Raw genomic sequence first — 228,535 nt, 5'->3', positions numbered from 1 at the left:
CGTCATCACGATCGAATCCTCCCTGGTCCGCAACCTTGTCGGGAAGAGCATGAAACGCAAATTCGAAGTCTCGGACAACAAACTGGTCCTGACGCCGGACAATCCGGCCGAAGGCTGGCGCGTGACCTACGAACGTTACTGATCGGAACAGCCCGGCTGTCAACGTGTTATCGGTGGCCACAATGGCGCGGACTTCTGACCGAAATGGCGCGATGGCGGAACTGGTGCCAATCATGGCGGCTGTCTTCGCCGGCTTCCTCCTGATCGGCTTGGCGCTACCCGTCCTGCCGCTGCATCTTCACCAGCAGCTCGGCTTCGGCCCCTTCGCAGTCGGGGTGGTGACGGGCAGCCAGTTCGTCGCCTCGATGCTGTCGCGCATTGGAGCCGGAAATTATGCCGATGGGCACGGCGGCAAGCGGGCCGTCGTCGTCGGCCTCATTGCCGCTGTCCTGGCGGGGTTCATTTACCTCGGCTCGCTGGCATTGCTCGACCGGCCGGTAGCGTCCGCATCGGCGCTCTTCGCCGGCCGGGCGGTACTGGGCGCGTCTGAGAGCTTCATCATCACAGGCGGCGTCGCCTGGGGCCTCTCCCTTGCGGGCGGACAGAACTCCGGAAAGGTCATAGCCTGGGTGGGCACGGCGATGTTCGCAGCACTCGCGCTAGGCGCGCCGATCGGATCTGCGCTTTACGGGACGAGCGGCTTCGCCGCGATCGCACTCGCGACGGTCGGCCTGCCGCTTGCGACGCTGCTTGCCATCCTGCCTATGCGTGGCACCAGCCTCGCCGCGAGCGCCGCACGACAGTCATGGACGAGCGTGGCGCAAGCGGTCTGGCTTCCCGGCGTCGGAGCTGCTTTCAGCAGCCTTGGCTACGGCGCGATCCTGTCCTTTGGCGCGCTGCTCTTTGCCGAACGCGGCTGGCAGCCGGTCTGGCTTCCCTTCACCACTTATGCCGCGTCGCTGATCGCGGCAAGGCTGTGCTTCGGCCACCTGCCTGACAGGTTAGGGGGCGCGCGCGTCGCCGTGATCTTCGTGGCGGTCGAGGCGGCAGGGCTGATGCTGATCTGGCTTGCGCCCGGGCCCGTTCTCGCCGCCATCGGAGCGGGCCTGACTGGTCTCGGCTACTCGCTGGTCTATCCCGGTTTCGGTGCCGAGGCCGTAAGCCATCTTCCACCACGCAGCCGCGGCCTGGCCATGGGATTCTACACCGTCTTCCTCGACGTGGCGCTCGGCTTCGGCAGTCCGGCGCTCGGCTTGGTCGCTGGGTCGGCCGGGCTGCAATTCGTCTTCTTCGCCGTCGCGACGGCGACGCTTCCGGCGTTGGGCATCGCTCTGCTGCTGGGTCGCCGTAACGCTCCACTATAGAGCCGGATAGTCTGGGCTCGAGATGTCGCGCAACTACGATCGCTCCCGCTTCGCGGGAAGCTGAGGCATCAGCCGAACCTGCTTTTGGTGGCGATTGAGGCCGATCAGGTCGTCGGATCGATCATGGTCGGGTATGACGGCCATCGAGGGTGGATATCGCGCATCGCTACCTTGCAGTCCCATCGCCAAAAAGGGATCGGCGAGGCCCTCATCCATGAGGCCGAAAGGCGGCTCGCCGGCCTTGGTTGCATAAAGATCAACCTCCAAATTGTCGCTTCCAATTCGACGGTTCTTGGGTTCTACCGAAAGTGCGGATACGAGGTCGAGGAGCGCATAAGCATGAGCAAACTGTTACCGAAAGTTTGAGGTGCTCCGCCGATTAACTCGTCGTCGCGGCTCGACGGCTCAGGTCCATTGGAATCTTGGTACCGGTCATTATTGTGGCAGCGAACCTCTCCGGGTGAATCGCGCTGCGGGATACGGCCGACGGCCGAAGCCGGGCGAAGTCCAGCCAGCCGGAGGGAGCCCTACATACGGTCGAATTACTGGAGCAGTGAGGACATGCATGCAGATCGCATCCAAGCCACGCGTCCGCCTGGCAAGCCGTCAGGAACTGGATGGAATTGGGTTGCTCGTCTCAGAGGCTTTCGCATCGTTACGGCCCGTTCTGGCACCGCACATCTTCGAGCCCTACGTCAAGGATGCGCGGGATGTCGCGGGGCGATGGGCGAAAGCCAGCGTCGCGGTGCTCGAAGCCGAGGGACGCCTCGTCGGGACGGTCACCTACTACGCCGATGCCGCCTTTGACGGCATGGGCTGGCCGCCCGGGCTGGCAGGCCTCAGGACTCTCGCGGTTGTTCCCTCGTCACAGGGCCGCGGATATGGCCGCGCGCTTTGCGAATGGTGCGTCATGCAAGCGCGTCTGCAGGGCTCAGGCGGCCTTGCGCTTCACACTGCCTCGTCCATGATGTCTGCATACAAGCTGTATGAAAGCCTTGGCTTCGAGAGACGCCCCGCCCACGACCTTTTCGCCTCCGACATTATTGGCTTTGATCCAGCACTCGGCGATCAGCAGATCATCGCCTACCTGCTGCCGCTCAAGCAGATCGAGAGCAGCCGCGATCGATAATGTTCGACCGCCGTTTGAACGGACGGAGGCATCATCTCGCTTCCGGATGCTGTCCGCAGCTTCCACCGTATGTCTCGATGCGAGCAGATCCTAGTCTTTCGTATAGTCAGGCCCAACACGAGTCGGCAGGTTGTCGGCGAGTTTCAACCAAGGGAGCTTCTCCTCAAAAGCGACATGCAGCGTAGGTGCAAATTTTTCTGGCTCCTCCATCGCTGCCGCAAAAAAATGCATGACATCAGACATGTTTTTTGAGCGGAAGGACAGCGGCGTACCACAGTGATCGCAAAATGTTCTTTCCACACCGGGAGAAGAGTTGAATACCTTCGGTAGCTTGCCCAGCCATCGCCATTGGCCGTTCAAGACGCCAATATAGGAGGTCATCGGCGCAGAACATTGCCGCCGACAACTTTCACAATGACAGACCACGCAGGCCTGTGCCGGGCCATCGACTTCAAAGGCAATAGCGCCACATAAGCAATGACCACGCATGCAAATTCTCCTTGAGCCAACAAGGACAGCTTCATGCCTGGGCGTGAGGGAGGCGCCATGAAATGCGTCGAGCTGGCGCCCAATTCCGACATTCGGCGCTGGCGATTGTCCTCGCGTGCGCGAGGCGTTGCCTCCAAGCTGCCTTCACTACCCCCTTTCGGCATATTGAAATGTTCGTAGAGTTTCTCCGCCGGGCCGCTGAATTCAGGGCCTGGCAGGTCTATCGCAACCCGAACACTACAGTGGAATTGCGGTCACTTCCTTGGCCGTTCGGATCACGAACATCGTGTGGTATCGCGCGACGTTGCTTCGGTCTCGGAACAGTCGCTCGCACAGCGCATCGAACTCTTCCATATCCGTCAGGCGGAGCATGAGGACGGCGTCGGTTTCGCCGCTCACACTGTAGGCCTGAGTGACGGCCGGTTCCTGAGCGGCCAACTCGAGAAAGTCCCTCATATACTGCTCGCCATGACGCTCCAGTTCGACGGCGACGATCGCCTTCAAGCCCCGGCCAGCCTTTGCCGGTGCGAGAAGCGCGACAACGCGGCTGATGACACCGCTCTTCTTCAGTCGTCGTATGCGGCGCAGGCAGCTCGAAGGGGAAAGCCCGACTAACCCCGCCAGTTTGGCGTTAGTTCGTGAGGCATCATCCTGGAGCAGGTTGAGAAGCCTTCTGTCGATCTTGTCCATGTCGGTCGCGCTCATCGTCGGTGCGTTGCAATTTTATTGCACGGAATCGCAAACTTTGACCACAAATGCGAAGCGTCTCACGCTACTCAGACGGCTCCAGGAATGATGGAGCAGCATGATGGCAATTTGCGCCGCCTTCTATCGCAAGACATTGGAGACGCTTGAAATCTATTGGGAACTGGTTCGCGTGATCGTTCCGGTTGCGATTGCCACGCGGCTGCTGCAGGACCTTGGCGTCATCCAGGCGATTTCTCCGTTCTTCTCCCCGCTCATGTTGCAGGTGGGGTTGCCACCTGAACTCGCCTTTGCCTGGCTGACGGGATTGCTGGTCGGGATCTGGGGCGCGCTTGTGATCGTATTCACCTTGGTTCCGGTTTCGGCGCTCAGCACTGCCGACATGACGGTTCTTTCGGCTCTCTTGCTGTTTGCACATGCCATTCCGATCGAGCAACGGATCATTCAGAGGGCCGGGCCGAGCTTCCTGGTCACCGCGGCGCTTCGTATTGGCGGGGGTTTGGTCTTTGCTGTCCTTCTGCATCAGATATTCACCGTGACCGGATGGCTGTCAGGACGGGTGAAGCCAGCGTGGATGCCGACGAATGAAAGCACCGACTGGGGCGGCTTTCTCCTGGGTACGCTCAAAACCCTGGGCATCATGCTCGTTGTTCTGCTTGCGCTGAGCTGGGTGATCGAGCTTCTCAAGATGTCGGGCATTTTGGAGTGGATGAACAGAGGGCTTGCACCGCTCTTTCGGCTCGCCGGCATCGAAAAGCAGACGGTACCTTTCGCCGCTGTTGGCCTGTTTCTCGGGATTTCCTATGGCGCAGGACTGCTGATCCGCGAGGCGCGCACGCCTAGCGCGGAGCCGCGTCAGATATTCCTCGCCTGCGTGTTCATGGGTTTTGCCCATAGCCTCATTGAGGATACGTTGGTCGTTGTCACACTTGGCGCTGATGTTACGAGCGTGCTTTTCGGTCGCCTAGCGTTTGCCGTGCTCGCGACCGCCGTGATCGCAAAAGTAATCAAGGCGGTTCCCGACGCTCTTTTCTTCAAGACATTTCCACAAGGAAGAAGGCAGTTCGCGCAATCGGATTTCGGAGCCGGCGATTAGCGGGCCGTTGACGTGAGCCCTCCTTACGCAGCAGCCGACATGTGTGTCGCATCGCTATCGCGACAGGACGCGGCTACCCCTCGCCCGACAGATCGCGCCGCGCCTTGTCGAGTTCCTCGGCATAGCGCCGCATCAGGTGGCCTTCGGTCAACAGCCCGACCACCTTGCGGTCGGTGAAATCCTCGACCACCGCCAATTCCTCGGCGCCGGCGCGCTGGAAGGTCTCGGCCGCCGATTGCACGTTCATGCTCGGCACCAGCACCGCATCCCTGAATTTGGCGAAGGACAGCACCGGCATCTCGTCATCCGACAAATGGCTGTGCAATTCGGCGACGATCAGCACGCCGACATAATGCAGGTCGGCGTCAACCGCGATGACGCGCTGCGAGGCACCGAGCGGCACCTGCTTGCGGAATTCCGCAAGCGTCGTCGAGGCGTCGATGGTGCGGACATCCTTTCGCATCATCGAGCCGACAGTCAGGCTGCGCATCCAGCCGACATCATGGGCGCTGCGGATCGTTTCGCCGCGCAGGTGAAAGCGCCATGTCGAGAAGGAATAGCCGAACGTTTCGCGCACCAGGATCGCCGCCATGAGCGAGGCGGCCAGCACCACGCCGGTCAGCGTCAGGTCGCGGGTCGATTCCAGCGCCAGGAAGGTCATCGTCAACGGGCCGCCGACGACGCCGACGGCGAGCGAGGTCATGCCGACGACGGCGGCGACGGCAGGGTCGATGCCGGTCGCCGGCGAGACGAATGCCATCGCGCCGGCAAACATCTTGCCGAGCAGCGCGCCGAGAAACAGCGAGGCAAAGAACAAGCCGCCGCGGAAGCCGGAGCCGAGCGAGATCGCCGAGGCCGCCAGCTTCAGCACGAAGACGCTGGCCACCACGGCCAGCCCGTAATTCATCGCGAATTCGCGGTGCAGCGCGCCATGGCCGCTGGACAGGACCTGCGGCGTGACCAGCCCCAGCAGCCCGACCATCACGCCGCCGATGGCGGGGCGCAGCGAGGCGTCGATCGACAGCCGGGCAAAGAGGCGCTCGATCAGGCTCACCAGATGCATGATGGCGATGGAAGCACCGCCGCCCAGAAGCCCGAGCAGCATGAACGGCAAATACTGGCTGACGGTGAGCTGCGGCAGACCGGCGAGCTCCAGCGGAAACGGCACGCCGCCGAACACCTCTGCGGTCAGCGAGGCCGAGATCGCGGCGGCCATCACCGGCGCAACATTGGCGACCGAGTAGATGCCGATGACTAGCTCGAAACCGTAGAAGGCGCCGGTCAGCGGCGCGTCGAAGGCGGCGGCGATCGCGCCGGCGGCACCGCAGCCGACGAGGATGCGGACATCGTTGCGGCGCAGCCTGAACAAGCGCGCCAGCCGCGACGCCAGGCCCGAACCCACCTGCGTATAGCCGGCCTCGAGCCCGACCGAAGCGCCGAAGCCGCTCGAGATCATCGTCTGCCCGGCGATTATGAAGGTGTCGGTCAGCGACATGCGGCCGCCGTAAAGCGCGTTGGCTTCGATCGGATCGACCGGCGTGCGGAACTTCCGCTTTCTCAGCCAGATCACCGTCAGCCCGAGCAGGATGCCGCCGATCGCCGGTATCAGCGCCTGCTCCGGCCTTTGCAGCGAAAACATCGCCGAAAGCCGACCGCCGGGCTGAACGCCGAACATAAGCCCATGCAGGACCTGCACCAGTCCGCTCATGCCGGTGACCAGCGCACCCGCCATCACCCCGACCAGGGCAGCCAGAATGACGACGGCAATACCGCGCGCCTCGAGCAGCGGGATCGATCTGATCAGCACCGCGCGCAACCGGCGGGCATAGACTTGCGGTTCGTTTCTGGGCGGTTCGTTTCTGGAAAGCACCGGGGCGGCTCGCCGATATTCGTGGGTGCCTGATACCCTCGGCAACATCGCATGGCAACATGCAGGCCGCCGAGGTGTCATGCCCGCGTGATGCTGCGGCGATAAAGCCCATCCTCAGCTCGGGGAACCGCGTTGACGTAAACGTCAACCCAAAGCTATATGCGCCAGCGACCGTGGCTGTAAAACCAGGCATGCGACTTCGGCCAGGTCGAAGCGCCGGCGCGCGACAAACGCAACGAGACGAGGAGAACCGCCATGAGCGTTCAGGAGATTGCCGACAAGATCAGGTCGCGCGTGGCGAGTGCCGGGTTCGATCGCTCCGTGAAATTCGACACCGGCAGCGACGGCGTCGTCGTCATCGACGGCGCCGATGTATCGACCACCGATGCGCCGGCCGATTGCACCATAAAGCTGTCGCTCGACGATTTGGACTCGCTGATATCAGGCGATCTCAACCCGACCATGGCCTTCATGTCCGGCAAGATAAAGGTCGAAGGCGACATGAGCGTCGCCATGGCGCTCAGCCAACTGATCGGCTGAGCACTTGAGGTGAAACAAGCCGCCGCGCGATGGGCGGGCGGCTTGCTTCGAACCATCAGGCAGCGAGCGGCAGCCCCTGCGCCTTCAGCTTGCGCCCTGCCGCCTTCAGCGTGCCTTGCGCGCCGTCGAGCGCGCCGACAACCAGTTCCCGCGCCAGCAGGCGGTGCCGCTCGTAAGGCCCCGGCATGGCCAGCGAGCCGGTCTTTGCGGCCGAAAACCCGAAGCGCTCGTAATAGGGCGCGTCGCCGACCAGCAGGATCGCCGCATGGCCAAGCCGCTCGGCCTCAGTGACCGCATGGCGCATCAGCGCCGAGCCGATGCCGGCATTTTTCAGCGCCGGGTCGACCGCAAGCGGGCCGAGCAGCAGAGCTGCCGTGCCGCCCTCGCCCAGCACCACGTCCCACAGCCGCACCGTGCCGGCAACAGTGCCCGACGCATCGCGCGCGACAAAGGCCAGGCCCTCCGAAGGCCGGCGGCCGCGCCGCAGCTTTTCCGACGACTTCTTCCGGCGCTTCGGCCCCATGGCGCGATCGAGCAAAGCCTCGCGAGCGCCAACGTCGGCGGCGGTTTCTGCAGTGATGACAAAGGCGCCAGCAATCTCCCCCCTCGAGGGGGAGACGGCCGCGAAGCGGCCAGAGGGGGTCGGTTCGGCTGCTGCGACCTCTCTTAGACCGTGGGAGGCCGGCGCTTCACGCGCGGCGACCCCCTCTGTCGCCTTTGGCGACATCTCCCCCTCGAGCGGGGAGATTCCTGCGGCGCCTTCAACAATGAAATCTACAATGTCCATGTCCGCAATCCCTGGCGAGCGGAGATCTGTTCCACAGGCGAACCGAAGCGGACGATCTGTCGCCCGCACCGGGTGATCTGAAAGCCGAAGCCCTCAGATCACGTAGGATCGGAGAGGCTCGAAGCCGTTGAAGGCGACCGAGGCGTAGGTCGTCGTGTAGGCGCCGGTGCCCTCGATCAGCACCTCGTCGCCGATGGTCAGCGATAAGGGCAGCGGGTACGGCGTCTTTTCGTACATCACGTCGGCCGAATCGCAGGTCGGGCCGGCGAGCACGCAAGGCGCGGTCTCGCTGCCGTCATGCGCGGTGACGATCGGATAGCGGATCGCCTCGTCCATGGTCTCGGCAAGACCGCCGAACTTGCCGATGTCGAGGAACACCCAGCGCACATTGTCGTTATCGGCCTTCTTCGAGATCAGCACGACCTCCGACTTGATCACCCCGGCATTGCCGACCATGCCGCGGCCCGGCTCGATGATCGTCTCGGGGATGGCGTTGCCGAAATGCTTCCTGAGCGCCGAGAAGATCGCCTGGCCATAGGCCTGCGCCACCGGCACATCCCTGAGATAGCGGGTCGGGAAGCCGCCGCCCATATTGACCATCTTCAGCACGATGCCTTCGTCGGCCAGCGTCGCGAACACCTTCTTGGCGTCGGCCAGCGCGCGATCCCAGGCGGTCAGGTCGGTCTGCTGCGAGCCGACATGGAATGATACGCCATGGGCGTCGAGGCCGAGCGCCCTGGCATGGCGCAGCACGTCGACCGCCATCGCCGGCACACAGCCGAACTTGCGCGACAGCGGCCATTCGGCACCCTCGCCGTCGGTCAGGACGCGGCAGAACACACGGGCGCCGGGAGCGACGCGGGCGATCTTCTCGACCTCCTCGACGCAGTCCACCGCAAACAGCCGGATGCCGAGCTGGTAGGCGCGCTGGATGTCGCGCTCCTTCTTGATGGTGTTGCCGAAGGAGATGCGGTCCGCCGGCGCACCGGCGTCCATCGCCATCTCGACTTCGGCAACGGAAGCGGTGTCGAAGGACGAGCCCATCGCAGCAAGCAGGCGCAGGATTTCCGGCGCCGGATTTGCTTTCACCGCATAGTAGATCTTGGAATCGGGAAGCGCCTTCTCGAAGGCGCGGAAATTGTCGCGCACGACATCGAGGTCGACGACGAGGCACGGGCCGTTCGGACGTCGGGTGGCGAGAAAGTCAAGGATGCGCTGGGTAGCCATCGGGGTCTCTCCATCAGCGCCTTTCGGCGCGCACAAAGGCTTGCGGACGCGGGCTCTCGGCCTCGCGAACACGCGGTGGACAAAGGCGGGACGGAAATCCATGGAACCAGCCGGTGGAGACCCCGGAACCATGAAGCGCCGTCTCGCGGCGGTGAACCTTGGCCTTGCCCGGCCTCGGTTCGCTTTGTCTGCCTTGGCTTGGATGGGAGACCCGTCCGCACTGCCGGCAATGAAGGTGTGCCTCTTCAGTAACCCCGGTCTTTGGACGACCGGCAGAACACCAGAAAGGCCCGCACCGTCGTTGCTTCAAGGTGTCCTCGGTTGGCGGTTGGCCGCTAAACCGACTGGAGGGGTTGGCTCCAGTTACCTTACCGATTGCCCTCACCATTCGAGGATCGGCGGACACCCACAGGCACGTGCGACTTTGGGCAAGCGCGATATAAGATCGAAAGATTTCACAATCAATAAAAATCGTATCGCAGGTTGTAAAATTTGTGGCATCGAACAATGCTGCGGGACCAGAAGAACAATGCTGCGGCAAGCACACCCGGATATCGAACGCATGACAGGCACTCGCGGCCCGCTGAACGCTTTTCTCGATCTTGATCAAGTCCCTGTTACCAATGCGCAATCCGGCCCGCTTGCCGGCTTGCGGTTGGCCGTCAAGGATATCTTCGACGTCGCCGGCTACCGCACCGGTTGCGGCAATCCGCAGAAATACCGCGAAGCCTCGCCGGCCACGGCCACCGCGCCGGCCGTCCAGACGCTGCTTGATTCGGGCGCCCGCTTCGTCGGCAAGACGCAGACCGACGAACTCGCCTTTTCCCTGCTGGGGCTGAACGCGCATTTCCCATCGCCGATCAATCCGGCGGCACCCGACCGCGTCACCGGCGGCTCGTCCTCGGGTTCTGCTTCTGCAGTCGCCGGCGGGCTGGCCGATATCGCCACCGGCTCCGACACCGGCGGCTCGATCCGTGCGCCGGCAAGCTTCTGCGGCCTGATCGGCCTCAGGACCACGCATGGCCGCATTTCGCTCGACGGCGCCATGCCGCTGGCGCCTTCGCTGGACACGTTCGGCTGGTTTGCCAGGGATATCGTCACCTACGAAAAGGTCGGCACGGTGCTGCTCGGCGACGATCCGCACCGCCACGAACTGGTACGCCCTCTTGCCCTCGACGCGCTGGACAGCCTCGTGCTCGGCCCGCTGGAGGCCGAGGAATATCGCGCCATGGTCCGCAGTGTCGCTTCGGTGCTGGGCGCGCCGCGCAGCGTTGGCCCGCTGTCGCATTCCACTGACGATCTTTATTGGTGCTTCCGCAAGCTGCAAGGCTATGAAGCCTGGCAAAGCCACGGCGCCTGGATCGCTGGCGGCGACCGCATGCTGGGACCCGGCGTCAAGGAGCGCTTCGAGCATGGCGCGACCGTCGGCCCGGCAACCGCGCAGCACGAAACGGAACGTCGCGGTTCGTTTCGCCTCGAACTGGCCGGCCTGCTTGGCGACGACGGCGTTCTTGTGCTTCCGACCGTTCCGGGTGCCGCGCCGCTCAAGGCCGCATCATTCGACGATTTGCAGACCTATCGCGAGCGCGCGCTGAGATTGCTGTGTCTTTCCGGCCTGTCCGGCTTTCCGCAAATCACGCTGCCGCTCGGCAAGGTCGACGGGGCGCCGTTCGGTCTTTCGCTGCTCGGCCCGAAGAACCGCGACCGGCAGCTGATTGCGCTGGCCGCCCGCATCCTTTCGGCCCACCAAGGAGGCGCATGACATGGATACGCTGACCCGCATGCGCGCCTTCATCGACGTGGTCGAGGCCGAAGGCTTTTCGGCGGCGGCGCGCAAGATCGGCCGCTCGAAGGCGCTATTGTCGAAATATGTGCGCGAGCTGGAGGACGAGCTCGGCGCGCTGCTGCTCAACCGCACCACCAGGCAGTTTTCCCTGACCGAGGCCGGCCACACCTATTACCGGCGCGCCTCGGAGATCGTGCGCGAGGTCGACAGCCTTGCCGATGCGGTGCGCGAATCCTCCGGCGACGTGCGCGGCAGGATCAAGCTGTCGGCGCCGCGCACGTTTGCCGACGCGCCGATCGGCCAGTCGCTGATCGATTTCGCCAAGCAGCATCCCGACATCGTGCTCGACATCCATCTCGACGACCGTTTCGTCGATCTGGTCGAGGAGGGCTTCGATCTGGCGGTGCGCATTTCGCGGCTGGAAAATTCCTCGCTGATCGCCAGGCGCCTGGCGCCATTTTCGGTACGGCTTTGCGCGTCTCCCGAACTGATCGCCAAGCACGGCATGCCGGTCAGGGCGCAAGACCTTGCCCGCGTGCCCTGCATCATCGACACCAATGGCCGCTGGCTCACCAACTGGCCGTTCAAGGGCGACGGTGCCGATACGGTGAGTGTTTCGGTCTCTGGCCCGATCGAGGTCAACAGCCCGATGGCGGCGAGGGCGGCCGCCGTCGCTGGATTGGGATTTTCCATCCTGCCGGATTTCATCGCCGCGCCCGACATCGAAAGCGGCAAGCTGGTGACTGCGCTGGATGACCGCATTCTGCCCGGCGGCGGCATTTTCGCCGTCTATCCGCACCGGCGCTATCTGCCTGCAAAAGTTCGTGTCTTTGTCGATTTCCTGGTGCAGTGGTTCAAGGCGCTGGACAACGCATGAGCTTTCAGCCGCCTTGCGGTCCCATTTTCGCCCCCTTTCTGGTAACTGTCGGCAATTCACCGAAGCCGATTGAATCGCGACCGAGAATGCACCTGAAACAGCAAGCCATCATGCTGGCCTCGGCCTTGACCGCGACGTTTGCCGCCGTCGGGCCGGCTGAGGTGCATCCCCACGTCTTCGCCGAAGCCCGCCTCGAAGTGGTCCTCGGCCCGGATCACCAAACCGTGAAGTCATTGCGTCATCTCTGGCGCTTCGACGATTTGTTTTCGAGCACGGTGATGATGGAGTTCGACAAGAATTCCGACCTGAAACTCGATGACAAGGAGTTGAAGGATGTTGCGGACACCGTCCATGCCTCGCTTGCCGAGTTCAACTATTTCCAGCTCGTCACTGTCGACGGCAAGGACGTGGCGATGAACCCACCGCCGCATTTGATGGCCAATTTCGACAATGACCAGCTCATCATCCTGTTCGAATCCGAACCGAAGGTGCCGATCAAGCTCAACGGCAAGATCGATATCGGCGTCTACGACCCGACCTTCTACACCGCGATCGACTTCACCGAGGATGCCAATCTGCAGGTCGATGGCTTGCCCTCGACCTGCACCAGCAAGGTCATCCGCCCAAACCCGGACGAGGCAATCGCCCAGAACCAGAAGACCCTGACCGACGCGTTCTTCAATGATCCGACGGGCACCGACATGAGCAAGATCTTCGCCACCAAGCTCGAACTTACCTGTCAGCCGGAAGGATAGATCCAGTGACGAAACCGTCCCTGCGTTTGGCCATCGGCCTTCTGGCCGCCACCCTGGTGATGACGCACTTCCTCGGCTCCGCCCACGCCCAGAGTTCGCTCGGCATCGGCACCAATGACGGGACGGCCCCAACCACCGGCCCGTTCGCCCACATCCTGATGTGGATCAATCTGCGCCAGCAGGAATTCTATCATGCGCTTGCCGGCGCGATGAAGGCGATGCGCCAGGACGGTAGCAAGTTGTGGCTGCTCATCGGCCTGTCCTTTGCCTATGGCATTTTCCACGCCGCCGGCCCCGGTCACGGCAAGGCGGTGATCTCTTCCTACATGGTGGCCAATGAAGTGGCGCTCCGGCGCGGCATCATGCTGTCCTTCGTCTCGGCCCTGCTGCAGGCGCTGACCGCGATCGTGGTGATGCTGGTCGCCTATTTCTTGCTGCGCGGCACTGCTGTCTCGATGACAGACGCCGCATGGTTCCTCGAAATCATGAGCTATGTCTTCGTCACTCTGTTCGGCGCCTGGCTGCTGTGGCGCAAGACCGGCCCGGCCATCCTTCGCCTGTTCGGCGCAAATCCGGGCTACAGCCTCTCGGCTGCCCATGCCGGCCATTCACATGCCGGCCATTCACATGCCCATGCGGCACATTCCCACGCGCTTGATGCGCATGACCACCACGATCATGCGCATGACCATCACGATCACGGCGCCCACGACCACCACCACGCCCATGCTGCACACGATCACCACAGCCATGCGGCGGGCGAGGTCTGCGACACCTGCGGACACTCGCATGCGCCCGACCCGGCGCTGCTTTCCGGTGATCGCTTCGATTGGCGCACGGCCTGGTCGGCGGTGGCTGCCGTCGGTATCCGCCCCTGTTCAGGCGCGCTGATCGTCCTGAGCTTCGCCTTGCTGAATGGGCTGTGGTTCGGCGGCATCCTTTCGGTGCTGGCCATGGCGCTCGGCACCGCAATCACCGTCTCGGCTCTGGCGACGCTTGCGGTGACCGCGAAGAACTGGGCGGTGTATTTCGCCGGCGATGGCCGCATGGGCAACCGCATCCATTCGATCGTCGAGATCGGCGGCGCCGCCTTCGTCTTCCTGTTCGGCCTGCTGCTGCTCTCGGCCAGCCTGACGACCGGCGGGTGACGTCCAGGCGCGACTCTCCCTTCTCCCCTTGTGGGAGAAGGTGTCGCCGAAGGCGACGGATGAGGGGTGTTCCAGCTTGGCGCCAACAGCGCTCCGTCCAGCACCCCTCAACCGTCTTGGCGCTGCGCGCCAATCCACCTTCTCCAAGGGGAGAAGGAAGACGGCGCCACGTTAAATCCTGCCGCCCAGCTCATCCTCAATATGGGCGCGGATGATCTCATCAAAACTCGTCTCGGCGGCAAAGCCAAGCTCCCTCGAGCGCCGCGCCTCGAAGCGCGTCGGCCAGCCCTTGACGATCGCCCAGATCGTCTCGTCGGGCTCCTCGCGGATCAGTTTCACCGCCTTGGCGCCGGCGACACGTTCCAGCGCTTCGATCTGCTCGCCGACGCTGACGGCGACGCCCGGCATCGTCAGGTTGCGGCGCGGCCCGACGGCGGCGCCGTCGATCTGAGCCGCATGGATCAAAAAATTCACCGCCGAACGCGGGCTGGCGTGTGTGTGGACGACCGAGCGCGGCACCGGCAGGATCGCTTCATGGCCGCTCAGCGGCTCGCGGATGATACCGGAGAAGAACCCTGAGGCCGCCTTGTTCGGCTTTCCCGGCCTGACGCAGATGGTCGGCAGCCTGATGCCGATGCCGTCGAAGAAACCGCGGCGCGTATAGTCGGCAAGCAGCGCCTCGCCGATCAGCTTCTGCGTGCCGTAGGAGGTCAGCGGCGTCGGGTGGAACTCGTCCGGAATGATGTCGGGAAACGGTGCGCCGAACACGGCGATCGACGAGGTGAACACGACGCGCGGCGCAAATGCGGCCAGCCGAACGGCATCGAACAGCGCCCTGGTGCCGTCGAGATTGACGCGGTAGCCGAGATCGAAATTGGCCTCCGCCTCGCCCGACACCACGCCGGCGAGATGAAAGATCACGTCGGGGCGCGGCGCGACCAGATTTGCGGTCGCTCCCGGTGCGGCAAGGTCGCCGGTGTGGAGGGTAATGCTGACACCTTCGAGCACCGGCGCCTGCGGCGGCACGATATCGTGAAGATCGAGCGCGGCGATCTTGCGGCCGCCGAGCGTCCCGTCCTTGGCCAGCCTGGCGATGAGTTTGCGGCCGACCATGCCTGCCGCGCCGGTAATCAGAATGCGCATGTCACTTTCCTTTTTTGCGCTGGCTGCGGCTACGCAGCCAGAACACGACGAAGATTGCCACCATAAAGATCGCCGCGACGACGCCGGCAAGAACCGTCGAGACCTTGCCGACCGCCAGCATCACCGTTGGAAGATAATAGGCTGCGATGCCGAACAGCAGCAAAATCCAGGCGGCGCCGATCGCCGCATTGCGGGTGTCGCGGTCCATCACGCGGCGCCAGGGTGGCGAGAGTTCATGTCGATCGTTGCCAATGCCAGGAACTCCCGAAGTCAGTGATAATGGCCGCGGTGCGGTGCCGCATCATGCGCGTGATCGTGCTCGCCATCATGCTCATGGCTGTCGGCACATCGGCCGAATTCCGGTTCGACGGTGGCATGGGCTATGCCGTGCTCCTGCGCAAGCCGCTTCTTGATCGCGCTTACCGCCATATGCGCGTCGACGCCGTCATTGAGGCAGGCATGCAACGTCACCATGTTGCTGGAGCCGTCGAGCGACCAGACATGCATGTGATGCACCTCGCGCACGCCTTTGATCGAGCCTTCGATGTCCCTCGCGATCAGGTCGCGGTCGAGGCTTGCCGGCACGCCCTCGAGCAGGACGTGAGCTGCCTCGCGCATCAGCGACCAGGCCGTGGACAGGATCAGCAGCGCGACAAGCACCGACAGGATCGGATCGATGGGCGTCCAGCCCGTCGCCAGGATCACCAGCGCCGCGACGATCGCCGCTGCCGAGCCGAGCAGGTCGCCGAGCACATGCAGGATGGCGCCGCGCATGTTCAGGCTGCCGCGGTCGCCGCCATGCAGCACGTAGAACGAGCCGAGATTGACCAGCAGGCCGGCGATCGCGACGACCAGCATCGGCCCGCCGAGCACCGGAGCCGGCGCTTGCAAGCGGCCCCAAGCCTCGTGGACGATCCACAGCGCGATGGCGAAGATGGCGATGCCGTTGGTGTAGGCGACCAGCGTCTTGACCCGGCCGAAGCCGTAGGTGAGGCGCACGGTCGCCGGCCGGCTCGCAAGGTGAAAGGCATACCAGGCAAGGCCGAGCGCGACGCAATCGGCAAGCATATGGCCGGCATCCGCCAGCAGCGCCAGTGAACCGGTGAAGATGGCGCCCAGCGTCTCCGCGACCATGAAGCCGGCGGTCAGGCAGGCAGCGATCAGCACGCGCTTCTTGTCGGTCGAGCCGTGCACATGACCTGCGCCATGGCTGTGGTCGTGGCCCTGCGAAGCGTGGTCGTGGGTATGCGCCATCTATAGCCCCTGCTAGAGCCTGATCCATCCCGGCAGATTCGGGATGGAGGCTTTGTCTTCTTGTTTGACCATGATCTTATCCGAAAACCGGATTCCACTTTTCGGGATCATGGTCAGGCACCGAACTCGGCGCGAAAATCCTCGAGCCGCCGCCTCTGCTGGCCCTCGCTGTCGAAATTGGCCGGATCGAGCCACGCCTCATAGGCTCTGCGCAGATCAGGCCATTCCCTGTCGATGATCGAATACCACGCGGTATCGCGGTTTTCGCCCTTGACCACAAGATGCTGACGGAAAATGCCTTCGAACTTGAAGCCGAAACGTTCCGCCGCGCGCTTCGACGGCTCGTTGCGGTTGTTGCATTTCCATTCGTAGCGGCGGTAGCCAAGCTCGTCGAAGACATACTTCATGAACAGGAACTGCGCTTCCGTCGCCGCCGGCTTACGCGAGATCAGCGGGCCCCAATAGATGTTGCCGATCTCAATGACGCCGTAGGCGGCGTCGATGCGCATCAGCGTCTGGCGCCCGGCGACCTTGCCGCTGGCCTTGTCGATGACCGTGAAGAACAGCGGGTCTTCGCTGGCTTCCGCCTTGTCCAGCCATGGCTGGAAGGCGGCGCGGCTCTCCGGCGGGTAGTCTGGCAGCCAGGCAAAGCGGCCGTCGACATCGGCCACCGACGAGGCCTCAAACAGGCCGTCGCCGTGCTTTTCGGCGTTGAGCGGCTCCAGCCTGACAGTTCGCCCCTCCAGCACCTTGCGTTCGGGCCGCGGGCGCGGTTGCCAATTCTTGAGATTTTCCGACACCGAAAACTCCAATCCGTTTGACTTTTGCGGGCGGACGCTCACAAAAACGCACGCTCGCTGAAAGAACCACACGGACAGGAAAAATGCTCCACACGATTTCGGCCTTCGACCGCCTCGGCGAGGAAAATGCGTTCGCAGTGCTGGCGCGTGCCACGGCACTTGCCCATCAGGGCCGCGACATTGTCAATCTCGGCATCGGCCAGCCCGACTTCAAGACGCCGCAGCACATCGTCGAGGCCGCGATCAAGGCGCTGCGCGACGGCCATCACGGCTATACGCCGGCCAACGGCCTGCTGGCGACGCGCGAAGCGGTGGTCCGCCGCACGCTGGCCACTACCGGCGTCGAAGTCTCGCCCGAAGCGGTGATGATCCTGCCCGGCGGCAAGCCGACCATGTTCGCGGCCATCCTGATGTTCGGCGAGCCGGGCGCCGAAATTCTCTATCCCGATCCCGGCTTTCCGATCTACCGCTCGATGATCGAGTTCACCGGTGCTGCCCCCATCCCGGTGCCGATGCGCGAGGAGAACGGCTTTGCCTTTTCGGCTGCGGAGACGCTGGCGCTGATCACGCCGAAGACTAGGCTGCTGATTCTCAACTCGCCGGCCAATCCGACCGGCGGCGTCACGCCGCGCGCCGAGATTGAAAAGCTGGTCAGGGGGCTGCAAGCGCACCCGGACGTCGCCATCCTCTCCGACGAGATCTACGACGTGATGACCTATGACGGCGAGACGCACTGCTCGCTGCTCGCCTTCCCCGAAATCCGCGACCGGCTGATCGTGCTCAACGGCTGGTCGAAGACCTGGGCGATGACCGGTTGGCGCATGGGCTGGTCGATCTGGCCGAATGGCGACAAGGGCGCGCATCTCTACGACAAGGTGCGCAAGCTGGCGGTCAATTGCTGGTCCTGCGTCAACGCACCGAGCCAGTATGCCGGCATAGCCGCCATCGACGGCCCGCAGGACGATGTCGACAAGATGATGCGCGCCTTCGACCGCCGCAGGAAAGTCGTGGTCGAAGGCTTGAATGCCTTGCCCGGCGTTTACTGCATTACGCCGAAAGGCGCCTTCTATGCCTTCCCCAATGTTTCCAAGACCGGCTGGAAGGCCAAGAAGCTCGCCTCGGCGCTGCTCGAGGATGCCGGCGTGGCGCTGATCGGCGGCCCCGATTTCGGCATTCTCGGCGAAGGCTATGTCAGGCTGTCCTACGCCAATTCCGAGGAGAACATCCTGCGCGCGCTGGAGCGGATCGAGGCGTTCCTGGCGAAGTGAGGACGACGAAAGGAGAAGCCAGATGTTCTATGCCATTCTTGCCTATCACGAGGAAGAAGCGATTACGGCACTGACGCCTGAGCAGGATGCGGCGCTGATGACCGATCTTCTCCAGATCAACGATCGGCTCTACCGGCAAGGCACCCTTGGGCCGGCGGCCCGGCTCGGCGCGACACAAGACGCCTGCACCTTGCGCGGGCCAGGCACCGGAATGGTTATCGACGGCCCCTTCGCCGAGACCAAGGAACAATTGCTGGGGCTCTATGTCGTCGACTGCGCCAGCCGTGACGCCGCCATCGACATTGCGCGCGACCTTCGCCACGTCAATCCGACCGCCGTCTACGAAATCCGCCCGATTTCGCTGTTCCTTCCCGGCGTGCCGCTCCCGGTCACGCGGCCCTAGCTAGCACTACTTTGGCAGATTTTTAGCTCCGGGAGCGTTTCGAGGATTCCCAAGAGCGGTTTTGCGTGATTCATGAGAGGTCGGCTGTTGGAGGGGCCGGCCATGAACAGGGATTGGCAACTCGATCTGGAGCGGTGGCTTGAGCCGTTCGTCTCGGCGTTGAGGCACAAGACGCGTGCGCGGATGTGTCCGGCCTATATTGCTGGGCTGATTGGCCTTGGGGATCGCAAGAGCGTCCAACCGATGGCGGCGCGCGACGCAGGCGTCAACTATGACCAGTTGCACCACTTCATCGCGAGCGGCGTGTGGGATGCTGCGCCGCTGGAGAAGGTGCTGCTCGCGGAGGCCGACCGACAAGTTGGCGGGAACGATGCGTGGCTGATCGTGGACGACACCGCGCTCCCCAAGAAGGGGCGCCACTCGGTCGGCGTCGCGCCGCAATATGCCTCGGCGCTTGGCAAGAACGCCAACTGCCAGACGCTGGTGTCGCTGACGCTGGCCTCTGGCGAAGTGCCGGTCATGGTGGGGCTGCGACTGTTTCTGCCCGAGAGCTGGACTTCCGATCCCGCCCGGCTCGACCGTGCCGGTGTGCCCGAGGGCCATCGTGCCTACAGGACCAAGCCCGAAATCGCGCTGGCCGAGATCGACCGGGCTCGCGCAGCCGGCTTACGCTTTGGCTGCGTGCTCGCCGATGCCGGATATGGCTTGAGCGCCCCCTTCCGGCAGGCGCTCACCGAGCGCGGCCTTACCTGGGCCGTCGGTATCCCGTTCAAGCAGAAGGTCTATGCCGCCGACGTAGCGATGATCTTCCCCGTTGCCGGACACGGCCGCCCGCGCCGCCGGCATATCCCCGATGTGAAGTCGATGACCGCGCAGGCGATGCTGGAAAAAGCCCAATGGCGGACGGTCAGTTGGCGGCGTGGCACCAAAGGCCGCCTCTCGGCCCGCTTCGCCGCTGTCCGTGTCCGGGTTGCAGATGGCCCACCCCAGCGCATCCGCGACATGGGCGCTCAGCATCTGCCTGGCGAGGAGGTCTGGGTGATCGGCGAGCACCGCTCGACCGGCGAGCGCAAATACTACCTCTCCAACTTGCCCGCCGACACCTCGCTCAAGCAGATCGCAGGCGCCATCAAGGCGCGCTGGGTCTGCGAACAGGCGCATCAGCAGCTCAAGGAGGAACTTGGCCTCGACCACTTCGAGGGGCGCTCATGGACGGGCCTGCACCGGCACGCGCTGATGACGATGATCGCCTACGCCTTCCTGCAATCTCGCCGCCTCAAACAAGCGGGAGGGGGAAAAAAGAATCCTCGGCCCGCCGCCCCAACCGAGCCTACCCGCCGTCAGGCAAGCCATCCTCACCGCGCTCGCGCAGCCGCCCCCAATCCGTTGTCCCCACTGCCGCGGAACCCTCTCCGCTAAAAATCTGCCAAAGTAGTGCTAGGACGTAGACTCATTNGCAGCCGCCCCCAATCCGTTGTCCCCACTGCCGCGGAACCCTCTCCGCTAAAAATCTGCCAAAGTAGTGCTAGTCTAGTGCATGTCGCCCAAAAGTGCGCAGCGGTTTGGGACAACGACATGTACCTGGACCGGTTGCCTACCCTCGCCCGACAAACGGCATCTTGGTTGCCATCACGGTCATGAACAGCACGTTGGCGTCGAGCGGCAGGCTGGCCATATGGAGGACGGCATCGGCGACGCGCTCGACATCCATCACCGCTTCGGCGGCAATGGTGCCGTTGGCTTGCGGCACGCCGACCGTCATCGCCTGCGCCATGTCGGTCAGCGCGTTGCCGATGTCGATCTGGCCGCAAGCAATGTCGAAGGGCCTGCCGTCCAGCGCCAGCGTCTTGGTCAGCCCGGTGATGGCGTGCTTGGTCGCCGTATAGGGCACCGAGCCCGGCCGCGGCGCATAGGCCGATACCGAGCCGTTGTTGATGATGCGGCCGCCCATCGGCTGCTGCCTGCGCATGGCGCCGAACGCGGCGCGAGCACACAGGAACGAGCCGGTGAGATTGACCCCGACGATGTCGTTCCACACGTCGACCGGGATGTCGTCGATCAACGTCGATTTGTAGCTCGTGCCGGCATTGTTGAAGAGCAGGTCGACGCGCCCGAAAGCCGCAGCCACCGTCTCGAACAGATCGTCGACCTGATCGGCCTTGCTGATGTCGCAGGCGAAGGCCAATGCCTTGGCCTGCGTCGGCCCGGCCGCGGCGATCGCATCCTCCAGCACCGGCTTGCGGCGACCGCAGAAGACCGTGTTCCAGCCGGCCTTGAGCAGCGCCGTGGCGACGCTTTTGCCGATGCCCGTGCCGGCGCCGGTTACGATGGCGGTTTTAGAGTCGGTCATGGCTGTACTCCCTGAAAGGGACGAGGCATCGCAAATGACGGGAACCATGGCAAGCCGGCGCAAAGGCTGTGCTCACAAAAAGGGCGGCCATTAGCGACCGCCCCTGATCCGAACCGGGCTTGGGAGGAGGAAAGCCGATCCGACTGCCTGAATCATGCGCCCACCGAATTAACGAGAAGCTAACGCCAGCGGCGCACCGGGTTTCCGCCGCCCTACTTTCAAGCTACCAGCGCGAACCGCTCACCGGCTTGGCCGTGCTGCCCGCTGCCGGCACCTTCGCCGCCGTCACCGTCGCCTCGACATGATCGACCAGCGCGTCCGGCAAGCCGAGACGGCCGGCAAGCAGGTCGAGATAGCCGCGTTCGGCCCGCGTGTCCGGATCGATGGCAAGACGCGAGGCGGTGTAGAGTTCCAGCTTTTGCGCATCGGTCTTGGCCCCTGCGATCAGCACATCCAGATCGAGCGGCGCCTCCAGTTCCGACATCAGGAATTTCTCCGCTTCGGCGCCGACGCCGGCGAGGCTGAGCTTGCCGGCGATCTTCTGCCGCTCTTCGTCATCGACGTGGCCGTCGGCCTTCGCCGCCGAGATCATCGCCCTGACCAGCGTCAGCGTGAATTCGTCTTCGCCCTGCGGCGCTTGCGACGGATGGAAGGCGGTATCGGCCGGCGGCGGCAGCAATTCCGGTTCGCCTGCAGCTTGCGTCTCGGCCGGCGCGTTGCCGTTCTTGTAGTTCTGGTAGGCCTTGTAGGCGAGGCCACCGATCGCAGCCAACCCACCAAGCTTCACCGCCGCGCCGGTGACCTGGCGGCCTGGGCCGGTTCCGAGCAGCACCGCGGCCAGCGCACCAGCGGCAAGCGGATTGTCCTTGGCCATCTGCACCGCCTTCCCGGCCTTGTCGCGGACGGTCGATCCGGTGCCGGGAATTTGCGAGCCGAGCAGATCGTCGAGGAGCTTCTTGGGATCGAACATCTATGCCTCCAGAATTGGCCCGGCCGAAGGTGCGCGGGCAGGTTTGCACGTCGAAGACCTAGGTCCCGCAGTTTGACATTACAATGACGCGGCGCATCCTTTTGCCCGCTGCCACGCATGACCTCGCACCGACATCTGCTGGGATTTCACGCGGAAATCACAGTGCTGCAGCCTCCTTCCGCGCCCAAAAAACACGCGACGCTCTGGACATTGGACGTGTCGAAACCGCCCCCGACTTCGACTAATGTCGCGGCATGTCGCTTGAGAGGAGCCTGGCATGACCGATGAGACAGACCGCCAGCCGGCACGCGATCCCCAGGAACTGGAGCGCCTGCTGATTTCACGGCAATGGGTCGGAGACATTGACGGCATGGCCGCGCTTTTCGAGCAGCATGCCGTCATCGACAGCGGTGGCGGACAGCTGACGTTCGGCCGCGAAGCCATCCGGGGGCTGTTCGCGGAGATCACCGCAACCGGCCGAAAATTTCAGTCCGGAGATCAGCGTCCGGCTGTCGTCAATGGCGACCTGGCGCTGACCTCGACCCGGCTTCCCGACGGCACCATCACCACCGAGGTCGCGCGCCGGCAGAGCGACGGGACATGGCTGTGGGTCATCGATCGCTTCGCTGTTGCTTGACGTAAAGTTGCTTAACGTGAAGCTAACTTCCGATGTGGCGGTCGCCGCGTGCTTGCGCCAGCTCGACCTGGTGCTGGCGCTCGGCGTAGCGGGCGCGATCTTCGTCCGAGCGGGCATCGAAGCAATGCGGGCATGAAACGCCGGTAGCATATCTCGGCGACAGCCGGTCTTCGGCGGCTAGCGGATGCCGACAGGCGCGGCAGAGTTCGGCCTCGCCTTCGACCAGCCCGTGCGATACCGAAACGCGCTCGTCGAAGACGAAGCATTCGCCTTGCCAGAGGCTCTGTTCGGCGGGCACGTCCTCGAGATATTTCAGAATGCCGCCCTTGAGGTGGAACACATCCTCCAAACCGAGCGACTTCACATAGGCCGTCGCCTTCTCGCAGCGTATGCCGCCGGTGCAGAACATGGCGACCTTGCGCCCGTCTAGCTCGTGCCGATGCTGCTCGACCCAGGCCGGGAATTCGCGGAAGCTGCTGGTGGCGGGATCGACAGCGCCCTTAAAGGTGCCGAGCGATACCTCGTAGGCGTTGCGCGTGTCGATGACGATGGTACCCGTATCCGAGATCAGTGCATTCCAGTCGGCCGGCGTGACATAGGTGCCTGCACCTGCCGCCGGATCGATATTGTCCACGCCCATGGTGACGATCTCGCGCTTCAACCGCACCTTCATGCGGTGGAACGGCATCGTTGCGGCGTTGCTGTATTTGATCTCGAGACCGGCGAGACCGTCGATGGATTCGAGATGATCGATGAGCGCCGCGATTGCCGTTTCACTGCCGGCGACCGTGCCGTTGATGCCCTCACGCGCCAACAGCAGCGTGCCTTTGATGCCGCGTACGCAGCAGAAGGCGGCAAGCGGCGCGCGCAGCGCCTCGAAGGTGTCGAGCCGAGCGAAGCGGTAAAGCGCGGCAACACGGAAGGCTTGGCTGGACAGTGTCATCTCCAAGCCACTAAACGCTCACGACAGCCGGATCAAGGCAGAGCCGAGAGCGGTCCACTCGCGACGGGTTTCGAACACCACGCGTGACATCGCGACACGCCGCGTTTCGTGGACAGAAAAACCGCCTTCTGCTAACCGGTCGACTTGATCAACAGAGGAGAGACGACGAATGCCCAGCACGACCGAAAAGCTCCTGTCGCTCCTCAACGGCCAGCCGGTCATACCGGTGCTGAAGATCGCCAATCCCGCCGACGCGGTGCCGCTGGCCCGGGCGCTGGCCCGCGGCGGCCTGNCCGCGGCGGCCTGCCGGCGATCGAGATCACGCTGCGCACCGCCGACGCGCTGGAGGCGATCCGCCGGGTGGCAGGCGAGGTCGAAGACGCCGTCGTCGGCGCCGGCACCATCCTGGACGCCCGCCAGTTCGGCGAGGCGGCGGCCGCCGGTTCGAAATTCATCGTCAGCCCCGGCATCACCCGCGAGCTTCTCGCGGCAGCCAAGGACAGCGACGTGCCGTTGCTGCCCGGCGCCATCACGCCTGGAGAGGTCATGGCCGCGCGCGAAGCCGGCCTGCGCTTTCTGAAATTCTTCCCGGCCGAACAATCGGGCGGCATTGCCTCGCTCAAGGCTTTCGCCTCGCCGCTTGCCGACGTGAAATTCTGCCCGACCGGCGGTATCACCGGCAAGAACGCCGCCGACTACCTCAGCCTGCCCAACGTCATCTGCGTCGGCGGTTCCTGGGTGGCGCCGGACGATCTGGTGAAGGCCGGCAAATGGGACGAGATCGAAGCCTTGGCGCGCGCGGCAAGCAAGCTCGGGCGCTAGACTAGCATCTTCTGCATCAAAAGCCGCCGCCGATCTGGTTCGCCGGCTGGTTCCCGCTCATGGGCTCGAACCACGATTCACGCCTTCAAAGGGCGCTGTCCTACCATTAGACGAAGCGGGAGAATGCCGACCAGTGGTTAGCATCCCTGGATGAAGGAAGCCAGTGCCGGCGGTGGAGGCAGTCACGCGAGGTGCCCAGCGCGGCCTACTCAGTCTTGAAGCGGGCAACCGACATGAACTTGACGGCTTTGCCGGTGAACCGGTTTGCGTCGGCCATCTCGTTGCCCGGTTGGAAGCCTATCGTATAGACCTCGCTCGGTGCCGTACGGACGAAGTCGTAGGCGTAGCGCGGCGCGGTTGTCGCATCTGAAACGGTTGCGACATACTCACCGCTGTGCAGCGCCCACCGGGCGGCCTGCGGCGCGGCGGCGACCACCACCGGCTTGGGGCCGGGCTTCAGGTCGCGGGCGGTGGCCCTGGGTTCCTTGCGTGTGGTCTTCACGCCTGCACCGATGACGGCGGCCGGATCGGAGCCGGCCGCGCGGGCAACGATGGCCTCGCGCGGCGATGCCCCGTCGCTCAATGCCCCGTCGTCGCTCGCCGGTTCCTCGAACACCGATGCTTGCTCGGAAAGCGACGCGACCTTGTATTCGTCGGTCGCGCTGACCCTTTCCAGAACGGCCTTGACCTCGTCGGGCTGGGAACTGTCGGGCCGCGCCGACGGCAATACCGAGAATGCGTCGGTGGCGGTGTTGCTCCGCTCGGCCGCACTTGCCAGCGCCAGCAACACTTGCTTGTCCTGCGGCGCAAGACCCGCCGGCGAAAGATCGGCCGGCAGCGAATGATCGGGCCGCCAGCTCGGCACGGGAATATTGTTTGCAACGACCTGCACCGGGCCGGCGGCAGCAGACGGGTCTGCTATGCCGAACGGAACATTTGCCGGTGCCACACTGGCCGGCGTCACGCTTGCCGGCGCTTGCGCGGTCGCCACCGCCTGTTCAGTCGATCCAGCCGCATCCGCCACGCCGAACGGAACGTTCTCAGGCGGCTGAGCGCCGACGTCGGTCTTCGGACGCGGAGCAAAATCCGGCAGCGGGATGCTGCGCGCCGGCAATGCCGCGATGATCGTCTCCGGCGTGTCGTTCTCCGGTTCTGGCGCAGGCCCTGGAGCATCGGCGACTTCCGGGATCTCGGCGCGCTTGGCATCCTGAGGCGCGACGATAGCAATACCAGGCAGGTTGCTGCTCTTGGCGGATGGCGCCGGCTTCACGTTACGGGGCTTTGGCGCTGGCTCGGCCATCGCCACGTCGGCGCTGTCGTCCGCCTCGTCGTCGCCACCGCCGAAGAGGGCTGCCAGGAAGCCACGGGATTTTTTGGCACCGCCGCTTGCGCTGGCGAGTTCAATGGCCGGCGCGCCGGCGCCCTTGCGGGCTTTGTAGGAGGCGAGCGCCTGTTGATAGCCAGGCAGCGGCTTGCCGTCGCTCGGCACATGCAACGTCTTGCCGTTGGGGAACACGCGCGCCAGTTCCTGGCGGCTGATGCCGGGCCAGTGGCGTACATTGCCGACATCCATATGCACGAAGGGCGAGCCGGAGCTGGGATAGTAGCCGACGCCGCCGCCCTGCATCCTGAGGCCGACGTCGCGCAGCTTCTTCAGCGGCACGCCGGGAATATAGAAATCCATCGCCCTGCCGAGCATGTGCTGGCTTTTTTCGGCGACGCCCCTGCTGCGGCTGCGCAGCATCGAATTCGTGGCCGGCGAACGATAGCCGCAGACGACCTGGATGTAGTCGGTCGCGCCGCTCTCCCGGTACGCTTCCCAGACAAGGTCCAGCAGCCGCGGATCCATCTTGGTCGGCTCGTTGCGACGCCAGTCGCGCAGGATGATGTTGATCTTTCGCAAGCCCGCCTGGTCGTAGCGGCCATTGCGCTTGTAGACGATCTCCGCCTTTTCATGCGTGTGGAGATGATAGAGCTTCAGCGAACGTGTCTCGGCGCTGGCGCCGGTTGCCGCCGCTGCAAGGAACCCGACGGCAACAATCACCGCTGCCAGCCATCTCGGCCAGACGCTCATGTGATAATGCCGCCCGTTTTTGTGTCGTTCGATTCTGTTCAAATCAAAAGGCCTTGCAGGCTGCCGTTTTGTCCCCGGATTTGACCAAACGGATGCGAGGTGTGTGCATCCGAATATCGATCCTAATGGTTAATCATCGCTTATTGAAGCCGAAATGCGGTAACACGGTGGCGATATCCCGCCAAAAATATTGCGCAGGATATCTTGGTAAACCGTTGGTTTAGATCATGTTTTGGCGCCAGCTCGAAACACGATCTGTTACCGTCCGCCTTAATACGTGAACACTGTGGCGAACACATCATTTCGAGGCGCAGTTGCGTGGAATGATGTCCGGATGAGAACCGGCCTGGCCCTATGACTCAGGAAGCGAGCCGTTCGACGCGGCCGGTTTCCGGGTCGATGCCGTATTCCTTGAGCTTGCGGTAGAGCGTCGACCGGCCGATGCCGAGGCGGCGGGCGACTTCGCTCATCTGGCCGTTATAGTGATCGATGGCGAGCTTGATCATTTCGAGTTCGACGTCGGCCAGCGCACGCACATTGCCGCGCTCGTCGAGCGCCCGCAGCGTGCCGAAACGAGACTTGGCTGGTGCATCGGCGTCGGCGGCTGCGATGCCGCCAGCGGCCGATATGTTGTCGCGCGGCTGGCTGCCCGAAGCCACTCCGGAAGCTGGCCACCCTGGAGTTGGCCCCCCTGGAGCTGGCAAGGCGATACCCGAATCGAGATTGACCGTGCCCTCGACTTGCGCCCGGATCTGCGGGAACTCTTCTTCGGTCAGCATGTCGCCGTCGGCAAGCACCGAAGCCCGGAAGACGGCATTTTCGAGCTGCCTTATATTGCCCGGCCAATCATAGGCCTGCAGCATGGCAAGCGCCGCAGCCGAGATGCCCCGCAGGCGGTGGCGCGGATCGGCGGGTGCCACCTTCTCCATGAAGTGCTCGACCAGATAGGGGATGTCGTCGCGACGGTCGCGCAATGGCGGCACGAAGATCGGATAGACGTTCAGCCGGTAGAACAGGTCCTCGCGGAACTTGCCGTCCTTGACCTGCTGCAGCAGGTTGCGATGGGTTGCCGAGATCAGCCTGATGTCGACCCTGACGGTCGAGCGCCCGCCAACCGGATCGACCTCGCCGTCCTGTACGGCGCGCAACAGCTTGACCTGCACGTCGAGCGGCAGGTCGCCGATTTCGTCAAGGAACAGCGTGCCGGTGTGCGCTTCGACGAACTTGCCGGTATGTTTTTCGGTGGCGCCGGTGAACGAGCCCTTCTCGTGCCCGAACAGGATCGATTCGACCAGATTGTCGGGGATGGCGCCGCAATTGACGGTGACGAAGGGTTTCGAGCGGCGGTCGCCGCTGCCCTGGATGGCGCGCGCCGCCAGTTCCTTGCCGACGCCGGATTCACCTTCGATCAGGATCGGAATGTTGGACGCCGCCGCCTTGCGGCCGAGCCGGATCACCCGATCCATCGCCGGACTGTGGGTGATCATGTCCTTGAACGTCAGATGGCCGCCGCGCTGCCGTGACGAGCGCTTCAGTTCGCCTTCGAGCGCTTCGACCTTGAGGGCGTTGCCGATCGACGCCTGCAGCCTGTCGGGAGAGGCCGGCTTGACGACGAAGTCGAAGGCGCCGTGACGCATTGCCGAAACGACGGTTTCGATGCCGCCCTGCGCGGTCTGCACGATGACGGGAATGTGGATGCCACGCTCGCGCATCGCCTTCAGCACGCCGATGCCGTCGAGGCCGGGCATCATAAGGTCGAGGATGACCACAGAGACGTCGCGCGCATTGGGCCCGTCGACGAGATCGAGACCGGCCTCGCCGCCATCGGCGACGATCGCGGTGTGGCCGAATTTCGTCACCGCCGCCTCGAGCAGCCTGCGCTGCACGGGATCGTCATCGACTATGAGTATGGAAGCTGCCATGACTGATCCGACCGTGCCCGCCCGAGAATGCGCCCTATGGATCATCTTGGCACAGGGTTCTAAATAAGCTTTCAAAAAACCCGGTGAATGAATTCCTTAGGATTTGACCGGCTTCTCGTTTCCTCGAATTTTTGTGTCTGGAAGGATCGGCAATGCGCATGGTTTTTGCTCGAAAGCTGGCGGCGGCGCCCGGTCAGGGCGTGGCGGAGCTTGGCGACCTGCCGGAATGGAATCTGGCCGATCTCTATTCGGGCATGGAAGCGCCCGAGTTGAAGCGCGACATCGCCAAGGCCGCCGCCGATGCCATCGCCTTCGAGAGCCGTTGGAAAGGCACGCTCGCCGCCGAGGCCGGGCGTGGCAGCGCCGGCAGGCTGGGCGAGGCGCTTCAGGCCTATGAAGCGCTGGAGGAGCTGATCGGCCGGATCGTCTCCTATGCCGGGCTTGTCTATGCCGGCAACACGTCGGATCCACAGCGCGCCAAGGTCTATGGCGACATCCAGGAAAAGATGACCGATGCCAGCGCGCACCTGCTGTTTTTCGCGCTCGAGCTGAACCTCATCGAGGATGGCGCGATCGAAAACGCACTCGCCGCCGATCTCGCCTTCGCCCACTACCGGCCCTGGGTGCTCGATCTGCGCAAGGACAAGCCCTATCAGCTCGAAGACCGTATCGAGCAACTCTTCCACGAAAAGTCGATCACCGGGCGCGGGGCCTGGAACCGCCTGTTCGACGAGACGATGACCGATTTGCGCTTCGACGTCGACGGCGAGGAGCTGACGCTGGAGCCGGCGCTCAATCGCCTGCAGGACGCAGACGGCGAGGTGCGCCGCCGGGCGTCCGAGGCGCTGGCCACGACATTCCGCAAGAATTTGCGCGTCTTTACGCTGGTCACCAACACGCTGGCCAAGGACAAGGAGATTTCTGACCGCTGGCGCGGCTTCGAGGACATTGCCGATTCCCGCCATCTCGCCAACCGCGTCGAACGCAGCGTAGTGGATGCACTCGCCGCCGCGGTTCGCGACGCCTATCCGCGCCTGTCGCATCGCTATTATGCGATGAAGGCGCGCTGGCTCGGCATGGAGGTGATGAACCACTGGGACCGCAATGCGCCCCTGCCGGAGACCCCGCAGGCGGTCATCGGCTGGGACGAGGCCAAGAACACCGTGCTTTCCGCCTACCAGCGCTTTTCGCCCGACATGGCGGAGATCGCCAGATCTTTCTTCGACCGCAACTGGATCGATGCACCGGTGAGACCCGGCAAGTCGCCTGGCGCCTTCGCGCATCCGACCGTGCCTTCGGCGCACCCCTATGTGCTGCTCAACTACATGGGCAAGCCGCGCGACGTGATGACGCTGGCGCACGAGCTCGGCCACGGCGTGCACCAGGTGCTGGCCGGCGGCCAGGGCGCCTTGATGGCGTCGACGCCGCTGACGCTGGCCGAAACCGCATCGGTGTTCGGCGAAATGCTGACCTTCCGCTCGCTGCTCGAGCAGACCACCGACAAGCGCGAACGCAAGGCCATGCTCGCCCAGAAGGTCGAGGACATGATCAACACGGTCGTGCGCCAGATCGCCTTCTACGAGTTCGAGCGCAAAGTGCATGCCGAGCGCAGGAGCGGCGAACTGACCTCCGACAAGCTCGGCCAGTTCTGGTTGGAAGTGCAGGCGGAAAGCCTCGGGCCGGCGATCAAGCTGCGCGAAGGGTACGAGATTTTCTGGACCTATATCCCGCACTTCATCCACTCGCCTTTCTACGTCTATGCCTATGCATTCGGCGATTGCCTGGTGAACTCGCTCTACGCGGTCTACCAGAACGCCGAGCGCGGCTTTCAGGAGAAATATTTTGCCATGCTGCGCGCCGGCGGCACCAAGCATCATTCCGAGCTTCTAGCGCCGTTCGGCCTCGACGCGGCCGACCCTGCCTTCTGGCAGATCGGGCTTGGCGTGATCAGCGGACTGATCGACGAGCTGGAAGCACTGGACAATTGATGCGCAACACTGGGTGATGCGCAACACCGGATGACCGGGTTTTCCAGAACAGTTTAGCTGCAATGCATATTGGCGATGGTTCTATTCTTGTCTTGGATATTTGTTCTTAAATAACTTTCCATGGAAGTTTTCCGTTAGATTCCCGTAAGCTGTATGATAGCGTCCGCCCTCAAGCTCAGCCGGGCACGAATGGATCCGGTCGGAAAATCCCGACCGGTCATGGCGTGTCGGCGGATGCGACAACGGTTGTTGGCCAGGGGCAAACCGGTCGCCGACAGCTCGATCGAAGCCGGCTGTTCTGCAAATTGCGGAACCACCATCGAATGGTCCTTCGCCGAGGTCATGGCTCCACAGGCCAGGGCGGACGGATCGGACTGGAGAGAGAAAGACAATGGGCACTTTTTTCTACATGCTCCTGGCGTTCCTGGTAGGTGTGTTGGTTGGCTGGTTCATTTGGGGACGCCTGCGTGGCGAACTCGACAGTTTGCGCGGCGATCTAGACCGCACGCGCAGCGAACGCGACAGATTGCGGGCCGATAGCGACCGTCTGACCGGTGAGTTGGATGCATGCGGCCGCGCCCGCGCCGATCTCGAACGCCGGCTGGGCGAGGCGAAAACCACCCAGGCGCCAACCGCGAAGGCGGCAACAGCCAAGGCGCCAGCCGCCAAGACCGGCGCGACCAAAGCCGCGATGCAGGCGCCGTCAACGCTGATGTCGACATCCGCACCGGCCAAACCGGCGCCGAAGAAATCTGCAACGGCGAAGGCCGCGACCGCGCCACGCGCAAGTGCCGCGAAAACGGCAACACCGAAACCGCCTGCATCGAAAGCGAGCGCCGCGCCGACGACCGCGCCAGCGGCAAGCAAGGCTGCGCCGGCGGCAAGCAAGGCCGCGCCATCTGCAAAGAAAGCCGCGACCGGCAAGGCAACAGCCACCGCGGCAGGCAAAGCCAACGATCTGCGTCGCCTGATCGGCATCGGCCCGACCAACGAGCGGCTGCTCAAAGGGCTTGGGGTCACGACCTATGCCCAGATCGCCGCCTGGACACCCGACGATGTCAAGCGGATCGAGGCGACGTTGAATTTCGACGGCCGTATCGAACGTGAACGCTGGATCGAGCAGGCGAAACTGCTTGCCGCCGGTGACGAGAAGGAATTTGCGCGCCGCTTCCCGACCGCGGGGGAAGCCAGCAACACCTGATCCATCGCAAGGTGGCATTTTGGAACAAGGCGGCGCCCACTGGCGCCGCATTTGTTTTTGCCGCCGCGCCTTTGCGTCTTGAGACGCCGCTCCCTCGATTGCACACGGTCGAGCCCCCATATAGATCGATCGCTGGTGACCGCAGCATTCGAGCCTTATGTCCCTGCCCCTGCCCTTTGCAATTTTCAGGAACGACGAGACCGCGCGGCAGCTCGTTTTCGACCGGCCGGCCGAGATAATCGCAGCGCATGGCGAGGCGGACTTTTTGCCTGCGCTGGAAGCCGCGCAGGTAGCACATGACGGCGGCAAATGGCTGGCCGGTTATTTCTCCTACGAGGCCGGTTACCTGCTCGAACCCAAGCTCGTTCCGCTGCTGCCGGCCGGCCGCCGCGCCCCGCTTTTCTGCCTCGGCGTGTTCGACGCGCCAGTCGAGGAGACGATCGCGCCAGGCGATCTGCCGGCTAGCAACGGCCCAATCTTCGACGCCAAGGCAGCCTGGTCTTCGGACGACTACGCCAAACGCTTTGCCAGGCTGCATGACCATATCCGCAAGGGCGACTGCTACCAGGGCAATCTGACCTTTCCGGTCCACGCACAATGGTCGGGCGATCCGCTGGTCGCCTTCGACGCGCTGACCGAACGCCAGCCGGTGAAGTATGGGGCGCTGGTCGCGCTCGGCGATCCGATCGTCTTGTCGCGTTCGCCCGAACTGTTCTTCGAGGTGGACGCGGAAGGCATGATCGAGACGCATCCGATGAAGGGCACCGCGCCGCGCGGCGCAACAAAAGCCGAGGACGATCGCCTGAAAGCGTTCTTGCGCAACGACGAGAAGAACCAGGCCGAGAACCGGATGATTGTCGATCTCCTGCGCAACGACATTTCACTGATCAGCGAGGTTGGCACGCTCGATGTGCCGGAGCTTTTCCGCATCGAGAGCTACCCGACCGTCCACCAGATGGTGAGCCGTGTGCGGGCGAAACTCTTGCCCGGCCTCGCCATCCGCCAGATTTTCGCCGCGCTGTTCCCCTGCGGCTCGATTACCGGCGCACCGAAGATCCGCGCCATGGAGATCCTGCGCGAGCTGGAAAGTGGCCCGCGCGATGTCTATTGCGGCGCCATAGGCTGGATCGCGCCCGGCGGCCGGATGCGCTTTTCGGTGGCGATCCGCACCATCTCGCTCTTTGCCAATGGCGAGGCGGTCTACAATGTCGGCGGTGGCGTCGTCTTCGATTCGACAGCCGAAGAGGAGTACCAGGAGTGTCTGCTGAAAGCCCGTTTCGCGACGGGAACACTGCCGATTTCGAACTGATCGAAACAATGCGCTGGGAACCCGGCTCTGGTTTCCTCCGTTTCGACCGCCATCTCGCGCGGCTTTACGGCTCGGCAAGCGAACTCGGTTTCGCCTGCGATCCGCAAAGGGTCGGCGAAGCGCTGATGAATGCGGTCGGCCACCAACAGATCGCGTTGCGCACACGCCTCGTCCTGTCGCGCAAGGGCGAAGTCGCGGTTTCGGCGCAGCCTTACGAGCCGCTCGCCGCAGACAAGGTCTGGACACTTCAACTGGCACGGGTGCGGCTTGATTCGAGCGACACGCTGCTGCGTCACAAGACCAGCCGCCGACAATCCTATACACGCGCCCGCGCCGAATATCTCGCCGGCCGCGCCGACGAGGTGCTGCTCGCCAATGAGCGCGGCGAAATCTGCGAGGGCACGATCACCAATGTCTTTGCCGATTTCGGTGACGGCGTGCTGGCCACGCCGCGGCTCGATTGCGGCCTGCTGCCTGGCGTCCTGCGCGGCGAACTGCTGGATCAAGGCCGCGCCGGTGAAGCGGTCTACACGTGGAACGAACTGCAATCGGCCAAGGCGCTGTTCGTCGGCAACTCGCTGCGCGGATTGATCCCGGCGCGGCTGGGCTGAAGCATCTGGAGACAACAATGTTCGTGGTTTCGCTGAACTACAAGGTGCCGCTGACCGAGATCGACCGGCTGCAGCAAGCGCATGTCGAATGGCTGAAGGCCTGCTATGCGCAAGGTATCTTTGTCGCCTCCGGGCCAAAGCGGCCAAGGACCGGCGGCATCATCATCGCGCGCGGTCCACGCGAGGAGCTCGATGCCAGACTGGCGGACGATCCCTTCGCCAAGGCAGGTGCCGCCGATTACGAAATCACCGAATTCACGGCGAGAATGGCCGCCGCCGCACTGGAAGCCTACAAAGAGGCATGAGCTTCCGCCCGCCGACCCACACACCCTATGACGGCTCGTCGAAACTGTTCACCATCGGGCTGAAGCCGCTCAATCTCGATAGCTGGATCGAGGTCGACGAATATCTGCTGCCCTATCTTGCCGAGAAACGCCGGCTTTATGCGGAAATTCCCGGCAAGGTTTTTGTCGAGGGGCAAACAACGCGCGACGCTCAGCGCGAAGTGCTCGATCTGCTCGGTGCGCATCTGGCGGCGAACTTTCCTGAGACCCACAGGCGTACCGACAATGCGATCGAGGTGATCGGCGGAATCGACAATCTCGAGGGCTCAGGCACCTCAGCTTCTTTCACCGATGCGCCGCTTGTCGCGGCCTCGTTGCTCGTCCAGGAGGATTTGATCCTGATGCGCCGCGACGACAGCGGCTGGCGTCTGGCGGCCGGCTCGCTCTGCTTCCCGTCGTCATGGTCGCTGACCGAAAAATTCGGCAAGCCGCTGCAGCAGATCCACGCGCCGGTACCGGGTTTCGGCCCGGGCACACGCCCGGCCGATCTCATCAACCGCATGTTCGACGGCCTCCAGGGCCAAGCCGTCGAGCGCTACAACTGGTCGATCCAGGCGGGCGACGCGCTCTACCATCCGCTCTCCAACCTCGAACGCATCGACCGCGCCAGCAGTCGCCCGTCGAGATTCCCGGATGGCGACATCGACGCCCATGCCTTTATCCGCGTCGAGCGGCAGACGCTGAGAAAGCTCCCCGTTTCGGGCGACGTACTCTTCACCATCCGCATCCATCTCGACCCGCTCGCCGTGCTGGAACGCCACCCCGACCGCGCGGCGCTCGCGGCGTCCTTGGCCGAACAACTTCTGGCGCTGGACGAGGCACAACTCGACTACAAGGGGATGACCGCCGACCGTGACCGGCTGGTCGCGTGGCTCAGGGCGCTAGTGCTGTCCTAAATAGCAGCCACGCCCAGCAGCAGGATCGCGGACATCGCGGTAAAGACGGTGACGTTGACATCCCACCGCCAGCCCGCCGGTCCAAACGGCGGCCGGAACGGCGGATAGCCGTTCTCGTCATACAGCACGCCACCGTAGATCGGCCGCGAGAGCATGGCCGCGAAGAATGCTCCATACATAGCCGCGGCCAATCCCCCGGCGAGATAGAGCCGCTCGGCTTCGAGTTGTCCCTTGATCCAGATAAGTCCGAGCGCAATCAGCGCCACACCGGTGTAGCTCAGCACCTGCCAGACGACATGAAACCGGGCGTGTGGGGTCCACAACGGATTGGTTGCATGTGTGGCGTTGAAGTCGGCTTTGATCGTCGCTACGCCGTAGCCCACGGTCGCGACGCTTAGCAGAATTCGGGCAAGCAGATGACTATCGTAAGCGAGCTCCATCGCATTTTCCTCCCTTATGCAGGAACGACTTGAATGGCACCCTGGGCACAGAAGAGCTGCCCATCGGCCAGCCGCGCATAAATTATGGACGATCCCCTTCTCGTGATCCTGCAACTGCACGATGAAGTTGCCGCTCTGCTCCGTCCAGCTCGCGAGCACGAGATTCGGGCGTACGCTGGTCAGGTCGACCTTGACCACCTCGTCGATTTCGGTGGTCCCGATCGACGCCTGGATATGCAATTCCTGCGGCGAGAAAAACGTCAGCCGTGGTACGAAGGAGCCGAAAACGCAGTCGAAAGTCTTGCCGACGAGCGAAGCTGGAAAAGCATCGGTTTCTGCCATCATCCTCTCCTTGGCATGGCCGCTGCGGCCACGCCATTTGACGATTCTCAATGTCTAGTCGCAACAATCCTCCGAATAATAGGCTCTTGGAGCGCTCCAAGGAATACGATCCGCCTATTTCGGTTTTGAGTCAATAAAATTCTTGGAGCGCTCCAAAAAATGGTCTACCTCAGGAAAAACGAGTGAATCGCCAATGCCAACCCTAGCCGATGTCGGCAAGGCTGCCGGAGTTTCCCGGGGGACTGTCTCCAACGTCTTCAACCGGCCGGAGCTGGTCAGGCCCGAATTGCGCGAGCGCGTCGAAGCGGCCGCGCGAGCGCTCGGGTTTGGCGGCCCCGATCCGAAAGGACGATTGCTGCGGCACGGCAAGTTCAATGCCATCGGGTTCATGCCGCCTGGCGCCTACGCCATCTCCGAAGTGATGAGAAGCCCCTATGGCCGCGAGTTGGTGCTCGGCGTTTCGCTCGCCTGCGACGAGGCTGGAACGACGCTCAGCCTTGTAAACGGCACCGATGACACGCGCTTCGCCAGCATCCGCGATGCGCTGGTTGACGGCTTTATCCTTGGTCACAGCGCCGATATCGGTCTCATAATTTCGGTCCAGAGACGGCGTCTGCCCTTCGTCATTCTCGAAAGCGACGCAGGTCCCGACATCAATTCGATAAAGATCGACGGCTGGAGCGGCGCGGTAGCTGCCGTCCGGCATTTGACCGGGCTGGGGCACCGGCATTTTGCCATCCTTTCGGTGCGACGGACTCCCGGCCCACCGATTGTCCACATGCCCGGACAGGCAACGCGCCCGCTTCTGGCCGGCTTCCCGCTCGACGATGAAAGGCTCGACGGTTTCAAACAGGGTTTGGCGGAGGCGAATTTGTCGATCGAGGATGTCCCGATCATCGAGACGATCCCAGGCGAGCCATCTGCCGGAGCAGTGGTGTTCGACAGGGCGCCTGAAGCAACCGCGATCCTGACCATGTCGGATTGGCAGGCGATCACAATACTGGACGAGGCGGTTCGCCGCGGCATCGACGTGCCGGGCCACGTATCGGTCGTTGGCTTCGATGGGACCGCTGAATCCGCACGCACCACGCCTCCGATGACCACTGTGGCGCAAGACGTGATCGGAAAAGGCAGGCTGGCCGCCCGAATGGTTCTTGACAATGAGGCCCCCCGCCAGGTCGTTCTGCCGGTAGAACTGGTGGTTCGAGCCTCCACAGCCGGGCCGAGGGCAAAAGTCCGCTGAAACGCGCGGATGCGCCATCCGCATCGGGGGCGGCGCTGGCAGCGTCTTTTCGCTGAGCAGCGTCTGACACTGAACGGGGCACAACTTGACTATAAGGGCCTGACAGCCGACCGTGACTGTCGGCGGAAGACAACTGTAACTTGTGGCTTGGGGGCACAATGATCCAGCATCTTGGCAGGCCGGTCACGTTCATGGCCGCGATCCTGGTACTGTCGACAGCAGCTGAGGCGGAGCCGGTGACTTATGCCGGCAAGCTTGGAAAAAGCGATATCGTCGTTGAATTCACCGGCGACCCCGCGACCGCCGACGGCCCGCTGGCCGGCCGCTACTTCTACCGCTCGAAGGGCGTCGATATCCCGCTGCAGGCCAGGTTGCAGAAGGGCAGCAAGTTCGAACTGGCCGAGGAGGAGGCATGCGGCGCCGACAATTGCGATGACGGAAAGGCCGCGCCGATCGCCGCTGTGTGGCGCCTGGCCTCATCCAGTAACGGCAAGATCCTTGAGGGCAGCTGGAACGGAAAGAAGGCGCTGCCGCTCAGATTGGAACGGGTCGCAAGTCGGCAAGTGACCGGGAACGAGCCCAGCACCCCGCTCGATCTCTACGATTTCAGCTTCATGAAGTTCTTCGGCAATGACACGCCGCTCACCATGGAAACGTCCCCTTATGACTATCTGCGGATGGACACTCAGCTCGATAACGGCAAGACGACTGGTTGGCCGGACGCAACCTACCGCTATGTCGTCGACCCCCGCACCAAATTCGCCACGCCGCGCATTGTCGAACTGTCCGGCGACGTTCCGATCGAGGCCGCGAATGCTCTGCTGCAAGAGAGGCACTGGCGCGCAAACATCGGCGCACTGGGCTGCGTGGCGGCGCAATATGCCGGTTTCAACGAAGGCGGGCCGATTGACGGTGTAAACGACGGCACCCTCGGAGGCTATGAGGACAGCACATTCGAAGTGACCTCGCTGACTCCGCGGCTGATGAGCTGGCGGGAGTCCGGCAGCATCTTCTGCGGCGGAGCGCATCCGACCAACTATTCGGACGCCTACATCATGGATGTACGGGGCGGCGTCCTGCTTGGCCTTCAGGACATTTTCTCGGATACGGTGGATGGCAAGCCCGGTCCTTCCCTCGTCTCCTTCGTCAAGCAGCGGCGCAAGAAACCGATCGATCAGACCGATATCGATCACGAAGCCGAATGCGGCATGGACGATCTCATCGGCGAATATCTAGCGGTCAGCCTCTGGCGTGAGGGCGACAAGCAGGTTCTGGTTTTCGGGCTCCAGACCCTGCCGCATGCCATCCAGGCCTGCGCCGACGATCTGCTGGACCTGGCGGTCTCCGAGGCACGTGACCTCTTCAAGCCTGAATTCGCAAGACTGGTCGAGCCGTAGCCGGGATGGCGCGGTGTAACGCCGGCCGTCCGCTTTTCGCTTTATTGTGACAATGATCTATGGTTTGTCGCGCCGCGGCCAAGCCGCTGTTCCGAAGCGTTTTTTGAGGGAGTAATCGATAAATGGCGAATGAAAACTGGCCCGTTTACGGTGAGATCACCGGCCCTGTAGTGATGATCGGCTTCGGCTCGATCGGACGGGGAACGCTGCCGCTGATCGAGCGCCATTTCAAATTCGACAAGTCGCGCATGACGGTCATCGACCCGCGCGACGCCGACCGCAAATTGCTCGACGAGCGCGGCATCACTTTCATGCAGGATGCAGTGACCAAAAAGAACTACAAGAAGCTGCTGACACCGCTTTTGACCAATGGCGGCGGCCAGGGCTTTTGCGTCAACCTGTCGGTCGACACTTCCTCGCTCGAGTTGATGAAGCTCTGCCGCAAGCTTGGCGTCCTCTATATCGACACGGTGGTCGAGCCCTGGCTCGGCTTTTATTTCGACGAAAAGGCCGACAACGCCTCACGCACCAACTATGCGCTGCGCGAGACCGTACGTACTGAAATCGCGAAGAACCCGGGCGGCACCACGGCGATCTCGTGCTGCGGCGCCAATCCGGGCATGGTCTCGTGGTTCGTCAAGCAGGCACTGGTCAATCTCGCCACAGATCTTGGCTTCGACTTCTCGGAACCCGCGCAGCACGATCGCGAAGGCTGGGCCAGGCTGATGAAGAAGGCCGGCGTCAAGGGCATCCATATCGCCGAGCGCGACACCCAGCGCACCAAGAAGCCCAAGCCGATGAACGTGTTCTGGAACACCTGGTCGGTCGAAGGCTTCATTTCGGAAGGGCTGCAGCCGGCCGAGCTCGGCTGGGGCACGCATGAGGCGTGGATGCCGAAGAACGCCAAAAGCCACAAGAACGGTTCGAAGGCCGCGATCTATCTGGAGCAGCCCGGCGCCAATACACGCGTGCGCACATGGTGTCCGACGCCCGGCCCGCAATACGGTTTCCTGGTGACACACAACGAAGCGATCTCGATCGCCGATTTTTTCACGCTGCGCGGCAAGAAGGGCAAGGTGCAATACCGGCCGACCTGCCATTACGCCTATCATCCCTGCAACGACGCCGTGCTGTCGCTGCACGAGATGTTCGGTGTCGCCGGCAAGGCTCAGCCCGTGCATCACGTGCTCGACGAAAATGAACTGGTCGATGGCGTCGACGAACTCGGCGTGCTGCTCTACGGCCACGCCAAGAACGCCTACTGGTACGGCTCGCAGCTGTCGCTGGCCGAGGCGCGCAAGCTGGCGCCCTATCAGAACGCCACCGGCATGCAGGTCACGTCGGCGGTGCTGGCCGGCATGGTCTGGGCGCTGGAAAATCCCGAGGCCGGCATCGTCGAAGCCGACGAGATGGATTACAAGCGCTGCCTCGACGTGCAGAACCCATATCTCGGGCCGGTCAGGAGCTATTATACCGACTGGACGCCGCTCGACAATCGGCCTGGTCTGTTTCCCGAGGATCTCGACACCAAAGACCCGTGGCAATTCCGCAACATCCTCGTTCGATAGCAGCGTTGCCTCGACACTCCGCCAGCTTGCAATCGCCCGGAAATCGGGCGATTGAAGAGGGGCGGCCTAGAGCGACGTGCGTCCATTTGGACGCACAAAGTACGCTCTAGCACTTTGAATGTGCGCATCGTGCTTTCCGAAAATCGGATCGATTTTGGGCCGATGCGAGAGGAGAGGATCTTGAAGATGACGATTGCGCAAAGACTGCTTTCGGCTGGCATTGCCGCGGCCGCTACGGTCGCGTTGGCGGCCTGCACGACAACCGGCTCAGGCGAGCCGCCGGTGATCACGGCCAAGGGGGTTGAAGGCTCCTGGATCGACGCGCAGGGCACGGGCTTGTCGACCTTCAAGGGCGGCAGCTTCGCGACCGTCGCCACCGATACCGGCCAGAAGCTTGCCGATGGCAGCTACACCATGACCGGCGGCACCTCGGTCGAGATCCATGGCACTTCGCTGATCCGCCAGACGCCAATCAGCTTCAACTGCTTGATGGTCTCCACCAGCCAGCTCAATTGCACCAGCGCGAGCGGACAGAATTTTGTGCTGACCAGGCGCACCTGAAATCCTTCCGAATTTACTTTGCACAAGGGCGGCGGCTTCAAGCCGTCGTCTTCTTGCGCCGGCAAAGCTGATGCCGATTTCAGCTTGCATCGACTGAAACGCGATGTGAACATGGCCTGAGAGGGCTGTTACATCCCAGTCAAACAAGAGCGTTAACGCCACTGGTCAAGTCACCCGGGAGACGAGAATGAAGAAGATTGCTGCCATCGCCGCGCTGTCGGCATCGGCGCTTGGCCTGTCGGCTGGGGTATCCTTTGCCGACTACACGCTCAACATCCTGCACATCAACGACTGGCACAGCCGCATCGAGAGCAACAACAAGTACGAATCGACCTGCTCGGCCGAGGAGGAGACCAAGGGCGAATGCGTCGGCGGTGCCGCCCGCCTGGTCACCGCGATTGCGCAGGAGCGCAAGAAGCTGGAGGGCCAGAACGTGCTGCTGCTCAGCGCCGGCGACAATTTCCAGGGCTCGCTCTTCTACACGACCTACAAGGGCAAGACCGAGGGCGAATTCCTCAACCAGATGAAATTCGACGCCGAGGCGCTTGGCAACCATGAGTTCGACGATGGCGAGTCGGCGCTGGCGCCGTTCCTCGACATGATCAAGTTTCCGGTGCTCGGCGCCAATGTGAAGGCCAATGCGCAATCCAAGCTCGGCGACCGCGTCAAGCCGTCGATCGTGGTCGAGGTCGGCGGCCAGAAGATCGGCATTGTCGGCGCGGTCACCAACGACACGCCGGAGCTTGCCTCGCCTGGCCCGAACATCGCCATTGAAGATGACGTCAAGTCGATCACCGCCGAGGTCGAGAAACTGAAGCGAGAGGGCGTCAACAAGATCATCGCGGTCACCCATATCGGCTACAAGCGCGAGCGCGACGTGATCGCCAATATCCCGGGCATCGACGTGGTGGTCGGCGGCCACAGCCATTCGCTGCTGTCCAACACCGACCCCAAGGCGGAAGGCCCATATCCGACGATGGTCGACAATCCGGACGGTTACAAAGTGCCGGTCGTGCAGGCGGCGTCCTATTCGAAATATCTCGGCGAGTTCAAGGTCGTGTTCGACGACAACGGCGTCGTCAAGGAGGCAAGCGGCGATCCCATCCATCTCGACAAATCGATCACGCCCGACCCCGCCGTGCTTGCCCGCATCAAGGAACTCGGCGCGCCGATCGAGGCCTTGAAGAACAAGGAAGTCGCCGAGACCACCAAGGCGATCGACGGCAGTCGCGAAAACTGCCGCGCCCGCGAATGCGAGATGGGCAATCTGGTCTCCGACGCCGTCCTCGACCGGGTCAAGGGCCAAGGTGTCGAGATCGTCATCTCGAATGGCGGCGGCTTGCGCGCCTCCATCGACCAGGGCACCGTCACCATGGGCGAGGTTCTCACCGTCCTGCCGTTTCAGAACACGCTGGCGACCTTCCAGATCTCCGGCAAGGATTTGGTTGCCGGCCTCGAAAGCGGCCTCAGCCAGGTCGAGGACGGCGCCGGGCGCTTCCCGCAGGTTGCCGGCCTGAAATATGCGTTCGACAAATCGGCGCCGCCTAACGGACGCGTCAAATCGGTCGAGGTCATGGAAGGCGGCGCCTGGACGCCGATTAAGCCGGACAAGGATTACCTGGTCGCCACCAACAACTATGTCCGCCAGGGCGGCGACGGCTACAAGGTGTTCGCCGAGAAGGCCAAGAACGCTTATGATTACGGCCCGGGGCTGGAACAGGTCGTCGCCGACTACCTAGGCGCGCACCGGCCCTATACGCCGAAGCTCGACGGCCGCATCACCGAGATCGCCGCGACCGTGGCCCCGGCCGCAGAACCTGCCAACCCTGCCGAACCGCCAAAACCTGCTGAGGCTGCGCCGGCAAAGCCTGCTGAGCCGGCAATGCCCGAAATGCCGGCCGGCTCTGGCGACATTTCCAAGACGCCGCCGGCCGTCCCGGCTGAAACAGCGCCGGCACCCGCACNCCCGCCGAGCCGGCCCAGCCGGCGGCACCTGCGGCTCCGGCCACACCGGCTCCGGCGACCCCTGCTCCGGCTGGGCCGGCACCGGCCGAAAGCAGCCATGTAATCGTCGCCGGCGATACCTATTGGGATCTCGCGGTGAAGGCTTATGGCGACGGCACCAAATGGAAAATAATCTCCGATGCCAACAAAGCCTACGAGCCACGCCGCCTTCCGGTCGGCGCAACCTTGACGATCCCGGCGGCCTCGAAGTAATCCGGCCGCAGGAACGCAATGCACCCCGCCCGGCAGACCGGGCGGGTGTTGCATTTCTGGGATAAGGTGCGGCCAGACGCAGCATTTGAAAACCGGCGCGGCATCGCTACTTTCGCCGCGGCATCGTTGGTTCGCGGTGTTGGAGAACCTCATGACGCTTGCCAACCCTGCTGAAATCAAAGCCGAGAAGACTGCCGCCTCGCCGTCGGCAGGGCGCCCTCTGGTCAGGACCGGCAAGGTCGGTGTCATGCTGATCAATCTCGGCACCCCGGACGGCACCGGCTTCAAGCCGATGTGGCGCTATCTCCGGGAGTTCCTGTCCGATCCGCGCGTCATCGAGCTCAACAAGGCGATCTGGTATCCGATCCTCTACGGCGTGGTCCTCACCACCCGGCCGAAGAAATCAGGGGCCAACTATGCCAGGATATGGAACCGGGAGCGCAACGAGTCGCCGCTGCGAACCTACACCCGCGCCCAGGCCGAGAAGCTCGGGCTCGCGCTCGGCGAGCTACCCAATGTCGTCGTCGACTGGGCGATGCGCTACGGCAACCCTTCGACCGAGAGCGTGGCCGAGAGACTGGTCGAGCAAGGCTGCGACCGCATCCTGTCTTTCCCGCTCTATCCGCAATATTCGGCGACGACGACTGCGACTGCCAACGACCAGCTGTTTCGCGCGCTGATGAAGATGCGCCGCGCCCCGGCCATTCGCAGCGTGCCACCCTATTACAACGAGCCGGCCTATATCGAGGCGCTCGCCCGTTCGATCGAAAAGCATCTGGCGAGCCTCGGATTCGAACCGGAAATTGTCATCGCTTCCTATCACGGCATTCCGAAACCCTATTCCGACAAGGGCGACCCCTACCAGGCCCATTGCCTCGAGACGACCCGACTGCTGCGCGAAAAGCTCGGCTGGGATGAAAACAAGCTGATTACCACCTTCCAGTCGCGCTTCGGCGCGCAGGAGTGGCTGCAGCCCTACACCGACAAGACGGTCGAAAGACTAGGGCGCGAAGGCGTGAAATCGGTCGCCATCGTCAATCCAGGATTTTCCGTCGACTGCATCGAGACGCTGGACGAGATCGGCAGGGAAGCGTCCGAGACCTTCCATCATGCCGGCGGCGAAAAGTTCGCACACATCCCTTGCCTCAACGACAGTGCCGAGGGCATGGCGGTGATCGAGGCGATGGTGCGGCGCGAGCTGTCCGGCTGGGCCTGAACAGATCACCCGTCTATGCACCCGCAATCCGTGATCACCTGATTGTAACATTGCTGAAACACACTTAAGTGTTTGATGGGAATCGGTCGCGTGGAATATCCAACATGGCCGGCCTTTGAGGGGAGAGCCAAATGGGTTTCAGTGGTTTTGATATCGCGCTTCTTGTTCTTGTCGCCCTTGTCGTGCTGGTGCTTATCAAGGGCATCCGAACAATTCCGCAAGGCTATAATTATACCGTCGAACGTTTTGGCCGTTACACCAAGACATTGAACCCAGGCCTCAACCTGATCGTGCCTTTCGTCGACCGTGTCGGCGCCAAGATGAACATGATGGAGCAGGTGCTCGACGTTCCGACGCAGGAGATCATCACCCGCGACAATGCCACCGTTGCCGTCGATGGCATCGCCTTCTATCAGGTGCTCAACGCGGCGCAGGCCGCCTACCAGGTCTCCGGCCTGCAGAATGCGATTCTCAATCTCACGATGACCAACATCCGCACCGTGATGGGCTCGATGGACCTCGACGAACTTTTGTCGAACCGCGACGCCATCAACGAGCGCCTGCTGCGCGTCGTTGACGAGGCGGCGCATCCCTGGGGCATCAAGATCACTCGTGTCGAGATCAAGGACATCAACCCGCCGGCCAATCTCGTCGAATCGATGGGCCGACAGATGATGGCCGAGCGCAATAAGCGCGCGCAGATCCTCGCCGCCGAAGGCCTCAAGCAATCGCAGATCCTGGAGGCCGAAGGCCGCAAGGAAGCCGCCTTCCGCGATGCCGAGGCGCGCGAGCGCTCGGCCGAGGCTGAAGCACGCGCCACGCAGGTGGTGTCGGAGGCGATTTCCAAAGGCGACGTGCAGGCGCTCAACTACTTCGTCGCGCTGAAATACACCGAAGCGCTGACCAAGATCGGCTCAGCGACAAATAGCAAGCTCGTGCTGATGCCGATGGAGGCCTCATCGCTGATCGGCACGCTCGGCGGTATTGGCGAAATCGCCAAGGAAGTTTTCCGAAGCGAAGGCACCGCCGGTGCCGCACGACGGGCCGCCCGCCCGCCGGTCGTTCGTCCGAGCGAAACCTGAGGCCACAGCCATGCTCGACCGCATTGTTTCCGAACTCGGCCCGTGGAGCTGGATGGTCCTCGGCTTCGTCCTGCTGGTAATGGAGGTCATCGCGCCGGGCATTTTCATGCTATGGATCGGCATTGCCGCGCTGTTGATCGGCGTCGTCTCACTGCTCATCTGGGATGCCGGTTTCTGGACCTGGCAAGTCCAGGTCCTCGCCTTCCTCGCGCTGTCGCTGGTCTCGGCCTATGTCGGCAAGCGGCTGGTGGGCGGGCGCCATGATGAAACCGACCAGCCCCTGCTCAACCGTCGCGGCGCACAGATGGTCGGCCGGACGGCGACCCTTGCCGAGCCGATCAAGGACGGGCGCGGCCGCGTAAAGCTGGGCGACACGTTGTGGCGCGTCTCCGGCCCTGACCTGCCGGCCGGCACGCAAGTGCGCGTGACGGGCGCCGCTGATACCGACCTGGAACTGACGGTCGAGGCGGTCTAGAAGCCCGCTAGGCAGCACCGATGCGCAGCAGGTCGTGCAGATGGACGAGCCCGATCGGCCGCCTGCCTTCGACCACCATCAGGCTGGTGATAGCCGAGTCGTTGATCGTCTGCAGCGCCGTCGCAACAAGCGTGTCGGGCGCGGCCATTTTCGGCTCTCTGGTCATCACCTGATCGACGCTCATTGCCAGGAGATCGCTGCCGATATGGCGCCTGATGTCGCCATCGGTGATGATGCCGATCAGCTTGCCGTCCGCGGCAGTCACGGCCACGCAGCCAAACCCCTTGCGCGACAATTCGAGGATTGCCTCGCGCATGCCGGTACCTGACGACACCAGCGGCAGCCTGTCGCCGACATGCATGATCTCGCGGATCTGCGTCAGGTTGGCTCCGAGCTGGCCGCCGGGATGGAACGTGCGGAAATGGTCCGGGGTGAAGCCGCGTGCCTCGAGGAGCGCGATGGCCAGCGCATCGCCCATCACCATTTGCAATAGTGTCGAGGTCGTCGGCGCAAGCCCGTGCGGGCAGGCTTCCGGTGCTCGCGGCAGCAGAAGCACAACGTCGGCCGCGCGCGCCAGAGCCGATTTTTCACCCGCGGTGACCGCGACCAGCGGGATCGAGAAGCGCCTCGAATAGGCGATGATGCCCTTGAGCTCAAGGCTTTCGCCCGACCACGAAAGCGCGATTATGGCGTCGTTTCTGGCGATCATGCCAAGGTCGCCGTGATTGGCTTCGGCAGGGTGGACGAAGAAGGCCGGCGTGCCGGTCGAGGCGAGCGTTGCGGCGATCTTCGAGCCGATATGGCCGCTTTTGCCGACCCCGGTGACGATGACGCGGCCATCGATCTGCGACACCATGCCGACGGCTCGTGCGAACGGCTCGGCCAGCCCGTTTTCGAGAGCGTCTGCCAGTGCCGCGACGCCGGCCTGCTCCGTCGCCACGGTTCTCAGCGCCGAGGCAATCGCGGCCTGCCCGTCATGCCGCTTCCTGTCTGGGGATTTCACGTCCATGGACGATGCGATTAGCGCTTCGGCGCGCGCCTGTCCAACGGAATTGCCGTCCCGAACCTCCTGACGGGCCATGCCTCAACGCTCCGTTAACCATCCCCATTTACGGTTTCGTAAGTATGGCGCCCGTGCGCCGCGCAAGCAGTGGTGCCGATGTCCGGGTTTCAGCCTCAAAACAAAATGGGACGAAAGGGCAAGGCGGTCTGCGCTTTGCTGCTGGCAACCAGTGTCTTTGCGTTGTCGCGGCCGGCACTGCTTTGCGCCCAGGAAACCGAGCTGCGCGGCGAGGTTTCGGAATCGACAATCCTGGACGACCAGCAGTACAAGATCAGGCAATCGAGCATAGCCGGAATCCAAGCCGCGCAGGCTGCTGCAACCGCCAACGACAATACGCCGCTGCCTACCTATCGCCCGGCCAGCCAAGGGGCGTTGCCTGACGACGGCACGGGCGAGGCGGCCACAACCGGCGGCACTTTCGATCAACCAGCGGCCAGCGGCGATCCATTTCCCGACAACCCTGCTCCGCCCCCCCGACGGCGGCCAAGCGCGACGCAACGCGCCGCCAATGCGGCCAACGCCGAAGACGAGACCGCTGACAGCCAGAAGCGCAAGAGAACCGCGACTGCAGCCGCGGCGGCGACCGACGACACCGATACCGCCGCCATAGACGAGCAGGATACGGTCAACCGCCGTGCCGTCACCATCGATTCCGCCGAGAGGCTCAAGCTCGACCCTGGCGCCGAGCGCACCGAAGCCATCGAAGGCCAGGACAACAAGAACGAGGACGACCCGTTCGCTGCCACCGGCATCAAGCTCGGCTCCTTCGTGATCCGGCCGACGCTCGAGCAAGGCCTGACGTCTTCGACAAACGCCGATTCGAGCAGCCTCGGCAAGCCGGCCTTGCTGTCGGAAACGACGCTGCGCTTCAACGCCGTCTCCGACTGGCGGGAGAATTCGGCGACGGTTGAGGGCTATGGCATCTTCCGCGAAACCTTGTCCGGCTATGACATTCACGAGGCGCAAGGCCGCGTCGACGGCACACTCAACATCGATCTCGACAATGATCTGCGCGCCATCGCCAAGCTGGGCTATGAGGCCTTGCCCGAATCGGCCTCGGCGCCGGACGCGGTCGTCGGCGCCGTTGGCCAGCCGGTGCGCCAGACCGTGAACGGCAGTCTCGCCGTCGAGAAGGATGCCGGCAAAATGCGCTTCGCGCTGACTGGCGCGGTCGAGCACGACATCTTTGGCGACGCCAAGCTTTCGTCGGGCGGATCGCTGTCGCAGAAGGGCCGCGACTCGACGCTCTACACGGCCATTTTGCGTACCGGTTACGAGATCTCGCCTGCCATCACCCCGTTCACCGAAATCGAGATCGGCCGGCGCGCTTATGATTTGCGCGTCGATCCAAACGGCTTCCAGCGCTCCTCGACCAGGCTTGGCGCACGGGCCGGCGTCGAGCTCGATCTCCGCGAGAAGCTTAGCGGCGAGTTCTCGGTCGGCTGGCTGCGCGAAGCTATCGACGACGATGCCCTGCCGGCTATTTCGGGCGCGACGGTCAATGCCGATCTCAAATGGTCGCCGGAACGCGGCACCACGATCGGGCTCACCGCGCAGACGACCGCCGAGAACACGACGAATGCGGGCGAAAGCGGCGACATGCTCTATTCCGGCAGCCTCACCGGCGAGCGGCAGATCCGCGCCAACCTGACCGGAAATGCCGCTCTCGGCCTTGAATGGCGCGACTATACCGGCTCCGACGATCATGATTTGACGCTGAGCGCCGAGGCTGGGCTGACGTGGTGGCTGAACCGCTACACCGGGCTCACCACCCGCGCCAGGACTGAAAAACTGACCAGCAACCTGGTTGGGCGCGACTACACGGCCAACAGTATCTTCGTCGGCTTGAAGTTGCAGCGCTAAATGCATGTCGCGCAAAAGTGTGCAGCGGTTTTGCGATAACGACTTGCGTAAAACAAGAACCTAAAGCGCGTCGCATGAGGCCGGTCGAACGCGGCGCGCTTTAGCCGATCAGCGCGGCAACCGGTGTTGAAACTACAAGGCTACGCCGCGGCGTTCTGACGGCGCGAGTTCGTCGAGAAGCGTGCGAATGACACCGGCCATGCTGGCATTCATGTCTCTGCGCCACAGTGCGAAGGCAACGTTGGCCTCGACGAAGCCTTCGGGCGAGCCGCAGTCGAACGTCCGCCCGCGGTAGTGGTAGCCGTAGAAGGACTGTTGCTTCTGCAGCTTCAGCATTGCATCGGTGAGCTGGATCTCGTTGCCGGCGCCTTTTTCCTGACCTTCGAGTATCTTGAATATCTCCGGCTGCAGGATATAGCGCCCGTTGATGTAGAGGTTCGACGGCGCCGTGCCGGTCTTCGGCTTTTCCACCATGCCGGTGATGCGGAAACCGTGATGCGCGTCCTCGCCGCGGCCGACAATGCCGTATTTGTGCGCCTCGGCCGGATCGCATTCCTGCACGGCGACGATGTTGTTGCCGGTCTCGGCGTAAAGCTCGACCATGTCCTTCATGCAGCTTTTTTCCGACTGCATGATCATGTCGGGCAACAGCAGCGCAAAGGGCTCGTCGCCGACGAGCTCGCGCGCGCACCAGACGGCGTGACCAAGGCCGAGCGGTACCTGCTGGCGGGTGAAGCTGGTCTGCCCCGGCGCCGGCTGCAGCCGCTGCAGGCGGGCGAGCTGGTCGTCCTTGCCGCGCTGCGCAAGCGTGTCGTAGAGCTCGAACTGGACATCGAAGTGATCCTCGATGACCGCCTTGTTGCGGCCGGTCACAAAGATGAAATGCTCGATCCCGGCTTCGCGCGCCTCATCGACCACATACTGGATGACCGGCCTGTCGACGACCGTCAGCATTTCCTTGGGAATGGCCTTGGTGGCGGGGAGAAAGCGCGTGCCGAGACCGGCAACCGGGAACACTGCCTTGCGAACTCTCTTCATGTGCCAATTATCCATTTGCATGACTGTTCGGCAATCCCGATTCGAGACATTTTCATGCCGAAATCGAGGATTACTGAACGGCGGGTCAGAAATCTCAGCTGGTAAAGCATTGACGCATCTTTTCACCCCGGACGACACCTATGGTAAACCAAATGCTAACCGGGTTCGGCGATGAATAGTCTTCCTGAGATGAAGAAGGAGGAAAAGATGTCCGTTCGCAACGCCGCAAGGCGCTTCACCAGCGTCCTGACGGCCGCCAGCCTCTCGCTTGCCTTGCTCATGCCCAGCGGGTCGGCTTTTGCCGATGCCGGCTTCCGCCAATGGGTCGCCAGCTTCCGTGCTACCGCCGTGGCGAGCGGCGTTTCCGGCTCCGTCTACGACCAGGCATTCAAGGGCATCAACGATGCTGACCCGGTGGTGCTGGAAAAGGCCCGTACTCAACCCGAATTCACCGCACCCGCTTGGGATTATTTCGACAACCGCGTCCATGACCAGTCGGTCGCCGTCGGCCAGCAGATGGCAAGGAAATGGAAGCCTTGGCTGGACAGGATCGAGGCAAGATACGGCGTCGACCGCTACATCCTGCTGGCCATCTGGTCTATGGAATCGAACTACGGCGAAACCCTCAAGCGCGATGATATCATGCGCAATGTGGTGCGCTCGCTGGCGACGCTTGGTTATGCCGACCCGAAGCGAGCGAAATTTGCCCGCACCCAGCTGATCGCGGCGCTGAAGATCCTGCAGACCGGCGACATCGACGAAAGCCATCTCAGCGGCTCATGGGCCGGCGCGATGGGCCATACCCAGTTCATCCCCACCAGCTACCAGTCCTATGCGGTCGATATGGACGGCAACGGCAAGCGCGACATCTGGAATTCGATTCCCGACGCACTGGCGACAGCCGCCAATTTGCTGAGGAAGAACGGCTGGCAAGCAGGCAAGACCTGGGGTTATGAGGTCAGCCTTCCGGACGGCAAGAAGCTGCCCGGAGGCTCGAAGTCGCTGTCGCAATGGCAGGCGCTGGGGGTCAGCCGTGCCAACGGCAAGCCGTTCAAGAACGGTGCGGACAAGGCGACGTTGAAGCTGCCCGGCGGCCGCGGCGGGCCGGCTTTCCTGATGATCAAGAATTTCTCGGTCATCAAGCGTTACAACAATGCCGACAAATATGCGCTCGCCGTGGGCCTTCTTGCCGACGAAATTGCCGGCTATGGCGGGCTTGTGCAGGACTGGAAGCGACCGTTTACCAAGCTCTCCTTCGAGGAAAGGCAGGAGCTTCAGAAGCGACTTTCCGAGCACGGCTATTACGACGGCAAGTTCGACGGCAAGATCGGTGACGGATCGAAAACCGCCATCATGGCCTTCCAGGCAAAGGCCGGCTTGACCCAGGACGGGTATCCGAGCAAGGAAGTGCTCAAATGGCTCAGGCAGAACTAGAGCCGGTTGCGGGATGGAGAGGGTGATTGGTTTCGGCTGCGCGCATCCGGTTAATCGTTCGTCGCGTGCCGATCCTGGTTCTGGCGATCGCCGTTCTGGCAGTCGGCGCCGCCAGTGCCTTTCATACCTCGGCCATGGCGCAGGAGCCGGAAAGTCGTGGCTGGTCGCTGCGCGACCTGTTGTTTCCGCGCAGAAGCGAGCGGTTTGAGCAGCCGCCGCCCGAATTCCAGAGAGAATTCCAGAGAACAAAGCCCAGGCCCAAGCTGAGAAAGCCCCGGTCAGTTCGCCGGCCGCCGCCGGCCGAGCCGACAACCCCGGTGGCCGAGAAGGCGCCGGATGCACGCGTCGTTCTGGTGGTCGGCGATTTCATGGCGTCTGGGCTGGCTGAGGGGCTCGACGCCGCCTTTGCCGAGAACACCGGCGTCAGGATCGTCGTCCGTGCCAACGGATCGTCCGGCTTCGTGCGTGACGATGTCTACAACTGGCCAGACCAGGTCAAGTCGCTGATCGCTGCCGAAAAACCGGCAGCCGTCGTCGTCATGCTCGGATCCAACGACCGGCAGCAGATGCGCGTCGGCGATGTGCGCGAGCAGCCGCGATCCGAAAACTGGACCAAGGAATACGAGCGCCGGACCGAAGCGTTCGGCAAGGCCATCGCAGCAACCAAGGTGCCGTATCTGTGGGTTGGCATGCCGGCCTTCCGGGTCTCGAAAATGACCTCCGACATGCTGGCCTTCAACGACATCTTCCGCTCGTCCGCCGAAAGCCACGGCGGCGAATTCGTCGACGTCTGGGACGGGTTCGTCGACGAGAACGGCGCCTTCATCACCAGCGGACCGGACATCAACGGCCAATCGGTGCGCCTGCGCTCCGACGACGGCATCAACATGTCGAAGGCCGGCAAGCGCAAGCTCGCCTTCTATACCGAAAAGCCGCTGATGAAGATCCTTGGGCTGGCCGCGCCGGGAAGCGTGGTCCCGGCTTCTGCCCCGGCCGGCGCTCCCGTCGAGGCGCCGTCACCTGCTGCCGCACCGATAGCTGTCGATCGCACCGTGCCGATGCTGCTCAGCGATCCGGCGCTGGACGGCGGCTCGGAACTTCTCGGCGCCGCCCCGCCGGCAAAAGCGGACAAGCATTTGCCGGGCGAAAGGCTTGTCATCGAGGGCAAGGCGCCCGACGCCTCACCGGGCCGTGCCGACGATTTCTCGTGGCCACCCAAGACACAGCCTGCGACGGCGGCCGCATCCGATACGACGACGGCGATCCGCCAGTAAACAGAACCTCTTCGGAACGGGCTCAGCGCGGCAGCACGCTCGATCCCATCAGCGCCTCGTCGATGGCGCGCGCCGCCTGGCGGCCCTCGCGGATCGCCCAGACGACCAGCGACTGGCCGCGCCGCACGTCGCCCGCCGTATAGAGCCTTTCGACGCTGGTCCTGTAGTCCCGGTCATTGGCCTCGACATTCTTCGAACGGCGGCTGTCGGTGACGATCTTCATCTGCCCGTCGAGTTCCGAGACCGGCCCGCGAGCGGCTGGCCCGGCAAAGCCGATGGCGATGAACGCGAGATCGGCGCGGATGACGAATTCGGTGCCGGCGATTGGCTTGCGCTTTTCGTCGACCTCGCAGCATTTGACCCCGGTCAGCTGGCCGTCCTCGCCGATGAATTCAAGCGTCGCCACCTGGAATTCGCGCTCGGCGCCTTCGGCCTGCGACGATGACGTGCGCATCTTGGTCGCCCAGTAGGGCCAGACCGACAGCTTGTCTTCCTTTTCCGGCGGCTGCGGCCGGATGTCGAGCTGGGTGACGCGCACCGCGCCCTGGCGGAAGGCGGTGCCGACGCAGTCTGAGGCAGTGTCGCCGCCGCCGACGACGACGACATGCTGGCCGCCGGCGACGATCGGGCGCGACGGCCATGCGACCGACTGGATCGGCTCGCCGCCGATACGCTTGTTCTGCTGCACCAGATAGGGCATGGCGTCGTGCACGCCGTCGAGATCGTCGCCCGGGATGTTGGCCGGGCGCGGCGTTTCGGAACCGCCGCAATAGAGCACGGCATCATATTCGGCGAGCAGTTCGGCGACCGGCTTGTCGACGCCGACATTGACGCCGCAATGGAAGCTGACACCTTCGCCCTGCATCTGCTCGATGCGCCGGTCGATATAATGCTTCTCGATCTTGAAATCGGGGATGCCGTAGCGCATCAGCCCGCCCGGCCGGCTCTCGCGCTCATAGACGTGAACGTCATGGCCTGCGCGGCCGAGTTGCTGGGCAGCCGCCATGCCTGCCGGCCCCGAGCCGATGATCGCGACGCGCTTGCCGGTCTTCCGTTCCGGCGGATAGGGCCGGATATGGCCGGTTTCATAGGCTTTGTCGGCAATCGCCTGCTCGATCGTCTTGATGGCGACCGGAATATCCTCGAGGTTCAGCGTGCAGGCTTCCTCGCAAGGTGCGGGGCAGATGCGGCCGGTAAATTCCGGAAAATTGTTGGTCGAATGCAGGTTGCGGATCGCGTTTTCCCAGTCGCCATTGTAGACGAGGTCGTTCCAGTCCGGGATCTGGTTGTGGATCGGGCAGCCGGTCGGTCCATGGCAATACGGAATGCCGCAATCCATGCACCGCGCGGCCTGTTTCTCGACCTCCTTGTCCGACATCGGCAGCGTGAACTCGCGGAAATGCCGGATGCGGTCGGAAGCCGGCTGGTACTTGTGCACCTGCCGGTCGATCTCGAGAAACCCTGTTACCTTGCCCATAGTCCAGTCCCTACTGTCCGGAAGGCACGCCTGGCGACGCACCCGTTAACCTCATAAGGCAGCTGTGGCAACCTTCAGTCCGAGGTCAGGATTGTTGATGAAGAGGGTTGCCGGGACGCACGGCCTCCCGGCAATTTCCAAATCTATTCCGCCGCCACGTTCATGCGCATCCGCTCCATCTCGATCAGCGCGCGGCGGTATTCGACCGGCATGATCTTCCGGAATTTCGGCCGGAAAGTCGCCCAGTCGTCGAGGATTTCGCGACCTCGTACCGAGCCGGTGTAGTGGACGTGGTTGGAGATCAGCTGGTAGAGCCGCTCCTCGTCATGGCTGGTCATATCGCCGGATACGTCGACACGGCCCTTATGGTCGAGATCGCCGCCATGGTGGAGCAGCTTTTCCATCAGGTCGTCCTCTTCCGGAACCGGCTCCAGCTCGACCATCGCCATGTTGCAGCGTTCGGCGAAATCACCCGCCTCGTCGAGCACATAGGCGACGCCCCCCGACATGCCGGCGGCGAAGTTGCGGCCGGTCTGGCCGATGACGACGACGATACCGCCGGTCATGTATTCGCAACCATGGTCGCCGACGCCTTCAACGACGGCGGCGACACCCGAATTGCGCACGGCAAAACGCTCGCCGGCAACGCCGCAGAAATAGGCCTCGCCCTCGGTTGCGCCGTAGAGCACGGTATTGCCGACAATAATGGACTCGGCAGCAACGATTTTCGTGTTCTCCGGCGGGCGGATGACAATGCGGCCACCCGACAGGCCCTTGCCGACATAGTCGTTGGCAGCGCCCACCAGTTCGAACGAGACACCGCGCGCCAGGAAGGCGCCAAAGGACTGGCCGGCCGTGCCGGTGAGCTTGACCGAGATCGTGTCCTCGCGCAGGCCCTTGTGCTTGAAGCGCTTTGCCACCTCGCCCGACAGCATGGCGCCGGTCGAACGGTCGACGTTGCGAATCGGCAGTTCGATACTGACCGGCTGCCTGGCTTCGAGCGCCGGCTTTGCGAGTTCGATCAGCTTGCGGTCGAGCACGTCGTCGATCGGATGCTTCTGCCGCTCGGTCCAGTGCACCGCCTCGTGCGGCGCATCGGGCTTGTAGAACATCTTGCTGAAGTCGAGCCCGCGTGCCTTCCAGTGCTGGATCAGCTCGCGCTTTTCCAGAAGGTCGGTGTCGCCGATGATCTGGTCGAGATGGGTGTAGCCCATCTCGGCAAGCAGCGCCCGCACCTCTTCCGCCACATAGAAGAAGAAGTTGATGACGTGCTCGGGCGTGCCCTTGAAGCGCTTGCGCAGCACCGGGTCCTGTGTCGCGACGCCGACGGGGCAGGTGTTGAGATGGCACTTGCGCATCATGATGCAGCCGGCCGCGATCAACGGCGCGGTCGAAAAGCCGAACTCGTCGGCGCCGAGCAGTGCGCCGATAATGACGTCACGCCCGGTGCGCAGGCCGCCATCGACCTGCAGCGCGACGCGCGACCTGAGGCCGTTGAGCACCAGCGTCTGGTGCGTCTCGGCAAGGCCCATCTCCCATGGGCTGCCGGCATGCTTGAGCGAGGTCAGCGGCGAGGCACCGGTGCCGCCGTCATAGCCTGATATGGTGATGTGGTCGGCACGCGCCTTGGCGACGCCGGCCGCAACCGTGCCGACGCCGACTTCCGAGACCAACTTGACCGATACGTCGGCCGCCGGATTGACGTTCTTCAGGTCGTAGATGAGCTGCGCCAGATCCTCGATCGAATAGATGTCATGATGCGGCGGCGGCGAGATCAGGCCGACGCCCGGCGTCGAATGCCTGACCTTGGCGATGGTCGCATCGACCTTGTGGCCCGGCAGCTGGCCGCCCTCGCCGGGCTTCGCCCCTTGCGCGACCTTGATCTGCATCATGTCGGAATTGACCAGATACTCCGCCGTGACGCCAAAGCGTCCCGAAGCGACCTGCTTGATTGCCGAGCGTTCGGGGTTCTTGCCGCCGCCCGGCAGTGGCAGATAGCGGTCGGCCTCTTCGCCGCCCTCGCCGGTGTTCGACTTGCCGCCGATGGCGTTCATGGCGCGCGCCAGTGTCGTGTGCGCTTCCCTGGAGATCGAGCCGAAGGACATCGCCCCGGTCGAGAAGCGCTTGACGATATCGGCCGCCGGCATCACCTCGTCGAGCTTGACCTTCTTACGCCCGGTCTCTTGCGCAAGCTTGATCTTGAACAGGCCGCGAATGGTCTGCGCCTGCGCCGTCTCGCTGTCGATTTGGGCGGAATAGTCCTTGAACGTCTCCCACGAGCCTTGGCGCACGGCGTGCTGCAAGGTCGCCACTGCGTCGGGCGACCAGATATGGGCCTCGCCGCGCATGCGGAACATGTATTCGCCGCCGACCTCGAGGCTGTTGCGCAGCACCGGGTCGTTGCCGAAGCCGTCGGTGTGGCGGCTGACCGTTTCGGCGGCGATCTCGTCCAGCCCGACGCCTTCGATCAGCGTCGCCGTGCCGGTGAAGTACTTCTGCACGAAGTCCGACTTGAGCCCGATGGCGTCGAATATCTGCGCGCCGCAATAGGACTGGTAAGTGGAGATGCCCATCTTGGACATCACCTTCAGGATGCCCTTGCCGATCGACTTGATGTAACGGGAGACGACTTCGTAGGCATCGACCTCCGCCGGCAATTCGCCACGCTTGTGCATGTCGAGCAGCGTGTCGAAAGCGAGATAGGGATTGATCGCCTCGGCGCCGTAGCCGGCGAGACAGCAGAAATGATGCACCTCGCGCGGCTCGCCGGATTCCACGACGAGCCCAACCGACGTGCGCAATCCCTTGCGGATCAAATGATGGTGCACGGCCGCAGTCGCCAGCAGTGCCGGAATGGCGATGCGGTCCGGGCCGAGCTGACGGTCCGACAGGATGATGATATTGTAGCCGCCGGCGACCGCCGCCTCGGCGCGCTCGCATAGCCGGTCGATGGCGCCCTGCATGCCGGCCGCGCCTTCATTCGAACCGTAAGTGATGTCGATCGTCTTGGTGTCGAAACGGTCTTCGGTGTGGCCGACGGAGCGCAGCTTCTCCAGATCGCCATTGGTCAGGATCGGTTGGCGCACTTCGAGCCGCTTGCGGCGCGAATTGCCGACAAGATCGAAGATGTTGGGCCGCGGCCCGATGAAGGACACCAGGCTCATCACCAGCTCCTCGCGGATCGGGTCGATCGGCGGATTGGTGACCTGTGCGAAATTCTGCTTGAAATAGGTGTAGAGCAGCTTTGATCTGTCCGACATTGCCGAAATCGGCGTGTCGGTACCCATCGAGCCGACCGCTTCCTGGCCGGTGGTCGCCATCGGCGACATCAACAGCTTGGTGTCCTCCTGGGTGTAGCCAAACGCCTGCTGGCGGTCGAGCAGTGAGACATCCCTGCGCAGGGCGCGCGGCTCGACCGGGTTCAGATCCTCGAGGATGAGCTGTGTGTTGGCGAGCCAGCTCTTGTAGGGGTGCCTGGTCGCGATCTCCGACTTGATCTCCTCGTCGGAAACGATGCGGCCCTTGTCCAGGTCGATCAGCAGCATGCGGCCGGGCTGCAGCCGCCACTTCTTGACGATCCTTTCCTCCGGCACCGGCAGCACGCCGGCTTCCGAGGCCATGATGACGCGGTCGTCGTCGGTGACGATGTAGCGTGCCGGCCGCAGCCCGTTGCGGTCGAGCGTGGCACCGATCTGGCGGCCGTCGGTGAAGGCAACCGCCGCCGGCCCGTCCCACGGCTCCATCAGGGCTGCGTGATACTCGTAGAAGGCCTTGCGGTCCTGACCCATCAGCTTGTTGCCGGCCCAGGCTTCCGGGATCAGCATCATCATGGCGTGGGCGAGCGAATAGCCGCCCTGCGTCAGGAATTCGAGCGCATTGTCGAAGCAGGCGGTGTCGGACTGCCCTTCATAGGAGATCGGCCACAGCTTCGAGATGTCGTTGCCGAACAGTTCGGAATCGACCGAGGCCTGCCGCGCCGCCATCCAGTTGACGTTGCCGCGCAGCGTATTGATCTCGCCATTGTGGGCGACCATGCGGTAGGGATGCGCCAGCTTCCACGACGGGAACGTGTTGGTCGAGAAGCGCTGGTGGACCAGGATCAGCGCCGTCTCGAAACGCGGGTCGGTGAGGTCCTTGTAGTAGGCGCCGACCTGATAGGCCAGGAACATGCCCTTGTAGACGATGGTCCGCGACGACATCGAGACGACATAGAAGCCGTTGTCGACGCCTTTGGTCTCCTCATGGATACGGCCGGAAATGACCTTGCGCAGGATGTAGAGCCGCCGCTCGTAATCGTCGTCGTTCTCGATCTCGGCGCCGCGGCCCAGGAATACCTGTCGGTGCACCGGCTCGGAAGCGGCGATGTCGGGCGCCTTGGACAGCGACGAATTATCGACCGGCACGTCGCGAAAGCCGAGCAGCGGCTGGCCCTCGAGTTGCGCCACCTCGGCGATGATGCCTTCGATATGCGCCTGCAGCTCCGGGTCGCGCGGCATGAACACATGGCCGACTGCATAGTGGCCGGGCTTCGGCAGTTCGACCCCTTGCTTGGCCATCTCCTCGCGGAAGAAGCGGTCCGGCAGCTGCACCAGCACGCCGGCGCCGTCGCCCATCAGCGGATCGGCGCCGACGGCGCCGCGATGCGTCAGGTTTTCGAGCACGGCAAGGCCGTCCTCGACGATCTGATGCGACTTGCCGCCCTTCATGTTGACGATGAAGCCGACGCCGCAGGCATCATGCTCGTTGCGCGGATCATAGAGGCCGTGCGCGGCATAGCCGGTGCTGGTTCGCCCAATATTGGTCAGGGACGGATTTTTGACGGCTGCCGCTTTCGTCTGCGCGGCGTTCGTCGCAGATGGCGTCATGTCCGTCATCGTCCTGTCCTCCGTTCCGCCCCCTTCGGGCGCTGGTTTCCGTCGGGAAGCGCGTGGCTCCCCTTCCAATCTTGCGGCACGTCTTGCGAAATTCTTGCCGACCGTGCGGCTTTCCGCATGGTTCGCATATGGTATTCGTACAGGCCGGAGCCAGGCTGTCTAGCTGTCGCTCGCGGCAATGCCGCAGAGGCGCAATCATATGCCAATGCGGCCAGTTTTGTGCGACAAAATAAGACAGCACTACTGTCCTAAATTTTTATGACAGAAATTTTGGATGCACACAAGACCGATTCACAAAATTCTTGAAGCTTTCGCGACAGAAAATTGCGCGGAACGCCGTGTCAGCGTAGCCTTCGGTCGCTGCATCTACGCTCATGCGTTTCGCTGGCTTTAGCGGATTTTCGGCATCTGCCACTTGCGGCCGGCATGCGAAAGCGGCCAAGCTCGCATCGATTTCCCCAGCATAGGCAGACGCATGATTTTCGCTTCCGACAATTGGGCAGGCGCCCATCCCCGTATCGCTGCCGGCCTGTCGGCCCATGCCGACGGCTTCTCCACCGCCTATGGCGACGGTGCCCTCGACAAGGCCGTTTACCAGCGCTTCAATGAAATCTTCGAATGCGAGGTCGCGGTGTTTTTCGTCGCCACCGGCACCGCTGCCAATTCGCTGTCGCTGACTACCTATAACAAGCCAGGCGGCATTTCCTTCTGCCATCGCGAATCGCACGTCATCGAGGACGAATGCGGTGCACCGGAATATTTCACCGGCGGTTCGCGGCTTTATACAGTCGAAGGCGCACTCGGCAGGATCGATGCCGGCAATCTGGAACGGGCGGTGGACCGTTTCGCACCCGAAAACGTCCATTCCGGGCGGCCGGTTGCCGTTTCGATCACCCAGTCGACCGAAGTCGGCACCGTCTACACGCTGAACGAAATCGCCAGGATTTCGGCGATCGCAAAGCAGCATGGACTGCCGCTGCACATGGATGGGGCCCGCTTTGCCAATGCGCTCGTCGCGCTGGAAACGACGCCGGCCGAAATGACCTGGAAGCATGGCGTTGACATCCTCTCCTTTGGCGGCACCAAGAATGGCTGTTGGTGCGCCGAGGCGATCGTGCTGTTCGACCTCGAGCGAGCCGAGGAATTGGCCTTTTTGCGCAAGCGCGCGGCCCAGCTGTTCTCGAAATCGCGCTTCATCGCCGCGCAATTCGATGCGTATTTCAGGGGTGGGCTATGGCTCGACACAGCACGGCACGCCAATGCGATGGCGGCACGGCTCGCCGCGGCGATAGAAGATTCCCCTTCGGCCCGGCTGGCCTGGCTGCCGCAGGCGAACGAGGTCTTCGCAGTCATGAAAAACGCCGAGGCCGAAAGAATGCAAGCGGCAGGGGCGGCCTTCCACGACTGGCACAGGCCGCTCGGCTACGACAGCTACATTGGCGAAGACGAAGCGCTCTATCGCTTTGTCACCAGCTTCGCGACCACGCCCGACGAGGTCGACCGTTTCGGCTACCTGCTCGCCGGATAGCAAGCCTTGCCCACCAGCAAAAAGAGCGGCGCATTGCTGCACCGCCCTTTCTTCCCGGGGAGTTGGCGTCCCGGAGTTTAGCTGCCTGGCTTAGGCGGCAGTCTTGGCCTCGATCTGCTTGGCCTTGGCCGGAGCCGAGGTGATCGCGATCTTGCGCGGCTTCAGCTCTTCGGGGATGTTGCGCTTGAGGTCGACGAAGAGCAGGCCGTTCTTCAGCGCGGCGCCGACAACCTCGACGTGATCGGCAAGCTGGAAGCGGCGCTCGAAGGCTCGGCTGGCGATACCGCGATAGAGCAGTTCGGAGCCTTCGCCATTGCCTTCCTCCTTGCGCTCACCCTTGACGGTCAGCACATTGCGGTGAGCTTCGATCGAAATCTCATCTTCCGAGAAGCCGGCCACAGCCATCGAGATGCGATAGGCATCCTCGCCCGTGCGCTCGATGTTGTAAGGCGGATACGTCTGGCCTTCCGGCTGCGCAAGCGAATCGAGCATGGTGAACAGCCGGTCAAAACCGACGGTCGAACGGTAGAGCGGGGAAAAATCAACGTGACGCATGGTGTGTTCTCCTGTTGAGCAACAAGGTTGCGTATGGCCGGTGCGAAACCCGTGACGGCGTTCCGGATGGGCCAGCGGCCCCGACATTGGCGACCGCATGACAAATTTGGGAAGCCGGCGACGGCATTTCAAGATTTTCCCGCGTCCGAACGGGACCGGTCCCGGCCCACGTCCCGATGCCGATGAACGGCAGATGAACCGTGGCTTCGGTGAGCGTTCAGCCAGGCGGCACTAAAACTGTTCTCGAGATCACGAACAGGTCGCCGGAAAAGGCGACACGACGAGGCCGAACCGGGTGTAACGTCCCTTCCTCCCGGGTCGACAGGGGCCGGAAGCACGCCCAAGGCTGCTTCCGGCCTCACTTGTTTGCTGCATGGGTCGACCTCCCCGGCGTGCCGAATTCCTTTGCTTTTGGCGCATGGGCGTTTATGCCTGACTTGCGCCCACGCCGGCACCGACGCCAACCAAACACCCTATGACCGATCTTTTCCACCAGCCCCCCCTGTTCCACGAAACTCCGGGCAATCCGCTGCCGGAAAACGCGGCCGGCGGCTTCTTCACCACGCGCGACGGCACGAAGATCCGCTATGGTCTGTTTGCCGCGGTTGCCCGCCCGATGAAGGGCACCGTCGTCGTCCTGACCGGCCGCAACGAATGCATCGAGAAGTATTTCGAGACCATTCGCAACCTTGCCGACCGGGGTTTTGGCGTGGCAACCCTCGACTGGCGCGGCCAGGGCGCTTCCGACCGGATGATCGGCGACCGACAGCGCGGCTACGTCCAGAGCTTCTTCGACTATACCGGCGATCTGGAGCAGTTCTTCGAAGAGATCGTGCTGCCCGATTGCCGAGGACCCTACTACATACTGGCCCATTCGGCCGGCGCGGTGATCGCGCTGCTCGCCGCGCCCTCGATGGCGAACCGCGTGCGCCGCATGGTGCTGATCGCACCATTCTTCACCGTGCCCGACCTGCCGGTTTCGATAAAAACCGTTCGCCGCACCTGTTCGCTGTTCTGCCTTCTCGGCCTTGGCCGGCTCTATGCCGCATGGGGTCCGCGACCGAAGGAATCAGTGCCCTTCGCCATGAACAAGCTGACCAGCGACCCGGCGCGCTATCGGCGCAACACGCTGATCTACGAAACCTATCCGCAGCTGGCGCTCGGCGGACCGACGATCCGCTGGCTGAAGGCGGCCACCGAGGCGTCCTTGATCGTCAGCGACCCCGATTTCATGGCCAAGATCCAGGTGCCCTTGCTGATGGTCGCCGCCGGCGCCGACCAGGTCGTCTCGACCAGGGCAGTCGAAGCCTATGCGAGACGTCTGCGCGTCGGCTCGCTGGTGATGATCGACGGCGCTCGCCATGAGATCCTCCAGGAAGCCGACCTCTATCGCGAGCAACTGCTTGCGGCATTCGATGCCTTCATCCCAGGAACCGGTGACGTCTGAGCCGCATACCTGTCCGGCTTCAGCTCACGCGGGCAAAATCCATGATCCAGTTGGTCTCCCATGTCTTGCCGCCGTCCGGCGAAAAAGCCTGCTCCCAGCGTGCCGACCTGTCCGTGATCCGCGACCACAGGAAGCGGACCTGGATCGGCTGGCCGTCGAATACGTCTTCGCACAGGAACGTGCCGACGCCCGCCACGAAAGTGCCGCGCGTCGGAACATCGATGGTCGACGGATTGCGGCCGTCGATCCACCAGATCGACCATTGCCTCGCCGCCGGGTAGAAGGTCCGCAAGGTGGCGGCGCGATAGGGCCCGCCGGGCAATTCAATCCAATTGTCGTCGATATTGCCGAGGCCGCCAAGGATCGGCCGCACGTCACACGTGCCGCCAAACACATCCCAGTTGCCGTCGCCCTGCAGCCGCTTCTGCAATCTTCGATGGCCGACGGTCCAGCGCCCGAAGAAGAAATCGAAATCGGCCCGCCCGTCCGCCGGAGCATCGGAATGGCTGGCTGCTGGCTGCGTCGGCATCTATGATCCTCCCGGCTGACAGCGTTCCATAGCGCATGCCAACTGACATCATCCTGTCAGGAGGTATGGCAACGATCTCGCCTGGGCAGTATGCCCAATCTCAGCCGCGCAGCGCCGCCATCGCCGCCGCGTGCAGTTCCGGTGTCGCCGCCGCCAAAATGTCGCCGCCCTTTTCCGCCGGTCCGCCTTCGAAGGTGGTGACAACGCCGCCTGCCTTCTCGATGATCGGGATCAGCGCGACGATGTCGTACGGTTTCAATCCGGGATCGGCAACGATATCGACGCTGCCCGCCGCCACCATGGCGAAGGCATAGCAGTCGGTGCCGTAACGGGCGAGCTGGACCTGTTGCTCGAACAGGTCGTAGCGCAGGCGCGCGTCTCCCTTGAACAGCGCCGGCGTGGTGGTGAACAGCGTCGCCTCGGCGAGATTCGTCGTCTTGCGCGTTGCGAGTTTTCGGGGGCCACCGGGACCTTCATAGTGCGAGCCGGAAGCATTGGCGTAGAACAACTCGCCGGTGAAGGGCTGCGACATCATGCCGGCGACGGCATCGCCGTCGACCGTCAGCCCGACCAGCGTTCCCCATACCGGCAGGCCGGAAATGAAGGCGCGCGTTCCATCGATCGGATCGATCACCCAGACATGCCGGCTGGAGATGTTTTCGCTGCCATGTTCCTCGCCGAGAATGCCGTGATCGGGGTATTGCGCTGATATCAGCGCCCGGATGGCGCGCTCGGCCTCGCGGTCGGCCTCGGTGACCGGGTCGAAGCTGCCGCGCTCCTTGTTGTTGACCGCGCCCTGGTTGCGGAAGCGCGGCAAGGTCTCGGCTGCGGCGGCACGCGCAATGCGCCGCATGAACTCGATGCTGATGTCCAACTGATTCTCCCGCTCCAGCATGTTTGGAGATACCCGTTTGCCTACGGATTTATGCCGAAACAAGGGCGTTCGGAGCCTTTCGCATGGTGCCAACTGTTGCTCGAATGCAACGCCGCCGTCATGGAAATGCAGTTTCCACTTCACAGTGAATTAAAAAAGCCGGAACGCGCCTTGACATTTGTGCAGCGCACAATACGTTTGTTCTCGGACAGGGGTTCCTGTCCATGCCCTCCTTGGGCGTTTCCTCCCTAGACTTCGACCGTGTCGTGCAAACGATGCGGTCTTTTTTTACGCTGCCGCATGAGCGGCGAGTACCGCGATTCCGCGGCTATTCGGCGGCCAGCGGCAGATCCATGAAATTGTGATCGGGCATCGCCATCAGTTCGGCCGAAAACCGCGCCAGATCGTCGGCCAGGGCGTCGAAACCAGCCGATCTCTGGAACGTCCGCTCATTCATGTAGAGCCCGCGATTGACCTCGATCTGCAGCGCATGCAGATGGCGCACGGGGCGGCCATAGTGCTCGGTAATGAAGCCTCCGGCATAAGGCTTGTTGTGGGCGACGCTGTAGCCCATGCCGGTGAGCAGGCCGATCGCCGTCTCGGTCAACGCCGCCGCGGCGGAAATGCCAAAGCGGTCGCCGACGATGAAGTCCGGCCGCAATCCGCTGTCGCCGACCCTTATGCTTGCCGGCATCGAGTGGCAGTCAATCAGCACGGCGTAGCCGAAGCGCGCATGGGTTCTGGTCAAAAGCCGTTTCAGCGTCTCGTGATAGGGCTTGTAGACCGCTTCGATGCGCGCCACGGCTTCCGCCAGCGGCAAGCGGCCGGAATAGATGTCGAGCCCCTCGCCGACCAGCTTGGGCACGGTGCCGAGCCCGCCGGCCACCCGCGCCGAGCGGATGTTGCAGAATGACGGCACCGGTTCGGCGAACATGCGCGGGTCGAGTTCCCACGGCTCCCGGTTGACGTCGAGATAGGCGCGCGGGAAGTTTGCCGCCAGCATCGGCGCCCCGAGCGCGACGGCGCCGCCGAACAATTCCTCGACATAGCAGTCCTCGGAGCGACGGATAGCGTTGCGGTCCAGCTTGGCCATCGCCATGAACCGCTCCGGATAGTAGCGGCCGCTATGCGGCGAGTTGAAGAGGAAGGGAACGCGCTGTTCGGCGCCCGATCGGATTTCGAAGGGAGGAACGACCGAAAAATCCTCGGCTGCCGTTTTCAATTTGAACGAACCCGGGAATACCAATGCATCATGATAGGAAAGTGCCACCTCGCCGCCCGCATGTCCAGCCGCCGAAGCGCCAGCCAAATCAGGATTGTGCGGCCAACGTTCACTTGATGTTTACCGTCACCTCCTCATATACAGCATGGTTAACGGGCTTGCCGCACGGCATTGTCGGTTGGGTGATTCGGACGGGACAAGATGGCACGCATTCTGCTGGCGGAAGACGATGACGACATGCGCCGGTTCCTCGTCAAGGCGCTGGAGCGCGCCGGCTATCAGGTCAGCGATTTCGACAATGGCGCCAGTGCCTATGAGCGGCTGCGCGAGGAACCTTTTTCGCTGCTGCTGACCGACATCGTCATGCCGGAGATGGATGGCATCGAGCTCGCCCGCCGCGCCACCGAGATCGATCCCGACCTCAAGGTGATGTTCATCACCGGCTTTGCCGCCGTCGCGCTGAACCCTGATTCCAAGGCGCCGAAAGACGCCAAGGTGCTATCGAAGCCGTTCCACCTGCGCGACCTCGTCAACGAAGTCGAAAAGATGCTGCAGGCCGCCTGACGCGTTTTTCTCGGGTCTTGACCGACCCGGCAAGCCAGCCATTCTTTCGCTTTTCCCGCTATTGACGTGCCGAACCAAAAATGGTGTATGCGCGGCTTCGGATGGGCGTGTAGCTCAGCGGGAGAGCACTGCATTGACATTGCAGGGGTCACAGGTTCAATCCCTGTCACGCCCACCATCCAGATAATCCCTCAATTGGCCGTCGGTATTTTTCGTCGACTGACGTTCCCGGCCTATACCGGCCTCAGGCCGCACCGAGGCGCAGATCGCCGGTCTCGACGTGCTCCAGAAACCAGGCATAGGTCTGTTCCAATCCGCTGCGCAGCGAGTAGCGCGGGCGCCAGCCGGTGGCGAACAGACGCGACACGTCCATCAGCTTGCGCGGCGTGCCGTCCGGCTTCGTCGCATCGAACGTTATCGCGGCATCGGCGCCAGCGACCGACACGATGGTGCGGGCAAGATCGGCAATGGTGATGTCTTCTCCCGAGCCGACATTGATGTGGCTGTCGCCCGAATAATTCTTCAGCAACCAGACCAGCGCGTCGGCGGCGTCGTCGACATGCAGGAATTCACGCATCGGCGTGCCTGATCCCCACACCTCCAGGCTCTTGCGGCCGGCGCGCCTGGCCTCGTGCGCCTTGCGCATCAGAGCGGGCACGACATGGCTGGAATTGAGGTCGAAATTGTCGCCCGGACCGTAGAGATTGGTCGGCATCGCCGAGATGTAGTCGACGCCGTACTGGCGCCGATAGGCCTGGCACAGTTTCAGCCCGGCGATCTTGGCGATCGCATACCATTCGTTGGTGGGCTCGAGCGGCCCGGTCAGCAAGGCGTCCTCGGAGATCGGCTGCGCCGCGAATTTGGGATAGATGCAGGATGAACCGAGAAACAGCAGCTTCTGCACCTCGTTGCGGAAGGCGCTGTCGATGACATTGTTTTGCATGACGAGATTGTCCTGCAGAAAATCGACCGGAAGCCTGTTGTTGGCCAGGATACCGCCGACCTTGGCCGCCGCCATCACCACTGCATCCGGCTTGCGGTCGGCCATCCAGCGCCGCACGCCGGCCTGGTCGAGAAGATCGAGCTCGGCGCGCGAGGCGGTCAGGACTTCGCAATCCTCGTCGGCCAATCTGCGCAGGATGGCCGAGCCGACCATGCCGCGATGTCCGGCCACGAAAACGCGCTTGCCCTGAAGGTCGAAGGTCATCAGCTTACCCCAATGCAGAACGGCAGCTATGCCAGTTGGCCGGCGGAGCGCCGGATCGGCTTCTCTGTTGCCGGACGCATACCGCATACAGATTTGCCCAGACAAGGCAAATCGCAAAGCCACCCGAAGCAACCTTTGGATCGACGCTGTAGCGCTCGCGATCAGACGCCCGCTACCGCGCAGAGGCTTGTCATTCTGGCAATGGCAAGCTCGGGGTCGGCCAGCAACCCTGCCTGGTCGGCAAGGCGAAAGACATCGGCATAGTGACGGATGCCGCGCGCCGATTGCATGCCGCCGATCATCGAAAAATGCTCCTGGTGGCCGTTCAGCCATGCCATGAAGACGATGCCGGCCTTGTAATATTCGGTCGGCACCTCGAAAATTTTGCGCGACAGCGGCACTGTCGGCGCCATCAGCGCGTCATAGCCGGCGCGGTCGCCGTCGGCCAGCCTTGCCAGCGCTGCATTGGCGACCGGCGCGATGGCATCGAAAATGCCGAGCAGCGCGTGCGAATGTCTGTCGCCGTCGCCGGCGATCAGCTCGGGGTAATTGAAATCGTCGCCGGTGAACATCAGCACGCCCTCAGGCAGCCGGTCCCTGAGCGCAATCTCCTTGCCGGCATCGAGCAGCGATATCTTTATGCCTTCGACCTTGCCGGCATGGCGTTCGATGATCGCGACCACCGTCTCCAGCGCAGTTTCGAAATCGCTGCTGCCCCAGTAGCCTTTCAGCGCCGGGTCGAACATGTCGCCCAGCCAGTGCAGGACGACCTTGCCGGAGGCCTGGGACAGGATGCGGTCGTAGACGCCGATATAGTCGTCGGGGCCTTTGGCGACCGCCGCCAGCGCCCGGCTGGCCATCATGATCGCCTTGCCGCCAAGCCCTTCGATGAAGCCGAGCTGTTCTTCATAGGCCGCGATGACATCGTCTAGCCTGCTGGCGCCCCCCGCCAGATGGTCGGTGCCGGCGCCCGACGCAAGATCGGCGCCTTCGACGCTGCGCGCCTCGGCGATCGAGCGGCGGATCAATTCCTTGGCATTCGCCCAGTCGAAACCCATGCCGCGCTGAGAGGTGTCCATCGCTTCGGCGACACGGAAGCCAAGCCGCCAGAGGTGATGGCGAAACGCCATCGTCTTGTCCCAGTCGACCGCGGGCCTCGACCACGGATCGGCCATGGCGAGGGGATCGGCAACGACATGGGCGGCGGCGTAGGCGATGCGCGAGAAGCGAGCGCCGGCCACAGGCTGCACCGGCTGGCCGACAAGCCGGTAGCGGACACGGCCGGCGCCTTCCCCGGGCAAGGTGATGTCCATGGCTCTCTCCCTTACCAACGCCTATTAAATGGAACGTTCCAACAAATCAAGATATTTTGCCCCCTGCCTCGTGCAGCGAAAATTGCTGCATCGCAGCAGCCGAAAGCCCTGCTTGCCGGAGAATTGCGCCGCCGAGCCGCATTTTTCCCGGCTTCGCAAAAACGCGATTGACTCAAATGCGCCGCAGGGATTAGATCGTTCCAATAAAATCGCACAAGAAACCACCGGGAGGACAGATCTGGATGGCCAGCCGGGCCAAGGCAACGATACTCGACATCGCCCGTGAGGCGGGCGTGTCCAAATCGACGGTATCGCTGGTGCTGCAAGGCAGCGGGCTGATCCGGCCCGAAACCGCGCTCAAGGTGCGCAAGGCGATCGAGGACGTCGGCTATGTCTACAACCGCGGCGCCGCCAATCTGCGCAAGGCCCATTCCAACGTCATCGGCATGGTCATCAACGATCTCACCAATCCGTTTTTCGCCGAGCTCGCGGTCGGCATGGAGCGCGTCTTCCAGTCGGCCGGCATCGTGCCTTTCATCGCCAATACGGCTGAAAACCCGGTGCGTCAGGAAGAGGTTCTGAAATCGTTGATGGAGCAGGGTGTCGCCGGGCTCGTCGTGTCGCCGGCGCGCGGCACCACGCCTGGCGCGTTCCGTCGCCTTGAGACCGCAGGCGTTCCGGTCGTCTTCGTCATGCGCCGGCTTCCCGAAAGCCGTATCCCGGTGATCACGCCCGACAATCATCGCGGCGCCTATCTCGCCACCGCCCATCTGATCGGCAAGGGCCATCGCCGGCTGGCCTTCTTCGGCGGCTCGTCCGACCTTGTCGTCTATCACGAGCGCCTGGGCGGCTTTCGCGCGGCCTGTGAAGCGCTCGGCATCGAACCGGCCGACAGGCTGGTCTTCGAGGGCGAAACCAGCCGCAAGGGCGGTATTGCCTGCCTGGAAACCGCACTTGCCATGGCCGCGCCGCCGACCGCGGCCCTTTGCTTCAACGATGCGGTCGCCTTCGGCGTCTTGCTGGCGCTGCGCAAGCGCGGCCTGGAACCCGGCGCGGACTTTGCCGTCGTCGGCTTCGACGATGTCGCCGAGGCCGAGCACTATATGCCGGCGCTGACCAGCGTCGCGGTGAACACCGCCGGCCTCGGCGAGCGCGCCGCCCATGTCGTGCTGAAGATGATCCAATCGCGCACCACGCGCGCCGAGGATCATATCGGCGCCGTCAACCTCGTGGTCAGGGAAAGCTGCGGCCCCGATCGCAAGGAGCATGGCTGTGCAGGAATGGGAGACGCGGCATGACCGTCAGTTGGGGGCTGATCGGCGCCAGCACGATCGCAAGACAGTTCATGATCGGCGCCATCCGCGCGCAGAAGGACGGCGAGATCGCCGCGGTGATGAGCTCCAGCCCGGAGCGCGCCGCCACTTACGCCAGTGAAAACCGCATTCCGGCGGCGATCTCGACGCTCGACGCCCTGCTCAAATCCGATATCGACGCCGTCTACATCTCGACCACTAACGAATTGCATCTCGAACAGGCACTCGCCGCCATCGAGGCGGGAAAGCATGTGCTGTGCGAAAAGCCGCTGGCGCTGACCAGCGCCGACGCGCGCAAGATGGTCGCGGCGGCCAGGGCCGCCGGCGTTGTGCTCGGCACCAATCACCATCTGCGCAATGCCGGCTCGCATCGGGCGATGCGCGAAGCGATCGCTGCCGGCCGCATCGGCAGGCCGATCGCCGCGCGCGTCTTCCACTCTGTCTATCTGCCGGAAAACCTGCAGGGCTGGCGCATCACCAGGCCGGACGCCGGCGGCGGCGTGGTGCTCGACATCACCGTCCACGATGCCGATACGCTGCGCTTCGTGCTCGGCGACGATCCGGTCGAGATCTCGGCATTCACGCAATCGGCCGGCATGGCCGCCGGCGGACTGGAAGACGGCGCCATGTGCCTCTGGCGCTTCGCATCGGGCGTCATCGCCCAATCGCATGAGGGCTTCACGACAAAATTCGCCGGCACCGGCTTCGAGGTGCATGGCAGCGAAGGCTCGCTGATCGCCAAAAATGTGATGACGCAGAAGCCGGTCGGCTCGGTCTTGCTTCGCACGGCACAGGGCGAGGAGGAATTGAGCTTCGACCGCGAAGACCTCTATGCCCGTTCGCTGCGCGAATTCCACGCAGCGATCCGTGGCGACGGCCAGCCGTCCGCCACCGGCGAGGACGGCGTCTGGTCGCTGACATCAGCCGAGGCGGCATTGCAATCGGCCAGGTCCGGAAACGCCGTTGCCATCGACCCGAAGCTCGGGAGCGCCGCGTGAGCAAGCTCGTTTCAGCGGCTGAAGCTGCCGGCCTGATCAGGGATGGCATGGTCGTTTCCGTGTCATCGTCGAGCGGCCTCGGCTGTCCGGATGCGGTGCTGGCCGCCGTCGGCGAGCGCTTCGACGCGGAAGGCCATCCCAGGGACATCACGACGCTGCATCCGATCGCCGCCGGTGACATGTACGGCATCAAGGGCATCGACCATCTAGCCAAGCCCGGCCTGTTGAAGCGCACTTTGTGCGGCTCCTATCCGTCCGGGCCGTCATCGTCGGAACCGCCGCAGATATGGAAGATGATCGGCGACAATTCGGTCGCCGCCTATAACGTGCCGTCCGGCATCCTGTTCGACATGCATCGCGAGGCCGCGGCCAAGCGCCCCGGCGTGCTGACCAAGGTCGGGCTCGATACCTTTGCCGACCCGCGCCATCAGGGTTGCGCCATGAATGCTGCCGCCAGCGAGCCGATCGTTTCGGTGCAGCAGTTCGACGGCGAGGAATGGCTCTATTTCCGCTCGATCGTACCGCAGGTCGCGATCATCCGCGCCACCACGGCGGACGAGCGCGGCAACCTTACCTATGAGCATGAGGGTGCCTATCTCGGCGGCCTCGAACAGGCGCTGGCCGCCCGCAACAATGGCGGCATCGTCATCGCGCAGGTCAAGCGCGTCGTCGAGAACGGCACGCTGAAGCCGCACGATGTGCGCGTGCCCGGCGTGCTGGTCGACCATATCGTGGTGGCGCCCGACCAGTTGCAGACGACGCTGACGCCTTACGATCCGGCCATCTCCGGCGAGATCTTCCGGCCGCTGTCGAGCTTTCGCAACGCCGAGATGAACGTCCAGAAGGTCATTGCGCGCCGCGTCGCCATGGAGCTTGCCGACGGCATGGCGGTCAATATCGGCTTTGGCATCTCGGCCAACGTGCCACGCATCCTGCTCGAGGAAGGCCAGCACGGCAAGGTCACCTGGGTCATCGAACAGGGCGCGGTCGGCGGCGTGCCGCTGCTCGATTTCAAGTTCGGCTGCTCGTCGAATGCCGACGCCTTCATGCCCTCGCCGCACCAGTTCATCTATTTCCAGGCCGGCGGCTTCGACGCCTCGCTGCTGTCCTTCCTGCAGATCGACCGCCACGGCTCTGTCAATGTCTCGAAGCTTTCGGCGCGGCCCCACGTCACCGCCGGCGCCGGCGGCTTCGTCGACATCACCGCGCGGGCGAAGAAGATCGTCTTTTCCGGTTTCTTCAACGCCGGCGCCAAGTTGTCGCTTGCCGGTGGCGGCATCCGCATCGACCAGGAGGGCAAGGTCAAGAAAGTCGTCGGCGAGGTCGAGCATATCTCCTTCTCGGGCAAGCGTGCCGTCGCGCAGGGACAAGACATCACTTATGTCACCGAGCGCTGCGTGATGAAGCTGACGCCGGCAGGGCTGATGGTGACGGAGCTGGCGCCGGGCATCGACCTTGAGCGCGATGTGCTGGCGCAGGCCGAGATCCCGCTCGCCGTCGCCAGCGACCTGAATATCACACCGGATGCGCTCTACCGGGACCGGCCGATCGGCCTGTCGCTCAATGACGACGCGTCGCTTGGAGGCGCACATGGCTGAGCGTCTGGTAACCTTTGAAACCGACGGCGCCATCGGCATTGTCACGCTGCGCCGGCCGGAGAAATTCAACGCGCTCGATATTCCGATGCTGCGGGCGCTCGAAGCGGCGCTCGACGAGGCCGAGACAGCAACCGGCGTCCGCGTCGTGCTGATCTGCGGCGAAGGCAAGGGCTTTTGCGCCGGCGGCGATGTCGAGGCTTGGGCGGAAATGAGCGCCGCCGATTTCCAGGTGCAATGGGTGCGCTACGGCCATCGCGTCTTCGACCGGCTGGCGCGGCTGCGGCAGCCGACGATCGCCGTGCTTGCCGGCCATGCGCTGGGCGGCGGGCTCGAACTGGCGGCCGCTTGCGACTTCCGCGTGGCGGAAACACAGGTGAAGCTGGGGTTCCCCGAAACCTCGATCGGCGTCGTTCCCGGCTGGTCCGGCACCCAGCGCGCCGTGCGCCGCTTCGGCGCGCAGGCAGTGCGGCGGATGGCGCTCGGCGGCGAGGTGTTTCTGGCTACCGAGGTTCTTGCTCTGGGGATTGTCGACCGGGTGGTCGAGACCGGCAAGGCGTTCGCCGAAGCCAAGGCCTGGGCCGGCAAGATCGCCGAGCGCGGCCCGCTCGCGACCGAAGCCGCCAAGCTGATGATTGCCATCGCCGAGGGCGAAGAGAGTGCTGCCGCGACCGAAGCGCTGGCCAGCGGCTTCATCGCGCTGACAAGCGATCTCAGAGCCGGCGTCGAGGCTTTCAAGGCCAAGCAGAAGCCGGCGTTCTCGAGATCTTAGGGACCTGGAAATCACATGAACGCACCCCTCAACATCGCCATGCCCGCCGAGGCAGCCGCAGCGCCGAAAAGCTACCGGCTGCTGATCGGCGGCAGGTTCGTCGACGCCCAGGACGGCCGCACACTGGAGCGTAGCAGCCCCGGCCACGGCTTCACCGTCTCGCGCTATGCACACGCCGGCGCGGCGGACGTAGAGGCTGCGGTTCAGGCCGCGCACAAGGCCTTCGAGACCGGCCCGTGGCCGCGCATGAAGGCCGCCGAACGCGCCACGATCTTGCTCAAGGCTGCTGACCTGATCGAGGCGCGGCTGGACGAGATTGCCCGGCTCGACGCGCTGGAATCCGGCAAGCCGATTGCGCAGGCGCGCGACGAGATCGGCGGCGCCGTCGACATCTGGCGCTATGCCGCGGCACTTGCGCGGACGCTTCACGGCGAAAGCTACGCCAATCTCGGCGATGCCATGCTCGGCGTCGTGTTGCGCGAACCAATCGGCGTCGTCTCCATCATCACGCCGTGGAATTTCCCGTTCCTTATCGTCAGCCAGAAACTACCCTTCGCGCTCGCCGCCGGCTGCACGGCGATGGTCAAGCCGAGCGAGATGACCTCGGCCTCGACCTTTGTGCTCGGCGAGATCCTGATGCAGGCCGGCTTGCCGGACGGCGTCGTCAACATCCTTGCCGGGTTGGGCGCCGATGTCGGCGCACCGATGGTCAGCCATCCGCTGGTCGAGATGGTGTCGTTCACCGGCTCCACCCGCGTCGGCAAGATGACCATGGCGTCTGCCGCCAACTCGCTGAAGAAAGTCGCGATGGAGCTCGGCGGCAAGAACGGCCAGATCGTCTTTTCCGATGCCGACCTCGAGGCCGCCGCCGACGCGGCGGTGTTCGGCGGCTTCTTCAATGCCGGCGAATGCTGCAATGCCGGCAGCCGGCTGATCGTCCATGAGGCGATCGCCGACGAGTTCCTCGGCGCCGTCAAAGCCCTCACCGCCAAGGTGGTTGTCGGCGACCCGCTCGACGACCGCACCAAGGTCGGCGCGATGATCTCCGCCGACCATATGGCCAAGGTCACCGGCTACGTGACGGCAGCGGAAAACGGCGGCGGCCGGATCTGTAGCGGCGGCAATCAGCTTGCTTCGAGCGCCGGCCAGTATCTTGATCCGACCATCGTTCGCGACGTCACCGAAGACATGGCCATTGCACGCGAGGAAGTGTTCGGTCCGGTGCTCTCGGTGCTGACTTTTGAATCGATTGAAAGGGCGTTGCACATCGCCAACAACACGCCCTATGGTCTATCGGCGGGCGTGTGGAGCGCCAGCATCGATACCTGCATGTCGGTGGCGCGGAATGTGCGTTCGGGAACCGTTTGGGTGAACACGTTCATGGAGGGTTACCCCGAACTGCCTTTCGGCGGCTACAAGCAGTCCGGTCTCGGACGCGAACTCGGCAAGCGCGCCGTCGAGGATTATACCGAGGAAAAGACAATCCAGTTTCATCGCGGCCAGCGCACCGGATGGTGGGTCGGCTGAGTTGGGAAGAACCCGGTGGGCATCCGCCGGTCGTGCAAGTTCAACAAGGGAGGAAGTACATGTTGCGCAAACTGCTTATCGGGACGGCTCTCGCATCGGGCGTTGCGTTCGCGGCCCATGCCGAGGACGTCAAGGAAGTCCAGATGCTGCATTGGTGGACGTCGGGCGGCGAAGCTGCCGCTCTGAACGTGCTCAAGCAGGATCTGGCCAAGGAAGGCTTTGCCTGGAAGGACGTGCCGGTGGCCGGCGGCGGCGGCGACGCCGCCATGACCGCGCTGAAGGCGATGGTGGCAGCGGGCAACTACCCGACCGCCTCGCAGATGCTTGGCTATACCGTGCTCGATTACGCCGCAGCCGGCGTTATGGGCGACCTGACCGAGACGGCGATAAAGGAAGGCTGGGACAAGTCCGTTCCCGCGGCCCTGCAGAAATTCTCCGTCTATGACGGCAAGTGGGTCGCGGCTCCGGTCAACGTCCACTCGGTCAACTGGCTATGGATCAACAAGGCGGTGATGGACAAGATCGGCGGCACCGAGCCCAAGACCTTCGACGACTTCATTGCGTTGCTGGACAAAGCCAAGGCGGCGGGCGTCATCCCGCTCGCGCTGGGCGGCCAGAACTGGCAGGAAGCGACAATGTTCGACTCAGTCGTGCTGTCGACCGGCGGGCCTGAGTTCTACAAGAAGGCCTTCAACGACCTCGACGAGGAGTCGCTGAAGTCCGACACGATGAAGAAGTCGTTCGACAATCTCGCCAAGCTCGTCACCTATGTCGACCCGAACTTCTCGGGCCGGGACTGGAACCTCGCCACCGCCATGGTCATCAAGGGCGATGCGCTGGTGCAGGTGATGGGTGACTGGGCCAAGGGCGAATTCAACGCCGCCAAGAAGGTCCCGGGCACCGACTTCCTGTGCTACCGCTTCCCGGGCACCGACGGCAGCGTCGTCTACAACTCCGACATGTTCGGCATGTTCAACGTTCCGGAGGACCGCAAGGCCGCCCAGATCGCCCTGGCCACCGCCACGCTGTCGAAGAGCTTCCAGTCGGCCTTCAACGTCGTCAAGGGCTCTGTTCCGGCCCGCACCGACGTGCCGGACACCGATTTCGACGCTTGCGGCAAGAAGGGCATGGCCGACCTGAAGGCCGCCAATGAAGGCGGCACGCTGTTCGGTTCGCTGGCGCAGGGCTATGGCGCGCCTCCCGCGGTTGCCAACGCCTACAAGGATGTCGTCTCGAAATTCGTGCACGGCCAGATCAAGACCTCGGACGAGGCCGTGACCCAACTGGTCAGCGCGATCGAAGACGCCAAGTAAGGCACCCGCCCATGTGAATGATCTCCCCGGCGCAAGCCGGGGAGATCCCCTGCGGCGAGGTTTTGCGGTTGCGCCGACCGGCACGCTTTCGTGCCGCAGAGCCCGAGACAGCAGAATTCCGGACCCGCCATACGGAATGGACAGATGAGCACAGTTGCTGAAACCAGTATCACGCTGACGCCGGAGCACGATGCCCGTCCGGGCGCCACGGTGCGCTCGCGCCTTCAGGACGCGCTGCCGAAGCTCGTGCTGGCGCCGAGCTTCGCCGCCACTATCGTCTTCGTCTACGGCTTCATCCTGTGGACGATCTATCTGTCCTTCACCAATTCCAAGACCTTTCCCTCCTATGCGATCACCGGGCCACGCGCCTATCAGCGGCTATGGCGCTGGACTTTCGAAAGCGATCCGCCGTCCTCCTGGTACACGTCGATCACCAATATGGGGATTTTCGGCTTCCTCTATATTTCCATCTGCCTGGCGCTCGGCCTGTTCCTGGCGATCCTGCTCGACCAGAAGATCCGCGGCGAAGGTGTGCTGCGGCCGATCTACCTCTACCCGATGGCACTGTCGTTCATCGTCACCGGCGTTGCCTGGAAATGGTTTCTGGACCCCGGCCTCGGCCTCGAGCAGACGCTGCACCAATGGGGCTGGACGAGCTTCCATTTCGACTGGATCAAGAACAAGGATTTCGTCATCTACACAGTGGTCATCGCCGGCGTCTGGCAGGCGTCGGGCTTCATCATGGCGATGTTCCTGGCCGGCCTGCGCGGCATCGACGGCGAGATCCTGAAGGCGGCGCAGATCGACGGCGCCACCACCTTCCAGCTCTACCGTCGCATCGTCATCCCGCTGCTGCGGCCGATCTTCCTGTCCGCCTTGATCGTCCTCGCGCATCTCGCCATCAAATCCTACGATCTGGTGGTCGCGCTGACCAGCGGCGGGCCGGGCGGTTCGGCCTGGCTGCCGTCCAACTTCATGTATGAGTACACCTTCAAGCGCAACGAGATGGCCGTCGGCTCGGCCAGCGCCGTGATCATGCTGATGACCATCACCGCGATCATCGTTCCCTATCTCTATTCCGAGCTTCGGGAGAAGCCGCGATGAGCGCCGTGGCCACTCCTGCTCGCCAGAGCACTGGCGGTATCAGCGCCAGGACGGTCAACCGTATTGTCATCTACGGGCTGCTGGCGCTGTTTGCGCTGTTCTACCTGATGCCGTTGTTCGTCATGCTGGTGACCTCGTTCAAGACCATGGACGAAATCCAGAACGGCAACATGCTGGCGCTGCCGCAGGAGCCGACCTTCGCACCTTGGATAAGGGCGTGGAGCGAGGTTTGCTCGGGTCTCACCTGCGTCGGCATGAAGGGTTATTTCTGGAACTCGATCAAGATGGTGGTTCCGGCCGTCATCATCTCGACCCTGCTCGGCGCGCTCAACGGCTATGTGCTGACGAAGTGGCGCTTTCGCGGGGCGACGCTGGTGTTCGGGCTGATGCTGTTTGCCTGCTTCATTCCGTTCCAGTCCGTCCTCTTGCCGATGGCAACGATCCTCGGCAGCCTCGGCCGGTTCGGCGTCAAGCTGCAGAACGCGACCGGCCTCACCTTCGGCTTCGGCAATCCGACCGTGAACCTGGTGTTCGTTCACGTCGTCTACGGCATCGGCTTCACCACCCTGTTCTTCCGCAATTATTACGAAGCGTTTCCGAACGAGCTGGTGAAGGCGGCGCAGATCGACGGCGCCAGCTTCTTCCAGATCTTCCGGCGCATCATGCTGCCCAACTCGCTGCCGATCATCGTGGTGACGGTGATCTACCAGTTCACCAACATCTGGAACGACTTCCTCTTCGCTTCCGCCTATGCCGGCTCAGGCGACGTGATGCCGATGACGGTGGCGCTGAACAATGTCGTCAACACCTCGACCGGCGTCGTCGAATACAACGTCAACATGGCGGCGGCGATGATCGCCGCGCTGCCGACGCTCCTCGTCTACGTGCTCGCCGGCCGCTATTTCGTGCGCGGCCTGATGGCCGGCGCCGTCAAAGGATAATCGCATGGCTTTTCTGGAAATTGACGGGCTGAAGAAGCGTTTCGGAGCGGTCGAGATCCTGAAAGGCATCGACCTCGACCTGGAAAAGGGCGGCTTCCTCGTGCTGGTCGGGCCTTCCGGTTGCGGCAAGTCCACGCTGCTCAACACTATTGCCGGCCTGGAAACCATCACCGAAGGGGAAATCCGCGTCGACGGACGCACGATCAACGATCTCCACCCTTCCAAGCGCGACATCGCCATGGTCTTCCAGAGCTACGCGCTCTATCCGAACATGACGGTTGCCGGCAATATCGCCTTCGGCATGGAGATGCGCGGCGTGCCGGCCGGCGAGCGCCAGAAGGCGATCGACAAGGTGGCGAAGGTCCTGCAGATCGGCCATTTGCTGAAGCGCAAGCCAAGCCAGCTCTCCGGCGGCCAGCGCCAGCGCGTCGCCATGGGCCGGGCGCTGGTGCGCGATCCAAAGCTGTTCCTGTTCGACGAGCCTTTGTCCAATCTCGATGCCAAGCTGCGTGTCGACATGCGCATCGAGATCAAGCGCCTGCACGCCACCACCGGCACCACCATCGTCTACGTCACCCACGACCAGATCGAGGCGATGACGCTGGCCACCAAGATCGCGGTGATGCGCGACGGCGAGGTGCAGCAGTTCGGCACGCCAGCCGAAATCTATAACAATCCGGTCAACCTGTTTGTTGCCGACTTCATGGGCTCGCCGGCGATGAACCTGATCCCGGCGACGATCGGCAGCAACGGCAGCGGCTTCTCCGTCGTCATGGAGCGCGAGGCGCGCCAGCCGATCTCGCTGCCGCTGGGCAATGCGCCGGCCGGCCTGTCGGCATTCCAGGGAAAACCGATCATCTTCGGCGTCCGCCCGGAAGCACTGACCGATCCCGAGGGTGCCGAACGCAACGCCTCGAACATCGCCCGCGCCGACTGTCACATCGAGGTCATCGAGCCGGCCGGCTCGGATACGTTCGCGGTCACCAATCTCGGCGGCAAGGCGGTGGTGGCGCGGCTGCGCGCCGATGCCAAAATCCAGCCCGGCACGGTCACGCCGCTCGCCTTCAACCTGACCAAGGCGGTGTTCTTCGATCCGGCGACCGAGAAACGCATCGTCTGACGGCCATGACAAATCCCGACATCGTCATCATCGGCTCCGGCATAGGCGGCGCCACGATCGCCTCCGGCCTTGCCGGCAGTGGCGCCTCGATCCTGATGCTGGAGCGCGGCGAACCACTGCCGGCAACGCCGCACACACGCGACACCCGAGCCATCTTCGTCGATGGTCATTATCGGCCGAAGGAGATGTGGCTTGAGGCCGGCGGAGCGCCGTTCAACCCGGGCAATTACTACTATGTCGGCGGCAATTCGAAATTCTACGGCGCGGTGCTGATCCGCTACCGCAGGGAAGACTTTTCGGAGATGGAGCATTATGGCGGCGTCTCGCCGGCCTGGCCGTTTTCCTACGAGGAATTCGAGCCCTGGTATTCAAGGGCCGAGCAGCTTTTCCGCGTGCGCGGTGCGCTGGGTGAAGACCCGACCGAGCCGTTCCACTCGATGCCCTACCCTTTCGGGCCGGTACCCGACGAGCCGCCGATCGCGCGCGCCCGCGCCGAGCTCAGGAGCCTCGGCCTGCACCCGGCATCGCTGCCGCTCGGCGTCGACATCGAAGCCTGGCTGAAAGACGGCAGCACGCCGTGGGACGCGTTTCCCAACACCGGGACCGGCAAGGTCGACGCCCAAACGGGACCGCTGGCCGCCGCCCTTGCCGACCAGAAGATCAAGCTCGAGACCGGCGCCCATGTCGAATATCTCGAGGCATCGCCGGATGCGAGGACGATCATCGCCGTCCATTATCGACAGAACGGTACGCTGAAGAAAGTCGCGCCGAAGCTGGTCATCCTATCGGCCGGCGCAGTCAATTCCGCCGCCATCCTGCTGCGCTCGCCCACCCCTCAGGGCAGAGGCGGTGGCAAAGGCCTGGCCAACCGCTCCGACCAGGTCGGCCGCAACTTCATGAATCACAATTCGAGCGCCATGCTGGCGATCGATCCACGCCGCCGGAACAAATCCGTCTACCAGAAGACGCTGATGCTGAACGATTATTATCTGTCCGACGGCAAGGGCGGCAAGCCGCTCGGCAATGTCCAGCTCCTCGGCAAGATCGACGGCAACATCCTCAAGGCCAATGTCAGGCGCGCGCCCAAATTCGCGCTCGATTTCATGGCCGGCCACGCCGTCGACTGGTATCTGATGTGCGAGGACCTGCCCGATCCCAAGAGCCGCATCATGGTCGACGGCAAGGACATCGTCATGCAGTGGCGGCGCTCCAACATGCAGTCGCTCGACGGACTGACCAAGGTGATGCGCGAGAATTTCCGCGCCTGCGGCTATCCGATCGTCCTGTCGCGGCCGTTTGACAAGCGCACGCCCTCCCACCAATGCGGCACGGTGAAGATGGGCAACGATCCGGCGACCTCGCCGCTCGACCCGTTCTGCCGCTCCTTCGACCACAGCAATTTGTTCGTCGTCGATGCCGGCTTCCTGCCGAATTCGGCCGCCGTCAATCCGGCGCTGTCGATCGCCGCACAGGCGCTGCGCGTCGCCGACCACATCCGCAAGACGGAGCTTGCAACATGAGCCGCCCGGCAGCGATCGTCACCGGCGGCGCGCGCGGGATCGGCCTTGCTTGCGCCGAGGCGCTGGCCGACGCAGGCTTCGACATCCTCCTCTCAGACCTTGCCGACGAAGCCGCCGACGGGCTCGCCGCCGACATCACCGGGCGCGGCGCGAAATTCGCCTATGCCAGCAGCGACATCGCCGACCTCGACGGCCACGCAGCGCTGATTGATGCCGCGACAAGCGCCTTCGGCCGCATCGACTGCCTGGTCAACAATGCCGGCATCGGCGCCGTCCTGCGCGGCGATCTGCTCGAGCTCAAGCCCGAAAATTTCGACCGGGTGCTCGGCATTAATCTGCGCGGCACCGTATTCCTCAGCCAGGCCGTCGCCAAAGCAATGCTCGGCCTGCCAAGCGATGGTGCGAGATCGATCATCACCATCACTTCGGTCAGCGCCGCCATGGCCTCGCCGGAACGGGCCGATTACTGCATTTCCAAGGCCGGGCTTTCGATGTGGGTGAAGAACCTGGCGCTGCGGCTTGCCACCGAAAACATCGCCGTGTTCGAGGTGCGCCCGGGCATCATCCGCACCGACATGACCGCGGGTGTCACCGCCAAATATGACGGATTGATCGACGGCGGGCTGGTGCCGGCAATGCGCTGGGGCGCAGCGGATGATGTCGGCGCCGCCGTGGCGGCGTTGGCCGGCGGCACGCTCGGCTTTTCGACCGGCTCGGTCATCAATGTCGACGGCGCGCTGTCGGTGCCGAGGCTATGAACAGGGTGACGCCATGACCGACTACATCATCGTCGGCGCCGGCCCGGCCGGCTGCGTACTCGCCAACCGGCTGAGCGAAGATCCGTCGCATCAGGTGCTGCTGCTCGAAGCCGGCGGCAAGGACTGGCATCCGCTGATCCACATGCCGGCCGGTTTCGCCAAGATGACCAAGGGCATCGCCGCCTGGGGCTGGTCGACGGTGCCGCAAAAGCACATGCAGGACCGTGTCTTCCGATACACGCAGGCCAAGGTGATCGGTGGCGGCTCTTCGATCAACGCCCAGATCTACNAGATCTACACGCGCGGCAACGCCCGCGACTACGACGCCTGGGAGAAGGAAGAAGGCCTTGCCGGCTGGGGCTATCGCGACGTGCTGCCCTATTTCAAGCGCGCGGAGAACAACCAGCGTTATGCCAACGATTTCCACGGCGACCAAGGCCCGCTCGGCGTGTCGAACCCGATCGCGCCGCTGCCGATCTGCGAGGCCTATTTCCGTGCCGGACAGGAGATGGGCATCCCCTTCAATCCCGACTTCAACGGAGTAACCCAGGAGGGCGTCGGTTACTATCAGCTGACGCAGAAGGACGCGAAGCGCTCCTCCGCCTCGGTCGCCTATCTCAGGCCGATCCGGGAGCGCAAGAATCTCACCATCAGGACCGGCGTTCTGGTGACACGCATCGTCGTCGACAAGGGCCGCGCCGTCGGCGTCGAGATCGTCGACAGGCTGGGCGGCCAGCCGGCGATCCTGCGCGCCGAACGCGAGGTGATCGTCTCGTCCGGCGCCATCGGCTCGCCGAAGCTTTTGCTGCAGTCGGGCATCGGCCCGGCCGACCATCTGAAGACGATCGGCGTGACACCGGTGCACGATTTGCCCGGCGTCGGCTCCAACCTGCAGGATCATCTCGACCTGTTCGTCATCGCCGAATGCACCGGCGACCACACTTACGACAACTACGCCAAGCTGCACTGGACGGCTTGGGCCGGCCTGCAGTATCTGCTCCTGAAGAAAGGCCCGGTAGCCTCCAGCCTGTTCGAGACCGGCGGCTTCTGGTACGCCGATCCGACCGCCGCCTCTCCCGACATCCAGCTGCATCTCGGCCTCGGCTCCGGCATCGAGGCCGGCGTCGAGAAGCTGAACAATCCGGGCGTGACATTGAACTCGGCCTTCCTGCGCCCGCGCTCGCGCGGCACCGTGCGGCTGAACAGTGCCGACCCGGCCGACCGCCCGCTGATTGATCCGAACTATTGGTCCGATCCCTATGACCGCGACATGTCGATCAAGGGGCTGAGGCTGGCGCGCGAGATCATGCGGCAGAAGGCGCTGCAGCCCTATGTACTGCGCGAGGTACTGCCGGGACCCGACCTGCAGAGCGGCGACGAGTTGTTCGACTACGCCTGCCGCAGTTCCAAGACCGACCACCACCCGGTCGGCACCTGCCGCATGGGCCACGATGCGATGAGCGTGGTGACGCCCGATCTCAAGCTGCGCGGTATCGAGGGCCTGCGCGTCTGCGACGCCTCGGTGATGCCGCGCATCCCCTCCTCCAACACCAATGCCCCGACGATCATGGTTGGCGAAAAAGGCGCCGATCTGATCCTTGGCCGCGAGCCGCTGCCGCCGGCGGTGTTTTCCACCAACCGAGCGGCATGAGGGACAAAGAATGATCAGGCACTGTGTCTTCGTCAGATTTCGCAACGATGTCGCCGACGCCGAGCGCGCGGCAATCCATGCCGATCTCGAAGCGTTGCGGGCGGTGATCGACGGCATGGGCAGGGTCGAATTCAGCGCCAATACCAGCCCGGAACCCTTCGCCCGCGGCTTCACGCACGGCTTCACCATCGACTTTCGCGACGCTGCGGCACGCGATGCCTATCTGGAGCATGAAGCGCACCAGCGAGCCGGCGCAAAACTGGTCGCGGCGCTCGAAGGCGGCACCGACGGGCTGATGGTGTTTGATCTGGAGATCGCGTGACTATCCCATTCTCAGCGCAACGACGCCGGCAACGATGCTAAGCACCGCGGCACCTCGCCATGCCGTCATCTTCTCGCCGAGCGCGAAGACCGAGATCATCATGGCGAACAGGATCGATGTTTCGCGCAGCGACGCCACCGAGGCGATCGGCGCCTTGGTCATCGCCCACATCACGATCCAGTAGGCGCCGCCGCTGAGCACGCCGGTATAGATTCCGGCCTTCCAGTCGCGCGCCAGCACCGGCAGCGCCTGTGGGCCGCGAAAGACGACGCATAGCACCAGCGCCCACAGCGCATCGCAGACGAACAGCCAGGCGGCATAACTCGACGCGGTGGCGGCCAGCCGCGCGCCGCTGCCGTCCGACAGCGTGTAGCTGGCGATGAAGATCGATGTGCCCAGTGCGAAGCCGACGGCGCGCAGGTTCAATTTCTCCAGATGCGCGCCGCCGCGAAACGACAGCACCAGCGTGCCCGCCGACAACAAGAGGATGCCGAGAATGGCGAGCGGCGCCGGCATCTCGGCAACCACCACAACGCCCCCCAAAGCGGCCAGCAATGGCGCGGTGCCGCGCGCCAGCGGATAGGTCTGGGCGAAATCGCCGGCCTTGTAGGCGCCGATCAGGAACGTCCTGTAGCCCATGTGGAAGACAACCGAGGCGAGGATGTATGGCCACACTTCCGGCTTCGGCACCTCGACGAAAGGCAACGTCACCAGCGCAGCGGCACCCATGCCGAGCGTCATCAGTGTGATCGACAGAAAACGGTCGAGATGGACCTTGACCAGCGCGTTCCAGATCGCATGCATGGAAGCGGCGGCGAGCACCGCGAAAAAGACAAACAGGCTCATCGGCGGTTCATCCGCCGCCCGTCCCGATGACGATCGGCGTCTCCAGGTCGATATCGACCCAGAGCGGAAAATGGTCGGAAGCGATTTGCCCGATATCGGCGCTGACCGAGCGCACGCGCCCGGCAAACATGCCGCCGACGAAGCAATGGTCGAGCCGGCGCTTTGCCAGCCTACCATCGATAGTCTTCACATGGGTGTGGAAATCCGCTGTTGCGACGGCGGCGGCATCGACAAAACCGTCGAGATAGGCGGCACCGCGATGATAGGGCGCGCTGCCGACAATGCGCCGGTACTCGGCGCTATCCGGCTCCATGTTGAAGTCGCCCAACCAGATCGCCGTTACGGGGTTTTCTGGCTCCTGTTCGCCATTGCTCCAGTTGCGCGCCGGCTCGTCGTCGGCGCCGCTCCATGGACCGCCCTCGGACGGCGCGCGGCGATGCTCGGCGAGCAAATAGTCGATCTGCTCCAGCCGCTCCTCGGCCGCGATATGCGCCAGATGCAACGACAGCACCCGCACCGGACCGGCAGGGGTGCGGATCATGCATTCGAGTGCGGCATTGCGGGTGTTGAGCGGCCGCAGCGTGCGCCTGAGCGGCAGCGTATGCAGCCGCGACCAGACGATCGGAAGCTTCGACAGAACCATGGTGCCGAATTGCCGCCGCCGGTTGACGATGCGGCCTCCACGCCGGTGGCTGGCATCCATGTCGAAGGCCGGCCCGTAGACCCAATGATAGTCGGGCAGCAATTGCAAAAGAAGTTCCGGCTGGTCGTCCTCGTTGCTGCGCAACCAGTGCCGTTCCACCTCCTGCAAGGCGACGATGTCGGCGCCGGCCACGACCTTGGCACAACGCGCCAGGTCGTAGCGGCCATCGCTGCCGAAGCCGTACTGGATGTTATAGCTGACCAGCTTCATTGCTTATCCGGCTCAGTTTCCTGCTGGCAGTAGCCGTTCGCTGACAGCCTTGCAATGTGCAGCCGGGCGGAGGGAGCTTGGGCCAGATGCTAAGTGGTCAGCGGCTGGAACCGACCGGGCGGGGATGCTGCCAGTTCCGACCAGTCGATTTCTTCCTCAAGGCGGTGGTAGGCTTCGTCGCCGATCGTCCCGTCGATGCGCAAACGCTCCAGCGCATCGCGCTGGCTCTTGATGGCGTAAAGACGCAATCTGTCATACTCGGTCGCCGCCTGGGCATCCTCCGGGTTTTCGGCGATGGCGCGCTGGGCGGCATATTGCTCTCGCACCGCCCCGGCCGCGCTCGATGTCTTGCCGCTGAGCACGTCCAGCGCCGCCTGCATGATGGCGACGCGCGCCTGCGCCACCTCCCGGTCGACCGTCCGGTCGAGGTCGAGATTGAGCAGAAGCAGCAACGGTTTCAGGCTGACGCCTTGCAGCACCAATGTGCCGAGCACGACCGTGAAAGCGGCGAGCACGATCGGATCACGGCCCGGAAAGTCGGCCGGCAAGGCGAAGGCTGCCGCAAGCGTCACCAGGCCACGCATGCCGCACCAGCCGATGAGCACGCCGCCGCGCAATGTCGGTGCGTCCTTCCGCCTGTCCTCGTCGCCCAGACGTGCCAGCGCTCTGAGGATCGCGCCGCAGCCCAGAACCCAGACGAGCCGCGATACGATGACGACGGCCAGCACAGCCAGGGCAAAGACGAACGCCTCGCTTTGTCCTTGCTCGGCAAGTCGGCCGACGATGGACCGCGCTTGCAGGCCCATCAGAACGAAGGCCAGCACGTTGAGCACGAACACCGCCGTCTCCCAGACCGAGTAGGAGCTGACACGATTCCTTGCCGGCATGCGGCGCGGCGATGTACGTGCGATCGTCATGGCATAGACGACGATCGTGATGATGGCGGAAAGCCCTATCCTGTCGGCCAGGATCCAGACGCCGAAGGTTGAGGCGAATTGCACCACGGTGCCGCTCGCCGGGTCGTCGATGCGGCCGAGTATGGCGAGAGACAACCGGCCGAGCACATAGCCTGCGGCAAGGCTGCCGACCGTCGACAGCAGGATCATTGGAACGGCACTGCTCAACAGGATGGAGCCGGCGGCTGCGGAAACCGACATCCTGTAGATCAACAGCGCCGTGGCGTCGTTGAGAAGGCTCTCGCCTTCCAGGATGGCGGTGATGCGGTGCGGCACCTTGAACTGTCCGAGCACGGCCGCCGCCGCCACCGCATCGGGCGGCGCTACGATCGCGCCGAGCGCTATGGCCGCGGCAATGGGCAGGCCTGCCATCGTCCAGCCGACCAGCGCGACCGTCACGGTGGTGAAGATGACGGCGCCAAGCGCCAGCAGGATGAGCGAAACCTTGTAGCGGTTGAGATCGCGCAGCGACGTGTCATAGGCCGCGTCGAGCAGAACCGGCGCGATGAACAGAGCGAGCGCCAGCTCCGGGTCGATCTCGATGGTCGGGGCAAACGGCAGGAAGGCGATGCCGGCGCCGGCCAGCGCCAGCAATGACGGATAGGGAATCTGCAGACGCCGCGACAGCGCGGTCAGGGCGACCGCGATGAGAAGCAGGACAAGGGTGAGTTCAAAAAGCGCCATGCCTTATCGTAGCGGTGAAGCCGGGCGATTGGCACTGCAAAAAACGGCCACGGCTTAGGCTGCTGGTGAATGGTGAATGGTGAATGGTGAATGGTGAATGGTGAATGGTTGCTTGCAGAGCAATTTCGGCGCGTAAAGCGCATTCTCACTATTCACTATTCACTATTCACCATTCACTCTTCTCCTAATGCAGCACCAGCATGTCGCCCGACGAGAACGAAATTTCGGCCTTTTCGCCGACGGCCGGCGGCGGCGTGGCCGGGCTGTTGAACGTGTCGAGCGAGACCGTGCTGCCACCGATGCCGACGCGCACCCGGATGACCGAGCCGAGGAAATGCACCTCGGCGATTTCGCCCGAAAGGCTGGAGTCGCGGCCGGGGTGACGCCCGAGCGAAATCGCTTCCGGACGCAGTGCCAACGACAGCGTGTCGCCGGATTTCGAGCCGTTGAGCTTGCCCTTGAGCGAGACCTCTTGCGAATTGACGCGAACCTTGCCCGAAGCCGCGTCGGTGACCGTGCCTTCGAGCACGTTCAGCGTGCCGACGAAATTGGCGACGAATTTGGTTGCCGGCCGGTTGTAGATCTCGAACGGCGTGCCGACTTGCTCGGCCTTGCCGCCATACATCACCGCGATACGGTCGGAAATCGACAGCGCCTCTTCCTGGTCGTGGGTGACGAAGATGGTGGTGATGCCGAGCTTCTTCTGGATCGAGCGGATTTCCTCGCGCAGCGACACGCGCACCTTGGCGTCGAGTGCCGACAGCGGCTCGTCGAGCAGCAGCAGTTTCGGCTTGGGCGCAATCGCCCGCGCCAGCGCGATGCGCTGCTGCTGACCGCCGGAGAGCTGATAGGGATAGCGGTCGCCCATCTGCGGCAGCTTGATGATGTCGAGCATCTCGGCAACGCGCCTGTCGGCATCGGCCTTCGGCATGCCGGCGACCTTCAGCCCGAAGCCGATATTCTGTGCCACGGTGAGGTTCGGAAACAGCGCATAGGCCTGGAACACCATGCCGACATTGCGCTGGTTGGGCTTCAGCCGGGTGATGTCCTTGCCGGCCACGACGATCTTGCCGGCGCTTGGCTCCTCGAAACCGGCGACCATGCGCAGCACCGTCGTCTTGCCGCAGCCCGACGGGCCGAGGAAGGAGACGAATTCGCCCGGCTCGACGTCGAGGTTGAAATCCTGCACCACGGTGATGGGGCCGAAGGATTTTCGCACATGCTGGATTGAGAGGAATGGCTCGGTCATGGCTTTTTCCTTCGGGTCAGTTCGGACGGTTCGCCGATCGCGGCGCGAAGCGCGACAAGATCTGGATCAGCGACATGCAGCCCCAGGTGATGGCGAAGGCGATGATGGCAAGCGCCGCCGGCTCGTAGGCGCGGTTGGCGCCGACGTTCTGCAGATAGGGTCCGAAAGCAGGCCGGTTGAGCAGGCTGGCCATGGTAAATTCACCGATGACGATGGCGAAGGTCAGGAAGGCGCCCGACAGCACCGCGATCAGCACGTTGGGCAGGATGACCCGAGTGATGATCGTGCCCCAGCCGGCGCCGAGGATCTGCGCCGCCTCAGTCAGTGTCCGCACGTCGATTGTGCGAAGCCCGGTGTCGACGGCGCGATACATATAGGGCAGCGCGAGTGTCGCATAACCGATGACCAGCAAGGCATTGGCTCCTGTCTCGCTGGCCAGGAACGGCAGCGGTGAGTTCGACCCGTACATTCTGATGTAGCCGAAGACGATAACGATGGCCGGGATGACCAGCGGCAACAGCGTGATGAACTCGACGACGGGCCTTAGCTGCGGCAGCCGCAGACGAATCCAGTACGCCGCCGGCACCACCACCAGCACGCCAAGGACGATAGTGAAGATGGCGGCGACCACCGAATAGATGAAGGTCGCCTGGAAGCGGGGATCGCCGAGCACGACCTGATAAGCATCGAAGGAATAGGCGCCGCGCCGCATGCGCATGGAGAATTCCACGGTCGCGATCAGCGGAATGAAGAAATAGGCCGCGCCCAGCGCGAAGACGATCCAGGCCCAGAATCTGCCGGACTTCATTTGAGCCACCTCTCAGAGCGCGTCCGGAACCAGATGTAGAAGACATTGGCCAGCCCAGTGATGACGATCATGCCGAAGGCGATGGCGTAGCCGAGATGGGCATTGTGCAGCACGTCACCGCGGATCTGCGCGTAGAGCAGGATAGGGACGATATTAAGCGAGGAGCCGGTCAGAGCGTAAGCGGTGGCGATGGCACCGAAGGCGTTGGCGAACAAGAGGATGACGGTGCCGAGGAAACTTGGCCAGATCACCGGAATGACGACCATGCGCCAGAACTGCGCCTGGGTCGCGCCAAGCGTTGCCGCCGCTTCGCCCCATTCCTTCTTCAGCCCATCGATCGCCGGCACGATGATCACCACCATCAGCGGGATCTGGAAATAGACATAGGTCAGCGTCAGGCCCCAGAACGACAGGATGTTGAAACCATGGGCATAAATGTTGAAGCCGACCAAGACGTTGAGCAGCACCGTGGCGAGCCCAAGCCGGCCGAGCGTCGCGAGAAAGGCGAAGGCCAGCGGCACGCCGGCAAAATTGGAGGCCACGCCGGAAAAGGTCAGTGTCGCCGAGCGTATCCACTCCGGCAGCCCGCCGCGCACGATGGCGATGGCAATGGCAAGCCCCGCGAAAGCACCGATCAGCGACGAGGCGAGGCTGACCTTGATTGAGATCCAGTAGGCGGCAACGATCGACGGCTGCGCCAAGGCCGCTATGTTTTCGAAAGTGAATTCGCCGGCATCGTTCCGGAATGCGCCCAGCATCAGATAGAGCGTGGGCAGGATCAGGAACATGATGGCGAAGATGAAGAAAGGCGCAACGCCAAGCCATTGCGTCGGCAGCCTCATGCTGCGGGCGTCGGCAGGAGGCGCGGTCTTCCCGGCAACAGCGTGATCGGACAACGAGATATCGGTCATGCGCCGGCTACCGTCCTGGAGGTATGCCGGGCGGCGATCTAAGCCGCCCGGCTGATCTCAAGTCTTACTTGACGTTGGCGCCGACGACGGCATCCCAGTTCTTGGTGATGGCTTCCTTGGCCTTGCCCTGCTCGTCGAGCGTCGGGAACACCGCGGCTGCATAGGACTCGGCCGGCGGCAGCTTGGCCATCACGTCAGCCGGGAGCTTGCCACTCTTGGCGAGGTCGTTGAAGCGGATCGGGTGACAATAGCCCTTCAGCCAGCCGATCTGGCCTTCGTCGGAATAGAGATATTCCAGCCATAGCTTGGCAGCATTCGGGTGCGGCGCGTAAGCACTAATCGCCTGAACATAGACGCCGGCGACGACACCGGTCTTCGGCACGACGACGTCGACCGGCGGATTGCCCTTCAGCGTATCACGGCCGGCAAGCGCGTTATAATCCCAGGTCACCAGGATTGGCGTCTGGCCTTGGGCAAGCGTCGCGGGCTTGCCGATGACCGGCACGAAATTGCCGGCGGCGTTGAGCTTCTTGAAGAAGTCGAGACCAGCCGTGCCGGCGGCTTCGCCGGCAGCCGCACCGCCGGAAAGGCCGGCGGCATAGACTGCCTGGATGGCCTGGTTCGAAGCACGCGGGTCACCGGCGAGCGCCACGGTATTGGCGAATTCCGGCTTCAGCAAGTCGGCCCAGTCGGCCGGCGCTTCCTTGACCAGGTCCTTGTTCACCAGAAACGAAAGCACGCCGTAATAGTCGCCGGTCCAAAAGCCTTCGGCATCCTTGGCGCTGTCCGGGATCGAGTCCCAGGTTGATACTTTATAAGCCTGGATCAGGCCATCCTTCTTTGCGGTCGGGCCGAAGCTCAGGCCGACGTCGATGACGTCGGGCGCTTGCGGGCCCTTGTTGTCCTTGTTGGCCTTGATCGCCTCGACCTCGTCGCCGGAGCCGGCATCGGGGTTGAGCTCGTTGATGGTGAGTTCCGGATATTTTGCCTTGAAGCCGTCGATGACCGCGCCGTAGCCGCACCAGTCATGCGGCAGCGCGATGACCGTGAGCTGGCCTTCAGCCTTGGCTGCGGCGACCAGTTCATCCATGGACTGGGCCGACGAGATGGCAGAGGTCGCCATCAGGGCGACGGCCGAAAGGGAAAGCAGTTTTCCCGTGAATTTGAACATGTGTTCTCTCCGTTGAACTGACGCCGTTGGACGCCTGCGATGCGGTATCGTTTTCGTGTGACAGCCAGATGAAAGCTTTGTGAAAGCGATGCCCCGCAGTACGAAAAAGTAAACTCTTTTTAACCGGCTGTAGCAATCGCTTCGCGATTCTTTTTCCGGCTAACTAGTTTCGATCTTGCCTTTCATCTTTCCCCCTTTCCTTTGCCTCTTTTCCCAAGTCGATTTCCGATGCGAAAATTTTCTCAGACGGTGCCGGCGATGGCGTTTTCGAGCAGCGTCAGCGCCGCCTTTTTGGTCAGCTTGACCGGGTTGCCGCCGGCGGTCGGATCGACCACCGCCATGTCGGCGATCAGGCCCTTGCGTTTCTTGTCCATGTCGAGCCCCTTGATCAGGCCGGGCAGCGCATGCGGCACCTTGAGCTCCTTGCGCAGCTTGATGATCGCCTTCGCAAAACCGTCGAAGCCGCCCTTGATGCCGCAATAGGCGGCGAGCCGGGCTATGCGCGGCTCGATCGCCTCTCGGTTGAAGGCCAGCACGTAGGGCATGAACACGGCGTTGGTCATGCCATGGTGGGTGTCGTAGAGCGCGCCGATCGGATGCGACAGCGAATGAATCGCTCCAAGCCCTTTCTGGAAGGCGGCCGCTCCCATGGCAGCGGCGCTCATCATGTTGGCGCGGGCGACCAGATCCTTGCCGTTGGCATAGGCTTTCGGCAGGTTTTCGAAGACCAGCCTTATGCCTTCCACGGCGATGCCGTCGGCCATCGGGTGATAGCCCGGCGCGCAATAGGCTTCGAGGCAATGGGCAAGCGCATCCATGCCGGTGCCGGCGGTGATGAAGCCCGGCATGCCGACCGACAGCTCCGGATCGGCAATGACGATCGCCGGCAAAAGCTTTGGATGGAAGATGACCTTCTTGGTATGGGTCGCTTCATTGGTGATGACGCCGGCGCGGCCGACTTCCGAGCCGGTGCCGGCCGTGGTCGGCACGGCGATGATCGGCGCGATCGCATCGGCATCGGCGCGCGTCCACCAGTCGCCGACATCCTCGAAATCCCAGACCGGCCGCGTCTGCCCGGCCTGGAAGGCGATCAGCTTGCCGAGGTCGAGCGCCGAGCCGCCGCCAAAGGCAATGACGCCGTCATGCTTGCCCTTCTTGAACACGGCAATGCCGGCGGTCAGGTTGGAATCCACCGGGTTCGGCTTGACCTCGGAAAATACGCCATACGGCACCTTGGCGTCGTCGAGGATCTTCAGCGTCGAGGCCACCACCGGCAGCCTGGCCAGTCCCGGATCGGTGACGAACAGCGGCCGCTTGATGCCGGTCGCCGCCAGCACCTCCGGCAGCTCCTTGATGCGTCCGGCGCCGAAGCGGACGGTCGTCGGGTAATTCCATTTGGAAACGAGTTTTGTCATTTCGACCTTCTTGACTGCTTTCGTGCTCTCGGATGTCGTCAATTCACAAAGGTATTGGCCACACGGTCTGACCGCATCATGTACGGAATCCAGATGGCTGCGGCCCAGACGGAACGGTAAATTCCGCGCATCGTTTCGCTGTCGAACGCATCAGCCAAGGTTGGAAAGCTCTCGCGAAAAACCAGATGCGCGGCCCATGGGTCGAGGATGGCATATACCGGCATCGCGACTGCCCAAATCATGTACCAGCCCGGGAATATCTCCCAGCGCTTGAACATGAAGAACAATAACAGGACCGGGGCTGTAAGGCTTAGAACGCCTGCTGTCACCAGTTCGGCAACGAGCAGCGCGCCTTGAGAAAAACTGAAGGCCTGCCAGTCGAAGCCGAGATAGTCGGTATTGTGCAGTTGTACCAACCCCAGTATCGGCGTGAGCATCAACCCGAGCATCGGCAGGACAAGCCATCCGCCGATACCCTCGGGACCCTCACCATCTGGCAGCACCGATTGTTGTGTATCCGCCATTACTCCCCCTCAACAGCGATCGCATGCCTGTCGATCGCCACCTTAGATCACCTCGCGCAGATGGTATGATTTCGGCCTGGTCAGATTGTCGTAGCCGATGGCCGACAGTGCCGCGCCCTTGCCGGTGTCCTTGACGCCGGTCCAGACCAGCGCCGGGTCGAGATAGTCGCAGCGGTTCATGAACACGGTGCCGGTCTCGACGCGGTCGCCGATCGCCGCCGCGTGGTCGGTGTCGCGCGTCCAGATAGAGGCCGTCAGCCCATAGGGGCTATCGTTCATCAGCGCGATCGCCTCCTCGTCGTTGCGCACCTTCATGATGCCGACGATCGGGCCAAAGCTTTCCTCGCGCATGACGCTCATCTGGTGGTCGACCTGGGTCAGCACTTCCGGCGCCAGATAGGGGGAACCTTGCCTGTCGTTGGCCACCTTCATATTGATGTGTGCCCTGGCGCCCTTGCGCAGCGCCTCGGCCTTCTGCTCGCGGATCAGGTCGGCGAAGCGCGCCTGCGCCATCGGCCCCATGGTGGTCGCCTGGTCGAGCGGATTGCCGACGACGTAGTTCCTGGTCTCGGCAATGAAGCCCTCGACGAATTCATCGTAGACCTTCTCGTGGACATAGACGCGCTCGATGCCGCAGCAGCACTGGCCGGAATTATAGAAGGCGCCGTCGACCAGATTGGCAACGGCATGGTCCATCTTTGCGTCCGGCAGCACATAGGCCGGATCCTTGCCGCCGAGTTCGAGGCCGAGCGTCATGAAGGTGCCCGCCGCCGCGTTCTCGATGGCGCGGCCGCCGGCGACCGAGCCGGTGAAGTTGACGTGGTCGATCTTGCCGGAGCCGAGCAGCCTTTCAGTCTGCGCGTGGTTCATGACGAGATTCTGGAACAGGCCCTTGGGCAGGCCGGCCTTATCAAACGCCTGCTGAAACCGCTCGCCGACCAACAATGTCTGTGCCGCATGCTTGAGGATGACGGCGCTGCCCGCCATCAGCGCCGGCACGATGGTGTTGACGGCGGTGAGATAGGGATAGTTCCACGGCGCGATCACCATGACCACGCCGAGTGGCACCTTCTTCACATAGCGGCGAAAGCCGTCCTTCGGATTGGAGGCCATGACCGGCTTCAGGGCCGCCTCGGCGATCTCGACCATGTAGCTGACGCGTTCCCTGACGCCGCCGAACTCGCCGCCATAGCGCACCGGCCTGCCCATCTGCCAGGCGATCTCCGGCACGATCTCGTCGGTCATGGCGACCAGCGCTTCCAGCATGGCAAGCATGTATTTGCCGCGCTCGACGACCGGCGTCTCAGCCCACTTCTCCTGCGCCGCCTTGGCACGTTCGACCGCGGCACCGATCGCCTGGTCCGTGGCAAGAGGCCGTTCGGCATAGATCGAACCGTCGACGGGGGATTTTATCTTGACCGTTTCGGTCATGCCTTGGGTCCTCGCATTCTACAATAATGTCGTTGGTTAGCACCGCCCCTCATCCGCCTGCCGGCACCTTCTCCCGTATACTGACGGGGAGAAGGGACAAGCTCAGCGCCGGGCCCCCATCTCCCCCGTTCTTCACGGGAGAGGCTGAGGGTGAGGAGCGGCGCCAACGTTGCCAGATTATTCAATACCGCTCGAACCCCCTGTGCAGTTCCCAGTCCGTAATCCGGCGGTCGTACTCGAACTGTTCCCAGTGTGCCGTGTGGACGTAATGTTCCAGCACATCGTCGCCGAGCGCCTGCCTCAGCATTTTCGATTCCGCCAGTGTCGCCGCGGCGTCGCGCAATGTCTTTGGAATTTCGGGCAGCTGCGAGGCCTGGTAGGCATCGCCGACGAAGGGCTTCTGCAGCTCAAGCTTTTCATCGATGCCGGCAAGCCCGGCCGCGATCAGCGCGGCGAAAGCCAGATAGGGGTTCAAATCGGCGCCGCCGATGCGGCATTCCATGCGGATGCCTTTGGTGCCCTCGCCGCAAAGACGGAAGCCGGCGGTGCGGTTGTCCTCGCTCCACATGATCTTGGTCGGCGCAAACGTGCCGGCCTGGAAGCGCTTGTAGGAATTGATGTAGGGCGCCAGGAACCAGGTGAATTCCTTGGCATATTTGAGCTGGCCGGCCGCCCATTGCTGGCCGAGTGTCGACAGCGTCCACTCGGCATTTTTGTCGTAGAACAACGGCGTCTTGCCGTCGGCGCTCCACAGCGAATTATGGATGTGGCTGGAATTGCCGGCGAGCCCGTAATTGTACTTGGCCATGAACGAGATCGCCTTGCCTTCGGACTCGGCGATTTCCTTGGCGCCGTTCTTCAGGATGACGTGGCGGTCGGCCATGTCGAGCGCCTCGGCGTAGCGGACATTGATCTCTTCCTGGCCTGGCCCCCACTCGCCCTTCGAATTCTCGATCGGGATGCCGGCCGCCTCCATCTCGTTGCGCAGCCGGCGCATGACGCCTTCTTCCTTGGTGGTGATGCCGATCTGGTAGTCGCCGATGTAGGGCGATGCCGTCTCGAGGCCCTGCCAGTGCTTCTTGCGGGCGGAATCGTAGGTTTCGCTGAACAGATAGAATTCGAGCTCGGAAGCGAAATAGCCGATATAGCCGCGATCCTGCAGCCGCTTGACCTGCTTCTTCAGCATGGCGCGCGGCGAATGCGCCAGGTCGTCATGGGTATGGTGGTCGAGCACGTCGCAGATCACCAGCGCCGTCTTCTCCAGCCACGGAACGAGCCGCAGCGTCGCAAGGTCCGGCTTCATGACGAAATCGCCATAACCCTTCGACCAGCTCGCCGCCTTGTAGCCGGGCACCGGTTCCATATCGATGTCTGCCGCCAAGAGATAGTTGCAGCCATGCGTCTCGTCATGCGCGGAATCGACGAAATAACGGGCCAGGAACCGCTTTCCCGCGAGCCGCCCCTGCATATCGACGATGCAGGCCAGCACCGTGTCGACCTCGCCGCTGGAGACCGCTTGCTTCAACTGATCGAACGAGAAATTTCCGGCCATTCCTTTGGCACTCCAGCGCTTGTCGTTTCGGGCTTGTCACTTTGAAAAGGAAACGAAAACCACGGCCGGCGCGAATGCCGGCCATGGTCATGAGAGGGGGTCAGGCGCCGGCTTCGCCTATGGCTAGCTCGGCTGCCTTGATCGCCGCCTGACGCTTTGCGATCTGGTCGCCGATGGGCGGACCCTGGAAGCGGCGGTTCTCGAAACCGAACCAAAGCACCGCGGTCAGCACAATGAAGCCCAAGGTGATATAGAGCACTTTGTCGTTCGGCGGCTGGATGGCGATGTAGAAGATGATCGCCATGCCGATGACCGACAGGATGCAAAACAGCTTGAACAGGCCGGCGCCGAGGTTCCATGGGCCGGGGTTCGGCCATTTTTCCGTTCCGAAAGCCATCATGCCGAGCACGATCGGAATGATGAAGGACAGAAACAGGAACACCAATGTCGAATTGACGACGATGGTATAGATGTTCGTGCCGCCGACCGAGATGAACTGGGCAAGAAAGACATAGATGACCTCGAGCACAGCAGCCGTCCAAATCGCATTGACCGGCGTGCGCCAGGTCGGGCTGACCTTGGCTAGCGAGGCCGAGCCGACCGGCATGCCGCCGTCACGCGAAAAGGCGAAAAGCATGCGCGAGGCAGAGGTGACCGTTGCCAGACCGCAGAGGAACTGCGCGATCAGAATGCCCAGATAGAGCAGTGTCTTCAGCCACGCCGGCAAGATTGCGTCCATCGTGGCGAAGAACACGCCCCAGCCCTGCTTGGCGCCGGCCGCCAGATCCGGAATCGCCAGTACGATCGCGCACAGCATCACCCAGCCGATCAGCGACGACCAGAGTACGGACGAAACGATTGCCCGCGGAACCGAGTGGGCCGCCCTCAACGTTTCTTCCGAAGTATGCGCCGACGCGTCATAGCCAGTGATGGTGTAAACCGGCAGCAGCAGGCAGAGCAGGAAGAGATACGTCATGGAATCGGACTGCGGGAAAACACCGCCCCCCGCATCGCCCGAATAGTTCGTGAACGTCCACAGCCGCGTGATGTCGATCGCTGGCGCAAACACCAGGCAAGCGACGATCAGCACGGCTGTCGTTGCCAGGATCAGGAAGCCGGAGGCGTCCGTCAGCATAGCCGTCAACCTGATGCCGAAATGATTGAGCAGCGCCTGCAACACCGTGATGAAGGCGACAAACCCGACGATCTCACCAGGCGTGCCGGTCATGCCGAAGGCTGCGCCGAAAGTGCCGACGAAAAAGAAAGCCGTGCCGATGTTGATCGCACCGAGCACGGTGATCAGGCCGAGCAGGTTGAGCCATGCGGTCAGCCAGCCAGTGAAACGGTTCCCCAGAATAGATGCCCAGTGATAGAGGCCGCCCGCGGTCGGAAATGCAGAGGCGATCTGGGCCATGGCGAGCGCGAAAAGTCCCGAAACCATGCAGCCGACGATCCAGCCGATACCAGCGCCCGCGCCACCAATGGACGATGTCGCTTGCGCGAAGGAATTGATGCCGCCTGAGAGAATGCAGATGATCGAGAACGAGATCGCGAAATTCGAGAAGCGGCTCATGCTTCGAGAAAGTTCCTGAGCATAGCCCATTCCATGGAGAACTTTCAGGTCCTCCTTCTTATCAACTTCACTGTAACCCGGTGCTACCATTTTGAAGTCCCCTTTTGGTTTCTTAGCTGGCCGATTGAACTGACTTTCCGACTGCGCTTGGTCTGGGGCCATTGGCCGCCTCGGGCTCCAGATTGAGAAAAATGCCGGTGAGCAGATCCGCCCATTTCCGCTGCCCGGCCGCGCCGGAGATCTCGTCGTTGCGGATTTCGATCATCGCGCAAGGCAGCCCGCGCGAGCGCGCATGGCGTTCCAGCGTGAAATAGACCCGGTCGGCCGGCGAATAGGGTTCGTTGACGCCGACGGTGACGCCGGCGAGCCGCTTCAGCGCCGCGATCAGCGGCGCCGCCAGCCGGCGGTCCTCGTCATGGATGATGCCGATGTGCCAGGGCCGGCTTTTGCCTTTGTAGAGCGGCGTGAAGGAATGGATCGAGACCAGCCTGGTCTCCCGCCCGGCCACCAGGCGCTCGTCTACGATCGTTGCGATCCGCTCGTGAAACGGTCGCCACGCCAGCGCGATGCGCGCCTCCCGCTGGTCGGCCGAAAGTCCCTGGTTGGCCGGGACCACGGTTTTTTCGCTGGCGCTGACCGTCACTATCAGGTCCGGCGCGTCGAGCGGGCGGTTGCAGTCGATGACGAGCCGCGAGATGCAGGTCTCGACCAGCGTCGCATCGAGCGCCTCGGCCATGCGGCGCGCCACCGGCAAGGCGCCGGGATCCCAGGCGATGTGGCGGGAAAGATCCTCGGCGGCAAGGCCGAGCGTTCCGAATTCCGGTGGCAGGAAATTTGAGGCGTGGTCGCAGGTCAGCACGAAGGGGCTCGATCCGCCGGGGTTCGTCACCCTTACGGTTTCAGGCGATGCAAGGCTGGCGGGCCGTGCTGTCTCCATTGTCTGCTGTCCCCGGGGAGCGCTGTATCGTATGTTACGTATTTTGCCTCATTGCGTCCCTGCGGATGATTTCATACAGTTTGGCCGGCTTTGTCAAACGCGATTTCGATAATGCGCTAACGGCACGGCCAGGGTGGGGAAAAACATGGTTTCCAGCATTGCCGAACTGATCTCCGACCGCATCGGCACCATGCCGGCAGGCGAGCGGCGCGCAGCGCAAGCGCTGATCGCCAGCTATCCGCTGATCGGGCTGAAGACGGTCGCCGAATTCTCGGCTACGGCCGGCGTATCATCGCCCACGATCCTGCGTTTCGTCGCCCGGCTCGGCTTCCAGAACTATCCGGAATTCCAGTCGACGCTGCAAGACGAGCTGGCGGCGCAATTGCAGTCGCCGGCCTCGCGCACGCTCAATCCGCCATCGCCGGGCAGCAGCGCCGTGTCGCCGATGCTGGAGGCGACCCTCGACAACATGCGCGAGACCTTCCGGCATCTCTCGGACAAACAGCTTGCCGACATCGTCGCCAAGCTTGCCGACCGGCGCGGCAAGACATTCCTGATCGGTGGCCGCTTCACCGACCCGCTGGCGCGCTACATGGCCGCCCACCTCGCCATCATCCAGCCCAACGTTTTTCACCTCGGCGGGCAGGAAAGCGTCTGGCGCGACCGACTGATCGACATGGGTAAGCGCGACGTGCTGGTGATCTTCGACATCAGGCGCTACCAGGACAGCCTGGTCCGCTTTGCCGAGACGGCCAACCAGCGTGGCGTGCAGATCGTGCTGTTTACCGACCAGTGGCTGTCGCCGATCGCCCGCTTCGCCCGCCACGTCATCGCCGGGCGCACCGCCGTGCCTTCGGCCTGGGACTCATCCGCCGCCCTTTTCGTCGTTGCCGAAGCGCTGATCGGCGCCGTCACAAGGCAGCTCGAGGCCGACGGCGCCAAACGCATCCGCGAGCTGGAAAGCCTGCGGTAGAGCCCCTCCGGAAAGGGACGCGTTTCGCTTCGGTCTAGTCCTCTAAAAAACTGATCATCTGCAGGATCAGGATCAGCAAAAAGACGCCAAAGACAGTCGCAAAAACCGCTGCCAGCAGGACGGTGCGTTGTTTCTTACCCATGGCTTTCCCCCCGAAAGCATAGTCCCCGTCCACGAATACGAATGTCAGTCCCGCCCCACTGCTCGGCCACCTCCCAACTCCTCAAGACCCGCCTGCGGCTGGGGCGGAGGAGTAACGACGACTGGTTCACGCGCGAAATGAACAGCTTACCAAGGTGCTCGCTAACGGGCACGGCCGCATCATTCATCCGACCCATGTCACGGCCGAATGACCACCTTGCATTTCGGGCTTAACCATTCAGCCGCTAAAGCGTGCCCCACCCCAGCTACTTTACCCATGGCAAGCATGATCGAAGTTCGGCTAGCCTTGTCGACGCGAAGCCGCTTCCTGAACCAAAGCGCGGTGAACTGCACGGAGGAATTCGATGAGCTATCTGGACGAGCTGTTCTCAGTCGCCGGCAAGACGGCGCTGGTCACCGGCGCCGCGACCGGCATCGGCCGCATGGCGGCGACCGCTCTGGTCATGGCCGGCGCCGCGGTGATGATCGCCTCGCGCAAGAGCGAGGATTGCGTCAGGGTAGCGGGCGAGTTGAACGGCCTTGGCGCATCCGGCCGGGCGGAAGGTTTTGCCGGCGACGTCTCCAGCGAGGCCGGCATTGCGGCGCTTGTGGCCGAGGTCAGGGCGCGGACCGAGCGGCTGCATATCCTGGTCAACAATGCCGGCATCTCCTGGGGCGCGCCGCTGGAAAGCTTTCCCTACCATGCCTGGGCCAAGGTGTTCGGCGTCAACGTCACCTCGGTCTTCCACCTGACGCGCGAATTGCTGCCTCTGCTCGAGGCCGCGGCCAGCGACGCCGACCCGGCCCGGGTGATCAACCTCGGATCGGTGATGGGCACGCAGCCTTTAGCCGAAGATGCCTACTCCTACTCGGCCTCGAAGGCCGCGGTTCACCACCTGACGCGCATCCTGGCAATCGAGTTCGCCGCCCGCCGCATCACCGTCAACGCCTTTGCGCCTGGCCCTTTCCAGAGCCGGATGACGGCCTTCGCCACCGGCACCGAGGACCAGGCAAGACATATCGGCAACCACGTTCCGATCGGCCGCATCGGCGCACCGGATGACATTGCCGGCGCAACGCTCTATTTGTGCAGCCGGGCCGGCAGCTATGTCACCGGCGCCATCCTGCCGATCGATGGCGGGCAGTCGGTGCAACACGGGCTGACATTGTTCAAGGAATGAGACGCACGCCATCCGGCGAGTGAAATGCCGGGGGTGAAGATGGAGGACATCAGCGTGGAACCGATCAGTCTCGATGTGCTTCTGGCCAACGTCGGCAAGGAAGTCGGTGTGTCGCCATGGCGGGTCGTCACCCAGCGCATGATCGACCAGTTCGCCGATGCCACCGACGACCATCAGTTCATCCATTGCGATCCGGAACGCGCCAGCCGCGAAACGCCGTTCGGCGGCACCATCGCGCATGGCTTCCTGTCGCTTTCGCTGTTGTCGGCGATGACCTTCGAAACCATGCCGCCGCTGGAAAACAGCAAGATGGGCGTCAATCACGGCTTCGATTCGCTGCGCTTCCTGGCGCCGGTGAAGACCGGCTCGCGCATCCGCACCCGTTTCGTGCTGGCCGACGTCAAGGTCAGGCCGTCGGGGTGGGTGCAGACGGCGCACGACGTGACGATCGAGATCGAGGGCTCGAAAAAACCGGCGCTGACCGCGCGCTGGCTGACGCTGACGCTGATCGAACGCCAGCCGGAAGCGGTCTGACTCTCGTCAGGCGGAGAAGCCCAAATCTATCTGTGCCAAATCTATTTAGCTTCGGCCGCGACGTACTTCATGTGACGGCTGACCTGCAGCGCAATGTAGACGACCAGTGAACAACCGATCGGGAACACGATCTCGTTGAGGCCGGTTGCGATCGCCTGTGGCATTGCGAGAGCAGCGTCATTTGCCGCGGCCGTCTCGATGGTCAGCACCGTGATGCCGCCGCCGAATACCGCGCCTATCGGGGCGCCTGCCAGCGCGAAATGGAGCGGACGCGGTTCTTCCTTCGATGCCAGCGACGCCAGTGCCCAGCCGAGCAGCCCGTATTCGATCGCCCGCAGCACACCGAGCGTCGTGAGCGACAGGATGGCCGGCTTTGCCGCCGCGTCCAGCGCGCTGACCATAACCTTTTGCGTCCCTTTGGCGATGCCCATCGCCAGTGGCTCCGAAATCGCACCGATCAGGCCACCGAGCGAGCCTCGCACCTTGGTGAGCGCCGTGCCGAGGCTGACGCCGGCGCAGACGAAGAACGACCAGGTCACCCCTTGCGCCAGTTCGATCAGAAACTGCGTCGTCGCGGGGTTGGCACCTGCCGCAAATCTGACGGTCAGAATGAGAGCTTCCATGGCGAAGCCGAGCGCGATCGCCAGCCATGCGACAGTCAAGCTTCTGCTTCGTGCCACCCTTGCCCGACGCCGTACAGCGTATATATGCTGCATCCAGCCATCAGTCATAAGGCAGTAGAAAGTTGCAGCTAAGCGTCCAGGAGCGCCGCGAAAAACAAAAGGCTGAACTGCGTTCCGAACTTGTCGACGCCGCGCACAAGCTTGTCCAGGAAGAAGGCTATGACGGCCTCACCATCCGCAAGCTCGCCAAGCGCGTTGGCTATGCGCCGATGTCGGTCTATTCCTATTTCGCCGACAAGCAGGACATCCTGTTCGCGCTGGCCGAGGATGCCTTCGAGACCTTGGCCAGGCGCATCGCAAATCATACGGCCGACGACCCGATCGAGGCGCTCAAGGCGGTGCTTGTCGAATACGCCGCCTTTGGACTGGAAAATCCCAACGAATACCGCACCGTCTTCATGACCGAAAAAGTCAGGCCGCCAGCCGGAAAGACCTTCGCCGAAATGGAGAGCGGCAACCCGGCGATGAAAGTGCTGATCGCGAGGGTCGAAGCCTGCGTTGCCGCCGGCAGGCTCAAAGGCGATCCACGCGCCATCGCCACCATGCTGTGGGCGGTCGGCCACGGCGCCATCTCGCTGCTGATCACCTTCCCGTTCTACCCGTTCGGCGACCAGACGACGTTCATCACACGGATCGGCGACATCATGCTCGAAGCCATCGCCGCGCATGAGATTGCGCCGCTCACGCCGCCGGTCAACTGCTGAAGAGCGGCGCTCCTCCCGATCTGCAGGATCTTCTCCGAACGATCCGCGCCCCGGCGCCGAGCGTTCTGCAATTCCTGCGCTCAATTTCTCCGTACATGTACGATTTTGCTTGAACTCCATAAGTCTTGGGCGTATCTGTACGCAATGCCGTACATGTACGAATCCAATAACTGGAAACCGGAGACCGACGATGAAGAAGGCAATCCTCGCGCTCGCCGCCCTGCTGGCGCTCTCTGGCGCCGCATTTGCCGGCAGCAATCAGTCAGGCAAGCAAGAAGCGGCCTGCATCGATACCAAGACCGGTGCGAAGCTTGATTGCGCGCCGACCGGATCGCTTGAAAAGGCCGATGCCGCGGCCCACAAGGCCGGCAGCAAGGGCCCGAGGCTCGGCATCGGCATCGACCCGTGGATCGTGCCAAGCAGCTTTTGAGCCGATCGGGCGACAATACGCGGTGAGGAAACGAAAGGGCGGCAGCAATTTCCGGCCGCCCATCGTGCCGGCCTCAGCCCTGCTTTTTGTCACCCCGCGCAGATCACTTCTTGCGCTTCTGTCCTACCACGCTTTTGGGCTTGCCGGGTCTTGCCGGTGCGCCGGGAATGGCCGTTCCGGTGATCGACACCGGATCGCTGGCCGGGAATGTATCCTCGAGGCCTTCCTCGAGTTCCTCTTCGATATCCGTCCCAGTGCGCTGCTCGTCTTCGAAAGAGCGCACGGCCGGCGTCTTGACCGGCGACTTCGGCGCGGAGTTCGGCGGCATTTGCATTCTCCCTCGGCTCGCTGTCGCAGAATGGTCGGACGCGGCGAACATGCCTATGCTGCCGCGTCGCGCGCTGCCTCCGACAGAAAAGTAAAGACATAATCGGAAAAGGAACGCCAGCATTCGACGCGGAACGCGTCGGCCGCCGTGCGCAACAGCACGATTTCGACCTTGCCGAGAATGGTACGCGACGCCGCCCCGACCGGAAAGGCGTCGAGCGACAGATCCTGCGGGCAGCCGGCATTGATCGTCGCCGCGGCAGCCGGACCGGTAACCGATATGGCGACGTTGCGGTGCGAGATGCCGACCGCCGAGTGCAGTACGGAAATGCTGGCGCAGTCGGCGAGCGGATCTTTTCCGCTCTCGTCGATGACCAGCCATTCGTCCGGCCCGAGCCACAAGGCCGTGCGTCCGGCCTTTGCCGCCGAGGTTTTCGGCCTTTGCGGCAGGACGACGCCGAGCGCTTTCGAAAGTGCCGCAATCGAGGCTTCCGGCGCGCGCAGCGATATGCGCTCGGCCGGCGGCAGCACGGCAAGTGTAACGCCGGCCGCGGAAAGCGACTGGCCGGCGAGAGCTGGACGGCGTTCGACTGAGGGTCCGGCGGCGTCGGTTTTCAAAGCGGCCTTAGCCATTGAGGCGCTCCCCCTTCTCGTCGAAGAACACCATGCCGGTGACCTCCACCTCGATCACCCCGTTCGGCATCGGCACATAGAGCGTCTCGCCCGTGCGATCGCGGCCGCCGGCGACCAGCCCCAGCGCGATCGAGCGGCCGCAATTTTGCGACCAATAGCTCGAGGTGACATGGCCAATCATCTTCATCGGGATTGCCTGCTTCGGGTCCGCGACGATCTGCGCGCCCTCCTCCAGCACCACCTTGGGATCCCTGGTCTTCAGGCCGACAAGCTGCTTGCGGCCCTTGGCGACCAGATCCGGCCGCGCCATGCCGCGAATGCCGACGAAGTCGGTCTTCTTCTTGCCAACGGCCCAGTCGAGCCCGGCGTCGTTCGGCGTCACCGTCCCGTCGGTATCCTGGCCGACGATGATGTAGCCCTTTTCGGCGCGCAGCACATGCATCGACTCGGTGCCGTAGGCACAGGCTCCGTGCTTCTGGCCCTCGGCCCATAGCGCTTCCCAGACCGCCTCGCCATAATCGGCCGGCACGTTGACCTCGAAGCCGCGCTCACCGCTGAACGACATGCGAAACAGCCTTGTCGGCACGCCGCAGATCCTGCCTTCGCGCACCGACATATGCGGCAGCGCCTCATCCGACATGTCGATGCCCTCGACCAGCGGCGCAATGATGTCGCGAGACTTCGGTCCCTGCACGGCAATCACCGCCCACTGCTCGGTGATCGAGGTCAGCCAGACGTTGAGATGCGGGAACTCGGTCTGGAGATAGTCTTCCATATGGTTCATGACGCGCGGCGCGCCGCCGGTCGTCGTCGTCACATGGAAACGGTCGGGTGCAAGCCTGCCGACGACACCGTCGTCATAGATGAAGCCGTCCTCGCGCAGCATGATGCCGTAACGGCAGCGGCCGGGCTCGAGCTTCTCCCATGGATTGGTGTAGAGCAGTTCCATGAATTTGGCCGCATCCGGCCCGACCACCTCGATCTTGCCCAGCGTCGAGGCGTCGAACAGGCCGGCCGTCTTGCGCACCGTCACGCATTCGCGGTCGACGGCCGCATGTATGTCCTCGCCCGGCTTCGGGAAATACCAGGCGCGCTTCCACTGGCCGACATCCTCGAATACAGCGCCCTGGCGCTCGGCCCAGGGATGGATCGCCGTCTTGCGGGTCGGGTCGAACAGGGGACCCCGCGCGTGGCCGACGATCGAGCCGAATGTCACCGGCGTATAGGGCGCGCGGAACGTCGTCAGCCCGACCTGCGGGATCGGCTTGCCCAACGTCTCGGCGGCAATCGCCAGGCCGTGCATGTTGGAGGTCTTGCCCTGGTCGGTCGCCATGCCATTGGTGGTGAAGCGCTTGACGTGCTCGATCGAGCGCATGCCCTCATGCACTGCCTGGCGGATGTCCTTGGCGGTGACGTCGTTCTGGAAGTCGACAAACGCCTTGACCGTCGTATCCGCTCCGGCACCGGGTGCTGCACCCAGCATGCCGCGCGACCAGCTCTCGCCGGCGTCGACCTTCGGCTTGGTGCCCTTGGCCGGCCTGCTGCCGGCGTCCTTGGCCGCCTTGGCGCCCGCTGCATAGGCCTCGTCGATCGTCGCCGACAGCCCGTCGGTACCGTTGCAGGCGCCGACCGAGACGCAGTCCTGCGCATAGATTCCGGGCACGAAGCGCTTGGTCTCGTCGTTGAAGGCGACCTTGCCGCGCGATTGCGAGAACAGATGCACCGATGGCGTCCAGCCGGCCGACATCAGAATTGCGTCGACCGGGATGGAGCGCTCGCCGCCGCCATTCTTCGGCTGCACGGTCATCGACGACACCCGCAATTTGCCGCCGGCGCGGATCACCGCGCGGCCGAAATTGACCTGGATGCCGAGCGCCCTCGCCTCGTCGATCGCCGGCCCGGTCGGGTTGTCGCGCAGGTCGACGATCGCCGCCACGTTGATGCCGGCCTTTTTCAGGTCGATCGCCGCCGCATAGGCGGAATCGTTCGCCGTATAGACGCCGATATTCCTGCCGACGGCGACGCCGTAATGGTTGAGATAGGTGCGCGCCGCCGACGCCAGCATGATGCCGGGGCGGTCGTTGTCGGCAAACACCATGTGGCGCTCGATGGCGCCGGTCGCCAGTACCACGCGTTTGGCGCGAACCTGCCACAGCCGCTCGCGCGGCAGGTCGCGGCCGGGGTTCTGCAGATGGTCGCTGACGCGCTCGACCAGCCCGACGAAATTCTGCGCGTAATAGCCGAAGGCCGTGGTACGCGGCAGCACGCGGACATTGTCCATCGCGCTCAACTTGGCAAGAGCCGATTGCGCCCAGGAAAAACCGTCCTGGCCTTCGATCTTCGCGCCGCTCTCGAAGCGCAGGCTGCCGCCGAATTCCGCCTGCTCGTCGGCAAGGATGACGCGCGCGCCGGTCTCGGCCGCGGCCAATGCCGCGGCGATGCCCGCGGCACCGCCGCCAAGCACCAGCACCTCGCAATGGGCGAAGCGCGCCGAATAGTGGTCGGGATCCGGCTGGTCAGGAGCGACGCCAAGACCGGCGGCGGCGCGGATCTTGGGTTCGTAGAGGTTTTTCCACGCAGCCTTCGGCCACATGAAGGTCTTGTAGTAGAAGCCGGCCGAAAGCATCGGCGAGGCAATACTGCTGACGGCACCGACGTCGAAAGCGAGCGACGGCCAGCGGTTCTGCGACTGTGCGGTCAATCCGTCATAGAGCTCCTGCACCGTGGCACGCACGTTCGGCGTCTTGCGTGCCGCGTCGCGCTTGATCTCGACCAGCGCGTTCGGCTCTTCGGCGCCGGCCGACAGAAAACCGCGCGGCCGGTGGTACTTGAACGAGCGGCCGACGAGATGGACGCCGTTTGCAAGCAGCGCCGAGGCCAACGTATCGCCCTCGATGCCGGTATAGGGGCGGCCGTCGAAGCTGAAGCCAGCTATCTTTGCCTGTTTGAGCCGCCCGGCGCCGGCAATGCGGAACGTGGCGCTCATTTGGCGGCTCCCGGCAGCTTTACGGGCTTCGGTTCGCCGGCCTTGTAGGTCATCAGGAACCTGTCGCTGACGGTGTCGCGCACGGCATTGAAGAACCGCGCGCAGCCATGCATGTGCCGCCAGCGCTCATAGATGATCCCCTTGGGATTGGAACGGATGAAAAAGAACTTTTCAAAATCGTCGTCGCTCTCGCTGGCGATGTTTGGGGAACGCGCGATATGCGCCTCGCCGGCGTTGCGGAATTCGAGCTCCGGACGCTCTTCCTCGCAATAGGGGCAGCGGATGAGAAGCATGGTTGGTCCTACAGTTCGCCGTGGCCGACGCGAGCGCCGGCAGGTTGGTCGCAAAGCCTCTGGCCCATCGTCACGAAGGGCGCGACCAGCCGGATGCGCTCCTCGATGCTGGCTACCGGGCGGAAAAGGTCGCGATACGCCATATTGCCGACCGAAAGCGTCATCGGTTCGGTCGTCACGATGACGTAGCGCCGCTCGAATTTTTCGCCTTCCTCGAGATCGGCTGGCCGGTTCTCCATAAAGGTGACCACTCTCTGACCGGCGCTCCAGGCGCAGGCGAGTACACCCTCGTCGACGGAAAACGGCCAATCCGCTTCATTGCCGGCGCGGCTGATGGGCTGCAGGCGCACCTCCTCTGGCGTGGGGATATGGAACAGGCCTTGCTCGCCGGCGAGCATCAGCGGCATGGCGACGGCCATCTCGGTCATCATCAATGCGCCACCGCCGCCGCCGCCGCCTCGTCGATGAGGCGGCCGGTGCGGAAGCGCTCGATGGTGAAGGGCGCGTTGATCGGGTGCGGATCGTCCTTGGCGATCGTATGGGCAAAGACATGGCCCGAACCCGGCGTCGCCTTGAAGCCGCCCGTACCCCAGCCGCAATTGACATAGAGGCCGGGCACCGGCGTCTTGGCCAGGATCGGCGAACGGTCGGGCGTCACGTCGACGATGCCGCCCCACGAGCGCAGCATCTTCATGCGCGTGAAGATCGGGAACATCTCGCAGATCGCGTCGAGCGTATGCTGCAATATGTGCAACCCGCCGGTCTGCGAATACGAGACATACTGGTCGGTGCCGGCGCCGATAACCAGCTCGCCCTTGTCGGACTGCGAGATATAGGCATGCACAGTGTTCGACATCACCACGCAAGGCACCACCGGCTTGACCGGCTCCGACACCAGCGCCTGCAGCGGATAGCTTTCCAGCGGCATGCGCACGCCAGCCATGTTCATGATCACCGATGAGTGCCCGGCGGCAACCACGCCGACCTTCCTGGCACCGATGAAGCCGCGCGTCGTCTCGACACCGGTGACCGCGCCGTTCGGCGCCCGTTTGACGCCGGTGACCTCGCAATTCTGGATGATGTGGACGCCGCGCGCCGAGGCGCCGCGCGCATAGCCCCAGGCGACGGCATCGTGCCGCGCCGTGCCGCCGCGGCGCTGCAGGGAGGCGCCCATCACCGGATAGCGCGCATTGCGCGAAATGTTGAGCGGCGGGCAGAATTCCTTGGCCTGCTCCGGCGTCAGCCATTCATTGTCGATGCCGTTCAGCCGGTTGGCATGGACGTGCCGCTTCAGGACCTGGATGTCATGGATGTTATGGGCCAGCATCATGACGCCGCGCGGCGAATACATGACGTTGTAGTTGAGCTCCTGGCTGAGCCCGTCCCACAGCTTCAGCGCATGGTCGTAGATGCCGGCGCTTTCGTCATAGAGATAATTGGAACGGATGATGGTGGTGTTGCGGCCGGTATTGCCGCCGCCCAGCCAGCCTTTTTCCAATACCGCGACGTTGGTGACGCCGTGCACGGTGGCGAGATAATAGGCGGTGGCCAGGCCGTGGCCACCGGCGCCGACGATGATGACGTCGTACTCCTTCTTCGGCTCCGGTGAGGACCATTGTTCCTCCCAGCCCTTGTGACCGCGCATGGCCTCGCGGGCGATGGCGAATACCGAGTATTTCTTCAACGTCGCAGGCCTCGCAAATGGCGGCCGGGCGGATCGGTCGACCCCGGCGCGCGAGCTGTATCACTAGCGAAACGGCGCTGCCAGCCTTGCACTGTTTGCGACGGCGCTTGCCGTTTTGCGCCGTGGTGAAAAAGCCGCATGCGGGCTGGTTGATGCAATTGCCATCCATCACTATCCGTCGCCTGGCGATCGGAGGATTATGGCGGTGGCTAACGTCTGGTGGAATCTGACATTGCGCTTCATGCTGGAATTCGCCGCTTTGCTCGGCCTCGGCATGGCGGGCTGGAGCCTCTCAGCGGGCATGTGGCGCTGGACCCTTGCCGCGGCATTGCCGTTCGTTGCCGCCGCGCTCTGGGGTACGTTCGCGGTGCCGAACGATCCGAGCCGCTCGGGGCGGGCGCCGGTTCCGGTGCCGGGCGGTTTGCGGCTGGTACTCGAGCTCGTCATCCTGTTCGGCGGCGCTGCGGGATTCCACCTGGCCGGTTACACGACAGCCGGCATTGCCGTCGCCCTGCTGATCGCCGTCAGCTACGCATTTTCGCTCGATCGGCTCGGCTGGCTGCTCAAGCAATAGTCGCCTTGCACCGTTTGCGACGGCGCTTGCCGTTTTGCGCCGTGCTTTCACTGATCGCTGTTCTGAGCTTCGCCTTTTGACGGGTCAGCCGGAGCACGCTTCAGGATGGACGGCCCGATTGCATAGATCGGCCGCAAATAACCCTCACGGCAATCGGCGGCGATTTTACGAATTTCCGCATCGTCTGACTGCTCCACCATGGCCACGAAGCGCTCGATGATCACCTGGCGCGGCCTGATAGCCACTGCCGCAGCAAAGCGCCTCAACACGGCATCCGGATGCGCGAGCAACCGTGGCAGGTCCTTGGTGCTCGGCATGTTATATTGACCATAAGCATTGACCAGTGTCTTGAAAGCCGAGTCCGGACGCAGGGTAGCGGCATTTTCCACCGCAAGCCTTAGCTGCCAGCGCTCCGCAAGGCAGATGAACTGGACGACCCCCCACCGCACACCGGCATGTTCGTCATCCAGCCGCAGCATGAGGCGACCGAGAACGGCTCCATCGGCCGGCGTCGTGCATCCCAGAAGCGCCTCGATCGCGTCGAACCGGATACCCGAAGATTCACTGTCGAGCAGATCGGCGATCTCCGCGACGACGCAATTCATCTTGTAACTCATTTTGGAATTGGCTTCGGCCACCAAGTACGCGGCGGCGGCCTGCGTATGAAGGTTGCCGGACGTCAGCAGCGGCCGGAGGTTTTCTAACGGAAAGCCTTTGCCAAATGCCGATTGAAGAGCGGACGTCAACTCGCTGTCGCCCTCGAAGCCGGGGGCCAACAACTTGCTCATTATGTCTTGGGGGGTCATTGGAATGGGTGGCGCGTCCACCCGCGAGTTTTGGATGACGATCCGTAGCCTGGTGGCAAGCGGACGTCAAGAAGGGCTGTCGAGGGCAGCGCAGGTATCGGGTGGCTCGCGCCGGCCCGATTTGCGACCAAGCATCCCGATTGCCGGCAAAATCCGGCGCGAAAGAAGGATGCAGAAAATGTTCGCACTTACCGACAAGGTCGCCATCATCACTGGCGCCAGTTCCGGCATCGGCCGCGCCACGGCCAAGCTCTTTGCCGAGCAAGGCGCCAGGCTCGTCGTCGCCGCCCGCCGCCAGGCGGAACTCGATACGCTGGTTGCCGAAATCGAAGACGCCGACGGCACGGCTATCGCTCTTGCCGGCGATGTCCGTGACGAAGCCTATGCGAAAGCCCTCGTCGACCTGGCGGTCGAGAAATTCGGCGGGCTCGACATCGCCTTCAACAATGCCGGCTCGGTCGGTAGGATGGGGCCGGTTTCTGAGCTGTCGCTGGAGGGCTGGCGCGAGACGCTCGATACCAATCTGACCAGCGCCTTTCTCGGCGCGAAATACCAGGTGCCGGCGATGGTCGAACGCGGCGGCGGGTCGTTGATCTTCACCTCCACCTTCGTCGGCTACACGGTCGGCATGCCCGGCATGACCAGCTATGCCGCGAGCAAGGCCGGACTGATCGGATTGACGCAGGTGCTGGCCGCCGAATTTGGCGCCAAGGGGATTCGAGTCAACGCGCTGCTGCCGGGCGGCACCGACACGCCTTCGGCGACATTCAAGACACCTGAATCGCGGGCCTTCGTCGAAAACCTGCATGCCTTGAAGCGCGTCGCCGAGCCAGAGGAGATCGCCCGCTCGGCGCTTTACCTGGCTTCCGATGCATCGAGCTTCACCACCGGCACGGCACTGTTCGCCGACGGCGGTGTCTCGATCACCCGGACGTGAAGCGTTTCGCGGTTGGCGTGGGCCCGCCAGCCGCAATGCCGGAAAAACCGGCCTTGCTTTTTCCGGCGATTTGACGATTCCGTCTTCGCCTCGAAGACGGATTGGAAACATGCTGCTGATCAGAACCTATATCGCCGCGAGCGCAATCGAAGGCGTCGGCGTGTTCGCCGCCGAGCCGATCCGGAAAGGGGCGCAGATCTGGCGGCTCGATCCGGACTTCGACCGGCTGATCCCGATGGAAAGATACGAGGCAGCGCCGCCGCACCTCAAGGAATTGCTCGACAGATATGCCTATCCCAGTCCGGACCGGCCGGGCTTCATGGTCTATGAGGTCGACAATGGCCGCTTCATGAACCACGCCGACAAGCCGAACACCGACTTTTCGCAATATGGCGGGGCCACCGCAACCCGCGATATCGCCGCCGGCGAGGAAATAACCTGCGACTACGGCGAGTTCTTCGAGGGTTTCGAGCAGCTCCACCTGGCCACGGCGTAGCGGCGCCTATCTGGCCCAAGGCGAATTTTGTTCTTGCTTTGTGCCGGCAGCTATGCTACTAATTTCGATATGGTGCACACCAAGGACCCGCCCCCTGAGGCGGGTTTTTCGTTTCGGGATCGGCACCGCCTCTCAATCGGCTGTGGACAGAGCCCCTTGATTCTGCTATCAGCCGCCCCAATTCGTGGTGTAACGCGCCGCGGAGGCTTGCGGCTATGGCCGCTTGCCTGTTGATTTCAAACCCGAAAGACAGGATTGCACGTGCAGGTACTCGTCCGCGACAACAATGTTGATCAGGCGCTTCGCGCGCTCAAGAAAAAGATGCAGCGCGAAGGCATCTTCCGCGAAATGAAGATGCGCGGACATTACGAGAAGCCCTCCGAGAAGCGCGCCCGTGAAAAGGCGGAAGCCGTGCGCCGCGCCCGCAAGCTGGCCCGCAAGCGCGCCCAGCGCGAAGGCCTGCTGCCGATGACGCCGCGTCCGGTCGCGGCCGGTGCTGCCGGTGCCGGTGCTCCGCGTCCGCCGCGGTTCTGACGTCAATTTTTCGTCCTTTTCCAAGGATATCCAAGGTGGCGCGATGCGGAATCGCCGCCACCTTTTTGTTGTGAGTTCGACCCGGTCCGAGAGGACCGGTTGGGAGAGATGCCGGTTCGGAGGGGGAACGGACCAGACGGCGCAGTAAGGACAGGGCAGACATGGACGCAATCACCGTAGAGCGCAGAACCGCGTGGCGCGGCCTCGCCCTGACGGCAGCCCTGCTTTCCGGGATGGCGCTTGCCAGCTGCCAGAGCGTTCCGACCGGCGAGTTCAACAACATCGACAAGGCGCAAGCCTCGAGCGAGAACATCTCCTCGCTGTCGGCGGTGATCCAGCGCAACCCCCAGGATCCGGAAGCCTACAATGTGCGCGGCTCGGCCTATGGCCGCGGCGGCCAGTACCAGGCGGCGCTGAAGGACTTCAACACCGCCATCCAGCTCAATCCGAATTTTTACCAGGCCTATTCGAACCGTGCGCTCATCCAGCGCTTCCTCGGCGATCAGGCGAGCGCGCTCGCCGACTACAATCGCTCGATCCACATCAATTCCAACTATGACGCCGCCTATATCGGCCGCGGCAATCTCTACCGCAGGGCGGGCCGGGTCCAGGAAGCCTTCAACGATTTCCAGAAAGCCATCCAGCTCGACACGACCGATGCGCGCGCCTATCACAATCGCGGCCTGATCTACCAGAGTCAGGGCCAGCACGCCTTTGCCATCGAGGATTTCTCGACCGCCATTTCGCTGGCGCCGGATGCCTCCGAGCCTTACAACGGGCGCGGCCTCTCCTACCTTGCCATGAACGACGAGGACAATGCCTTCGCCGACTTCAACATGGCCATCAAGCTCGACGGCAAGAACGCCGAGGCCTGGTCCAACCAGGCGCTGATCTACGAGCGGCGCGGCGACAAGGTCAGGGCCGCGAAATCCTACCGCGAGGCCGTGCACCTCAATCCGACGTACCAGCCGGCCAAGGACGGCCTGGCCCGCACCAGTGCCGGCTGAGCGGCCGGTTAATCAGGCCTCCGTTTCCGCACTCCGACAACCCTGCGTTTAGCTTCGCCTTGCTGGCGCCAAGTTTTCGGCGGAACGCTCGGCGTGCTCAGCCGTTTGTACAAGGCAATTGCGAAAGGACCCTGCCATGATCAAGAAACTCGCTTGTGCCGCTGCTCTCGCCACGACCGTCGTTGCCGCTCCCGCCAGCGCCAGCAAGCTCCAGCTCGGCGTGCTCGACTGCACCATCGACGGCGGCACGGCCTATCTCGTCACCTCCAACAAGGGTGTTTCCTGTGTCTTTCGTCCGCATCGTGGCGGCCCCTCCGAAGTCTATACCGGGGTGATTTCCAAGCTCGGCGTCGATGTCGGCCGGACGCATCAGGGCCAGCTGGTATGGGCGGTTCTGGCGGCGACCCGCAACCACGATGAAGGCGACCTTGCCGGCAGCTATTATGGCGTGAACGCCGAGGCCAGCGTGGTCACCGGTGGCGGCGCCAATCTCCTGGTCGGCGGCCTCGACAGCGCCTTTTCGCTGCAGCCGCTCAGTGTCCAGGCACAGACCGGCGTCAACCTGGCGGTCGCCGTCACTTCGCTGGACCTGATCCACTCGTTCAAATAACGGCCTCTGGCAAATACGGCCCGTGGCCTTTCATGCGCCGGGATAGGACGGTTCCGCGCCGCGTAGTCGCTGGCGCGTGGCAGCCTTTTGATTGGGCGCCTTGCGGCTTCGAAATTGACCGATGATCGCGCGGTGGCGCCAAACTCATTCTGCGCGCAGCGCTTCGATCGGCTGTAGGCTTGCGGCCTTGCGGGCGGGATAGTAGCCGAAAAAGACGCCTACAGCCGCGGCAAAGCCGATAGCCAGCAGGACGGCGCTGAGATCGATGATCACCGGCCATTGAGCGATAGAGCCAACGGCGATTGCAGCAACAATCCCAATACCAGCACCTAGAATACCCCCGAGCAGGGCAAGCGTTGCTGCCTCAACGAGAAACTGGGCAAGGATATCTCGCCGTCGCGCGCCCACCGCAAGCCGCAGTCCGATCTCGCGGACCCGCTCCGTCACCGTCGCCAGCATGATGTTCATGATGCCGATCCCGCCCACGACCAGCGAAATTGAGGCCACCGCCGAAAGCAGCAGCGACACCACGCGTGTGGTCGAACCTTCGGCATTCGCAGCTTCGGCGAGGTTGCTCACCATGAAGCTGTCTTCCTGACCTGTCCGCAACCGGTGACGCTGCCACAGGAGTTGGCGGATCGCTGCCATCGTGTCCTCGGCCGAGGTCCAATCGGCGAACTTGACGGTGATGTTGTGTACGAAGGTCGGATTGGCACGGCTCGTGCCAATGAACTGACGTCGCGCCGTCCTCAGCGGCACAAGTGCCACATCGTCCTGATCATCGCCCCACACGCTCTGGCCCTTCCGCTCCAGCAGTCCGATCACCGTGAACGGCACGTCGCGGATGCGGATCGGGGCGCCCAGCGGATCGGCTTTTCCGAACAACTTCTCCCGCATCGTCGTTCCGAGGAGCACCACGTTGGCGACGCGGTTGTTGTCCTCCGGGGTCATCTCCTGCCCGGCAATAACCCTCCACTCGCGCGCTGAGAAATATTCCGGCGTCACGCCGCGAAGCACGCCTTGCCAATTGGCGGAGCCGATCGTGAACTGCTCGCGGGCGTAGAGGAGTGGCGCCGCCACCACGACGCCGGGGATCTCCATTCCGATCGCCGCCGCGTCCTCTTCACTCAGCCGCGGCGCGCCACCGGCCCCAAGCCGCACGCTGCCCATCTTCGCACTGCCCGGACTGACGCTGATGAGGTTGGCGCCGAGGCTGCGGATCTGCGCGGTGATCCGTTCGCGCGCACCAACCCCGATCGCGATCATCACCACGACAGCGGCCACACCGATGATGATGCCCAACATGGTGAGCGCGCTGCGCATATGATGGGAGCGTAATGATCGCAGGGCGGTTCTTGTGCTACCGGACATTGTTGTACGCCAGCGATAGACGGCGAGTGTCATCCAAAGGTCGGACCTGCTGTATGACAGGGGTGTCTGACAGAACGCGGCCGTCTCGAAAGGCTACAATGCGATCCGTATGGGCAGCTATCTCAGCCTCATGGGTGACCAGCACAATGGTCAGGCCCTCTCCATTGAGTCGGCGGAAAATTGCCATGATCTCCAGCCCTGTCTGGCTGTCGAGCGCACCAGTGGGTTCATCGGCCAGTAAAAGTAAAGGCTCCGTCACCAGGGCGCGGGCAATGGCAACGCGCTGCTGTTGTCCGCCCGAGAGTTCGGCAGGAGTATGTCTGGCCCGATCGGCGAGCCCTACCTTGGCCAGCATCGCCAGCGCTGCGCGCCGCCGCTCACCAGCCCACATGCGGCGATAGACAAGCGGCAGTTCCACATTTTCTAGTGCGCTGGCCCGCGGCAGCAGATTGAACGACTGAAACACGAAACCGATGTTGCGATTGCGGATCGCAGCGAGCTCATCGTGATGGAGTCCACCGACGTCTACCCCGTTCAGCCGATAACGGCCTTCACTCGGACTGTCGAGGCAGCCCAGAATGTTCATGAAGGTAGACTTGCCCGATCCTGAAGATCCGATCACCGCGACGAATTCGCCTCGTTGAATCGTCATGCTCACCCCTTCGAGCGCCCACACCGGCTCTCCGCCAACACGGTAGCAATGGCGCAGCCGGTCGACGTCAATCAGAGCCATGAATACCTCACCACAACCGGAACTTGACCAGGACGGAAGACGCGTCATCGTCCCGACGCGGAGCAGTGGCAAGCCCCGTAATGACCTGCTGCCCCTCAGTCAGGTCGCCTGCCAGCACCTCTGTTGCACGACCGTCGGTGATTCCAAGCCGGAGCAAAACAAGCTTCGGCTCGCGGTCTGGCCCAAATACAAATACCTCGCCCGGGCTTCCCGCCTCTACGCCCGTTTTGGCAATGGCCGGCGCGGTCGATCGCGCCTCGTCCCCGGTATCGCTCGGCGGCCGAAAACGCAGGGCCGCATTGGGCACTTTCAAGACTCCCTGTCGCTTGGCCATTACCACGCTCAGATTGGCGGTCATGCCGGGCAACAGCAGCTCATCGGAATTTTGCGTACCGACCACCACTATGTATGTGACGACATTTTGAACGACCTGCGGTGCCTTGCGTATCTGTTTTACCGTGCCGGTGAAAATTCGGTCGGGATAGGCATCGGCGGTGAAAGTAACCGGCTGCCCAAGCGCAAAACGGCTAATGTCGGCTTCCACCACGGAAGCTTCCACCTGCATCTCAGTCAGGTCTTGAGCTATGGTGAACAGTATCGGGGTCTGCAGGCTAGCCGCCAGGGTCTGACCGCCACTGACGGCGCGATTGACCACTGTGCCGGTGACCGGCGCGCGTACATAGGTGCGGTCAAGATCAATTTGGGCCTGCTGAAGCACCGCTTCCTTCTGCTTCACCTGGGCAAGCGTGTTGGCGAGTTCCGCATCTGCCATGTTGAGTGTCGCCTTGGCGGCTCGAACGACTGCCGATTGCGACAGTTCCTCGGCCTGGGCGGCAGTCGCCTGCGCCTTGGCAGAATTGTGCGCGGTATTCTCCCGCTCCCATTCTCCCACCGCGATGATCTTCTGCTTAGCCAGGGAACGTTTGCGGTTCACTTCCTGCGCCGCACCATCGAGCGCGATTTCGGCGCGTGTAGTCTGTGCGGCTGCAGAATCATATCTGGCCTCGGCGGTCTCCATCTCTGCCCTGGCCCGCTCGATCTGCGCCCGATGTACCGAAACCTGCGTTTGCGCCATCTCCCGTTCGGCAAGGGCTTGCGCTACTCTCGCTTCGTAAATCTCCGGCTCAACCCGGGCTATCACCTGGCCTTTGGTGACCTTGGAGTTGAAGTCGACATAGAGTTCCTTCACCCGACCCGAGAGCTGAGAACCGACTTCCACCATAACTAGCGCGTTCAGCGTGCCAGCCGCCTGCACCGTTGTGACGATATCGCCGCGCTCCACGGCTTGCGTGCGATAGGCGGGGGTATCGGGCCGGATGGAGGACGGCTCGAGGAGAGCTGAGAGCTGATTGAAGGCCGACAAAACCTGGCCGGAAGTCGCCGATGGTGTCGGTCCCATGGAACTCCCGGGCGTTACCGCCGCGCCGAGGATTACCGTAACGAACAAAACGCTGCGCATCATGTTCTGACCACCTCTGAGCTGGAAGGGAAAGGTAATCCCTTCCAGCTCTTTAATCTGCACTTGGCAGTGCCGCAGAGGAATTCTACACACCTATAGAATAAACCCGTCAACAGCCAAATACATAGATGTTTATTCGAAAATTTCGGATATTACTACTTGCAGTGGCCGGGATTACCCTCGCAGGCCGTCTCGGTCTTGTTGCCAATGTTGCCTTGGCCTTCAGCCGTATCCTGCGTTGCCGTGCCGAACGCATTGCCATTCACATCCTTCGTGGTCTCATTGCACACGCAGTCCGGAACCGACCCCGTCTTTGTACAGGAGGCCACGCCAGCGGTGCCGCAGAAGTCCGTGCACTGCGTCGCCGACACGCCAGGACAGGCGTTCTGCGCTAGCGCTCCGCCTGTTCCGAGCAACAGTGTTCCACCCCAGAAGGCGACAACCGCGGCCACCTTTAAACCACTATGTCTGATAATCATGTTCTCCTCCGATTTTGCCAGAGCTAGAGTGTGCTGCGCAGGCCATCTCTGGCACTGGTCGGCAGCATGAGGGCGCAACAAAGCCCTCGATTCGGCTCGATCGATTATGCTGTGGGGGATGCGGAAGTTATGAGGCCGCCAGCAACGGCTTTAAGCCGCCGGGCCTCCCAAGACTCTTTCGGGTGACAAGACTCTTTCGGATGAAGGGCCCTCTGCGGCGCACAGAATCGCCGCAATACTTGGCCTGCGCAAATCGGCAGCGCCCATTGTCGTGCTCCAGTACGACTGTAAGCGGGAATATTTCTTCTTGCTAATATATTAACCATATTTGCGGAAGCTGGCAACCAGTATCTGGGATATACGTCGGTTGAGGTGCTGCTAAATCGATTGGTAGAACGGCGTGAACATCGCAATCGGCGTCAACCAGTATGAGTTGCGCCGCAGAGCGGGTTGATCGTGGAGCCGAGATGCACGATCACCCTGGCTTCCCGCCTACATCATCATCTCAGCACACCGGAAAAACCGCTTGAACTCAACTGCGGTTGAGGTTTTACAAGCCGCCCCCGAAGCGCCGCGTGCCCATTTGGAGACGAAGAGCGCTCCAATATTTTAGACCAGCGTCTAGGGAAGCTCGGGGGACTGGATGACCAAAACAAGCACAAACGGGGTCGATTGGCGCGCGCTGTGGGCGAGCGGCGATCTGGCGCGCTTCTGCTTCATCAGCCTCGGCATTCTGCTGCACGCCACCAACGAAACCATGGTAGCAACGGTCATGCCGGCCATGGTCGGCGAACTTGCCGGCGTGCAACTGGTCGGCTGGTCGCTGGCGATCTACGAGCTCGGCGCCATCGTTGCCGGTGCGGCCGCCGGACGGCTGGTGAGCTATGTCGCGCTGCGTACCAACATGATGGTCGCCGCAATGCTCTATGCCGCCGGCGCGCTGGTCTGCGCCACCGCGCCTTCGATGCCGCTGTTCCTCTGCGGCCGCCTGATCGAAGGGCTCGGTGGCGGCGCGCTGGTGTCGCTGGCCTTCGTCTCGGTCGAGCGGCTGTTTGCCCGCGCGATCTGGCCGCAGCTTTTCGGCGTCATGTCGGCGATCTGGGGTGTCGCCGCCTTCAGCGGGCCGGTGCTCGGCGCGGTCATGACCGAATTCTCGTCCTGGCGCTGGGCTTTCGGCGTCTTCACCCTGGGAGGCACGGCCATGGCGCTGGCAAGCTTCCTCGTGCTCGATACGCCTGAAGCAACGAGGCCGCAGGCGACGGGCGGCTCGGCGCCGCCCTTCCCCTTTGCGGCACTTGGCTGCCTCGCCGGCAGCGTCGTGCTGATTGCCACTGCCGGCGTCGACATCGCCCTGCTGCGCTCGTCGCTGCTGCTCACCCTCGGCCTGATCGGCCTGGCGCTGTTTATCTATATCGACGCACTGAAGCCGCGCTCGCGCCTGTTCCCGTCGCGGCTGTTCTCATGGCGCTCGCCGGTCGGCGCGGGCATGACCATGGTCGCTGCGTTTTCGGTGGCGACCTGCTCGTTCGCGGTCTACGGACCACTGCTTCTGACCAGCCTGCACGGCATTCCGATCCTGACCACCGGCTACATCATCGCCGCCGAATCGATCGCCTGGTCGATCCTGTCGATCCTCGTCGCCAATGCGCCACCGGAGCGCGAGCGGCTGATCATCGTCGGCGGGGCGCTGATGATCGCCACGGGCGTCGCCGGTTTCGCCTATACGGTGCCGGCCGGCTCGATCCCGCTGATCCTGTTTTGTGCTTTGTTGCAAGGCGGCGGCTTCGGCATAGCCTGGCCGTTCGTCACGCGTGTCATCGTGGCATCGGCCAAGGAAGGCGAGCAGACGATCGCCTCGGCCGCTGTGCCGACCATGCAGCGCATCGGTTATGCCGTGGGTGCGGCACTGACCGGCATCGTCGCCAACGCCAGCGGCTTTTCCGAAGGCCTGAACCGCGAGGCCGCGGCAAATGTCGCCGCCTGGCTGTTCCTGGCGTTTATCCCGCTCGGAATCCTGGGATGCCTTGCCGCCTTGCGGATTTCGGGGGCGAGCGCCGCGTAGCCGCTGCCAATCTCCCCCTCGTGGCCCCACGAGGGGGGGAATCGCTAGACCACGACCGTCTTCAGCCGCTCGGCGATCAGTGCCGCGAGCCGCGTCGCCACCTCGTCCTTGCTCATCTCCGGCCATTCCTCGACGCCGGCCTTCGAGACGATCCGCACCTTGTTGCGGTCGCCGCCCATCACGCCCGGGGAACCATCTTCATGGGAGACATCATTGGCAACGATAAGATCGGCACCCTTTTTTGCAAGCTTGGCCTCGGCATTCCTGACCAGGTCCTGCGTCTCCGCGGCGAAACCGACCACCAGCATCGGCCGCTTTTTGTGGTGCCCTACACCGGCAAGAATATCGGGATTTTCCACCATCTGCAGCGCGGGCGGCCCCTCGCCCGCCATCTTCTTGATCTTTTCCCCGGCCGAACTTTGAGTGCGCCAGTCGGCAACAGCCGCGACGAACACTGCCGCGTCGGCCGGCAGCAGCTGCTCGACGGCGTCCTTCATCTCGACGGCCGTTTCGACGTGCAGCGTGGCGATGCCGGCCGGATCGGCAATGCCGACCGGGCCGGAGACGAGACGCACGTCGGCGCCGAGCCTGGCCAGCGCCGCCGCGATGGCGTGGCCCTGCTTGCCCGACGACCGGTTGGCGATGTAGCGCACAGGGTCGATCGGTTCATGCGTCGGCCCGGAGGTGACAATGATCTTCCTGCCCGCCAGCGGCTTTGGCCGGCTGTCGAGCAGTGCCTCGATCGCGGCGACGATCTCCAGCGGCTCGGCCATGCGGCCCTCGCCCACCTCGTTGCTTTCGGCCATCTCGCCTTTCGCCGGGCCGACGAATGCGACGCCGTCCTTGCCCAGCATCGAGCGGTTGCGGCGGACCGCCGGATGCGCCCACATTTTCGGGTTCATCGCCGGCGCCATCAAAACTCGCTTGTCGGTGGCGATGAGCACGGTCGAGGCAAGGTCGTTGGCGTGGCCATTGGCGAGCTTTGCCATCAGGTCGGCGGTGGCCGGCGCCACGACCAAAAGGTCGGCCTCGCGCGACAGCCTGATATGGCCGATGTCGTGCTCGTCCTGCCGATCGAACAGTTCGGTGAAAACATGGTCGGCGGACAGCGCCCCGGCCGACAGCGTAGTGACGAACTCCTGCGCCGCCGCGGTCATCACCACCCGCACTGCCGCACCGCGCTCGCGCAGCCGGCGGATCAGGTCGAGCGCCTTGTAGGCGGCGATGCCGCCGCCGATGATCAGCAGGATGCGCTTGCCGGAGAGGATGCCTCGCACGCTGGAGACGGCAACCATCGGCGTTGCCGGACTTTGCGAACTCGTCAGTTCGCGCAGTGTTTTCTCGATCTGGTCGATGCGGCCGGCCGAACCGAACTGACCTTCGACCGCTGCGCGGATCATCACCCGCGCCTGGTCTTCCATCGACCGGCCATTCTCCGCCGCCAGTCGGCGCAGCAGCTCCTTGACCTCGTCATCAAGGTTGCGGATCGTGATGCTGGCCATCTGATTGCACTTTGCCCGAAATCGGTGAAAGCAATGATAGCAATGCAATCACCTTGCAACAAGCGCTAGAATATACGCCAGGCGATGTATACCAGGGTCAATGCGATCACCCACAGCGCCAGCCGGCCGGAGCGGGTGTAGCGCGCCTCGGCCTTGCCGATGGCGCGCGCAGTCCTTTCGTCGAAGCGCAGGCCGTTTTCGGCCATCAAGTCGATTTCGCGCGACAGCCGCTCGGTGCGGGCGGCGAGGTCCGGCGCCTGGCGGGCCAGCGCCAGCAGCGCACTGGCACCGTCGCGCGCATCGGCCAGCAGCGCGCGCGGGCCGAGATTGCGGGCAATCCAGCCGCTGACCACCGGCTCCGACGTCTTCCACATGTTGAAGGCCGGATCGAGCGTGCGGGCGACGCCCTCGACAACGACCATGGTCTTCTGCAGCAGCACCAGCTCGGATCGCGTCGCCATGTCGAACAGGTCGGTCACCTCGAACAGCAGCGTCAGCAGCTTGGCCATCGAGATGGTCTCGGCCGGCTGGCCGTGAATCGGTTCGCCGATCGCCCGGATCGCCTGGGCGAAGGCCGCGACATTGTGCTGGCGCGGCACGTAGCCGGCCTCGAAATGAACTTCGGCGACGCGCTGGTAATCGAGCGTGATGAAGCCGTAGAGGATTTCGGCGAGGAACCGGCGCTCCTTCCTGCCGAGCCGGCCGGCAATGCCGAGATCGACGGCGACGATGGTGCCGTCGGCTTCGATAAACAGGTTGCCCGGGTGCATGTCGGCGTGGAAGAAACCGTCACGCAGCGTATGGCGCAGAAACGACTGAACGAGGTTGGCGGCAATCGCCTTCAGGTCGTGGCCGGCGGCGGCTAGGCCGGCAATATCGTTCATCTTGATGCCGTCGACCCATTCCATGGTCAGCACGTCACGACCGGTGCGCTCCCAGTCGACCGACGGCACACGGAAGCCGGGATCGTCCTTGGTATTCTCGCCGAGCTCCGAAAAAGCCGCCGCCTCCAGCCTCAGGTCCATTTCGATTTTGGTCGTCTGGGCCAGTGTCTCGGTCACCTCGACCGGCCGCAGCCGGCGCGACGACGGGATGTATTTTTCCTGTAGCCGGGCGGCGAGGAAATAGCTTTCGAGATCGCGAAAGAAGCGGCGGCGCACGCCCGGCCGGATGACCTTCACCGCCACTCGCCTAACGACGCCGTCCTGCAGCGTTTCGGCGGTATGGACCTGGGCGATCGAGGCGGCGGCGACGGCCTCGCCAAAACTGACATAGAGCTCGTCGACCCTGCGTCCGAGCGAGGCCTCTATCGCGGCGACAGCCTCGGCCTTCGCAAACGTCTGCATCTTGTCCTGCAGCATGGCGAGATCAAGCGCGATATCGTTTCCGACGACATCCGGCCGTGTCGCCAGGAACTGGCCGAGCTTGACGTAGGACGGGCCGAGCCGCACGACCGCCTTGGCCAGCCTGTCGCCGCGCTCATAGGCAAGCGCGCGACGGCGGGTGAACAGCCGGGCCATGCGCCAGCCGAATTTCGGCAAGCCGAAGAGCTCGTCACCGGGCAAAGCCGCGATGACGCCCTCGCGCACAAGCACCCAGCCGGCCCGTACGAGCCTGAAACCAGCGCCGATGCTGCTCATGGCTGGCTTTGCCCCGCCGATTTCCTAGACCGGCGAAGAGCACATTGAGTACGAAAGATACGGGCCAGCCTCAAAGCTTCCAGCCCGAGTGGAGCGCGGCGATGCCGCCGGAGTAGTTGCGGAACGAGGCGCGGTCGAAGCCGGCGCGGGAAATCATCGCCGCGAAATTCTGCTGATTGGGAAACTTGCGGATCGATTCGACCAGATAGGAATAGGGCTCGTCATCGCCGGTCACCGCCTTGCCGATCCGCGGAATGGCGTTGAACGACCATGCTTCATAGACCTTGTCGAGCAGCGGCATCTCGACCTCGGAGAATTCAAGGCAGAGAAAGCGCCCGCCAGGCTTCAGCACGCGATAGGCTTCGGCAAGCGCCACATCGATGCGCGGCACGTTGCGGATGCCGAAAGCGATGGTGTAGGCGTCGAAAGTAGCGTCGGCAAAAGGCAGTTCCTCGGCATTGGCTTCGACGAAATCGGTATTTGCCGACAGGCCCTTTTTCTCGGCCCGGTCGCGGCCGACGGCGAGCATCGAGCCGTTGATATCGAGAACCGTTGCATGAGCGTGCCTGCCGCTCGCCTCGACGATGCGGAAGGCGACATCGCCGGTGCCGCCGGCAACGTCGAGAACGCTCCAGCCCGGCCGCTTCGGTGGATTGAGCCAGGCGACCATGGCGTCCTTCCACAACCGATGCAACCCGGCCGACATCAGGTCGTTCATCAGGTCGTAGCGGTTCGCCACCTTGTGGAAAACATCATTGACCAGGGACTGCTTGTCGCCTGGCCCTACCCGCCTGAAACCATAGGAGGTTTCCATGCCGCCCGCAGCCGTGGTTCTTTCAACCGACATCGTTTTGATCCGCCATAAAATCGGCGGGACCATAGCCGATCGATGGTGCGGGCGCTATTGTTTAAGGCGCGGTGTTCGGCCGCGCTTCGAAGCAGGTTCCGGAAAGTGTCACACGGTTTTCCGACAGGAACCTGCGTCATAAGAAAAAGCCTGACGGGATAATTGAATGCCTTTGAAAGCAGAACTGCACTGCCACATCGAAGGGGCAGCGGCGCCTGAACTCGTCCTCCGCCAGGCTGAGAAATACGGCAAGGATGCCTCGCCCTACATCCAGGACGGCTCCTTCGTCTGGCACGACTTCACCTCTTTCCTCGCCGCCTACGACTTCTCGTCGGACCTGTTCCGCACCGAAGAAGACTATGCGCGGCTGGCCGACCATTACCTGACCAGCCTCGCCCGCGACGGCGCCATCTATTCCGAGGTTTTCACCTCGCCCGACCATGCCAGCAAGGCCGGGCTGTCGCCGAAGGCCTATACCGACGCGCTCGGCGAAGGCATGGCCCGCGCCAAGGCGAAGACCGGCATCGAAGGCCGCATGATCGTCACCGGCGTGCGCAATTTCGGTGTCGAATCGATCGAGCGGGCGGCGCGTTTCGCCGCGCGCTGCGGGCATCCGCTGGTCACCGGTTTCGGCGTCGCCGGCGACGAGCGGATAGGCGACCTGGAAGATTATGTCAGGGCCTTCGAGATCGCCCGCGAGGCCGGCCTCGGCATCACCGTCCATGCCGGCGAATTGATGGGCTGGGAGAGCGTCGAGGCGGCACTCGACCACATCCGCCCGTCTCGCATCGGCCATGGCGTGCGCGCCATCGAGAACCCCGAGCTTGTGCAGCGCATCGCCGACGAAGGCGTCGTGCTCGAATGCTGCCCTGGCTCCAACATCGCCCTGAAAATCTTCGACAGCTTCGCTGACCATCCCTTTCCCGCCTTGAAGGCGGCGGGCTGCAAGGTGACGCTCAACTCCGATGACCCGCCCTATTTCTGGACCTCGCTGAAACGCGAATACGACATCGCTGCCGAGCATTTTGCGATGGACGACAAGGCGCTCACCGCCGTCACCAGGACGGCCATCGAGGCAGCCTTCGTCGACAGGAAGACCAGGGCGGCGCTGCTGGGCAGGCTCGGCGCCAAGGGCAGGTGAATGGTGAATGGTGAATGGTTCACCCGGCGCTTCGGTCCGTCAACCGCGAGTTATTCCGCGCAACCAAGGACTCGCAAACCAGTTCACTATTCACTATTCACCATTCACCATCCACTATTCACCTGCGCAGTTGGAGAACACCATGAAGGGCGTCACCGTCGTCGACCATCCGCTTGTCCAGCACAAGCTGACCATCATGCGCAAGAAGGAAACCTCGACGGCCGGCTTCCGGCGGCTGCTGCGCGAGATCTCGCTGCTGCTCGGCTACGAGGTCACCCGCAACCTGGAACTGACGACGACGACCATCGAGACGCCGATCGAAACGATGGAGGCGCCGACGCTGGAGGGCAAAAAACTGGTCTTCGCCTCGGTGCTGCGCGCCGGCAACGGCTTGCTCGAAGGCCTGCTCGATCTGGTGCCGGCGGCGCGTGTCGCCCATATCGGCCTCTATCGCGACCATGAGACGCTGGAAGCGGTCGAGTATTTCTTCAAGGCGCCGGGCGACCTCGCCGACCGGCTGGTAATCGTCGTCGATCCGATGCTGGCGACCGCCAATTCGGCGATCGCGGCGATCGATAAGCTGAAAGGCCGCGGTGCCACCAACATCCGCTTCCTCTGCCTGCTGGCGGCACCAGAGGGCCTTGAGCGGTTTACCCAGGCGCATCCCGATGTTCCGGTCTTCACCGCTTCCATCGACCGCCAGCTCAACGAAAAGGGCTACATCATGCCGGGTCTCGGCGATGCCGGCGACCGCATGTACGGCACCAAATAGATCCGTTTACCGATTGTTTACGCAAACGGCTGGTTTCCGCACTCGTTAAAGCGGCAATCACCATGTCGGACTAAGGATCGGCAACCACAAAGGCCGGTCCATGCTGCGCAAGCTCCTCATCCTTGGCGTGTTTGCCGGAACGTCGGCATCGCTGCCGATCGTGTATCAGTCCAATTCACAGGTAATCGAGCGGCTGTTGAAATCCGCCATCGGAGCCAGGCCGGCCGACACACAAACCGACCTGAATCTCGCCGCCGTCCCGGACAGGCCCACAGCGCCGCAGCCGCTCGGCCGCAAGGTCGTCGTCACCGCGGACTCGCGCGGGCATTTCATGTCGGTCTTCAGGTTGAACGGCCGCCAGATCGACGGCATGATCGATACCGGTGCCACGCTCGTCGCCATCAACACCTCGACTGCGCGCCGGATCGGCATCTCGCTCAATTCGACGGACTTCAGCCATCAGGTCAACACCGCCAATGGTGCGATCAAGGCCGCCGTGGTGACGATTGATCGCCTGCAGATCGGCAGGATCACCGTCGAGGGCGTCGAGGCCGTCGTGCTCGACGACAGGGCGCTGCACACCAACCTGATCGGCATGAGCTTTCTGCAGCGGCTCGAAAAATACCAGGTCGAAGACGGCAAGCTGCTGCTGGTTCAGTAGAACGTGATCCCGAACCGCAGGTCCGCGCCAGCGAAAAGTGGGGACCGGTTTTCGGACAAGATCGTGGTCCAAAGAAAGATAGAGCCCATCCGATACTATCGGAATGGCTCTACCCGCGCGGCAGGATCCGCCGGATGACGGTTTTCTCCGTGGCCGGTTTGGAAGTGCCGATGGTATAGGCCGAAAGCACGGCGGCCGCGGCCGCTTCGGCATCCCCGGTATTGCGGGCATGGATCAGCGCCAGTGCTTCGCCGGCCCGCACTTCAGCGCCGACCGGCAACAGCCTGGTGATGCCGACGGCGTGATCGATCCTGTCGTCGGGCCGCGTCCGCCCACCGCCAAGCCCGACCACGGCAAGCCCGATCTCGCGGGTCGCGATGCCGGTGACAAAGCCGTTCGCGCTCGCCTTGACCGCGAATTCCGTTGCCGCTTTCGGCAAATATTTTTCCGGATTGTCGACAAAGTCGACGGGTCCACCCAGTGCCGCCACCATGCGCGCGAAGATGGAAGCGGCGCGGCCGCCGGCCAGCGTTTCGGCGGCGCGGCGCAGGCCGTCCTGGTTGGACGACACCAGGCCTGCCGATTGCAGCATCTCGGCGGCCAGCGCCACCGTTACGTCCTCCAGCCGCCGGTCGCGAAAGCGGCCGGTGAGAAAATCGACGGCGTTGCGCACCTCGACCGCATTGCCGGCGGCGGACGCCAGCGGCTCGTTCATGCCGGTCACCAGCGCCGAGGCCTTAAGGCCGGCGCCATTGGCGACGTCGACCAGGCTGTTGGCCAGTGCGGTTGCGTCGCGCGATTTCTCCATGAAGGCGCCGTTGCCGACCTTGACATCGAGCACCAGCGAACCAAGGCCGGCCGCCAGCTTCTTCGACAGGATCGAGGCGGTGATCAGCGGCACCGATTCGACCGTTCCCGTCACATCGCGGATCGCGTAGAGCCTGGCGTCGGCGGGTGCCAGATCGGCGGTCTGGCCGATGATGGCGCAGCCGGTTTCGAGCACGGTCTTGCGGAAGCGTGCAACATCCGGCTGGCTGATATAGCCGGGGATGGCATCCATCTTGTCCAGCGTGCCGCCGGTATGGCCGAGACCCCTGCCGGAAATCATCGGCACATAGGCGCCGCAGGCAGCGACGATCGGCGCCAGCATCAAGGAGACATTGTCGCCGACGCCGCCCGTCGAATGCTTGTCTGTGACCGGGCCGGGCAGATCCGACCAGTCGAGCACATCGCCGGAATCGCGCATCGCCATAGTCAGCGCCACCGCCTCGTCGCGGCTCATGCCGTTGAAGAACACCGCCATGGCAAAGGCGCCGACCTGCGCGTCGGTGACTGCGCCGGCGGTCAGACCCTCGATGAAGAACGCTGTCTCCTCAGCCGAGAGCTTCTGGCCGTCGCGCTTGCGGCGGATGATTTCCTGGGGAAGCATCAGGCGTCGACCCTGTGCTCCGGAAGCCCGTCCTGAAAAACACGCTGCAGGATGGTCGCCAGCCGCGCGCCGCCGACCGGCGCCATGTCCTTGGTCTCCTGGTGCGACAACTCGGCTCCGGTCATGCCGGCGGCAAGGTTGGTCACGACCGAACAGGCGGCGACGCGCAGCCCGAGGAAGCGCGCGAGAATGACCTCCGGCACCGTCGACATGCCGACCGCGTTGGCGCCCATGACGCGCGCCATGCGGATCTCGGCGGGCGTCTCGAAGCATGGGCCGGAGAACCACATATAGACGCCCTTGTGCAGCGTGGTACCGGTGGCCTTCGCCGCCTGCTCGATGGCGGAGCNCGGAGCGGAGACCGGCGTCGTAGGCTTCGGTCAGGCCGACGAAACGGCGGTCGCTCGGTTCGCCGATCAGCGGGTTGGAGCCCGAGAAATTGATGTGATCGGTGATCAGCATCACCGAGCCCGGGCCCATCCCGGGATCGACCGAACCGGCGGCGTTGGTGAGGATCAGCCTGGAGATGCCAAGGCCGGCGAGCACCTCGAGTGCCGGCCGCATCGCCGCCGCGTTGCCGTGCTCGTAATAATGCGCCCGGCCGGACAGCATCAGCACCGGCGTGCCGGCAAAGAGCCCCGCCACCACCTCGCCGGCATGGCCGCTGACGCCGCTTCGGGGAAACCCCGGCAAGTCGGCGTAGGAGATGCGCACCGCATCCTCGACCTGGTCGACAAGCCCGCCAAGCCCTGACCCCAGCACCAAGGCGGTGGTCGGCGCCAGCCCGTCCAGCCTTTCGACGAGGTGATCGAGCGCTTCCTTCATTTCAGCACATCGCCTTCAAACCCGTATGGCAGCAACTCGCCCATGGTCACGGTCTCAACCACGCCGCTATCATCGCAGAGATAGAACTTCGTCTCCGGCCGGCAGAATTCCGCCAGCCGCTGCCGGCAGCCGCCGCAGGGCGAGCATTTTGCCACGCGTTCGGCGATCACGGCGATTTCCGTGATCTTGCCGCCGCCGCCCATGACGTAGTGGCCGAGCGCGGTGGTTTCGGCGCACCAGCCCTCCGGATAGGACGCGATCTCGACATTGGCGCCCGTAAAGACACGGCCGTCCTCGGTGCGCAACGCCGCGCCGACCGGAAATTTCGAATAGGGCGCATAGGCCTTGGCCATGGCGGCTTTCGCCGCTTCGAACAGATCATGAGCCATGATAGATCAGCGTTCCTTGACATAAGGCACGCCGCCGGCGCGCGGCGGGATTGCCTTGCCGATGAACCCGGCAAGCAGGATGACGGTCAGCACATAGGGCAGCGCCTGCATGAATTGCACCGGCACCTTGCCGATCAGCGGCAGCGGCGTGCCTTGCAGGCGGATCGACGCCGCGTCGAGGAAGCCGAACAGCAGGCAGGCGAACATGGCGTTGACCGGTTTCCATTTGGCGAAGATCAGCGCGGCCAGCGCGATATAGCCCTTGCCGGCGGTCATGTCCTTCACGAAGCCGCCATTCTGCACCATCGACAGATAGGCACCGGCAATGCCGGTGAGCACGCCGGTGCAGATCAGCGCCCGGTAGCGCAGCCAGGCGACCGATATGCCGGCGGTGTCGACCGCGGCCGGGTTCTCGCCGACGGCGCGCAGGCGCAAGCCGAAGCGGGTGCGAAACAGCACCCACCAGGTGAACGGCACGGCCAGGAAGGCGAGATAGACCAGCACGGAGTGGCCGGAGATGAGTTCCGAATAGATCGGCCCGAGGATCGGCACGCTCCTGAGCGCATCCGCGCCCGGCCAGGTGATTGCTTCGAACCGCTCGCCGGCGGCCAGCGCCGGCGTGCGCCCGCCTTGCTGGAACCAGGCCTGGCCGAGCATGATCGTCGATCCGGCGGCAATGAAATTGATCGCGACACCGGAAACGATCTGGTTGCCGCGATGGGTGATCGAGGCAAAGCCATGGATCAGCGCGAAGGCGACCGAGATCAGGATGGCCATGCCGAGGCCGATTAAGGCCGAGTGAAAGACCGAGGCGGCCGCGGCACCGGCGAAGGCGCCGGCAAGCATCTTGCCCTCGAGCCCGATGTCGAAGACGCCGGCCCGCTCCGAGTAGAGGCCGGCGAGACAGGCGAGCAGCAAGGGCACCGACAGGCGGATGGTCGAGTCCAGGACCTGTACGATGGCGTTGAAGAAATCCATCTCAGGCGCCCTTCCCCTTGACCGCTTCCATGCCGACCGATTTCGGGCTGAGTGAGGCGAACAACGCCTGGACGTAGGGCCGGAACATATGCTCGAGCGCGCCGGCGAACAGGATGACGAGGCCCTGGATGATAACGATCATGTCGCGGCTGATCGCCGGCATCTCGAAGGCGAGTTCGGCGCCGCCCTGGTAGAGCATGCCGAACAATATTGCCGCCATGACGATGCCGACCGGATGCAGGCGGCCCATCAGCGCCACCGCGATGCCGACGAAACCGGCGCCCGAAACGAATTCGAGTGCGACATTGTGCTGGTCGCCCATCGTCGGGTTGAGCGCCATCATGCCGGCTAGCGCGCCCGAGATCATCATCGCGATGATGATGATGCGGATCTCCGAAATGCCGGCATAGCGCGCCGCTTTCGGGCTGTGGCCATAGGTGCGCATCTCGTAGCCGAGCTTGGTGCGCCAGATCAGCACCCACACCAGGAAGGCCATGGCTAGCGCCAGCAGGGAACTGACGTTGAATGGCGCCGAACGGATTTTGGCGCCGAACAATTCGATGACCCAGTTGAGCTTCGGCAGTTGCGCGCCTTCGAGGAAGGTGCGCGTCTGCGGTGCCATCGAGGCGGGGGGCTTCAAGTACCCGACCAGCGCACGGACCATGACGCTGGCGGCGATGAAATTGAACATGATGGTGGTGATGACGATGTGCGAGCCGCGCTTGGCCTGCAGATAGGCCGGGATCAGCGCCCACAGCGCGCCCATCGCCGCGGCGGCGATAATGGCGATCGGGAAGGTCAGCCACCAAGGCAGCACGCTGTCGAAGGCCAGGCAAACAATGCCAATGCCGAGACCGGCGATATAGCCCTGGCCCTCGCCACCGATGTTGAACAGGCCGCAATGCGCCGCAACCGCCACCGAAAGCCCGCTGAAGATGAAGGTGGTGGCATAGAAAAGCGTGAACGCGATGCCTTGGCCGCGGCCGAAGGCACCCTCGACCAGGACGACGGCTGCACGCAGCGGGTTCTCGCCGACCAATATGACGACGAAGCCGGCGACGACGAATGCGACGAACAGATTGATCAGCGGGATCAGCACATAATCGGCCCAGGCCGGCAGCTTGGCGTAGGGAGTGCTCACTCGGCGGCCTCCCGGTGCTCGACGCCGGCCATCAGCAGGCCGAGCTCGCCCTCGGTCGCGTCGGGGCCGCGTTCGCCGACGATGCGGCCGGCAAACATCACCAGGATGCGGTCGGACAGCGAGCGGATCTCGTCGAGCTCGACCGAAACCACCAGCACCGCCTTGCCCTGGTCGCGCATGGCGATGAGGCGCTTGTGGATGAATTCGATGGCGCCGACATCGACGCCGCGCGTCGGCTGGCCGACGATCAACACGCCGGGATCTTGTTCCATTTCCCGCGCCAGCACGATCTTCTGCTGGTTGCCGCCGGAGAAATTGGCGGTCTTGAGGCGGCAGTCCGCCGGGCGGATGTCATATTTGACGATCTTGTCCCGGGCATCGTTACGGATGGCGTCGATGTCAAGGAACGGCCCCTTCAGATAGCGCTCGTCGTCCTGGTAGCCGAGGATCGAATTCTCGTTCTCCTCGAAGGCCAGCACCAGCCCGACATGATGGCGGTCCTCCGGCACATGGGCAAGGCCGCGCTCGCGCAGCTCGCCAGGGTCGGCGGCGCCGGTGAGGTCGATCGGCTTGCCGTCGAGCATGACCGAGCCCGAAACGGCATGCCTGATGCCGGAAATCGCCTCGAGCAATTCGGACTGCCCGTTGCCGGCGACGCCGGCAATGCCGACGATCTCGCCGGCATGGACGTCGAAGGAGACGTCATCGACCATGGTGACGCCGCGGGAATCCTTGACCGTCAGGTTCTTGACCGCGAGCTTGACGCCGCCGGCCTTCGCCTCGCCCTTCTCGACGCGCAGCAGCACGCGCCGGCCGACCATCAGCTCGGCCAGTTCCTCGACTGTGGTCTTCTTGGTCTCCCTGGTCGCCACCATCGTGCCCTGGCGCATCACCGAGACGGTGTCGGTGATCGCCATGATCTCGCGCAGCTTGTGGGTGATCAGCACGATCGTCTTGCCCTGCTCCTTCAGCTGCCTGAGGATGCGGAACAGATGGTCGGCCTCGGCCGGCGTCAGCACGCCCGTCGGCTCGTCGAGGATCAGGATCTCGGCGCCGCGATAGAGCGCCTTGAGGATTTCGACGCGTTGCTGCAGGCCGACCGGCAACTCCTCGATGATGGCGTCGGGATCGACTTCGAGCCCGTATTCGCGCTCGAGCCGCTCCAGCTCGGAACGCGCCTTGGCGATGCTCTTCTTCAGCAGCGCATCGCTTTCGGCGCCGAGAATGACGTTTTCCAGCACCGAGAAATTGTCGACCAGCATGAAATGCTGATGCACCATGCCGATGCCGAGCGCGATCGCATCGTTCGGCGTCTTGATCGATGCCGGCTGGCCGCCGACACGGATCTCGCCGGAATCGGCCTGGTAGAAACCATAGAGGATCGACATCAGCGTCGACTTGCCGGCGCCGTTTTCGCCGACGATGCCATGGATAGTGCCGCGCATAATCTCCAGATTGATGTCGCGGTTGGCGCGCACGGCGCCAAAGCTCTTGTCGATGCCGATCAGCTCGATTGCGGCTTGCGCCATGCAGCCTGTTCCCACTGTTATTTTTTTACCGCTTGGTCAAACGCCTAGCATGACGCCCAGTCTGTGCCAATTGGGTCCGTACCAATTGGCCGGAGCAGGGTTCACTCTCGACAAATCCCGCCATGCTTGTCAATTTCCAACGTGGCCGCAGCCTGCACAATCGCCTGATCGAGGATTTCAAATGACCATGCCCGAGGACCGGCTGACGACGCTGGAAATCCGCGCCGCCGAGCAGGAGAAGACCATCGAGGAACTGTCCGGCCAGATCGCCGAGCAGTGGAAGGTGATCGAGCGCATGCAGCGCAAGCTCGACGCGCTGGCCGAGCGCTTCCTGGCGCTGGAGGAACAGGCCGCGCCCGACGTGCCGGTGACCAAGCCGCCGCACTGGTGAGCGGGCCGACAAGACAAAACCGCCGGGCTTTCACCCGGCGGCTCGTCAGTTCAGCAGTGCCAGTCGATCAATAACGGCAATCGATCAATACGGGCAGGCATTGTCCGACATGTAGTCGTGCACCTTGATGGTGCCGGCTATGATGTCGGCCTTGGCTTTTTCGACCGCCGCCTTCATTGCATCGTCGACAAGCGCCTTGTTGTTGTCGTCCATGGCGTAGTCGACGCCGCCTTCCTTGAGGCCGAGATCGTTAACGCCGGCCGTGAACTTGCCGTCCTTGGCATCCATGAAGGTGTTGTAGACGGCAACGTCGACGCGCTTGACCATGGAGGTCAGCACCTTGCCGGGCTGCAGGCCGTTCTGGTTGGAATCGACGCCGATGCCGAGCTTGCCGGCGTCGGCCGCTGCCTGCAGCACGCCGACACCGGTGCCGCCTGCCGCCGCGTAGACCACGTCGGCGCCCTGGTCGATCTGCGTCTTGGCGATCTCGCCGCCCTTGGCCGGATCGTTCCAGGCTGCGGGCGTATCGCCGGTCATGTTCTGGATGACGTCGGTGGCGCCGGCCGCCTTGGCGCCGCCGACATAGCCGCAGCCAAACCTGCGGATCAGAGGAATGTCCATGCCGCCGACGAAGCCTACCTTCTTGGTCTTGGAAGCCATCGCCGCCATCACGCCGACGAGGTACGAGCCTTCCTGCTCCTTGTAGACCAGGGAGCGGACATTAGGCTTGTCGACGACCATGTCGATGATGGCGAATTTGGTGTCGGGGAACTCGGTGGCGATCTTGTCCAGCGCATCTGCCCAGGAGAAGCCCGCCATGACGATCGGGTTGCGGCCGTCCTCGGCGAAGCGGCGCAGCGCCTGCTCGCGCTGGGTGGCGTTGCTGACCTCGAATTCCACATAGGGGATGCCGGTCTCGGTCTTGAACTTTTCAGCGCCGTTGAACGACGCCTCGTTGAACGATTTGTCGAACTTGCCGCCGAGATCATAGAGGATCGCGGGTTGAATGTCCGCGGCGAAGGCCGGAAGAACCATTGCAGCTGCGGCCATAAGGCCGAGAACGATACGTTTCATGTGATCCACACCCCTGTCGGTTATTTGTCCATTATGCACCGCATGCCGGCCCGGTTCTCCGGCAGGCATACGGTGTCGGGCAGGAGTGTCTTCCTCCCGCTTCGGGTCAATCTGGCACGGCCCGAAACAAAATTCACGTGGAATTTTGACCCTTTGGAAAAGCATGGCGCCGCATCGCGGCGCCACAGCATATTCCTTGCGTCAGGGGCATAAAATCAGGCGGAGACGGCGGCCGGAATGGCGCAGGAGACGCCGGTTCCCTGCAGGCCGCAATAGCCGTAGGGGTTCTTCGCCAGATATTGCTGGTGGTCTTCCTCGGCGAAGTAGAATTCCGGCGCCGGCGCGATCTCCGTGGTGATCTTGCCGCGTCCGGCGCCGCGCAGCGAACCCTCGTAGGCGTCGCGCGAGGCGATCGCAGCCTGGTGTTGAGCGTCGTTGAACGTATAGATCGCCGAGCGGTAAGTGGTGCCGACATCATTGCCCTGGCGCATGCCTTGCGTCGGGTCGTGGCTTTCCCAGAACAGCTTCAAGAGCTCGGCATAAGACACGATCTTGGGGTCGTAGACGACGAGCACGACTTCGGCATGGCCGGTGAGCCCCGTGCAGGTTTCCTGATAGGTCGGGTTGGGCGTGACGCCGCCGGCATAGCCGGCCGCCGTGACCCAGACGCCCTCGACTTGCCAGAACAGGCGCTCGGCACCCCAGAAGCAGCCCAGTCCGAACATCGCCGTTTCCATCCCTTCGGGATAAGGACCCTTAAGCGGCCTGTTCGAGACAAAGTGCTTCGATGCGGTCGGGATCGGCCGGTCGCGGCCGGGCAACGCCTCGGAGGGTTTCGGCAGGTTGAGCTTCTTGTTCAGCATGTCGCTGAGAAACATGTGTGGGTTCCTTTTCTTCTTGGTTGAGCCTCCCCGGTACGGGAACACCGGGTCAGGCTGGAAATGTCAGGTTGCGGCGAACCGCCCGCTGGGGCGCTGCCGCCTGTAACCGATGGCATAAAGAATGAACGCCAGCACCGCGAACACGGCAAAGCCGGGCTGGCTGAGCACCCAGGCGATGGCACCGTCCCACAGCAGCGGGTTGATCTTATCGCGGACGAAGCTTTCGAAGGCGCTGCGCGTATCCGGCGAGACAGCGAGCCAGCTGGTGTTGAGCGGGGTCATCACCAGCGCCGAAGCCGCCACCGAGCGGGTCGCATCGAGCACGGCCATGATGACCGAAACCGAAAGCGCGACCATTGCAGCGAGACGAAAGACGAAGCGGAACATCCGGACCCTTCCTCCCCAGGAGTTTATCAGAATGTCGTGTCGGACTGTTAGATAGGATCTACCCGCTTATTGCACAATCGCGACACGTGAAGTTGAACCCGCGACCGCCGGTTCGCCGGAACCGGTGGCGCGCCGGACGGCAAGCACACCTCTGCCGATCGTTTCGATAGGCTCCCAACGGGTGCTCCGATAACATGGGCTGAGCATCCCTATCCGGCAAAGCGAATAGACTGCCGTTATGTCTTGGCATTCGGCACCGGATCGACTAGATGAGCCCCGCGCCTGTTGCTTTGACGGCTCAGGTGCGGGGAAAGGGTATCCGCTGGTTGACGGCGCCCACGGCCGGAATTCCGGCACCGGAATCCCAAAGGAGATGCATCTCCCCAACCCGCGCGGCGAAACCGGCCGCGTCGAAAATGCTAAAGAGACGGAGAGGTGGCCGAGTGGTTGAAGGCGCACGCCTGGAAAGTGTGTTTACGGGAAACCGTAACGCGGGTTCGAATCCCGCTCTCTCCGCCAGTTAAATCTCACCGGTTCGCCAGCCTAAAGGGACACTGGACGGCGACTGCCGCTGCGGTGCAGGTATCTTGGGGCAGGCAGAGGGGGCGCGAAGGCTACGGAGCGGCTTTCATCTTCGCCGCACCCTTACCTCAGATCAGCCTACAACCAATCGGCCCGCGCTTCACCAGAAGCGCGGGCTTGGTCGACGCGGCACCATCGCCGCCCCGTCTAGCGCGGGACCGCTTGTATTCCCGAGACCGAGCGCTCTGTTTCGGCGGAGAAAACCACGAAGGCAAAGATAAGCACGGCGACAGCGACGATCATTGAGCCGGTGGCGACGATCGGCTCGAGCGCCGGATTTCCCTGCAGCATCAGGTAAAGAGCCGGCAGCATCACGACCAGGCCGAGATTGTAGACGCCATAGTGGATCATCGCGCTCCTGCGGGCAGCCTTCGCCGGGTTCAGCGCATAATAGCCGCCGAATATTGCACTGGTGACCCACCCCAGCAGGTTGATGTGCGCGTGAGCCGGAAACGCGCCGTGATCGCCTGAAATTGCCATCTGCAGGCCAGCTGCAATTCCCAGAATAAGAAAGATGATGGCTGTCTTGAAAAAGAGTTCCGAAACCTTAGGCATGTCATTCTCCCAAACCCGTTTTGCCGCCGCATCATGCTGTGGTTCCGGCGATCTTGCCAAGGGACCGTCGGGCCTGCGGCACCATTTGTCGCCGGCCTGACAGCCCGTTGGCGGCCGGCCGCCGGGCCTGGCCGGTTGCGAGTCCAGCCAGCAAAAAATATGCACTCACGCTAATTTAATTGCAACATTACCGGGCAGGCTTCATGTCGTTCTCGCCAGGAAAGTGTCCTGCACGATGGTGGTACCATACGCGCCAAAGGTCTGCCCGTCAGTGTTGCAGCAAGGCCTCGCCGAACTTCTCCCACAGCTGTGCGCAATCTGTTGCTCTGAGGCTGGGGGTTCCGAGTGGGCCATATCTGATGACGGCGGCGTGAACATCATAGCCAACGATAGGTGCATTGGCGACAAAGTGGATAGCCTCGCCCAATCGGCGGGGGCCAATTGGCGCATCGGTTTTGTTGGTGATGTCGAAGACACCACGAATATCCGCTTCCTGATTCCTGGCTGCCAACGCAGCCGCCATTACCCTTTCTTGCATCATCGAAATCTCTCCTATCGGTCTAAGTCTAAGAACCGCGGCTTGTGCCGGTCCGGCAGCTGACAACCGGCAAATCGAAGTGCCTTTTGCAGCATCTCGATTGGCTCTTGCTGCGAGCCACTCCGCCCGCTCCCGCGGCAAGCCGATAAGGCAACTGCCAGCGAAATCCGCAGGCACGTCCACGGTCGCATCAAACACGGCCCACGTGCCAGTCGGCTCCTGAACGGGCAAAAACCTCATAACAGCGCCTGCTAATATACTATGCCGACTGTGAGGACGAGACTTTTTCCTGCATCAACTAAACGAATGAGAGCTGGTGTCGAAGTGCCGGGCGACGCTCGTCGAAAACAAATCGTCGGCGACATCGCCTGGATCGAAGGTGGGCCTGAGCAGCGATCCGGCCGCATTCGGGGCTCGCCGACAGGGACAAGCACAAGACGCAGCGCCGGCACGCCTCGTCAGATGTTACTTTCTGCCCTGCGGATAGATCGTCTCGCCGCGCTTCAGCATCTCCACGAACGCCGCGATCTTCTTCTTGCGTCCGGCTTCGGTTTTCATGTTGTGGATGCGGAAGGCGAGTGCGAAGCGGTTTTGCCCGCTGAGCTTTGCCAGCATCTCTTTCGCCCTGGGCTCGGCGTCTATTGCCGCCTGGAGGTCGTCGGGGATCTTCATCTCCTTGCCGCTCTTGTAGGCGCGCGCCCAGCGGCCGTCGGCCTTGGCCGCATCGACCTGCCTCAGCCCGTGCTCGGTCATCCGGCCCTCCTCGATCAGCCGGGCGACATTGTCGACATTGATCTGGCTCCAGGTGCTCTTCTTGCCGCGCGGGGTGTAGCGCTGCAGGTAGCTTTTGCCGTCCAAGGCCTTGCGCACCGCATCGATCCAGCCCCAGCACAACGCCACGTCGATGGCTTGCTTCGGAGTGATCGACGGCAGTCCCGAATCGAGCTTATGGATCTTGATCCAGACTTCGTCCTCGCTGTCGTGATGCTCGCCAAGCCAGGCATGGAAGCTTTCGGCATCCCTGAACTCGCGCACCTTGGCGGGGTCGACCTTGACGGGCGCCATCAGCCGGTCCGCCCGTGACGCAGGCGCGTAACGACGCCGAACCGGTTGCCGGCCGCGCGCGCGCTCATCTCAGCTCCGAGTCCGCAATCCGCAGGCCTGGTGATTCTCGCCGGCACGCATTCAGCCCGCACGATTGGGCGTGCCGAGGACATGGGATTTCGGCGGCAGCATGACGTCGTCGAATGTCTGCGTGAACATCGCCGCCGCAAAGAAAGCGACGGCGCGCAGGGTTTCGGTGCCGGTGTTGACGAGGTCGTGCCTGACCGGCGTCGGAAGTACCAGGACGCTGCCGGGCCCGACCGGGTGGGTGCTGCCGCCCTCGATGTGCAGCTCGCCGGTGCCGGCGATGATGTATTGCGTCTCTTCGGTGGCGTCGCTGTGCCAGCCGAGCCGCTTGCCGGGCTCGATCTCGTAGACAATGACCGAGGACTGGGTGGTGCCGTGCCCGCCGTAAACCGCGAAAGCGCCGGCCCATTTGACCGACGGATCGTCCTCTGCCCAAACCAGCGAACGTTCGAGCCTGTCGGATGCGACGACTGCTGTCATGGCTTCGTTCCTCTCAGCGAATTGCGAACACGAATCTAGATGATTTTTCTGGTCTGCGTCAGCAAAACTGGCTGCTGACCGTTCCCTCGCCCATAGCGCGTGACGATTTGTCGGGCCGCGATCCGACCTATTCTACTCTCGGGCCGGATCACTGAGCCGATTCCCCAATGCAACCAAGCCTTTACCTTTTAGCCAGTTTTAAGTTGCCCCTGCGTTGCGTTCGTGGTCCGGTACAACCAGGGCGCTCAATGCGGCATTCGGCAACGGTCGCCCCACCGACCGTCAAGGCAACACACCGTCGAGCCAACACAGGAGATAGCAATGGGCATTTTCGACAGTATCAAAGGTGCGATTTTCGGAAACGCGGTTGCGGCCGAAGCGCCGCCGGCGCAACCGTCTCCCGCGCCTGCTTCGAGCACGGCCACCCAGCCGACGGCGCCTACCCGATCCGCCCCGGCTGCAACCCCGGCTCCGGCCGCGCCGGCCGCGCCGTCCTCTGCCCCGGACATCGCTGCCATTCTCGACAAGGCGGTGGCCGCGAAGGGGCAGAAACTCAACTGGAAGAATTCGATCGTCGACCTGATGAAGGCTCTGAATATCGACAGCAGCCTCGGCGCCCGCAAGGAGCTTGCCCACGAGCTGAACTACACCGGCGATATGAACGACACTGTAACGATGAATCTGTGGCTGCACGACGCACTGATGAAAAAGCTGGCCGAGAATGGCGGCAAGCTTCCGAGCGACCTGGCCGCCTAGAGTCACAAGACAAGCAATTCCAGGAAAACGTGTGAACGGTTTTCCGTCCGGAATTGCGTCAAACAAAAAGACAGACCGGTTCGGCGTTTCCGTGAAACGACGAACCGTCCCGGTCCTGCCCGCACCGTGGTTCTTGCTGCGCTGGCTTCGGCCGCAACCGAGCAGACCACACTGCCAAGCATCAGACTGCCAGTAAATAAAATTGAGACCGATCCCGGCCGCCGGGATTGGGTCTATGGCGAAGTCGCATGGCACAAAAGCGCTGCCGCCTCGCGCCCGGATTGCCTCCCGCAAAACCGACGATTTCGGTCGCTGCCCACGCGCTGGTAGGACCACCATTTCGCTGGCGAAACGCGACGTTCGGCGTATCATTCTCCCGGGAGAGGGTTCATGGTGGGAGGAAGCCAATGAACGTGGTGCAGAGGGTGACCGTCGCCGACTTGACGGCCCAAGAGCTTGTTTCATCTGCGCTTTCACGGTTCGGTGCCGGCGACACCATATCGACGAGGGCGATGCTGGACATCGTTCGCAGGACGGCCCCGGCCTGCGGCAACAGTGACGACGATCTGGTCGAGCTTATCGTCATGACGGCCGTTGGTAGGACCATGGGCGTCGTGTTCGACCATCGCTCCCATTAGCAATCCGGAACGAATACCAGGCTGCGCCCAGGAGCAGTGGCGGGCGGTTGGCAGCGCCGCCAAAGAGGCCAGCCTGTTTGTGCGCGAAGGCCGGCCTGACGCCAAGCCCCTGCTTTGAGCAAACCGCCGCGCATGCCCGGTCATGCCCGAGGGCAGGCAACTGGGCGACACGCTCGAAGGAACTCGCTGAAATCTTGCCCGTTATGCTCTCGTCGAGATGAGGAGAGCTGCCATGGCCGACGACAAAACCAAGACCGACAGTCGCGACCGCTCACGAATGGCGGGCGGCGAAGACTACGAGGTACGTCACTTCGCCGAGGAAGCGGGCATCACCCCGGATCAGGCACGCACGCTGATCAAGCGCCACGGCACCGACCGCAAGGTGCTGAACGAAATCGCCGAAAGCATAAGAGCGTCGTAATGGCTGACAAGAAAACCGCAATGGCCGACCGCAAGACGCGCGATCCGGACGAAAAGGAGGCTCTGCGCCTGGCCGAAACCACCGACGTTTCGCCGAAGCAGGCGAAGGATCTGATGCGCAAGCACGGCAAGGACAGCCGAAGGTCGAGAAGGAAGCCAAGAACTTCAAGGCCGAGGGCTGAGCCGCCGAGCCGGTTGGACGCGCGGCACAGGGTTGTGGCCGCAATCCTGCAGCTTATCGGTTTTCTAACAAATTCGGCCTATCCCTTCCGCTATCGCGGCTCAGGGATGCCATATGCGCGGGATATCTGGTGAGGCGAGGCCGTCGATAGACGACATACGGCATGTGAGGCTGATGTTTTGCCTGCTGGCGGCGGTCGTGATGGCGGCGGCGCTCCTCGCCTTTGCCACCTCCCTCCTGCAGGATCCTGATAGCTGGTGGCACATCAAGGTCGGCATGGATATGCTGGCAAGCCGCACATTCCCCACCGTCGACATCTATTCCTATACTTTTGCCGGCCAGCCATGGATCGCCAAGGAATGGCTTAGCCAGGTTCTCCTTGCAATTGCCTTTGAAGCCGGCGGCTGGAACGGCGTGGTGCTGCTGGCGACTGCAATAATCGCGCTGACGGTCTTTTTGACGTCGTGGTATCTCAGCGCGTGGTTGAAGCCGACGCTGGCGATAGGACTGACGCTGGTTCTCGCGCTCTTGATCGGGCCAGTCTATGTCGCCCGGCCGCACATCTTTACCTTGCCCATCATCGTCGTCTGGACCGCCGGTCTTTTCCAGGCCGCACGCAACGAGAAAGCACCGCCCTTATGGCTGCTGGCGCTGCTTTGCCTGTGGGCCAATCTCCATGCCACCTTCACCTTCGGTTTCGTCATCGCCGCCTTCGCCGGCCTCGATCTCGTCACGCGCACACGCTTGTCGAACCCCTGGCTGCTGGCCAAGTGGATCGTTTTCGGGCTGCTTTGCCCGCTGGTCAGCCTGCTCAATCCCTATGGCGTCAAGGCCATACTCGCCACATTCACCGTGGCCTATGGCAATGAGGCGGTGCCTTACATTGCGGAATGGCAACCCTTCGACGCCTCGCGGCACACCCTCCAGGAGGTGGCCCTGCTGGTGGCGTTTTTCGGGCTGCTCGTGTCGAGATTGCGCATTGGCTGGGCCAAGGCGCTGTTCCTTGTCTTCACGTTGCACGTCTATCTCACCCACATACGGTTCATGTACCTGTTCTTTCTTCTCGTGCCGGTGGTCCTTGCCGTCGAGGTCGCGCAACAATATCCAGCGCTTTCAGCCGAGAAATGGGCGACGGAAAAGCGCGACGGACTTGAACAATTTTTCGCACGGCAATTTTCCAGGATTTGTGCTGGACTTGCCGTTTTGCTGGTTTTGGCGGCTGCCGCCTTCACGACCTATCCGGTCGCGCCGAGCCAGAAGACCTCGGCGAGGGACGCAATGGCCTTTGCCCAAACCCATAATCTGTCGGGCAATCTGCTGAACTCCTACGATTTCGGCGGCACGCTGATTTTCCACGGCGTCAAGACGTTTATCGACGGCCGGGCGGATCAGCTCTTCCTGAATGGCTTTACGGAAACGGATGAGCAGACGGGGCACAGCCGGGGCAAGCCGATCCTGAAAGCCCAACTCGACAAATATACGATAGGCTGGGCATTGTTGACCGCCGACGACAGCCGCATTCCGTTCTTCGACGAACTGGGCTGGAAGCGGGCCTATGCGGACGATTACGCGGTGATCTACACCCGCGCGGACTGAGCCCCGGCAGCTTCGCGCGCCGGTGCGCACCTCCCTCCTGAACCTGTGGCCAGCGCCGAGGCGGCGAAATCCTTATGGGATTTTGATTTCTTTGCTCCGCGTCCCGTCTCGAACCTTTATGGCACTTTGATCCATATTCACCGGAGCGGTGTATCCAGCCGCCGATATGATGCGGCGACGGTTTGGATAGTTTGTTAAAGTAAACAAACAAATACAACATAAGGAAAACGCGCGGTGGACATAGTTGTTGTCGCGATTGGAATCGCGTTCTTTGCTCTATGCTTCGGCTACATCAAAGCTTGCGACAAGCTGTAAGTTTAGGGGATCGTAACATGCTTTTCGACTATATCCTCGGCGGCGCCGTGACCTTGTTTCTTCTCGCCTACCTGACATACGCCCTCGTTCGCCCGGAACGCTTCTGATCTCCGCTGGCAAGGAGCCAACCCCATGACAATCAACGGATGGCTGCAGATCCTCGTCTATTGCGGGATCGTCGTTCTGCTGGCCAAGCCGCTCGGCGGCTACATGCATCGCGTTTTCAGCGGCGAGCGCACATTCCTGTCGTCAATTCTGGCCCCGCTCGAGCGCGGGCTCTACCGCATATCAGGGACCAGCGAGCGCGAGGAGCAGCACTGGACCTCCTATGCGGCGGCCCTGCTGTTCTTTAACCTGGCCGGCTTCCTGGTGCTCTATTCGCTGCTACGGCTGCAAGGCGGCCTGCCCTACAATCCGGCCGGCATGACCGCCGTCGAACCTGGGCTGGCCTTCAACACCGCCGCCAGCTTCATGACCAACACCAACTGGCAGAACTACGGCGGCGAAAGCACGATGTCCTATCTCGTGCAGATGGCCGGCTTGACCGTGCAGAATTTTCTGTCGGCGGCGACTGGCGTCGCCATTGCGGTCGCATTGATCCGCGGCTTTGCCAGGGCCTCAGGCAAATCGATCGGCAATTTCTGGGTCGATATGACCCGCGGCACGCTCTACCTGCTTTTGCCCTTTTGCATCGTGTTGACTCTGGTCTATGTCTATCTCGGCATGCCGCAGACGCTCGCTGCCTACGTCAACGCGACGACGCTCGAAGGCGCCCAACAGACTATCGCGGTCGGGCCGGTCGCTTCCCAGGTTGCCATCAAGATGCTCGGCACCAATGGCGGCGGTTTCTTCAACGCCAATGCAGCGCATCCCTTCGAAAATCCCGATGCAATCTCCAACCTGATCCAGATGGTGACGATCTTCGCCCTCGGCGCGGCGTTGACCAATGTCTTCGGCCGCATGGTAGGCAACCAGCGCCAGGGCTGGGCAATTCTGTCGGCTATGGGCGTGCTGTTCATCGCCGGCGTTGCCGTCTGCTACTGGGCGGAAGCCGCCGGCAATCCGCTCGTCCATGCGCTGGGCGTCGACGGCGGCAACATGGAGGGCAAGGAGAGCCGCTTCGGCATCGCCCTGTCGGCAATGTTTGCCGTCATCACCACGGCCGCATCCTGCGGCGCGGTCAACGCCATGCATGACAGCTTCACCGCACTCGGCGGCATGATCCCCATCATCAACATGCAGCTCGGCGAGGTCATTGTCGGCGGCGTCGGCGCCGGCTTCTACGGTATCCTGATGTTCATCGTCATTGCCGTTTTCGTCGCCGGGCTGATGGTCGGACGCACGCCCGAATATCTCGGCAAGAAGATCGAGGCCAAGGAGGTCAAGATGGCTATGCTGGCCGTGCTCTGCCTGCCGCTTGCAATGCTGATCTTCACCGCTATCGCGGTGGTGCTGCCGACCGGCGTTGCTTCCATCGCCAATGCCGGCCCGCACGGCTTCTCCGAGGTTCTCTATGCCTACACCTCGGCCGCGGCGAACAATGGCTCCGCCTTTGGCGGCCTCAGCGGCAACACGCCCTGGTACAACGTAACGCTCGGCATCGGCATGCTGATGGGCCGGTTCCTGGTCATTATTCCGGCGTTGGCGATTGCTGGCTCGCTGGTTGCGAAGAAGACCGTCCCTGCCTCCGCCGGCACCTTCCCGACCGACGGTCCGCTGTTCGTCGGGCTGCTGGCCGGTGTCATCCTGATCGTCGGCGGCCTGACCTTCTTCCCGGCCCTGGCGGTCGGACCGATCGTCGAGCACCTGGCGATGATTCACGGTCAGACATTCTGAAACGACGATGCCCTGGTTCGAGATCATACCTCGAAAGGTCCGGCATCGCCCCGAGCCGGAGGGGGAGAAAACGCCTCCTCCTTTCCCGACGCTGTCCACATTCCTCGCTATTGCGGCAGCCTTGATCATGATCTGGCTGCTGGCTTACGGGCCGCCGCACCTTCGTTCGGCACACGATCGACCGGTCAACAACATCGACACTGGAGCTACCAAATGAGCCCGTCGAAATCCGTGAGCATCATGGATACCCGCATTCTGTGGCCCGCTATCGGCGGTTCCTTCAGAAAACTGAACCCGCGCACCTTGATGCGAAACCCGGTAATGTTTGTCGTCGCCGTCGTCTCGGCGCTCACCACCGTGCTGTTCGTCAAGGATCTCGTTACCAGCGGCGGCGATCTTGGCTTCACGCTGCAGATCATCATCTGGCTGTGGTTCACCGTGCTCTTCGCCAATTTCGCCGAAGCGGTGGCCGAAGGCCGCGGCAAGGCGCAAGCTGACTCGCTGCGTCGGGCGCGAACCGAGACGCAGGCCAAGCTGTTGAACGGTGGCGACCGCAGCAAGTTCAAACTGGTGCCCGGCACCAGCCTGAAGGTCGGCGACATCGTGCTTGTCGAAGCCGGCGACATCATCCCCTCGGACGGCGAGGTGGTCGAAGGCGTGGCGTCGGTCAACGAGGCGGCCATCACCGGCGAATCCGCACCGGTCATCCGCGAATCCGGAGGCGATCGTTCGGCGGTGACCGGCGGCACGCAGGTCTTGTCCGACTGGATCCGCGTGCGCATCACCGCGGCTGCCGGTCATACGTTCCTCGACCGCATGATCTCGCTGGTCGAGGGCGCCGAGCGCCAGAAGACACCCAACGAGATCGCGCTCAACGTCCTGCTCGTCGGCATGACGCTGATCTTCGTGCTGGCGACGGCGACGATCCCGAGCTTCGCCTCGTATTCGGGCGGCTATATCTCGGTGACCGTGCTGGTCGCCCTGTTCGTTACCCTGATTCCGACCACAATTGGCGCCCTGCTGTCGGCTATCGGCATTGCCGGCATGGACCGCCTGGTGCGCTTCAACGTGCTCGCCATGTCGGGCCGCGCCGTCGAGGCGGCCGGCGATGTCGACACGCTGCTGCTCGACAAGACCGGAACCATCACGCTGGGCAACCGTCAGGCGACGGCATTTCGTCCGGTCAAGGGCGTCACCGAACAAGAACTGGCCGACGCGGCTCAGCTTGCCTCGCTTGCCGACGAAACGCCGGAAGGCCGCTCGATCGTCGTCCTGGCGAAGGAAAAATACGCCATCCGCGCCCGCGACATGGCAAGTCTGCATGCGACTTTCGTGCCCTTCACCGCGCAAACCCGCATGAGCGGTGTCGATCTGGAAGGCTCCTCGGTCCGCAAGGGCGCAGTCGATGCGGTACTTGCCCACGTCAACCTCTCGACCGTTGCCACAGGCAGTACGCGCCCCGGCAGCGACACCGTCCGCGACCTTCAGGCGATCGCCGACGAGATCGCCAAATCGGGTGGCACTCCACTCGCGGTAGAGCGCGACGGGCGCCTGCTCGGCGTCGTCCATCTGAAGGACATCGTCAAGGGCGGCATCGCAGAACGCTTTGCCGAATTGCGCCGCATAGGCATCCGCACGGTGATGATCACCGGCGATAATCCGATGACCGCGGCGGCGATCGCGGCGGAAGCCGGCGTCGACGACTTCCTTGCCCAGGCGACGCCCGAGGACAAGTTGAAGCTGATCCGCGACGAGCAGGCCAAAGGCAAACTGGTCGCGATGTGCGGCGATGGCACCAACGATGCGCCGGCCCTTGCGCAGGCCGATGTCGGCGTTGCCATGAACACCGGCACGGTCGCGGCGCGCGAGGCCGGCAACATGGTCGATCTCGACAGCGATCCGACCAAGCTGATCGAGATCGTCGAAATCGGCAAGGCGCTCCTGATGACGCGTGGCTCGCTGACCACCTTCTCCATCGCCAACGACGTGGCCAAGTATTTTGCCATCATCCCGGCAATATTCGCCGTCTTCTACATCGCCCCGGGCCAGACCGCCGGGCCGCTGCAAGCGCTCAATGTCATGCATCTGGCGACGCCGCAGAGCGCTATCCTCTCGGCCATCATCTTCAACGCGCTGATCATCATTGCGCTGATCCCGCTGTCGCTGAGGGGCGTCAAATACCGCGCGGTCGGCGCCGGTGCGCTGCTCAGCCGCAATCTCATTGTCTATGGCCTTGGCGGCGTCGTAGTGCCCTTCGTCGGCATCAAGATGATCGACATGGCCATCACCGCTCTCGGTCTCGCCTAAGGAACCACGTCGATGCTCAATCAAATCAGGCCCGCGATCGTCATGATCGTCTTCTTCACCATTCTGACGGGTTTGGTCTATCCGATCGGCATGACCGGCATTGCCCAGGCGCTGTTTTCGCGCCAGGCCAATGGCAGCCTGATCGAGAAGGACGGCAAGCTCGTCGGTTCCGAGCTGATCGGCCAGGCTTTCGAAAGCGACCGCTACTTCCATGGCCGCCCGTCGGCTGCCGGCGACGGCTACAATGCCGCCGCCTCGGGCGGCTCGAATCTCGGCCCGACCAACCCGAAGCTCATCGACAGGATCAAGAGCGACGCCGAAAAGCTGAGAGCCGAAAACCCGAGCCAGCCGGTACCGATGAATCTGGTCACCACGTCCGGCAGCGGCCTCGATCCGCATATCAGCCCCGATGCGGCCTATTTTCAGGTTGCCAGGGTGGCCAAGGCCAGGGGCGTCGATGAATCCAGGATCAAATCGCTTGTCGACAGCCATGTCGAAGATCGCGAATTGGGATTCATCGGCGAGGCGGTGGTCAATGTGCTGGCCCTCAACCTTGCGCTGGACGATGCGATGAAACAGTGAAGGACCGGCGCCGGGATCGACACCGAAGCCGGCGCCGTTCATGATTGACCCTTATGCCAGACGACAGCCGCACCGCCGAAACCAGGCCCTCTCCCGACGCGCTGCTTGAGCACGCCGAGCGGGAGGAGCGCGGTCGCCTGAGGATATTTCTCGGCGCCGCCCCCGGTGTCGGCAAGACCTACGAGATGCTGATGTCGGGCCGCGCCAGGCTGGCCGACGGGGTCGACGTGGTGATCGGCATCGTCGAGACGCACGGCCGCAAGGAAACCCAGACGCTGGTCGAAGGCTACGAGGTCATTCCTCGCCTTGAGATCGATTACAAGGGGCGGATCCTTGAGGAGATGAATCTCGACGCCATCCTCGCCCGGCACCCGGCCCTAGTTCTGGTCGACGAACTCGCCCACACCAACGTCGCCGGCAGCCGTCACCCCAAGCGCTATCTCGACGTCCAGGAAATCCTGACGCACGGCATCGATGTCTACACGACGCTGAATATCCAGCACGTCGAGAGCCTGAACGATGTCGTGGCGCAGATCACCCGCGTCAGGGTGCGGGAAACTGTCCCCGACTCCATAATCGACCAGGCCGACGACATCGAGATCATCGACCTCACCCCCGACGATCTGATCAAGCGGCTTGAGGAAGGCAAGGTCTACATCCCCAGCACAGCCCAGCGCGCCATCGAGAACTATTTCTCGCCGGGCAATCTGACGGCGCTCCGGGAATTGGCGCTCCGCCGCACTGCCCAGCGGGTCGACGAGCAGTTGCTGACCCACATGCAGGCCCACGCGATACCCGGGCCTTGGGCGGCGGGGGAAAGGGTTCTCGTCTGCGTCGATGCGCGTCCGGGCGGGGCGGCCCGTGTACGCTATGCGCGGAGGTTGGCCGACCGGCTCCGCGCCCCTTGGACGGCGCTTCATGTCGATACCCCTCATTCAGCGGCCATGCCCGAGGAGGACAAGGATCGGCTGGCGACGCAGCTGCGCCTTGCCGAGCAGCTCGGTGCCGAGGTGACGACCATTCCGGGTCAGAACGTCGCGCAAGACATCGTTCGGCATGCGACGGCGAACAACTTCACCCATATCGTGATCGGCAGGCCGACCCGATCGCGCTGGCGGGAATTGATCGAAGGCTCGCTCACTTACGATCTCATCCGCAATGCCGGCGACATCAGCGTCCATGTCATTTCGGGAAACGAACGCAACGCCGAGGCGACGTCGAGGACCGTCAAGGCGGCGGACGAGCAGTGGCAGTTCGAGATCTGGCCCTATCTCAGGGCCACGGCCTATGTTGTTGGCTCGCTCGCCTTCGCCGTTCTTCTCGACCAGTTTCTCGACGTCCGCAATCTGGCGATCATCTTTCTCATTGGGGTCCTGACGTCGGCGGTGACCGGCGGTCTCTGGCCGGCTTTGTATGCCTGCCTCATCAGCGCCATTGCCTTCAACTATTTCTTCCTGGAACCACGCTACACGCTGACGATCGAGGATCCGGAGAGCATCGTTGCGCTGGCTGTCTTCCTGGTTGTTGCGGTCATTGCCAGCAATCTAACAGCGCGCGTGCAGCGTCAGGCGGTCGCTGCGCGCTCGCGGGCACGCGCCACAGAAGATATTTATCTCTTCTCAAAGAAGCTCGCCGGCGCTGGGACGCTTGATGACGTTCTCTGGGCGACTGCCTTCCAGATCGCCTCGATGCTGAAGCTGCGCGTGGTGCTGCTTCTGCCGGAGAACGGCACAATTGCGGTCAAAGCCGGCTACCCACCCGACGACACGCTGGCCGAGGCCGACATCGCAGCAGCCCGCTGGGCCTGGGAGCATAACCGCGCCGCCGGGCGCGGCGCCGACACGCTGCCCGGAGCAAAGCGCCTCTATCTGCCCTTGCGGACCGGACGCACGGCGGTGGGCGTTGTCGGCCTCGACAACGACAAGCAAGGTCCGCTGCTGACACCCGAGCAGCAGCGTCTGCTCGATGCGCTCGCCGACCAGGCGGCGGTCGCCATCGAGCGCATCCAGCTCGTCGCCGATGTTGACCGGGCCAAGCTCGCGGCCGAGGCAGACCGTCTGCGCTCGGCCTTGCTCACCTCCATTTCCCACGATTTGAAGACGCCACTTGCCGCCATCATGGGCGCNGTCTGCGCTCGGCCTTGCTCACCTCCATTTCCCACGATTTGAAGACGCCACTTGCCGCCATCATGGGCGCGGCCGGAACACTCAGGGACTTCGAGGCCGCACTTCCCGAGCAGGACCGGACGGAACTGCTGTCGACCGTGCTCGATGAAGCGGAGAGGCTTAACCGCTTCATTGCCAATCTGCTCGATATGACCAAGATCGAATCCGGCACGATGGAGCCGAACTATGCGTTTCACTATCTCGGCGACATTGTCGGTTCAGCTCTGTATCGGGCCCGCAAAATCGTCGGCGAGCATAAGACCGAGATCGACATTCCATCGGATCTGCCGATGTTGCGGGTCGACCCCGTTCTGTTCGAACAGGTGCTGTTCAACCTCCTCGACAATGCTGCAAAATACGCGCCGCCAGGTTCGACGATCCGCCTGCAAGCCTGGGCCGACAACGGCTTCGTCATCCTGCAGATCATGGATGAGGGACCAGGCATTCCGCCAGCGGATCTAGAGCGCGTTTTCGACACTTTCTACCGTGTGCGCAAGGGTGACCAGGTGCGTGCCGGCACGGGGCTCGGCCTGTCGATTTGCCGCGGCTTCATCGAAGCGATGGGCGGGACGCTCTCGGCGGCAAACAGGTCCGACCGCTCGGGGGCGGTTTTCACCATCAGGATGCAACTGGTGCCGGCGGAACTGCCCAACCTCGGCGAACCCGATGCGGGCCATCAAAATATGGACGATCTGGCATGACGAGCCTGGACGTCAGGATATTGGTGGTCGACGATGAACCGCCGATCCGGAAACTGCTTCGCGTCGGGCTTGGCAGCCAAGGCTATGCGATCAGCGAGGCGCCGAACGCCAGGGCGGCGATTGAACTCATCGAGACGGAAAAGCCGGACCTTGTCCTGCTCGATCTCGGCCTCCCCGGCATGAGCGGCCATGATTTGCTGCGCAAATGGCGGGATGATGGCCTGGACATTCCCGTGGTTATTCTTTCCAGCCGCACTGATGAGGCCGGCATCGTGTCCGCCCTCGAACTCGGCGCCGACGACTATGTCACCAAGCCGTTCGGTATGAACGAGCTTGTCGCACGCATCCGCGTAGCGCTTCGCCACAAGTTTCAGCAGCAGGGTGAGAGACCGGTGTTCCAAACCGGCGACCTCTCCGTCGATCTGGTGAAGCGCGTCGTCAAGGTCGAGGACAAGGAGATAAAGCTCTCGCCGAAGGAATACGACATTCTTCGCACCTTGGTGCAGCACGCCGGCAAGGTTCTCACCCACCAGTTCCTGCTGAAGCAGGTCTGGGGCGATTCCACCGACGTTCAATATCTCAGAGTCTATGTCCGGCAACTCAGGCTAAAGATTGAGAAGACGCCCGACCAGCCCCGCTATATCACGACCGAGACCGGCGTCGGATACCGGCTGCGCGAAGTCGATTGACGCGAGGAGCATCCGAAGCCGAAATGCCTCTTCCAATCCGCTTCAAATCAGCGGCGGCCATGGTGTCGTCGGACAAAAGCCCTATATTAAGGAAAGATCGGTTTTGTGCGGGAATGAATGGATGTCACGGCTTCGTCTATTGACGTTTTTAGGGTCGGCAATGCTGACCGCGGCGATGCTGTCGGGCGTAAATCCTGCTGCATCGGCACAGGTCGTCAGTCCCGCCGACCGCAACGTGTTGATCCAGCAAGACCAGTTGCAGATGTTGGAGAACAGGCTGCGGCGGCAGCAATACCAGCAGCAGCAACAGCAGTACCGTGCCCAGGATCGCCAAATCCCAACACCGCAACGGCAGGAGGTGCCGCAGATGAGGCCAACTTGCCAGTTGCTGCCGTCGGGGAGCGGCTTTGTCAGCACCTGCCGCTGACGACCGGCCCTTTCCATTTATTTAGCCGACTTATATATTGTGGAAACCGCTCCGCTTGCGCCCCATTGAAAGCGGCCGACTTTGCAACGCTGCCCTTGCCGTTTGGGCACCGCCTCGACTGGATTATCGAATGGCAGCCAGCAAGAAGAAGGTCGTACGCAAGGCAAGGGAGGGCGACCGGATTCGCCAGGTCGCGGCGATTCCGTTTCGGCTGAACGAGCATGGCGAAGTCGAGGTGATGCTGGTCACATCGCGAACGACAAGGCGCTTTATTGTGCCGAAGGGCTGGCCGATGCAGGGCAAGAGCGGCCGCAAGGCGGCCACCATCGAAGCACAGGAAGAAGCCGGCGTTCTCGGCAAGACACTGAAACAGCCGGCCGGCACCTATTGCTACTGGAAGCGGCTGGCGAACCGCTTCGTCCGTGTCGACGTCGTCGTCTATTTGCTGGAGGTAACCGAGGAACTTGCCGACTGGCAGGAATCCAAGAGGCGTCAGCGTGCGTGGCTGGCACCAGCCGACGCGGCGTTGCTCATCGACGAGCCGGATCTTTCGACGCTGGTGAGGAACATCAGGATTGCCGAGCTGGAGCATAATCCCAAAAAGCAGGGTCCGGCGTTCGGAAAAGATCCCGCTCAATAGAAGATGGAGGCCTGCCCCGACTGTGTCGGGATGGAATTGGTTCCAGCGCCCGCCGCCGCCGTCTCTTGAACCGATGCCTCACTGACTGCCATCGTCTTCCTCGGGCAGAGGCCGCGCCGGCGTGCCGGTATAGGCCCACAGCCATTCGCGCGGCAGCGGCCCCTTGTTGCGGTCGCTTTCCTGCGACTGTTCCCACGCATGTGCGAGGATGCCGACCGAGCGCGACAGCACGAAAAGGCCGCGCGTCAGCGGCGGCGGAAAGCCGAGCTCGCCGTAGATGACGGCCGTGGCGCCGTCGATATTGAGCGGGATTTTTTTGCCCTTGCGCCGCGCCACCTCGGCCTCGATCGCCTCGGCGATATCGGCGAAGCGCCCGCTGACGATGCCGCGCGCGGTAAAGTCGCGGGTTAGCTCGATGAGGCGGGGCGCCCGCGGGTCGACCGGATGGAAACGATGGCCGAGCCCGGGCACATAACCGTTTTCCCCGGCAAGGAAACGATCGAGCCGCGCCGACACGGCGTCCGCAAGCGGCATGCCGGCGTCCAGTTCGGCAGCGATGTCTCCGTAGAAGGAAAGCGCCTGTTCGCCGGCGCCGCCATGCACATCGCCAAGCACGTTGACGGCTGATGCCATGGCGCTGTTGATGCCGACGCCGCAGGTGATCGCCATACGGGCGATGGCGATCGACGGCGCCTGCGGCCCATGGTCGACGGCAGCACCCAGCGCGATGCCAAGCAGCGCCGCCTGCTCCTCGCTTGGCGTTTCGCCGCGCAGCATGAGCCAGATCATTGCCGGAAAGCTGACGCGACCGATCAGATCCTGGATTTCATAGCCGCGCAGCCGGATGACGCCGGGGCGCATCTCGATGATGCCGGTCTGCCACCATTCCTCGCCGCGCGCGCGACCAGTCTTGTTTTGCGTTCCGCTCATGCCTTCGCTCTTTTCTTGGCGCGTGGCGGCAGGTCGGCAAAAACCTCGTCCATATGCTCGCCCAGCCCCGGCGGCGGCCTGCTCGGCAAAGGTGCCTTGCCATCGACCATGAAGCCGCCGCGCACCACGGTCAGCGGCTTGTCCATTCCGGACACAGCCTGGAAGCGCGCCGTCATGCCGCGCTCGATCACCTGTTGCTCCTGCAGAACCTGCGGGATCGTCAGCACCCGGCCGGCCGGCACGCCGGCGCGATTGAACCTCTCCTCCCAGGCGGCGGCCGAGCCGCTCGCCAGGGCGTCCTCGATCAACGCCTTCAATGCGATGCGGTTCTGCTTGCGCGTTTCGCGCTCGGCAAAGCGGACATCCGCCGCCAACTCCGGCCGGCCGATCAACCGGCACAGTGTGACGAACTGCTCTTGCTTGTTGGCGGCGATGTTGAGCAAGCCGTCGCCGGTGCGAAACGCGCCAGACGGTGCGGCCGTCATGTTTTCATTGCCCATCGGCTGCGGCTCGACGTCCGCCGTCAGATAGTTCGACACCGGCCAGCCGAGCGCAGAAAGCGTGCATTCGAGCATCGACACGTCCAGGAACGCGCCCTCGCCTGTCGTCTTCTGCTTGACCAATGCGGCGGTAATGGCGAACGCTCCGACCAGCCCGCCAAGCGTATCGGCAACCGGATAGCCGACACGCAGCGGCGCCGTTTCCGGTGTACCGGTGATGCTCATGATGCCGGAAAGACCCTGGATGATCTGGTCGTAGGCTGGATTGTCGCGCATCGGCCCGGTCTGGCCGAAGCCCGATATCGCACAATAGACAAGGCTTGGCCGGACCTCCTTCAGCCTGGCATGGCCAAGCCCCAGCCGGTCCATTACGCCGGGGCGGAAATTCTCGACCAGCGCGTCGGCCGAAGCGACCAGATCGAGGAAGCGTTCGCGGTCGGCCTCCTGCTTGAGATCGAGCGCCACCGAGCGTTTGCCGGCATTCTGCGCCAGGAACGAAGCGCCCATGCCCGCCCGGTTGAGCTCCGGCGAGGCGCCGAGCTGGCGCGCCAGATCACCGCCTTGCGGCGTCTCGACCTTGATGACGTCGGCCCCGAGCAACGCCAGCTGGTAGGCGCAATAGGGGCCGGCCAGCACATTGGTCAGGTCAAGGATGCGGATGCCGGAAAGCAGGTCTGTCATGACGTCACGAACAGCTCAGGCATCGCCCGGCACGTGCTCCGGTCCACGCATGCGTCTGTGCTCGATGTAGGCCCAGATATGCGGTCCAACCAGCCCGATGAAGGCCAGCGTCAGCAGCGTCAGCGACAGCGGATGCTTGTAGAACACCGTCCAATCGCCATTCGAGATGGTCATCGCGCGGCGGAACTGCGTTTCGGCAAGCGGCCCGAGAATCATGCCGATGATGACGGGCGCGGTCGGGAAATCGAAACGCCGCATCAGGAAACCGGCGGCACCGAGCAGATAGAGGATGACGAGGTCGATCGGCGATTGCGAGATGCCGTAGGTGCCGACCGTGGCGAACACCAGGATGCCGGCATAGAGCTGCGGCGCCGGGATCTTCAGCAATCGCACCCAGAGCCCGATCAGCGGCAGGTTGAGGACGACGAGGATGACATTGGCGATGAACAGGCTGGCGATCAGCCCCCACACCAGGTCGGCCTGCGTCGTCAGCAGCAGCGGCCCCGGATTGATGCCGTAGCTCTGGAACGCCGACAGCATGATCGCGGCCGTCGCCGAGGTCGGCAGGCCGAGCGTCAGCATCGGCACCAGCACGCCGGCCGCGGATGCATTGTTGGCCGCTTCCGGCCCGGCAACGCCCTCGATGGCGCCGACCGTGCCGAACTCCTCCTTGTGTCTGGAGAGTTTCTTCTCGATCGCATAGGAGAGGAAGGTCGGGATTTCGGCGCCGCCGGCCGGCATGGCGCCGATCGGGAAGCCGATCAGGGCGCCGCGCAGCCATGGCCTCCACGAGCGCGACCATTCGGCCGCGGTCATGTAGAGCGACCCTTTCAACGGCACGATGTCGTCCTTGCCGGCATAGCGGCGCGAGGCCATGTAAAGCGTCTCGCCAACGGCGAACAGGCCAACGGCGACGACGATGACGTCGACGCCGTCGAGCAATTCGCTCATGCCGAAGGTGAAGCGCGGCTGCCCCGTCTGCAGGTCGACGCCAATCATGCCGACGACGAAGCCGACGAACAGGCTGGTCAGGCCGCGCACCGACGACGAGCCGAGCACCGCCGAAACCGTGATGAAGGCCAGCACCATCAGCGAGAAATATTCGGCCGGGCCGAAGGCCAGCGCGAATTTGACGACGATCGGCGCCAGGAAGGCAACGCCGATCGTGCCCAGCGTGCCGGCGACGAAGGAGCCGATCGCCGAGGTCGCCAGGGCCGCACCGCCACGGCCGGAGCGGGCCATCCGGTTGCCTTCCAGCGCGGTGACGATGGTGGCGCTTTCGCCAGGCGTGTTGAGCAGGATCGATGTCGTCGAGCCGCCATACATGGCGCCGTAGTAGATGCCGGCAAACAGGATGAAGGATGCCTCCGGCGCCACCTGATAGGTGATCGGCAACAGCAGCGCGATGGTCAGTGCCGGCCCGAGGCCGGGCAGCACGCCGATCGCAGTCCCCAGCGTGGTGCCGACCAGGCACCATATGAGATTGATCGGCGAGAAGGCGACCGAAAATCCGTGCGCGAGATGGCCGAGCGTTTCCATGGCGTCAGCCCCTCAGCATGGCAACGACCGAATCGACGATCGCGTTCAGCTGGTTTTCGATGAAGCCGGCGCCGATATTGACGCCAAGCGCCCTGGCAAAGCCGAAATAGGCGGCCAGCGCCAGGATCAGCCCGAGCAGCACGTCACGCAGCGGACGCCGGCTGCCGAAACCATGGCAGATGAGAACGAACATGATGACAGATGCCGCGGTAAAGCCGAGCGGCTGGATCAGCACCAGGTTGGCGATCAGTCCGAGGGCGGCGATGCCCATCGCCTTCCAGTCGGTCGGCGTCTCCTTTTCGTCCTCCGGCTGCCAGCCGCCCCGCAAGGCGGCAATGATGAGCAGCAGCGACAGGATCACCATCCCGGTCATGGTGATGTAGGGAAAGACGGTCGGACCGACCTTGGAATAGAGCGGCGACACCGGGATTGCCAGCGTCTGCCAGGCAACCGCACCGGCACAGGCGAGGAGCCCGACGCCGATCAGCAGTTCGGGTACTGCAAGGCGCGGCGGCGCCGGCTGGTCGCTGGTGCTCATCATCGTCCTCCCAATGTCGGTCCCTTGGGGCCGGTTCTCCTTGGACCGGTCTCACTCGGCCGATCCCGGAGTAGTTTCACCTCCGGCGCCGCGTATGTCCATGCGGCTGGCGAAAGTCGGCAAGGGTTGGCGCAGGCTGCCGCCCCTTGCCGAGAGCATCACGCTAGGCCGAGGTCCTTGAGGATCGTCCCGATGCGGGCCGTGTCTTCTGCGACGAATTTCGCATAATCGTCACCGGTGAGCAGGATCTGCGTCCAGTTGCGGTTCTTGCATTCGGTGGCCCAGGCGTCGCTCTTGGCCATGGTCTCGATCAGCTTGATCATTGCTGCCTTGTCGGCGTCCGAGACGCCGGGCGGTGCGAAGACGCCGCGCCAGTTGAACAGCTCGACATCGATGCCGGCTTCCTTCATCGTCGGCGCATCGATTCCCTCCTGGCGTTTATCCGCGGAGATGGCCAGCAGCCGCAGCGCACCCGCCTTGACCTGTTCGGCGAACTCGCCATAGCCGGAGATGCCGGCCGCGACCTGGTTGCCGAGCAGCGCCGAGAGCGCCTCGCCGCCGCCGGCAAACGGCACATAGGAGAGATTGGTGGCCGGAACACCGACGGTCTTGGCGATGAGGCCGAACAAGATGTGGTCCGAGCCGCCAGCCGAACCGCCGGCGACCGGAACCTGCGTCGGGTCGGCTTTGAGGGCGGCAACAAAGTCGGCCGCAGTCTTGAATGGCGAGGCGGCCGGCACCACAAGCGCCTCGAACTCGCCGGTGAGGCGGGCGATTGGCGTGACCTCGGTAAGGTTGTTAGCCGCCTTGTTGGCGATGATCGCGCCGACCATGACCATGCCAGCCAACATCAGCGCATTGCCCTTGCCCTTCCACTGGTTGACGAATTGCGGCAGGCCGACAGTACCGCCGGCGCCGCCGACATTGGTGATCTGCGAGCCGGAGATCAGTTTTTCGCCGCGCAGCACCTGGTCCATGGCGCGCGCCGTCTGGTCCCAGCCGCCGCCCGGCGCCGCCGGCACGAAAATCTGCAGCTGCGGTGCGTCCTGCGCGAAGGCGGGGATAAAATGCGATGCCGCCAGTCCGGCAGCACCTGCTGCAGCGGTGCTCATCAAGAATCGGCGTCTGTTCAGCATGGGATTCCTCCAAATCGCGACACCTCCTCCGGTGCCTGCCAGAAACGTGGCCTGACTTCAGACCCGCTCGATAAAATTCATGCAGAGTTTGCGTCTTCCTGTCAAAGACAGAACACGCCGCATGCGGCACAATCGGCCTGTGCGATCTTCAGGCAGGCGAACTCGACGCCGGACGACGTGCAGAGGCCAGACAGCGTCCGTCAGGGCTGCCGCTCCAGCAGGATGGTCGGCTTGCCTTGGTAGACGGTTCGCAGCACTTCGCCATAACCGCATTTTGCCGCGACGTTCAGCGAGCCGGTGTTTTCCGGATCGATGATGCAGACGGTCTTCGCGGCTGCAAATGCCTCATCGCCCCAGGCAAGCACCCGTGCGACGACTTCGCTGGCCAACCCGTGGCCATGCGCGCCCGCAACCAGAGCCCAGCCGGTCTCCGGAATGCCCTCGATCGAGGGCGTCATGTCGCGTTTCAGATCGTGAAAGCCGGCCTCGCCGATGAAGCGGCCGGTGGCCTTTTCCTCGATCGCCCAGAAGCCGTAGCCCAGAAGCGACCACAGGCCGGCGTGGCGTAGGAAGCGCATCCAGCTTTCCTCCCGCGTGCGCGGCTTGCCGCCGATAAAGCGGGTGACGACGGGATCGGCCCACATCGCGACGTAGGCGTCGAAATCGTCAAGCCGGTGCGGCCGCAGGACCGTGCGCGAGGTCTCAATCACTGGGGCGACAATTGAATGCGGACTGGCCATGGTCATGTCTCGCTTGTGTTGCCGGTGCCTAATGCAGGTCTTCCAAAAGTGGGGACAGCGACACGCTCGAGACGGGAAATCCAAATCCGTTGCGAAAAACAAGAGCCAAGGCTGTGTAGATCATCTTCCAGGCTGATGTGAATCCTGCCAGGCGGTGTTAGTTTTTCTCCAGTACTGGTTCAGGCGCGTTGGGTTTCGGCGCTGCCGTCCGACAGAGGGGAACAGCATGGACACCACCGACCTTGTGCTTGCCATTTTCCATCATCTGCTGGTGTTTTCGCTGGCAGGCATCATCGGCGCCGAGTTCGTCCTGATCCGCAGCGACTTGTCCGCCGCGACGCTGAAGCGGCTTGTCGGCATCGATCGCCACTACGGCATCATCGCCATGCTGATCATCGTCGCCGGCATCGGCCGCGTCATCTATGGTCTCAAGGGCTGGGAATTCTACGTCTACAACTGGATGTTCTGGGCAAAGATGGCCGCTTTCGCAATTGTCGGCCTGTTGTCGATTATCCCGACCGTCCGATTCCTGTCCTGGAACAGGCAGGCGAGCGCCAGTCCCGGCTTCCAGGTGCCTGCGGCGGAGCTAGCGTCCGTTCGCACCTATGTCCGCACCGAGGCATCGATCTTCCTATTGATCCCGGTGTTCGCGGCGGCGATGGCGCGCGGCTATGGCTACTAGCATAGGTTGGAGGAAGGGCATCGCACGGCCCATCCTTCCCACTCATTTGCGCGGATAGACGTGCAGTTTGCCGTTTGAGCCCGATTGTCATTTGTCGGGTTGCGCTAGTTATTGCTCCATCTACAGTCGGTTTTAGAGGAATCCGCGCAGCGGTTGGCAATCATATCCTGGGAGGAAACACGATGCGAAAATTCATCGCCGCGCTGGCTGTCGCTGCGGCCGCCATGCTTTACCCACCGGCCGCTGGCGCGCAGACCTACCCCGAACGCACCATCACCATTGTCGTGCCGTTTTCGGCCGGCGGCCCTACTGACACCGTCACGCGTCTTGTCGCGGAAGCCATGTCGAAGGACCTCGGCCAGCAGGTCATCGTCGAGAATGTCGGCGGCGCCGGCGGCACACTGGGCGCCGGCCGCGTCGCAAATGCCGAGCCTGACGGCTACACGCTGCTCCTCCATCACATCGGCATGGCGACAAGTGCTACGCTCTACAGAAAGCTCGCCTACGACACGCTGAACGCATTCGAATATGTCGGCCTCGTCACCGAGGTGCCGATGACCATCGTCGGCCGCAAGGACCTCGAGCCGACCGATCTGAAGGGGCTGGTCGACTACGCCAAGGCCAACAAGGACAGCATCACCGTTGCCAATGCCGGGATCGGTGCCGCCTCGCATCTGTGCGGCATGCTGTTTATGAGCGCCATCGGCACGCCGCTGGTCACCGTACCCTACAAGGGCACCGGCCCGGCCATGACCGATCTTCTCGGCGGCCAGGTCGACATCATGTGCGACCAGACGACCAATACCACCAAGCAGATCCAGGGCGGCACGATCAAGGCTTATGCCGTAACCTCGCCGCAACGGCTAGACGTGCTGCCGGACGTGCCGACGACGATAGAGGCCGGTCTTCCCCAGGTGCAGGTCGGCATCTGGCACGGCATCTATGCACCCAAGGGCACGCCGGCCGAGATCACCGAACGCCTGTCGAAATCTCTGCAGGTGGCGCTGAAGGACCAGAACGTCGTCGCCCGATTTGCCGAACTCGGCACCAAGCCGTCGCCCGAGGCCGATGCCACGCGGGCCGCGCTCAAGGCCAAGCTGGAAAGTGAGATTGCGCGCTGGAAGCCGATCATCGAAGCGGCCGGCCAGTACGCCGACTAAAGGTTTTTAACGGGGCGCCGCCAGCGCCCCGTTTTTACACCGGCATCGGCACGCCCGTGAGGCGGGCCGGGAGGACGCCATGAAACCTTTCGCAATCGACAGAACCAACGGCATATGCGCCGCGCTGTTGATCTTTATTGGCGCCTTTTTCGCGCTGCAGTCGCTGGGCCTCGAAATCGGCACCGCCTTTCGCATGGGGCCGGGCTATTTCCCGCTGGTGCTGGCAATTGTGCTCATTCTGCTCGGCGCCGTCATCCTAGTCGAGGCAGTGCGCTTCGAGAGCGAGCCGATCGGTTACATTGCGTGGCGCGGCATGCTGTTCATCCTGCCTGCTCCGATCTTCTTCGGCCTGACGGTGCGCGGCCTCGGCTTCATCCCGTCGATCTTCCTGACGGCGCTGATCGCATCTTTCGGTAGCGGCCGTATGAAGCCGCTGACTGCACTCGTGCTGTCAGCCGGCCTGACGCTGTTCGCATTCGTCGTCTTCAGCTACGCACTCGGCCTGCCGTTTCGGCGTTTCGGCCCGTGGTTGCCAACGTCGTTGTGAGGAGATGAAATGGAACTCCTCAACAACCTCGCACTCGGCTTTTCGACAGCCACATCTTTGGCAAACCTCGGTTTCTGCCTGATCGGCGTCCTTCTCGGCACGCTGATTGGCGTCCTGCCCGGCATCGGTGCCACCGCAACCATCGCCATGCTGTTGCCGATCACCTTCCAGATCGGCGACCCGGTTTCCTCTCTCATCATGCTCGCCGGTATCTATTACGGCGCGCAGTATGGCGGCTCGACCACCGCCATTCTCATCAACATGCCCGGCGAATCCTCGTCGGCCGTCACCGCAATCGATGGCTATCAGATGGCCAGGAACGGCCGCGCCGGAGCAGCCCTGGCGACCGCGGCGATAGGCTCGTTCTTTGCCGGCACGGTGTCGACCTTCCTCGTCGCCATCTTCGCCCCACCGCTGACGGCGATAGCGCTGAGATTCGGCGCGCCCGAGTATTTTTCGCTGATGATCGTCGGCCTGGTCTCGTCCGTCGCGCTCGCCCACGGCTCGATCGTCAAGGCACTGGCCATGGTCGTGCTCGGCCTGCTGCTCGGCCTTGTCGGCACCGATATCTACACCGGCACACCCCGATTCACGCTCGGCATCCGCGAATATGCCGACGGGCTGAATTTCGTCGCAGTGGCGGTCGGCGTCTTCGGCGTCGCCGAGATACTGCGCAACCTCGAAAACGAGCATGAGCGTTCCGTGCTGATCCGAAAGATCTCCGGCCTTATGCCGACCCGCGAAGATTTTCGGCGCATGGCGGCTCCCATCGTGCGCGGGACAATCATCGGTTCGGCGCTCGGCATCCTGCCGGGAGGCGGCGCGATCCTTGCCGCCTTTGCCTCCTACACCGTCGAAAAACGTGTCTCGAAAAATCCCGGGGAATTCGGCAAGGGCGCCATCGAAGGCGTCGCCGGACCGGAATCGGCCAACAATGCCGGCGCCCAAACCTCCTTCATCCCGATGCTGACGCTCGGCATTCCGGCCAACCCGGTAATGGCGCTGATGATCGGCGCGATGATCATCCAGGGCATCGTGCCCGGCCCCAATGTCGCCATCGAACAGCCTGCACTGTTTTGGGGTATCATCACCTCGATGTGGATCGGCAATCTGATGCTGATCATCTTGAACCTGCCGCTGATCGGGCTTTGGGTGAAACTTCTTACCATCCCCTACTATGTGCTCTTCCCGATCATCATGGCGTTCTGCTCGATCGGCGTTTACAGCGTCAACACCAACGTCTACGACCTCTATGCCGTCGCCTTCTTCGGCTTGCTTGGCTACCTCCTGACCAAGCTGCGCTGCGAACCTGCGCCGCTGCTGCTCGGCTTCGTGCTCGGCCCGCTGCTCGAGGAAAACCTACGCCGCGCCATGATCCTCTCGCGCGGCGATCCGAGCACCTTTGTGACGCGGCCGATCAGCGCCAGCCTGCTCCTCATCGCGCTTGCCGTGCTCGTCATCGTGTTTCTCCCCGCGGTCAGGAAGAAGCGCGAGGAGGTGTTCGTCGAGGAGAGTTCCTGAATGTGGACGGCGCCACATACGAGGAACTTCAGAGTCACTTGCCGGGCACTGACTCAGTAGCCGCTTCTACTGGCCCGAGCGGCGCGATCTCGACCAGCGGTGCAGGCACGCTGGTCGTCTTTTCCTTGGCCTTGCAGATATCGGCGATGACGCAGGCCGGGCAATCCGGCTTGCGCGCCTTGCAGACATAGCGGCCGTGCAGGATCAGCCAATGATGCGCGTGCCGCATATATTCATCCGGAATGATCTTCAGGAAACCTTGCTCGACCTGTTCCGGCGTCTTGCCCGGCGCCAGGCCGAGCCTGTTACCGATGCGGAAGATGTGCGTGTCGACCGCCATCGTATGCTGGCCGAATGCCACGTTGAGCACGACGTTGGCGGTCTTGCGGCCGACACCCGGCAGCTCGACCAGTTGATCGCGATCCTCAGGCACCTCGCCGCCATGGTCGCGGATCAGCGCCTCCGACAGCGCGATGACGTTCTTGGCCTTGTTGCGCCATAGCCCGATGGTGCGGATATGGTCGCCGAGCTTGGCCTCGCCTAGCGCCAGCATCTTTTGCGGCGTGTCGGCGATTTTGAACAGCGCCCGCGTCGCCTTGTTGACGCCGGCGTCCGTCGCCTGAGCCGAAAGCACCACCGCCACCAACAGCGTGAAGGCGTTGATATGTTCGAGCTCGCCCCTCGGTTCCGGCCGCTGAACGGAAAAGCGCCGGAAAATCTCATGCACCTCGGCCGCGCTGTAAAGCGCCCGCGATCTCGCCGGCCGCGGACGCGGCTTGACGTTCGAGCCGTCGCGGCGGCCGGGCAACAGGTCTTTTTTTAGCGCAGAAGAGTTTTTGGGCTTGGGGCTTGTCATTGCCTTCCTATAATATTCCCCAATGAGCGACACAAACGCCTCATTTCAGGCCGACGAGCCATTTTTCCAGGCGCTGCTGACACCGCACCGGTCGCTGGGCAAGACCGGCTTTGCCATCCTGATGGGCGCCCTGCTGTTCGGCTGGCTGGTGACCGGAGCTTTTTTTCTGTCGCGCGGCGCCTGGCCGGTGTTCGGCTTCTTCGGCCTCGACGTGATCGCCGTCTACATCGCCTTCCGCGCCAATTATCGTGCCGCCCGGGCTCGCGAGGAGGTATCGGTGTCGCGCACCAGCCTCGACATCCGCAAGACTGCCCCGTCAGGCAAATCGGAAGCACACCGCTTCAATCCGTTCTGGGCGCGCTTTTCGATCGCCCGCCACGCCGAGATCGGCATCACCAGAATGGCGGTCGAGGCGCAAGGAAAAACCGTCTCGATCGGCGGCTTCCTCAACCCTGCCGACCGCGAAAGTTTTGCCACCGCATTTTCGCGCGCTCTGGCAGCCGCCAAGGCGCGCTGAGCCAGCGTTTCAGAACCGATAGCGCAACAGCCTGCCGATCTTGCGCAATGCTGGAATGTATTTCCAAAGGCGAACGAACAGTTTCGCGAACCAGCGCATGCGAGCGGCATGTTCCGGCTTATAGGCAGGGATGTCCTCGACGAACCGCAGCTTCGGAACGGCTCGCTCCAATTCATGCGGGTTCTCGATGCTCCAGTGGACCTCGGCGCCGGTGGCGCGGAAGGAGGAATTGAGGCGAATGATCTTCAGTCCCAGGCGACTATAGGCATCGAAAACCAGTTCGCCGCTCGAAAGATGTCCCACCAAACGAGAAAACAGTTGCTGCCCCTCCTCGGCACCCAGGTAGGGAGTCAGGCCTTCCGCCACGACTATGGCCGGGCGATCCCGAGGTACTTTGTTCAGCCATCCAGGTTCGGTGACCGACGAAGCGATCAGATGGTAGTGATCCCGCACTGGATAGAGCTTGCGCCTGAGATCGATGACTTCGGGATAGTCGACGTCGAACCAGTCCACGCCGGCTGGCGGGTCGATACGGAATATGCGCGTATCGAGCCCACACCCGAGATGCAGTACGATGGCGTCAGGATTTCGGGCGAGAAAGTCCTGAACGCAGACGTCCAGCGTCTTTGCCCTGATTGCTAGACCGACGCCGAGATTGTTGTCGACCTTGAGCCGTGAGAAATCATAGTCGATGTTGCGCACCGCCTCGTCGGCAAAGTAGTCCCTGAGCAGCGAATTGGGCAGCCGGCTCTCCAGCGCCTTGCCGTAAAGTGTTAAAAGCAAAGTCTCCTTTGCCCCGGTCAGGTTTACTTTTTCACCAGCCACGACCGTCCTCCCCATTCAAAGCCCAGCTCTATCTGGGTACATGCCGCGGGAAAGCAAGTTTCGGGTGGTGATCGGCGCCGCGAAGGACGATATTCGCACTCAAGGAGATACTGCCATGAACGCCCAAATGCCTCTCAAAACGACAGCAATCCTTCAGAAAGACATCACGCCTGAAGGTGGAGACTACGAAATCGTCCGTCGTGCCATCGAAAAGATCAGCCTCGACTATCGCGACCAGCCTTCGTTGGAAGTGCTGGCCGAGGAGGTCGGCGAGACACCGACCGGGCTGCAGAAGCTGTTCACCCGCTGGGCCGGCCTGTCGCCCAAGGCTTTTCTGCAGGCCGTCACCCTCGATCATGCGCGCAAGCTGCTCGATGCCGGCATGCCGCTGCTTGAAACCTCGTTCGAACTCGGCATGTCCGGCCCAGGCCGGCTGCACGATCTGTTCGTCACCCACGAAGCGATGTCGCCGGGCGATTACAAGACCCGCGGCGCAGGGCTCACCATCCGCTACGGCTATCATATCTCGCCTTTCGGCATCGCGCTGATCATGGTGACGGACCGCGGCCTTGCCGGCCTCGCCTTCAACGACCCCGGCGGCGAGCGTGCGGCCTTTGCCGACATGTCCAGCCGCTGGCCGAATGCGACCTATGTCGAGGACATGGCGGCGACGGCGCCCTATGCCGCGCGCATCTTCGATCCGTCGCTGTGGCGCGCCGACCAGCCGCTGCGCGTCGTCATGATCGGCACAGACTTCCAGGTCCGTGTCTGGGAGGCCTTGCTGCGTATTCCGATGGGCCAGGCCTGCACCTATTCCTCGATCGCCGCGCGCATCGGCGCACCGAGCGCCAGCCGGGCTGTCGGTGCCGCGGTCGGTGCCAATCCGATGTCCTTCGTCGTGCCGTGCCACCGGGCTCTCGGCAAGTCCGGCGCACTCACCGGCTACCATTGGGGCCTGACCCGAAAACGCGCCATCCTCGGCTGGGAGGCGGGACAGGTCTCTTGAATAGCCAACGAATGGAAACGACACGAGCGATGCAAGGACCGCTAGGGTGACAAGCAGCGATCTTACGGAGTAGCTTCCCGCGCAATTAGAGTGGTATGCGCTAGCGGGAGGCATTTCTTGATCGTCGTCATCGGCTCCATCAATCTCGATCTCATCGCAAGTGTCGACCGCTTGCCCGGTCCCGGCGAGACCGTGCGCGGCTCCGGTTTCGCTACTGCCCCCGGCGGCAAGGGCGCCAACCAGGCGCTGGCCGCCGCCCGCGCCGGCGCCAAGGTGCGCATGGTCGGCGCGGTCGGCAAGGACAGCTTCGCCAGCGACGCTCTGGCGCTGCTGCGCGACGGCAAGATCGACCTGTCCGGCGTCGGCGAGACCTTTGCCTCGACCGGTACCGCGTTGATCATGGTCGGCGCCGACGGCGAGAACGTGATCGCCGTTGTGCCGGGCGCCAATGATTCGGTCGTGCCGGGTGACCTTTCCAAGGCCTTCCTGAAAAACGGCGACGTCGTGCTGCTGCAACTGGAGATCCCGCTGCAGACCGTCGAGGCAGCACTCGACGCGGCAAGGACAGCCGGCGCGATCACAGTGCTCAACACCGCACCTTTCCATGGCGACGCGGCCGGCTTCCTCGGCAAGGCCGACTATCTCGTCGCCAACGAAACCGAGTTCGACCTCTATGGCGAGGCGCTGTCGTTGAATGGCCGCGACCGCCCGGCACGGATGCGCGACTATGCCGCGAGAACCGGCCGCACCATCGTCGTCACGCTTGGCTCGGACGGCGTTCTGGCGGCAACGCCGGACGATCTCCTGATGGTTCCGGCGCTGAAGATCAGTCCGCTCGATACGGTCGGCGCCGGCGACACGTTCTGCGGCTATTTTGCAGCCGGGCTGGCAGCCGGCCTGCCGCTCGACCAGGCGCTTGCCCGCGCTGCCGCAGCCGGTTCGCTGGCCTGCCTGAAGGCCGGTGCACAGCCGGCCATCCCGCTGGCCAGGGACGTCGATGCCGCCCTGCAGAAATCTGCAGGCTAAAGCGGGATGACAGCCATGCGCCCGACGACGAAGCACGCGGTGCCGCCCGCCGGCGACATCTGCCGCCTGTCTGCCGTGGAGCTTGCCGGGAAGATCAGGCGCCGGCAGCTTTCGGTGCGCGAAGTGGTCGCGGCATGCCTCGACAGGATCGAGGCGGTGAACCCGCTGGTCAACGCTATCGTTTCACTGCGTGAGCGTGCCGACATCCTGCGCGAGGCCGACAGCGCTGACGCTCATCTGGCGCGAGGAGGAGATACCGGATCGCTGTTCGGCCTGCCGATCGCGATCAAGGATCTTGCGCTGACAAAAGGCCTGAGAACCGCCTTCGGCTCGCCGATCTTCGCCGATTTTGTGCCTGAGGAAGACGACTTCTTCGTCGAGCGCGTCCGCAAGGCCGGCGCGATCATCATCGGCAAGACCAACGTTCCCGAATTCGGGCTCGGCTCCAACACCTACAACACCGTGTTCGGACAGACGCTCAACGCATTTGACCCGGCGCTGACCGCCGGCGGCTCGAGCGGCGGTGCGGCGGTCGCGCTGGCGCTCGACATGGTTCCCGTTGCCGATGGCAGCGATTTTGGCGGTTCCCTGCGCAATCCCGCTGCCTACAACAATGTCTATGGCTTCCGTCCATCGCAGGGATTGGTGCCGGCCGGCCCTGACCTTGATGTGTTTCTTGCGCAAATGGGCGTCGAAGGGCCGATGGGGCGTAACGTGCGTGACATGGCGTTGCTGCTCGACGTTCAGGCCGGCTATCATCCTCGCGCGCCGCTGTCGCATGATAAGCCAGGCTCGTTCCTCGAAGGGCTGGAAGCACCGGCGGCCGGCGGGCGCATCGCCTGGCTCGGCGATCTTAACGGCCATCTGCCGGTTGAAGCAGGCATTCTACAGCTTTGCGAGGCAGCACTCGGCCGGTTCGCGGATGTATCCTTCGAGGCCGAGCCGCTGATGCCGGAATTCGACTTCGAAGCGCTGTGGCAAGCCTTTGTAACGCTTCGCCAGGCGAGCAGCGGTTGTGCACTCAAGGCGCATTACGACGATCTCCTGAAACGAAGTCTGCTGAAGCCGGAGGCCGTTTGGGAGGTGGAACATGCACTGCGCCTCACCGCGCCGCAGATCCACGCCGCCACGGTGAGGCGCTCGTCCTGGCATCGAATGCTGCTGTCGCTCTTCGAGCGTTTCGACCTGATTGCGCTGCCAGCCGCACAGGTCTTTCCCTTCGATGTCGTCACCCACTGGCCAAGGGAAGTGGCCGGGCGTGCCATGGACAGCTATCACCGCTGGATGCAGGTCTCAGCGCTCGCCACGCTGGGCGGCTGCCCGGCGGTCAACCTACCGGCGGGCTTCGACGCCAGGGGCCGGCCAATGGGCATGCAATTGATCGGGCGGCCGCGCGGTGACCTCTCCGTGCTGAGGGCGGCTGCCGCCTATGAGGCAACGCTGCCATGGCAGGCCGGCGCCTGCTGAAATCAGCTCCGTATTGTCGGCGCCTCGCCGACTTGCACGCAACTCATCGCCATGCATTGATCGCGACAGCGCGCCGCACGAGCGGCATCTGTGGAGGGAAAAAATGTCGCTGGAACTCTACGCCACCTATGTCGTCGCCTGCATCGTCATCATCCTGGTGCCGGGGCCGACGGTGACGCTGATCATTGCCAACAGCATCCGCCACGGCTCGCGCGCCGGGCTCGCCAATGTCGCCGGCACCCAGGCCGGGCTGGCCATCATGATCGCCATTGTCGGCATCGGGCTGACCTCGCTGATCGCCGGCATGGGCCACTGGTTCGAATGGGTCCGGCTGATCGGCGCCGCTTACCTGATCTGGATGGGCGTGCAGATGTTCCGCTCGAAAGGCAAGCTTAACGCCGACGGATCGGCAAAAAAGCCGCGTGGCGGCTTCTTTTTGCAGGGGCTGCTGGTGGCGATCAGCAATCCAAAGACGCTGGTGTTCTTCGGCGCCTTCTTTCCCCAGTTCATCGCGCCTGAAGGCAATTACGCACTACAGATCGGCGTCATGGGTCTCACCGCGATGATCTTCGCCGCAGTCTCGGATTCGACCTACGCGCTGGCCGCCGGCCGCGCAGGGCGTCTGCTGTCGGCCGGCCGCGTCAAGCTCTTGTCGAGGATCAGCGGCAGCTTCCTGGTCGGCGGCGGCCTGTGGCTGGCGTTTTCCAAGGCGAAGTAACGGCCGCGAGCCCGGCGACGCCAACAGCAACATCCTGGAATAGGAAGGCCGATTGAAAGTCGGCCTTCAGGCCACCACATGGATCAACAGTTGGGGATTCATGTCTATGCCGTGGACTTACGCGGATTTGAAAAGGAACGCGTTTGGCGTGATCCTGTCCATCGCTTTGTTCGCGGCGATGGTTCCGTCGGCTCTGAACAAATGGGCGAATGACGCAAGTCCGATCCGGTCGGTCGACCCGGTCGATGCAACGATCAAAAGTGGACAGGGTAAAGGGCGCAATATCCAATATCTGCTGGTCCTTGAGAACGGTTCGACGGTCCTCGTTTACGACGACCTCCCGCATCTGATCGGCTCGCGCGTCGGCATCGAGCGCGTCACGCGCGACAATGGCTTCGTCTTTTACCGGTTTGCAAATTGAACGACGATCGATCGATAGGCTGTTTTCAAAGGTGAAGCGAGTGACATGGCTTTTTCGGGGAATCGCTCTTGAACAAAGCCCCTATGCTACTCAACTCTAAGGTATGGGGCCGACAAATATTTCTCTTAGAACCCGCATTCTTTTGCTTCGGGAAGAGTTTCGCGACAGAGTTGTTGGCATCACAATCTTGTGCGCGCTCGCTCTCGCGATCGCTGTGCCGATTGTAACTAGGCAGAACAGTCCGATCACTGGCACACAACTCGTAGGAGGCACCGTCGAAGATGTTGCGACGATGCCTCTAAATCCGAAAGGTTCCGTCGGACATGGACTTTATTATAGATATGAAGTCCGCCTCCATGACGGCAACGCTCGGATATTTGTCGATGGTGAGGTGGAAACACCCCACATGATCGGATCGGAAGTATCGATCGAAGAACAGCAACGCCAGGACGGTACCACCACCTACCGCCTGCTCAACTACTGAGCAGCCCTAAAGCCGCCCCAGCCTTTCCAGCAACAGCGCGAAAAACGCATCATGGTCGATGTCGCGCATCACCATGGCGTTCTTCGGCCGCTTGGTCACCCCCCACCAGTCGATCACCGTCATGCCCATGGTGAGCTCCGAGGCGGTTTCCACGCTGACATTGCAATTGCGACCCTTGAACAGCTTCGGCTTCAGCAGATACGCGATCACGCAAGGATCGTGCAGCGGGCCGCCGTCGGTACCGTATTTCTCCTCGTCGAAACGTTCGAAGAATTCCAGCATGTCCGCGGTGGCCGTGCCGACCCTGGTGCCGAGCTTGCGGAAGGCCCTCGTGCGCTTGGCGGTGGTCAGCGCCTTGTGGGTGACGTCCAGCGGCATCATCACGATCGGAATGCCGGATTTGAACACGACATCGGCGGCATGCGGATCGACATAGATGTTGAACTCGGCGGTCGGCGTGACGTTGCCGCCCTCGAAGAAGCCGCCGCCCATCAGCACGATTTCCTTGATGCGCGGCGCGATTTTCGGCTCGCGGATCAGCGCCAACGCAATGTTGGTGAGCGGCCCGAGCGCGCAAAGCGTGATCGTGCCGCTCTCCTCCCTCATCAGCGTCTCGACTATGAAATCGACCGCATACTCTTCCTGCAGTTTCATCTTTGGTTCGGGCAGTTGCGGCCCGTTGAGGCCGGTCTTGCCATGCACTTCCTCGGCGGTGACCAGTTCGCGCGCCAGCGGCCGGATGGCGCCTGCATAGACCTTGACGTCCGGCCGGCCGGCCAGCTCGCAGATCTTGCGGGCGTTTTTTTCGGTAAGTTTCAACGGCACGTTGCCGGCCACCGCGGTGATGCCGACGATCTCCAGCTCGGCGCTGCCGAGCGCCAGCAATATGGCGACGGCATCGTCCTGGCCGGGGTCAGTGTCGATGATGATCCTGCGGGATTGGGGCATTTCAATTCCTTGTTTTGGCAAGTCTTTTTGGGCGGGACGTGTGACGGCTTGAAGTCTGCCGGGCGGCGGACCATATCAAGACCATCGGGAAAAATGCCATCCGGGTTTTTCCACTTTATGTCGCTCTTGAGAGGACACTGTAACATGAGCCGAATGACGCCTTTTTCCAGCCCGCTTCTCCTCGGTTTCGATTCCATGGAAAAGACGCTGGAGCGCTTGGCAAAGTCCGGTGACAGCTATCCTCCCTACAACATCGAGCGCCTCAGCGGTGCCGACGGCAAAACCGAAAGGCTGCGTATCACGCTCGCCGTCGCCGGTTTCGCGGAAAGCGATCTCGATGTCACAACGGAGGAGAACCAGTTGGTCGTGCGCGGCCGTCAGAACGACGACACCGAGCGCGAATTTCTCCACCGCGGCATCGCCGCGCGCCAGTTCCAGCGCTGTTTCGTGCTGGCCGACGGCATGCGGGTGATTGCGGCGGAATTGAAGAACGGCCTTCTGTCGATCGATCTCGATCGGCCGGAATCCGAACGGCTGGTACGAAAAATAAACATATCGGTGAAAGACTGATTTTTGCCGATAGCTCTCATGCGGGATGGCCTTGAGCGGCGTCTCGCGGCAAGGAGGCTTGAAATGACCAGAACTAACGAGAATATCATCATGACCAGCGGCGAATTCGCCCATCTCGGCGAAGGTTCGGTCGCCTATCTCAGGAAAGTGTCGAGCGACGATCTGCGCGGCCGTTTCCCGGGCCTCGGCGAAATCGCGCCGGGTCTGGAACTGTGGGCCCTGTTTGCCGCTAATGGCCAGCCGATCCTGCTTTCGGACGCTCGCGACCGGGCACTGGCTGGCGCGCTGGAAAACGATCTGACCCCGGTCGCTATCCACTAACGTCGCTATCCACCAACATTGGCGCCATCAACTGACAAATATGGCGCAGCGATCTGGCTGGAAACGGACAGGGCCGCTCACGGCGGCCCTTCAAAGGATTTAATCAAAACCTCAAGCGGCGTGCGAGGCCTGCGTGTCCGACAGCAGCGCATGGATGGCCACGGCGTCGCGCGTGCCCCTGATCTTGGCAACCGTGTCGGCGTCGCGCAGCACCCGCGCGATGCGCGACAGCGCCTTGAGGTGGTCGGCGCCGGCACCTTCGGGAGCCAAAAGCAGAAACACCAGGTCGACCGGCTGATCATCGAGGGCCTCGAAGTCCACCGGTGTCTCCAGCCGGGCAAAAACGCCGGCGATCCGCTTCACCCCAGCCAGCTTGCCGTGCGGAATGGCGATGCCGTTGCCGACGCCGGTGGAGCCGAGCCGCTCGCGTTGCAGGATGGTGTCGAACACCTCTCGCTCCGGAATGCCGGAAATTGCCGCCGCCCTTTCGGACAGCAATTGCAGCAGCTGCTTTTTGGAGTTCGCCTTCAACGCCGGCATGATTGCCGGAACGCTGACGAGATCGCTCAGATCCATGCTTGAAATCCCTTGTTCGCCTGCCGTCGCCAGTCCCCACGCTCGCGTGCGGCTGGTCTTTACCCCTGCGCGACCTTGGCCGTGGACGGGTCGATCCAGCCGATATTCCCGTCCGGCCGGCGATAGACGATGTTGAGATGGTCATTTCCGGCATTGCGGAAGACCAGGACCGGGCTGTCCTTGGTGTCGAGTTCGATCACCGCTGACGCCACCGACATGGTCCGCAGCGTCATAGTCGATTCGGCGACGATGGCCGGCGCGAAATTCTCCGGTATGTCCTCCTCGTCGTCGGCAAGCGGCGCCATCACCGTATAGGCGACGTCGGTGAGCTCGCCGTTGCTATTGCCTGAATTGTGCGACTTCAGCCGGCGCTTGTAGCGCCTGAGGCGCGTTTCCAGACGGTCTGCCGCAGTATCGAAGGCAAGCGTTGGATCCTGGGCATCGCCGGTCGCCTGCAGCGAAGCACCGGAGTCCAGCCGGATCATGCAATCGGCCGTGTAGCGCGACCCCGATTTGACGACTACGATTTGCCCTGAAAAGCCCCGATCGAAATATTTCCCGATCACTTCCCCGACACGGTCGTTGATGCGCGTACGGAACGCATCGCCGATATCCATGTGTTTTCCCGATATGCGCAGTGTCATCTGAAAACTGACCTTCCTTGCTCAGGCTTCAAACTGTCCCGAGTTTATACTCGTGGTCCGCGCGCACAAGCTTTTGCGGCGTCACTTGCGCCGATTTTAGATCCGAACTTTCCGGTTGATCACAAGCCGCCTTCTTGGCCGTCCCGTGGCCTACGTCGTGACGGACCATCTCTCGTGCGGGCATCGGCGAACTCAAATCCACTCGCCAGCCCGTCTCATGCGGGCGGGCTTCTAGCCACTTCGTCGCCGCTTGTCAATGAAGGGCGAAAGCTGTGGAAATTCCGCCGGAGATCAACGGCCGGCGCTGGCCAAAGCGCGTTTTTCGCGCCGCCGCTGCACCGAAGAGGGTATGTTCATGCCTTCCCGGTATTTGGCCACCGTGCGCCTGGCGATGTCGACGCCGCTTTCCCGCAGCATGTCCACGATGGCATCGTCGGAAAGCACATCGATGGCTTTCTCCTCGTCGATCAGCTGCTTTATGCGGTCGCGCACCGCTTCCGACGAATGCGCATCGCCGCCACCTGACGAAGCGATCGAGGCGGTGAAGAAATAGCGCAGCTCGAACACACCGCGCGGCGTCAGCATGTATTTGTTTGCCGTGACCCGGCTGACCGTTGATTCGTGCATGCCGATGGCGTCCGCCACCGTGCGCAGGTTGAGCGGCTTCAGGTGCCGCACGCCGTGGACGAGAAAAGCGTCCTGCTGGCGCACGATCTCAGAGGCCACCTTGAGAATGGTCTTCGCCCGCTGGTCGAGGCTGCGCGTGAGCCAGTTGGCGTTCTGCAGGCATTCGGCAAGGAAATCCTTTTCCGCCTGGTTTTTCGCATGTGGCGTGACCTGGGCGAAATAGATGTGATCGACCAGCACGCGCGGCAGCGTCTCGGCATTGAGCTCGACCGTCCAGCTGCCGTCATTGGCTGCACGCACCTCGACGTCGGCCACGATCGCATCGCTGGCACCGCGCGAAAACGCCATTCCCGGCCGCGGGTCGAGCGCCCGGATCTCGGCCAGCATGTCGAGCAGATCCTCCTCGTCGACGCCGCAAATCCGCTTCAGCGTCTGGAAATCGCGCCGTGCCAGGAGTTCGAGATTGGCGATCAGCGCCTTCATCGCCGGATCGAGCCGGTCGCGCACGGCCAGCTGCAGCAACAGGCATTCGGCGAGGTCGCGGGCGAATATGCCGGCGGGCTCAAATGTCTGGCAGACCGCCAGGACCGTTGCCACCGCCGTGGCGTCCGTGCCGAGGCGGGCGGCGATCTCGGCCATGTCGGCACGCATGTAGCCGGCCTCGTCGAGGCCGTCGGCAAGCTCGCCGGCGATCAGGCGCGCCGCCGGATCGGCAAAGGCGAGCGCCACCTGCTCGCCGACATGGTCGCGCAGCGTGATGGCCGCCGCCGCCATATCCGCGACGTCGAAGCCGTCGGAGGAAGAGGTGGAACCGTTGCCGGACGCCGATTTCCATTGTGCCGTCAGGTCGGGCCCGAGCCGCTCGCTCGTACCAGGATCGTCAGGAAACAGGTTTTCCAGCGACGTATCGAGCTTTTCCGAGATCGCCTCGGCGCTCCACGCCGTTTCCGCCTCGAACCAGTCGCCGTCGGCAGCCGGTTCCGATGCGGCGTCGCCCTTCTGCGCCTGATCGCTGGCGGCGTCCTCCTGCGGTTCGGCGCGTTCCAACAGGGGATTGCGTTCGATCTCGTCGTCGATGAAGCGTTCCAGCTCGAGATGGGTGAACTGCAGCAGGCGGATCGACTGCATCAGCTGCGGCGTCATCACCAGCGACTGCGACTGTCGTAGCTGTAGTTTTGCCGCCAACGCCATGGTTCGGTTTCAAACGCTCCGTCTACGCACCCGCACTGCTGGAAGGAATTTTCCAGGCCAGCATAGAAACTGGCCCGGCTTTTGCTTGTCAAGGCGAGGAGCGGTAAAACTCGCCTGCCGGCGCGTTTTCAGGCAGAAAATTGAAGAAAAAGCTGCTGGACTACGCCGGAAATCCCGCTCGAGCCGGAATTTCGCACTTAGAGCGTAAATCCCTCGCCGAGATAAAGCCGCCGCACATCGGCATTTGCGACCACTTCGTCGGCTCGACCATGGGTCAGCACCTGGCCGGCATGGATGATGTAGGCGCGGTCGATCAGGCCAAGTGTCTCGCGGACATTGTGGTCGGTGATCAGAACGCCGATGCCACGTGCCGTCAAGTGGCGCACCAGCTGCTGGATGTCGGCGACGGCGATCGGATCGATGCCGGCGAAAGGTTCGTCGAGCAACATGTAGGCGGGGCGGGTTGCCAAGGCGCGGGCAATTTCGAGACGACGCCGCTCACCGCCGGAGAGCGACAGCGACGGAGCCTTGCGCAGATGGCTGATGTGGAATTCCTCGAGCAATTCGTCGAGCAGGCGCTCACGCTCCTTGCGGCTCTTTTCTACCACTTCGAGCACGGCCCGGATGTTTTGCTCGACATTCAGGCCGCGAAAAATCGAGGCTTCCTGCGGCAGATAGCCGATGCCGAGACGGGCGCGGCGATACATCGGCATCGACGTGACGTCGAAACCGTCGATTTCGATGGTGCCTTCGTCGACCGGAACCAGGCCGGTCACCATGTAGAAACAGGTCGTCTTGCCGGCGCCGTTGGGGCCGAGCAGCCCAACCGCCTCGCCGGCGCGCACGCCTAGCGTCACGCCGCTGACGACTTTGCGGCCCTTGTAGCTTTTGGTCAGCCCCTTGGCGATCAAGGTTCCCTTGAACTTTGCCGCTTCGACGGTGACCCTGGCCGGTGCCGCAAGTTGGCTGGCGGCGCGCCCTGGAAGACGCGCCAGCAGCGACGATATGCCGGTCATCAGGGTTTCGCTGCTCCAGACTTCGCCGGCGGCGTGATCGACATCATGACGCGGCCGCCGCAGGCGTCGACCTGGGCAAGGCCGCTCTTCATCTGCACAGTGAGCTTGCAGCCGACAAGCACGTTGTCGCCTTGCGAGAGCACGACCTTGCTGCCCGAAAGCACCAGCACTTCGGTCTTCATGTCGAAAGTGCCGCGGTCGCCGGTGGCAACCTGATTGTCCGATTTGATGTAGACCTTATCGTCGACCTCGAGATGGTCGATGTTGGCGGATCCGGTCATTGCCGCGGCACCCGCCGGCTGGGCGCTTTTGGCGGCGCCTGCATCCCTGACGTAATAGACCGTCATTTTGCCGGCCTTGAGCACAGTTGGACCCTGGACGACGTTGACGTTGCCGGTGAAGACGGCAACGCTTTCCGCTTGGCGCACCTCGAGCTTGTCGCTTTCGATCTGGATCGGCTTGTCGCCCGACAGCCTGAGGCCGGACATTTGGCTGGTGGCCTTGGACTGCGCCAGCGACGGCGCCGTCCCCAAGGTCAGCCCCAAGGTTAGCAACGCCGAAATCGCGGCGAGGCGCCGTGCCGAACTACTGAACCGCATTGGTCTCTCCGCTCTTTGCCTCTGCCGCCTTCAAACTGGCGGGATCGATGTCGACGCGCACCTTGTTCTCGAAAACCAGGACCTTGCCATTGTCCTGGACCGACATCGAATCCGCCCTGATCCGCGACCCGCCGCGGCTGACATCGACGGGCTCGCTTGTCTTCATAGTGCCTTCGCCCATGTCGAGATAGACTGATTTGAATTTTGCCACCACACCATCCGTGGTCGACACGGTCACATCGCTGGTCAGGCTGAGCGTGTTGCCGTCGCGATCATAGGTGCCGTGCGTGGCATCGATGGCGGCCGTGTTGTCGGCCGCAATCGGCAGCTTGGCCTTGATGCCTTCCAGATCGATGATGCCTTGTTTGCTGACATCCTGTATGGCGCGCAGGGCTGTCATCGAATAGGGCAGGTTCTGTTTGGTGAAGCCGTTGAGCTTGGGGTTGGCCATCACCAGCTTGCCATCGGCAAAGGCGCCGCCGTCGGCCTGCACCTCGATTGCAGCGGGAGCCATGAGATAGGAATAGACGGGAAACGCGACCGCAATCACGGCAGCGACCAGCGGCACGGCCAGTTTGAGGATACGGACCCGGCGCGAATGACGCTGCGCAACGTCAAATGCGTCGACCCGCGCCCGGCCTGCGGCCTTGGGAGCCAACTCCGTCTCGGTGTTGGTCGGTTCGATTGGTCCCGCTAACATGACTGCTTCTTCTAAACCCCTGCCCGCCAGGCCGCCCTATAGGTGGGGTGCCGGCGCCCTCAAGCAAGCACAAGCCGAGGAAAACCGCAAAAATGTGACAGCCGCCCCTGTACAATGAAAATGGCCCCAGCGCAGCCTGTACCTCATACCAGATATGGGCGCACAGTGTTAGAGCCTGTAGAACGTGACAGGTTGAGGCTTGCCGCGAATGCCTAAGACGGCCTTTGGCGCAAGGCCGTCAGGAAACGGTAGCCGGGCGCGAATGGTTGCTTTAAAAGCATCTGCTCCCACCGACTACGAGGCTGACCATGGCATTGAGAGCCGACGACCTGATCGACCGCCGCCGCTTGCGCCGCAAGCTGACATTCTGGCGTGTCGCGGCGATTATCGTCGCCGCAGCCGGGCTGATCGCCTTTTCGGCGTGGATCTATGGTGACGACTTCACCGGCGCGGCTGTCGACCACATCGCCAAGGTCAAGATCGAAGGTACCATCACCGAAGACGAAGAACTGATCAAGCGGCTGGAGGCAATCCGTCAGTCGCCGCGCGTCAAGGCTGTGATCCTGTCGATCGATTCACCCGGCGGCACCACCGTCGGTGGCGAATCGATCTATGAGGCAGTGCGCAAGCTCGCCGCCGACAAGCCGGTGGTGGCCGAGGTCGGCACGCTCGCGGCTTCGGCGGGCTATATGATCGCCACCGCGGCCGACCATATTGTCGCACGCAAATCCTCGATCGTCGGCTCGATCGGCGTGCTGATCCAGTACCCGGACGTCAGCGGCCTCATGGACAAGCTCGGCGTCAAGCTGGAGGAGGTGAAATCCTCGCCCTTGAAGGCCTCGCCTTCTCCCTTCAAGCCGACCAATGAGGATGAGCGCGCCATGGTCCGCAAGCTCATCCTCGACAGCTACGACTGGTTCGTCGGCATCGTCGCCGAGCGCCGCAACATGACCAAGCCGGAGGCGCTGGCGCTCGCAGACGGGTCGATCTTCACCGGCCGGCAGGCGGTCACCAACAGATTGATCGACGCGGTCGGCGGCGAGGCCGAAGCAATCGACTGGCTTGCAGGCAAGGGTGTCGATGCCAAGCTCAAGGTGGTGGAATGGAAGGACACGGAAAAACGTGGTGGTTTCCTGTTCTCCAAGGCGATGGCGCAGACCGTCGGTGCTGCGCTTGGCCTGCCCGGCCATGGCGGCGACGTCCTTCACGAAATTGGAGCGGACCGCTTGTTTCTTGACGGTCTCGTTTCCGTCTGGCACCCTTGAGGAACCGCTTGGGACGAGTGAAAAACCAAATAAAATCATTCTGATAATTTCGGCGGCACTGCTTTTACGGGGAGCCTTTTCATGATCAAATCCGAACTTGTGCAGATCATCGCCACGCGTAATCCGCATCTTTTCCTGCGCGACGTCGAAAACATTGTCAGCGCCATCTTCGATGAAATCACCGACGCGCTTGCCGAGGGCAACCGGGTCGAGTTGCGCGGCTTCGGCGCGTTTTCGGTGAAAAACCGCCCTGCCCGTACCGGCCGCAACCCGCGCACCGGCGAATCCGTAGAGGTCGAGGAGAAATGGGTACCGTTCTTCAAGACCGGCAAGGAATTGCGTGAAAGGCTGAACGGAGGCAAATAGGCGCGGCGCCCGCCACCGCTCCCGCCTTTTCTTCCGAACGGAAAAACATGTTCAATCGCTTTCTCCTCATCGTGGTTTTCGTGCCGCTGGCCGTCATCCTGATTGCGTTGGCCGTCGCCAACCGCGAACCGGTCGCCTTCACGCTCGATCCGTTCAACCCCGGCAATCCGGCGCTGACGCTGACCATGCCGCTCTTCATTTTCCTATTCCTGGCGCTGGCCATCGGCATGATCGTCGGCAGCCTGGCGACCTGGACCAAGCAGGGCCGCTACCGCAAGCTGGCGCGCCAGCGCGGCGCCGAGGCAGAGAACCTGCGCCAGGCGGTCAGCCGCGCGCCCACCGCGTCGCAGGGCCCAGCCTTGCCGAAGCCGACGAACTGAGCCGCGGCTCGGGCCTGAAGCACAACCGGCCTAGTTCTCCACGGAGCCTTTCATGCTGACCATTTCCGCCGCCGAGGTCGACCGCGCGCTGACCTTTTCCGGGCTGGTCGAGACGTTGCGCGCCGCTTTTCGCGATGGCGCCGTGCAGCCGGTCAGGCACCATCACACGGTCGAGCGGCCCGATGGCGCCGCCTCGACCCTGCTTTTGATGCCGGCGTGGACCGACTTCAACGCCACTGGCACCTCGGCCGATGGCCATATCGGCGTCAAGATCGTCACCGTGTCGCCCGACAACAATGCTGTCGGCAAGCCTGCGGTGATGGGTCTCTACCTGTTGCTCGACGGCGCCACCGGCGAGCCGCAGGCCTTGATCGACGGCCAGCGGCTGACGCAGTGGCGTACCGCCTGTGCCTCGGCGCTGGCCGCCTCCTATCTGGCCCGCAAGGACGCCTCGCGGCTGCTGGTGGTCGGTGCCGGTGCGCTGTCGCCATTCCTTGCAAAGGCGCATTCGGCGGTGCGTCCGATCAAGAACATCCGCATCTGGAACCGTACGCCGGCGAATGCCGAAAAGGTCGTGGCAAAATTGCGTGCCGAGGGTTTTGCGGCCGAAGCCGCAGGCGATCTCGACGCCGAACTCGGCCAGGCCGATATTGTGTCATCGGCGACCATCACCACCACGCCACTGATCAGGGGCGCCCTCTTGAAGCCCGGAACCCATGTCGATCTGGTCGGCGGCTTCACGCCGGCGATGCGCGAAAGCGACGACGACGCGATTGCACGCGCCCGCGTCTATGTCGATACCCGCGCCGGCGCCACCAAGGAAGCCGGTGACATCGTCCAGCCGCTGGCCTCCGGCGTGTTGAAGCCGGAAGCCATCGTCGCCGACCTTTATGAACTCACGCGCGGCCAGAAAAAAGGCCGGCAGAACGACGACGAGATCACGCTGTTCAAGTCGGTCGGCGCAGCCCTCGAGGACCTCGCCGCTGGCATTGCCGTGTATCGCGCAAGCGTAGGGCAGTAGGGCAGTAGGGCAGTAGGGCAGTAGGGCAGTAGGGCAGTAGGGCAGTAGGGCAGTAGGGCAGTAGGGCAGTAGGGCAGTAGGAAACTGTACTGATCGTGCGGCGCCGCGCCAGCTATATTTCCTGTCACATACTCCCCTACTGCCCTACTCCCTTTGCCAATAAACCCGCAGCCGGTGGCTGTCGGGATCAAGCGCGACGAAGGTGCGGCCGAAATCCATGTCGGTCGGCGTCTGCAGAATTTTCAGCCCGCGCCCGGCCCACTCGGCATGGGTGGCGTCGACGGCACCCGGCGTGTCCAGCGCAAAGACGATCTCGGCGCCACCGCCTGCTGCCGCGGCGGCCGGTTCCACGGTGTTACGCGACCAGAGGCCGAGCTTGAAGCCGTTGTCGAGCACGAACAGCACGAAGGTCGGCGAGGTCTCGACCGGCTGCCGCCCAAGCAGCGCGCTATAGAAGGCGCCGCTTTGCTCAGGCTTGTCGACATAGAGGATGACGAAATTGGGCGGTGTCATGAATTGCTCTCCAGATGGTTTCGACTGGAGGAGCATACCGTACGCCACTGCCAGATTCTGGCAGCAGTCTCAACTGAGCAGCAGCCTTAGCTTGGCGTGTCGAGCGTCGCCCGCCATTCTTTGAGCAGCACCTGACGGCGGCGCGGATAGCGCATCTCGGTGGCATTGAGGCCGGATATCCGGTCGGCGCGAAAGTGCCTGAAATCCTGGCGCATCTCGCACCAGGCCGCGACGACGCGCACCTTGTCGAAGAAGCCGAGTGCGAACGGCCAGACGGTGCGCTCGGAGGCAGCGCCGCCGGCGTCGCGATAGACAAAGCTCAGCTTGCGCTCCTCGCGGATGGCCTGCCGCACCAGGCCGAGATCGATGCCTTCGGTGACCTCGGTGCGCGACCCGACCAGCAGCGTCGAGGCGTCGAGCTCTTCGCGCAAATCGTCCGGCAGCACCGCGGCGATCTTGGCCAGCGCGTCGGTGGCGGCGTTCGCAAGCCGCCAGTCCGGCTGCTTGGCCACCCAGCGCGAACCGAGCACGATCGCCTCGATCTCCTCATCGGTGAACATCAAGGGCGGCAGCATGAAACCGGGCCTGAGCACGTAACCCAACCCCGCCTCGCCCTCGATCGGCGCGCCCTGCCCCTGCAGCGTGGCGATATCGCGATAGAGCGTGCGGATCGACACACCCATTTCGCCCGCAAGGCTGCGGCCGCTGACCGGCCGGCGATGCCGGCGCAGGATCTGGATCAGGTCGAGCAGGCGTTCAGCACGGGACATGAATCATGACCTGGTTTCAATCACGATAGAGCCCCAGCACTTTCGGCGGCAAGCGACATGGTGGCGGACGGGAACGTCTGCGCCCTGACGCCGTTGTCCGGCCATTATGGATATACGCGGGTTCCTGTTGTTCTGGTCGGTTTTGACCGCCATCGTCGCTGCGCTCAGCCTCGGACCATCCTTCGCCCATGTGCTGGAATCGGTGCCGCGGCTGACCAGATGGCCGCCTTCGCTCTGGCGTGAAACCACTGTCTTCAACGCTCAGTTCCAATTCTTCGCGATTGTCGGCGCACCGCTGGACGTGGCCGCGATCGCCTGTCCGGGGCTTCTCGCCTGGATGCTGCGCAGCGACCGCCCGGCATTCTGGTGGATTTTGGCCGCCACCGTGCTTTATCTGATGGCCCTCGTGGCGTGGTTTACCCTGGTCAAACCGGCAAACGATGTCCTGGCCACCTGGGTGCCTGGACCGATCCCGGACAATTTCGAAAGTGTCCGGAGCAGCTGGGAAACCGGCCATATGGTCGTCACCGGCTTCAAGGCCGTTGGTTTCATAGCGCTCGCAGTCGGCCTGCTTTCGATCAGGCGCGGCTGATCCGGTTGCACACGTCGGCAGCCCTTTTGTTGCGCCGGTCAATGTGCTGTGGCAGAAGCGGCGAGCCGCCTTCCGGAGATGCGCCTTCTTGAAACCTTTTCGCGACAAACGCCGCGACAGCCGCCCGCCCGCGAAGGGCGGGGCGGAGCAGCCGCGGCGGCGCGACGCCGGCCTGACCGCCGGTTCGGAGCCTAAACTGCAGGACCGGTCCGAGCCGAAAGCCACGCCGCGCCCTCTATCCCGCCGCGATGGCGCGCTGCCTGCCGAACATCTGCCGCTGATCCTCGAGGTCGGCCCCAATCAGGACTACGCGCTGCTCGACAGCGGCGCCGGAGAAAAACTCGAGCAATACGGCCCCTACCGCATCGTTCGGCCGGAGGGCCAGGCGATCTGGCAAAAGGCTTTGCCGGCCAGGGACTGGGAGCGCGCCGACGCCATTTTCACCGGCGATACCGACGAGGAAGGCATCGGCCGCTGGCGTTTCCCCAAGACGCCGCTCGGCGAGACCTGGCCGATGAAGCATGACGGCATCGATTATCTCGGCCGCTTCACCTCGTTTCGCCATGTCGGCGTCTTTCCCGAGCAGGCCTCGCACTGGGACCACATGGCCGGACTGATCGCGGCGGCAAAACGGCCGGTGAAGGTGTTGAACCTGTTCGGTTACACCGGCCTTGCCTCCTTGGTGGCGGCGCGTGCCGGCGCCGAGGTCACCCACGTCGATGCTTCCAAGAAGGCGATCGGCTGGGCGCGCGAAAACCAAGAAATGGCGGGCTTGTCGCAAAAGCCGATCCGCTGGATCGTCGATGATGCCGTGAAATTCGCCGAACGCGAGGAGCGCCGCGGCAGCCGCTACGACATCATCCTGTTCGACCCGCCCGCCTATGGCCGCGGACCGAAGGGCGAGGTCTGGCAGCTGTTCGAGGATTTGCCGGCGCTGACCGATATCTGCCGCGCGATCCTGACGCCGAAGCCGCTCGCTGTTGTGCTGACCGCCTATTCGATCCGCGCCTCTTTTTTCGCCATCCATGCCGTGATGCGCGACACCTTCGCCGGCATGGGCGGCACGGTCGAGTCGGGTGAATTGATCATCCGCGAGAAATCTGCCGGTCGGGCGCTGTCGACCTCGCTGTTCTCACGCTGGGTGGCCTGAATGAGTGCGTACGAACGGCACGCGGGCGCGCCAGGGCAGGTGAAGGAAGTCACCAGCCTCGCCAACCCGCTGGTCAAGGACATCAAGGCGCTCGCGCTGAAGAAATTCCGTGACCAGCAGAATGCCTTCATGGCCGAAGGCCTGAAGCTGGTCATCGACGCGCTCGATCTCGGCTGGTCGATCAGGACATTGGTCTTCGCCAAGGCCGGACGTGGCAATACGGCGGTTGAAAAGATCGCGGCGCGCACGGTCGCCGCCGGCGGCACCGTCCTTGAAGTTTCGGAAAAAGTGCTGGTCGCCATCACCCGCCGCGACAATCCGCAAATGGTCGTCGGCGTGTTCTCGCAGAAATTCCTGCCGTTGAAGGACATCCGCGCCCGTGACGGCGACGTCTGGGTGGCGCTCGACCGCGTCCGCGACCCCGGCAATCTCGGCACCGTCATCCGCACGGTCGACGCTGTCGGGGCCAGGGGCGTCATCTTGGTCGGCGAGACCACCGATCCCTTTTCGGTCGAAACGGTGCGCGCCACCATGGGCTCGATTTTCGCCGTGCCGGTCGCCAAGGCGTCGCCCGAAGCTTTTCTCGCCTGGCGAACGAGCTTTCCCGGCCTCGTCGCCGGCACCCATCTGAAGGGTGCGGTCGACTACCGCTCGGTCGATTTTTCAAAAGGCCCGGTGCTTTTGATGATGGGTAACGAGCAGCAAGGCCTGCCTGACGAGCTTGCCGCAAGCTGCGACAAACTGCTGCGGATACCGCAGGCCGGCCGCGCCGATTCGCTCAACCTTGCGGTGGCCACCGGCGTCATGCTGTTCGAGATCCGGCGCGGCGCGCTGAAGCTCGGCCCGGAGGATGCCCGATCGTGACGTCCCAAACCGTGAAACTGCAAACTATGAAGTCCTGGAGCCCCTACGCTTTTCTGGTTGTCGCCGCGATAGCGCTCGACCAGTGGCTGAAATATCTGGTCGAGACCGGCCTTGCCTTTCAGGAAAAGCTCGATCTCCTGCCTTTCCTGGCGCTGTACCGCACCTACAACACCGGCATCGCGTTTTCGCTGTTTTCGTCCTTAGGCGACACCGGCCTGGTGGTCGTCGCGGTTGTGGTGGTCGCTTTCGTGCTCTACCTTGCGGCCCGCACGCCGCCGGGCCACCTGCTTGCCCGCATCGGCTTCGCGCTGATCGTCGGCGGCGCGCTCGGCAATCTGATCGACCGCGCTATCTACGGTCATGTCATCGACTATATTCTGTTTCACACGCCGGTCTGGTCCTTCGCGATCTTCAACCTCGCCGATGCCTTCATTTCGGTCGGTGCCGTGCTGGTCGTCTTCGACGAACTCATTGGCTGGCGGCGCGGAGCGTCGAGCGATTGACCTCACTCGCCTGGCGCCGCACATTCTGATCTGCAAGCCCGAGGAGAAAAAATGCCCGAAACCTTCAAAGCCATCCTCGTTTCGCGTGACGCCGAGAAAAACCAGTCAGTCGCGGTGACCGAGCTTACCGAGGCAGACCTGATGGAGGGCGACGTCACTGTCGCGGTCGAGGCGACGACGGTGAACTACAAGGACGGTCTTGCAATTACCGGCAAGGCGCCGGTGATCCGCCGCTGGCCGCTGGTGCCGGGCATCGATTTCGCCGGCACCGTCATCTCGTCTTCCAATCCTGGCTGGCGCAAGGCAGACAAGGTCATATTGAACGGCTGGGGCGTCGGCGAGACGCATTTCGGCGCCTATGCCGGACGCGCCCGCGTCAAGGGCGACTGGCTGGTGCCGCTGCCGGACGGCATGAGCCCGCATGATGCGATGGCGGTCGGCACCGCCGGCTACACCGCCATGCTTTGCGTCATCGCGCTGGAGCGCCACGGCATCGTGCCCGATCGCGGCCCGGTGGTGGTGACCGGCGCTGCCGGTGGCGTCGGCTCGGTCGCGGTCTCGATCCTGTCCAGCCTCGGCTATCACGTCATCGCCTCGACCGGCCGCGCTGCCGAAAGCCCCTATCTGATCGACCTCGGCGCCGCGGAAGTGATTTCACGCGACGAGCTCACCCAGCCGGCAAAACCGCTCGCCAAGGAACGCTGGGCCGGCGGCGTCGATGCGGTCGGCAGTCACACGCTAGCCAACGTTCTGTCGATGACCTCCTATGGCGGCGCCGTCGCCGCTTGCGGCCTCGCCGGCGGCATGGACCTGCCGGCAAGCGTCGCCCCCTTCATCCTGCGCGGCGTCTCGCTGCTCGGCATCGATTCGGTGATGGCGCCGAAGGCGGTCCGCCTCGAGGCCTGGCGCCGCATCGGCGCCGATCTTGACCACGCAAAGCTTGCCAGCCTGTCGACGAGCATCGGCTTCGACGGCATCATCGGCGCCGCGCATGACATCGTCGAGGGTAAGATCCGCGGCCGCGTGGTGGTGGATATGTGAGCCCCCAAGGGATAAAAAAGAGCGCGACCGCTAAAATTCGAGCGATCAACCACAACCTTCGATAAGCTCTGTCTGGCAGGATTTCCGTATGATTGCGGAGCCCGGCATCAGAGAGGCGGAACCAGCCGAACGGGCCGACGGGACGGCCCCCGCGGCGCCAGGACGGCAGCTTGTCGCCGCGCCACCGCTGGCGCCGGAACTGCCGGCCTCCAACCGCGAAGGCCTGCCCTTCCTGACGCTCGTCGCCATCGTCGTGCTGGCAGGCTTTTCGCATCTGACCGGGGCGCCGATCTTCATCACCATCGGCCTTTTGGCGACAGCCATCGCCGGGCTCGCCATGCATCTGCGCAACAGGCGCACCGAGCGCCGCGCGGTGGCCCTGCTCGATGCCACGACCGCCCGCAGCCGCGCCGAAATCGAGACGCTGGCCGACCGCATGTGGGAGATGCAGGAGAGCGAGGAGCGCTTTCGCGGGCTGATCGATGCACTCGGCGATCTCGTCGTCCATCGTGACCGCGACGGCCACATTGTCTACGCCAACAAGGTTTTCGCCGACCTTGTCGAAACCGACCAGCGCGACCTTGCCGGCAAGACCCTGGCCGAACTAGGCATCGATGTCGGCATCGTCCCCGACGCCGCGTTTTCCGACCATGAATGCCTGAGTTCCACCGACGTCGCCATTCGCACGCCGGACGGCCCACGCTGGTTCTCTTGGATCGAGCTGTCGGTGCGCGACAAGGACAGCGGCGCCGTTTCGCATCGCGCCATCGCCCGCGACATCACCGCTCGCAAGCGCGCCGAATCCTCGCTGATCACCGCCCGCGAGCGGGCCGAATATGCGAGCCAGGCCAAATCGCGCTTCCTCGCCACCGTCAGCCACGAGATCCGCACGCCGATGAACGGCATCATGGGCATGGCCCGGCTTCTCGCCGACACCAGCCTTTCGCCCGAGCAGCGGACCTATGTCGGCGCCATCTCGACCTCGGCCAGCGCGCTGCTGGCGCTGATCGAGGACCTGCTCGACTACTCCAAGATCGAGGCCGGCCGCTTCGATCCCGAACCGCAGCCGATGTCGGTGCGCGAGATCGCCGACAATGTCATCGAACTTTTGGCGGCGCGTGCTTTTGCGAAGGATATCGGCCTCGGCTGTCATGTCGAACCCGACGTGCCGCAGCTGATCACCGCCGACCCCGGCAGGGTCAGGCAGGTGCTGCTCAATCTCATCGGCAACGCCGTCAAGTTCACCGACAGCGGCGGCGTCCTGGCAAGCATCGCCCGCGTCCGCACCGAAACCACCGACCGCATCCGCTTCACCATCGCTGATACCGGCCCCGGTCTGCGCGAGGAGGACATGGAGCGCATCTTCGAGGACTTCGAACAGGCTGACGGCACCTCGACCCGTGCGCATGGCGGTGCCGGCCTCGGTCTCGCCATTTCCAAGCGCCTGGTGACCGCCATGGGCGGCACTATCTCTGTGTCGAGCCGGCTTGGCCAGGGGTCCGAATTCGTCTTCGATATTCCCGCTATTTCCGCCGTCGAGGCGCCGCAGATCCGCCAGGACGCGCTGTCGGGCCGGCATGCGGTGATCGTGTCGAAGAACCTGGTCGAGGCCGAAGCCCTCGCCCGCACCATTCGCGCCAATGGCGGCACGGTCGATCTGGCCACCGCCGCCGCCCAGGCCACCGCTTTCGCCGAGGGCTGTGACGTGCTTCTGATTGATGCTGCCATGGAGCAAAGCGACGGCAGGCTGCTCAGGCGCCTGCGCCAGAGCGGATTTGCCGATTGCGAGGCAGTGACGCTGATCGCACCGACCGACCGTGGCATGCTTGGCGAGTTCCGTGCCAATGGTTACGCCACCTTCCTTGCGAGGCCGGTGCGCGGCGAGACATTGCTGCGCGTGCTTTTGACCAGCCACGCGCCGGTCATCGCCGAGCCGCAACTGCAAAAGCGCGGCGCGCAGGCGGGGCACGCCATTGGCGCCCGCCAGCAGGGCCTGTCGGTGCTGATCGCCGAGGACAACGACATCAACGCCATGCTGGCCCGCGCCACGCTGCTGAAGGCCGGGCATCGCGTGAAAGTGGTCGGCAACGGCAAGGCCGCCGTCGAGGCGGTCATCAGCACCGGCCACAAGCACCGTTACGACGTGGTGCTGATGGACTTGCATATGCCTGTCATGGACGGCCTGGACGCCATCGCCGCCATCCGCCGCCATGAGGAGGAGACCGCGGTGCCGCCGGTGCCGATCATGGTGCTGTCGGCCGACAGCCAGGAAAAGACCCGCCACGCCGTGCTCGCTCACGGTGCCAGCGGCTTCGTCACCAAGCCGCTCGACCCCGATGCCCTGGTTCATGCGGTCGAAGGGCAAGCGGCCGCCTGAGGCACAACATAGACGGTTGATAGATTACCCAGCCGACGAAGTATTGCCCGCAGAGGCGTATCACGGTACTGTCACAATCCTGTTGCACCTACACCGTATCCCCGTGCCAAGAGGGATGGCTCGAAGGAGAATCACTCGTGCATACAGTCATGCCGGAATGTGATGCTCGGCCGAACGCCAGCGGGCCTTTGCTCGTCGGCCGGAACGCCGATGCCGTCATAAAAGGCGCATCGCTCGGCCGCATCGGCAATCTCGAAGTGCGGCTCGCCCGCAACGAGGCCGAGATCGCTGCCGCGCAGGAGGTGCGCTACCGGGTATTCTACGACGAGCTTGGTGCCAGGAAGGACCTGTTCCAGATGCAGGACCGCCGCGATGCCGATCGCTTCGATCCCCTCTGCGATCATCTGCTGGTCTTCGATACTTCGCTTTCCGGCCCCGAGCATCGCCGCATCGTCGGCACCTACCGCCTGCTGCGGCAGGAGATTGCCGCGGCCGCCGGCGGCTTCTATTCCGAAGGTGAATTCGAGCTGACCAAGCTGATCGCGCGGCATCCCGGCCAGCGCTTCCTCGAGCTCGGCCGCTCCTGCGTTCTGCCGGAATACCGCTCGAAGCGCACCATCGAGGCGCTGTGGCAAGGCATCTGGGCCTACATCAACCATTACGGCATCGGCGTGATGACCGGCTGCGCGTCGTTCCACGGCACCGTGCCTGCGGCACATGCCGAGGCGCTGACCTATCTTGCCCACCACTGCCGGACGAATTCATCCTGGGACGTGCGCGCCGTCGCCGGGCGCTATTGTTCGATGGATCTGATGCCGATCGAGGCGGTCAATACCAAGGCGGCGATCGCCGCGATGCCGCCGCTGGTCAAGGGCTATCTGCGCGTCGGCGCGCGTATCGGCGACGGCTGCGTCATCGACCGTGAATTCTCGACGGTCGACGTGTTCGTGGTGATGCCGGTCAAGGAGATCGGCGCCCGCTACGTCAATTATTATGGCGGAGAAGCGCAGCGGTTTGCGGCGTGAATAGTGAATAGTGAATAGTGAATAGTGAATAGAACATAGCACTGACTGCTGGAGCAGCAATTGGCTACTCACTACTAACCATTCACTATTGACCATTCACCATTCACGCATCTTTCTCAGCCTGCTCGTTGACCGGCCCCGGCTCGACCGGCGCTTCGCTCGCCACATGCTTGGGGCCGCCCTTGGCGACGCCGACCATGGCCGGCCGCAGAACACGCTCGCCGATCGAATAGCCGGGCTGCACGACCTGCACGACCGTGTTGGCCGGTACGTCGGGATTGGGCACCTCGAACATCGCCTGGTGGAAATTCGGATCGAATTTCTCGCCCTCGGGCTCGAGCTTCTTCACGCCGTGGCGTTCCAGCGCCGACAGCATGGCGCGCTCGGTGATCTCGACGCCGTCGATCAGCGCCTTGAAGCCGGCATCGCCCGAAGCCTTGGCCTCCTCCGGGATGGCATCCAGCGCACGGCGCAGATTGTCTGACACCGAAAGCATGTCGCGGGCAAAATTGGCAACCGCATAGGCGCGCGCATCGTGGACGTCGCGGGCGGTGCGGCGACGCAAGTTCTCCATGTCGGCCGCGACGCGCAGCGCGCGATCCTTCAGCTCTTCGTTTTCCTTCAGAAGCCGCACAAGCGCTTCATAGTCGCCGTCGACGCCACCTTCCCTTGGCTCCGCGGCAGCCTCGGTCTTCTCGGCTTCATCGGGCGCGCGTTCGTCTTTTGCCTGGTCGCTCATCGCCGTTTCCCGTCATTTTCGAATGGTGTGGATTTGCGCCCGATATCGAGGTTTAGCGGCCAAAAATCAAGAGGCAAGCGATACTGCAGCCGCTGTCGCTGCTTAATGGCGGACGGCGCAGACCTCTCGATTTTAATTCAAACTTTACCGTACCCGACGGCTTTGCTTGCCGGGACACTACAATGCGGGAACCATTCCTCCCCTGGAAGAGTTTCGAAGCCGACACAGGATTTTGGATGATGCCCCGCAGGAATGGCGAAAAACGCGACGGGCTCGCCGCCGATATCCGGCGCCAGCTCGGCACCGAGGCGACCAAGCGCTTTCTGCGCACCTTGCCGGCCTTCCGCACGGAGTCCGATATTCCCGACCGTCTGAAGGAATTGCTCGACCGCCTGGACGGCGTGGAAGCCAAGGTGGTCGCAGGCGGGCGCCGTCGGTAGACACCATTGCAGGCCGTGCGCCCGGCGACTGCGGCCACCAATTCCTCGCCATCGCGCGACATTTACCCGCAGTAACTTTGCGTGATCGCCGCCTTGCGGCAGCGCCCTGCTCCGCCTATGTTTCATGATGAACATGATTTCCCCCGAAGCTGTGGCAAACAGCAAGCGCGCCTGGTTGAAAATCCTGTCGCGCTATAAAAAGCCCGACAGGCGTCGCAGCGCCGTCGAACTCGCCATCACCCTCATTCCTTTCGCCACGCTGTGGGCATTGTCCTCGGCCGCTTATGCCTATGGCCATTGGTGGGGTCTGGTCCTCATCCTTCCGGCCGCCGGCTTTCTGGTGCGGATCTTCATGATCCAGCACGATTGCGGCCACGGCTCGTTTTTTGCCAATCGCTATGCCGACGACTGGATCGGCCGCGTCCTTGGCGTGCTGACGCTGACGCCCTACGATTGCTGGCGCCGCGCCCACGCAACCCATCACGCCAGCGCCGGCAATCTCGACGAGCGCGGCACCGGCGACATCAAGACACTGACCGTCGCCGAATACCGGCAACTGTCATGGCGGGGCCGGCTCGCCTATCGCCTCTATCGCCATCCGCTGGTGATGTTCGGCCTTGGCCCGATCTGGATTTTCATTTTCGAGCAGAGACTGCCCTTGGGCATGATGCGGGGCGGCCTCACCCCCTGGGTGTCGTCGATGTCCACCAACCTCGCCATCGCGGTCATCGCCGCTCTGCTCATCTGGTTCGTTGGCCCCGGCGCGTTTCTGGTCGTGCATTTGCCGATCGTCATCCTCGCCGGATCGGCCGGCATCTGGCTGTTCTATGTCCAGCATCAGTTCGAAGAGACGGAGTGGACAAAGGACTCCGAGTGGGAATTCCAGCACGCTGCCCTGCACGGTTCGTCCTATTACGACCTGCCGCCGGTGCTGAACTGGATCACCGGCAATATCGGCGTCCACCACGTGCACCACCTCTCGGCCAAGGTGCCATGCTACCGGCTTCCGGAAGTGCTGAGGGACTATCCGGAGCTGCGTGAGATCGGCCGCGTCACACTCCTCGACAGCCTGCGCTGCGTCAAGCTGGCGCTGTGGGACGAGAGCCGCAGCAAGCTGGTATCGTTCCGCGAAGCGCGGATGGCCGTGTAGACGCACCGCCGCACCTAAACGCGTCGCGCTCGACCGGCCTCAAGCGACGCGCTTTAGGTTCTTGTTTATGCATGCCGTTATCGCAAAACCGCTGAACACTTTTGCGCGACATGCGTTAGGGGTGCGGCGGGCTCCACATTCCGAGCTTAAGCCGCCTGGCGCTGGTCGCGCATCAGGATCTCGCCCTGGCGGATCTCGGTGCCCAGCACTTTCAGGCATTCGCGCATGAACGCGGCAAGGCCCGGCCAGCCCTTGGCCGACACCAGATTGCCGTCGACATGGGCGCCGGTCGGCGCAACATCGATATAGATGCCGCCGGCCAGCGTGACTTCCGGCTCGCAATATTGCAGCGCCGCGACTTCGCGGCCGCGCACCACGCCGTCGACCGCGATCAGGATCTGCACGCCGTGGCAGATGGTGAAGATCGGTTTTCCCGTCTCATGGAAATGCCGCACCAGCGCCTGCACGCGCTTGTCGATGCGGATATATTCCGGCCCGCGCCCGCCCGCCGCGTAGACGGCGTCGTAGTCGGCCGGATTCACCTCGGAAAACGTCTTGTTGAGGATGTAGTCGTGGCCGAGCTTTTCCGTATAGGTCTGGTGGCCCTCGAAGTCGTGCAGCGAGGTCTTCAGGATATCGCCGGCCTTCTTGTCGGGGCAAACGACATGGACGGTGTGGCCCACCGCATGCATGGCCTGCTCAAAGACGAAAATCTCGTATTCCTCGCTGAACTCGCCAACGAGCATCAATATCTTCTTGCCAGCCATACCCGGTTCCTCCCTTGTGGCCACATTTATTCGGATCGCGAAATAATGGGCCTATCCTAAGGCGGAGAGGCGCAAAATAAAAGGCTGAATCGGGAATGTGGTCCGACCAGAAGGCTTCTGGCCCTCTGGAGCGGATCAGCCGGCGCGCACCCGCCGCCAGGAATATTTCGGGCCTTTGGCCTCCGGCTTCACCGCCGGCTGATAGAACAGCGGCAGTCCGCCTGTGCGGCCTTGCTCGAGCCGCTTCAGCAGCACCGGGTGCGATACCTCGAATTCATCGAAGCCGACGCGCAGCATATGCGGCAGCTGATCGATCAGCACCTGCCCGGTGGCGCGCATGGCGCCTGCAAAATGATAACGGCTGCGCAGCAATTCGCCCTTGGAGAACGAGCGGCCGTCATTGAACGCCGGAAACGCCAGCGCCACCAGCGACAGCTGATCGAGCAGGCCTGCGATCTTTTCGAGCTGATCGCCGGGCTGCAGCAGCACACCGATGCGCTCCTTCGCCGACCGCCGCACCTCCGGATCGAGGCCGAGAAACGCCTGCAACGGCAGGATGAAACGGCCATTGCCGACCAGCGCTTCGGCGCTTTCGGCATGAACCCACTCGTCCTCGCGGAACCCATCCGGTGTCCACAGCCGCGTGGCGTTTTCGGCTATCAAGTCGCTCATCAAGAAAATTCCCAAGTCCACAAGGTTCTAAAGTGCAAAACACCTCAGGGTGTGTTGAGATTCAGGTCAGGCCGGCATCACCGGAATATCAACATATCCTAAAGCGAGGCGTCGGTCAGCGACCTTTCCAGCCCCGACAAATGGATGCCGCATTCGGTCTTGGCGTGCCCGGCCCAGCGGCCGCTGCGCGCGTCGTCGCCCGGCTGCACCGGCTGCGTGCATGGGAAGCAGCCGATCGACAGATAACCATAGGCGACCAGCGGGTTTTCACGCAGCGCATGCGCGCGCATGTAGCCGGCCTGGTCCGATGTCGTCCAGTTCGCCAGCGGATTGATGCGGATGCGCGAGCCGACAGCCTCGAACACCGGGAGCGCTGCCCGGGTCGCCGCCTGGAAGCGCTTGCGGCCGGTGAACCAGGCGCGGAACGGCTCGACGCCGCGCGCCAGCGGCTCGACCTTGCGGACGTCGCAGCAGGCGTCGGTGTCGGTCTCGTTCAGATTGCCGGTCGGGTCGATCCTTGCCAGCGCCGCATCGTCGGGCCTGATCACCCGGATATCGCTCAGCCCGAAATCGGCGGCCAGCGCGTCACGATAGCCGAGCGTTTCCTCGAAATGCTTGCCGGTGTCGAGAAAGATCACCGGCAGCGTGCGGTCGATCTCGGCGATCATGTGCAGCAGCACCGCCGAATCCGCGCCGAAGGACGAGACGGCGGCGATTTCGCCGTGAAAGAACTCCCGGGCCGACCGCTCGATGATCTCCAGCGGCTTTAGATGGCCGTAGAGCGCGTCGAGACCCGCCGCTTGGGCGGCGATGCCGGCCTCGACGTCGACGATCCGGTCAAGCGGCCTTGGCTTCGCCAGCATAGAGCGCCTCCTTGAACGGCGCGGGACCGACTCGGCGGTAGGCGTCGATGAATCTTTCGTTTCTGTCCAGCCGAAGCCCGAGATAGGTCTCGACGATCTGCTCGATGGCATCGGTGATCTCTTCCGAACTGAAGCCGCGGCCGATGATCTCGCCGACCGAGGTGTTCTCGTCGGCCGAGCCGCCGAGCGTCACCTGGTAGAGCTCGGCGCCTTTCTTCTCGACCCCGAGGATGCCGATATGGCCGACATGGTGATGGCCGCAGGCATTGATGCAGCCGGAAATCTTCAGCTTCAATTCGCCGATCTCGCGCTGGCGCTCCAGTGAGGCGAAGCGCCGCGAGATTTCCTGCGCCACGGGAATCGAGCGCGCCGTTGCCAGCGCGCAATAATCGAGGCCGGGGCAGGAGATGATGTCGCTGATCAGGTTGGAATTGGCCGTCGCCAGCCCGATATCGACAAGCGCGTCATAGACCGCCTTGAGGTCGGCCCGCGCGACATGCGGCAGGATCAGGTTCTGCTCGTGGCTGACGCGCAGCTCGTCGAAGGAATATTTTTCGGCAATGTCGGCGACCGCTTCCATCTGGCTGTCGGAGGCATCGCCCGGCGTCTCGCCGATGCCCTTGAGCGAGATGGTCACCGCCGCGTAGTCGGGATGGCGATGGGTGACCACATTCTGGTCCAGCCATTCGGAAAAGCTCTTCGAGTCGAGGCGGGCAAGCTTGACCGCCTCATCGCCTTCCGGCCGGTCGACAAGCGCCGGCGGCGCGAAATAGGCGTCGATGGCGCGGATGTCTTCTTCCGGCAGCCTCAGCTCGGCGTCCTTCAACTCCTGCCATTCGGCCTCGACCTGGCGGGTGATCTCCTCGACGCCGGTCTCATGGACCAGGATCTTGATGCGCGCCTTGAACTTGTTGTCGCGACGGCCGTAGAGGTTGTAAACGCGCAGGATCGCCGTGCAGTAGGACAACAGATCCGCTTCGGGCAGGAAATCGCGGATCTTCTTGGCCACCATCGGCGTGCGGCCCTGGCCGCCGCCGACATAGACGGCGAAACCGAGCTCGCCGGCGGCGTTCTTCTTCAGATGCAGGCCGATGTCGTGCGTCTGGATGGCGGCGCGGTCGCGCTCGGCGCCGGTCACCGCGATCTTGAATTTTCGCGGCAGGAACGAGAACTCCGGATGCACCGAGGACCATTGCCGCAGGATTTCGGCATAGGGGCGCGGATCGGCAACCTCGTCAGCGGCGGCGCCGGCGAAGTGGTCGGCGGTGACGTTGCGGATGCAATTGCCGCTGGTCTGGATGGCGTGCATCTCGACGCTTGCCAGATCGGCCAGGATCGCCGGGATGTCCGACAGCGCCGGCCAGTTGAACTGGATGTTCTGGCGCGTCGTGAAATGGCCGTAACCTTTGTCGTATTTGCGGGCGATGTGGCCGAGCATGCGCAGCTGCTTGCTGTTCAGCGTGCCGTACGGCACCGCGATGCGCAGCATATAGGCATGCAGCTGCAGATAGACGCCGTTCATCAGCCGCAGCGGCCGGAACTGGTCCTCGGTGATCTCGCCGGCAAGGCGCCGCGCGACCTGGTCGCTGAACTCGGCGACGCGGGCCTTGACGAAATCGTGGTCGAACTCATCGTAACGGTACATATTCAGGTCTTTCCGGGCGCGTCCGCCCGTTATTTTCTTCGTTCGAGCATGATCGGGATCATGCTTGGGTCATCTATGCCGCGCGTGCGGCTTGCGGACGGGCCTGCTTGCCCAGGTCGTTGCGGGTGGTCGGGCCGGCGGCACGGATCTTTTCACGCAGCCGGACCGCTTCGACCGTGCCGTTGGCCACGGTCACGTCTATCAGGTTGACGTCGACCACTTCGTTGGCGGCGGAGGCCTTGGCGCCGATCGCCTCCAGCCGGTCCTCGGCCGCCTTGTCATGGGCGATGTCGGCATGGTCGATGGTCTCGGCCCAGCCGCCATTGGCGTACCAGACGGCTATGCCGTCGGCGAGGCGGTTCGCGGTCAGGACTTTCATTGGTTCACTCCTTGCGCGGCAGCACGGGCCACGCTTTCCTGCCTGTGTGCCGCCAGTGGCTCGGACCGTTCGAAATTGGCGCCGGCGACCGCGTCGCCGATGATGGTCATCACCGGGCCGCTGAGGTCGGCACGCGCCTCCAGCGATGGCAGGTCGGCGAGCGTGCCGTGGAAACGGCGGCGGTTGGCAAGGCTGGCATTCTCGACCACGGCGACGGCCGTATCCGGCGACAGGCCGGCTTCGATCAGCCGGCCGGCGACCTCGGCGGCGACCGAGCGCCCCATATAGACGGCGACCGTCGCGCCGGAAATGGCGAGCTTTGCCCAGTCTGGCAGCGAATTTCCCTTGAGGTCGTGGCCGGTGGTGAACACCATCGACGACGACACGCCGCGCAGCGTCAGCGGCAGTTCGAAATCGGCGGCGGCGGCGAAGGCCGCGGTGACGCCCGGAACCACTTCGTAGGCGACGCCGGCATCGCGAAGTGCCGCCATCTCCTCGCCGGCCCGGCCGAACACCAGCGGGTCGCCGGACTTCAGCCGCACGACACGCTTGCCGGCGTGGCCAAGCTCGACCAGCAGCGCATTGATCTCGGCCTGGCTCTTGGAATGGCAGCCCTTGCGCTTGCCGACCGGCAGGCGCTCGGCATCGCGGCGGCCCATGGCGACGATCGCCTCCGGCACCAGCGCGTCATGGACGATCACGTCGGCTTCCATCAGCAGGCGATGGGCGCGCAGCGTCAAAAGGTCCTCGGCGCCTGGACCGGCGCCTACAAGCGCGATATGGCCCGATGCCGGCTCTTTCGAAAGCAGCAGGCCGACGGCCGCATCATGCGCCTGCGAAAGCTCGCCGGCCTCGACAGCGCGGGCCGGCGCGCCGCCAAAGAAATCGCTCCAGAAGCGGCGGCGGGCATTGCCTTTCGGCAACAGTTTTTCGGCGGCGTCGCGAAACGACGCGGCAAGGGCTGCGAGCGGACCGAGCGAGGGCGCCAGCATGCGGTCGATGCGGCTGCGCAGCATCTGCGCCAGCACCGGGCCGGCACCTTCCGTGCCGATGGCAATGGCGACCGGCGCGCGGTTGACCAGTGCCGGCGTGAAGAAATCGCATAGCTCCGGCCGGTCGACGGCATTGACCGGAATGCCCAGCCGGCGCGCATCCCCGGCAACGCGGCGATCGAGCGCCTCGTCGCCGCTGGCGGCAAACACCATCACCGCACCATTGAGATGTGCTGCATCATAGGCCTCGGCGATGTGGGCGGCCCCCGTCTCGGCGATAAAGGCCAGCAGCTCCGGGCTTGTTTCATCGCTGACGATGCGCAGCGCAGCGCTCGACTGCGCGAGCAGCCGCGCCTTGGCCAGCGCTTCCTCTGCGCCGCCGACGATGGCTATGGCTTCGCCCTCGACCCGCATGAAGACGGGAAAGGCATTGAGCTTGGGCGTGGCTTGCGGCATGACGAGCGGAATCCTGGAACCGTTTGTCAGTTCTACGCGGGGGCGCGAAAAACCAGAAGGCACCCACTCGCGCATCGCTTCGTAGCAGGCAATCTCTTTTCTGCAAGCATGAAGGCCAAGAGAAAAATATTCCACATTCAAATGCGGAGCAGATTGAAGCTGCTGTTGCAGCCCTTGATCCGCTGCCTTTCTAGCGGCCGGAGGAGCTAACCACAAAACAGATTTTTCTAAATTCTATCAATTTAGTAGATTAAGCCGCCGGATGCCGACCGAGCCATCAAAGGCAGCCCGGCGCTCTCGCCGGCCCTTGTCGGAATACCGGGTCCGAGTGCCGGAACATTCCCGCCTCGGCACGCGTTTGCTCTATGGACCCAGGCCCGGTCACACCCCTGCGGCAAAGGCCCGGCGATGGGCTCGAAAAATCAAAAAAGGAGCGCCCCATGAGCAACGTCAGACTGAAACGCGGACTGTGGATCGTGGTGGCAGATGGCGAAAAGGCGCTGTTTCTCGAGAACCGTGGAGACGTCCAATATCCCGACCTTCAGGTCGTGCACGAGATGGAGCAGGAAAATCCGGCAACCCGAGAACAGGGCACCGACCGCCCCGGCCGCTACAGCGACGGCCCTTCCGTCCACCGCAGTGCGGTCGAGGACACCGACTGGCACCGTCTCGGCAAGGAGCGTTTTGCCGAAGAGATTGCCGACAGGCTCTACAAGCTCGCGCATCGCGGCAGCTTCAAGGAGATCGTGCTGATCGCGCCGCCGCCGGTGCTGGGCGACATGCGCAGGAAACTGCACAAGGAGGTCACCGACAAGATAACGGCCGAAATTCCAAAGACGCTGACCAACCACAGCATACCCGATATCGAGAACCTGCTGCAGGCGACCTGATCGGGCATCGGCGGCGTCAACCGCCGCCAGACTTGAACACGCCGCCCGCGATGCTGACAAATCCTGCCGGCTCGCTCGCCTGGAAAGCCTTCTACACGTGCTGGCCACCATTGATGTGTATTTCCGAGCCGGTCACGTAGGACGCCTGCTGCGAGCACAGGAAGAAGATGATGTCGGCGACTTCCGCCGTGGTGCCCAGCCTTCTCAGCGGAATGGTCTCGACGATTTTTTCGGTGCCCGGCGACAGGATCGCGGTGTCGATCTCGCCCGGCGCAATCGCATTGACGCGAATGCCGTGGGGGCCGAAATCATGCGCCATCTCGCGGGTCAGCGAGCCGAGTGCCGCCTTCGACGTCGCATAGGCGGTACCGGCGAAAGGATGCACGCGGGTGCCGGCGATCGAGGTGACGTTGACGATCGAGCCCTTGGCCGACGCCAGCTCCTTGAACAGGCCCCGCGCCAGCATGATCGGGGCGAAGAAATTGACCTGGAAGACGTCGCGCCAGACATGCATCGGCGTGTCGATCGAGTTCATGCGGCTGTTGCCGTCCTTGAGCTTGGGCGAGATGCCGGCATTGTTGACCAGCGCATGCAGCTGGCCGCCATGCGCCTCGAGCCGGTGGCGGATTTCCGAGATGGCGATGCCGACATCCTCCTGGTCGGCGAGATCGACCTTGATGTGGTCTTCCGGTCCGGCCGGCCACGGGCAGTCCTCGGCAAAGGCCTGGCGCGAGCAAGTGATGACGCGCCAGCCTTCGCGTGAAAAGCGCTTGACCGTAGCGTGGCCGATGCCACGGCTGGCGCCGGTCAGCACAATGGTCTTTCTGGTGTCGGTCTCTGCCATTCGCGGTCTCCAAACGGGAGATGTAGCGGAACGCGGCAGCGGTGGCGAGGGGGCCTGTTGTTCAGCCGCCTGTCAGGATGTCCAGGATCGACGTCTGCCGCTTCTTGACCGGGCCGCCGACATTGCCGGGCGGCACCGGGTGCTTGATCGATCCGGTGGTGCCGTCGACGCCCGGCATGGCCAGGCCGCCGGCATCGACCGTCTCGGCAGGACGCACGGGACGCGAAGCCGACTGGGTAGCTGCCGCAGGCGGCGCCGATTGGCCAACGGAAGCGACCGGCGCCGGCGGCGCCGTGTCGGACGGTATGTCGTCCGGGACGATGGTGTCGGGCGGCGTCGACTTCCAGGTTCCGGGCAGCGGCCGCACCGGCACGCCCTCATGCGCGGCGACCATGAACTCGTGCCAGGCCTGCGCCGGCAGTGCGCCGCCGGTGACCTTCTTCATCGCGCTGCCGTCATCGTTGCCGAACCAGACGCCGGTGGTCAGATTGGCGGTATAGCCGATGAACCAGGCGTCGCGCGAGTTCTGGCTGGTGCCGGTCTTGCCGGCCGCCGGCCAGGCGAACGCCGCCTTCCTGGCCGTGCCGATCTCGACCGTGCCGGTCATCATCGAGTTCATCATACCGACGACATCGGGCTTGACGACGCGCGGCGCACCGCCGCCATTGTTTTCGTAGAGCACCTTGCCGTCGCTCGTCGTGACCCGGCGGATGAAATGAATGTCGGGCTTATAACCGCCATTGGCGAAGGGAACATAGGCCGAGGTCAGTTCCAGCGGCGTCACTTCCGAGGTGCCCAGCGCGATCGAGGTGTTGGCCGTCAGCTCGGACTGAATGCCCATGCGGTGCGCCGCCTCGACCACCGCGTTCGGCCCGACTTCCATGGTCAGCTGCGCGGCAACCGAGTTCAGCGATTTTGCCAGCGCCGTCGCCAGCGTCACCTTGCCGAAATATTTGCCGCCGTAATTGTCGGGCGTCCAGTTGCCGATCTTGATTGGCGCGTCGTTGCGCACGCTGTCGGGCGTGCGGCCGGATTCCAGCGCCGCCATATAGACGAACGGCTTGAACGCCGAGCCCGGCTGCCGGCGCGCTTCCGAGGCGCGGTCGAACTGGCTGGTCGAATAGTCGTAACCGCCGACCATCGCGCGCACCGCGCCGGAATTGTCGATCGACACCAGCGCGCCCTGACTGACATTGAGTTTTTTGCCGCTCTGGTCGATCAGCCGGCGGATCGATTGCTCGGCGAGCTTCTGCAGCGTCAGATCGACGGTCGTGTCGACGACGATATCGCGGCGCACGTCGCCGATCAGGTCGGGCAGTTCTTCCATGATCGTATCGGCGACGTAGTTTTCCGAGCCGGTCCAGTAGGACGGCGCGCGTGTCGCCGGCGCGCTCATCGCCGTTGTCTGCTCCTTGGCGCTGATCTTGCCCTCGTCGCGCATCGCGGCGAGCACCAGCTGCGAGCGCTGCTCGGCCGCCTTCGGGTCGCGCGCCGGCGACAGCCGCGACGGCGCCTTGAGCAGGCCGGCGAGGAGTGCGGCCTCCGACAGCGTGACGTCGCGCGCGCTCTTGCCGAAATAGCGGCGCGAGGCCGCTTCGACACCATAGGCGCCAGAGCCGAAATAAACCCGGTTGAGGTACATTTCGAGGATCTGGTCCTTCGTATGCTTGTGCTCCAGCCACAGCGCCAGCAGCACTTCCTGCACCTTGCGTTCCAGCGTGCGGTCCGGCGTCAGGAACAGGTTCTTGGCCAGCTGCTGGGTCAGCGTCGAGCCGCCCTGCGAAAAATGCCCGCCGAGCACATTAGTCACCATGGCCCGGGAAAGGCCGATCGGATCGATGCCGAAATGCGAATAGAAACGGCGGTCTTCGATGGCGATGACGGCCTCGGGAATATAGGGCGACATTTCGTGCAGGCCGACGGCCTCGCCGCCGCTCATGCCGCGATTGCCAAGCAGCTGGCCGTCGACCGAGACGATCTTGATGTTGGGGGCGCGGTCGGGAATGGCCCAGGTGGTGGCCGCCGGCATTTTCGCGCCGTAATAGACGACGATGCCGGCAGTGGCGATGCCGCCCCAGATGGCCAGCACGAAGCACCAGTAGAACAGCCGGGCAAGCACGCCGAACACGCCGCGCCGGCTTTTGCCGCGCCCGCCGCGCGGCGGCTTGGCCTTGGAAGATTTGCGCTTTGCAGCGGCTTTTCGGTTGCTCGGCACGACGCGGTCCTCCTCGCTTACCGAAAAACCGGCCGAGGATCTCGCCCCCGGCGATGCCTCGAAGCTGGGCTCGATGCGGCTGTCTTTCCGGTTCGCCATGCGCTGTGCTGTCTTCCCCATGCCTATGGCGTTGGGGTTGAAGACTAGATGCGGCGGTTTAAAGGCGGGTTAAGTCGGGAAAAATCGAAGCAAACTGTATGCAGTCGCTTGCCGAATGGCTGCGGCCCGCGACAGCGCCAAAGCCGGAAATGAAAAACCCGCCTCGGCGGGCGGGTCGTTGGAGCCAATGAGCACCATAGCGAAATTAGTAGCATAGCTGCCGGCACAAAGCAAGAACAAAATATGCTTTGCCTCAGAATAATCACTTCAGTTCGGCGGTTGCGACAACCCTCAGTCGTCGGCATCCGCATCGTCGGAGGCCGGGCGCCAGCTGATCGGCTCGATCTTCCTTTGCGTATGGCCGTCGGTATAGGCCCACCAGCCGGCGTCGCTTTCGTCCCAGTCGCCGCCGGCCGCCTTCAGCCGGTCGAGCGAACGGTATTGCGCGATGCTCTCGTTCATCACGCCGTCGCTGTCCTGCCAGTAGACGGTGACCTTGGAGCCGTCCCTCGGTGCCGTTTCGATTGATTTTCGGGCAGCCATTTTCATTTCTCCCGGTGAAGCGAACGGAACGCAGGGACAAGCGTCCGGTTCCTGGCCGATGGCCTTTAGGAGAATTCGCTCCGGCGAGACATATGGCGTGGTTTTCGAGAACCGGAGCGCAGCGGACATTTGGGTCCGTGAGCACCGGAAGCGGAGAAAACTGCGCCAGATGGCCGCCGGAGTAGAATTATCATGAAGGCCATTAGCTGTGGGCGAAGATATCCTCCTCATCCCAGCCCATCAGGTCGAGTTTCGCACGCGTCGGCAGGAAGCGGAAGCAGGCATCGGCCTCCCTGGTCCGGTTGTCGCGCGCCAGACGCGCGCTCAGTACGTCGCGCAGCCGGTGCAAATAGAGCACGTCGGAGGCGGCATATTCGAGTTGCTCGGGCGACAGCGTCTCGGCGGCCCAGTCCGATGATTGCTGCGCCTTCGACAGGCCGACGCCGAGGAGCTCGAAGCAGATGTCCTTCAGCCCGTGCCGGTCGGTGTAGGTGCGCGTCAGCCGCGACGCGATCTTGGTGCAGAACACCGGCTCCGGCATGACGCCGAAAGCGTTGTAGAGCACGGCGAGATCGAAGCGGCCGTAATGGAACAGCTTGGTGATGCTGCGGTTCTTCAGCAGGCTGACGAGGTTCGGCGCCTTCTTCTGGCCGGGCGCGATCTGGATGACGTCGGCCGAGCCATCGCCCGGCGAGATCTGCACGACGCAGAGCCGGTCGCGATGCGGGTTCAGCCCCAGCGTCTCGGTGTCGATGGCGACCGCCCCGACATCGTAATGCAGCAGGCCGGGCAGATCGTTTTTGTGGAAACGTATGTCGCTCATCGTCTTCTCCGGTCGCGGCCCCGTGCAGCGATGCGCGACGGACCGTGCCCGTCCTTGCCGCGATCCGGCGAAAAATCAACAAAAACTTGAGTCTGGCGCAATTTCAGCGTGTCAGCGCCTCTAGAATGCGCGCCCAGGAGCGCTGGCCCTTGTGGAAGGAACTCATCTCGTACTTCTCGTTCGGCGAGTGGATGCGGTCGTCGTCGAGACCGAAACCGACCAGCAGCGATTCCATGCCGAGATAGGTCTGGAAATCGCCGACCACCGGGATCGAGCCGCCGCTGCCGGTCACCACCGCCGGCTTCGGCCATTCGTCGGACAGCGCCTGCTTGGCCTTGGCGAGGAAGGGCGAGTCGTAGGAAAGCTGGATCGCCGGCGAGCCGCCATGCGGATGAAATTCGACCGAGCAGTCGGCCGGAACGCGCTCCCTGGCGAATGCCTGGAAGGCGGCGCGGATTTTTGCCGGATCCTGTTTGTGGACCAAGCGGAAGGAGACTTTTGCCGAGGCTTGCGCGGCGATCACCGTCTTGAAGCCCTTGCCGGTATAGCCGCCGATAATGCCGTTGAACTCGGCCGTCGGTCGCGCCCAGGTCAGCTCGAGCACCGAGCGGCCCTTTTCGCCGGACGGAATCGACAGGCCAATCGGGCCGAGGAAGGTATCGGCCGTCTCGCCGAGCGACAGCCACGACTGCAATATCTGCGACGGCGTTTCCTCGACGCCGTCATAAAAACCTGGAATGGTGACGTGACCATCCGCATCGTGGATGTCGGCCAGGATCTTTGCCAGGATGCGGATCGGATTGGCGGCCGCACCGCCATAGAGCCCGGAATGCAGGTCGCGGTCGGCGGCAGTCACCGTGATCTCCTCGCCGACCAGCCCGCGCAGCGAGACGCAGATCGACGGCGTATCGCGGTCCCACATGCCGGTGTCGCAGACCAGCGCGAAATCGGCCTTGAGCTCATCCGCGTTCGCCTCGAGAAACGGTTTCAGCGACGGCGATCCGGACTCCTCCTCGCCCTCGAACAGGATTGTGATTCGGCACGGCAATCCGCCATGCACCTGCTTCCACGCGCGGCAGGCCTCGACGAAGGTCATCAGCTGGCCCTTGTCGTCGGCCGCTCCGCGGCCGGTGATCACCTTGTGGCCGGGCTCGATCTCCTTGACCGCCGGCGCGAACGGGTCGCTTTCCCACAGCTCGATCGGATCGACCGGCTGGACGTCGTAATGGCCGTAAAACAGCAGATGCGGCGCGCCCGCCGGCCCGTCGTGATGCGCGACCACCATCGGATGCCCCGGCGTGTCGCGCACGCTGGCGTCGAAGCCGATCAGCTTGAGCTCGGCGACCAGCCATTCGGCGGCCTTGCGGCAGTCGGCGGCGTAGTCCGGATCGGTGGAGATCGACTTGATGCCGAGCAGGCCGAACAGGCGTTCCAGGCTCTGGTCGAAGTTCTTGTCGAGGCGGTCGAGAACAGGGGAAACTGCGGACATCTGGCGGGGCCTTTCGATTCTGGCGGCGAATCTAGAGCCCATACGGCGAAACGGAAAGCCCGCGACCGTTAGGCCACAAGGCAGGACCTTGTCGAAAGGCAAAAAAATGCCGCCGTGGTGGAGGGGGAACCACGGCGGCCTTACTCGAAACGATGCGGCAGCCCGGAGAGGGGGGGATAGGCTGCCGCAAGTGTCCGGGATAGGCGGGGGACGGGCCTTGCTCCGGACTTCGGCGAAAACTGCCGATGGCGTTTATCTGTGTCTGCGAACGTGGCGATTCAAGGGCACAAAAATTACACTTTTGTAACATAGGCGTGAGCGAACAAAGCTCCGGCCAGGCCGGCAGGGCCGGCCAAGCTCGCACGCCATTTGTCAGGGTGTTGCCGGAACCCTTGGCGGAAGCCGCCTTTGGCATGGACCGCGGCGCTGCGCCGCGCTATCCCTCGTGCCATGAAAAAAGGCGATCATCTCTTCCTTGTCGACGGCTCCGGTTACATCTTCCGTGCCTATCACGCGCTTCCGCCGCTGTCCCGCAAGTCCGACGGGCTGCCGACCAGTGCCGTGCTCGGCTTCTGCAACATGGTCTGGAAGCTGACGCAGGACGCCCGCAACACCGATGTCGGCATCGTGCCGACGCATTTCGCCGTGATTTTCGATTATTCGTCGAAGACCTTCCGCAACGACCTCTACCCCGAATACAAGGCCAACCGCTCGGCGCCGCCGGAAGATTTGATCCCGCAATTCGGCCTGATCCGCCAGGCGACCAGGGCCTTCAACCTGCCATGCCTTGAGACGGAAGGCTACGAGGCCGACGATTTGATCGCCACCTATTGCCGGCTTGCCTGCGAAGCCGGCGCCGACACCACCATCATCTCTTCCGACAAGGATCTGATGCAACTGGTCGGCCCAACGGTTGCCATGTACGACCCGATGAAGGACCGCCAGATCGGCATTCCCGAGGTGATCGAGAAATGGGGCGTGCCGCCACAGAAAATGATCGACCTGCAGGCGCTGACCGGCGATTCGGTCGACAATGTGCCGGGCGTGCCCGGCATCGGGCCGAAGACGGCAGCGCAATTGCTCGAACAGTTCGGCGACCTCGACACGCTGCTCGCCCGCGCCGGCGAGATCAAGCAGGACAAGCGGCGCGAATCGATCATCGCCAATGCCGACAAGGCGCGCATCTCGCGTGACCTGGTGACGCTGAAGAACGACGTGCCGCTGACCGGGGGGCTCGACGAGTTCGTGTTGCACGCGCCGGACGGCCCAAGGCTGATCGGCTTTCTCAAGACCATGGAATTCTCGACGCTGACCCGCCGCGTGGCCGAAGCGACGGGAACCGACGCGGGCGACGTTCCAGCCACCCCCGTCACCATAGAGCGTGCCGATACCGCGCATGGCCCGGATATGGGTTTTGGCCTGCCCGCGGCCGCCGAGAGCGCACCGCCGTCGGACGAAGCGGCACTCGAAGCCCCGGCCGCAGCCAAGCAAGGCGACACCCCATCCCTGCTTTCGGCGCTTCGCCTGGAGGCTGCCACCGCCCGCAAGATCGACACCAGCGCCTACGCCTGCATCCGCGACGCCGCGACGCTGAAGGTCTGGATCGCCGAGGCGATGGAGAGAGGCATCGTCGCCTTCGACGTTAAAGCCTCCTCGCCCGATCCGATGCGGGCCGAACTGATCGGCCTTGCCATGGCCGTCGCGCCCGGCCATGCCGCCTATGTGCCGCTCGCCCATAAAAACGGCAATGGCGACCTGCTCGGCGGCGGCGCGGTCGAAAACCAGATCCCGGTCCGCGACGCGCTGGCGTTGCTCAAGCCGCTGCTCGAGGACAAATCCGTCCTCAAGATCGTGCACGACATGAAATACCGCCTTGTCGTCATGAGCCGTCACGACATCGAGATCGGCCCCTATGACGACACCATGCTGATCTCCTACGTGCTTGAGGCCGGCACTCATGGTGGCCATGGCCTGGAGGCGCTGGCGGATAAATGGCTCGGCCACGCGACCATTCCGCTGAAGGAACTGGCCGGTTCGGGAAGAAGCTTCGTCGGCCTCGATCAGGCCGACCTCGGCAAGGCGACGGCTTACGGGGCCGAGCACGCCGACGTCGCGCTCAGGCTCTGGCAGGTGCTGAAGCCACGGCTTGCCGCCAAGGGCCTGGTCTCGGTCTATGAACGGCTGGAACGGCCGTTGGTGCCGGTCCTGGCACGGATGGAGCAGCGCGGCATCTCCGTCGACCGGCAGATCCTGTCGCGGCTCTCCGGAGAACTGGCACAGGGTGCCGCACGGCTCGAGGACGAGATCTACCAGTTGGTCGGCGAACGCATCAACATCGGCTCGCCAAAACAGCTCGGCGACATCCTGTTCGGCAGGATGGGTCTGCCCGGCGGTTCAAAAACCAAGACCGGCCAGTGGTCGACCTCGGCGCAGCTTCTCGAAGACCTCGCCGCCGAAGGCCACGAATTGCCGCGTAAGATCGTCGACTGGCGCCAGCTGACCAAGCTGAAATCGACCTATACCGATGCGCTGCCCGGCTTCATCCATCCCGACACCAAGCGCGTCCACACCTCCTACGCGCTTGCCGCGACGACGACCGGGCGGCTGTCGTCCTCGGATCCCAATCTGCAGAACATTCCGGTGCGCACCGTCGAGGGTCGAAAGATCAGGACGGCCTTCATCGCGGACAAGGGCAACAAGCTGGTTTCCGCCGACTACAGCCAGATCGAATTGCGCGTGCTGGCCCACGTCGCCGAAATCCCGCAGCTCAAGCAGGCCTTCGCCGATGGCGCCGACATCCACGCCATCACCGCGTCTGAAATGTTCAACGTGCCGGTCGAGGGCATGCCTTCGGAAGTGCGCCGCCGTGCCAAGGCGATCAATTTCGGCATCATCTACGGCATTTCGGCCTTTGGCCTCGCCAACCAGCTGTCGATCGCGCGCGAGGAAGCCGGCGACTACATCAAGAAATATTTCGAGCGCTTCCCCGGCATCCGCGACTATATCGATGCGACCAAGGCCTATGCCCGCGAGCACGGCTTCGTCGAGACCATTTTCGGCCGCCGCATCCACTATCCGGAAATCAGATCGTCAAATCCTTCGGTCCGGGCGTTCAACGAGCGCGCCTCGATCAACGCACGCCTGCAGGGCACCGCCGCCGACATCATCCGCCGCGCCATGATCCGTATGGACGAGGCGCTGGAAAAAGCCAGGCTTTCTGCCCGCATGCTGCTGCAGGTGCATGACGAGCTGGTTTTCGAGACCGTCGAAGCCGAGGTCGAGGCGACGATCCCGGTCGTGTGCCACGTCATGGAGAACGCCGCCATGCCGGCGGTGTCGATGTCGGTGCCGCTGCACGTCGACGCCCGCGCCGCCAACAACTGGGAAGAGGCGCATTAGCGTGCGGACGTCCGCGGCCGACCAATTGCGATCTGTAGCGATCTTTCGCGCCCCCCTCTGTCCTGCCGGACATCTCCCCCACGAGGGGGGAGATTGGCAGCTTCGGCGCTGCATACCATCTTGCACCGTTGGAGATCGGCGAAAACCGGGATAATGGCCGATCTCCCCCCGTGTGGGGGAGATGTCCGGCAGGACAGAGGGGGGCGCTGTCCCGCCGACATCAAAAGGGTCGCCACCGCTATGTCGCGGCCTAACAGGCCTTCAAGCCGCCTCGGCCAAACACTTCGCACAAGTCCCGCGGAATTCGATCACCGCCTTCTTGGCGGCGAAGCCGGTCGAGCGTACCCATTCGTCGAGCCGGTGTCCGACATCGTGGTCGGAGAACTCGGTCACCTGGCCGCAGGTGTCACAGATGGCAAACGCCGTCATCGAATGGCTATGGTCGTGCGGCTCGGCACAGGCGACGAAGGAATTGAGGCTTTCGAGCCTGTGCACGAAGCCGGATTTCACCAGCGTGTCGAGCGCCCGGTAGACCTGCAGCGGCGCGCGAAAACCGCGCTCGCGCAGTTGGTCGAGCAACGTATAGGCGCTGAGCGGGCCGCTGGCGGCCTCGAGCTTCTCGAGAACGCAAAGCTGGTTCTTCGTCAGTACATCCCTTGCCGCCATGATCCTGTTCCAAGCCGCTCCGTGCCTATCGCTGCCATTTCGCAAGCAGTCGGACCTCTTCCACTGAGATAGCGACGAACTGCCATTTTTGCTACTGTTTCTATTCGCAGCCGGTGGTCGGCTGGCCGGCGGCGCCATATTCAAAATACTGACAAAATCCTCGGCCAGGCTGGCCGTGCTTGGAAATTCGATCGGGCTTGGGGAAGCAATCATGATCAAAGTGACGCGGCGGACGCTGCTTGCCGGCACGTCCGCGCTGGCCGCTGCCGGCCTGGTGCCGTTTCGGGCATTCGCAGCGGCGCGCACCTACCATGCGCTGCTTGTTGCCTGCACCGATTACCCGAACCTGCCGAAGAAAAACTGGCTGATCGGACCGAAAAACGATGCCGGCCTGGTGCGCGATTACCTGCTGAAGTACACGCCCGCGCCGGTGAAGTTTTCAGCCGAGAACGTCACGCTGCTCGCCAAGGATGTCGAAGGCGCCAACGGACCGCCGACACATGCGGCGATCAAGGCGGCGTTGGCCGATCTTGCCGCCAAGGTCCAGCGCGACGATTTCGTCTACCTGCATTTGTCCGGTCACGGCGCGCAGCAGCCGGCAGCGAACAAGGGCGACGAGACGGACGGCCTCGACGAGATTTTCTTGCCGTCCGACATCGACAAATGGGTGAACCGCGAAAAGGGCGTGCCCAATGCGCTGGTCGACAACGAGATCGGCACCGCGCTCGACGCTATTCGCGACAAGGGCGCCTTTATCTGGGCCGTGTTCGACTGCTGCCATTCCGGCACGGCGACGCGCGCCGCCGAGGTCGACGACGAGTTGGAACGCAAGGTCGAGTTCGCCGATCTGGTTGGCGGCGACGACGCTGCCAGGGCGGCTGCGGTGAGAGCCTATGACGAGATTGCGTCGGCCGCGCCGCGCGGCGTTGACGAGGACGGGCAGCGCAAGCCGGCCTTCAAGCTGACGCCGACCGGCGCCGAGCCGACCACCAAGGGCAAATTGGTCGCCTTCTACGCGGCGCAGACGGTGGAGACGACGCCCGAGATGCCCCTGCCCAAGGGCACGGCCGATGCGCCGCGTTTCGGGCTGTTCACCTTCACCATCCTGTCGAAACTGGCCGAGAATCCCAACATCACCTACCGCCAGCTCGGCCAGGCCGTGCTGCAGCAATATTCGGCGGACGGCCGCACCCGGCCGACGCCGCTGTTCGAAGGGGAACTCGACGCACGCGTCTTCGGCACCGACAAGACCGAGGCGGTCATGCAATGGCCGATCGTCATCGAGAACGACAAAGCCACGATCGGCGCCGGGTTGCTGCATCGCCTCACCCCCGGCAGCAGGCTCGCAATATTGCCGTCGGCGCTGTCGCCGCTGTCCGAGGCGCTTGGCTATCTCCAGGTTCAGTCGGCGAAAAACCTGGAAAGCCGGGTCAAGCCGGTCGAGTTCGGCGGCAAGCCGGCGCTCAAGCTGGCCGACATCCCCGCCAATGCCTATGCGCGGCTGGCCGAGCTCGCCGTCGACTACAAGCTCGTGGTCGCGCGGCCGGCAGCGGCCAAAGGCCTCGAGAAAGAGGCCGCGCTGGCGAACTCGGTTCTCGACGAACTGGCGGCCAGGGAGAGCTCAGGATTCCACATCGCGCTGGTCGAGCCGGGCAAGAGCGCAGATCTGCGTCTCGCAGTGCTGCGCGAGAACGCCATTGCCGGCGCCGCAGAAGATGCCACCGACGCGCCGGCGCTGTGGTTCCTGCCGGCTTCGGGCGACATGACGCTCAAGGGCGGCAGCAAGCCGCCGTTGATCGTCATTCATCCGGACGGCCGCGAAAAGTTGATCGAGGCCGCCGCAGGGAATCTGACGAAAATCTTCCGCGCCATCGGACTGTCGAGGCTGGCCGCCGCTTCCGATTATCGGCCGGAAGAGGTCAGCGTCGAGTTCGGGATCAAGCGTTTTGACAGCGACACGCTGCAGCCGATCGAACCGTCGACGGTGCCGCGTGTTTCGCCCGACGATCAGGTCCACGTGCTGGCCAGGAATGGTTCGACCAACCTGGTCGACATCAACGTGCTCTATGTCGGCTCCGACTATTCCATCCAGCATTTTCTTGCCGAGCGCCTGACCGAAGGCGCCGTGCTCGAGGAAGGCCTGTTCAAATTCACCGACACCAGCTTCGGCATGGAGCGGATGATCGCCGTCCTGACCGAGGCGCCGCCGCAGAGCGAGAAGCAGGATCTGAGTTTCCTGGCGCAAGAGGGGGTTATCTCTGTAACGCGCGGACTTGGACAGCCAAGCTTCTCCGATATGCTGGCCGATATCGGCATGGCGCCGGCGACGCGTTCGGCCATGCGGCTCACCGACGACAAGGGATCGAAGGGCGCTGTGATGATCTTCCCGATGGAGACGGTGCCGCGCGCCTGAGGCGGGGTCAGGTGCCCGGCCGGGCCTCTTGCCTAATCGGCTGATAATGAACATTCTTCGACCGCCGCTGTCGGCGGCCGAACGGAACGGATGAGGGCGTTCGTGAACAGAATCGTATTTTCGTGGCGCGCAACAACCGCCGGCCTTGTCGCCGGGCTGTTGCTGGCCGCGAATGCTTCGGCGGACGAGGCTTGCGGCCTCTGCGCCAAGGAGGTCGTCATCAATTCCGAACTGGCGAGTTGCTTTCTCGACCAGTACGACCAGATCGCCAAAACCGGCAACGCCGCCGTCGTCGTCGATCTCAGCAGTTGCACCTCACGCGGCGTGGTCGAGCCGTTGCCGTCGCCGGGCAAGGCGCAGGTGGCGCCTGACGTGCAGTTCATCGTTTCGCGGGCGCAGCTGGATTGCCTGAAGAAGAAGCTGGAGGCGCCGGGCATCGTGCTCGACCCGTCCGCCACCATAGAACTGGACAGCTGCGGATGACGAAAGCGGGGGGCAACGCAACGCAGCAGGCAGTGACGGCGCCGGTACCGCAAAAGAAGCCGGTGTCGCTGCCGGAAACCGTCGAAGGCCTGCCGTGGGTGAGCAATCACGAGGTCAAGAAGGAGGCGAACCCATTCACCGATCGCGACTGGCGCATGCTCGTCTATGCCTGGTCCGGATTGCTGGTGCGCCTGGCGATCATCTTCACCTTGATCTTTTCGGTCTACCAGTTCCTGGCGAACCAGGAGCAGAAGCGCGTCGAGCAAACGATGTCGCTGGTCGAGCTCTGGGAAAGCAAGGATTACCAGCAGGCGCAACGGGCCCTCAAGCAACGCCTGGCGGCGCTCAACGCCAAATACAGCAATCTGCTCAGTGCCAATCCGACGCCGACCGAGGAACAGGTGTTCAGACAGCGCATCGGCATCGAAGCGATGAGCGCAACCGGCGGCGACATGCCGCTTGCCGAGTTCAGCGACAATTTCGACCGCATCGTCTATTTCCTCAACCGCCTTTCCTTCTGCGTCGAAGGCAGGCTGTGCTCGCGTGAGGTCGCCGACTCCTATTTCCGCGACTATGCCGCTTCGTTCTGGAGCTATTTTGCCGGCTATATCGACAAGGAGCGCAAGGCCGGTTCACCGACTTTCGCCCAGCCGATCGAGAACTATGTCCGCCAGGCGCCACCCTCGGCCCAGTCCAGATAATCCCCGAAAAATGCGAAGCCGGCGACGGAAATGCTCCGCCGCCGGCAGGTTTTCCGCGACGATCGCGGCCGAAATTCTGCAAGCCTATTTGTACAGGCTGTTGATCCACTGGACGTTGATGGCGTTCAGGCGCACGGCGGTATTGGCATCCGGGCTCTCGGCCACGTTCACGCCGGTGATGACGCGCTGCTTGGAGCCATTGTCATAGGCATAGACCGAGCTGCCGCTCGATCCTGGATACGTGTCGCAGTCGTACTGGAAATACTCCGTGGCGATGTGTTCGGCGAGCACTTCGCAGGTCGCCTTCCACATCGTGCCCATCGGCTTGTCGCCGGGATAGCCGACGATGTTGGCGGTGAAGTCGCCGAGATCCACATAATTGGCATAGCCCAGCCAGCCGAGATTGGTGCCGACATCCTGTTTCAGGGTGACGATGCCGAGATCCCACGGCACGACCGAGCCGTAAAAGCCCTGGTAATTGTCGATGAAGCCCTGGACGATATAGGCGCTTTCATAGGTGAAGGCGCCGAACGGTGCGTCGTCGGCGGTCTTGCCATTGAGAGCCGGGACGAACAGGATATCGTCCAGCCAGGCCTTGTCTTCGTGGCTGTAGAGGCAGTGCGCCGCGGTGAGCACCGTGCGCGGGCCGATCAGCGTCGCCGAGCAGCTGCCATAGCTGCCGCTCTTCGATTTGCCTTCGAGATAGCCGATCGCCGTGAACGGGTAGGTTTTGGTATTCTTGATCTGCTCGCGGTCGTCCGTCCCGAACACCTGGCGGCCGGCCTCTTCGCCTCCGCTCAGCCCGGAATTCTCGGACTTCTGTCCCTCGGCGGGCGCGTTCATTTCCTTGATGACAAGGTCCTTCAGCGTCTCGTTCGGATCGATCTTGATGTCCTTGCCATCGGCGGAGCGGCCGACGATGCCATAGGATTTGACGGCCGTTGCTTCGTCGGTGAGCGGCGCGGCGCGGTTGGCCTCGTCCTCGGTCAGTTTCGGCGGGGCGATCGGTTTCGCCCGGCCAGGCTTGTAATCGCCCGATGTCACATCCCGCATGCTTTCGCCGTTGCCGGCATTGGCGGAACCTGGCTCGGCAGCCAAGGCAGGAACCGCCCACATTGCGGTGGAAAGCAACGCGGACGCAATAATGCACTGTGTCAGTTTTGTCATGGTGAGACTCTCCCAAAAGTCAGCAAGGACTGGATCAAGATACAGAAATATTGTCGAGATCGTGGTGGCGCAGAAAAATGAAATTAGTTACCGGTGTCTTTACCGGGCCATTATTCAGTGCAGCCAGTTTAGGTCCCCGCCAAAAAAGCCTGCAACGGTATACTGCCTAAAATAATCCAACATTGGCAACGACAAATTGCTTCCACATAGCCCGTGGAGGGCTATAGGATTTTGGGCGGGTTTGGCTCGACAGCACGACTAGCAGAAATGGTGCTCGGCTTTGTGACGGATCGTGCTTCGCCGTGGAGCATGATCTCACCGGCCGGTTCCATTTCAATGGATCATGCGTCGGCGACTGACCTGTCGGGAACATCGTCTCAGGGGGTTCGAGGTGAAGATCATCCATAGGTTCAGACCGATTGCCCCCGCCGCGCTGCTCGGCATCGCGGCGGCCGTGCCGGCCGTCAATTCCGTTCATGCCACGGACGCCGCCGCCCGGCCGGAGGCGGCGATCTCGCCGATGAAACGCGTGGCCGAGGCCAGGGCAAAGGCCAGGGTGGAGAATCCCGACGGCGCCGATCGCGTCTACGGCGGCAAAGAGGCCGAGAAGGGCGCTTACCCGTTCCAGGTGGCATTGCTGACCACCAACAGACTGGACAAAAGCCCGGCCTCGCAGGCGAATGCGCAGTTCTGCGGCGGCAGCCTGATCGCGCCGCAATGGGTGCTGACGGCGGCGCACTGCCTCAATGACGACGGCGGGCCGATTTCGCCTGATGTGGTCACCGTGCTCACCGGCGCCACCGATCTGAGCGAGGGCAAGCGCTACAAGGCGGTGGAGATCATCGTCAACGAGGGCTATAGCGAGCAGACGCTGGACAACGATCTCGGCTTGATCCGGCTGGCCGCGCCGGCCGATGCCCCGACCATCAAAATTGCCCGTGAGCCGACACCGGACGCCGGCAAGACGACGGTCACCGGTTGGGGCAAGATGCAGGACGGAACGTTTCCCACCGCGCTGATGGTCGCCGACCTGAACCTCCAGCCGAACGCAACCTGCAACAGCGGCATCAAGGCGATTTATGCGCATGATTTGAAGGCAGCGCTCGGCGAGCTCGCCCGCCGCATGCGTTATTCGGAAAGGGGCATCGAGGCGGCCGCCAACGCGATTGCAGCCGATATGGCCGATCCGCTTACCGGCAACATGATCTGCGCCGGCACCGCCAGCGGCGAGCGCGACGCCTGCAATGGCGACAGCGGCGGGCCGCTGTTCATGACCGGCGCCGATGGTCCGGTGCAGGTCGGCGTCGTCAGCTGGGGCGAAGGTCCGGCCGACGGCGGCACCGCCTGCGGCCACAAGAACGCCTACGGCATCTACACGCGGCTGGCCAATTACACCGGCTGGATCGAGGAGAAGGTGAAGACGGCGGCGCCCGCAGCGCCCAAATCCCTCGGCACGGCGCAGAAGCCCGCCACGCCCTGACCGGTGTCATCTGCCGAATGACGGCGGGAGCAATCCCGCCGTTTCTGCCCGGAACCTTAGGTTGGGACTAGAACCAGCGATCGCGGCGCTGGTCTGTGGCGGCCAAGGCGAGGCCGAGTAGCGCCCCTACGGCCGCTCCGAGTATGAAGGCGGACGATATTGTGCCGGGATTCTCCTGGACAACCCCGGACACTGTCTGCGCCCTGTTGCGCAGGGCTTGTGCCGTCCGCGAGGCGCGCTCAGCAGCGTTGCCATACCAATCGCCGGCGTCCTCGATCGCCTCTTCCGCGCGTTCCGCCAAGGTTCGGTTGATCTTGTTGATCTCGCGCCTCAGCTGCGCGACCTGCTTCTCCAGGGCTTCCTGAGCTTCACGTTGAGTCATCTTCGGTGCTGCGGATTCGTTCGGTTCGTCGGCCATGGTAATCTCCTTTGCTCAGGCTCGGCTCAACGGCCGGCCCACTGTGCAGGTTCCTCCGCAAAACGCGTATGTCCGGTGTTTGTTCGGTGAGAAACCGGCTTTTGTCCGGCATGTCTGCGAATTCGGCATCAACATCGGATCGTTCCGGCGCTCCCCGCGTCGGTGAAAACGCCACAAGGGAGGAACCGCCATGGACAACGATCGGCATGAAAAAATTCGGCAGCGAGCCTATGAAATCTGGGTGCGCGAGGGGCGTCCGCACGGCGAACATGAGCGTCATTGGCAGCAGGCGAAACATGAGCTTGACCTCGACGACGCGACAACGGTGCCGGCAGATGATGGCGCGACCGATCGCGGTCCGGCTGGAACGATCGCCAGTTCCGACGTTCTGACGGTCGAGGCACTGGCGATGCGCACCGGGATAACCGGTGATCAGGCGCAAGAGCTGATCGACAGGCTTGGCAACGACAGAGCGACGCTCGAGGAAGCCGCGCGGAACCTCAAGGCAGCCGAAAGTTAGCCGCTGGCCACCGTGTCGAAGACAGCTACCAGTTCGCGCTGCCGCGTCTTTTCGATGAAACCGGACCGCAGACCGTCGTCGCCTACTTCCTCGGCGGCCCCTTGCGCTCGGCCGATGCCGCCCAGAGGTTGATGTCCGACTCGCGGGCAAAGGTGTCGATCTCGGCGAGCTCGGCATCGCTGAAGTCGAGCGCCTTCAGCGCGCCGACGCAATCCTCGACCTGTTCCGGCCGGCTGGCGCCGATCAGCGCCGACGTCACCCTGCCCCGGCGCAGCACCCAGGCCAGCGCCATCTGCGCCAGCGTCTGGCCGCGGCGACGGGCGATGACGTTCAGCGCCTCGATATTGGCGACGGACTTGTCGTTGATGAATGCCGGGCGCAGCGACTTGCCCTGGCTGGCGCGGCTGCCATCGGGGATGCCGCCGAAATATTTGTCGGTCAGCATGCCTTGCGCCAGCGGCGAGAACACGATGGAGCCGACGCCAAGCCCCTCAAGCGTATCGAGCAGGCCGTCATCCTCGACCCAGCGGTTGAGCATCGAATAGCTCGGCTGATGGATCACGCAAGGCGTGCCGAGCTGCTTCAATATGTCGGCGGCCTCGCGGGTGCGCTGCGAATTATAGGAGGAAATGCCGGCATAGAGCGCCTTGCCCGAGCGCACCGCGTGATCGAGCGCGCCCATCGTTTCCTCCAGCGGGGTGTCGGGGTCGAAGCGGTGCGAATAGAAGATGTCGACATAGTCGAGCCTCATCCGCTTCAGGCTCTGGTCGAGGCTGGCCAGGACATATTTGCGGCCGCCCCATTCGCCATAAGGTCCTGCCCACATTTCGTAGCCGGCCTTGGTCGAGATGATCAGCTCGTCGCGATAACCGGTAAAGTCCGTCCGCAGGATCTCGCCGAACGCCTGCTCCGCCGAGCCGGGCGGCGGGCCGTAATTGTTGGCGAGGTCGAAATGCGTGATGCCGAGATCGAACGCCTTGCGCGCGATCGCCTGCTTGGTTCTATGCGGCGTGTCGTCGCCGAAATTGTGCCACAGCCCAAGCGAGATCGCCGGCAGCTTCAGGCCGGACCGCCCGCAGCGATTGTAGACCATCTTTTCGTAGCGGTTTTCGGCGGGAACATAGGGCATGGGAAATCCTCAAATCGAAACGCGCCCGACGGCTGCCGCCGCGACAGTGGGGCAGTCGAGCTTGCCTCCCTTAGCCTCTCCCCGCGCAAACGGGGAGAGGCTTTTTGCGGTGCTTGGGAGGTGCGCCGCCTACTTGGTTTTCTTCTTCGCCAGCAGCTCCTTCGCCGCCTTGACGCCGAGTGCCGCGGGCCGCTCGCAGCTGGTCTGCATGGCGACGAACTTTCCCGTTTCGCCCGAACGCAACAGGCCGGTCATGACGTCGACGGCATGCAGCGCCAGTTCCATCGAGCAGCGGTGCGGCCGGCCTTCCCTGATCGCGATCGCCATGTCGGCCAAACCGGCGGTGCGGTAGTTGGCCATCATGCCTTGCGAATGCATCTCGTTGGGCACGCCGAACGGATGCGGCCATTTCCGCAGCTTCTTCACCGGTTTGGCGGCTTCGGTGTAGCGCACTTCGCCGCCGAAGAAGTTCGGATCCGGCACGAACACCGTGCCCGCCTCGCCATAGAGTTCCATCGGCGCGTGGCCATGGCTCCAGACATCCCAGCTGGTGTTGAGCGTCACCATGGCGCCGTTCTCGAATTCCAGCACGCCGTGGATCGTCGTCGGCGTGGAGACCGGGATCTTTTCACCGGCGCGCGGCTTCGAGCTGATGATGCGTTCCGTCATCGGGATCGAAGCGAAGGCGGCGACCCGCTTCACCGCCCCGATCAGCTGGATCAGGTTGGTGATGTAATAGGGTCCGATGTCGAGCACCGGCCCGGCGCCCGGCTGGAAGAAGAAGTCCGGATTGGGATGCCAGTGCTCCATGCCATGGCTCATCACATGACAGGTGCCGCTGGTGATTCTGCCGAGCCTGCCGGTGTCGATCAGGTCGCGGACAAGCTGGTGCGCGCCGCCGAGGAAGGTGTCGGGCGCCGAACCGATGCGCAGCCCCTTGCTTTCCGCCCGTTTTTTCAGGTCGAGCCCTTCCTTGACCGACAGCACGAAGGGCTTCTCCGAATAGACGTGCTTGCCGGCGTCGAGGATCTGCTTCGACACCTCGTAATGCACCGCCGGAATGGTCAGGTTGACGATGATGTCGATATCGTCGGCCTTGAGCAGCCCCTCGACGGTCTCGGCGCGCAGTTTGAACTCTTTTGCCCGCGCTTTCGCCGCTTCCATGTTGATGTCGGCGCAGGCGCGCATCTCGATGCCGCGAAACAGCGGCGCCAGCGAGAAATACGCCTTCGAGATGTTGCCGCAGCCGATAACGCCAATGCCAAGTTTTGTTGCCATGCTGGTGTGCTCCTAATAGGTCTTGGCGGCTGCGATCGAGCGGCGGGCGAAGCGCTCGATATCGTTGGGATTGTCCTGTTCCATGACGTAGTATTTTGCGGCGCTTTTGGCGCGCAGCGCCTTGATCAGGCCGGGCCAGTCGATGGTGCCGTGGCCGACATCCGACCAGCCGTCCTCGTCGAGGCCCTCGCCCGGCTTGGCCAAGTCCTTGACATGGACGGCGACGATGCGCTTGCCGTGCTTCTCGATCCAGGGCAGCGGATCGACGCCGCCGCGCACCACCCAGGCGACGTCCATCTCCCAGCCGATGTCGGGCGCCGAGGACAGGATATGGTCCTGCGGCACCGAGCCGTCGGCAAGCGCCTTGAACTCGAAATCATGGTTGTGCCAGGCAAAGCCATAGCCGGCTTTCCTGGCCGTCTCGCCGACCTTGGCTAGGCGTTCGCCGAAGCCGCGCCAGCCGGCTGTGTCGGCCGGTCTGAACTCGGCGTTCAGGAACGGGCAGATGAGCAGCGTGATGCCGAGCGCGTCGGCCGTCCTGCGCACGCCGTCGAAATCCTTCTCGAGCGCGTCGATCGAGAAATGCCCGGTCGGCATGGCAAGGCCGTTCTTGTCGAGTTCGGCCCGGAACGCCTTGGGATCGTCATAGACGCCGCCGAACCCTTCGACTTGGCTGTAACCAAGCTCCCCCAGCATCTTGAGCACGCCCTCCCAGGGCTGGAAATTGCGGGCGCTGTAAAGTTGGAATGACCAGTTCATCGTCTCTGTCCGTTTTCTTGTGGATGGTTAGTTTTGGGGGGATGAGTCTTGCGGGAGTGGAAGAGTCTTGGGGAGTGGGAGAGTCTTGGGAGGCTAAATCATGCTCTAGAGGCGGTTACCTGTGGCGGCGTCGAAAAGCGAGGCACGCATCGGGTCAAAACCGATGCCGACCGCCTCGGCGTTGTTTGGCGTGCGCTCGGCTGTCACCCGCACCGTGAAATTCTGGCCGGCGAGCTTCAGCCAGACCAGCGTGTCGGAACCCATGGGCTCGACGACCTCGACATTTGCCGTGGCTGCGAACGGCCATCCCGTGCCGCTGTTGAACGCCACGTGCTCGGGGCGGATGCCGAACACGGCCGGCCCTGGCACCGGGTCCTTCTCGAAAGCATAGGTGGCAAGCGGTATCCGCACATCCTCGGCGACGAAGTGCCAGTCGCCTGCCGCTTGCTCCAGTCTGCCGTCGAGGAAGTTCATTGCCGGCGAGCCGAGGAAGCCGGCGACAAACCGGTTGACCGGCCGGTTATAGATGGTCTGCGGCGCATCGAGCTGCTGGATGACGCCGCCCTTCATCACCGCGATACGGTCGGCCAGCGTCATCGCCTCGATCTGGTCGTGGGTGACGTAGATCATGGTGTTCTCGAGCTTGCGATGCAGCAGCTTGATTTCGACGCGCAACTCCGCGCGCAGCTTGGCGTCGAGGTTGGAGAGCGGTTCGTCGAACAGAAAGACATCGACGTCACGCACAAGTGCGCGCCCGATCGCCACGCGCTGGCGCTGGCCGCCGGACAGCGCCGCCGGCTTGCGATGCAAAAGCGGTTCGATCTGCAGGATCTCGGCGGCCCGGACGATGCGCTTGGCGATCTCGTCCTTGGCGAGGCCGGCAACGCGCAGCCCGAACGACAGGTTCTTCTCCACCGTCATCTGCGGATAGAGCGCGTAGGACTGGAACACCATGCCGATGCCGCGATCCTTGGGCTCTTCCCAGGTGACGTTCTTGCCCTTGATGAAGATGCGGCCTTCGGAAACGTCGAGCAGCCCGGCAATGCAGTTGAGCAAGGTCGACTTGCCGCAGCCGGACGGGCCGAGCAGCACGATGAATTCGCCTTCGGCAACATCGAGGTTGAGCGTCTGCAGCACCGATATCGCACCGAAATTCAGCGACAGGTTCTGGATCGAGACGCTGGTGCCGTTTGCCGCAATGCTGCCGTTTGCGTTCATCGCCATCATCCTTTCACCGCGCCGGCGGCGATGCCGCGCACAAACAATTTTCCGGACAGGAAATAGACGATCAGCGGCACCAGGCCGGTCAGGATGGTGGCTGCCATGTTGACGTTGTATTCCTTCACGCCTTGCACCGAGTTGACGATGTTGTTGAGCTGCACCGTCATCGGATAGGTGTCGGGGCGGGTGTAGACGACGCCGAACAGGAAGTCGTTCCAGATGCCGGTCACCTGCAGGATGATGGCGACGACGAAGATCGGCAGCGACATCGGCAGCATGATGCGGAAATAAATGCCCCAGAAGCCGGCGCCGTCGACACGCGCTGCCCGGAACAGCTCCTCCGGCATGGAGGTAAAGTAGTTGCGGAACAACAGTGTGAGGATCGGCATGCCGAAGATGGAATGGACGATCACCAGGCCGCTGAGGCTGCCGTAAAGGCCGACCTCGCGCAGGATGATGACGATCGGATAGATCATCACCTGATAGGGGATGAAGGCGCCGACGATCAGGATGATGAAGAAGGTGTCGGCACCTTTGAAGCGCCAGTTGGCAAGCGCATAGCCGTTCACCGAGGCGAGCGCGATCGACAGGATCACCGACGGGATCGTGATGCGCACCGAATTCCAGAAGCCGCGCGACAGCCCGTCGCAGTTGAGCCCGGTGCAGGCGCTCGACCAGGCCTTGACCCACGGCTCGAAGGTGATCTCCATCGGCGGCGAGAAGATGTTGCCGAGGCGTATCTCGGGCATGCCTTTGAGCGACGTCACCACCATCACGTAGAGCGGCAAAAGATAGTAGAGCGCCACCACGATCAGCGTGCCGTAGAGGAAGATGTTGCGGCGCGAGAACATATGCCGCGGCTTCGGCCCGCTCGGCCCGTAGGCTTCGAGCGTGCCGGGGCCGGCCGGCAAGGAAACGGTATGGTCAGACACGCTTCTTGCCTCCAAACTCGAGATAGGCCCACGGCACGATGACAATGATCACCGACAGCAGCATCATCGTCGAGGCGGCGAACCCCTGACCGAGGTTCTGGGCGAAGAACATGTAGTCATAGACATATTTGGCCGGGACTTCGGAGGCGATGCCGGGCCCGCCGCTGGTCTGGGCGACAACCAGGTCATAGATCTTGACGATACCGGCAGCGATGATGACGAGCGTGGTGATGAAGACCGGCCGCATCATCGGTATGATGATGAACAGATAGGTCTTCCAGGTCGGTATCCCGTCGACCCGCGCTGCCTTCCAGATATCCTCGTCGATGCCGCGCAGGCCGGCCAGCATCAGGCACATGATGAGCCCGGTGCCCTGCCAGAGAGCGGCGATCAATATGCCGTAGATGACGATGCTGGAATCATAGAGCGGATTGAAGCTGAAGCTCTCCCAGCCGAGGCTGCGCACCACTGCCTGGACACCGAACTCGGGGTTGAGCAGCCACTGCCAGACGAGGCCGGTGACGATGAAGGACAGGGCGAAGGGATAGAGGAAGATGGTCCGGAACGTGTCCTCGAACCGGATCTTCTGGTCGAGCAGGGCGGCAAGCAGGAAGCCGATCACCAGCGAGAACAGCAGCGACAGCACGCCGTAGATCAGCAGGTTCTCGATCGAGACCAGCCAGCGCGGCACCGACCACAGCCGGTAGTACTGGTCGAGCCCGACGAAATTCAGCCGTGGCAGGAGCTTCGAACTGGTGAAGGAATAAAGCACCGTCCACGCGCTGCCGCCGACAAAGATCACCAGCGCGGTGAGGATCATTGGGATCGAGGCGATCTTCGCATTGAGGTTGCGAAAGAGTTGGCTAGGGCGTTCGCTCTTGCTCATCTGCACAGCCGCGCTGGATCGGGTAAGGGCCGGAGGGTCAAGGGGCCTTGACCCGAGCTCCCGACCCTGCGTTTGCAGGGGCGGGAGTGAGGCGGTCGGTCGATCGCTCAATCGGCCGAACCGACAATGGCGGCGAAGCGCTTCTGCGCATCTTCCACGGTCATGTCCTGCTTGGCGAAGAACTCGGAGAACAGATCCTCCTTCTGCTTCTGCGTATCCTGCGAAAGCAGCTGGTCGGTCCACGGCATGACATTGCCCTTGGCGAGAATTTCGAGCCCCTTCTTCATGCAGTCGTTCGCCGCCTTGAGGTCGACGTCGCCGCGCACCGGCAGCGAGCCTTTCTTGAGATTGAAGGCGACCTGTGTCTTGGGATCGAGCAGCGTGTGGGCCAGCACTTCCTGTGCCTTCGATTTTTCGGGATCCTTCAGCAGCGGGAAGTAGAAAGCGTCGCCGCCGGTGGCGATGACCTCGTTGAGACCGAGGCCCGGAAGGCAAGTATAGTCCTTGCCGGCGGTCTGGCCGGCAACCTGGAACTCGCCCTGCGCCCAGTCACCCATGATCTGGCCGCCCGCCTTGCCGGTGATGACCAGATTGGTGGCCTGGTTCCAGTCCTGCACATTGGTGTTCTTGGCCATCTTGCGGGCATCGTCCGCGGCCTTGAAGACCTTGGCGACCTCGGGCCCGGCGGCGAATTCCGCGTCCTTGTCCTTGTAGACCTTGAGGAAGGCGTCGGTGCCGCCGACCGCCGCAAGCAGCACGTCGAAAGCGCCGGAGGCCTGCCAGGGCTGGCCGCCGACCGCTAGCGGCTGGATGCCTGCTTTTTCAAGCGCGGGCGCCGCAGCGACATATTCATTCCAGTTCTTCGGCACCGGCACGCCGGCTTTTTCGAAGGCCGCGTTCGACAGCCACAGCCACTGCCAGGAGTGGATATTGACCGGCACGCAATAGATCTTGCCGTCGAGGGTACAGCCGTCGAGCAGGCTCTTCGGCTGCACGATTTCCGTCCACTTTTCCTTGGTGGCGAGATCGGTGAGGTCGCGCATCAGCCCGGCCTGCACCAATTCTTCCGCCTGCCGGCCGTGATTGAACTGGGTCGCGCCCATCGGGTCGCCGCCGGTGATGCGGCTGATCATGATCGGCCGCGCCGTGCCGCCGGAGCCGGCGATGGCGCCGTCAACCCAGTGATTGCCGGTTGCGTCGAAAGCCTTGGCGAGTTCGGCGACCGCTGCCGCCTCGCCGCCGGAGGTCCACCAATGGGTGACTTCCAGATCCGTCGCGGCCGCCGGGCCGGCAAATTGCAGCGCGGTCGTCACTGCCAGCGCAGCAGTCATGAGTTGGTATCGCATTTCGTTCCTCCCAGAATCTGAAACGTTACAGATTTTCGATACGGCAATTGCTTCGGACGCGCAACCCCTCAGGCAAATCCGGCATCAAATTTTTTCGAAGCGCGAATAAAATCGCGCGGCTCGCCGACCTACCGCACCGCAACTGGAGAGGTTGCACTGCAAAAAGTTGATGCTGCGACGCCAGAAAACCGGAAAAGCCCCTTCTGTCGCTGTTTTTTGCGCCGACCGGAGTGCCGCTCGTTTTGCGCCTGTCACCAGTGATATCGCCACGGCAGTGACAATCTGTAACGTTTCAGTATATAGCGGTCTCATTCGGTGAAGGCCCGCGGCGTACCCGCGGCCCGCCGATTGCCGGCCTGCCCGGCAACTGCTATGCGCCTGACGGGGCGGGACGAATGAACAGGCATCAAAAAGAGAAGGCCGACGAAGCGTCGGGCCCGGGCCGGCCGACACTGAAGACGCTCGCCTTCATGACCGGGCTGGGCGTCACCACCGTGTCGCGCGCGCTGAAGGATGCGCCCGAGATCGGCGCCGAGACCAGGCGGCGCGTCCAGCTTGTCGCCAAGCAGATCGGTTATCGGCCCAACCGTGCCGGCGTCCGCCTGCGCACCGGCAAGACCAATGTCATCAGCCTTGTGCTCAACACCGAGCACGAGATCATGAGCTTTGTCTCGGATATCATCTACGGCGTTTCCGAAGTCATTGCCGACACGCCCTACCATTTGATCGTGACACCCTACTCGCGCTCGCAGGATCCGCTCGACCCGATCCGCTACCTCGTGGAAACCGGTTCAGCCGACGGCGTCATCATTTCGCGCACGCAGCCGAACGATCCGAGGGCCCGTTATATGCTGGAGCGCGGCATCCCCTTTGCCACGCATGGCCGCACCGATATGGGGCTGATCCATCCCTACCATGATTTCGACAATTACGCTTTCGCAGCCGAGGCAGTGCGCCATCTGGCCGGCCTCGGCCGCCGCCGCCTGGCTCTGTTGGCGCCGCCGGTCGAGCTGACCTATCACGGCCACACGCTCGCAGGCTTTGCCGATGCGCTGAGCGAGGTCGGCGCCAGCGAGATTCCGTTCAACACCGTTTCGATCGATCATTCGATCGAGCAGATCAGAATGCGGACCGCACAGCTGATGCGCCGCGAAAGCCGCCCCGACGGTTTCATCAGCAGCGCCGCCGCCGCGACGCTCGCCATCGTCGCCGGCATCGAAGACGCCGGCCTCAAGCTTGGCCGCGATGTCGATGTGGTGTCCAAACAATCGTCGGAGCTTCTGCACCTGTTTCGCAGCGAATTGCTGGTCGTCAACGAGAACTTCCGACTGGCCGGCGCCGAACTCGCCCGCTCGGTGCTGGGCTGGATCGGCGGCGCCGCACCCGGCACCCTGCAAAGCCTGAGCGAGCCGGGCGAAGTGCAGGCCTATCGCCGCCCGGCGTGAGCGGGATACGTTCAAATTGAACTGGGCATCCCGCTCCATCTATTTGTCTTAACCGCATTTCTGCGACGCCAAATGACTCCACTTGGCTGCAAAATGCGCGCTCCTGACTGGCACCTTGGGGCCGATTCCGGACCGTCCGGTTTTAGAAGATTTCGGTGATAAGCCGCCGTTCGGCCACCGACCTCATTTTGGGACGCACGCGATGCGCGATACCTGACCTGAAAGCCGCCGTTCAAAATTGACACAGGCTGCGCATTAGCAGTTTTCCATCTGACATCGCTGGTTGAGACGTCTCAGCGCTTTCTAAGGAAGCGTTGCGCAGCTGCCGTCCATAGCCTCAAACAACCCTGCCTACATGAAAAGCTTGGCAACTGCAGCGATCTGCGGCCCCGTTGCCGCGTGAGTCCCTGTGCCATTTCGAACGAAGCATGCGTCCTTTACAAATGACACCGTCGTTTGTTTCGGTATGCGCACTCGAAGAACGGAGTGCCCCTTAAATGTCACGACATCCATTGAACTCAGGATTTGGGTTTTGAGCGGATCGACCATACCTGAATTGGAAATGGCGTCCTCCACTTTTCGAATATACCGATCGAGCTGAAGGCCCAATACTTTTGCCTCACGGTCGATACCGACGATTTGAACATGCTCAAAATTAACGGGCTCGATATGATCGAGCTCTTTGACCCGCTCGGCATCTTTCGGTTTGTCGGCAATGCCGAGGAAGAGATAGCCATCGGCGCCGGGCCCGATATTGGCTATCGCACACATGGTTTCTACCAGTGATCCAAGCAAGGCCTCGTCGATGTCACGGGTGTTGTCGAGTCGCAGAATCCCCTGTTTGAATTCATAACGGGGTGTCTCGGTCTTCGACCTGCGAATGGAATTCTCAAAATCGAAAAGCATCCCCGGGCCGTGCGTTAGGGCCGCCACGTCTGCCTTCACGAAGGAGCCACGGATGAGGCCATTGACGACAGCGACGTTTTCTTTGCGGTCTTCCGACTTGATGTGCTTCTGCCCGACTTTAATTCGATCAGTGAGATTATTCAAAGACTTCACGATCGCATCCCCGTTCGATGGGGTCATACCCTCTCTGAAGATAAGCTCGTAAAATGCCATGAACACAGCGAAAAACGGGGACTTCTGTGCATTCGAAGTCGGCTTTGGATATACCGTCGAGCGAAAGAAAAAGCGCTCCACGGACGAGTCTTCCAGCGTCTTTCGGATTATCGAAAAGACCGTCTTCACCTGAAGGATTAATGTCTCTCGACCATGAGCGTTCAAACGAGTGTTGACGTCCGTGTGCTGCGTGGTCCCCGGGGTATAAAGCTTGTCCAGGAAATCTCCTGAGGCCTCAACCGGCTCTTCGAACAAAATGGACGCACAGATGTCAGCTAAAACCTGCTCATCATCGCTATCACGCAGGTCACCTGTGCGAAGGATGCCTTGGTAGCACCAGAAAATGTCCTCAGCTTTCAGCTTGTATCCGTGGGGGTTACGGCTGGTCTCAATGCTGATCTCAGGCATCTGGCTGAGGAGAAGGGTCTCCCGAGATACGTCACCACGAATTTCTGCTGCCAAGGTCCTGATGGTCTCGGCAAATGGGGTGAGAACGCCGGCCTGGCGCCGTTCCTGGTCGCTGAGCTGCTTGCCCCCGGAATTGATTCGGCCGAAAACTTGGGTGATGCGCTCCGGCTGTTCACCAGGAAACACTGTTACGGCCAGCTGATAGTCCAGCAAATTGGCACAGGACTTGGCATCTAATCGCTTCACGTCGCCGCCAAAGGACACAAAAAGCCCTGCTTCTGCCGCCTGCCGGGCCCGAGCAAATTCCTCAATATCGAACGCTTTATCTTCCCAAGTGAACCCATGCTCGATGTAGCTAAAAATGGCGTTCAACCGCTGCATACCGTCGATGATTTCCATCACGGTTTGCCCGTCTGCGCTGGTGATTTCGGCGAGCAAGAACAGCGGCAATGGATAATCTTTGAGAAGACTGTCGATTAGCCGTTGCTTCTCAGAGACGGTCCAGACCAGCTTGCGCTGATACTGACGGTTCACCAGCAGACTCTGGTCCCGATAGAGCCGATACAAGGCTTGAATGCTCATCCCTTGAGGCGAAACGGTCATTTTAACTCCAACAAGACCAATAGATCGCACTGGTAGTATAGCAAGCAACTTCCTACGTCATCATCCGGCAGTCCGACTTCCCCACAGATCCAAAGAATTTCACCACAGCGTAGAGGTCGAAGCTCATGCCTGCTCACCCGCAGGAGCATCGACCCGCAGCTCGACCGCGGTGACAAGCGGGAAAGGTCCCGGACGCCAGCTATTGCCGCCTGCCGCACTAAAAGCTGCCGGGTTGTTCCGGCCACCAACGAGATAGTTGGTAGCTGTCTGCTTCGGTGATCTTATCCAAAAGCTGCCCGTCTGTTTCCCACCCAATAGGTGCCGTAGACGTCGTCCAGGATGCTTCCACGTGGGAAATGATTTCCCGTCGCGGATATAGGGCCGATTCCAGACTGTCCGCTTTCAGGCACCGACGGTGGGATAGCTGCCATTCGTCACGGGCACTTAGAACGCCCGCTTCCGGCCGCGTCTACGGCATCTATTAGAGTGAGAAGCTGACATTCAGATCCCGACCCTATCTCGGTAGCTGCACAGGAATCCCCCCGTTCGGCACGACGAGCATGACCGCCACCCTCTTCAAGTCAAGTTCGGTTGGCAGCGGTACGTGGAGGTCAGCTGTCGACAGGCCACCCATGCCCTCTGCGCTGCCGGCGCGGCTAGCATTGTCATCCGGAGAACCGAGGATGGTCTTTCATTCGCCGCCCACCGCGCGTCAGTGCTTGGCTCCCATTCGAGCGCGCAGCGTCGCTGTGACGTGATCCTCGTGCGGCTCAACGAAATCGATCGCGTCACTGTTCCTCGATTGAAGGCTGATCGTCATCCAGTTCTCGCCACCTACTAGGACGCGAGTGACAAGCTCGGCGACCTGACTGGCCTGCTGAACAGTCGCCGGATTGAGTTTGAAATCGTCATCGAGCAGCGTGCGCACGTCCCATAGGGGAATGGTCCCATGGTCGACGGGGCTGCGTCGCATCGCTCCCGTAAGGATACCTCCATCGATAGCGCAGGACAGCGAAGACATCTTCAAGAAACTCAACCGATGGTCAGGACGCGCAAGATCGGCAGCAACGGTCGCGATATGCAGAGCAGCTAACCCAGCCTCGGGGGTACTCCATTGCTCAGAACGCTCGCGTAGGCGCCCGATGGTGTGATCGGAAAGGTAAACAGATGGGACGACATTAAAAGCGTCGCGCTTGCTGCGCTTCGTTGTGAAGGTGGCGCATAGCGCAGTTACTCCTCTTTCGTGCTCCAGCCCTTCAAGCGGATGGCTGCCATGCACCAGCATGCGCAGATCGAATATCGATGCCTGCCGGCTGCCTTCCGAAAATAGCGCTATGCGAAAACCACGATCAGAGGGAGAGAGGCGCTCCATACGAGCAGCGGCGGCATCAAGAAGCTTTACCCGTCGCGGCGGCGATCCTTCATCCATGAACGCGTGACGCAGCGCTACTTGCGCATCGCGCCACGTCGTCGCCTTGCCGCCGGGATCGAGCATAGGCGCGCCTATCCTCTCTCGTCGAGCAATCTCGTAAGCGAGATTTTTCGCGTAGATGCGCGCTTCGGTACTCAGATTGCCAGGCGACTGTCTCATGACGACATCCATAGCGCATTCCCAGCATTTGAGGATAGGCGAGCAGTCAAGGCTCGGCGAGATCGAGAGAGGCCGGGCGCTTTATTCTAAGCAAATCTCAGAATCGCCGGCCGCTAGGAGACCACATTGAATCCACCGGCATGTGGCTGAGCGGAACACAGGCCTGATAGCAAAGCCTTAAAAACTTTCTTCGCGATCCGAAGATTGATTTCTCCACTAATAATACCGCTATCGGACGTCGCAACAATCTTTGAGGCCCGGATCGTCTGCGCTCTCGACGCGTCGCGCCCTCCAGCGGCGTGGCTGACGAGCTAGGCTTCCACGCAATGGTCAAGCTGATCCCAGTATCCGTCATGAGGCACGATCGCGAGCTCCAGCGCGGTAGTTGGCAATGTCCGCTTTCACAGGGTGGGACAGCTGAGTTCAACGGCCGACATGCGGCGCAGTCCCGACGTCCAGATGGCGAACCGCCGGACCGGCCCGAGAACTCCCAACGGCGCGCTTGAGATCACCCGAGCGCGGCTCTACTAGTCCGAAAACCTCACGCTCACGCCGCGCTGCCGAAAATAGGCCTGCATCAACTTGCGCCCCGAGCGGTTGTTCTGCGCCAACTTGATCGGATCGAACACCGCCTGTTTTATCCCTTCTCGTGTCAGTGCCGCTTTAAGCGTCGCGATATGTGCGTCGATGTCGGCATTGTCCGCCCGCAGCGAGGCATAGATACTTTCGGTCGCCTGGGCCACGGTCGGTTCGCTCACAGGTGTCGTCCTTTGGTTGGTTGAGCGGCGCCTTACCACAGATTCGCGGCTCCGCCGATACCGATGAGACCGTCAATCGTCTCTACCGGCATAGCAGGTTCCTGGCGCGAACCGACACCCAGTTGGTGGCTGGAGATATCTGCCTTCTGACAACCACAAAATTGGGCTCTAGGTCCAAGTCGCGGCGCTAACCCGCCGCCCCACTCCCCCACGGGCCATGGAAAGCACCCTGCCCATCGATGCGCTCGAAGCCGTGCGCGCCGAAGAAATCGCGCTGCGCCTGGATCAGGTTCGAAGTGCCGCGGCCCTGCCGGTAACTGTCGAAATAGGCAAGTGCAGATGACAGGGCCGGCACCGGCGAGCCGGCTTCGGCCGCCCTTGCGACGACACGGCGAAGCGACGGATGTGCCTCCTGCATCAATGAAACGAAAGCCGGCGCCATCAACAGGTTGGTGGCCGCGCCGCCGCCGCCGAAGGCCTCCGCCATCGTATCCAGCAATTGCGAGCGGATGATGCAGCCGGCCCGCCAGATCTTGGCGATGACCGGCATCGGCAGGTTCCAGTTGAATTCCTTCGACGCGCCGCTCATCACCGCGAAGCCTTGCGCGTAGGCGGCGATCTTGCCGGCAAACAGAGCCAGCTCGAGATCGGCGAGCAGGGCGTCCCTGTCTCCGGAAATCTTGCTCACGCCGCCGCCATAGACCTTTTCGGCGGCAAGCCGCTCGTCCTTGATCGACGACAGTACGCGTGCCGCCACAGCCGCCTCGATCGCGGTGGCCGGAATGCCGAGCTGCTGCGCCTCGATCACCGACCATTTGCCGGTGCCTTTCTGGCCGGCGCGGTCGAGGATGATGTCGACCACCGGTTTGCCGGTCTTGGGATCGTCGGCGGCCAGCACCTTGGCGGTGATCTCGATCAGGTACGAGTTGAGCCGGCCCGTGTTCCACTGCGAAAACACCTCAGCGATCTCTTTCGGCCCCATGCCGAGCCCGTCGCGCAATATGCCGTAGATCTCGGCGATCATCTGCATGTCGGCATATTCGATGCCGTTGTGGATGGTCTTGACGAAATGGCCGGCGCCGTCGGTGCCAAGCCACGCCGCGCAAGGCTCGCCCTTGAACTTGGCCGAGATCGCGGTCAGCACCTTTTCGACGCGCTTCCAGGACTCTTCGGTGCCGCCGACCATGATAGAGGGACCGTGGCGTGCGCCCTCCTCGCCGCCGGACACGCCCATGCCGATGAAGGTCAGGCCCGAATCGGTAAGCTCGGAGAAGCG

General features: G+C 63.1%; 215 protein-coding genes, 3 tRNA genes and 4 pseudogenes (2 of these 222 only partly in view). 112 read left to right on the top strand and 110 right to left on the bottom strand.

Features of this window, described 5'->3' with window-relative positions; translation table 11 throughout:
• The 4 genes from X773_RS47760 to X773_RS47745 all read left to right on the top strand — a co-directional run.
• On the top strand, positions 1-142 hold the final stretch of the coding sequence (locus X773_RS47760) for a lipocalin-like domain-containing protein (protein ID WP_245274637.1). It extends 293 nt beyond the left edge of the window; 142 of the gene's 435 nt are visible here — the last part of the coding sequence; its start codon lies beyond the left edge, outside the window; it ends in the stop codon at positions 140-142.
• A 40-nt stretch (positions 143-182) separates the two neighbouring features.
• Complete coding sequence (locus X773_RS47755) at positions 183-1,364, top strand: arabinose transporter (RefSeq protein WP_031211384.1); 1,182 nt, start codon at positions 183-185, stop codon at positions 1,362-1,364.
• Between the two features lie 6 nt (positions 1,365-1,370).
• Entirely contained in the window at positions 1,371-1,730 is a 360-nt protein-coding gene (locus tag X773_RS74290) for a GNAT family N-acetyltransferase (protein WP_084640975.1), read from the top strand.
• A 199-nt stretch (positions 1,731-1,929) separates the two neighbouring features.
• A complete protein-coding gene (locus X773_RS47745) occupies positions 1,930-2,493 on the top strand; it encodes a GNAT family N-acetyltransferase (RefSeq protein ID WP_023675432.1) in 564 nt (187 codons plus the stop codon).
• Positions 2,494-2,583: 90 nt separating this feature from the next.
• Here X773_RS47745 and X773_RS47740 read toward each other — a convergent pair whose 3' ends face one another.
• Both X773_RS47740 and X773_RS47735 read right to left on the bottom strand, forming a co-directional pair.
• Positions 2,584-2,982: a GFA family protein gene (locus tag X773_RS47740; protein ID WP_023675431.1), complete on the bottom strand. Its 399-nt coding sequence runs from the start codon at positions 2,980-2,982 to the stop codon at positions 2,584-2,586.
• 237 nt (positions 2,983-3,219) lie between these two features.
• Entirely contained in the window at positions 3,220-3,672 is a 453-nt protein-coding gene (locus X773_RS47735) for an Lrp/AsnC family transcriptional regulator (RefSeq protein ID WP_023675430.1), read from the bottom strand.
• A gap of 118 nt (positions 3,673-3,790) precedes the next feature.
• Between X773_RS47735 and X773_RS47730 the strand changes: the two genes are divergently transcribed.
• Positions 3,791-4,783, top strand: a complete 993-nt coding sequence (locus X773_RS47730; RefSeq protein ID WP_023675429.1) for a nucleoside recognition domain-containing protein — start codon at positions 3,791-3,793, stop codon at positions 4,781-4,783.
• A 73-nt stretch (positions 4,784-4,856) separates the two neighbouring features.
• On the opposite strand, the gene X773_RS47725 is transcribed toward X773_RS47730, so the two are convergent.
• Positions 4,857-6,653 carry a chloride channel protein gene (locus X773_RS47725; RefSeq protein WP_023675428.1) on the bottom strand — a complete coding sequence of 599 codons (1,797 nt, stop codon included), beginning with the start codon at positions 6,651-6,653 and terminating at the stop codon, positions 4,857-4,859.
• Between the two features lie 255 nt (positions 6,654-6,908).
• Between X773_RS47725 and X773_RS47720 the strand changes: the two genes are divergently transcribed.
• On the top strand, positions 6,909-7,193 hold the full coding sequence (locus X773_RS47720) for an SCP2 sterol-binding domain-containing protein (protein WP_023675426.1): 285 nt from the start codon (positions 6,909-6,911) through the stop codon (positions 7,191-7,193).
• Between the two features lie 55 nt (positions 7,194-7,248).
• Here the strand turns inward: X773_RS47720 and X773_RS0137370 are convergent, their stop codons facing one another.
• Positions 7,249-7,791: an N-acetyltransferase gene (locus tag X773_RS0137370; RefSeq protein WP_031211378.1), complete on the bottom strand. Its 543-nt coding sequence runs from the start codon at positions 7,789-7,791 to the stop codon at positions 7,249-7,251.
• Between the two features lie 282 nt (positions 7,792-8,073).
• Positions 8,074-9,207 carry an ornithine/lysine decarboxylase gene (gene odc2 / locus X773_RS47715; protein WP_023675424.1) on the bottom strand — a complete coding sequence of 378 codons (1,134 nt, stop codon included), beginning with the start codon at positions 9,205-9,207 and terminating at the stop codon, positions 8,074-8,076.
• Positions 9,208-9,769: 562 nt separating this feature from the next.
• On the opposite strand from odc2, the gene X773_RS47710 reads away from it, so the two are divergent.
• The 4 genes from X773_RS47710 to X773_RS47695 all read left to right on the top strand — a co-directional run bounded on the left by X773_RS47710 (position 9,770) and on the right by X773_RS47695 (position 13,773).
• Positions 9,770-10,969, top strand: coding sequence for an amidase (locus X773_RS47710; RefSeq protein WP_023675423.1), 1,200 nt, complete (start codon positions 9,770-9,772; stop codon positions 10,967-10,969).
• 1 nt (position 10,970) lies between these two features.
• Positions 10,971-11,870, top strand: a complete 900-nt coding sequence (locus tag X773_RS47705; RefSeq protein ID WP_023675422.1) for a LysR family transcriptional regulator — start codon at positions 10,971-10,973, stop codon at positions 11,868-11,870.
• Positions 11,871-11,956: 86 nt separating this feature from the next.
• Positions 11,957-12,625 carry a DUF1007 family protein gene (locus X773_RS47700; RefSeq protein ID WP_023675421.1) on the top strand — a complete coding sequence of 223 codons (669 nt, stop codon included), beginning with the start codon at positions 11,957-11,959 and terminating at the stop codon, positions 12,623-12,625.
• Entirely contained in the window at positions 12,622-13,773 is a 1,152-nt protein-coding gene (locus X773_RS47695) for a nickel/cobalt transporter (protein ID WP_023675420.1), read from the top strand. The genes X773_RS47700 and X773_RS47695 overlap by 4 nt, the downstream gene beginning before the upstream one ends.
• A gap of 171 nt (positions 13,774-13,944) precedes the next feature.
• Here X773_RS47695 and denD read toward each other — a convergent pair whose 3' ends face one another.
• The 4 genes from denD to X773_RS47675 all read right to left on the bottom strand — a co-directional run bounded on the left by denD (position 13,945) and on the right by X773_RS47675 (position 16,970).
• On the bottom strand, positions 13,945-14,916 hold the full coding sequence (gene denD, locus X773_RS47690) for a D-erythronate dehydrogenase (protein ID WP_023675419.1): 972 nt from the start codon (positions 14,914-14,916) through the stop codon (positions 13,945-13,947).
• Position 14,917: 1 nt separating this feature from the next.
• Positions 14,918-15,124 carry a hypothetical protein gene (locus X773_RS47685; RefSeq protein WP_031211377.1) on the bottom strand — a complete coding sequence of 69 codons (207 nt, stop codon included), beginning with the start codon at positions 15,122-15,124 and terminating at the stop codon, positions 14,918-14,920.
• 62 nt (positions 15,125-15,186) lie between these two features.
• The gene (locus X773_RS47680; protein WP_023675417.1) at positions 15,187-16,170 is read right to left on the bottom strand and encodes a cation diffusion facilitator family transporter; all 984 of its coding nucleotides are present in this window, start codon (positions 16,168-16,170) and stop codon (positions 15,187-15,189) included.
• Positions 16,171-16,283: 113 nt separating this feature from the next.
• Positions 16,284-16,970 (bottom strand): GNAT family protein, encoded by a 687-nt coding sequence (locus X773_RS47675; RefSeq protein ID WP_023675415.1) that lies wholly within the window; start codon positions 16,968-16,970, stop codon positions 16,284-16,286.
• Positions 16,971-17,053: 83 nt separating this feature from the next.
• On the opposite strand from X773_RS47675, the gene X773_RS47670 reads away from it, so the two are divergent.
• The 3 genes from X773_RS47670 to X773_RS47660 all read left to right on the top strand — a co-directional run bounded on the left by X773_RS47670 (position 17,054) and on the right by X773_RS47660 (position 20,060).
• Positions 17,054-18,238 carry a pyridoxal phosphate-dependent aminotransferase gene (locus X773_RS47670; RefSeq protein WP_023675414.1) on the top strand — a complete coding sequence of 395 codons (1,185 nt, stop codon included), beginning with the start codon at positions 17,054-17,056 and terminating at the stop codon, positions 18,236-18,238.
• Between the two features lie 22 nt (positions 18,239-18,260).
• Positions 18,261-18,641, top strand: a complete 381-nt coding sequence (locus X773_RS47665) for a YciI family protein (RefSeq protein WP_023675413.1) — start codon at positions 18,261-18,263, stop codon at positions 18,639-18,641.
• Positions 18,642-18,743: 102 nt separating this feature from the next.
• Positions 18,744-20,060, top strand: a complete 1,317-nt coding sequence (locus X773_RS47660; RefSeq protein WP_023675412.1) for an IS701 family transposase — start codon at positions 18,744-18,746, stop codon at positions 20,058-20,060.
• Positions 20,061-20,235: 175 nt separating this feature from the next.
• Here the strand turns inward: X773_RS47660 and X773_RS47655 are convergent, their stop codons facing one another.
• Positions 20,236-20,991, bottom strand: a complete 756-nt coding sequence (locus tag X773_RS47655; RefSeq protein ID WP_023675411.1) for an SDR family oxidoreductase — start codon at positions 20,989-20,991, stop codon at positions 20,236-20,238.
• 223 nt (positions 20,992-21,214) lie between these two features.
• Positions 21,215-21,961: a tellurite resistance TerB family protein gene (locus tag X773_RS47650; RefSeq protein ID WP_023675410.1), complete on the bottom strand. Its 747-nt coding sequence runs from the start codon at positions 21,959-21,961 to the stop codon at positions 21,215-21,217.
• 277 nt (positions 21,962-22,238) lie between these two features.
• On the opposite strand from X773_RS47650, the gene X773_RS47645 reads away from it, so the two are divergent.
• A complete protein-coding gene (locus X773_RS47645; RefSeq protein ID WP_023675409.1) occupies positions 22,239-22,598 on the top strand; it encodes a ketosteroid isomerase in 360 nt (119 codons plus the stop codon).
• A gap of 22 nt (positions 22,599-22,620) precedes the next feature.
• Here the strand turns inward: X773_RS47645 and X773_RS47640 are convergent, their stop codons facing one another.
• A complete protein-coding gene (locus X773_RS47640; RefSeq protein WP_023675408.1) occupies positions 22,621-23,541 on the bottom strand; it encodes a rhodanese-related sulfurtransferase in 921 nt (306 codons plus the stop codon).
• An 18-nt stretch (positions 23,542-23,559) separates the two neighbouring features.
• The gene (locus tag X773_RS77265) at positions 23,560-23,784 is read right to left on the bottom strand and encodes a hypothetical protein (RefSeq protein ID WP_198023542.1); all 225 of its coding nucleotides are present in this window, start codon (positions 23,782-23,784) and stop codon (positions 23,560-23,562) included.
• Here X773_RS77265 and X773_RS47635 point away from each other — a divergent pair.
• Positions 23,711-24,363, top strand: a pseudogene (locus X773_RS47635) (2-dehydro-3-deoxy-phosphogluconate aldolase). The gene X773_RS77265 and the pseudogene X773_RS47635 overlap by 74 nt on opposite strands.
• 47 nt (positions 24,364-24,410) lie before the next feature.
• On the opposite strand, the gene X773_RS47630 reads toward X773_RS47635, so the two are convergent.
• From X773_RS47630 to X773_RS47620, 3 genes are all read right to left on the bottom strand, one after another.
• A tRNA-Gln gene (locus X773_RS47630) sits at positions 24,411-24,484 on the bottom strand.
• Positions 24,485-24,568: 84 nt separating this feature from the next.
• On the bottom strand, positions 24,569-26,437 hold the full coding sequence (locus tag X773_RS47625; RefSeq protein ID WP_023675407.1) for a DUF882 domain-containing protein: 1,869 nt from the start codon (positions 26,435-26,437) through the stop codon (positions 24,569-24,571).
• Positions 26,438-26,796: 359 nt separating this feature from the next.
• The gene (locus X773_RS47620; protein ID WP_023675406.1) at positions 26,797-28,359 is read right to left on the bottom strand and encodes a sigma-54 dependent transcriptional regulator; all 1,563 of its coding nucleotides are present in this window, start codon (positions 28,357-28,359) and stop codon (positions 26,797-26,799) included.
• 152 nt (positions 28,360-28,511) lie between these two features.
• On the opposite strand from X773_RS47620, the gene X773_RS47615 reads away from it, so the two are divergent.
• The 6 genes from X773_RS47615 to X773_RS47585 all read left to right on the top strand — a co-directional run bounded on the left by X773_RS47615 (position 28,512) and on the right by X773_RS47585 (position 34,708).
• Complete coding sequence (locus X773_RS47615) at positions 28,512-30,347, top strand: M3 family oligoendopeptidase (protein ID WP_023675405.1); 1,836 nt, start codon at positions 28,512-28,514, stop codon at positions 30,345-30,347.
• A gap of 391 nt (positions 30,348-30,738) precedes the next feature.
• The gene (locus X773_RS47605) at positions 30,739-31,548 is read left to right on the top strand and encodes an NADH dehydrogenase (protein ID WP_023675403.1); all 810 of its coding nucleotides are present in this window, start codon (positions 30,739-30,741) and stop codon (positions 31,546-31,548) included.
• Positions 31,549-31,705: 157 nt separating this feature from the next.
• A complete protein-coding gene (locus X773_RS47600) occupies positions 31,706-32,857 on the top strand; it encodes an aminodeoxychorismate synthase component I (protein WP_031211375.1) in 1,152 nt (383 codons plus the stop codon).
• Positions 32,806-33,468, top strand: a complete 663-nt coding sequence (locus tag X773_RS47595; protein WP_031211374.1) for an aminotransferase class IV family protein — start codon at positions 32,806-32,808, stop codon at positions 33,466-33,468. The genes X773_RS47600 and X773_RS47595 overlap by 52 nt, the downstream gene beginning before the upstream one ends.
• A 17-nt stretch (positions 33,469-33,485) precedes the next feature.
• Complete coding sequence (locus tag X773_RS47590) at positions 33,486-33,773, top strand: YciI family protein (protein ID WP_023675400.1); 288 nt, start codon at positions 33,486-33,488, stop codon at positions 33,771-33,773.
• A complete protein-coding gene (locus tag X773_RS47585; protein WP_023675399.1) occupies positions 33,770-34,708 on the top strand; it encodes a DUF3445 domain-containing protein in 939 nt (312 codons plus the stop codon). The genes X773_RS47590 and X773_RS47585 overlap by 4 nt, the downstream gene beginning before the upstream one ends.
• On the opposite strand, the gene X773_RS76255 is transcribed toward X773_RS47585, so the two are convergent.
• Positions 34,705-35,490, bottom strand: coding sequence for a DUF6640 family protein (locus tag X773_RS76255; RefSeq protein WP_156937296.1), 786 nt, complete (start codon positions 35,488-35,490; stop codon positions 34,705-34,707). The two genes, X773_RS47585 and X773_RS76255, sit on opposite strands and share 4 nt — an antisense overlap.
• 193 nt (positions 35,491-35,683) lie before the next feature.
• On the opposite strand from X773_RS76255, the gene X773_RS47575 reads away from it, so the two are divergent.
• The 8 genes and pseudogenes from X773_RS47575 (at position 35,684) to X773_RS47540 (ending at position 45,249) form a co-directional block, all read left to right on the top strand.
• The gene (locus X773_RS47575; protein ID WP_023675397.1) at positions 35,684-36,733 is read left to right on the top strand and encodes a LacI family DNA-binding transcriptional regulator; all 1,050 of its coding nucleotides are present in this window, start codon (positions 35,684-35,686) and stop codon (positions 36,731-36,733) included.
• A gap of 158 nt (positions 36,734-36,891) precedes the next feature.
• Positions 36,892-38,130 carry a hypothetical protein gene (locus X773_RS47570; protein ID WP_023675396.1) on the top strand — a complete coding sequence of 413 codons (1,239 nt, stop codon included), beginning with the start codon at positions 36,892-36,894 and terminating at the stop codon, positions 38,128-38,130.
• 122 nt (positions 38,131-38,252) lie between these two features.
• Positions 38,253-39,698 (top strand): homospermidine synthase, encoded by a 1,446-nt coding sequence (locus X773_RS47565; RefSeq protein WP_023675395.1) that lies wholly within the window; start codon positions 38,253-38,255, stop codon positions 39,696-39,698.
• Between the two features lie 186 nt (positions 39,699-39,884).
• On the top strand, positions 39,885-40,259 hold the full coding sequence (locus tag X773_RS47560; RefSeq protein WP_023675394.1) for a hypothetical protein: 375 nt from the start codon (positions 39,885-39,887) through the stop codon (positions 40,257-40,259).
• A gap of 187 nt (positions 40,260-40,446) precedes the next feature.
• Positions 40,447-42,476 (top strand): annotated as a pseudogene (locus X773_RS47555) (5'-nucleotidase C-terminal domain-containing protein).
• Between the two features lie 151 nt (positions 42,477-42,627).
• Positions 42,628-43,692: a ferrochelatase gene (gene hemH / locus X773_RS47550; RefSeq protein ID WP_023675392.1), complete on the top strand. Its 1,065-nt coding sequence runs from the start codon at positions 42,628-42,630 to the stop codon at positions 43,690-43,692.
• 131 nt (positions 43,693-43,823) lie between these two features.
• Positions 43,824-44,774, top strand: a complete 951-nt coding sequence (locus tag X773_RS47545) for an SPFH domain-containing protein (protein WP_023675391.1) — start codon at positions 43,824-43,826, stop codon at positions 44,772-44,774.
• A 10-nt stretch (positions 44,775-44,784) separates the two neighbouring features.
• Positions 44,785-45,249: an NfeD family protein gene (locus X773_RS47540; RefSeq protein ID WP_023675390.1), complete on the top strand. Its 465-nt coding sequence runs from the start codon at positions 44,785-44,787 to the stop codon at positions 45,247-45,249.
• A 7-nt stretch (positions 45,250-45,256) separates the two neighbouring features.
• Here the strand turns inward: X773_RS47540 and X773_RS47535 are convergent, their stop codons facing one another.
• Positions 45,257-46,258, bottom strand: a complete 1,002-nt coding sequence (locus X773_RS47535) for a KpsF/GutQ family sugar-phosphate isomerase (RefSeq protein WP_023675389.1) — start codon at positions 46,256-46,258, stop codon at positions 45,257-45,259.
• A gap of 150 nt (positions 46,259-46,408) precedes the next feature.
• On the opposite strand from X773_RS47535, the gene X773_RS47530 reads away from it, so the two are divergent.
• A complete protein-coding gene (locus X773_RS47530) occupies positions 46,409-48,175 on the top strand; it encodes an outer membrane beta-barrel protein (protein ID WP_031211367.1) in 1,767 nt (588 codons plus the stop codon).
• A gap of 132 nt (positions 48,176-48,307) precedes the next feature.
• On the opposite strand, the gene galU is transcribed toward X773_RS47530, so the two are convergent.
• On the bottom strand, positions 48,308-49,213 hold the full coding sequence (galU, locus tag X773_RS47525) for a UTP--glucose-1-phosphate uridylyltransferase GalU (RefSeq protein WP_023675387.1): 906 nt from the start codon (positions 49,211-49,213) through the stop codon (positions 48,308-48,310).
• 207 nt (positions 49,214-49,420) lie between these two features.
• On the opposite strand from galU, the gene X773_RS47520 reads away from it, so the two are divergent.
• Both X773_RS47520 and X773_RS47515 read left to right on the top strand, forming a co-directional pair.
• A complete protein-coding gene (locus tag X773_RS47520; protein ID WP_023675386.1) occupies positions 49,421-50,647 on the top strand; it encodes a lytic murein transglycosylase in 1,227 nt (408 codons plus the stop codon).
• Between the two features lie 26 nt (positions 50,648-50,673).
• Positions 50,674-51,921, top strand: a complete 1,248-nt coding sequence (locus X773_RS47515) for a DUF459 domain-containing protein (RefSeq protein WP_023675385.1) — start codon at positions 50,674-50,676, stop codon at positions 51,919-51,921.
• Between the two features lie 22 nt (positions 51,922-51,943).
• On the opposite strand, the gene X773_RS47510 is transcribed toward X773_RS47515, so the two are convergent.
• Entirely contained in the window at positions 51,944-53,398 is a 1,455-nt protein-coding gene (locus tag X773_RS47510) for a glutamate synthase subunit beta (RefSeq protein ID WP_023675384.1), read from the bottom strand.
• A 143-nt stretch (positions 53,399-53,541) separates the two neighbouring features.
• Positions 53,542-58,272: a glutamate synthase large subunit gene (gene gltB / locus X773_RS47505; RefSeq protein WP_023675383.1), complete on the bottom strand. Its 4,731-nt coding sequence runs from the start codon at positions 58,270-58,272 to the stop codon at positions 53,542-53,544.
• A gap of 475 nt (positions 58,273-58,747) precedes the next feature.
• Between gltB and X773_RS47500 the strand changes: the two genes are divergently transcribed.
• Positions 58,748-59,800 (top strand): low specificity L-threonine aldolase, encoded by a 1,053-nt coding sequence (locus X773_RS47500; RefSeq protein ID WP_023675382.1) that lies wholly within the window; start codon positions 58,748-58,750, stop codon positions 59,798-59,800.
• A 90-nt stretch (positions 59,801-59,890) separates the two neighbouring features.
• On the opposite strand, the gene X773_RS47495 is transcribed toward X773_RS47500, so the two are convergent.
• A complete protein-coding gene (locus X773_RS47495) occupies positions 59,891-60,355 on the bottom strand; it encodes an Hsp20 family protein (RefSeq protein WP_023675381.1) in 465 nt (154 codons plus the stop codon).
• A gap of 475 nt (positions 60,356-60,830) precedes the next feature.
• Here X773_RS47495 and X773_RS47490 point away from each other — a divergent pair, with 475 nt between their 5' ends.
• Entirely contained in the window at positions 60,831-61,802 is a 972-nt protein-coding gene (locus X773_RS47490) for an alpha/beta hydrolase (RefSeq protein ID WP_023675380.1), read from the top strand.
• Between the two features lie 19 nt (positions 61,803-61,821).
• Here X773_RS47490 and X773_RS47485 read toward each other — a convergent pair whose 3' ends face one another.
• From X773_RS47485 to X773_RS47475, 3 genes are all read right to left on the bottom strand, one after another.
• On the bottom strand, positions 61,822-62,331 hold the full coding sequence (locus X773_RS47485) for a hypothetical protein (protein WP_023675379.1): 510 nt from the start codon (positions 62,329-62,331) through the stop codon (positions 61,822-61,824).
• A 100-nt stretch (positions 62,332-62,431) separates the two neighbouring features.
• Positions 62,432-63,205, bottom strand: coding sequence for a histidinol-phosphatase (gene hisN, locus X773_RS47480; protein WP_023675378.1), 774 nt, complete (start codon positions 63,203-63,205; stop codon positions 62,432-62,434).
• A 328-nt stretch (positions 63,206-63,533) separates the two neighbouring features.
• Positions 63,534-64,475, bottom strand: a complete 942-nt coding sequence (locus X773_RS47475) for an N-formylglutamate amidohydrolase (protein WP_023675377.1) — start codon at positions 64,473-64,475, stop codon at positions 63,534-63,536.
• Between the two features lie 153 nt (positions 64,476-64,628).
• Here X773_RS47475 and X773_RS47470 point away from each other — a divergent pair, with 153 nt between their 5' ends.
• A complete protein-coding gene (locus tag X773_RS47470) occupies positions 64,629-64,991 on the top strand; it encodes a response regulator (RefSeq protein WP_006199474.1) in 363 nt (120 codons plus the stop codon).
• 103 nt (positions 64,992-65,094) lie between these two features.
• Positions 65,095-65,169, top strand: a tRNA-Val gene (locus X773_RS47465).
• Between the two features lie 66 nt (positions 65,170-65,235).
• Here X773_RS47465 and X773_RS47460 read toward each other — a convergent pair.
• Positions 65,236-66,198 carry a GDP-L-fucose synthase gene (locus X773_RS47460; RefSeq protein WP_023675376.1) on the bottom strand — a complete coding sequence of 321 codons (963 nt, stop codon included), beginning with the start codon at positions 66,196-66,198 and terminating at the stop codon, positions 65,236-65,238.
• A gap of 161 nt (positions 66,199-66,359) precedes the next feature.
• Positions 66,360-67,511 carry a dihydrodipicolinate synthase family protein gene (locus tag X773_RS47455; protein ID WP_023675375.1) on the bottom strand — a complete coding sequence of 384 codons (1,152 nt, stop codon included), beginning with the start codon at positions 67,509-67,511 and terminating at the stop codon, positions 66,360-66,362.
• A 242-nt stretch (positions 67,512-67,753) separates the two neighbouring features.
• On the opposite strand from X773_RS47455, the gene X773_RS47450 reads away from it, so the two are divergent.
• The 13 genes from X773_RS47450 (at position 67,754) to X773_RS47390 (ending at position 82,445) form a co-directional block, all read left to right on the top strand.
• Positions 67,754-68,809 (top strand): LacI family DNA-binding transcriptional regulator, encoded by a 1,056-nt coding sequence (locus X773_RS47450; protein ID WP_023675374.1) that lies wholly within the window; start codon positions 67,754-67,756, stop codon positions 68,807-68,809.
• Entirely contained in the window at positions 68,806-69,822 is a 1,017-nt protein-coding gene (locus X773_RS47445; protein ID WP_023675373.1) for a Gfo/Idh/MocA family oxidoreductase, read from the top strand. The genes X773_RS47450 and X773_RS47445 overlap by 4 nt, the downstream gene beginning before the upstream one ends.
• Positions 69,819-71,420: an acyl CoA:acetate/3-ketoacid CoA transferase gene (locus tag X773_RS47440; protein ID WP_023675372.1), complete on the top strand. Its 1,602-nt coding sequence runs from the start codon at positions 69,819-69,821 to the stop codon at positions 71,418-71,420. Before X773_RS47445 ends, X773_RS47440 begins: the two co-directional genes overlap by 4 nt.
• Complete coding sequence (locus tag X773_RS47435) at positions 71,413-72,189, top strand: enoyl-CoA hydratase/isomerase family protein (RefSeq protein WP_023675371.1); 777 nt, start codon at positions 71,413-71,415, stop codon at positions 72,187-72,189. The genes X773_RS47440 and X773_RS47435 overlap by 8 nt, the downstream gene beginning before the upstream one ends.
• A gap of 15 nt (positions 72,190-72,204) precedes the next feature.
• Entirely contained in the window at positions 72,205-73,716 is a 1,512-nt protein-coding gene (locus tag X773_RS47430) for an aldehyde dehydrogenase family protein (protein ID WP_023675370.1), read from the top strand.
• A gap of 59 nt (positions 73,717-73,775) precedes the next feature.
• On the top strand, positions 73,776-75,029 hold the full coding sequence (locus X773_RS47425; RefSeq protein WP_031194023.1) for an ABC transporter substrate-binding protein: 1,254 nt from the start codon (positions 73,776-73,778) through the stop codon (positions 75,027-75,029).
• Positions 75,030-75,173: 144 nt separating this feature from the next.
• Complete coding sequence (locus tag X773_RS47420; RefSeq protein WP_023675368.1) at positions 75,174-76,133, top strand: sugar ABC transporter permease; 960 nt, start codon at positions 75,174-75,176, stop codon at positions 76,131-76,133.
• A complete protein-coding gene (locus tag X773_RS47415) occupies positions 76,130-77,074 on the top strand; it encodes a carbohydrate ABC transporter permease (RefSeq protein WP_023675367.1) in 945 nt (314 codons plus the stop codon). Before X773_RS47420 ends, X773_RS47415 begins: the two co-directional genes overlap by 4 nt.
• 4 nt (positions 77,075-77,078) lie before the next feature.
• Positions 77,079-78,194, top strand: coding sequence for an ABC transporter ATP-binding protein (locus X773_RS47410; RefSeq protein WP_023675366.1), 1,116 nt, complete (start codon positions 77,079-77,081; stop codon positions 78,192-78,194).
• Between the two features lie 5 nt (positions 78,195-78,199).
• Positions 78,200-79,714, top strand: coding sequence for a GMC family oxidoreductase (locus X773_RS47405; RefSeq protein WP_023675365.1), 1,515 nt, complete (start codon positions 78,200-78,202; stop codon positions 79,712-79,714).
• Positions 79,711-80,472 (top strand): 3-ketoacyl-ACP reductase, encoded by a 762-nt coding sequence (locus X773_RS47400; RefSeq protein ID WP_023675364.1) that lies wholly within the window; start codon positions 79,711-79,713, stop codon positions 80,470-80,472. Before X773_RS47405 ends, X773_RS47400 begins: the two co-directional genes overlap by 4 nt.
• A gap of 13 nt (positions 80,473-80,485) precedes the next feature.
• Entirely contained in the window at positions 80,486-82,123 is a 1,638-nt protein-coding gene (locus X773_RS47395) for a GMC family oxidoreductase N-terminal domain-containing protein (protein WP_023675363.1), read from the top strand.
• Positions 82,124-82,133: 10 nt separating this feature from the next.
• Positions 82,134-82,445 (top strand): Dabb family protein, encoded by a 312-nt coding sequence (locus tag X773_RS47390; RefSeq protein ID WP_023675362.1) that lies wholly within the window; start codon positions 82,134-82,136, stop codon positions 82,443-82,445.
• Here X773_RS47390 and X773_RS47385 read toward each other — a convergent pair whose 3' ends face one another.
• The 13 genes from X773_RS47385 to X773_RS47325 all read right to left on the bottom strand — a co-directional run bounded on the left by X773_RS47385 (position 82,446) and on the right by X773_RS47325 (position 97,415).
• Complete coding sequence (locus X773_RS47385; RefSeq protein WP_023675361.1) at positions 82,446-83,291, bottom strand: EamA family transporter; 846 nt, start codon at positions 83,289-83,291, stop codon at positions 82,446-82,448.
• Between the two features lie 7 nt (positions 83,292-83,298).
• Positions 83,299-84,204, bottom strand: coding sequence for an endonuclease/exonuclease/phosphatase family protein (locus X773_RS47380; RefSeq protein WP_023675360.1), 906 nt, complete (start codon positions 84,202-84,204; stop codon positions 83,299-83,301).
• A gap of 89 nt (positions 84,205-84,293) precedes the next feature.
• The gene (locus tag X773_RS47375) at positions 84,294-85,844 is read right to left on the bottom strand and encodes a cation:proton antiporter (protein WP_023675359.1); all 1,551 of its coding nucleotides are present in this window, start codon (positions 85,842-85,844) and stop codon (positions 84,294-84,296) included.
• A 184-nt stretch (positions 85,845-86,028) separates the two neighbouring features.
• The gene (locus X773_RS47370; protein ID WP_023675358.1) at positions 86,029-87,093 is read right to left on the bottom strand and encodes an ABC transporter ATP-binding protein; all 1,065 of its coding nucleotides are present in this window, start codon (positions 87,091-87,093) and stop codon (positions 86,029-86,031) included.
• A gap of 16 nt (positions 87,094-87,109) precedes the next feature.
• A complete protein-coding gene (locus tag X773_RS47365; RefSeq protein ID WP_023675357.1) occupies positions 87,110-87,901 on the bottom strand; it encodes an ABC transporter permease in 792 nt (263 codons plus the stop codon).
• Positions 87,898-88,812, bottom strand: coding sequence for an ABC transporter permease subunit (locus tag X773_RS47360; protein WP_023675356.1), 915 nt, complete (start codon positions 88,810-88,812; stop codon positions 87,898-87,900). Before X773_RS47360 ends, X773_RS47365 begins: the two co-directional genes overlap by 4 nt.
• Before the next feature lie 64 nt (positions 88,813-88,876).
• Entirely contained in the window at positions 88,877-89,983 is a 1,107-nt protein-coding gene (locus tag X773_RS47355) for an ABC transporter substrate-binding protein (RefSeq protein WP_023675355.1), read from the bottom strand.
• Positions 89,984-90,225: 242 nt separating this feature from the next.
• Complete coding sequence (locus tag X773_RS47350) at positions 90,226-91,398, bottom strand: iron-containing alcohol dehydrogenase (protein WP_023675354.1); 1,173 nt, start codon at positions 91,396-91,398, stop codon at positions 90,226-90,228.
• A 38-nt stretch (positions 91,399-91,436) separates the two neighbouring features.
• A complete protein-coding gene (locus X773_RS47345) occupies positions 91,437-91,922 on the bottom strand; it encodes a DUF2569 domain-containing protein (protein ID WP_023675353.1) in 486 nt (161 codons plus the stop codon).
• 42 nt (positions 91,923-91,964) lie between these two features.
• Positions 91,965-93,353 (bottom strand): aldehyde dehydrogenase family protein, encoded by a 1,389-nt coding sequence (locus tag X773_RS47340; protein WP_023675352.1) that lies wholly within the window; start codon positions 93,351-93,353, stop codon positions 91,965-91,967.
• Positions 93,354-93,534: 181 nt separating this feature from the next.
• Positions 93,535-94,905: a glutamine synthetase family protein gene (locus X773_RS47335; protein WP_023675351.1), complete on the bottom strand. Its 1,371-nt coding sequence runs from the start codon at positions 94,903-94,905 to the stop codon at positions 93,535-93,537.
• Between the two features lie 100 nt (positions 94,906-95,005).
• The gene (locus X773_RS47330) at positions 95,006-96,568 is read right to left on the bottom strand and encodes an amino acid permease (RefSeq protein WP_023675350.1); all 1,563 of its coding nucleotides are present in this window, start codon (positions 96,566-96,568) and stop codon (positions 95,006-95,008) included.
• A gap of 22 nt (positions 96,569-96,590) precedes the next feature.
• The gene (locus X773_RS47325) at positions 96,591-97,415 is read right to left on the bottom strand and encodes an N-formylglutamate amidohydrolase (RefSeq protein WP_023675349.1); all 825 of its coding nucleotides are present in this window, start codon (positions 97,413-97,415) and stop codon (positions 96,591-96,593) included.
• 145 nt (positions 97,416-97,560) lie between these two features.
• Here X773_RS47325 and X773_RS47320 point away from each other — a divergent pair, with 145 nt between their 5' ends.
• The 3 genes from X773_RS47320 to X773_RS47310 all read left to right on the top strand — a co-directional run bounded on the left by X773_RS47320 (position 97,561) and on the right by X773_RS47310 (position 100,244).
• On the top strand, positions 97,561-98,388 hold the full coding sequence (locus X773_RS47320; RefSeq protein ID WP_023675348.1) for a MurR/RpiR family transcriptional regulator: 828 nt from the start codon (positions 97,561-97,563) through the stop codon (positions 98,386-98,388).
• Positions 98,389-98,894: 506 nt separating this feature from the next.
• Positions 98,895-99,710: an SDR family oxidoreductase gene (locus X773_RS47315; RefSeq protein ID WP_023675346.1), complete on the top strand. Its 816-nt coding sequence runs from the start codon at positions 98,895-98,897 to the stop codon at positions 99,708-99,710.
• A gap of 39 nt (positions 99,711-99,749) precedes the next feature.
• Positions 99,750-100,244, top strand: a complete 495-nt coding sequence (locus tag X773_RS47310) for a MaoC family dehydratase (RefSeq protein WP_031211357.1) — start codon at positions 99,750-99,752, stop codon at positions 100,242-100,244.
• Between the two features lie 41 nt (positions 100,245-100,285).
• Here the strand turns inward: X773_RS47310 and X773_RS47305 are convergent, their stop codons facing one another.
• Entirely contained in the window at positions 100,286-100,906 is a 621-nt protein-coding gene (locus X773_RS47305) for a hypothetical protein (RefSeq protein ID WP_023675344.1), read from the bottom strand.
• Positions 100,907-100,989: 83 nt separating this feature from the next.
• On the opposite strand from X773_RS47305, the gene X773_RS47300 reads away from it, so the two are divergent.
• Together X773_RS47300 and X773_RS47295 are read left to right on the top strand one after the other, a co-directional pair.
• The gene (locus X773_RS47300) at positions 100,990-101,631 is read left to right on the top strand and encodes a TetR/AcrR family transcriptional regulator (protein WP_023675343.1); all 642 of its coding nucleotides are present in this window, start codon (positions 100,990-100,992) and stop codon (positions 101,629-101,631) included.
• Positions 101,632-101,821: 190 nt separating this feature from the next.
• A complete protein-coding gene (locus tag X773_RS47295; RefSeq protein ID WP_023675342.1) occupies positions 101,822-102,061 on the top strand; it encodes a hypothetical protein in 240 nt (79 codons plus the stop codon).
• A 103-nt stretch (positions 102,062-102,164) separates the two neighbouring features.
• Here X773_RS47295 and X773_RS47290 read toward each other — a convergent pair whose 3' ends face one another.
• Genes X773_RS47290 through X773_RS47265 form a run of 6 tightly spaced genes read right to left on the bottom strand, consistent with a single transcriptional unit; the run spans position 102,165 to position 107,984 of the window.
• Positions 102,165-102,389, bottom strand: coding sequence for a hypothetical protein (locus X773_RS47290; RefSeq protein WP_023675341.1), 225 nt, complete (start codon positions 102,387-102,389; stop codon positions 102,165-102,167).
• 53 nt (positions 102,390-102,442) lie between these two features.
• Positions 102,443-103,021, bottom strand: a complete 579-nt coding sequence (locus X773_RS47285; RefSeq protein WP_023675340.1) for a sarcosine oxidase subunit gamma — start codon at positions 103,019-103,021, stop codon at positions 102,443-102,445.
• Positions 103,014-106,007: a sarcosine oxidase subunit alpha gene (locus X773_RS47280; protein ID WP_023675339.1), complete on the bottom strand. Its 2,994-nt coding sequence runs from the start codon at positions 106,005-106,007 to the stop codon at positions 103,014-103,016. The genes X773_RS47285 and X773_RS47280 overlap by 8 nt, the downstream gene beginning before the upstream one ends.
• The gene (locus X773_RS47275; protein WP_023675338.1) at positions 106,004-106,300 is read right to left on the bottom strand and encodes a sarcosine oxidase subunit delta; all 297 of its coding nucleotides are present in this window, start codon (positions 106,298-106,300) and stop codon (positions 106,004-106,006) included. The genes X773_RS47280 and X773_RS47275 overlap by 4 nt, the downstream gene beginning before the upstream one ends.
• An 8-nt stretch (positions 106,301-106,308) precedes the next feature.
• On the bottom strand, positions 106,309-106,731 hold the full coding sequence (locus X773_RS47270; protein WP_023675337.1) for a hypothetical protein: 423 nt from the start codon (positions 106,729-106,731) through the stop codon (positions 106,309-106,311).
• Positions 106,731-107,984: a sarcosine oxidase subunit beta gene (locus X773_RS47265; RefSeq protein ID WP_023675336.1), complete on the bottom strand. Its 1,254-nt coding sequence runs from the start codon at positions 107,982-107,984 to the stop codon at positions 106,731-106,733. Before X773_RS47265 ends, X773_RS47270 begins: the two co-directional genes overlap by 1 nt.
• Before the next feature lie 205 nt (positions 107,985-108,189).
• Here X773_RS47265 and X773_RS47260 point away from each other — a divergent pair, with 205 nt between their 5' ends.
• Entirely contained in the window at positions 108,190-108,558 is a 369-nt protein-coding gene (locus X773_RS47260) for a YrdB family protein (RefSeq protein ID WP_023675335.1), read from the top strand.
• A gap of 47 nt (positions 108,559-108,605) precedes the next feature.
• Here the strand turns inward: X773_RS47260 and X773_RS47255 are convergent, their stop codons facing one another.
• Positions 108,606-109,346, bottom strand: coding sequence for a hypothetical protein (locus X773_RS47255; protein ID WP_023675334.1), 741 nt, complete (start codon positions 109,344-109,346; stop codon positions 108,606-108,608).
• A 196-nt stretch (positions 109,347-109,542) separates the two neighbouring features.
• Here X773_RS47255 and X773_RS47250 point away from each other — a divergent pair, with 196 nt between their 5' ends.
• From X773_RS47250 to X773_RS47230, 5 genes are all read left to right on the top strand, one after another.
• A complete protein-coding gene (locus tag X773_RS47250; RefSeq protein WP_023675333.1) occupies positions 109,543-110,301 on the top strand; it encodes an SDR family oxidoreductase in 759 nt (252 codons plus the stop codon).
• 109 nt (positions 110,302-110,410) lie between these two features.
• The gene (locus tag X773_RS47245) at positions 110,411-110,797 is read left to right on the top strand and encodes an SET domain-containing protein-lysine N-methyltransferase (protein ID WP_023675332.1); all 387 of its coding nucleotides are present in this window, start codon (positions 110,411-110,413) and stop codon (positions 110,795-110,797) included.
• Between the two features lie 261 nt (positions 110,798-111,058).
• Positions 111,059-111,331, top strand: a complete 273-nt coding sequence (gene rpsU / locus X773_RS47240; RefSeq protein WP_023675331.1) for a 30S ribosomal protein S21 — start codon at positions 111,059-111,061, stop codon at positions 111,329-111,331.
• Positions 111,332-111,492: 161 nt separating this feature from the next.
• The gene (locus X773_RS47235; RefSeq protein WP_023675330.1) at positions 111,493-112,338 is read left to right on the top strand and encodes a tetratricopeptide repeat protein; all 846 of its coding nucleotides are present in this window, start codon (positions 111,493-111,495) and stop codon (positions 112,336-112,338) included.
• 136 nt (positions 112,339-112,474) lie between these two features.
• Complete coding sequence (locus tag X773_RS47230) at positions 112,475-112,948, top strand: DUF992 domain-containing protein (RefSeq protein WP_023675329.1); 474 nt, start codon at positions 112,475-112,477, stop codon at positions 112,946-112,948.
• 144 nt (positions 112,949-113,092) lie between these two features.
• Here the strand turns inward: X773_RS47230 and X773_RS47225 are convergent, their stop codons facing one another.
• From X773_RS47225 to X773_RS0137350, 3 genes are read right to left on the bottom strand one after another with little or no spacing between them, the layout of a single operon-like run.
• Entirely contained in the window at positions 113,093-114,271 is a 1,179-nt protein-coding gene (locus tag X773_RS47225; protein WP_245274635.1) for an ABC transporter permease, read from the bottom strand.
• Positions 114,272-114,308: 37 nt separating this feature from the next.
• Positions 114,309-115,052: an ABC transporter ATP-binding protein gene (locus X773_RS47220; protein WP_051406089.1), complete on the bottom strand. Its 744-nt coding sequence runs from the start codon at positions 115,050-115,052 to the stop codon at positions 114,309-114,311.
• A 7-nt stretch (positions 115,053-115,059) separates the two neighbouring features.
• Positions 115,060-116,574 carry an efflux RND transporter periplasmic adaptor subunit gene (locus X773_RS0137350; protein WP_023675326.1) on the bottom strand — a complete coding sequence of 505 codons (1,515 nt, stop codon included), beginning with the start codon at positions 116,572-116,574 and terminating at the stop codon, positions 115,060-115,062.
• Between the two features lie 1,059 nt (positions 116,575-117,633).
• On the opposite strand from X773_RS0137350, the gene X773_RS0137345 reads away from it, so the two are divergent.
• The gene (locus X773_RS0137345; protein ID WP_031211353.1) at positions 117,634-119,052 is read left to right on the top strand and encodes an MFS transporter; all 1,419 of its coding nucleotides are present in this window, start codon (positions 117,634-117,636) and stop codon (positions 119,050-119,052) included.
• A gap of 44 nt (positions 119,053-119,096) precedes the next feature.
• Here the strand turns inward: X773_RS0137345 and coaBC are convergent, their stop codons facing one another.
• The 3 genes from coaBC to ubiE all read right to left on the bottom strand — a co-directional run bounded on the left by coaBC (position 119,097) and on the right by ubiE (position 123,041).
• A complete protein-coding gene (gene coaBC / locus X773_RS47215; RefSeq protein WP_023675324.1) occupies positions 119,097-120,554 on the bottom strand; it encodes a bifunctional phosphopantothenoylcysteine decarboxylase/phosphopantothenate--cysteine ligase CoaBC in 1,458 nt (485 codons plus the stop codon).
• A gap of 65 nt (positions 120,555-120,619) precedes the next feature.
• Complete coding sequence (ubiB, locus tag X773_RS47210) at positions 120,620-122,194, bottom strand: 2-polyprenylphenol 6-hydroxylase (protein WP_023675323.1); 1,575 nt, start codon at positions 122,192-122,194, stop codon at positions 120,620-120,622.
• Between the two features lie 70 nt (positions 122,195-122,264).
• Positions 122,265-123,041 (bottom strand): bifunctional demethylmenaquinone methyltransferase/2-methoxy-6-polyprenyl-1,4-benzoquinol methylase UbiE, encoded by a 777-nt coding sequence (gene ubiE / locus X773_RS47205; protein ID WP_023675322.1) that lies wholly within the window; start codon positions 123,039-123,041, stop codon positions 122,265-122,267.
• Positions 123,042-123,207: 166 nt separating this feature from the next.
• Here ubiE and X773_RS47200 point away from each other — a divergent pair, with 166 nt between their 5' ends.
• The 3 genes from X773_RS47200 (at position 123,208) to X773_RS47190 (ending at position 125,615) form a co-directional block, all read left to right on the top strand.
• Positions 123,208-124,182, top strand: coding sequence for an adenosine deaminase (locus X773_RS47200; RefSeq protein ID WP_023675321.1), 975 nt, complete (start codon positions 123,208-123,210; stop codon positions 124,180-124,182).
• A 142-nt stretch (positions 124,183-124,324) separates the two neighbouring features.
• Complete coding sequence (gene upp, locus X773_RS47195) at positions 124,325-124,954, top strand: uracil phosphoribosyltransferase (protein WP_023675320.1); 630 nt, start codon at positions 124,325-124,327, stop codon at positions 124,952-124,954.
• Between the two features lie 100 nt (positions 124,955-125,054).
• A complete protein-coding gene (locus X773_RS47190; RefSeq protein WP_023675319.1) occupies positions 125,055-125,615 on the top strand; it encodes a TIGR02281 family clan AA aspartic protease in 561 nt (186 codons plus the stop codon).
• 109 nt (positions 125,616-125,724) lie between these two features.
• Here the strand turns inward: X773_RS47190 and deoA are convergent, their stop codons facing one another.
• The 6 genes and pseudogenes from deoA to X773_RS47160 form a co-directional block, all read right to left on the bottom strand.
• Positions 125,725-127,044, bottom strand: coding sequence for a thymidine phosphorylase (deoA, locus tag X773_RS47185; protein ID WP_023675318.1), 1,320 nt, complete (start codon positions 127,042-127,044; stop codon positions 125,725-125,727).
• Positions 127,044-127,869: pseudogene (locus tag X773_RS47180) on the bottom strand (purine-nucleoside phosphorylase). The gene deoA and the pseudogene X773_RS47180 overlap by 1 nt, the downstream one beginning before the upstream one ends.
• Positions 127,866-128,258 carry a cytidine deaminase gene (gene cdd / locus X773_RS47175; RefSeq protein WP_023675315.1) on the bottom strand — a complete coding sequence of 131 codons (393 nt, stop codon included), beginning with the start codon at positions 128,256-128,258 and terminating at the stop codon, positions 127,866-127,868. The pseudogene X773_RS47180 and the gene cdd overlap by 4 nt, the downstream one beginning before the upstream one ends.
• Positions 128,259-128,264: 6 nt before the next feature.
• Positions 128,265-129,236, bottom strand: coding sequence for an ABC transporter permease (locus tag X773_RS47170; protein ID WP_023675314.1), 972 nt, complete (start codon positions 129,234-129,236; stop codon positions 128,265-128,267).
• A gap of 1 nt (position 129,237) precedes the next feature.
• A complete protein-coding gene (locus X773_RS47165; protein WP_023675313.1) occupies positions 129,238-130,377 on the bottom strand; it encodes an ABC transporter permease in 1,140 nt (379 codons plus the stop codon).
• Positions 130,374-131,906, bottom strand: coding sequence for an ABC transporter ATP-binding protein (locus X773_RS47160; protein WP_023675312.1), 1,533 nt, complete (start codon positions 131,904-131,906; stop codon positions 130,374-130,376). Before X773_RS47160 ends, X773_RS47165 begins: the two co-directional genes overlap by 4 nt.
• A 181-nt stretch (positions 131,907-132,087) precedes the next feature.
• Here X773_RS47160 and X773_RS47155 point away from each other — a divergent pair, with 181 nt between their 5' ends.
• Positions 132,088-132,297 carry a SlyX family protein gene (locus X773_RS47155; RefSeq protein WP_031211352.1) on the top strand — a complete coding sequence of 70 codons (210 nt, stop codon included), beginning with the start codon at positions 132,088-132,090 and terminating at the stop codon, positions 132,295-132,297.
• Between the two features lie 84 nt (positions 132,298-132,381).
• On the opposite strand, the gene X773_RS47150 is transcribed toward X773_RS47155, so the two are convergent.
• The 3 genes from X773_RS47150 to X773_RS47140 all read right to left on the bottom strand — a co-directional run bounded on the left by X773_RS47150 (position 132,382) and on the right by X773_RS47140 (position 134,639).
• Positions 132,382-133,371 (bottom strand): BMP family ABC transporter substrate-binding protein, encoded by a 990-nt coding sequence (locus tag X773_RS47150; RefSeq protein ID WP_023675310.1) that lies wholly within the window; start codon positions 133,369-133,371, stop codon positions 132,382-132,384.
• A gap of 215 nt (positions 133,372-133,586) precedes the next feature.
• Complete coding sequence (msrA, locus tag X773_RS47145; protein ID WP_023675309.1) at positions 133,587-134,249, bottom strand: peptide-methionine (S)-S-oxide reductase MsrA; 663 nt, start codon at positions 134,247-134,249, stop codon at positions 133,587-133,589.
• Positions 134,250-134,315: 66 nt separating this feature from the next.
• Entirely contained in the window at positions 134,316-134,639 is a 324-nt protein-coding gene (locus X773_RS47140) for a hypothetical protein (RefSeq protein WP_023675308.1), read from the bottom strand.
• A 429-nt stretch (positions 134,640-135,068) separates the two neighbouring features.
• On the opposite strand from X773_RS47140, the gene X773_RS47135 reads away from it, so the two are divergent.
• Positions 135,069-135,158 (top strand) — tRNA-Ser (locus tag X773_RS47135).
• A 210-nt stretch (positions 135,159-135,368) separates the two neighbouring features.
• Here the strand turns inward: X773_RS47135 and X773_RS47130 are convergent.
• The 4 genes from X773_RS47130 to X773_RS47120 all read right to left on the bottom strand — a co-directional run bounded on the left by X773_RS47130 (position 135,369) and on the right by X773_RS47120 (position 137,925).
• Positions 135,369-135,776: a hypothetical protein gene (locus X773_RS47130; protein WP_023675307.1), complete on the bottom strand. Its 408-nt coding sequence runs from the start codon at positions 135,774-135,776 to the stop codon at positions 135,369-135,371.
• A gap of 268 nt (positions 135,777-136,044) precedes the next feature.
• Positions 136,045-136,317, bottom strand: a complete 273-nt coding sequence (locus X773_RS0137335) for a hypothetical protein (protein WP_031211351.1) — start codon at positions 136,315-136,317, stop codon at positions 136,045-136,047.
• A 462-nt stretch (positions 136,318-136,779) separates the two neighbouring features.
• The gene (locus X773_RS47125; protein WP_023675306.1) at positions 136,780-137,379 is read right to left on the bottom strand and encodes a YdeI/OmpD-associated family protein; all 600 of its coding nucleotides are present in this window, start codon (positions 137,377-137,379) and stop codon (positions 136,780-136,782) included.
• A 120-nt stretch (positions 137,380-137,499) separates the two neighbouring features.
• Positions 137,500-137,925 carry a cupin domain-containing protein gene (locus X773_RS47120; protein WP_023675305.1) on the bottom strand — a complete coding sequence of 142 codons (426 nt, stop codon included), beginning with the start codon at positions 137,923-137,925 and terminating at the stop codon, positions 137,500-137,502.
• 321 nt (positions 137,926-138,246) lie between these two features.
• Here X773_RS47120 and X773_RS47115 point away from each other — a divergent pair, with 321 nt between their 5' ends.
• The 13 genes and pseudogenes from X773_RS47115 (at position 138,247) to X773_RS47055 (ending at position 151,178) form a co-directional block, all read left to right on the top strand.
• Positions 138,247-138,681, top strand: coding sequence for a DUF3597 domain-containing protein (locus X773_RS47115; RefSeq protein WP_023675304.1), 435 nt, complete (start codon positions 138,247-138,249; stop codon positions 138,679-138,681).
• 407 nt (positions 138,682-139,088) lie between these two features.
• Positions 139,089-139,319, top strand: coding sequence for a hypothetical protein (locus tag X773_RS47110; protein ID WP_023675303.1), 231 nt, complete (start codon positions 139,089-139,091; stop codon positions 139,317-139,319).
• A gap of 232 nt (positions 139,320-139,551) precedes the next feature.
• A complete protein-coding gene (locus tag X773_RS47105; protein ID WP_023675302.1) occupies positions 139,552-139,740 on the top strand; it encodes a DUF3606 domain-containing protein in 189 nt (62 codons plus the stop codon).
• On the top strand, positions 139,740-140,054 hold the full coding sequence (locus X773_RS77260; RefSeq protein ID WP_031211350.1) for a hypothetical protein: 315 nt from the start codon (positions 139,740-139,742) through the stop codon (positions 140,052-140,054). The genes X773_RS47105 and X773_RS77260 overlap by 1 nt, the downstream gene beginning before the upstream one ends.
• The gene (locus X773_RS47100; protein ID WP_023675301.1) at positions 140,035-141,516 is read left to right on the top strand and encodes a hypothetical protein; all 1,482 of its coding nucleotides are present in this window, start codon (positions 140,035-140,037) and stop codon (positions 141,514-141,516) included. The genes X773_RS77260 and X773_RS47100 overlap by 20 nt, the downstream gene beginning before the upstream one ends.
• Before the next feature lie 332 nt (positions 141,517-141,848).
• Complete coding sequence (locus X773_RS47095; protein WP_023675300.1) at positions 141,849-141,938, top strand: K(+)-transporting ATPase subunit F; 90 nt, start codon at positions 141,849-141,851, stop codon at positions 141,936-141,938.
• A gap of 25 nt (positions 141,939-141,963) precedes the next feature.
• The gene (gene kdpA, locus X773_RS47090) at positions 141,964-143,667 is read left to right on the top strand and encodes a potassium-transporting ATPase subunit KdpA (RefSeq protein WP_023675299.1); all 1,704 of its coding nucleotides are present in this window, start codon (positions 141,964-141,966) and stop codon (positions 143,665-143,667) included.
• A 213-nt stretch (positions 143,668-143,880) separates the two neighbouring features.
• The gene (gene kdpB, locus X773_RS47080) at positions 143,881-145,974 is read left to right on the top strand and encodes a potassium-transporting ATPase subunit KdpB (RefSeq protein ID WP_023675297.1); all 2,094 of its coding nucleotides are present in this window, start codon (positions 143,881-143,883) and stop codon (positions 145,972-145,974) included.
• A 12-nt stretch (positions 145,975-145,986) separates the two neighbouring features.
• Entirely contained in the window at positions 145,987-146,556 is a 570-nt protein-coding gene (gene kdpC / locus X773_RS47075) for a potassium-transporting ATPase subunit KdpC (protein ID WP_023675296.1), read from the top strand.
• A gap of 53 nt (positions 146,557-146,609) precedes the next feature.
• A pseudogene (locus X773_RS47070) lies at positions 146,610-149,422 on the top strand (sensor histidine kinase KdpD).
• Positions 149,419-150,111: a response regulator transcription factor gene (locus tag X773_RS47065; protein ID WP_023675295.1), complete on the top strand. Its 693-nt coding sequence runs from the start codon at positions 149,419-149,421 to the stop codon at positions 150,109-150,111. Before X773_RS47070 ends, X773_RS47065 begins: the two are co-directional and overlap by 4 nt.
• 121 nt (positions 150,112-150,232) lie before the next feature.
• Positions 150,233-150,538 carry a hypothetical protein gene (locus tag X773_RS47060; RefSeq protein WP_023675294.1) on the top strand — a complete coding sequence of 102 codons (306 nt, stop codon included), beginning with the start codon at positions 150,233-150,235 and terminating at the stop codon, positions 150,536-150,538.
• 130 nt (positions 150,539-150,668) lie between these two features.
• Positions 150,669-151,178: an NUDIX hydrolase gene (locus tag X773_RS47055; protein WP_023675293.1), complete on the top strand. Its 510-nt coding sequence runs from the start codon at positions 150,669-150,671 to the stop codon at positions 151,176-151,178.
• Positions 151,179-151,256: 78 nt separating this feature from the next.
• Here X773_RS47055 and X773_RS47050 read toward each other — a convergent pair whose 3' ends face one another.
• The 6 genes from X773_RS47050 to X773_RS47025 form a co-directional block, all read right to left on the bottom strand.
• Entirely contained in the window at positions 151,257-152,108 is an 852-nt protein-coding gene (locus X773_RS47050; protein WP_023675292.1) for a citryl-CoA lyase, read from the bottom strand.
• Complete coding sequence (locus tag X773_RS47045; protein ID WP_023675291.1) at positions 152,105-153,289, bottom strand: CoA transferase; 1,185 nt, start codon at positions 153,287-153,289, stop codon at positions 152,105-152,107. The genes X773_RS47050 and X773_RS47045 overlap by 4 nt, the downstream gene beginning before the upstream one ends.
• A 15-nt stretch (positions 153,290-153,304) precedes the next feature.
• Positions 153,305-154,828: a tripartite tricarboxylate transporter permease gene (locus tag X773_RS47040; protein ID WP_023675290.1), complete on the bottom strand. Its 1,524-nt coding sequence runs from the start codon at positions 154,826-154,828 to the stop codon at positions 153,305-153,307.
• Between the two features lie 4 nt (positions 154,829-154,832).
• A complete protein-coding gene (locus X773_RS47035; protein ID WP_023675289.1) occupies positions 154,833-155,366 on the bottom strand; it encodes a tripartite tricarboxylate transporter TctB family protein in 534 nt (177 codons plus the stop codon).
• Positions 155,367-155,524: 158 nt separating this feature from the next.
• Complete coding sequence (locus X773_RS47030) at positions 155,525-156,502, bottom strand: tripartite tricarboxylate transporter substrate-binding protein (protein WP_023675288.1); 978 nt, start codon at positions 156,500-156,502, stop codon at positions 155,525-155,527.
• Between the two features lie 200 nt (positions 156,503-156,702).
• Entirely contained in the window at positions 156,703-157,242 is a 540-nt protein-coding gene (locus X773_RS47025; protein WP_023675287.1) for a GNAT family N-acetyltransferase, read from the bottom strand.
• A gap of 226 nt (positions 157,243-157,468) precedes the next feature.
• On the opposite strand from X773_RS47025, the gene X773_RS47020 reads away from it, so the two are divergent.
• From X773_RS47020 to X773_RS47005, 4 genes are all read left to right on the top strand, one after another.
• Positions 157,469-157,924 (top strand): DUF2214 family protein, encoded by a 456-nt coding sequence (locus tag X773_RS47020; RefSeq protein WP_023675286.1) that lies wholly within the window; start codon positions 157,469-157,471, stop codon positions 157,922-157,924.
• A 182-nt stretch (positions 157,925-158,106) separates the two neighbouring features.
• Positions 158,107-159,084, top strand: coding sequence for a tripartite tricarboxylate transporter substrate-binding protein (locus X773_RS47015; protein WP_023675285.1), 978 nt, complete (start codon positions 158,107-158,109; stop codon positions 159,082-159,084).
• A gap of 79 nt (positions 159,085-159,163) precedes the next feature.
• The gene (locus X773_RS47010) at positions 159,164-159,631 is read left to right on the top strand and encodes a tripartite tricarboxylate transporter TctB family protein (protein ID WP_023675284.1); all 468 of its coding nucleotides are present in this window, start codon (positions 159,164-159,166) and stop codon (positions 159,629-159,631) included.
• 9 nt (positions 159,632-159,640) lie between these two features.
• Entirely contained in the window at positions 159,641-161,152 is a 1,512-nt protein-coding gene (locus X773_RS47005; protein WP_023675283.1) for a tripartite tricarboxylate transporter permease, read from the top strand.
• 34 nt (positions 161,153-161,186) lie between these two features.
• On the opposite strand, the gene nth is transcribed toward X773_RS47005, so the two are convergent.
• Positions 161,187-162,008, bottom strand: coding sequence for an endonuclease III (nth, locus tag X773_RS47000; RefSeq protein WP_023675282.1), 822 nt, complete (start codon positions 162,006-162,008; stop codon positions 161,187-161,189).
• 22 nt (positions 162,009-162,030) lie between these two features.
• Here nth and X773_RS46995 point away from each other — a divergent pair, with 22 nt between their 5' ends.
• On the top strand, positions 162,031-162,525 hold the full coding sequence (locus X773_RS46995; RefSeq protein ID WP_023675281.1) for a DUF2244 domain-containing protein: 495 nt from the start codon (positions 162,031-162,033) through the stop codon (positions 162,523-162,525).
• A 9-nt stretch (positions 162,526-162,534) separates the two neighbouring features.
• On the opposite strand, the gene X773_RS46990 is transcribed toward X773_RS46995, so the two are convergent.
• Positions 162,535-163,350 carry a class I SAM-dependent methyltransferase gene (locus X773_RS46990; protein WP_023675280.1) on the bottom strand — a complete coding sequence of 272 codons (816 nt, stop codon included), beginning with the start codon at positions 163,348-163,350 and terminating at the stop codon, positions 162,535-162,537.
• A gap of 115 nt (positions 163,351-163,465) precedes the next feature.
• Here X773_RS46990 and X773_RS0137320 point away from each other — a divergent pair, with 115 nt between their 5' ends.
• From X773_RS0137320 to X773_RS46970, 5 genes are all read left to right on the top strand, one after another.
• Entirely contained in the window at positions 163,466-164,356 is an 891-nt protein-coding gene (locus X773_RS0137320; RefSeq protein ID WP_031211349.1) for a methylated-DNA--[protein]-cysteine S-methyltransferase, read from the top strand.
• A 117-nt stretch (positions 164,357-164,473) separates the two neighbouring features.
• On the top strand, positions 164,474-165,382 hold the full coding sequence (locus tag X773_RS46985; RefSeq protein ID WP_023675276.1) for a ribokinase: 909 nt from the start codon (positions 164,474-164,476) through the stop codon (positions 165,380-165,382).
• A gap of 6 nt (positions 165,383-165,388) precedes the next feature.
• Complete coding sequence (locus tag X773_RS46980; protein WP_031211348.1) at positions 165,389-166,849, top strand: amidase; 1,461 nt, start codon at positions 165,389-165,391, stop codon at positions 166,847-166,849.
• 103 nt (positions 166,850-166,952) lie between these two features.
• Complete coding sequence (locus tag X773_RS46975) at positions 166,953-167,567, top strand: LysE family translocator (RefSeq protein ID WP_023675274.1); 615 nt, start codon at positions 166,953-166,955, stop codon at positions 167,565-167,567.
• Positions 167,568-167,619: 52 nt separating this feature from the next.
• Positions 167,620-167,988, top strand: a complete 369-nt coding sequence (locus X773_RS46970; RefSeq protein WP_245274634.1) for a hypothetical protein — start codon at positions 167,620-167,622, stop codon at positions 167,986-167,988.
• Positions 167,989-168,478: 490 nt separating this feature from the next.
• Here X773_RS46970 and X773_RS46960 read toward each other — a convergent pair whose 3' ends face one another.
• Positions 168,479-169,420, bottom strand: a complete 942-nt coding sequence (locus X773_RS46960; protein WP_023675271.1) for a nucleoside hydrolase — start codon at positions 169,418-169,420, stop codon at positions 168,479-168,481.
• A 144-nt stretch (positions 169,421-169,564) separates the two neighbouring features.
• Here X773_RS46960 and X773_RS46955 point away from each other — a divergent pair, with 144 nt between their 5' ends.
• Together X773_RS46955 and X773_RS46950 are read left to right on the top strand one after the other, a co-directional pair.
• The gene (locus X773_RS46955) at positions 169,565-169,990 is read left to right on the top strand and encodes an Hsp20 family protein (RefSeq protein ID WP_023675270.1); all 426 of its coding nucleotides are present in this window, start codon (positions 169,565-169,567) and stop codon (positions 169,988-169,990) included.
• Positions 169,991-170,053: 63 nt separating this feature from the next.
• The gene (locus tag X773_RS46950) at positions 170,054-170,311 is read left to right on the top strand and encodes a DUF1150 family protein (protein WP_023675269.1); all 258 of its coding nucleotides are present in this window, start codon (positions 170,054-170,056) and stop codon (positions 170,309-170,311) included.
• Positions 170,312-170,422: 111 nt separating this feature from the next.
• Here the strand turns inward: X773_RS46950 and ptsN are convergent, their stop codons facing one another.
• The 6 genes from ptsN to lptC form a co-directional block, all read right to left on the bottom strand.
• Positions 170,423-170,887: a PTS IIA-like nitrogen regulatory protein PtsN gene (gene ptsN / locus X773_RS46945; protein WP_023675268.1), complete on the bottom strand. Its 465-nt coding sequence runs from the start codon at positions 170,885-170,887 to the stop codon at positions 170,423-170,425.
• A 59-nt stretch (positions 170,888-170,946) separates the two neighbouring features.
• Positions 170,947-171,531, bottom strand: a complete 585-nt coding sequence (raiA, locus tag X773_RS46940) for a ribosome-associated translation inhibitor RaiA (RefSeq protein ID WP_023675267.1) — start codon at positions 171,529-171,531, stop codon at positions 170,947-170,949.
• 291 nt (positions 171,532-171,822) lie between these two features.
• Positions 171,823-173,349, bottom strand: coding sequence for an RNA polymerase factor sigma-54 (rpoN, locus tag X773_RS46935; protein ID WP_023675266.1), 1,527 nt, complete (start codon positions 173,347-173,349; stop codon positions 171,823-171,825).
• A gap of 197 nt (positions 173,350-173,546) precedes the next feature.
• The gene (gene lptB, locus X773_RS46930; RefSeq protein WP_023675265.1) at positions 173,547-174,365 is read right to left on the bottom strand and encodes an LPS export ABC transporter ATP-binding protein; all 819 of its coding nucleotides are present in this window, start codon (positions 174,363-174,365) and stop codon (positions 173,547-173,549) included.
• Positions 174,365-174,964, bottom strand: a complete 600-nt coding sequence (locus X773_RS46925) for an LptA/OstA family protein (RefSeq protein WP_023675264.1) — start codon at positions 174,962-174,964, stop codon at positions 174,365-174,367. Before X773_RS46925 ends, lptB begins: the two co-directional genes overlap by 1 nt.
• Positions 174,951-175,664 carry an LPS export ABC transporter periplasmic protein LptC gene (gene lptC / locus X773_RS46920; protein ID WP_023675263.1) on the bottom strand — a complete coding sequence of 238 codons (714 nt, stop codon included), beginning with the start codon at positions 175,662-175,664 and terminating at the stop codon, positions 174,951-174,953. The genes X773_RS46925 and lptC overlap by 14 nt, the downstream gene beginning before the upstream one ends.
• Before the next feature lie 308 nt (positions 175,665-175,972).
• On the opposite strand from lptC, the gene sppA reads away from it, so the two are divergent.
• From sppA to X773_RS46900, 4 genes are all read left to right on the top strand, one after another.
• Positions 175,973-176,929 (top strand): signal peptide peptidase SppA, encoded by a 957-nt coding sequence (gene sppA / locus X773_RS46915; protein WP_023675262.1) that lies wholly within the window; start codon positions 175,973-175,975, stop codon positions 176,927-176,929.
• An 81-nt stretch (positions 176,930-177,010) separates the two neighbouring features.
• Positions 177,011-177,295, top strand: coding sequence for an integration host factor subunit beta (locus tag X773_RS46910; RefSeq protein ID WP_023675261.1), 285 nt, complete (start codon positions 177,011-177,013; stop codon positions 177,293-177,295).
• A 47-nt stretch (positions 177,296-177,342) separates the two neighbouring features.
• Positions 177,343-177,675 (top strand): LapA family protein, encoded by a 333-nt coding sequence (locus X773_RS46905; RefSeq protein ID WP_023675260.1) that lies wholly within the window; start codon positions 177,343-177,345, stop codon positions 177,673-177,675.
• A gap of 52 nt (positions 177,676-177,727) precedes the next feature.
• Complete coding sequence (locus X773_RS46900; RefSeq protein ID WP_023675259.1) at positions 177,728-178,696, top strand: ornithine cyclodeaminase family protein; 969 nt, start codon at positions 177,728-177,730, stop codon at positions 178,694-178,696.
• 144 nt (positions 178,697-178,840) lie between these two features.
• Here X773_RS46900 and X773_RS0137315 read toward each other — a convergent pair whose 3' ends face one another.
• The gene (locus X773_RS0137315; protein WP_031211347.1) at positions 178,841-179,209 is read right to left on the bottom strand and encodes a VOC family protein; all 369 of its coding nucleotides are present in this window, start codon (positions 179,207-179,209) and stop codon (positions 178,841-178,843) included.
• A gap of 86 nt (positions 179,210-179,295) precedes the next feature.
• Positions 179,296-179,979: a YafY family protein gene (locus X773_RS46895; protein ID WP_023675258.1), complete on the bottom strand. Its 684-nt coding sequence runs from the start codon at positions 179,977-179,979 to the stop codon at positions 179,296-179,298.
• A 106-nt stretch (positions 179,980-180,085) separates the two neighbouring features.
• Between X773_RS46895 and X773_RS46890 the strand changes: the two genes are divergently transcribed.
• The 7 genes from X773_RS46890 to X773_RS46860 all read left to right on the top strand — a co-directional run bounded on the left by X773_RS46890 (position 180,086) and on the right by X773_RS46860 (position 187,531).
• Positions 180,086-180,571, top strand: a complete 486-nt coding sequence (locus X773_RS46890; protein WP_023675257.1) for a DUF1772 domain-containing protein — start codon at positions 180,086-180,088, stop codon at positions 180,569-180,571.
• 88 nt (positions 180,572-180,659) lie between these two features.
• Positions 180,660-181,721, top strand: a complete 1,062-nt coding sequence (locus X773_RS46885) for a class I SAM-dependent rRNA methyltransferase (protein WP_023675256.1) — start codon at positions 180,660-180,662, stop codon at positions 181,719-181,721.
• The gene (locus X773_RS46880; RefSeq protein WP_023675255.1) at positions 181,722-182,585 is read left to right on the top strand and encodes an RNA methyltransferase; all 864 of its coding nucleotides are present in this window, start codon (positions 181,722-181,724) and stop codon (positions 182,583-182,585) included.
• Between the two features lie 26 nt (positions 182,586-182,611).
• On the top strand, positions 182,612-183,088 hold the full coding sequence (gene lspA / locus X773_RS46875; RefSeq protein WP_023675254.1) for a signal peptidase II: 477 nt from the start codon (positions 182,612-182,614) through the stop codon (positions 183,086-183,088).
• A 51-nt stretch (positions 183,089-183,139) separates the two neighbouring features.
• Complete coding sequence (locus X773_RS46870) at positions 183,140-184,129, top strand: MDR family oxidoreductase (protein WP_023675253.1); 990 nt, start codon at positions 183,140-183,142, stop codon at positions 184,127-184,129.
• An 88-nt stretch (positions 184,130-184,217) separates the two neighbouring features.
• Positions 184,218-186,506 carry a PAS domain-containing hybrid sensor histidine kinase/response regulator gene (locus X773_RS46865; protein WP_023675252.1) on the top strand — a complete coding sequence of 763 codons (2,289 nt, stop codon included), beginning with the start codon at positions 184,218-184,220 and terminating at the stop codon, positions 186,504-186,506.
• Positions 186,507-186,655: 149 nt separating this feature from the next.
• The gene (locus X773_RS46860) at positions 186,656-187,531 is read left to right on the top strand and encodes a GNAT family N-acetyltransferase (protein ID WP_023675251.1); all 876 of its coding nucleotides are present in this window, start codon (positions 186,656-186,658) and stop codon (positions 187,529-187,531) included.
• A gap of 103 nt (positions 187,532-187,634) precedes the next feature.
• Here X773_RS46860 and grpE read toward each other — a convergent pair whose 3' ends face one another.
• A complete protein-coding gene (gene grpE / locus X773_RS46855) occupies positions 187,635-188,270 on the bottom strand; it encodes a nucleotide exchange factor GrpE (protein ID WP_023675250.1) in 636 nt (211 codons plus the stop codon).
• 236 nt (positions 188,271-188,506) lie between these two features.
• Here grpE and X773_RS46850 point away from each other — a divergent pair, with 236 nt between their 5' ends.
• The gene (locus X773_RS46850; RefSeq protein ID WP_023675249.1) at positions 188,507-188,710 is read left to right on the top strand and encodes a hypothetical protein; all 204 of its coding nucleotides are present in this window, start codon (positions 188,507-188,509) and stop codon (positions 188,708-188,710) included.
• A gap of 127 nt (positions 188,711-188,837) precedes the next feature.
• A complete protein-coding gene (locus tag X773_RS46845; RefSeq protein WP_023675248.1) occupies positions 188,838-189,860 on the top strand; it encodes a fatty acid desaturase in 1,023 nt (340 codons plus the stop codon).
• 146 nt (positions 189,861-190,006) lie between these two features.
• On the opposite strand, the gene X773_RS46840 is transcribed toward X773_RS46845, so the two are convergent.
• From X773_RS46840 to cysG, 6 genes are all read right to left on the bottom strand, one after another.
• Positions 190,007-190,627: a DJ-1/PfpI family protein gene (locus X773_RS46840; protein ID WP_023675247.1), complete on the bottom strand. Its 621-nt coding sequence runs from the start codon at positions 190,625-190,627 to the stop codon at positions 190,007-190,009.
• A gap of 135 nt (positions 190,628-190,762) precedes the next feature.
• Positions 190,763-191,299, bottom strand: coding sequence for a DUF934 domain-containing protein (locus X773_RS46835; protein ID WP_023675246.1), 537 nt, complete (start codon positions 191,297-191,299; stop codon positions 190,763-190,765).
• 98 nt (positions 191,300-191,397) lie between these two features.
• Complete coding sequence (locus X773_RS46830) at positions 191,398-192,162, bottom strand: phosphoadenylyl-sulfate reductase (RefSeq protein ID WP_023675245.1); 765 nt, start codon at positions 192,160-192,162, stop codon at positions 191,398-191,400.
• Positions 192,137-193,807: a nitrite/sulfite reductase gene (locus X773_RS46825; RefSeq protein ID WP_023675244.1), complete on the bottom strand. Its 1,671-nt coding sequence runs from the start codon at positions 193,805-193,807 to the stop codon at positions 192,137-192,139. The genes X773_RS46830 and X773_RS46825 overlap by 26 nt, the downstream gene beginning before the upstream one ends.
• Before the next feature lie 73 nt (positions 193,808-193,880).
• Entirely contained in the window at positions 193,881-194,186 is a 306-nt protein-coding gene (locus X773_RS46820; RefSeq protein WP_023675243.1) for a DUF2849 domain-containing protein, read from the bottom strand.
• Entirely contained in the window at positions 194,183-195,634 is a 1,452-nt protein-coding gene (cysG, locus tag X773_RS46815; RefSeq protein WP_023675242.1) for a siroheme synthase CysG, read from the bottom strand. Before cysG ends, X773_RS46820 begins: the two co-directional genes overlap by 4 nt.
• A 440-nt stretch (positions 195,635-196,074) precedes the next feature.
• Between cysG and X773_RS46810 the strand changes: the two genes are divergently transcribed.
• Positions 196,075-196,524, top strand: a complete 450-nt coding sequence (locus tag X773_RS46810) for a host attachment family protein (protein WP_023675241.1) — start codon at positions 196,075-196,077, stop codon at positions 196,522-196,524.
• Between the two features lie 91 nt (positions 196,525-196,615).
• Here X773_RS46810 and X773_RS46805 read toward each other — a convergent pair whose 3' ends face one another.
• From X773_RS46805 to X773_RS46785, 5 genes are all read right to left on the bottom strand, one after another.
• Positions 196,616-197,368, bottom strand: coding sequence for an SDR family oxidoreductase (locus X773_RS46805; protein ID WP_023675240.1), 753 nt, complete (start codon positions 197,366-197,368; stop codon positions 196,616-196,618).
• Positions 197,369-197,429: 61 nt separating this feature from the next.
• Positions 197,430-199,682, bottom strand: a complete 2,253-nt coding sequence (locus tag X773_RS46800; RefSeq protein ID WP_023675239.1) for a transglycosylase domain-containing protein — start codon at positions 199,680-199,682, stop codon at positions 197,430-197,432.
• A gap of 291 nt (positions 199,683-199,973) precedes the next feature.
• A complete protein-coding gene (locus X773_RS46795; RefSeq protein ID WP_023675238.1) occupies positions 199,974-200,225 on the bottom strand; it encodes a hypothetical protein in 252 nt (83 codons plus the stop codon).
• Between the two features lie 202 nt (positions 200,226-200,427).
• On the bottom strand, positions 200,428-201,048 hold the full coding sequence (locus X773_RS46790) for a ribonuclease D (protein ID WP_023675237.1): 621 nt from the start codon (positions 201,046-201,048) through the stop codon (positions 200,428-200,430).
• Between the two features lie 103 nt (positions 201,049-201,151).
• Positions 201,152-202,537 (bottom strand): M20/M25/M40 family metallo-hydrolase, encoded by a 1,386-nt coding sequence (locus X773_RS46785; protein ID WP_023675236.1) that lies wholly within the window; start codon positions 202,535-202,537, stop codon positions 201,152-201,154.
• 450 nt (positions 202,538-202,987) lie between these two features.
• Here X773_RS46785 and polA point away from each other — a divergent pair, with 450 nt between their 5' ends.
• Complete coding sequence (gene polA / locus X773_RS46780) at positions 202,988-205,936, top strand: DNA polymerase I (protein ID WP_023675235.1); 2,949 nt, start codon at positions 202,988-202,990, stop codon at positions 205,934-205,936.
• 261 nt (positions 205,937-206,197) lie between these two features.
• Here polA and X773_RS46775 read toward each other — a convergent pair whose 3' ends face one another.
• Positions 206,198-206,602, bottom strand: coding sequence for a Fur family transcriptional regulator (locus tag X773_RS46775; protein WP_023675234.1), 405 nt, complete (start codon positions 206,600-206,602; stop codon positions 206,198-206,200).
• 211 nt (positions 206,603-206,813) lie between these two features.
• Between X773_RS46775 and X773_RS46770 the strand changes: the two genes are divergently transcribed.
• The 3 genes from X773_RS46770 to X773_RS46760 all read left to right on the top strand — a co-directional run bounded on the left by X773_RS46770 (position 206,814) and on the right by X773_RS46760 (position 210,199).
• Positions 206,814-209,015, top strand: coding sequence for a caspase family protein (locus X773_RS46770; RefSeq protein WP_023675233.1), 2,202 nt, complete (start codon positions 206,814-206,816; stop codon positions 209,013-209,015).
• 102 nt (positions 209,016-209,117) lie between these two features.
• Positions 209,118-209,498 carry a hypothetical protein gene (locus tag X773_RS46765; protein WP_031211345.1) on the top strand — a complete coding sequence of 127 codons (381 nt, stop codon included), beginning with the start codon at positions 209,118-209,120 and terminating at the stop codon, positions 209,496-209,498.
• Positions 209,495-210,199: a hypothetical protein gene (locus X773_RS46760; RefSeq protein ID WP_023675231.1), complete on the top strand. Its 705-nt coding sequence runs from the start codon at positions 209,495-209,497 to the stop codon at positions 210,197-210,199. The genes X773_RS46765 and X773_RS46760 overlap by 4 nt, the downstream gene beginning before the upstream one ends.
• Positions 210,200-210,283: 84 nt before the next feature.
• On the opposite strand, the gene X773_RS46755 is transcribed toward X773_RS46760, so the two are convergent.
• Positions 210,284-211,366, bottom strand: coding sequence for a serine protease (locus X773_RS46755; RefSeq protein WP_023675230.1), 1,083 nt, complete (start codon positions 211,364-211,366; stop codon positions 210,284-210,286).
• Between the two features lie 391 nt (positions 211,367-211,757).
• On the opposite strand from X773_RS46755, the gene X773_RS46750 reads away from it, so the two are divergent.
• Positions 211,758-212,846: a trypsin-like serine protease gene (locus X773_RS46750; RefSeq protein ID WP_023675229.1), complete on the top strand. Its 1,089-nt coding sequence runs from the start codon at positions 211,758-211,760 to the stop codon at positions 212,844-212,846.
• A 67-nt stretch (positions 212,847-212,913) separates the two neighbouring features.
• On the opposite strand, the gene X773_RS46745 is transcribed toward X773_RS46750, so the two are convergent.
• Positions 212,914-213,264 carry a hypothetical protein gene (locus X773_RS46745; RefSeq protein ID WP_023675228.1) on the bottom strand — a complete coding sequence of 117 codons (351 nt, stop codon included), beginning with the start codon at positions 213,262-213,264 and terminating at the stop codon, positions 212,914-212,916.
• Positions 213,265-213,454: 190 nt separating this feature from the next.
• Between X773_RS46745 and X773_RS46740 the strand changes: the two genes are divergently transcribed.
• On the top strand, positions 213,455-213,784 hold the full coding sequence (locus tag X773_RS46740; RefSeq protein ID WP_023675227.1) for a DUF2934 domain-containing protein: 330 nt from the start codon (positions 213,455-213,457) through the stop codon (positions 213,782-213,784).
• 82 nt (positions 213,785-213,866) lie between these two features.
• Here the strand turns inward: X773_RS46740 and mgrA are convergent, their stop codons facing one another.
• From mgrA to X773_RS46705, 7 genes are all read right to left on the bottom strand, one after another.
• Complete coding sequence (gene mgrA / locus X773_RS46735) at positions 213,867-214,913, bottom strand: L-glyceraldehyde 3-phosphate reductase (RefSeq protein ID WP_023675226.1); 1,047 nt, start codon at positions 214,911-214,913, stop codon at positions 213,867-213,869.
• 129 nt (positions 214,914-215,042) lie between these two features.
• A complete protein-coding gene (locus X773_RS46730; RefSeq protein ID WP_023675225.1) occupies positions 215,043-216,191 on the bottom strand; it encodes a Gfo/Idh/MocA family oxidoreductase in 1,149 nt (382 codons plus the stop codon).
• Between the two features lie 12 nt (positions 216,192-216,203).
• Positions 216,204-216,950 (bottom strand): sugar phosphate isomerase/epimerase, encoded by a 747-nt coding sequence (locus X773_RS46725; protein WP_023675224.1) that lies wholly within the window; start codon positions 216,948-216,950, stop codon positions 216,204-216,206.
• A gap of 105 nt (positions 216,951-217,055) precedes the next feature.
• Positions 217,056-218,168, bottom strand: a complete 1,113-nt coding sequence (gene ugpC, locus X773_RS46720; RefSeq protein ID WP_051406096.1) for a sn-glycerol-3-phosphate ABC transporter ATP-binding protein UgpC — start codon at positions 218,166-218,168, stop codon at positions 217,056-217,058.
• A 5-nt stretch (positions 218,169-218,173) separates the two neighbouring features.
• Positions 218,174-219,103 (bottom strand): carbohydrate ABC transporter permease, encoded by a 930-nt coding sequence (locus tag X773_RS46715; RefSeq protein WP_023675222.1) that lies wholly within the window; start codon positions 219,101-219,103, stop codon positions 218,174-218,176.
• On the bottom strand, positions 219,096-219,989 hold the full coding sequence (locus tag X773_RS46710) for a sugar ABC transporter permease (RefSeq protein WP_023675221.1): 894 nt from the start codon (positions 219,987-219,989) through the stop codon (positions 219,096-219,098). The genes X773_RS46715 and X773_RS46710 overlap by 8 nt, the downstream gene beginning before the upstream one ends.
• A 107-nt stretch (positions 219,990-220,096) precedes the next feature.
• Complete coding sequence (locus tag X773_RS46705) at positions 220,097-221,335, bottom strand: ABC transporter substrate-binding protein (protein ID WP_023675220.1); 1,239 nt, start codon at positions 221,333-221,335, stop codon at positions 220,097-220,099.
• Between the two features lie 395 nt (positions 221,336-221,730).
• On the opposite strand from X773_RS46705, the gene X773_RS46700 reads away from it, so the two are divergent.
• The gene (locus X773_RS46700; protein ID WP_023675219.1) at positions 221,731-222,780 is read left to right on the top strand and encodes a LacI family transcriptional regulator; all 1,050 of its coding nucleotides are present in this window, start codon (positions 221,731-221,733) and stop codon (positions 222,778-222,780) included.
• Between the two features lie 351 nt (positions 222,781-223,131).
• On the opposite strand, the gene X773_RS46695 is transcribed toward X773_RS46700, so the two are convergent.
• From X773_RS46695 to gndA, 4 genes are all read right to left on the bottom strand, one after another.
• Positions 223,132-224,910 (bottom strand): DUF262 domain-containing protein, encoded by a 1,779-nt coding sequence (locus tag X773_RS46695; RefSeq protein WP_031211344.1) that lies wholly within the window; start codon positions 224,908-224,910, stop codon positions 223,132-223,134.
• A 712-nt stretch (positions 224,911-225,622) separates the two neighbouring features.
• The gene (locus X773_RS46690; protein ID WP_023675217.1) at positions 225,623-226,513 is read right to left on the bottom strand and encodes a hypothetical protein; all 891 of its coding nucleotides are present in this window, start codon (positions 226,511-226,513) and stop codon (positions 225,623-225,625) included.
• A gap of 515 nt (positions 226,514-227,028) precedes the next feature.
• Positions 227,029-227,259 carry a hypothetical protein gene (locus X773_RS46685; protein ID WP_023675216.1) on the bottom strand — a complete coding sequence of 77 codons (231 nt, stop codon included), beginning with the start codon at positions 227,257-227,259 and terminating at the stop codon, positions 227,029-227,031.
• Between the two features lie 187 nt (positions 227,260-227,446).
• Positions 227,447-228,535, bottom strand: partial view of an NADP-dependent phosphogluconate dehydrogenase gene (gndA, locus tag X773_RS46680; protein WP_023675215.1) — the 3' portion only. It continues 336 nt past the right edge of the window; 1,089 of the gene's 1,425 nt are visible here — the last part of the coding sequence; its start codon lies beyond the right edge, outside the window; it ends in the stop codon at positions 227,447-227,449.

Source organism: Mesorhizobium sp. LSJC280B00 (assembly GCF_000502835.1).
Classification (GTDB): Bacteria; Pseudomonadota; Alphaproteobacteria; order Rhizobiales; family Rhizobiaceae; genus Mesorhizobium.
The sequence above is the reverse complement of the archived record's forward strand: the minus strand, read 5'-3'. Positions and strand labels throughout refer to the sequence as shown.

Bases quoted from the DNA above. Each gene is read 5' to 3' on its own strand.
- X773_RS47755 (WP_031211384.1), top strand. From the start codon at position 183: ATGGCGCGGACTTCTGACCGAAATGGCGCGATGGCGGAACTGGTGCCA.
- X773_RS47745 (WP_023675432.1), top strand. From the start codon at position 1,930: ATGCAGATCGCATCCAAGCCACGCGTCCGCCTGGCAAGCCGTCAGGAA.
- X773_RS47740 (WP_023675431.1), bottom strand. From the start codon at position 2,982: ATGCGTGGTCATTGCTTATGTGGCGCTATTGCCTTTGAAGTCGATGGC.
- X773_RS47735 (WP_023675430.1), bottom strand. From the start codon at position 3,672: ATGGACAAGATCGACAGAAGGCTTCTCAACCTGCTCCAGGATGATGCC.
- X773_RS47730 (WP_023675429.1), top strand. From the start codon at position 3,791: ATGGCAATTTGCGCCGCCTTCTATCGCAAGACATTGGAGACGCTTGAA.
- X773_RS47720 (WP_023675426.1), top strand. From the start codon at position 6,909: ATGAGCGTTCAGGAGATTGCCGACAAGATCAGGTCGCGCGTGGCGAGT.
- odc2 (WP_023675424.1), bottom strand. From the start codon at position 9,207: ATGGCTACCCAGCGCATCCTTGACTTTCTCGCCACCCGACGTCCGAAC.
- X773_RS47710 (WP_023675423.1), top strand. From the start codon at position 9,770: ATGACAGGCACTCGCGGCCCGCTGAACGCTTTTCTCGATCTTGATCAA.
- X773_RS47705 (WP_023675422.1), top strand. From the start codon at position 10,971: ATGGATACGCTGACCCGCATGCGCGCCTTCATCGACGTGGTCGAGGCC.
- X773_RS47700 (WP_023675421.1), top strand. From the start codon at position 11,957: ATGCACCTGAAACAGCAAGCCATCATGCTGGCCTCGGCCTTGACCGCG.
- denD (WP_023675419.1), bottom strand. From the start codon at position 14,916: ATGCGCATTCTGATTACCGGCGCGGCAGGCATGGTCGGCCGCAAACTC.
- X773_RS47685 (WP_031211377.1), bottom strand. From the start codon at position 15,124: ATGGACCGCGACACCCGCAATGCGGCGATCGGCGCCGCCTGGATTTTG.
- X773_RS47680 (WP_023675417.1), bottom strand. From the start codon at position 16,170: ATGGCGCATACCCACGACCACGCTTCGCAGGGCCACGACCACAGCCAT.
- X773_RS47670 (WP_023675414.1), top strand. From the start codon at position 17,054: ATGCTCCACACGATTTCGGCCTTCGACCGCCTCGGCGAGGAAAATGCG.
- X773_RS47665 (WP_023675413.1), top strand. From the start codon at position 18,261: ATGTTCTATGCCATTCTTGCCTATCACGAGGAAGAAGCGATTACGGCA.
- X773_RS47660 (WP_023675412.1), top strand. From the start codon at position 18,744: ATGAACAGGGATTGGCAACTCGATCTGGAGCGGTGGCTTGAGCCGTTC.
- X773_RS47655 (WP_023675411.1), bottom strand. From the start codon at position 20,991: ATGACCGACTCTAAAACCGCCATCGTAACCGGCGCCGGCACGGGCATC.
- X773_RS47650 (WP_023675410.1), bottom strand. From the start codon at position 21,961: ATGTTCGATCCCAAGAAGCTCCTCGACGATCTGCTCGGCTCGCAAATT.
- X773_RS47645 (WP_023675409.1), top strand. From the start codon at position 22,239: ATGACCGATGAGACAGACCGCCAGCCGGCACGCGATCCCCAGGAACTG.
- X773_RS47640 (WP_023675408.1), bottom strand. From the start codon at position 23,541: ATGACACTGTCCAGCCAAGCCTTCCGTGTTGCCGCGCTTTACCGCTTC.
- X773_RS47625 (WP_023675407.1), bottom strand. From the start codon at position 26,437: ATGAGCGTCTGGCCGAGATGGCTGGCAGCGGTGATTGTTGCCGTCGGG.
- X773_RS47620 (WP_023675406.1), bottom strand. From the start codon at position 28,359: ATGGCAGCTTCCATACTCATAGTCGATGACGATCCCGTGCAGCGCAGG.
- X773_RS47615 (WP_023675405.1), top strand. From the start codon at position 28,512: ATGCGCATGGTTTTTGCTCGAAAGCTGGCGGCGGCGCCCGGTCAGGGC.
- X773_RS47605 (WP_023675403.1), top strand. From the start codon at position 30,739: ATGGGCACTTTTTTCTACATGCTCCTGGCGTTCCTGGTAGGTGTGTTG.
- X773_RS47600 (WP_031211375.1), top strand. From the start codon at position 31,706: ATGTCCCTGCCCCTGCCCTTTGCAATTTTCAGGAACGACGAGACCGCG.
- X773_RS47590 (WP_023675400.1), top strand. From the start codon at position 33,486: ATGTTCGTGGTTTCGCTGAACTACAAGGTGCCGCTGACCGAGATCGAC.
- X773_RS47585 (WP_023675399.1), top strand. From the start codon at position 33,770: ATGAGCTTCCGCCCGCCGACCCACACACCCTATGACGGCTCGTCGAAA.
- X773_RS76255 (WP_156937296.1), bottom strand. From the start codon at position 35,490: ATGGCAGAAACCGATGCTTTTCCAGCTTCGCTCGTCGGCAAGACTTTC.
- X773_RS47575 (WP_023675397.1), top strand. From the start codon at position 35,684: ATGCCAACCCTAGCCGATGTCGGCAAGGCTGCCGGAGTTTCCCGGGGG.
- X773_RS47570 (WP_023675396.1), top strand. From the start codon at position 36,892: ATGATCCAGCATCTTGGCAGGCCGGTCACGTTCATGGCCGCGATCCTG.
- X773_RS47565 (WP_023675395.1), top strand. From the start codon at position 38,253: ATGGCGAATGAAAACTGGCCCGTTTACGGTGAGATCACCGGCCCTGTA.
- X773_RS47560 (WP_023675394.1), top strand. From the start codon at position 39,885: ATGACGATTGCGCAAAGACTGCTTTCGGCTGGCATTGCCGCGGCCGCT.
- hemH (WP_023675392.1), top strand. From the start codon at position 42,628: ATGACGCTTGCCAACCCTGCTGAAATCAAAGCCGAGAAGACTGCCGCC.
- X773_RS47545 (WP_023675391.1), top strand. From the start codon at position 43,824: ATGGGTTTCAGTGGTTTTGATATCGCGCTTCTTGTTCTTGTCGCCCTT.
- X773_RS47540 (WP_023675390.1), top strand. From the start codon at position 44,785: ATGCTCGACCGCATTGTTTCCGAACTCGGCCCGTGGAGCTGGATGGTC.
- X773_RS47535 (WP_023675389.1), bottom strand. From the start codon at position 46,258: ATGGACGTGAAATCCCCAGACAGGAAGCGGCATGACGGGCAGGCCGCG.
- X773_RS47530 (WP_031211367.1), top strand. From the start codon at position 46,409: ATGTCCGGGTTTCAGCCTCAAAACAAAATGGGACGAAAGGGCAAGGCG.
- galU (WP_023675387.1), bottom strand. From the start codon at position 49,213: ATGAAGAGAGTTCGCAAGGCAGTGTTCCCGGTTGCCGGTCTCGGCACG.
- X773_RS47520 (WP_023675386.1), top strand. From the start codon at position 49,421: ATGTCCGTTCGCAACGCCGCAAGGCGCTTCACCAGCGTCCTGACGGCC.
- X773_RS47510 (WP_023675384.1), bottom strand. From the start codon at position 53,398: ATGGGCAAGGTAACAGGGTTTCTCGAGATCGACCGGCAGGTGCACAAG.
- gltB (WP_023675383.1), bottom strand. From the start codon at position 58,272: ATGACGGACATGACGCCATCTGCGACGAACGCCGCGCAGACGAAAGCG.
- X773_RS47500 (WP_023675382.1), top strand. From the start codon at position 58,748: ATGATTTTCGCTTCCGACAATTGGGCAGGCGCCCATCCCCGTATCGCT.
- X773_RS47495 (WP_023675381.1), bottom strand. From the start codon at position 60,355: ATGCGTCACGTTGATTTTTCCCCGCTCTACCGTTCGACCGTCGGTTTT.
- X773_RS47490 (WP_023675380.1), top strand. From the start codon at position 60,831: ATGACCGATCTTTTCCACCAGCCCCCCCTGTTCCACGAAACTCCGGGC.
- X773_RS47485 (WP_023675379.1), bottom strand. From the start codon at position 62,331: ATGCCGACGCAGCCAGCAGCCAGCCATTCCGATGCTCCGGCGGACGGG.
- X773_RS47470 (WP_006199474.1), top strand. From the start codon at position 64,629: ATGGCACGCATTCTGCTGGCGGAAGACGATGACGACATGCGCCGGTTC.
- X773_RS47460 (WP_023675376.1), bottom strand. From the start codon at position 66,198: ATGACCTTCGACCTTCAGGGCAAGCGCGTTTTCGTGGCCGGACATCGC.
- X773_RS47455 (WP_023675375.1), bottom strand. From the start codon at position 67,511: ATGGACATCACCTTGCCCGGGGAAGGCGCCGGCCGTGTCCGCTACCGG.
- X773_RS47450 (WP_023675374.1), top strand. From the start codon at position 67,754: ATGGCCAGCCGGGCCAAGGCAACGATACTCGACATCGCCCGTGAGGCG.
- X773_RS47445 (WP_023675373.1), top strand. From the start codon at position 68,806: ATGACCGTCAGTTGGGGGCTGATCGGCGCCAGCACGATCGCAAGACAG.
- X773_RS47435 (WP_023675371.1), top strand. From the start codon at position 71,413: ATGGCTGAGCGTCTGGTAACCTTTGAAACCGACGGCGCCATCGGCATT.
- X773_RS47430 (WP_023675370.1), top strand. From the start codon at position 72,205: ATGAACGCACCCCTCAACATCGCCATGCCCGCCGAGGCAGCCGCAGCG.
- X773_RS47425 (WP_031194023.1), top strand. From the start codon at position 73,776: ATGTTGCGCAAACTGCTTATCGGGACGGCTCTCGCATCGGGCGTTGCG.
- X773_RS47420 (WP_023675368.1), top strand. From the start codon at position 75,174: ATGAGCACAGTTGCTGAAACCAGTATCACGCTGACGCCGGAGCACGAT.
- X773_RS47415 (WP_023675367.1), top strand. From the start codon at position 76,130: ATGAGCGCCGTGGCCACTCCTGCTCGCCAGAGCACTGGCGGTATCAGC.
- X773_RS47410 (WP_023675366.1), top strand. From the start codon at position 77,079: ATGGCTTTTCTGGAAATTGACGGGCTGAAGAAGCGTTTCGGAGCGGTC.
- X773_RS47405 (WP_023675365.1), top strand. From the start codon at position 78,200: ATGACAAATCCCGACATCGTCATCATCGGCTCCGGCATAGGCGGCGCC.
- X773_RS47400 (WP_023675364.1), top strand. From the start codon at position 79,711: ATGAGCCGCCCGGCAGCGATCGTCACCGGCGGCGCGCGCGGGATCGGC.
- X773_RS47390 (WP_023675362.1), top strand. From the start codon at position 82,134: ATGATCAGGCACTGTGTCTTCGTCAGATTTCGCAACGATGTCGCCGAC.
- X773_RS47385 (WP_023675361.1), bottom strand. From the start codon at position 83,291: ATGAGCCTGTTTGTCTTTTTCGCGGTGCTCGCCGCCGCTTCCATGCAT.
- X773_RS47380 (WP_023675360.1), bottom strand. From the start codon at position 84,204: ATGAAGCTGGTCAGCTATAACATCCAGTACGGCTTCGGCAGCGATGGC.
- X773_RS47375 (WP_023675359.1), bottom strand. From the start codon at position 85,844: ATGGCGCTTTTTGAACTCACCCTTGTCCTGCTTCTCATCGCGGTCGCC.
- X773_RS47370 (WP_023675358.1), bottom strand. From the start codon at position 87,093: ATGACCGAGCCATTCCTCTCAATCCAGCATGTGCGAAAATCCTTCGGC.
- X773_RS47365 (WP_023675357.1), bottom strand. From the start codon at position 87,901: ATGAAGTCCGGCAGATTCTGGGCCTGGATCGTCTTCGCGCTGGGCGCG.
- X773_RS47360 (WP_023675356.1), bottom strand. From the start codon at position 88,812: ATGACCGATATCTCGTTGTCCGATCACGCTGTTGCCGGGAAGACCGCG.
- X773_RS47355 (WP_023675355.1), bottom strand. From the start codon at position 89,983: ATGTTCAAATTCACGGGAAAACTGCTTTCCCTTTCGGCCGTCGCCCTG.
- X773_RS47350 (WP_023675354.1), bottom strand. From the start codon at position 91,398: ATGACAAAACTCGTTTCCAAATGGAATTACCCGACGACCGTCCGCTTC.
- X773_RS47345 (WP_023675353.1), bottom strand. From the start codon at position 91,922: ATGGCGGATACACAACAATCGGTGCTGCCAGATGGTGAGGGTCCCGAG.
- X773_RS47340 (WP_023675352.1), bottom strand. From the start codon at position 93,353: ATGACCGAAACGGTCAAGATAAAATCCCCCGTCGACGGTTCGATCTAT.
- X773_RS47335 (WP_023675351.1), bottom strand. From the start codon at position 94,905: ATGGCCGGAAATTTCTCGTTCGATCAGTTGAAGCAAGCGGTCTCCAGC.
- X773_RS47330 (WP_023675350.1), bottom strand. From the start codon at position 96,568: ATGGTAGCACCGGGTTACAGTGAAGTTGATAAGAAGGAGGACCTGAAA.
- X773_RS47325 (WP_023675349.1), bottom strand. From the start codon at position 97,415: ATGGAGACAGCACGGCCCGCCAGCCTTGCATCGCCTGAAACCGTAAGG.
- X773_RS47320 (WP_023675348.1), top strand. From the start codon at position 97,561: ATGGTTTCCAGCATTGCCGAACTGATCTCCGACCGCATCGGCACCATG.
- X773_RS47315 (WP_023675346.1), top strand. From the start codon at position 98,895: ATGAGCTATCTGGACGAGCTGTTCTCAGTCGCCGGCAAGACGGCGCTG.
- X773_RS47310 (WP_031211357.1), top strand. From the start codon at position 99,750: ATGGAGGACATCAGCGTGGAACCGATCAGTCTCGATGTGCTTCTGGCC.
- X773_RS47295 (WP_023675342.1), top strand. From the start codon at position 101,822: ATGAAGAAGGCAATCCTCGCGCTCGCCGCCCTGCTGGCGCTCTCTGGC.
- X773_RS47290 (WP_023675341.1), bottom strand. From the start codon at position 102,389: ATGCCGCCGAACTCCGCGCCGAAGTCGCCGGTCAAGACGCCGGCCGTG.
- X773_RS47285 (WP_023675340.1), bottom strand. From the start codon at position 103,021: ATGGCTAAGGCCGCTTTGAAAACCGACGCCGCCGGACCCTCAGTCGAA.
- X773_RS47280 (WP_023675339.1), bottom strand. From the start codon at position 106,007: ATGAGCGCCACGTTCCGCATTGCCGGCGCCGGGCGGCTCAAACAGGCA.
- X773_RS47275 (WP_023675338.1), bottom strand. From the start codon at position 106,300: ATGCTTCTCATCCGCTGCCCCTATTGCGAGGAAGAGCGTCCGGAGCTC.
- X773_RS47270 (WP_023675337.1), bottom strand. From the start codon at position 106,731: ATGATGACCGAGATGGCCGTCGCCATGCCGCTGATGCTCGCCGGCGAG.
- X773_RS47255 (WP_023675334.1), bottom strand. From the start codon at position 109,346: ATGAGCAAGTTGTTGGCCCCCGGCTTCGAGGGCGACAGCGAGTTGACG.
- X773_RS47250 (WP_023675333.1), top strand. From the start codon at position 109,543: ATGTTCGCACTTACCGACAAGGTCGCCATCATCACTGGCGCCAGTTCC.
- X773_RS47245 (WP_023675332.1), top strand. From the start codon at position 110,411: ATGCTGCTGATCAGAACCTATATCGCCGCGAGCGCAATCGAAGGCGTC.
- X773_RS47235 (WP_023675330.1), top strand. From the start codon at position 111,493: ATGGACGCAATCACCGTAGAGCGCAGAACCGCGTGGCGCGGCCTCGCC.
- X773_RS47230 (WP_023675329.1), top strand. From the start codon at position 112,475: ATGATCAAGAAACTCGCTTGTGCCGCTGCTCTCGCCACGACCGTCGTT.
- X773_RS47225 (WP_245274635.1), bottom strand. From the start codon at position 114,271: ATGCGCAGCGCGCTCACCATGTTGGGCATCATCATCGGTGTGGCCGCT.
- X773_RS47220 (WP_051406089.1), bottom strand. From the start codon at position 115,052: ATGGCTCTGATTGACGTCGACCGGCTGCGCCATTGCTACCGTGTTGGC.
- X773_RS0137345 (WP_031211353.1), top strand. From the start codon at position 117,634: ATGACCAAAACAAGCACAAACGGGGTCGATTGGCGCGCGCTGTGGGCG.
- coaBC (WP_023675324.1), bottom strand. From the start codon at position 120,554: ATGGCCAGCATCACGATCCGCAACCTTGATGACGAGGTCAAGGAGCTG.
- ubiB (WP_023675323.1), bottom strand. From the start codon at position 122,194: ATGAGCAGCATCGGCGCTGGTTTCAGGCTCGTACGGGCCGGCTGGGTG.
- ubiE (WP_023675322.1), bottom strand. From the start codon at position 123,041: ATGTCGGTTGAAAGAACCACGGCTGCGGGCGGCATGGAAACCTCCTAT.
- X773_RS47200 (WP_023675321.1), top strand. From the start codon at position 123,208: ATGCCTTTGAAAGCAGAACTGCACTGCCACATCGAAGGGGCAGCGGCG.
- upp (WP_023675320.1), top strand. From the start codon at position 124,325: ATGAAGGGCGTCACCGTCGTCGACCATCCGCTTGTCCAGCACAAGCTG.
- X773_RS47190 (WP_023675319.1), top strand. From the start codon at position 125,055: ATGCTGCGCAAGCTCCTCATCCTTGGCGTGTTTGCCGGAACGTCGGCA.
- deoA (WP_023675318.1), bottom strand. From the start codon at position 127,044: ATGCTTCCCCAGGAAATCATCCGCCGCAAGCGCGACGGCCAGAAGCTC.
- cdd (WP_023675315.1), bottom strand. From the start codon at position 128,258: ATGGCTCATGATCTGTTCGAAGCGGCGAAAGCCGCCATGGCCAAGGCC.
- X773_RS47170 (WP_023675314.1), bottom strand. From the start codon at position 129,236: ATGGATTTCTTCAACGCCATCGTACAGGTCCTGGACTCGACCATCCGC.
- X773_RS47160 (WP_023675312.1), bottom strand. From the start codon at position 131,906: ATGGCGCAAGCCGCAATCGAGCTGATCGGCATCGACAAGAGCTTTGGC.
- X773_RS47155 (WP_031211352.1), top strand. From the start codon at position 132,088: ATGACCATGCCCGAGGACCGGCTGACGACGCTGGAAATCCGCGCCGCC.
- X773_RS47150 (WP_023675310.1), bottom strand. From the start codon at position 133,371: ATGAAACGTATCGTTCTCGGCCTTATGGCCGCAGCTGCAATGGTTCTT.
- msrA (WP_023675309.1), bottom strand. From the start codon at position 134,249: ATGTTTCTCAGCGACATGCTGAACAAGAAGCTCAACCTGCCGAAACCC.
- X773_RS47140 (WP_023675308.1), bottom strand. From the start codon at position 134,639: ATGTTCCGCTTCGTCTTTCGTCTCGCTGCAATGGTCGCGCTTTCGGTT.
- X773_RS47130 (WP_023675307.1), bottom strand. From the start codon at position 135,776: ATGCCTAAGGTTTCGGAACTCTTTTTCAAGACAGCCATCATCTTTCTT.
- X773_RS0137335 (WP_031211351.1), bottom strand. From the start codon at position 136,317: ATGATGCAAGAAAGGGTAATGGCGGCTGCGTTGGCAGCCAGGAATCAG.
- X773_RS47125 (WP_023675306.1), bottom strand. From the start codon at position 137,379: ATGGCGCCCGTCAAGGTCGACCCCGCCAAGGTGCGCGAGTTCAGGGAT.
- X773_RS47120 (WP_023675305.1), bottom strand. From the start codon at position 137,925: ATGACAGCAGTCGTCGCATCCGACAGGCTCGAACGTTCGCTGGTTTGG.
- X773_RS47115 (WP_023675304.1), top strand. From the start codon at position 138,247: ATGGGCATTTTCGACAGTATCAAAGGTGCGATTTTCGGAAACGCGGTT.
- X773_RS47110 (WP_023675303.1), top strand. From the start codon at position 139,089: ATGAACGTGGTGCAGAGGGTGACCGTCGCCGACTTGACGGCCCAAGAG.
- X773_RS47105 (WP_023675302.1), top strand. From the start codon at position 139,552: ATGGCCGACGACAAAACCAAGACCGACAGTCGCGACCGCTCACGAATG.
- X773_RS77260 (WP_031211350.1), top strand. From the start codon at position 139,740: ATGGCTGACAAGAAAACCGCAATGGCCGACCGCAAGACGCGCGATCCG.
- X773_RS47100 (WP_023675301.1), top strand. From the start codon at position 140,035: ATGCGCGGGATATCTGGTGAGGCGAGGCCGTCGATAGACGACATACGG.
- X773_RS47095 (WP_023675300.1), top strand. From the start codon at position 141,849: ATGCTTTTCGACTATATCCTCGGCGGCGCCGTGACCTTGTTTCTTCTC.
- kdpA (WP_023675299.1), top strand. From the start codon at position 141,964: ATGACAATCAACGGATGGCTGCAGATCCTCGTCTATTGCGGGATCGTC.
- kdpB (WP_023675297.1), top strand. From the start codon at position 143,881: ATGAGCCCGTCGAAATCCGTGAGCATCATGGATACCCGCATTCTGTGG.
- kdpC (WP_023675296.1), top strand. From the start codon at position 145,987: ATGCTCAATCAAATCAGGCCCGCGATCGTCATGATCGTCTTCTTCACC.
- X773_RS47065 (WP_023675295.1), top strand. From the start codon at position 149,419: ATGACGAGCCTGGACGTCAGGATATTGGTGGTCGACGATGAACCGCCG.
- X773_RS47060 (WP_023675294.1), top strand. From the start codon at position 150,233: ATGTCACGGCTTCGTCTATTGACGTTTTTAGGGTCGGCAATGCTGACC.
- X773_RS47055 (WP_023675293.1), top strand. From the start codon at position 150,669: ATGGCAGCCAGCAAGAAGAAGGTCGTACGCAAGGCAAGGGAGGGCGAC.
- X773_RS47050 (WP_023675292.1), bottom strand. From the start codon at position 152,108: ATGAGCGGAACGCAAAACAAGACTGGTCGCGCGCGCGGCGAGGAATGG.
- X773_RS47045 (WP_023675291.1), bottom strand. From the start codon at position 153,289: ATGACAGACCTGCTTTCCGGCATCCGCATCCTTGACCTGACCAATGTG.
- X773_RS47040 (WP_023675290.1), bottom strand. From the start codon at position 154,828: ATGGAAACGCTCGGCCATCTCGCGCACGGATTTTCGGTCGCCTTCTCG.
- X773_RS47035 (WP_023675289.1), bottom strand. From the start codon at position 155,366: ATGAGCACCAGCGACCAGCCGGCGCCGCCGCGCCTTGCAGTACCCGAA.
- X773_RS47030 (WP_023675288.1), bottom strand. From the start codon at position 156,502: ATGCTGAACAGACGCCGATTCTTGATGAGCACCGCTGCAGCAGGTGCT.
- X773_RS47025 (WP_023675287.1), bottom strand. From the start codon at position 157,242: ATGGCCAGTCCGCATTCAATTGTCGCCCCAGTGATTGAGACCTCGCGC.
- X773_RS47020 (WP_023675286.1), top strand. From the start codon at position 157,469: ATGGACACCACCGACCTTGTGCTTGCCATTTTCCATCATCTGCTGGTG.
- X773_RS47015 (WP_023675285.1), top strand. From the start codon at position 158,107: ATGCGAAAATTCATCGCCGCGCTGGCTGTCGCTGCGGCCGCCATGCTT.
- X773_RS47010 (WP_023675284.1), top strand. From the start codon at position 159,164: ATGAAACCTTTCGCAATCGACAGAACCAACGGCATATGCGCCGCGCTG.
- X773_RS47005 (WP_023675283.1), top strand. From the start codon at position 159,641: ATGGAACTCCTCAACAACCTCGCACTCGGCTTTTCGACAGCCACATCT.
- nth (WP_023675282.1), bottom strand. From the start codon at position 162,008: ATGACAAGCCCCAAGCCCAAAAACTCTTCTGCGCTAAAAAAAGACCTG.
- X773_RS46995 (WP_023675281.1), top strand. From the start codon at position 162,031: ATGAGCGACACAAACGCCTCATTTCAGGCCGACGAGCCATTTTTCCAG.
- X773_RS0137320 (WP_031211349.1), top strand. From the start codon at position 163,466: ATGAACGCCCAAATGCCTCTCAAAACGACAGCAATCCTTCAGAAAGAC.
- X773_RS46980 (WP_031211348.1), top strand. From the start codon at position 165,389: ATGACAGCCATGCGCCCGACGACGAAGCACGCGGTGCCGCCCGCCGGC.
- X773_RS46975 (WP_023675274.1), top strand. From the start codon at position 166,953: ATGTCGCTGGAACTCTACGCCACCTATGTCGTCGCCTGCATCGTCATC.
- X773_RS46960 (WP_023675271.1), bottom strand. From the start codon at position 169,420: ATGCCCCAATCCCGCAGGATCATCATCGACACTGACCCCGGCCAGGAC.
- X773_RS46955 (WP_023675270.1), top strand. From the start codon at position 169,565: ATGAGCCGAATGACGCCTTTTTCCAGCCCGCTTCTCCTCGGTTTCGAT.
- X773_RS46950 (WP_023675269.1), top strand. From the start codon at position 170,054: ATGACCAGAACTAACGAGAATATCATCATGACCAGCGGCGAATTCGCC.
- ptsN (WP_023675268.1), bottom strand. From the start codon at position 170,887: ATGGATCTGAGCGATCTCGTCAGCGTTCCGGCAATCATGCCGGCGTTG.
- raiA (WP_023675267.1), bottom strand. From the start codon at position 171,531: ATGACACTGCGCATATCGGGAAAACACATGGATATCGGCGATGCGTTC.
- rpoN (WP_023675266.1), bottom strand. From the start codon at position 173,349: ATGGCGTTGGCGGCAAAACTACAGCTACGACAGTCGCAGTCGCTGGTG.
- lptB (WP_023675265.1), bottom strand. From the start codon at position 174,365: ATGACCGGCATATCGTCGCTGCTGGCGCGTCTTCCAGGGCGCGCCGCC.
- X773_RS46925 (WP_023675264.1), bottom strand. From the start codon at position 174,964: ATGCGGTTCAGTAGTTCGGCACGGCGCCTCGCCGCGATTTCGGCGTTG.
- lptC (WP_023675263.1), bottom strand. From the start codon at position 175,664: ATGTTAGCGGGACCAATCGAACCGACCAACACCGAGACGGAGTTGGCT.
- sppA (WP_023675262.1), top strand. From the start codon at position 175,973: ATGGCATTGAGAGCCGACGACCTGATCGACCGCCGCCGCTTGCGCCGC.
- X773_RS46910 (WP_023675261.1), top strand. From the start codon at position 177,011: ATGATCAAATCCGAACTTGTGCAGATCATCGCCACGCGTAATCCGCAT.
- X773_RS46905 (WP_023675260.1), top strand. From the start codon at position 177,343: ATGTTCAATCGCTTTCTCCTCATCGTGGTTTTCGTGCCGCTGGCCGTC.
- X773_RS46900 (WP_023675259.1), top strand. From the start codon at position 177,728: ATGCTGACCATTTCCGCCGCCGAGGTCGACCGCGCGCTGACCTTTTCC.
- X773_RS0137315 (WP_031211347.1), bottom strand. From the start codon at position 179,209: ATGACACCGCCCAATTTCGTCATCCTCTATGTCGACAAGCCTGAGCAA.
- X773_RS46895 (WP_023675258.1), bottom strand. From the start codon at position 179,979: ATGTCCCGTGCTGAACGCCTGCTCGACCTGATCCAGATCCTGCGCCGG.
- X773_RS46890 (WP_023675257.1), top strand. From the start codon at position 180,086: ATGGATATACGCGGGTTCCTGTTGTTCTGGTCGGTTTTGACCGCCATC.
- X773_RS46880 (WP_023675255.1), top strand. From the start codon at position 181,722: ATGAGTGCGTACGAACGGCACGCGGGCGCGCCAGGGCAGGTGAAGGAA.
- lspA (WP_023675254.1), top strand. From the start codon at position 182,612: ATGAAGTCCTGGAGCCCCTACGCTTTTCTGGTTGTCGCCGCGATAGCG.
- X773_RS46870 (WP_023675253.1), top strand. From the start codon at position 183,140: ATGCCCGAAACCTTCAAAGCCATCCTCGTTTCGCGTGACGCCGAGAAA.
- X773_RS46865 (WP_023675252.1), top strand. From the start codon at position 184,218: ATGATTGCGGAGCCCGGCATCAGAGAGGCGGAACCAGCCGAACGGGCC.
- X773_RS46860 (WP_023675251.1), top strand. From the start codon at position 186,656: ATGCCGGAATGTGATGCTCGGCCGAACGCCAGCGGGCCTTTGCTCGTC.
- grpE (WP_023675250.1), bottom strand. From the start codon at position 188,270: ATGAGCGACCAGGCAAAAGACGAACGCGCGCCCGATGAAGCCGAGAAG.
- X773_RS46850 (WP_023675249.1), top strand. From the start codon at position 188,507: ATGATGCCCCGCAGGAATGGCGAAAAACGCGACGGGCTCGCCGCCGAT.
- X773_RS46845 (WP_023675248.1), top strand. From the start codon at position 188,838: ATGAACATGATTTCCCCCGAAGCTGTGGCAAACAGCAAGCGCGCCTGG.
- X773_RS46840 (WP_023675247.1), bottom strand. From the start codon at position 190,627: ATGGCTGGCAAGAAGATATTGATGCTCGTTGGCGAGTTCAGCGAGGAA.
- X773_RS46835 (WP_023675246.1), bottom strand. From the start codon at position 191,299: ATGAGCGACTTGATAGCCGAAAACGCCACGCGGCTGTGGACACCGGAT.
- X773_RS46830 (WP_023675245.1), bottom strand. From the start codon at position 192,162: ATGCTGGCGAAGCCAAGGCCGCTTGACCGGATCGTCGACGTCGAGGCC.
- X773_RS46825 (WP_023675244.1), bottom strand. From the start codon at position 193,807: ATGTACCGTTACGATGAGTTCGACCACGATTTCGTCAAGGCCCGCGTC.
- X773_RS46820 (WP_023675243.1), bottom strand. From the start codon at position 194,186: ATGAAAGTCCTGACCGCGAACCGCCTCGCCGACGGCATAGCCGTCTGG.
- cysG (WP_023675242.1), bottom strand. From the start codon at position 195,634: ATGCCGCAAGCCACGCCCAAGCTCAATGCCTTTCCCGTCTTCATGCGG.
- X773_RS46810 (WP_023675241.1), top strand. From the start codon at position 196,075: ATGAGCAACGTCAGACTGAAACGCGGACTGTGGATCGTGGTGGCAGAT.
- X773_RS46805 (WP_023675240.1), bottom strand. From the start codon at position 197,368: ATGGCAGAGACCGACACCAGAAAGACCATTGTGCTGACCGGCGCCAGC.
- X773_RS46800 (WP_023675239.1), bottom strand. From the start codon at position 199,682: ATGGCGAACCGGAAAGACAGCCGCATCGAGCCCAGCTTCGAGGCATCG.
- X773_RS46795 (WP_023675238.1), bottom strand. From the start codon at position 200,225: ATGGCTGCCCGAAAATCAATCGAAACGGCACCGAGGGACGGCTCCAAG.
- X773_RS46790 (WP_023675237.1), bottom strand. From the start codon at position 201,048: ATGAGCGACATACGTTTCCACAAAAACGATCTGCCCGGCCTGCTGCAT.
- X773_RS46785 (WP_023675236.1), bottom strand. From the start codon at position 202,537: ATGTCCGCAGTTTCCCCTGTTCTCGACCGCCTCGACAAGAACTTCGAC.
- polA (WP_023675235.1), top strand. From the start codon at position 202,988: ATGAAAAAAGGCGATCATCTCTTCCTTGTCGACGGCTCCGGTTACATC.
- X773_RS46775 (WP_023675234.1), bottom strand. From the start codon at position 206,602: ATGGCGGCAAGGGATGTACTGACGAAGAACCAGCTTTGCGTTCTCGAG.
- X773_RS46770 (WP_023675233.1), top strand. From the start codon at position 206,814: ATGATCAAAGTGACGCGGCGGACGCTGCTTGCCGGCACGTCCGCGCTG.
- X773_RS46760 (WP_023675231.1), top strand. From the start codon at position 209,495: ATGACGAAAGCGGGGGGCAACGCAACGCAGCAGGCAGTGACGGCGCCG.
- X773_RS46755 (WP_023675230.1), bottom strand. From the start codon at position 211,366: ATGACAAAACTGACACAGTGCATTATTGCGTCCGCGTTGCTTTCCACC.
- X773_RS46745 (WP_023675228.1), bottom strand. From the start codon at position 213,264: ATGGCCGACGAACCGAACGAATCCGCAGCACCGAAGATGACTCAACGT.
- X773_RS46740 (WP_023675227.1), top strand. From the start codon at position 213,455: ATGGACAACGATCGGCATGAAAAAATTCGGCAGCGAGCCTATGAAATC.
- mgrA (WP_023675226.1), bottom strand. From the start codon at position 214,913: ATGCCCTATGTTCCCGCCGAAAACCGCTACGAAAAGATGGTCTACAAT.
- X773_RS46730 (WP_023675225.1), bottom strand. From the start codon at position 216,191: ATGGCAACAAAACTTGGCATTGGCGTTATCGGCTGCGGCAACATCTCG.
- X773_RS46725 (WP_023675224.1), bottom strand. From the start codon at position 216,950: ATGAACTGGTCATTCCAACTTTACAGCGCCCGCAATTTCCAGCCCTGG.
- ugpC (WP_051406096.1), bottom strand. From the start codon at position 218,168: ATGAACGCAAACGGCAGCATTGCGGCAAACGGCACCAGCGTCTCGATC.
- X773_RS46710 (WP_023675221.1), bottom strand. From the start codon at position 219,989: ATGAGCAAGAGCGAACGCCCTAGCCAACTCTTTCGCAACCTCAATGCG.
- X773_RS46705 (WP_023675220.1), bottom strand. From the start codon at position 221,335: ATGCGATACCAACTCATGACTGCTGCGCTGGCAGTGACGACCGCGCTG.
- X773_RS46700 (WP_023675219.1), top strand. From the start codon at position 221,731: ATGAACAGGCATCAAAAAGAGAAGGCCGACGAAGCGTCGGGCCCGGGC.
- X773_RS46695 (WP_031211344.1), bottom strand. From the start codon at position 224,910: ATGACCGTTTCGCCTCAAGGGATGAGCATTCAAGCCTTGTATCGGCTC.
- X773_RS46690 (WP_023675217.1), bottom strand. From the start codon at position 226,513: ATGGATGTCGTCATGAGACAGTCGCCTGGCAATCTGAGTACCGAAGCG.